208 protein-coding genes, 2 pseudogenes and 3 riboswitches (1 of these 213 cut by a window edge) are annotated in these 230,686 nt (G+C 38.8%); of the genes and pseudogenes, 55 read left to right on the forward strand and 155 right to left on the reverse strand.

The window, feature by feature from the left end; genetic code table 11:
* The 4 genes from LG329_RS05740 to LG329_RS05755 form a co-directional block, all read right to left on the reverse strand.
* Positions 1 to 663, reverse strand: the 5' portion of a protein-coding gene (locus LG329_RS05740; protein ID WP_404454496.1) for a glycoside hydrolase family 31 protein. 1,692 nt of this gene lie to the left of the window's left edge; 663 of the gene's 2,355 nt are visible here — the first part of the coding sequence; the start codon lies at positions 661 to 663; the stop codon falls past the left edge of the window.
* Positions 664 to 698: 35 nt separating this feature from the next.
* Positions 699 to 1,541, reverse strand: coding sequence for a sugar ABC transporter permease (locus tag LG329_RS05745; protein WP_404456432.1), 843 nt, complete (start codon positions 1,539 to 1,541; stop codon positions 699 to 701).
* Between the two features lie 5 nt (positions 1,542 to 1,546).
* Positions 1,547 to 2,845, reverse strand: coding sequence for an ABC transporter permease subunit (locus LG329_RS05750; RefSeq protein WP_404454499.1), 1,299 nt, complete (start codon positions 2,843 to 2,845; stop codon positions 1,547 to 1,549).
* Between the two features lie 88 nt (positions 2,846 to 2,933).
* On the reverse strand, positions 2,934 to 4,223 hold the full coding sequence (locus LG329_RS05755; protein ID WP_404454502.1) for an extracellular solute-binding protein: 1,290 nt from the start codon (positions 4,221 to 4,223) through the stop codon (positions 2,934 to 2,936).
* A 253-nt stretch (positions 4,224 to 4,476) separates the two neighbouring features.
* On the opposite strand from LG329_RS05755, the gene LG329_RS05760 reads away from it, so the two are divergent.
* The 3 genes from LG329_RS05760 to LG329_RS05770 all read left to right on the forward strand — a co-directional run bounded on the left by LG329_RS05760 (position 4,477) and on the right by LG329_RS05770 (position 7,074).
* Positions 4,477 to 6,255 carry a glycoside hydrolase family 13 protein gene (locus LG329_RS05760; RefSeq protein ID WP_404454505.1) on the forward strand — a complete coding sequence of 593 codons (1,779 nt, stop codon included), beginning with the start codon at positions 4,477 to 4,479 and terminating at the stop codon, positions 6,253 to 6,255.
* Between the two features lie 219 nt (positions 6,256 to 6,474).
* Positions 6,475 to 6,630, forward strand: a complete 156-nt coding sequence (locus LG329_RS05765) for a hypothetical protein (RefSeq protein WP_404454508.1) — start codon at positions 6,475 to 6,477, stop codon at positions 6,628 to 6,630.
* 90 nt (positions 6,631 to 6,720) lie between these two features.
* Positions 6,721 to 7,074 carry a YmaF family protein gene (locus tag LG329_RS05770; protein WP_404454511.1) on the forward strand — a complete coding sequence of 118 codons (354 nt, stop codon included), beginning with the start codon at positions 6,721 to 6,723 and terminating at the stop codon, positions 7,072 to 7,074.
* A 121-nt stretch (positions 7,075 to 7,195) separates the two neighbouring features.
* Here the strand turns inward: LG329_RS05770 and LG329_RS05775 are convergent, their stop codons facing one another.
* A complete protein-coding gene (locus LG329_RS05775) occupies positions 7,196 to 8,227 on the reverse strand; it encodes an ion channel (protein WP_404454514.1) in 1,032 nt (343 codons plus the stop codon).
* A gap of 512 nt (positions 8,228 to 8,739) precedes the next feature.
* Here LG329_RS05775 and LG329_RS05780 point away from each other — a divergent pair.
* Positions 8,740 to 9,003, forward strand: a complete 264-nt coding sequence (locus LG329_RS05780; RefSeq protein ID WP_404454517.1) for a hypothetical protein — start codon at positions 8,740 to 8,742, stop codon at positions 9,001 to 9,003.
* A 143-nt stretch (positions 9,004 to 9,146) separates the two neighbouring features.
* Here the strand turns inward: LG329_RS05780 and LG329_RS05785 are convergent, their stop codons facing one another.
* From LG329_RS05785 to LG329_RS05805, 5 genes are all read right to left on the reverse strand, one after another.
* A complete protein-coding gene (locus LG329_RS05785; RefSeq protein WP_404454520.1) occupies positions 9,147 to 10,481 on the reverse strand; it encodes a DUF2252 domain-containing protein in 1,335 nt (444 codons plus the stop codon).
* Positions 10,482 to 10,664: 183 nt separating this feature from the next.
* Positions 10,665 to 12,278, reverse strand: a complete 1,614-nt coding sequence (locus LG329_RS05790; RefSeq protein WP_404456435.1) for an acyl-CoA dehydrogenase family protein — start codon at positions 12,276 to 12,278, stop codon at positions 10,665 to 10,667.
* A 43-nt stretch (positions 12,279 to 12,321) separates the two neighbouring features.
* Positions 12,322 to 13,842, reverse strand: a complete 1,521-nt coding sequence (locus LG329_RS05795; RefSeq protein ID WP_404454523.1) for a class I adenylate-forming enzyme family protein — start codon at positions 13,840 to 13,842, stop codon at positions 12,322 to 12,324.
* Entirely contained in the window at positions 13,842 to 14,237 is a 396-nt protein-coding gene (locus LG329_RS05800) for a MerR family DNA-binding transcriptional regulator (protein ID WP_404454526.1), read from the reverse strand. The genes LG329_RS05795 and LG329_RS05800 overlap by 1 nt, the downstream gene beginning before the upstream one ends.
* A 698-nt stretch (positions 14,238 to 14,935) precedes the next feature.
* Positions 14,936 to 17,107: a DNA topoisomerase 3 gene (locus LG329_RS05805; RefSeq protein WP_404454529.1), complete on the reverse strand. Its 2,172-nt coding sequence runs from the start codon at positions 17,105 to 17,107 to the stop codon at positions 14,936 to 14,938.
* A gap of 147 nt (positions 17,108 to 17,254) precedes the next feature.
* Here LG329_RS05805 and ytaF point away from each other — a divergent pair, with 147 nt between their 5' ends.
* Positions 17,255 to 17,890: a sporulation membrane protein YtaF gene (gene ytaF / locus LG329_RS05810; protein ID WP_404454532.1), complete on the forward strand. Its 636-nt coding sequence runs from the start codon at positions 17,255 to 17,257 to the stop codon at positions 17,888 to 17,890.
* Between the two features lie 87 nt (positions 17,891 to 17,977).
* On the opposite strand, the gene LG329_RS05815 is transcribed toward ytaF, so the two are convergent.
* Positions 17,978 to 18,793, reverse strand: coding sequence for a ZIP family metal transporter (locus LG329_RS05815; RefSeq protein WP_404456438.1), 816 nt, complete (start codon positions 18,791 to 18,793; stop codon positions 17,978 to 17,980).
* Between the two features lie 85 nt (positions 18,794 to 18,878).
* Positions 18,879 to 19,670 carry an SDR family oxidoreductase gene (locus LG329_RS05820; protein WP_404454535.1) on the reverse strand — a complete coding sequence of 264 codons (792 nt, stop codon included), beginning with the start codon at positions 19,668 to 19,670 and terminating at the stop codon, positions 18,879 to 18,881.
* Between the two features lie 237 nt (positions 19,671 to 19,907).
* Between LG329_RS05820 and LG329_RS05825 the strand changes: the two genes are divergently transcribed.
* Complete coding sequence (locus LG329_RS05825; RefSeq protein ID WP_404454538.1) at positions 19,908 to 20,018, forward strand: symporter small accessory protein; 111 nt, start codon at positions 19,908 to 19,910, stop codon at positions 20,016 to 20,018.
* A 31-nt stretch (positions 20,019 to 20,049) separates the two neighbouring features.
* Entirely contained in the window at positions 20,050 to 21,633 is a 1,584-nt protein-coding gene (locus LG329_RS05830) for a sodium:solute symporter (RefSeq protein WP_404454541.1), read from the forward strand.
* A 742-nt stretch (positions 21,634 to 22,375) separates the two neighbouring features.
* Here LG329_RS05830 and LG329_RS05835 read toward each other — a convergent pair.
* The 20 genes from LG329_RS05835 to LG329_RS05930 form a co-directional block, all read right to left on the reverse strand.
* Positions 22,376 to 23,509 carry a serine hydrolase gene (locus LG329_RS05835; protein ID WP_404454544.1) on the reverse strand — a complete coding sequence of 378 codons (1,134 nt, stop codon included), beginning with the start codon at positions 23,507 to 23,509 and terminating at the stop codon, positions 22,376 to 22,378.
* Between the two features lie 161 nt (positions 23,510 to 23,670).
* Positions 23,671 to 24,057 (reverse strand): 5-carboxymethyl-2-hydroxymuconate Delta-isomerase, encoded by a 387-nt coding sequence (locus LG329_RS05840; protein WP_404454547.1) that lies wholly within the window; start codon positions 24,055 to 24,057, stop codon positions 23,671 to 23,673.
* Positions 24,058 to 24,096: 39 nt separating this feature from the next.
* Positions 24,097 to 24,852: a fumarylacetoacetate hydrolase family protein gene (locus tag LG329_RS05845; protein ID WP_404454550.1), complete on the reverse strand. Its 756-nt coding sequence runs from the start codon at positions 24,850 to 24,852 to the stop codon at positions 24,097 to 24,099.
* The gene (locus LG329_RS05850; protein ID WP_404454553.1) at positions 24,849 to 25,640 is read right to left on the reverse strand and encodes a fumarylacetoacetate hydrolase family protein; all 792 of its coding nucleotides are present in this window, start codon (positions 25,638 to 25,640) and stop codon (positions 24,849 to 24,851) included. Before LG329_RS05850 ends, LG329_RS05845 begins: the two co-directional genes overlap by 4 nt.
* Before the next feature lie 37 nt (positions 25,641 to 25,677).
* The gene (nhaC, locus tag LG329_RS05855) at positions 25,678 to 27,066 is read right to left on the reverse strand and encodes a Na+/H+ antiporter NhaC (protein ID WP_404454556.1); all 1,389 of its coding nucleotides are present in this window, start codon (positions 27,064 to 27,066) and stop codon (positions 25,678 to 25,680) included.
* A gap of 278 nt (positions 27,067 to 27,344) precedes the next feature.
* Positions 27,345 to 28,775 (reverse strand): dihydrolipoyl dehydrogenase, encoded by a 1,431-nt coding sequence (lpdA, locus tag LG329_RS05860; RefSeq protein WP_404454559.1) that lies wholly within the window; start codon positions 28,773 to 28,775, stop codon positions 27,345 to 27,347.
* Entirely contained in the window at positions 28,776 to 29,978 is a 1,203-nt protein-coding gene (locus LG329_RS05865; protein ID WP_404454562.1) for a dihydrolipoamide acetyltransferase family protein, read from the reverse strand.
* A gap of 11 nt (positions 29,979 to 29,989) precedes the next feature.
* Positions 29,990 to 30,985 carry an alpha-ketoacid dehydrogenase subunit beta gene (locus tag LG329_RS05870; protein ID WP_404454564.1) on the reverse strand — a complete coding sequence of 332 codons (996 nt, stop codon included), beginning with the start codon at positions 30,983 to 30,985 and terminating at the stop codon, positions 29,990 to 29,992.
* Entirely contained in the window at positions 30,985 to 32,052 is a 1,068-nt protein-coding gene (gene pdhA / locus LG329_RS05875; protein WP_404454567.1) for a pyruvate dehydrogenase (acetyl-transferring) E1 component subunit alpha, read from the reverse strand. Before pdhA ends, LG329_RS05870 begins: the two co-directional genes overlap by 1 nt.
* A 68-nt stretch (positions 32,053 to 32,120) precedes the next feature.
* Positions 32,121 to 33,260, reverse strand: coding sequence for a Leu/Phe/Val dehydrogenase (locus LG329_RS05880; RefSeq protein ID WP_404454570.1), 1,140 nt, complete (start codon positions 33,258 to 33,260; stop codon positions 32,121 to 32,123).
* 48 nt (positions 33,261 to 33,308) lie between these two features.
* A complete protein-coding gene (locus tag LG329_RS05885; RefSeq protein ID WP_404454573.1) occupies positions 33,309 to 33,785 on the reverse strand; it encodes a flavin reductase family protein in 477 nt (158 codons plus the stop codon).
* A gap of 58 nt (positions 33,786 to 33,843) precedes the next feature.
* Positions 33,844 to 34,827, reverse strand: coding sequence for a 3,4-dihydroxyphenylacetate 2,3-dioxygenase (hpaD, locus tag LG329_RS05890; protein WP_404454576.1), 984 nt, complete (start codon positions 34,825 to 34,827; stop codon positions 33,844 to 33,846).
* Positions 34,828 to 34,889: 62 nt separating this feature from the next.
* On the reverse strand, positions 34,890 to 36,350 hold the full coding sequence (hpaB, locus tag LG329_RS05895; protein WP_404454578.1) for a 4-hydroxyphenylacetate 3-monooxygenase, oxygenase component: 1,461 nt from the start codon (positions 36,348 to 36,350) through the stop codon (positions 34,890 to 34,892).
* A 33-nt stretch (positions 36,351 to 36,383) separates the two neighbouring features.
* Positions 36,384 to 37,880 (reverse strand): 5-carboxymethyl-2-hydroxymuconate semialdehyde dehydrogenase, encoded by a 1,497-nt coding sequence (gene hpaE, locus LG329_RS05900; protein ID WP_404454581.1) that lies wholly within the window; start codon positions 37,878 to 37,880, stop codon positions 36,384 to 36,386.
* A 15-nt stretch (positions 37,881 to 37,895) separates the two neighbouring features.
* Positions 37,896 to 38,798 (reverse strand): 2,4-dihydroxyhept-2-ene-1,7-dioic acid aldolase, encoded by a 903-nt coding sequence (gene hpaI, locus LG329_RS05905; protein ID WP_404454583.1) that lies wholly within the window; start codon positions 38,796 to 38,798, stop codon positions 37,896 to 37,898.
* A gap of 225 nt (positions 38,799 to 39,023) precedes the next feature.
* Positions 39,024 to 39,692 carry a GntR family transcriptional regulator gene (locus LG329_RS05910; protein WP_404454586.1) on the reverse strand — a complete coding sequence of 223 codons (669 nt, stop codon included), beginning with the start codon at positions 39,690 to 39,692 and terminating at the stop codon, positions 39,024 to 39,026.
* Between the two features lie 507 nt (positions 39,693 to 40,199).
* Positions 40,200 to 41,096, reverse strand: coding sequence for an AEC family transporter (locus LG329_RS05915; RefSeq protein WP_404454587.1), 897 nt, complete (start codon positions 41,094 to 41,096; stop codon positions 40,200 to 40,202).
* A 394-nt stretch (positions 41,097 to 41,490) separates the two neighbouring features.
* Entirely contained in the window at positions 41,491 to 42,966 is a 1,476-nt protein-coding gene (locus LG329_RS05920; RefSeq protein WP_404454590.1) for a Na+/H+ antiporter NhaC family protein, read from the reverse strand.
* Between the two features lie 161 nt (positions 42,967 to 43,127).
* Complete coding sequence (locus tag LG329_RS05925) at positions 43,128 to 43,367, reverse strand: indolepyruvate ferredoxin oxidoreductase subunit alpha (RefSeq protein ID WP_404454593.1); 240 nt, start codon at positions 43,365 to 43,367, stop codon at positions 43,128 to 43,130.
* Positions 43,368 to 43,465: 98 nt separating this feature from the next.
* Positions 43,466 to 43,777, reverse strand: coding sequence for a CHY zinc finger protein (locus LG329_RS05930; RefSeq protein WP_404454596.1), 312 nt, complete (start codon positions 43,775 to 43,777; stop codon positions 43,466 to 43,468).
* Between the two features lie 413 nt (positions 43,778 to 44,190).
* Between LG329_RS05930 and LG329_RS05935 the strand changes: the two genes are divergently transcribed.
* The 5 genes from LG329_RS05935 (at position 44,191) to LG329_RS05955 (ending at position 48,582) form a co-directional block, all read left to right on the forward strand.
* Positions 44,191 to 45,048 (forward strand): S1 RNA-binding domain-containing protein, encoded by an 858-nt coding sequence (locus tag LG329_RS05935; protein WP_404454599.1) that lies wholly within the window; start codon positions 44,191 to 44,193, stop codon positions 45,046 to 45,048.
* Positions 45,049 to 45,270: 222 nt separating this feature from the next.
* The gene (locus LG329_RS05940) at positions 45,271 to 46,092 is read left to right on the forward strand and encodes an amino acid ABC transporter substrate-binding protein (protein ID WP_404454602.1); all 822 of its coding nucleotides are present in this window, start codon (positions 45,271 to 45,273) and stop codon (positions 46,090 to 46,092) included.
* Positions 46,079 to 46,777 carry an amino acid ABC transporter permease gene (locus LG329_RS05945; RefSeq protein WP_404454604.1) on the forward strand — a complete coding sequence of 233 codons (699 nt, stop codon included), beginning with the start codon at positions 46,079 to 46,081 and terminating at the stop codon, positions 46,775 to 46,777. Before LG329_RS05940 ends, LG329_RS05945 begins: the two co-directional genes overlap by 14 nt.
* 9 nt (positions 46,778 to 46,786) lie before the next feature.
* Positions 46,787 to 47,521: an amino acid ABC transporter ATP-binding protein gene (locus LG329_RS05950; protein ID WP_404454607.1), complete on the forward strand. Its 735-nt coding sequence runs from the start codon at positions 46,787 to 46,789 to the stop codon at positions 47,519 to 47,521.
* Positions 47,522 to 47,991: 470 nt separating this feature from the next.
* The gene (locus tag LG329_RS05955) at positions 47,992 to 48,582 is read left to right on the forward strand and encodes a DNA-3-methyladenine glycosylase (RefSeq protein ID WP_404454610.1); all 591 of its coding nucleotides are present in this window, start codon (positions 47,992 to 47,994) and stop codon (positions 48,580 to 48,582) included.
* A 56-nt stretch (positions 48,583 to 48,638) separates the two neighbouring features.
* Here the strand turns inward: LG329_RS05955 and LG329_RS05960 are convergent, their stop codons facing one another.
* The 3 genes from LG329_RS05960 to LG329_RS05970 form a co-directional block, all read right to left on the reverse strand.
* Positions 48,639 to 48,836, reverse strand: coding sequence for a hypothetical protein (locus LG329_RS05960; protein ID WP_404454613.1), 198 nt, complete (start codon positions 48,834 to 48,836; stop codon positions 48,639 to 48,641).
* Between the two features lie 33 nt (positions 48,837 to 48,869).
* A complete protein-coding gene (locus tag LG329_RS05965; protein ID WP_404454616.1) occupies positions 48,870 to 49,994 on the reverse strand; it encodes a glycerate kinase in 1,125 nt (374 codons plus the stop codon).
* 344 nt (positions 49,995 to 50,338) lie between these two features.
* A complete protein-coding gene (locus LG329_RS05970) occupies positions 50,339 to 50,566 on the reverse strand; it encodes a DUF2164 domain-containing protein (RefSeq protein ID WP_404454618.1) in 228 nt (75 codons plus the stop codon).
* A 114-nt stretch (positions 50,567 to 50,680) separates the two neighbouring features.
* Here LG329_RS05970 and LG329_RS05975 point away from each other — a divergent pair, with 114 nt between their 5' ends.
* Positions 50,681 to 52,378: a M3 family oligoendopeptidase gene (locus LG329_RS05975; RefSeq protein ID WP_404454620.1), complete on the forward strand. Its 1,698-nt coding sequence runs from the start codon at positions 50,681 to 50,683 to the stop codon at positions 52,376 to 52,378.
* A 54-nt stretch (positions 52,379 to 52,432) separates the two neighbouring features.
* On the opposite strand, the gene LG329_RS05980 is transcribed toward LG329_RS05975, so the two are convergent.
* The 7 genes from LG329_RS05980 to LG329_RS06010 form a co-directional block, all read right to left on the reverse strand.
* Entirely contained in the window at positions 52,433 to 52,627 is a 195-nt protein-coding gene (locus tag LG329_RS05980) for a YwbE family protein (protein ID WP_404454623.1), read from the reverse strand.
* A 51-nt stretch (positions 52,628 to 52,678) separates the two neighbouring features.
* Positions 52,679 to 53,500: a MetQ/NlpA family ABC transporter substrate-binding protein gene (locus LG329_RS05985; protein ID WP_404454626.1), complete on the reverse strand. Its 822-nt coding sequence runs from the start codon at positions 53,498 to 53,500 to the stop codon at positions 52,679 to 52,681.
* A gap of 18 nt (positions 53,501 to 53,518) precedes the next feature.
* On the reverse strand, positions 53,519 to 54,184 hold the full coding sequence (locus LG329_RS05990; protein ID WP_404454628.1) for a methionine ABC transporter permease: 666 nt from the start codon (positions 54,182 to 54,184) through the stop codon (positions 53,519 to 53,521).
* On the reverse strand, positions 54,174 to 55,187 hold the full coding sequence (locus LG329_RS05995) for a methionine ABC transporter ATP-binding protein (protein ID WP_404454631.1): 1,014 nt from the start codon (positions 55,185 to 55,187) through the stop codon (positions 54,174 to 54,176). Before LG329_RS05995 ends, LG329_RS05990 begins: the two co-directional genes overlap by 11 nt.
* Before the next feature lie 68 nt (positions 55,188 to 55,255).
* A riboswitch (SAM riboswitch) is annotated at positions 55,256 to 55,368 on the reverse strand.
* Between the two features lie 60 nt (positions 55,369 to 55,428).
* On the reverse strand, positions 55,429 to 56,607 hold the full coding sequence (locus LG329_RS06000) for a pyridoxal phosphate-dependent aminotransferase (protein ID WP_404454634.1): 1,179 nt from the start codon (positions 56,605 to 56,607) through the stop codon (positions 55,429 to 55,431).
* A gap of 98 nt (positions 56,608 to 56,705) precedes the next feature.
* Positions 56,706 to 57,299 carry a hypothetical protein gene (locus tag LG329_RS06005; RefSeq protein ID WP_404454637.1) on the reverse strand — a complete coding sequence of 198 codons (594 nt, stop codon included), beginning with the start codon at positions 57,297 to 57,299 and terminating at the stop codon, positions 56,706 to 56,708.
* A complete protein-coding gene (locus tag LG329_RS06010) occupies positions 57,283 to 57,522 on the reverse strand; it encodes a hypothetical protein (RefSeq protein WP_404454640.1) in 240 nt (79 codons plus the stop codon). The genes LG329_RS06005 and LG329_RS06010 overlap by 17 nt, the downstream gene beginning before the upstream one ends.
* A gap of 113 nt (positions 57,523 to 57,635) precedes the next feature.
* Here LG329_RS06010 and LG329_RS06015 point away from each other — a divergent pair, with 113 nt between their 5' ends.
* Positions 57,636 to 58,427, forward strand: a complete 792-nt coding sequence (locus LG329_RS06015; RefSeq protein ID WP_404454643.1) for an HAD family hydrolase — start codon at positions 57,636 to 57,638, stop codon at positions 58,425 to 58,427.
* 414 nt (positions 58,428 to 58,841) lie between these two features.
* Here LG329_RS06015 and glpK read toward each other — a convergent pair whose 3' ends face one another.
* Both glpK and LG329_RS06025 read right to left on the reverse strand, forming a co-directional pair.
* Positions 58,842 to 60,335 (reverse strand): glycerol kinase GlpK, encoded by a 1,494-nt coding sequence (gene glpK, locus LG329_RS06020; RefSeq protein WP_404454646.1) that lies wholly within the window; start codon positions 60,333 to 60,335, stop codon positions 58,842 to 58,844.
* Positions 60,336 to 60,348: 13 nt separating this feature from the next.
* The gene (locus tag LG329_RS06025; RefSeq protein WP_404454649.1) at positions 60,349 to 61,179 is read right to left on the reverse strand and encodes an MIP/aquaporin family protein; all 831 of its coding nucleotides are present in this window, start codon (positions 61,177 to 61,179) and stop codon (positions 60,349 to 60,351) included.
* Between the two features lie 454 nt (positions 61,180 to 61,633).
* Between LG329_RS06025 and LG329_RS06030 the strand changes: the two genes are divergently transcribed.
* The 9 genes from LG329_RS06030 (at position 61,634) to LG329_RS06070 (ending at position 71,221) form a co-directional block, all read left to right on the forward strand.
* Positions 61,634 to 62,401 carry an ABC transporter ATP-binding protein gene (locus LG329_RS06030; protein WP_404454652.1) on the forward strand — a complete coding sequence of 256 codons (768 nt, stop codon included), beginning with the start codon at positions 61,634 to 61,636 and terminating at the stop codon, positions 62,399 to 62,401.
* Positions 62,402 to 62,416: 15 nt separating this feature from the next.
* Positions 62,417 to 64,276, forward strand: coding sequence for an FtsX-like permease family protein (locus LG329_RS06035; RefSeq protein ID WP_404454654.1), 1,860 nt, complete (start codon positions 62,417 to 62,419; stop codon positions 64,274 to 64,276).
* A 190-nt stretch (positions 64,277 to 64,466) separates the two neighbouring features.
* Positions 64,467 to 65,399, forward strand: coding sequence for a glucose-1-phosphate thymidylyltransferase RfbA (gene rfbA / locus LG329_RS06040; RefSeq protein WP_404454657.1), 933 nt, complete (start codon positions 64,467 to 64,469; stop codon positions 65,397 to 65,399).
* Positions 65,392 to 66,426, forward strand: coding sequence for a dTDP-glucose 4,6-dehydratase (rfbB, locus tag LG329_RS06045; RefSeq protein ID WP_404454660.1), 1,035 nt, complete (start codon positions 65,392 to 65,394; stop codon positions 66,424 to 66,426). The genes rfbA and rfbB overlap by 8 nt, the downstream gene beginning before the upstream one ends.
* Positions 66,405 to 67,367: a glycosyltransferase family 2 protein gene (locus LG329_RS06050; protein ID WP_404454663.1), complete on the forward strand. Its 963-nt coding sequence runs from the start codon at positions 66,405 to 66,407 to the stop codon at positions 67,365 to 67,367. The genes rfbB and LG329_RS06050 overlap by 22 nt, the downstream gene beginning before the upstream one ends.
* Positions 67,368 to 67,372: 5 nt before the next feature.
* Positions 67,373 to 68,059 carry an N-acetyltransferase gene (locus tag LG329_RS06055; RefSeq protein ID WP_404454666.1) on the forward strand — a complete coding sequence of 229 codons (687 nt, stop codon included), beginning with the start codon at positions 67,373 to 67,375 and terminating at the stop codon, positions 68,057 to 68,059.
* 58 nt (positions 68,060 to 68,117) lie between these two features.
* Positions 68,118 to 68,426 carry an EamA family transporter gene (locus LG329_RS06060; protein WP_404454668.1) on the forward strand — a complete coding sequence of 103 codons (309 nt, stop codon included), beginning with the start codon at positions 68,118 to 68,120 and terminating at the stop codon, positions 68,424 to 68,426.
* Positions 68,427 to 68,436: 10 nt separating this feature from the next.
* Positions 68,437 to 69,567: a dTDP-4-amino-4,6-dideoxygalactose transaminase gene (rffA, locus tag LG329_RS06065; RefSeq protein WP_404454671.1), complete on the forward strand. Its 1,131-nt coding sequence runs from the start codon at positions 68,437 to 68,439 to the stop codon at positions 69,565 to 69,567.
* The gene (locus LG329_RS06070) at positions 69,530 to 71,221 is read left to right on the forward strand and encodes a DUF6044 family protein (protein ID WP_404454674.1); all 1,692 of its coding nucleotides are present in this window, start codon (positions 69,530 to 69,532) and stop codon (positions 71,219 to 71,221) included. Before rffA ends, LG329_RS06070 begins: the two co-directional genes overlap by 38 nt.
* A gap of 104 nt (positions 71,222 to 71,325) precedes the next feature.
* Here LG329_RS06070 and LG329_RS06075 read toward each other — a convergent pair whose 3' ends face one another.
* The 4 genes from LG329_RS06075 to nadB all read right to left on the reverse strand — a co-directional run bounded on the left by LG329_RS06075 (position 71,326) and on the right by nadB (position 75,979).
* Positions 71,326 to 72,180, reverse strand: a complete 855-nt coding sequence (locus LG329_RS06075) for a chemotaxis protein (RefSeq protein WP_404454677.1) — start codon at positions 72,178 to 72,180, stop codon at positions 71,326 to 71,328.
* Positions 72,181 to 72,498: 318 nt separating this feature from the next.
* The gene (nadA, locus tag LG329_RS06080; protein ID WP_404454679.1) at positions 72,499 to 73,608 is read right to left on the reverse strand and encodes a quinolinate synthase NadA; all 1,110 of its coding nucleotides are present in this window, start codon (positions 73,606 to 73,608) and stop codon (positions 72,499 to 72,501) included.
* A gap of 11 nt (positions 73,609 to 73,619) precedes the next feature.
* On the reverse strand, positions 73,620 to 74,450 hold the full coding sequence (nadC, locus tag LG329_RS06085; protein ID WP_404454682.1) for a carboxylating nicotinate-nucleotide diphosphorylase: 831 nt from the start codon (positions 74,448 to 74,450) through the stop codon (positions 73,620 to 73,622).
* A gap of 11 nt (positions 74,451 to 74,461) precedes the next feature.
* A complete protein-coding gene (gene nadB, locus LG329_RS06090) occupies positions 74,462 to 75,979 on the reverse strand; it encodes an L-aspartate oxidase (protein WP_404454685.1) in 1,518 nt (505 codons plus the stop codon).
* Positions 75,980 to 76,656: 677 nt separating this feature from the next.
* Between nadB and LG329_RS06095 the strand changes: the two genes are divergently transcribed.
* Both LG329_RS06095 and LG329_RS06100 read left to right on the forward strand, forming a co-directional pair.
* The gene (locus LG329_RS06095; protein WP_404454688.1) at positions 76,657 to 77,799 is read left to right on the forward strand and encodes an IscS subfamily cysteine desulfurase; all 1,143 of its coding nucleotides are present in this window, start codon (positions 76,657 to 76,659) and stop codon (positions 77,797 to 77,799) included.
* Positions 77,800 to 78,333 carry a transcription repressor NadR gene (locus LG329_RS06100; RefSeq protein WP_404454690.1) on the forward strand — a complete coding sequence of 178 codons (534 nt, stop codon included), beginning with the start codon at positions 77,800 to 77,802 and terminating at the stop codon, positions 78,331 to 78,333.
* A 57-nt stretch (positions 78,334 to 78,390) separates the two neighbouring features.
* Here LG329_RS06100 and LG329_RS06105 read toward each other — a convergent pair whose 3' ends face one another.
* The 21 genes from LG329_RS06105 to motA all read right to left on the reverse strand — a co-directional run bounded on the left by LG329_RS06105 (position 78,391) and on the right by motA (position 101,532).
* Positions 78,391 to 80,082, reverse strand: a complete 1,692-nt coding sequence (locus LG329_RS06105) for a peptide ABC transporter substrate-binding protein (protein WP_404454693.1) — start codon at positions 80,080 to 80,082, stop codon at positions 78,391 to 78,393.
* A gap of 373 nt (positions 80,083 to 80,455) precedes the next feature.
* Entirely contained in the window at positions 80,456 to 81,757 is a 1,302-nt protein-coding gene (locus tag LG329_RS06110) for a transposase (RefSeq protein ID WP_404451027.1), read from the reverse strand.
* Positions 81,758 to 81,857: 100 nt separating this feature from the next.
* Entirely contained in the window at positions 81,858 to 82,826 is a 969-nt protein-coding gene (locus LG329_RS06115) for a sugar phosphate isomerase/epimerase family protein (protein WP_404454696.1), read from the reverse strand.
* A 33-nt stretch (positions 82,827 to 82,859) separates the two neighbouring features.
* Entirely contained in the window at positions 82,860 to 83,900 is a 1,041-nt protein-coding gene (locus tag LG329_RS06120; protein WP_404454699.1) for a Gfo/Idh/MocA family protein, read from the reverse strand.
* Between the two features lie 26 nt (positions 83,901 to 83,926).
* Positions 83,927 to 84,646 carry a ThuA domain-containing protein gene (locus LG329_RS06125; RefSeq protein WP_404454701.1) on the reverse strand — a complete coding sequence of 240 codons (720 nt, stop codon included), beginning with the start codon at positions 84,644 to 84,646 and terminating at the stop codon, positions 83,927 to 83,929.
* 12 nt (positions 84,647 to 84,658) lie between these two features.
* On the reverse strand, positions 84,659 to 85,411 hold the full coding sequence (locus LG329_RS06130) for a sugar phosphate isomerase/epimerase family protein (protein ID WP_404454704.1): 753 nt from the start codon (positions 85,409 to 85,411) through the stop codon (positions 84,659 to 84,661).
* A gap of 49 nt (positions 85,412 to 85,460) precedes the next feature.
* Positions 85,461 to 86,450 (reverse strand): Gfo/Idh/MocA family protein, encoded by a 990-nt coding sequence (locus LG329_RS06135; protein WP_404454706.1) that lies wholly within the window; start codon positions 86,448 to 86,450, stop codon positions 85,461 to 85,463.
* Between the two features lie 15 nt (positions 86,451 to 86,465).
* The gene (locus LG329_RS06140) at positions 86,466 to 87,545 is read right to left on the reverse strand and encodes a Gfo/Idh/MocA family protein (protein WP_404454709.1); all 1,080 of its coding nucleotides are present in this window, start codon (positions 87,543 to 87,545) and stop codon (positions 86,466 to 86,468) included.
* Positions 87,546 to 87,574: 29 nt separating this feature from the next.
* Positions 87,575 to 88,393, reverse strand: coding sequence for a carbohydrate ABC transporter permease (locus LG329_RS06145; protein WP_404454711.1), 819 nt, complete (start codon positions 88,391 to 88,393; stop codon positions 87,575 to 87,577).
* A 12-nt stretch (positions 88,394 to 88,405) separates the two neighbouring features.
* Entirely contained in the window at positions 88,406 to 89,737 is a 1,332-nt protein-coding gene (locus LG329_RS06150; protein WP_404454714.1) for a carbohydrate ABC transporter permease, read from the reverse strand.
* A gap of 102 nt (positions 89,738 to 89,839) precedes the next feature.
* Positions 89,840 to 91,159 (reverse strand): ABC transporter substrate-binding protein, encoded by a 1,320-nt coding sequence (locus LG329_RS06155; protein WP_404454717.1) that lies wholly within the window; start codon positions 91,157 to 91,159, stop codon positions 89,840 to 89,842.
* A 58-nt stretch (positions 91,160 to 91,217) separates the two neighbouring features.
* On the reverse strand, positions 91,218 to 92,549 hold the full coding sequence (locus LG329_RS06160; RefSeq protein WP_404454720.1) for an ABC transporter substrate-binding protein: 1,332 nt from the start codon (positions 92,547 to 92,549) through the stop codon (positions 91,218 to 91,220).
* A 220-nt stretch (positions 92,550 to 92,769) separates the two neighbouring features.
* Positions 92,770 to 93,522: an SDR family oxidoreductase gene (locus LG329_RS06165; RefSeq protein ID WP_404454723.1), complete on the reverse strand. Its 753-nt coding sequence runs from the start codon at positions 93,520 to 93,522 to the stop codon at positions 92,770 to 92,772.
* A gap of 6 nt (positions 93,523 to 93,528) precedes the next feature.
* Entirely contained in the window at positions 93,529 to 94,512 is a 984-nt protein-coding gene (locus LG329_RS06170; protein WP_404454726.1) for a LacI family DNA-binding transcriptional regulator, read from the reverse strand.
* Between the two features lie 315 nt (positions 94,513 to 94,827).
* Entirely contained in the window at positions 94,828 to 95,325 is a 498-nt protein-coding gene (queF, locus tag LG329_RS06175; RefSeq protein ID WP_404454729.1) for a preQ(1) synthase, read from the reverse strand.
* Positions 95,326 to 95,401: 76 nt separating this feature from the next.
* Positions 95,402 to 95,449: riboswitch (PreQ1 riboswitch) on the reverse strand.
* A gap of 114 nt (positions 95,450 to 95,563) precedes the next feature.
* Positions 95,564 to 96,208 carry an SDR family oxidoreductase gene (locus tag LG329_RS06180; protein ID WP_404454732.1) on the reverse strand — a complete coding sequence of 215 codons (645 nt, stop codon included), beginning with the start codon at positions 96,206 to 96,208 and terminating at the stop codon, positions 95,564 to 95,566.
* An 81-nt stretch (positions 96,209 to 96,289) separates the two neighbouring features.
* Positions 96,290 to 96,733 (reverse strand): YkvA family protein, encoded by a 444-nt coding sequence (locus LG329_RS06185; RefSeq protein ID WP_404454735.1) that lies wholly within the window; start codon positions 96,731 to 96,733, stop codon positions 96,290 to 96,292.
* Positions 96,734 to 96,967: 234 nt separating this feature from the next.
* Positions 96,968 to 98,812: an asparagine synthase (glutamine-hydrolyzing) gene (asnB, locus tag LG329_RS06190; RefSeq protein WP_404454737.1), complete on the reverse strand. Its 1,845-nt coding sequence runs from the start codon at positions 98,810 to 98,812 to the stop codon at positions 96,968 to 96,970.
* An 85-nt stretch (positions 98,813 to 98,897) separates the two neighbouring features.
* The gene (locus LG329_RS06195) at positions 98,898 to 99,845 is read right to left on the reverse strand and encodes a dipeptidase (RefSeq protein WP_404454740.1); all 948 of its coding nucleotides are present in this window, start codon (positions 99,843 to 99,845) and stop codon (positions 98,898 to 98,900) included.
* 141 nt (positions 99,846 to 99,986) lie between these two features.
* Entirely contained in the window at positions 99,987 to 100,754 is a 768-nt protein-coding gene (motB, locus tag LG329_RS06200) for a flagellar motor protein MotB (protein WP_404454743.1), read from the reverse strand.
* Positions 100,732 to 101,532 (reverse strand): flagellar motor stator protein MotA, encoded by an 801-nt coding sequence (motA, locus tag LG329_RS06205; RefSeq protein WP_404454746.1) that lies wholly within the window; start codon positions 101,530 to 101,532, stop codon positions 100,732 to 100,734. The genes motB and motA overlap by 23 nt, the downstream gene beginning before the upstream one ends.
* A 281-nt stretch (positions 101,533 to 101,813) precedes the next feature.
* On the opposite strand from motA, the gene LG329_RS06210 reads away from it, so the two are divergent.
* Complete coding sequence (locus LG329_RS06210; protein WP_404454749.1) at positions 101,814 to 101,939, forward strand: hypothetical protein; 126 nt, start codon at positions 101,814 to 101,816, stop codon at positions 101,937 to 101,939.
* A gap of 214 nt (positions 101,940 to 102,153) precedes the next feature.
* Positions 102,154 to 103,317, forward strand: a complete 1,164-nt coding sequence (locus LG329_RS06215; RefSeq protein WP_404454752.1) for an acyl-CoA dehydrogenase family protein — start codon at positions 102,154 to 102,156, stop codon at positions 103,315 to 103,317.
* Positions 103,318 to 103,514: 197 nt separating this feature from the next.
* Here the strand turns inward: LG329_RS06215 and LG329_RS06220 are convergent, their stop codons facing one another.
* The 7 genes from LG329_RS06220 to LG329_RS06250 all read right to left on the reverse strand — a co-directional run bounded on the left by LG329_RS06220 (position 103,515) and on the right by LG329_RS06250 (position 112,911).
* A complete protein-coding gene (locus LG329_RS06220) occupies positions 103,515 to 104,234 on the reverse strand; it encodes a gamma-glutamyl-gamma-aminobutyrate hydrolase family protein (RefSeq protein WP_404454754.1) in 720 nt (239 codons plus the stop codon).
* Positions 104,235 to 104,276: 42 nt separating this feature from the next.
* Positions 104,277 to 105,713: a 4-hydroxyphenylacetate 3-monooxygenase, oxygenase component gene (gene hpaB / locus LG329_RS06225; protein WP_404454756.1), complete on the reverse strand. Its 1,437-nt coding sequence runs from the start codon at positions 105,711 to 105,713 to the stop codon at positions 104,277 to 104,279.
* Positions 105,714 to 105,988: 275 nt separating this feature from the next.
* Positions 105,989 to 107,686: a peptide ABC transporter substrate-binding protein gene (locus tag LG329_RS06230; RefSeq protein ID WP_404454759.1), complete on the reverse strand. Its 1,698-nt coding sequence runs from the start codon at positions 107,684 to 107,686 to the stop codon at positions 105,989 to 105,991.
* Positions 107,687 to 107,818: 132 nt separating this feature from the next.
* Complete coding sequence (locus LG329_RS06235; protein ID WP_404454762.1) at positions 107,819 to 108,622, reverse strand: serine hydrolase; 804 nt, start codon at positions 108,620 to 108,622, stop codon at positions 107,819 to 107,821.
* A 170-nt stretch (positions 108,623 to 108,792) separates the two neighbouring features.
* Complete coding sequence (locus tag LG329_RS06240; protein ID WP_404454765.1) at positions 108,793 to 110,013, reverse strand: amidohydrolase; 1,221 nt, start codon at positions 110,011 to 110,013, stop codon at positions 108,793 to 108,795.
* A 19-nt stretch (positions 110,014 to 110,032) separates the two neighbouring features.
* Positions 110,033 to 111,265: an amidohydrolase gene (locus LG329_RS06245; RefSeq protein WP_404454768.1), complete on the reverse strand. Its 1,233-nt coding sequence runs from the start codon at positions 111,263 to 111,265 to the stop codon at positions 110,033 to 110,035.
* A 59-nt stretch (positions 111,266 to 111,324) separates the two neighbouring features.
* Positions 111,325 to 112,911, reverse strand: coding sequence for a glutathione ABC transporter substrate-binding protein (locus tag LG329_RS06250; RefSeq protein ID WP_404454771.1), 1,587 nt, complete (start codon positions 112,909 to 112,911; stop codon positions 111,325 to 111,327).
* 201 nt (positions 112,912 to 113,112) lie between these two features.
* On the opposite strand from LG329_RS06250, the gene LG329_RS06255 reads away from it, so the two are divergent.
* From LG329_RS06255 to LG329_RS06285, 7 genes are read left to right on the forward strand one after another with little or no spacing between them, the layout of a single operon-like run.
* Entirely contained in the window at positions 113,113 to 114,018 is a 906-nt protein-coding gene (locus LG329_RS06255; RefSeq protein WP_404454774.1) for an ABC transporter permease, read from the forward strand.
* A gap of 15 nt (positions 114,019 to 114,033) precedes the next feature.
* A complete protein-coding gene (locus tag LG329_RS06260) occupies positions 114,034 to 114,954 on the forward strand; it encodes an ABC transporter permease (RefSeq protein WP_404454777.1) in 921 nt (306 codons plus the stop codon).
* Positions 114,955 to 114,970: 16 nt separating this feature from the next.
* The gene (locus tag LG329_RS06265; RefSeq protein ID WP_404454779.1) at positions 114,971 to 115,978 is read left to right on the forward strand and encodes an ABC transporter ATP-binding protein; all 1,008 of its coding nucleotides are present in this window, start codon (positions 114,971 to 114,973) and stop codon (positions 115,976 to 115,978) included.
* The gene (locus LG329_RS06270; RefSeq protein ID WP_404454781.1) at positions 115,975 to 116,964 is read left to right on the forward strand and encodes an ABC transporter ATP-binding protein; all 990 of its coding nucleotides are present in this window, start codon (positions 115,975 to 115,977) and stop codon (positions 116,962 to 116,964) included. Before LG329_RS06265 ends, LG329_RS06270 begins: the two co-directional genes overlap by 4 nt.
* Positions 116,965 to 117,024: 60 nt before the next feature.
* Positions 117,025 to 117,777, forward strand: a complete 753-nt coding sequence (locus LG329_RS06275) for a sensor histidine kinase (protein WP_404454784.1) — start codon at positions 117,025 to 117,027, stop codon at positions 117,775 to 117,777.
* 22 nt (positions 117,778 to 117,799) lie between these two features.
* Positions 117,800 to 118,492 carry a response regulator gene (locus LG329_RS06280; protein WP_404454787.1) on the forward strand — a complete coding sequence of 231 codons (693 nt, stop codon included), beginning with the start codon at positions 117,800 to 117,802 and terminating at the stop codon, positions 118,490 to 118,492.
* Positions 118,492 to 119,784, forward strand: a complete 1,293-nt coding sequence (locus tag LG329_RS06285; protein WP_404454790.1) for a hypothetical protein — start codon at positions 118,492 to 118,494, stop codon at positions 119,782 to 119,784. The genes LG329_RS06280 and LG329_RS06285 overlap by 1 nt, the downstream gene beginning before the upstream one ends.
* Positions 119,785 to 119,889: 105 nt before the next feature.
* Here the strand turns inward: LG329_RS06285 and LG329_RS06290 are convergent, their stop codons facing one another.
* The 9 genes from LG329_RS06290 to LG329_RS06330 form a co-directional block, all read right to left on the reverse strand.
* A complete protein-coding gene (locus LG329_RS06290; RefSeq protein ID WP_404454793.1) occupies positions 119,890 to 120,972 on the reverse strand; it encodes a tartrate dehydrogenase in 1,083 nt (360 codons plus the stop codon).
* 48 nt (positions 120,973 to 121,020) lie between these two features.
* A complete protein-coding gene (gene alr, locus LG329_RS06295; RefSeq protein ID WP_404454795.1) occupies positions 121,021 to 122,157 on the reverse strand; it encodes an alanine racemase in 1,137 nt (378 codons plus the stop codon).
* Between the two features lie 124 nt (positions 122,158 to 122,281).
* The gene (gene dat / locus LG329_RS06300; RefSeq protein ID WP_404454798.1) at positions 122,282 to 123,112 is read right to left on the reverse strand and encodes a D-amino-acid transaminase; all 831 of its coding nucleotides are present in this window, start codon (positions 123,110 to 123,112) and stop codon (positions 122,282 to 122,284) included.
* A gap of 33 nt (positions 123,113 to 123,145) precedes the next feature.
* Complete coding sequence (eutB, locus tag LG329_RS06305) at positions 123,146 to 124,135, reverse strand: hydroxyectoine utilization dehydratase EutB (RefSeq protein ID WP_404454801.1); 990 nt, start codon at positions 124,133 to 124,135, stop codon at positions 123,146 to 123,148.
* A 21-nt stretch (positions 124,136 to 124,156) separates the two neighbouring features.
* Positions 124,157 to 125,371, reverse strand: a complete 1,215-nt coding sequence (locus LG329_RS06310) for a M20 family metallopeptidase (RefSeq protein WP_404454804.1) — start codon at positions 125,369 to 125,371, stop codon at positions 124,157 to 124,159.
* A 52-nt stretch (positions 125,372 to 125,423) separates the two neighbouring features.
* Positions 125,424 to 125,798, reverse strand: coding sequence for a Rid family detoxifying hydrolase (locus LG329_RS06315; RefSeq protein WP_404456440.1), 375 nt, complete (start codon positions 125,796 to 125,798; stop codon positions 125,424 to 125,426).
* A gap of 612 nt (positions 125,799 to 126,410) precedes the next feature.
* Complete coding sequence (locus LG329_RS06320) at positions 126,411 to 127,856, reverse strand: NAD-dependent succinate-semialdehyde dehydrogenase (protein WP_404454807.1); 1,446 nt, start codon at positions 127,854 to 127,856, stop codon at positions 126,411 to 126,413.
* A 65-nt stretch (positions 127,857 to 127,921) separates the two neighbouring features.
* Positions 127,922 to 129,274: a 4-aminobutyrate--2-oxoglutarate transaminase gene (gabT, locus tag LG329_RS06325; protein ID WP_404454809.1), complete on the reverse strand. Its 1,353-nt coding sequence runs from the start codon at positions 129,272 to 129,274 to the stop codon at positions 127,922 to 127,924.
* Positions 129,275 to 129,278: 4 nt separating this feature from the next.
* Positions 129,279 to 129,962 (reverse strand): GntR family transcriptional regulator, encoded by a 684-nt coding sequence (locus LG329_RS06330; RefSeq protein ID WP_404454812.1) that lies wholly within the window; start codon positions 129,960 to 129,962, stop codon positions 129,279 to 129,281.
* A gap of 244 nt (positions 129,963 to 130,206) precedes the next feature.
* On the opposite strand from LG329_RS06330, the gene LG329_RS06335 reads away from it, so the two are divergent.
* Positions 130,207 to 131,190 (forward strand): 2-hydroxyacid dehydrogenase, encoded by a 984-nt coding sequence (locus LG329_RS06335; protein ID WP_404454814.1) that lies wholly within the window; start codon positions 130,207 to 130,209, stop codon positions 131,188 to 131,190.
* Positions 131,191 to 131,365: 175 nt separating this feature from the next.
* Here LG329_RS06335 and ehuB read toward each other — a convergent pair whose 3' ends face one another.
* The 4 genes from ehuB to LG329_RS06355 form a co-directional block, all read right to left on the reverse strand.
* Complete coding sequence (gene ehuB / locus LG329_RS06340) at positions 131,366 to 132,262, reverse strand: ectoine/hydroxyectoine ABC transporter substrate-binding protein EhuB (protein ID WP_404454817.1); 897 nt, start codon at positions 132,260 to 132,262, stop codon at positions 131,366 to 131,368.
* Positions 132,263 to 132,360: 98 nt separating this feature from the next.
* Positions 132,361 to 133,554 carry a M24 family metallopeptidase gene (locus LG329_RS06345; protein WP_404454820.1) on the reverse strand — a complete coding sequence of 398 codons (1,194 nt, stop codon included), beginning with the start codon at positions 133,552 to 133,554 and terminating at the stop codon, positions 132,361 to 132,363.
* Positions 133,555 to 134,050: 496 nt separating this feature from the next.
* Positions 134,051 to 135,460, reverse strand: coding sequence for an APC family permease (locus LG329_RS06350; RefSeq protein WP_404454823.1), 1,410 nt, complete (start codon positions 135,458 to 135,460; stop codon positions 134,051 to 134,053).
* A 66-nt stretch (positions 135,461 to 135,526) separates the two neighbouring features.
* A complete protein-coding gene (locus tag LG329_RS06355; RefSeq protein ID WP_404454825.1) occupies positions 135,527 to 136,876 on the reverse strand; it encodes an aspartate aminotransferase family protein in 1,350 nt (449 codons plus the stop codon).
* Between the two features lie 991 nt (positions 136,877 to 137,867).
* Here LG329_RS06355 and LG329_RS06360 point away from each other — a divergent pair.
* The 6 genes from LG329_RS06360 (at position 137,868) to LG329_RS06385 (ending at position 145,755) form a co-directional block, all read left to right on the forward strand.
* On the forward strand, positions 137,868 to 139,412 hold the full coding sequence (locus tag LG329_RS06360; protein WP_404454828.1) for a cation acetate symporter: 1,545 nt from the start codon (positions 137,868 to 137,870) through the stop codon (positions 139,410 to 139,412).
* Positions 139,409 to 141,148, forward strand: coding sequence for a LytS/YhcK type 5TM receptor domain-containing protein (locus LG329_RS06365; protein WP_404454831.1), 1,740 nt, complete (start codon positions 139,409 to 139,411; stop codon positions 141,146 to 141,148). The genes LG329_RS06360 and LG329_RS06365 overlap by 4 nt, the downstream gene beginning before the upstream one ends.
* A gap of 20 nt (positions 141,149 to 141,168) precedes the next feature.
* Entirely contained in the window at positions 141,169 to 141,927 is a 759-nt protein-coding gene (locus LG329_RS06370) for a LytR/AlgR family response regulator transcription factor (protein ID WP_404454833.1), read from the forward strand.
* Positions 141,928 to 142,143: 216 nt separating this feature from the next.
* Positions 142,144 to 143,829 (forward strand): acetate--CoA ligase, encoded by a 1,686-nt coding sequence (gene acsA, locus LG329_RS06375; RefSeq protein ID WP_404456442.1) that lies wholly within the window; start codon positions 142,144 to 142,146, stop codon positions 143,827 to 143,829.
* Between the two features lie 34 nt (positions 143,830 to 143,863).
* A complete protein-coding gene (locus LG329_RS06380; protein ID WP_404454836.1) occupies positions 143,864 to 144,217 on the forward strand; it encodes a DUF485 domain-containing protein in 354 nt (117 codons plus the stop codon).
* Positions 144,217 to 145,755: a cation acetate symporter gene (locus LG329_RS06385; protein WP_404454839.1), complete on the forward strand. Its 1,539-nt coding sequence runs from the start codon at positions 144,217 to 144,219 to the stop codon at positions 145,753 to 145,755. Before LG329_RS06380 ends, LG329_RS06385 begins: the two co-directional genes overlap by 1 nt.
* A 118-nt stretch (positions 145,756 to 145,873) precedes the next feature.
* Here LG329_RS06385 and cysK read toward each other — a convergent pair whose 3' ends face one another.
* The 4 genes from cysK to LG329_RS06405 form a co-directional block, all read right to left on the reverse strand.
* Positions 145,874 to 146,791 carry a cysteine synthase A gene (cysK, locus tag LG329_RS06390; RefSeq protein WP_404454842.1) on the reverse strand — a complete coding sequence of 306 codons (918 nt, stop codon included), beginning with the start codon at positions 146,789 to 146,791 and terminating at the stop codon, positions 145,874 to 145,876.
* Between the two features lie 131 nt (positions 146,792 to 146,922).
* The gene (locus LG329_RS06395; protein WP_404454845.1) at positions 146,923 to 147,921 is read right to left on the reverse strand and encodes an aliphatic sulfonate ABC transporter substrate-binding protein; all 999 of its coding nucleotides are present in this window, start codon (positions 147,919 to 147,921) and stop codon (positions 146,923 to 146,925) included.
* Between the two features lie 21 nt (positions 147,922 to 147,942).
* A complete protein-coding gene (locus tag LG329_RS06400) occupies positions 147,943 to 148,704 on the reverse strand; it encodes an ABC transporter permease (RefSeq protein WP_404454848.1) in 762 nt (253 codons plus the stop codon).
* Positions 148,682 to 149,479 (reverse strand): ABC transporter ATP-binding protein, encoded by a 798-nt coding sequence (locus LG329_RS06405; protein WP_404454851.1) that lies wholly within the window; start codon positions 149,477 to 149,479, stop codon positions 148,682 to 148,684. The genes LG329_RS06400 and LG329_RS06405 overlap by 23 nt, the downstream gene beginning before the upstream one ends.
* 167 nt (positions 149,480 to 149,646) lie before the next feature.
* Between LG329_RS06405 and LG329_RS06410 the strand changes: the two genes are divergently transcribed.
* Both LG329_RS06410 and LG329_RS06415 read left to right on the forward strand, forming a co-directional pair.
* A complete protein-coding gene (locus tag LG329_RS06410; RefSeq protein WP_404454854.1) occupies positions 149,647 to 150,021 on the forward strand; it encodes a PH domain-containing protein in 375 nt (124 codons plus the stop codon).
* Between the two features lie 44 nt (positions 150,022 to 150,065).
* Entirely contained in the window at positions 150,066 to 150,455 is a 390-nt protein-coding gene (locus LG329_RS06415) for a hypothetical protein (protein WP_404454856.1), read from the forward strand.
* An 81-nt stretch (positions 150,456 to 150,536) separates the two neighbouring features.
* Here the strand turns inward: LG329_RS06415 and LG329_RS06420 are convergent, their stop codons facing one another.
* The 7 genes and pseudogenes from LG329_RS06420 to xylA form a co-directional block, all read right to left on the reverse strand.
* On the reverse strand, positions 150,537 to 152,231 hold the full coding sequence (locus tag LG329_RS06420; RefSeq protein WP_404454859.1) for a methyl-accepting chemotaxis protein: 1,695 nt from the start codon (positions 152,229 to 152,231) through the stop codon (positions 150,537 to 150,539).
* 22 nt (positions 152,232 to 152,253) lie between these two features.
* Positions 152,254 to 152,613 (reverse strand): response regulator, encoded by a 360-nt coding sequence (locus LG329_RS06425; protein ID WP_404454862.1) that lies wholly within the window; start codon positions 152,611 to 152,613, stop codon positions 152,254 to 152,256.
* A 20-nt stretch (positions 152,614 to 152,633) separates the two neighbouring features.
* Positions 152,634 to 153,095 carry a chemotaxis protein CheW gene (locus tag LG329_RS06430; protein WP_404454865.1) on the reverse strand — a complete coding sequence of 154 codons (462 nt, stop codon included), beginning with the start codon at positions 153,093 to 153,095 and terminating at the stop codon, positions 152,634 to 152,636.
* Between the two features lie 17 nt (positions 153,096 to 153,112).
* Positions 153,113 to 155,078: pseudogene (locus LG329_RS06435) on the reverse strand (chemotaxis protein CheW).
* Between the two features lie 27 nt (positions 155,079 to 155,105).
* Entirely contained in the window at positions 155,106 to 155,684 is a 579-nt protein-coding gene (locus LG329_RS06440; RefSeq protein ID WP_404454868.1) for a chemotaxis protein CheX, read from the reverse strand.
* Positions 155,665 to 155,763: riboswitch (cyclic di-GMP riboswitch) on the reverse strand. (Overlaps the previous gene by 20 nt.)
* Before the next feature lie 338 nt (positions 155,764 to 156,101).
* Complete coding sequence (gene xylB / locus LG329_RS06445) at positions 156,102 to 157,601, reverse strand: xylulokinase (protein ID WP_404454871.1); 1,500 nt, start codon at positions 157,599 to 157,601, stop codon at positions 156,102 to 156,104.
* A gap of 5 nt (positions 157,602 to 157,606) precedes the next feature.
* On the reverse strand, positions 157,607 to 158,932 hold the full coding sequence (gene xylA / locus LG329_RS06450; RefSeq protein ID WP_404454874.1) for a xylose isomerase: 1,326 nt from the start codon (positions 158,930 to 158,932) through the stop codon (positions 157,607 to 157,609).
* Positions 158,933 to 159,149: 217 nt separating this feature from the next.
* Here xylA and LG329_RS06455 point away from each other — a divergent pair, with 217 nt between their 5' ends.
* Entirely contained in the window at positions 159,150 to 159,791 is a 642-nt protein-coding gene (locus LG329_RS06455) for a YesL family protein (RefSeq protein ID WP_404454877.1), read from the forward strand.
* 161 nt (positions 159,792 to 159,952) lie between these two features.
* Here the strand turns inward: LG329_RS06455 and LG329_RS06460 are convergent, their stop codons facing one another.
* From LG329_RS06460 to LG329_RS06475, 4 genes are all read right to left on the reverse strand, one after another.
* Positions 159,953 to 161,563: a glycoside hydrolase family 43 protein gene (locus tag LG329_RS06460; RefSeq protein WP_404454880.1), complete on the reverse strand. Its 1,611-nt coding sequence runs from the start codon at positions 161,561 to 161,563 to the stop codon at positions 159,953 to 159,955.
* A 33-nt stretch (positions 161,564 to 161,596) separates the two neighbouring features.
* Positions 161,597 to 162,418, reverse strand: coding sequence for a carbohydrate ABC transporter permease (locus LG329_RS06465; RefSeq protein ID WP_404454882.1), 822 nt, complete (start codon positions 162,416 to 162,418; stop codon positions 161,597 to 161,599).
* A 15-nt stretch (positions 162,419 to 162,433) separates the two neighbouring features.
* Positions 162,434 to 163,315 carry a carbohydrate ABC transporter permease gene (locus LG329_RS06470; RefSeq protein ID WP_404454884.1) on the reverse strand — a complete coding sequence of 294 codons (882 nt, stop codon included), beginning with the start codon at positions 163,313 to 163,315 and terminating at the stop codon, positions 162,434 to 162,436.
* Between the two features lie 829 nt (positions 163,316 to 164,144).
* Positions 164,145 to 165,443: an extracellular solute-binding protein gene (locus tag LG329_RS06475; RefSeq protein WP_404454886.1), complete on the reverse strand. Its 1,299-nt coding sequence runs from the start codon at positions 165,441 to 165,443 to the stop codon at positions 164,145 to 164,147.
* Between the two features lie 250 nt (positions 165,444 to 165,693).
* On the opposite strand from LG329_RS06475, the gene LG329_RS06480 reads away from it, so the two are divergent.
* Entirely contained in the window at positions 165,694 to 166,899 is a 1,206-nt protein-coding gene (locus LG329_RS06480; RefSeq protein ID WP_404454889.1) for an ROK family protein, read from the forward strand.
* A 644-nt stretch (positions 166,900 to 167,543) separates the two neighbouring features.
* Positions 167,544 to 168,707: an endo-1,4-beta-xylanase gene (locus LG329_RS06485; RefSeq protein ID WP_404454891.1), complete on the forward strand. Its 1,164-nt coding sequence runs from the start codon at positions 167,544 to 167,546 to the stop codon at positions 168,705 to 168,707.
* 161 nt (positions 168,708 to 168,868) lie between these two features.
* On the opposite strand, the gene LG329_RS06490 is transcribed toward LG329_RS06485, so the two are convergent.
* Both LG329_RS06490 and LG329_RS06495 read right to left on the reverse strand, forming a co-directional pair.
* Positions 168,869 to 169,138: a hypothetical protein gene (locus LG329_RS06490; protein WP_404454893.1), complete on the reverse strand. Its 270-nt coding sequence runs from the start codon at positions 169,136 to 169,138 to the stop codon at positions 168,869 to 168,871.
* Positions 169,139 to 169,223: 85 nt separating this feature from the next.
* Entirely contained in the window at positions 169,224 to 169,685 is a 462-nt protein-coding gene (locus LG329_RS06495; protein ID WP_404454896.1) for a hypothetical protein, read from the reverse strand.
* Positions 169,686 to 169,930: 245 nt separating this feature from the next.
* On the opposite strand from LG329_RS06495, the gene LG329_RS06500 reads away from it, so the two are divergent.
* On the forward strand, positions 169,931 to 171,130 hold the full coding sequence (locus LG329_RS06500; RefSeq protein ID WP_404454899.1) for a M14 family zinc carboxypeptidase: 1,200 nt from the start codon (positions 169,931 to 169,933) through the stop codon (positions 171,128 to 171,130).
* A 120-nt stretch (positions 171,131 to 171,250) separates the two neighbouring features.
* Here LG329_RS06500 and LG329_RS06505 read toward each other — a convergent pair whose 3' ends face one another.
* The 9 genes from LG329_RS06505 to yhfZ form a co-directional block, all read right to left on the reverse strand.
* Entirely contained in the window at positions 171,251 to 171,448 is a 198-nt protein-coding gene (locus tag LG329_RS06505; RefSeq protein ID WP_404454901.1) for a small, acid-soluble spore protein, alpha/beta type, read from the reverse strand.
* Between the two features lie 142 nt (positions 171,449 to 171,590).
* Entirely contained in the window at positions 171,591 to 172,790 is a 1,200-nt protein-coding gene (locus LG329_RS06510; protein ID WP_404454904.1) for a phosphopentomutase, read from the reverse strand.
* A 5-nt stretch (positions 172,791 to 172,795) separates the two neighbouring features.
* The gene (locus LG329_RS06515) at positions 172,796 to 173,956 is read right to left on the reverse strand and encodes a YhfX family PLP-dependent enzyme (RefSeq protein ID WP_404454906.1); all 1,161 of its coding nucleotides are present in this window, start codon (positions 173,954 to 173,956) and stop codon (positions 172,796 to 172,798) included.
* Positions 173,957 to 173,994: 38 nt separating this feature from the next.
* Positions 173,995 to 175,116 carry an aminotransferase class V-fold PLP-dependent enzyme gene (locus LG329_RS06520; protein ID WP_404454909.1) on the reverse strand — a complete coding sequence of 374 codons (1,122 nt, stop codon included), beginning with the start codon at positions 175,114 to 175,116 and terminating at the stop codon, positions 173,995 to 173,997.
* Between the two features lie 2 nt (positions 175,117 to 175,118).
* Positions 175,119 to 176,042 carry a phosphotriesterase gene (locus tag LG329_RS06525; RefSeq protein ID WP_404454912.1) on the reverse strand — a complete coding sequence of 308 codons (924 nt, stop codon included), beginning with the start codon at positions 176,040 to 176,042 and terminating at the stop codon, positions 175,119 to 175,121.
* A gap of 13 nt (positions 176,043 to 176,055) precedes the next feature.
* Positions 176,056 to 177,342, reverse strand: coding sequence for a YhfT family protein (locus LG329_RS06530; protein ID WP_404454915.1), 1,287 nt, complete (start codon positions 177,340 to 177,342; stop codon positions 176,056 to 176,058).
* 22 nt (positions 177,343 to 177,364) lie between these two features.
* Positions 177,365 to 177,724: a DUF2620 domain-containing protein gene (locus LG329_RS06535; RefSeq protein WP_404454917.1), complete on the reverse strand. Its 360-nt coding sequence runs from the start codon at positions 177,722 to 177,724 to the stop codon at positions 177,365 to 177,367.
* A gap of 1 nt (position 177,725) precedes the next feature.
* Positions 177,726 to 178,100 (reverse strand): PRD domain-containing protein, encoded by a 375-nt coding sequence (locus LG329_RS06540; RefSeq protein ID WP_404454919.1) that lies wholly within the window; start codon positions 178,098 to 178,100, stop codon positions 177,726 to 177,728.
* An 18-nt stretch (positions 178,101 to 178,118) separates the two neighbouring features.
* On the reverse strand, positions 178,119 to 179,051 hold the full coding sequence (yhfZ, locus tag LG329_RS06545; protein WP_404454922.1) for a GntR family transcriptional regulator YhfZ: 933 nt from the start codon (positions 179,049 to 179,051) through the stop codon (positions 178,119 to 178,121).
* 303 nt (positions 179,052 to 179,354) lie between these two features.
* On the opposite strand from yhfZ, the gene LG329_RS06550 reads away from it, so the two are divergent.
* Positions 179,355 to 180,638 (forward strand): serine hydrolase, encoded by a 1,284-nt coding sequence (locus tag LG329_RS06550; RefSeq protein WP_404454925.1) that lies wholly within the window; start codon positions 179,355 to 179,357, stop codon positions 180,636 to 180,638.
* A gap of 110 nt (positions 180,639 to 180,748) precedes the next feature.
* Here LG329_RS06550 and LG329_RS06555 read toward each other — a convergent pair whose 3' ends face one another.
* The 9 genes from LG329_RS06555 to LG329_RS06595 form a co-directional block, all read right to left on the reverse strand.
* A complete protein-coding gene (locus tag LG329_RS06555; RefSeq protein WP_404454928.1) occupies positions 180,749 to 181,324 on the reverse strand; it encodes a sigma-70 family RNA polymerase sigma factor in 576 nt (191 codons plus the stop codon).
* A 172-nt stretch (positions 181,325 to 181,496) separates the two neighbouring features.
* Positions 181,497 to 182,024, reverse strand: a complete 528-nt coding sequence (locus LG329_RS06560) for a chromate transporter (protein WP_404454931.1) — start codon at positions 182,022 to 182,024, stop codon at positions 181,497 to 181,499.
* Complete coding sequence (locus tag LG329_RS06565; RefSeq protein WP_404454934.1) at positions 182,021 to 182,614, reverse strand: chromate transporter; 594 nt, start codon at positions 182,612 to 182,614, stop codon at positions 182,021 to 182,023. Before LG329_RS06565 ends, LG329_RS06560 begins: the two co-directional genes overlap by 4 nt.
* Positions 182,615 to 182,648: 34 nt before the next feature.
* On the reverse strand, positions 182,649 to 184,262 hold the full coding sequence (locus LG329_RS06570) for a gamma-glutamyltransferase family protein (RefSeq protein WP_404454937.1): 1,614 nt from the start codon (positions 184,260 to 184,262) through the stop codon (positions 182,649 to 182,651).
* 54 nt (positions 184,263 to 184,316) lie between these two features.
* Positions 184,317 to 185,300: an ABC transporter ATP-binding protein gene (locus tag LG329_RS06575; RefSeq protein ID WP_404454940.1), complete on the reverse strand. Its 984-nt coding sequence runs from the start codon at positions 185,298 to 185,300 to the stop codon at positions 184,317 to 184,319.
* The gene (locus LG329_RS06580) at positions 185,251 to 186,297 is read right to left on the reverse strand and encodes an ABC transporter ATP-binding protein (RefSeq protein ID WP_404456445.1); all 1,047 of its coding nucleotides are present in this window, start codon (positions 186,295 to 186,297) and stop codon (positions 185,251 to 185,253) included. The genes LG329_RS06575 and LG329_RS06580 overlap by 50 nt, the downstream gene beginning before the upstream one ends.
* An 83-nt stretch (positions 186,298 to 186,380) precedes the next feature.
* A complete protein-coding gene (locus LG329_RS06585) occupies positions 186,381 to 187,274 on the reverse strand; it encodes an ABC transporter permease (protein ID WP_404454943.1) in 894 nt (297 codons plus the stop codon).
* Positions 187,274 to 188,230 (reverse strand): nickel ABC transporter permease, encoded by a 957-nt coding sequence (gene nikB, locus LG329_RS06590; RefSeq protein ID WP_404454946.1) that lies wholly within the window; start codon positions 188,228 to 188,230, stop codon positions 187,274 to 187,276. Before nikB ends, LG329_RS06585 begins: the two co-directional genes overlap by 1 nt.
* Positions 188,231 to 188,641: 411 nt before the next feature.
* Positions 188,642 to 190,204 (reverse strand): ABC transporter substrate-binding protein, encoded by a 1,563-nt coding sequence (locus LG329_RS06595; protein WP_404454949.1) that lies wholly within the window; start codon positions 190,202 to 190,204, stop codon positions 188,642 to 188,644.
* 449 nt (positions 190,205 to 190,653) lie between these two features.
* Between LG329_RS06595 and LG329_RS06600 the strand changes: the two genes are divergently transcribed.
* Positions 190,654 to 191,103: an Lrp/AsnC family transcriptional regulator gene (locus LG329_RS06600; RefSeq protein ID WP_404454951.1), complete on the forward strand. Its 450-nt coding sequence runs from the start codon at positions 190,654 to 190,656 to the stop codon at positions 191,101 to 191,103.
* A 167-nt stretch (positions 191,104 to 191,270) separates the two neighbouring features.
* Here LG329_RS06600 and galU read toward each other — a convergent pair whose 3' ends face one another.
* The 5 genes from galU to sat all read right to left on the reverse strand — a co-directional run bounded on the left by galU (position 191,271) and on the right by sat (position 196,681).
* Positions 191,271 to 192,140, reverse strand: a complete 870-nt coding sequence (gene galU / locus LG329_RS06605) for a UTP--glucose-1-phosphate uridylyltransferase GalU (protein WP_404454954.1) — start codon at positions 192,138 to 192,140, stop codon at positions 191,271 to 191,273.
* Positions 192,141 to 192,300: 160 nt separating this feature from the next.
* On the reverse strand, positions 192,301 to 193,104 hold the full coding sequence (cysQ, locus tag LG329_RS06610; RefSeq protein WP_404454956.1) for a 3'(2'),5'-bisphosphate nucleotidase CysQ: 804 nt from the start codon (positions 193,102 to 193,104) through the stop codon (positions 192,301 to 192,303).
* Entirely contained in the window at positions 193,101 to 193,706 is a 606-nt protein-coding gene (cysC, locus tag LG329_RS06615; protein WP_404454959.1) for an adenylyl-sulfate kinase, read from the reverse strand. Before cysC ends, cysQ begins: the two co-directional genes overlap by 4 nt.
* A gap of 12 nt (positions 193,707 to 193,718) precedes the next feature.
* Positions 193,719 to 195,497 carry an SLC13 family permease gene (locus LG329_RS06620; protein ID WP_404454962.1) on the reverse strand — a complete coding sequence of 593 codons (1,779 nt, stop codon included), beginning with the start codon at positions 195,495 to 195,497 and terminating at the stop codon, positions 193,719 to 193,721.
* A gap of 17 nt (positions 195,498 to 195,514) precedes the next feature.
* Positions 195,515 to 196,681, reverse strand: a complete 1,167-nt coding sequence (gene sat, locus LG329_RS06625; RefSeq protein ID WP_404454965.1) for a sulfate adenylyltransferase — start codon at positions 196,679 to 196,681, stop codon at positions 195,515 to 195,517.
* 367 nt (positions 196,682 to 197,048) lie between these two features.
* On the opposite strand from sat, the gene LG329_RS06630 reads away from it, so the two are divergent.
* Positions 197,049 to 197,504 carry a CoxG family protein gene (locus tag LG329_RS06630; protein WP_404454967.1) on the forward strand — a complete coding sequence of 152 codons (456 nt, stop codon included), beginning with the start codon at positions 197,049 to 197,051 and terminating at the stop codon, positions 197,502 to 197,504.
* 147 nt (positions 197,505 to 197,651) lie between these two features.
* On the opposite strand, the gene LG329_RS06635 is transcribed toward LG329_RS06630, so the two are convergent.
* The 5 genes from LG329_RS06635 to LG329_RS06655 form a co-directional block, all read right to left on the reverse strand.
* Complete coding sequence (locus LG329_RS06635; protein WP_404454970.1) at positions 197,652 to 198,512, reverse strand: MurR/RpiR family transcriptional regulator; 861 nt, start codon at positions 198,510 to 198,512, stop codon at positions 197,652 to 197,654.
* A 38-nt stretch (positions 198,513 to 198,550) separates the two neighbouring features.
* The gene (locus LG329_RS06640; RefSeq protein WP_404454972.1) at positions 198,551 to 199,237 is read right to left on the reverse strand and encodes an N-acetylmannosamine-6-phosphate 2-epimerase; all 687 of its coding nucleotides are present in this window, start codon (positions 199,235 to 199,237) and stop codon (positions 198,551 to 198,553) included.
* A 50-nt stretch (positions 199,238 to 199,287) separates the two neighbouring features.
* On the reverse strand, positions 199,288 to 200,115 hold the full coding sequence (locus LG329_RS06645; protein WP_404454975.1) for a carbohydrate ABC transporter permease: 828 nt from the start codon (positions 200,113 to 200,115) through the stop codon (positions 199,288 to 199,290).
* Positions 200,116 to 200,138: 23 nt separating this feature from the next.
* Positions 200,139 to 201,005 carry a carbohydrate ABC transporter permease gene (locus tag LG329_RS06650; RefSeq protein WP_404454978.1) on the reverse strand — a complete coding sequence of 289 codons (867 nt, stop codon included), beginning with the start codon at positions 201,003 to 201,005 and terminating at the stop codon, positions 200,139 to 200,141.
* A gap of 74 nt (positions 201,006 to 201,079) precedes the next feature.
* The gene (locus LG329_RS06655; RefSeq protein ID WP_404454980.1) at positions 201,080 to 202,402 is read right to left on the reverse strand and encodes an ABC transporter substrate-binding protein; all 1,323 of its coding nucleotides are present in this window, start codon (positions 202,400 to 202,402) and stop codon (positions 201,080 to 201,082) included.
* A gap of 293 nt (positions 202,403 to 202,695) precedes the next feature.
* Here LG329_RS06655 and LG329_RS06660 point away from each other — a divergent pair, with 293 nt between their 5' ends.
* Complete coding sequence (locus tag LG329_RS06660; RefSeq protein ID WP_404454983.1) at positions 202,696 to 203,562, forward strand: N-acetylneuraminate lyase; 867 nt, start codon at positions 202,696 to 202,698, stop codon at positions 203,560 to 203,562.
* A 30-nt stretch (positions 203,563 to 203,592) separates the two neighbouring features.
* Positions 203,593 to 204,486 (forward strand): ROK family protein, encoded by an 894-nt coding sequence (locus LG329_RS06665; protein ID WP_404454986.1) that lies wholly within the window; start codon positions 203,593 to 203,595, stop codon positions 204,484 to 204,486.
* An 84-nt stretch (positions 204,487 to 204,570) separates the two neighbouring features.
* Here LG329_RS06665 and LG329_RS06670 read toward each other — a convergent pair whose 3' ends face one another.
* A complete protein-coding gene (locus tag LG329_RS06670; RefSeq protein WP_404454988.1) occupies positions 204,571 to 205,221 on the reverse strand; it encodes an SGNH/GDSL hydrolase family protein in 651 nt (216 codons plus the stop codon).
* 263 nt (positions 205,222 to 205,484) lie between these two features.
* Here LG329_RS06670 and LG329_RS06675 point away from each other — a divergent pair, with 263 nt between their 5' ends.
* A complete protein-coding gene (locus LG329_RS06675; RefSeq protein ID WP_404454991.1) occupies positions 205,485 to 206,039 on the forward strand; it encodes an NADPH-dependent FMN reductase in 555 nt (184 codons plus the stop codon).
* A 128-nt stretch (positions 206,040 to 206,167) separates the two neighbouring features.
* On the opposite strand, the gene LG329_RS06680 is transcribed toward LG329_RS06675, so the two are convergent.
* The 20 genes and pseudogenes from LG329_RS06680 to LG329_RS06775 all read right to left on the reverse strand — a co-directional run bounded on the left by LG329_RS06680 (position 206,168) and on the right by LG329_RS06775 (position 226,896).
* On the reverse strand, positions 206,168 to 206,959 hold the full coding sequence (locus LG329_RS06680) for a 2-keto-4-pentenoate hydratase (protein ID WP_404454994.1): 792 nt from the start codon (positions 206,957 to 206,959) through the stop codon (positions 206,168 to 206,170).
* A 77-nt stretch (positions 206,960 to 207,036) separates the two neighbouring features.
* Positions 207,037 to 207,816 (reverse strand): 2-keto-4-pentenoate hydratase, encoded by a 780-nt coding sequence (locus LG329_RS06685; RefSeq protein WP_404454996.1) that lies wholly within the window; start codon positions 207,814 to 207,816, stop codon positions 207,037 to 207,039.
* 65 nt (positions 207,817 to 207,881) lie between these two features.
* On the reverse strand, positions 207,882 to 209,351 hold the full coding sequence (locus LG329_RS06690) for an aldehyde dehydrogenase (RefSeq protein ID WP_404454999.1): 1,470 nt from the start codon (positions 209,349 to 209,351) through the stop codon (positions 207,882 to 207,884).
* Between the two features lie 12 nt (positions 209,352 to 209,363).
* The gene (locus LG329_RS06695) at positions 209,364 to 209,816 is read right to left on the reverse strand and encodes a RidA family protein (RefSeq protein WP_404455002.1); all 453 of its coding nucleotides are present in this window, start codon (positions 209,814 to 209,816) and stop codon (positions 209,364 to 209,366) included.
* Positions 209,813 to 210,820, reverse strand: coding sequence for an amidohydrolase family protein (locus LG329_RS06700; RefSeq protein WP_404455005.1), 1,008 nt, complete (start codon positions 210,818 to 210,820; stop codon positions 209,813 to 209,815). The genes LG329_RS06695 and LG329_RS06700 overlap by 4 nt, the downstream gene beginning before the upstream one ends.
* On the reverse strand, positions 210,817 to 211,347 hold the full coding sequence (locus LG329_RS06705; RefSeq protein WP_404455008.1) for a 3-hydroxyanthranilate 3,4-dioxygenase: 531 nt from the start codon (positions 211,345 to 211,347) through the stop codon (positions 210,817 to 210,819). Before LG329_RS06705 ends, LG329_RS06700 begins: the two co-directional genes overlap by 4 nt.
* A gap of 120 nt (positions 211,348 to 211,467) precedes the next feature.
* A pseudogene (locus LG329_RS06710) lies at positions 211,468 to 212,012 on the reverse strand (FAD synthetase).
* A 45-nt stretch (positions 212,013 to 212,057) separates the two neighbouring features.
* A complete protein-coding gene (locus tag LG329_RS06715) occupies positions 212,058 to 213,542 on the reverse strand; it encodes a 4-hydroxyphenylacetate 3-hydroxylase family protein (RefSeq protein ID WP_404455011.1) in 1,485 nt (494 codons plus the stop codon).
* 19 nt (positions 213,543 to 213,561) lie between these two features.
* Complete coding sequence (locus LG329_RS06720; protein ID WP_404455013.1) at positions 213,562 to 214,044, reverse strand: flavin reductase family protein; 483 nt, start codon at positions 214,042 to 214,044, stop codon at positions 213,562 to 213,564.
* Between the two features lie 449 nt (positions 214,045 to 214,493).
* On the reverse strand, positions 214,494 to 215,771 hold the full coding sequence (locus tag LG329_RS06725) for a TRAP transporter large permease (RefSeq protein ID WP_404456448.1): 1,278 nt from the start codon (positions 215,769 to 215,771) through the stop codon (positions 214,494 to 214,496).
* A gap of 2 nt (positions 215,772 to 215,773) precedes the next feature.
* On the reverse strand, positions 215,774 to 216,259 hold the full coding sequence (locus LG329_RS06730; protein WP_404455016.1) for a TRAP transporter small permease: 486 nt from the start codon (positions 216,257 to 216,259) through the stop codon (positions 215,774 to 215,776).
* 15 nt (positions 216,260 to 216,274) lie between these two features.
* Positions 216,275 to 217,288: a TRAP transporter substrate-binding protein gene (locus tag LG329_RS06735; RefSeq protein WP_404455019.1), complete on the reverse strand. Its 1,014-nt coding sequence runs from the start codon at positions 217,286 to 217,288 to the stop codon at positions 216,275 to 216,277.
* Between the two features lie 156 nt (positions 217,289 to 217,444).
* The gene (locus LG329_RS06740; protein ID WP_404455022.1) at positions 217,445 to 218,191 is read right to left on the reverse strand and encodes an IclR family transcriptional regulator; all 747 of its coding nucleotides are present in this window, start codon (positions 218,189 to 218,191) and stop codon (positions 217,445 to 217,447) included.
* Positions 218,192 to 218,580: 389 nt separating this feature from the next.
* Complete coding sequence (locus LG329_RS06745) at positions 218,581 to 219,969, reverse strand: M17 family metallopeptidase (protein WP_404455025.1); 1,389 nt, start codon at positions 219,967 to 219,969, stop codon at positions 218,581 to 218,583.
* A 106-nt stretch (positions 219,970 to 220,075) separates the two neighbouring features.
* Positions 220,076 to 221,488: a hypothetical protein gene (locus tag LG329_RS06750; protein WP_404455028.1), complete on the reverse strand. Its 1,413-nt coding sequence runs from the start codon at positions 221,486 to 221,488 to the stop codon at positions 220,076 to 220,078.
* Positions 221,489 to 221,741: 253 nt separating this feature from the next.
* Positions 221,742 to 222,233 (reverse strand): hypothetical protein, encoded by a 492-nt coding sequence (locus LG329_RS06755; protein ID WP_404455031.1) that lies wholly within the window; start codon positions 222,231 to 222,233, stop codon positions 221,742 to 221,744.
* A gap of 5 nt (positions 222,234 to 222,238) precedes the next feature.
* Positions 222,239 to 223,804 (reverse strand): sodium/proline symporter, encoded by a 1,566-nt coding sequence (locus LG329_RS06760; RefSeq protein WP_404455034.1) that lies wholly within the window; start codon positions 223,802 to 223,804, stop codon positions 222,239 to 222,241.
* 1 nt (position 223,805) lies between these two features.
* Complete coding sequence (locus LG329_RS06765) at positions 223,806 to 223,958, reverse strand: hypothetical protein (protein ID WP_404455036.1); 153 nt, start codon at positions 223,956 to 223,958, stop codon at positions 223,806 to 223,808.
* Between the two features lie 67 nt (positions 223,959 to 224,025).
* On the reverse strand, positions 224,026 to 225,486 hold the full coding sequence (locus tag LG329_RS06770) for a CoA-acylating methylmalonate-semialdehyde dehydrogenase (protein WP_404455038.1): 1,461 nt from the start codon (positions 225,484 to 225,486) through the stop codon (positions 224,026 to 224,028).
* A gap of 51 nt (positions 225,487 to 225,537) precedes the next feature.
* Positions 225,538 to 226,896, reverse strand: coding sequence for an aspartate aminotransferase family protein (locus LG329_RS06775; RefSeq protein WP_404455041.1), 1,359 nt, complete (start codon positions 226,894 to 226,896; stop codon positions 225,538 to 225,540).
* Positions 226,897 to 227,133: 237 nt separating this feature from the next.
* Between LG329_RS06775 and LG329_RS06780 the strand changes: the two genes are divergently transcribed.
* Positions 227,134 to 228,765: a PucR family transcriptional regulator gene (locus LG329_RS06780; RefSeq protein WP_404455044.1), complete on the forward strand. Its 1,632-nt coding sequence runs from the start codon at positions 227,134 to 227,136 to the stop codon at positions 228,763 to 228,765.
* 376 nt (positions 228,766 to 229,141) lie between these two features.
* Positions 229,142 to 230,608, forward strand: coding sequence for an NCS1 family transporter (locus LG329_RS06785; RefSeq protein ID WP_404455047.1), 1,467 nt, complete (start codon positions 229,142 to 229,144; stop codon positions 230,606 to 230,608).
* Positions 230,609 to 230,686: the final 78 nt, after the last annotated feature.

The following is a 230,686-nucleotide window of genomic DNA, read 5'->3' on the forward strand; positions in this document are numbered from 1 at the left end:
GTACGTATCATCCGCTGACTTCATATCAAAAACGGTTCGGAATGTATTGTCAAAAAATACCCCGTGTGCTCTGCCATTGCGAAGTGTCATGAAATATGGAATCGACTCGTACAATGGATCTGTTTCAGGGTTATGCGGTGCATATACATCTGTGTTCCACATCGTATATTTTTCACCACGTTTATCTAAGAACCCAGATTTTTCACCAAATCCGTAAAAACGATCCGCCTGGTCCATTGCTTTATGCGCGATTATTTCACCAGTTACCTTATGCCCCATTCCACGTTCACCTTCATGAAGGATTATGGAACCGTCTGCATCAAAAACCGTCACTCGGAATGGTGCTTGTTTAATCAGAAGTTCAAGTTGAGCTGTCTTCAGTGTAATAGCATCTTCGCCAACTTTTTCCTCAACATGTACACGCTCAGGTGCAACGATAACTGCTTTTGACATATCTAACGATGGTGCTTCATTAGGGTTCATTACAACCCGCACAATCGACTCGGTAAAAAATTGAATAACCACGTGTCCGTTTTCACAAACAAACGTATAATTCGAATCAGTTTTTGTGTAATCTGCAATATGACCAATATCCCGGTATGCTGTAGCATTTGATTGTTTCTCTTTATCTGGATGTATTGCAAAACTCGTATCTTCAAGCATTCATGTTCCTCCTGCTTCTTTAATCAATTCAAAACTTACCCCTTCGTTGCACCGCTCGTTAATCCTGAAATTAAGTAACGCTGTAACATCAGGAATACAAGTGCAATTGGTATCGCGATTAATATTGATCCAGCTGCAAACCGTGTAAAGTTAGTTGAAAATTGATCATTAATAAAATTGTATAATCCTAGTGCTAATGTAAAGTTTTCCGGACTTGTTAAAACAATTCGTGGCAATAAGAAATCCATAAATGGTGCCATAAAGTTAAACAAAGCGACAACCGCTAAAATTGGTTTTGCAAGTGGCAGAATGATCGTCCAGAAAATTTTCAAATGACCTGCCCCATCAATTTTTGCTGCTTCATCCAATTCTTGTGGAATCGTGTCAAGATATCCTTTAACAAGCCAAGCATTAAATGGAATCTGCCCACCTATATAAATCAACATCAGCCCATATAAGGAGTCAGTTAATCCAATTGTATTTAACAAAATATAAAGTGCTACCATCCCCATTAAAGCTGGGAACATTTGTAACAGTAAGAACATGTACAGTCCATATTTCCGCCCAATAAATTTGTAACGGGAAAATGCATATGCAATAAGCGATGTGATCACAACGGATAAAACCGAGTTTACGACCGCAACATATAGACTATTTTTATACCACGTAACATAATCACTACCTGGGTCTGTGAACAACCAAATATAATGTTCCAACGTTGGATTATCCGGGAACATATTTGTCACAAGCATGTTTGATCCTGGATTGATACTCATCATCATCGCCCAGAACAATGGGTAGCCAATGATGACAAACATAATTATGAAAAATATATAGATGAACGTTACTTCGATTTTTGATTTCGTTTTTGCATGCATTGCCATTAGTAACGTCCCTCCTCTTTAAATGCTGCTGTTTTTCTAAATTGGAAAAAGGCAAAAATTGAAATGATTAATCCCATAATAATCGTAATTGCCGCTGCCATATTGTAATTGTTCGTTTCAAATGTCAGTTTATAAACCCATGAGATTAAAATATCGGTTCCCCCTGCATTTTGTCCTCGTACGGGAGGGCCACCTTCATTAAATAAGTAAATAATATTAAAGTTATTAAAGTTTCCAGCGTATTGCATGATCAACAGTGGTGCAGTCGCAAACAATACATGTGGTAATGTAATAAACCGCAGCTTTTGAAAACGAGTTCCACCATCGACATCTGCTGCTTCATACATATCCGCCGGCACACTTTGCAGCACACCTGTAAACAACGCGAACACAAATGGGAAGCCCAGCCAGGTTTGAATCATAATTAACGCAACTTTTGCCCAAAATGGATCTGACAGCCATGGAATCATAATGTTAAAATGACTTAAAATATCCTGGTTAATCGCGCCAAACGTTGGATTAAATAATGCTGAAAAAATTAAAATAGATACAAATGCAGGTACTGCCCACGGCAAGATTAAAACGGTACGAATTGTCCGTTTAAACTTGATTCGTTTGTCATTTACCAGCAATGCAAGAAATAATCCAAGGACTATTTGTAATGTAGTAGCAACTACCGTCCATACAATCGTCCAAGTGAATACATTCAAAAATGTATCTTGCCATATTCCAACATCAAGTAGCGCTGCAAAGTTATCAAAGCCTACCCAATCCAATAGTTTTCGAGGTGGTGAATTGTATTGGTTATAGTTAGTAAAAGCTAGACTCACCATAAACAACAAAGGTAGCACGACAACAAAAATCAGCATCATCAACCCAGGTAGAATCATGAAATATGGAAATCCACGATTATAAAATTGAGTCATACCACTTAACATTGATGGCTTGCGCTTACCTTCCTCACGGGCAATAGCGTCACTTCGTGCATCTTTTATAGTAAAAACATATATTGCAATTCCAAAGGCTAATACAATAAGCGATATTAATCCTTGTATCAACAGCTGAATCGAATGATGTTCACGTGGTATTGTTCCAAGCGTGAACAAGCCCCATATACCAATATCAATGTAATGCCAAGTCGTAACCAGGAATGAAGAGGCAATAATGAGTAATAAAATCCCTTTGAAAATACGGCGATTGTATAGTTGTCCTAATCCAGGAACGATGATAGATAATAAAGTTGCAATGTTGCGGGGCCGACTTAATCCAGTTTTTTGTTTTGCTTGTTCATGTGTCACACCAGTTTCCCTCCAATGATATTTTCCAAATAAAATGCAATATATGGAAAGCAACATGCCTTCCATATATCACATGTAAAATAAGTGCTTATTCAGTTGTTGCTCCTGATGCTTCAATTTGATTCTTAATAATCTTAACCGCTTCTTTCAATACGGGCTCTACAGGCTCACCTTTTGAAATGAACGATAAAGCATTATTAATTGGATCCCATACTTGTTGCATAGCCGGTACACTTGGCATTGGTTCACCATATGTTGTTTGTTCAGCAAATGCAGCATAAATTGGATCTTCTGAAATTACTGGATTTTCCAAAGCGTCTTTACGTGGAGGAAGTTCCCCAGCCACTTCGTAGTATGTCATTGCATTTTTTTCGTTCGTAATAAAAGCCATCAGGTCTTGTGACCACTCTGGATTTTTTGAGTAATAAGAAAGCATGTACGATTTAACCCCAACAAATGATTTAGGAACTTCACCATTGCTTAATTTAGGTAATGGAGCCGTAGCTAGATTATCACCTAATGCATCCCCATACTCACGAACCATCCATGGTCCGTTAATTACAGTTGAAACTTTTCCTTCTTTAAATAAACCATTCATAATATCAGGTGTTAAATCCTGAGGAATATAGCCATTTTCAAACCATGATTGAACAAGTTTTCCACCCTCAATCATGCCTTCATTAGCAAGTCCTATATCAGTAATATCATATTTTCCATCTTCATTCGCAAAAACGTAAGCTCCATTACCGGAGAAGAATGGATAAACAAAATAGAAGTTTGCAGCTTCCATCAAAAATCCAAATTTGTTTTCCGCTGGTTTTGTATCACGCTCAGCAATTGCCATTAGGTCTTCCATCGTTTTTGGTGCTTCGTCAACCAACGATTTATTGTAGTACATTGCATATGTTTCGATAACAGCCGGATAGCCCCAGTAATCGCCATCATATTTAACAGCTTGTAGTGCTGTATCCGTATATTCAGATTCAACTTCTCCTAAATCAACTGGTGCTACTAACCCACGAAGAACTAAGTCACCAATTCGATCATGCGGTTGGAAGATAATATCTGGCCCATTCCCAGCAGGACCCTCTACATTCAACTTTTCCACCTGATCTAACATGTTAATTGGAATCATTTCTACATCGATTCCTGTTTCTTCTGTGTATTTATCAGTAATTTGTTTTACAGCTTTTTCTTGCTTCTCTTCAGCATTCACCCAAACGGTAAGCTTCTCAGGCTTTTCAGGCATTTCTTCTGATGCCTTTTCTCCACCTTCATCAGAACCTTCTTCCGTCTTTTTAGTTTCTTCTGGTCCACATGCTGCCAAAACCCCAATTAAAAGCAACATAGCAAAAATAGTACCTAGCCATTTCTTCATCTAATTTAACCTCCCAATTTTTGCTTAATGCGCACATTTTGTGAAAACGTTTGCACAAAGATTTATTTTTATTATACATTGTTTCAGAATTATTTCAACACTAATTTTAAAATCTTTTAAATACTACTATTATGGATACGTTAACGCTTACATTAAATCATTTTTCTGCTATACTGTTCCTAAAGATTTTAACTACAGAAATAGCTTAAAGAGCCAAATCTATACAAACGTTTGAACAAAGGAGCGTATCCAAATGTTTAAAGAAGCCATTTACCACAGACCCAAAAATAACTTTGCATATGCGTATGACGCCGAAACATTACATATTGTGTTGCAGACAAAAAAAGACGATGTAGAATCGGTTGCCTTGATATACGGGGATCCATACAATTGGCAGGATGGGGAATGGAAAAACCACTCTCTTTCGATGGAAAAGTCAGGCTCCACAGCCCTGTTTGACTATTGGTTTGTTGCCGTCAAACCTGAATTCCGGCGAATGCGTTATGGGTTTCAGTGTTCCGATGCCAGTGAAACACTGTTTTATACCGAAAGAGGCTTTTACCAGACACCACCAAGTGACACTGCCTTTTATTTTTGCTTTCCATATCTGAATGGGATTGATGTATTCGATGCACCTTCCTGGGTAAAAGATACTATTTGGTATCAAATTTTTCCGGAACGCTTCGCAAACGGGGATGTATCAAACGACCCAGATGGAACGTTAACTTGGGGAAGCACTGACCCTACCCCGTCAAATACGTTTGGTGGTGATTTTCAAGGGGTTATCGATCATCTGGATTATTTAGAGAAGCTCGGAATTAATGGTATATACTTCACCCCTATTTTTAAGGCAAACTCGAACCATAAGTATGACACAATTGATTACATGGAAATTGATCCCCAATTCGGTGACAAGGAAACCTTCCGGGAACTAGTGAAGCAATGTCACGCACGTGGAATTCGTGTCATGCTGGATGCTGTGTTCAATCATAGTGGTTACTTTTTTGAACCGTTTCAAGACGTCTTGACAAATCAACAGGACTCGAATTATAAAGACTGGTTCCACCTTTGGAAATACCCAGTGGTTACCGACCCAGCACCGAACTACGATACATTTGCATTTGTTTCGTCTATGCCTAAATTAAACACGGAACATCCTGAGGTGAAAAAATATCTATTAGATGTTGCGCGTTATTGGATAGAAGAATTTGATATTGACGGATGGTGTTTAGACGTTGCAAACGAAGTAGATCATGCATTTTGGCGAGAGTTTCGAAAAGTAGTTAAAGAGACAAAACCTGACACCTATATTTTAGGGGAAATCTGGCATGACTCCATGCCATGGCTGCAAGGTGACCAGTTTGACGCAGTTATGAACTACCCATTCACAAATGCAGCAGTTGAGTTTTTTGGAAAAAACACATTAACAGCAAGTGACTTTACCAACATGATCACAGATGTTCAACATATGTACCCTAAACATGTGAATGATGTTGCTTTTAACCTGCTGGACAGCCATGACACACCGCGGATTTTATCGCTGGCTGAAGGAAACCAGAAACGCGTTAAGCTCATGTATTTATTCCAACTTACATTTACCGGGACTCCTTGTATTTATTACGGTGATGAAATTGGCATGAACGGTGGACAAGACCCAGGTTGTCGCGCATGTATGATTTGGGACGAGGAAAGTCAGGATCAGGATTTATTCCGTTACTTGCAAATGCTTATTGATTTTAGAAAAACAGAAACAGCTATCGGCAATGAAAGTGAATTTCGCTTCCTTCACGCAAATGATGAAGCTCAAACGATTATCTATGAACGAGTAAATGAGGAAAAACGAATCCTCATTATCATGAACAATAGTGATACAGAGGTAACAATCAATATGGGAAAAATCGTTCAGCCAAATGATGGACATGTGAATGAGCTGTTTCTTATGGATAAAAGTAAAAAAGATATTGACTTATTGGATCAATCTTCATTAAGTATCAAGCCATTCGATTATCGAATTCTAGAAAAAGCGAAGTGATTATTGGCAAAAGTTTTACTTTTTTAATCTTTGTCTATAATGGGGAGAAAACTGGAGGTCATGACAGGGTTTTCGAGCGTGGACTAATTGTAATTGACGGATATAGATCATCCATTAAACGCAAATGTTTATCTGTGCTGATTCTGATTAGAGAATCAGCACAATATAATTTAAAATGATAAAATAAATCATGAACCCATACTGAGAGGGGAAATTATTATGCAAAAGGTTCTAATGAATGTCCAAACAGCCTATCACGGTGAAATCCTTCGAGCGGGCAAGCAATATGAAATTGATGATGACATTGCAAAACGTTGGATAGCTAGTAAGATTGCTAATAAAGTAGAAAAAGAAGCGGATGATCACGGGAAGTGATGATTCGCTTCTTTTATATAGTGTCCATGCACAGGTCTAGGCTTGTTTTACATACGTTAATATGAATTCAAAATAAAAGGAGTTGTATTAATGTATAACAACATGATGCCAAACCAGTACGGTGGTTCGAATTCTCAACCGAACAATAATCATCGAACTGGCCATACTCACGGTCATGGTGGCGCAACAACTTGTGACGATGGTCATGCTCACTTACATCCTGGGGTAACAAGTACACCGATTGAAACACAAGAAGGGCATGTTCATAAAATGTGGGGAAACACTACTTTCGATGATGAACATATTCATTATTATGAAGTCTATACAAGTACTCCGATTCCCTTACCAGGTGGATATCATACACATTATGCTGAGATTGAAACAACTGAAAGCGACGGGCACACACATATTATAAAAGGCTTTACCAAGCCATCCAAAAGTTAGTTAATAGCTACACGTTGAAAAGTTATTTTTAGTGTTCTACTAATCTTTCAAGGACATAGAACATCCCCGCATGAGCTACTATTGCACCATATCTTCCGGGGATGTTTTTACTATTCTCTTATTACGTTCTTTTCCTTAATTCGTTGTACGTATTCACACTACAGACAACAAACAATTTTGCATCGGCTGGAATCGTTTCATTCAGTTTTTGGTTAATTGTTAAATCATTTCGATCAGCCAGAAGTGTTGCGCCCCTTTCAAGTAAAGAAGTAAATGCATCTCTGTATGTGTTCCAGTTTGGGTCTGGGTTTATCTGATAGATATTTTCTCCTTCTATATCACTGGTTAGTGTGGTATATATCTTACTTGATCCATGATAACGAGAAGCTTTAGCCATAATCCGTGAAAATGTTTCGTCTGAAATAACAAATTCATCTACTTTTGAATGCTTAAAGTTATCGATATGTTTTTCCTTTTGTACTTCCACGATCGTGTATATATTTTCTCCTAATTCAAGAGAAAGTTTTTCTATAGATGATGCAATGAGCAAGCTTTTTCCATCAGATAAGGAGGAGTCTTGTATTCTGTCATCGGAAAAAATAAGTACAGACGTTGCTTTGGCAACATTTGCATCGATTAATGTTTCCCTGTCCTCAGGATGACCTTGCACAAACGTTACCTTTTCATGCCTGAAAGGGGTTTGCGGGAGATCTGCAATGATGACTACTTCCCTTTCTTCATCATCATTTAATAACTCTTCCAATGTACTTTTTGTCTTTTCGCTCCATCCGAGTAAAACATAATGATTGTTTTTGGTAAATGGCAATTTCCCTTCCTCCTTCAACGTCCCATATAACGAGAATAAATTTACGACCTTTCCTATTACAACACCCATTAGACCTATACCTATTGCAAAAAGAAACATTGCGAAAGTTTTACCTTCAACTGTTGTTGGTGATACATCTCCATAACCGACCGTAGTTACGGTGGTCATCACCCACCAAAACCCTTCAAAAGCATTAGGAAAGGTCTCGGGCTCTAAGTAATGAATAAAAAACGAACTAAATCCGAGCACAACGATTACTAGTATAAACAATCTTATATTATTCGTTTGATTTAGTTTCGGATAAACTCTCGTGAGAAACCATAACATATGTACACTTCCCCTTGTATGTAAACTTATAGTGTTAGTTTATCTTATTTTCCATAAAATGTGTACTAGCATATGACAGACGCAAATTTGGTAAACTCCTTATATAAGGCTCTTTTCGTACGCATTGTTGCTTTTCATCTTCATAGTTGATATATACTGCGTCATAGCAGCAACTTGATTTCCGCTGCGGGTAGTCGCTTTCCGCGGGTGGCTGGTGAGACTACCCGCAGCTCCAATCACTGAAGTTATGAGCTGACCCTAGCGAAGGAAAAACACGGAGACTCCTGCGGGAAAGCGAAGTGATGAGACCCCGCAGTGAGCGTTCTTTGCGATCGAGGAGGCTCAGCGCAAGCCCTAAGGTGTGCGTAGTGTTTTTTCCGTAGCGGTCGCAGGGCACTGAACATGATTTTTGGTCACGTCGCAGTTTATATCTATTCCCTTATAAAGCAACAATATTTAGGAATACAGTCTTATATAAAAACGATTATAATTTAGACAGGGAGGTGATTAGAATGAGTGAGGAAAGATTTGAACGTATAGAAGATATGTTATCACAGTTAATTGGTATGGTCGCTAAAACATATAAACGAATGGACACTAGCATGGAAGACTTCCGTTTAGAAATGAAGGCCATGCGTACCGAAAACGATCAACGTCATCAAGAAATTATACAGAAATCTAAAGACCTTGAAGCGGATCAGAACTATACATGGGGTAAAATTACTCGGAATGAAAGAGAGATTACTAAATTGAAAGAACAACAACTTGGTACATAGACAGTAGTTCATCCCCTCCAATTATCCACGTTTCTACTACAAAAATTAAATCTACCAAAAGGATGCAAGTAATATCCTTCTTCCTTCCAAGTATTATAATACTTAAATACCACAGTAAACATCACTGTGGTATCTTTAATACTCTATTTATTTACTGATAAATCAAAGTCTACTTCACACCATTCGGAAAAGATACGGTAATCCTCGCGAACCTGGTTCTTGTAGTAGGTTGATGCTGCTACAAGCTGGGAAGTAAATCCATCATATTCAGTACCAATTGCTTTCACTATTTCTTCTTCACTTTCATGCTCAAAATGAAATTCATCTGCACGTGCATGGGCTTTTGCTGTAACTTTTCCCATCACTTCCACTGTTGACTCCATGTTTTCTTTTTGCCTTAACTCATTTGGATCGACAGCTTCATCAAATGGAGAATTTTCACGTACATAAAATTCATGATCATCAATTGTAAAATATCCTAGGTAGGGATCCTCTAAATATTGCATTGCTTTCTGGGCAGTAATGACACGTTTTCCGTGATGAAGTACATCATCGGAGAACAATTCATCATATGGAAAAAAGTGGTTTGGCGCTGGAACTCGCGCTTCTTTTGCCTCAAGAACTAAATCACCACTGTCTCCATCCTCATGCCCTTCAATCAGAATATAATAGCGCAAGAGTCCGATTGACCCTGTACCGGCACCTAGTTTTTTCACTACATCTTTAATTTTATAAAAAGACTCTCGTTGTCGATTATCGGGATCGATAGAAGCAATGTATTCTGGCCAATTGTTTTCAAGGGCGTCACGTTCTTCCTGACTAAGATGAACTAGCCCTTCTGTATCCTGAAACCTACGCTCACCACTATCAACCGTTGTGATTGCATCCAAAACAGCGTTCACCTCACGTTCGGGAAGACCCTTTAACACTGTCTGGACAGGTCCATTCGTATTCTGCTCGTGAAAGGTTAGCGATCCTGGTAGTTCACTTCGATCAACAAATGAAAGTAACTGTTGATAGTATGCCTGCAGATACTTTTGAATTAATTGGGTTTGATCTTCTTCATCATAACCCAGTTCCTCGCTATAAAGGGCAATACTTACGGCCATGCGAAAGACGTCGTAAATGTATGACCCCAAATATCCTTCATCAAAATCATTTGTGTTATACACCACATTGCCTTCCTTATTTTTGAACGCCCCAAAGTTTTCAAAATGTAAATCTCCTTGAAGCCAGGTCGGTTTATCATAGGGTGTGTGATACGCAAACGGGATTTCCGTAGCGTCATAATAGAAAAGAAATGCGCTTCCTCGATAAAATTGAAATGGATTTGCCAACATCTTCCTGTATTTCCGGCGCTGATTCGTATAATCCAATCCAAGTAATTCCCCGTCAAATTGGGTTAGTACAGTCTTAACCGTTTCATTTCGTAGTTTTTGCCGTGTTTCTAAAATATGTTCCATCATTTCATTTGCCATATTTAATCCTCCGTTTTCACGTTTCCTTGATTTAAGTTTATCCACAATGGCTATCGATAATTCTATTTTACAGCTTATCTGTTCCTATTTCATATGTTTGAAATTATTCCTATTAACAAAAGTATATCCCCGATAATGTATGCCGATTTTCATGCATATATACCGGGGATGATTTATACTATTTTAACTCTCGACAATCATTCCAAACTTCTTCAACACTACAGGGCTGAGCTCAATTTCATCTTTTTTCCAAACCGATTGTAAATAAACTTCGGTGATTGCTTTTTGTCGCTCATCACCTTTAACACTTGTTTCTATTGCTATTACACTCTCAAAAATATCTGCTATCTGTTTGGCTATATTATTACTATGATATGTTTGTAGATCACTAGATAAATTCTTTATTTCATCAATTCGCTCTTTCAATTCGACGACCTCAGAATCAATACGTCGTACCCAGCTCCCCTTTTCGGTCTGTCCCTGCACTGCGGATAATCTTTCCCTCATTGCTTCCACAAATAGCTCGTCTGCAGAATACTTTCCTATTAATCTTAGCACTTCTAAGCCAAGTATATTTGCTGTTCCTTCCCAAACAGTCAAAACCTGGGCATCCCGGAGTAATCGAGGTGTAACGAAATCCTCGATATAACCGTTACCACCGTGCATTTCAATTGAATCATGCGCAAAACGAATCGCTTGCTCTGCTGTTTCTTTTTTCATGATGGCGATATATAACCGGAATAGAATTTGTTGTTTTTTCGATGACTCTCCCTTCTTTTCCACTCCCATTACATTGTCCATTAATCGAATAACCTCAAACACTGCATTTGTCTCTATTTCCTGCTTTGCAACCATCTCACTTAGTGTTGCTTGTACCATTGGATAGTTTGTTAGTTTATTCCCGAAGGCTTCGCGGTCTTGTGCATATTTTTTCGCCTCCAGATAGGCACGACGCATGATACCAAGTGATGCGACCGCATTTGAAACGCGGGAGAGATTTAAGGCTTCTATCATGTAGAAAAACCCCTTATTCTCTTCCCCAACCAGATATCCTGTTGCACCCTCGAACTCAATTTCCGCTGATGGAACTGCCCTAACACCAAGTTTATCCTTTAATCTACGTATTCGAAGCGCACCTTCTGCCCTATTTTCTTCCCACGGAACAAGGAATAAACTAAGCCCTTTTGTTCCCTCAGGGGCTCCATCCAATCGGGCCAACACCATAGCTACCCCACATGCACCGGAATTACTGGCAAAATATTTTTCACCTGTGATACGGTAATAGTCATTTTCTTTTACTGCTTTTACTTCATTTGCACCAACATCTGATCCACCTTGACGCTCTGTTAAAAAGGTTGCCCCTTCAAAAAGTTCCACCTCACCTGTCGAAAGTACATGTGGCAAAAACTTCTCCTTCAATGATTCGGACGCGTAATGATCAATCAAATGAGCGGTTGCCATTGTTAATGTCACTGGACAATAAAATCCCGGCTCAGCATGGGAAAGCAAATAGCCCTGCGCAAACGAGTAGACATAGTTTCCTTTATATCCGAGCGCAGGAATTTCTTTATGAAGATAACCAACAATTCCGGTGTTATATGTTTCTTCAACGGTTTTTTTATAACCTTCATTTAACCAAACTTGTGATGCTTCATTTCCCATTTTGTCGTAACGAATTAATCTAGGCTGACCATCTCGATCAGTATGGACCGCTCGTTCGTCAATTTCATTTGCACATTGTCTTCCAAATTCATTTAGCTCACCATCTGCCCAATAGAAAAAGTCTTGCGGCAACATATTTCCTAGTAGTCTCTTAAGATTCGGATCTTCTTGATAAAAATTATTCAACGGTCTCTCCCCTCTCACGCAGTTGATTTTTCAATAATTTACCGGTGACATTCCGAGGAAGCGCTTCCATTTTTTCGTACAACCTTGGAATCTTGTAATCTGCTATCTTGTCTTCTAAAAACCTATGGCATTCTTTTTCCAAATCATCTATTTCTCCTTCTTCTACAACGAATGCCTTTACCGTTTCACCCCAATCCGGGTTTGGAACACCAACAACGGCTACATCAGCAATCTTAGGATGTGTAATCAATAGATTCTCAATTTCTTTTGGAAAAATATTGACGCCGCCAGATATGATCATGTCTTTTTTACGATCGACCATCCAATAGAATCCATCTTCATCCTGTCTTGCCATATCTCCTGTATATAACCAATCACTCTTCAACGATTCATTCGTCTTTTCGACATCCTTGTAATAACCTTTCATATTCCCTTCCCCGAGTAGAACAATTTCGCCGACTTCACCTTGGCTAACATCCACACCATCTTCATTTACCAATCTGACTTCACAATTTAATGCCGCCCTGTTCCCGATACTGCCTGCTTTCGTGTCATGATCTTCAAATCCCAGCAAAGTCCCATTTGGCCCTGCTTCTGTTAAACCATACACACACATTAAGCGATCGGTAGAAAACTTCTCTTTTACAAAATTAACTTCCTGTTGCGCTAGAGGCGCTCCACCATAAACCCAGTGGTTCATTGAAGACAAATCATATTCACTAATCTTTGGATGTTTTCCAGTAGTCAAATAAGCAATTGGGGCACCAAAGAAATGAGTAGTTTTTTCATTTGATACAGTTTCTAAAAGTAGATTCGGTGTAAACGTTGGCACCAGCACATGTGTCGCTCCTACATAAGTGCCTGCAATTAGAAACAAATGCAATGGGGCTGAATGGCTAAGTGGCATCATATGAAGTATTCTACTTTCAGGTTCCATCTTCATTTCAATACAAATCATCGTTGCGACAGTCAAAATACTTCGATAGGTGAAAATTACACCTTTTGGAGTGCCAGTCGTACCTGATGTATATAGTATGGATGCCTCATCATCTTCTGTTAGTTCACACATTATTTCATCTGAAGAGCCATCTGCTAATAATGTTTCAAACGACAGCCAATGATCCACAGGCTTACCTGTTTTCACACACAACAAATCATCCGATTTAGGCATCCCCTTTACCTGATTAAACAAAAGCTCATGTGTAATGAAAACTGTTGCGTCACTATGCTCTAAAATATATGCTATTTCCTGATAGATAAGTTTTGCGTTGATAGGAACAATAAGTGCGCCCAACCGCTGTACAGCGAAATACGCAATCAAAAATTCTTTCGTATTAGGCATATGAAGCACAACTTTGTCACCTTTATTAAGTCCATAATCACGTAAACTATCAGCTAATTGATTTACTGCCAGATTCCATTCAAAATAACTAATTCGCTCATTCGGCGTTACAATTCCCTCATGATTCGGATTTTTTCTCGACTGATGTGCAAGTAGATTTGGTATATTCACTAGTCATCACTCTCCAATTTGTTTAATTTGGTTTGAAAATCAACAATCAGGTTCTCCATCTCCGTTCGAAGCAGGGTTAAATCATCTATTCTGGACGACACCTCCTCAATCTTCCCCTGACCATATTCAATTGTTTTCTGAAGTTGTTTTTTACCTGAAGGATCCAGGTCGAACAGCTGAATCATTTCGCGTATTTCCTCCAGGCGAAACCCATATTTTTTACCACGAAAAACTAACTCCAGACGGATACGTTCCCTTTTTGAAAAAATACGTTGCCCTCCTTCACTTCTTGGTGGATGCAGCAACCCAATTTCCTCGTAATAACGAATCGCCCTGGTAGTTATACCAAAATATGTGGCAAGCTCTGAAATAGAATAGGTCTCATCATTTTTCATCAGTCATCACCTTTTTTCAACATTCTAACAACTATAGTTTACCATTAACGTAGACGTTAAGTTCAAGTGTCTGTGAACTCGGAAGAGAAAACACTGAACTCGGGCCACACAGCAGCTGTTTCGGTACATATGCGCATGAACCCGGGAGAGAGTAGCGCCAACTCGGGAGAGAGGTCAACGACTACAGTAAAAAAGGATCCTCCACAATTTTGCAGGGAATCCTCTTAATAAATCTAGGCTGTTTTCTAAATGATTGTTGTTTTTTGCCACAAAGATATAAATTGCGTCATAGCATACCGCTCCGAAAATACACTTCGCTTTCCGCGGGCTCGCGCTGAGCCTCCTCGCGAGCAAAGACCGCTCACTGCGGGGTCTCATCGTCTTCGCTGTTTCCGCAGGAGTCTTCGTGTATTTTCTCCGCTAACATGGTGTCTGGAAACAGTACTATATAGCCCCTTTCACTATTATGGCAGTTGATTGGAGCGGAGGACCGTTGACTCCTGCGGGAACAGCACGAGTCTGAAGACCCCGCAGCGGTGGTCTTCCGCGAGGAGGCTGAAGCCGTGCCCGCGGAAAGCAACGGTCCGCAGCGGAAATCAACATAGCACTTAAATTACAGTTTATATCTGGAGCGGTAAGTTAGGACACATTTTTTCGCAAGGATTGAATAGCAACAAACTTACGAAAAGTGTCTAAATCTATTTCTTAAACTTAGCCAGCGCATCAGCTAAAGCATTGTTCTTGAACCCCTCGTCATCCTGGTTCTTCAAATATTTATTAACATCTTTCTTTGATACTTTATGCTTTTTCTCCTGTTGTTTACGTTTATTAAACGTAGAAAGTTTTTCACGGTGCCCACATTTACAGGTGAACATTTGTCCTTCACCTTCACCCCGTAATTCCAACCGTTTGTGACAGTTTGGGCAACGTGCGTTGGTTCGTTTAGCAATGTTCTTTTTATTACCACACGACCGATCCTGACACACAAGCATTCTTCCATTTTTATTATCAATTTCAAGCATCAGTTTGCCACAATCCGGACATTTGGTTCCAGTCATATTATCATGCTTGAACGTTTCATCACTGCCTTTGATTTCTTGCACGACTTCTTTCGTATAGCTCTTCATCTCTGCGATAAATTTGTCTTTTTTCAGTTTACCATCTGCAATTAATCCAAGCTTTTGTTCCCATTCACCAGTAAGCGCGGGGGATCGTAAATCTTCAGGGACTAAATCAAGTAATTGCTTTCCTTTTGAAGTTAGAAACAAGTATTTACCTTTTTTATCCATACACTGACTGTTAAATAATTTCTCAATGATATCTGCACGGGTTGCGACGGTTCCAAGACCACCAGTTTCCTTCAAACTACCCGCTAAATGCTTCTCATCAGAACTCATGTAGCGTACAGGATTTTCCATCGCCTGCAATAGTCCACCTTCTGTAAAACGCTCTGGTGGCTTTGTTTCGCCATTAGTTAGTGAAACTTTCAGCTTACCAAACGCTTCACCCTTTGATAATTTTGGCAGTTTCTGATCTGCGTCATCATCATCTTCAAATCGATTATCATAAATTTCTTTCCAGCCTTGTTTTGTTACCCGTTTACCTTTTGCAGTAAAACGTTCACCCGCAACTTCAGCTTCCACAGAGGTCTGCTCAAACTCATGTGGTTCAGATAGAACGGCAAGGAATCGCTTCACAACCAAATCATAAATCTTTTGTTCTTTGTCATCTAAATCTCCTAAAACAACCGACTGTTCGGTAGGAATAATTGCATGGTGATCCGATACTTTCGCATTGTCCACTACAGATTTCGATAGCTTAAACTCACGTTTCAACACTTTATTGGCAAAACGTGCGTACTGATCGACACCACAAGCTTTCACTCGGTCCTTCAATGTCGGTACAATATCGGTTGAAATAACCCGCGAATCTGTTCGTGGATAGGTTAAAACTTTGTGCTGTTCATACAATTTTTGCATGATTGATAATGTTTGTTTTCCGGAAAAATTAAAAATCCGGTTGGCATCACGTTGAAGCTCGGTTAAATCATATAATTGTGCGGCATGTTTTTTCTTGTGGGTTTGATCAACCGATACGATGGTAGCCGACCCGTTCTTCACTTTTTGCAAAATAGACTCGGCCTTGTCTTTGGCAAACATACGGTTATTATTTTTCGCATCCACCCAAGTGAATTTCAAGCCTTTGTCCGTAACCGCTTGAATTCCATAAAATTTCTGTGGCTTAAACGCTTTAATTTCATTTTCACGTGCTTGAATCATAGCGAGTGTAGGTGTCTGTACTCTACCACCAGACAACTGAGCGTTAAATTTCGTCGTCAAAGCACGAGTCGCGTTTAACCCCACATACCAGTCTGCTTCCGAACGTGCTACTGCTGCATCATATAAATTAAGGTAACGGTCACCAGGTTTTAACTGCTTAAAGCCATCCTTAATAGCCTTATCTGTCACAGATGAAATCCATAAACGCTTCACAGGCTTTTTCACACGAGCCTTTTCCAAAATCCATCTGGCAACAAGCTCACCTTCACGTCCAGCATCTGTTGCAATAACGATTTCACGTACATCATTGCGGTTCAATTGCGTCTTAACTGCATTAAACTGCTTTCCAGTTTTTTTCATCACAACTAATTTCAGATGGTCAGGAAGCATTGGTAGGTCGTCTAGTTTCCATGTTTTATATTTATCATCATAAATTTCAGGATCTGCTAACGTGACTAAATGGCCGAGAGCCCATGTAACGATATAGGAAGAACCCTCCATATAGCCATTTCCCTTTTTGGTACAATTCAATACGCGTGCTATATCACGTCCAACAGAGGGTTTCTCTGCTAATACAACCGTTTTACTCATGTAAAAAAATCCTCTCTATTAAAAAACAATCTAGCTTTATTTTATCACAAAAAGCGTTCTCTAACAGTGCTGGCATTCAGAAAACCAATCACATCGGGACGGCAATTCCATACAATAATCTAACACAATACAAGGGACTGATACAGAATGTTTTTTTATATGGGATTATTCCTTCTGGTTATTGCAGTTAGTTTAGATGGGTTTGGTGTAGGAGTTACGTATGGTATAAGAAAGATTCGCGTCCCGTTTTTTCCATTACTAATTATTATGCTATGTTCTGGAATTATTGTATTAATTTCCATGACAGTTGGAACATACATTGCGACGTTCATTGATCCAGCAATAGCGAGGGGACTTGGTGGGGCAATATTGGTTGCTATTGGACTATATTGTTTACTAAATGTTGTACGCTCAAAAATAAGCGATCAAACCTTCATGAAAAATCAAAATAGATTACTTGAAGCAAGCAATACAGAAAAGTACAGAAGCGTTCTAACCAACCCACAACATGCAGATTTAGACCAGTCCGGTACGATATCTGCAAAAGAAGCTTTATTGTTGGGTACAGCTCTAGCGCTTGACGCATTTGGAGCAGGAATTGGAGCGGCCATGCTAAGCTACTCACCAATTGTCACTGCTCTATTAATTGCAATGATGAGCGGATTATTTGTATATTGTGGCATTCATGCAGGTGTATTTTTATCCAAAAATAAATCCATGCAAAAGGTGACCTTTTTGCCACCCCTTTTATTAATCGCTCTAGGTATTTTTAATATTTTATAAGCCCAAATTATCGTTATAGAAAGAATAGAAAGACTCGCCATTCACCTCATTACGAATGACGAGTCCTTTTTAATTCATTGCATCACCTTATCCCAGGGCAACATCCAGTATCATCATAACGGTGAAACCTACCATTAACGTTAGAGACGCCAGATCTTTGTTGCCTTCTTCCTGGGAGCTTGGGATTACTTCTTCTACGACGACGAAAATCATAGCACCAGCAGCAAAACTTAATGCATATGGCAGCATGGGTTCGATAAACGTTACCGCAAGTACACCAACCACCGCTGAAATTGGTTCAACCAGCCCGGATGCCTGGCCATACAAAAAGCTTTTTCTCCGTGACATGCCATCCCGTCGTAATGGCATCGCCACTGCAACACCTTCTGGGAAGTTCTGAATTCCAATACCAATTGCGAGTGCCATTGCGCTTGCAAGCGATGCAGTGTCAAACCCCGCTGCGACAGCACCAAATGCTACCCCAACAGCGAGACCCTCGGGAATATTATGTAGGGTAATTGCAAGAACAAGTAATGTACTCCGTTTTTTCTTCTTTGGATTTATTCCTTCTGCACTTTCTATTGAAAGACCAGGATGTAAATGGGGAAGAATTTTATCCACGCCCCATAAGAATAGTCCACCAACCATAAAACCAACGGCAGCAGGTATCCAAATTGGTACAGGCCCATCTTCAGCCATTTCTAATGCAGGAGAAAGCAAGGACCAAAAGCTCGCCGCAATCATAACGCCACCAGCAAAACCAAGCATACTGTCCAAAAACTTTTGATTCATATTTTTTTGTGTAAAAACAAGTGCAGCCCCAAGCGCCGTCATCCCCCATGTGAACAAAGTTGCCAGTAAAGCAAGGATAACAGGGTCGAGAGTTTCCAGGTATTCAAACATATTTTTCATCCGCTCCATCTGTATAAAAATATCTGGTGTTCACCATAAACATATTAATGCTGCATCTGCCACACAAAAGGCCCAATTAAAGTGCCTTTACCAAACCACCATCGATAATAACTGATTGACCTGTAATGTATGTATTTGCACCAGACGCCAGAAATACGATACCCCTCGCAAATTCTTCAGGTTGACCATAACGCTTCATCGGTACCTGTTGTTCTGCATTTGCTTTGACCTTATCGACTGGAATGTCTAAATCAGCTGAAGTCCGTTGATTCAATTTACTGATTCGATCTGTTTCAATAGTTCCAGGACCTACAGTATTGATTAATATATTATCTTCACCCAACTCCTGTGACAAGCTTTTTGCCAATCCAACAATCCCTGGGCGCATCGTATTCGATAACACCAAGTTATCCAAACTCTGTTTAATGGACGATGAAGCTATATTTACAATGTGCCCACTTTGCTGTTCTTTCATAAATGGAACTACTTCACGTGTGGTACGAATAAAGCTTAATAAATTTAGTTCAAATGCATGATACCAATCATCATCACTCATATCTAAAAATTTCCCTGCAGGAGGACCGCCCGCATTGTTGATTAAAACATCCACAGTCCCATTCCACTTAGAAGCTTTTTCAACCATCGCTTTAATCGCTTCAGGATCTTTCATATCACAAACAATATAGTCCACATTTTCATTGGATGTCTCTTGCTTAATTGATGTAACAGTTTCCTGTAATGTTTCTTCGCTTCGACTCGCAACTAATACATGTGCGCCTTCCCGTGCGAATTCAGTAGCAATTGCACGACCAAGTCCTTTACTTGCAGCTGTTACGATAACTGATTTACCTTTTAATAATAGATCCATCATGAATACCCCATTTCCACTTATTTAACATGTCTTCCATTTATTATCCATGTCTATCTGTTTTTTTACAATTCAATCACCTTATTTGACTAAAATAATTTTATTTTGTCGTAATTGCACTAATATTTAAAATTATATTGAAAACCCACTCACAAACATATATTATATGATTGAACATTAGACAAGTATAAGGCTACCACCAAAATGAAAGCGCTTTCTATTAAGGGAGGGGATACCATGTTTGGATTAAGTGATCCTATGATAATTATCGCATGGCTTGGAACAATTATTTCTGCTTTAGGTTGTGTTGTGTTTGGAATTTTCACGTGGAATAAAGGTGATTCCTAGTATTTCACTAAACAAAGGGGGATAAGTATAAATGAACTATATGATTCTCGTAATTGTATGTCTTGTCTTTATCTCGATCATGTCTGCGCTTGCCTATTATGGTTATAAAAAAACCATTACACAAGAAGATTATTTAGTCGGAGGTCGAACAATCAGTCCATTCGTTATGGCCTTATCCTATGGCGCGACCTTCATTAGTACCTCAGCACTCATTGGTTTTGGTGGTGTCTCCTCCTTATTTGGACTTAGTTTACTATGGTTAGCACTACTGAATATTGTGCTTGGTGTACTGGTTGCTTTTGCAGTTTTTGGGACAAGGATACGTAGATTATCAGTAAAGTTAGATGCATACACGTTTCCAGATTTGCTGGGAAAAAGATATAAATCCAAGTTCTTAACTATTTTTTCCGCTTCGATGATTTTCCTATTCATGCCTGCATATACGAGTATAGTATTAGTTGGTGGTGGACGGTTTTTGCAAGAGTCACTGGCAGTCAATTATGATCTTGCACTATTTATATTAGCAATTATTGTAGGGATTTATGTTATTAGTGGTGGTATCCGTGCCGTAATGTATACAGATGCCTTTGGTGCAATCATAATGTTTATTGGAATGGCGATTTTCCTTTTTGTGACCTATCACATTTTAGGTGGTGTAGAAGCTGCTCATAAAGGGTTAAGTGCAATGAAAAGCATGGTACCAGATGCCTTAGTGGAACAAGGTCATCAGGGTTGGACATCCATGCCTGCCTTTGGCTCTCCAATTTGGTGGACAGTTGTCAGTACAATCATAATGGGTGTTGGGATTGGGGTTTTAGCACAACCACAGCTGGCAATGCGTGCCATGACCGTTAATAGTGACAAATCATTATATCGTTCAGTACTGATTGGTGGCGTATTCATATTTTTCATGACTGGTGCTGCATTTATGATTGGTCCTTTATCCAATCTCTACTTTTTCCAGGAGAGTGGAAAAATTGCCATTGATGTAGCAACCGGAAACGTTGATTTAGTTATTCCAACGTTCATTAATGAAATAATGCCTGAATGGTTTATCTATTTGTTTACACTTACTTTACTTTCAGCAACCATTTCAACCATTAGCTCACTAATCCATTTACAAGGTACTGCTTTTGGGGAAGATATTTTAAAAAATGTTGGGGTTAAAAAGATTGCAGGCTTAAACACTAACCGTGTTGGCGTTTTAATTGGGATTCTTGCTGCAGTTGTTCTAGCTTATATATTACCTCCAGGCATTATTGCACGTGCAACAGCCTTTTGGTTCGGTATATGTGCTGCTGGATTTCTGCCGACCTTAATTGGTGCTTTATTTTGGAAGAATGCAACGAAACAGGGAGCTATTTTCAGCACAATTACTGGGTTTGCAGTAAGTATCATTGGGTTCCTTTTCTTTCATTTAAAAGAGGCTGAGGCATTTGGAATTTCACAGGCATTATTCGGAAAAACAACGTTGCTTGGATTCCCATGGACCTTTGTTGATCCATTGTTCTATGCTTTGCCACTTTCGGCAGTTGTTTTTGTTGTAGTTAGTTTAATGACGAAAGAAAAGCAACATGAGCAGGTAGAAAATGTCGACGTGAAAAAAAGTATATAAAAAGTAATTATCCTAGGCTTTTTTAGTAAAGAGTGTTGCTTTTGAGAGAATAGATATAAAATGCGACGTAACTGCTGGTTGATTTCCGCTGCGGACCGTTGCTTTCCGCGGGCACGGCTTCAGCCTCCTCGCGGAAGACCACCGCTGCGGGGTCTTCAGACTCGTGCTGTTCCCGCAGGAGTCAACTGTCCTCCGCTCCAATCAACTGCCATAATAGTGAATGTGCTGTATAGTACTATTCTCAAACACCGTGATAGTGTAGGAAATCCACGTAGACTCCTGCGGGAAAGCGAAGTGATGAGACCCCGCAGAGAGCGGTCTTTGCGATCGAGGAGGCTCAGCGCAAGCCCGCGGAAAGCGTAGTGGATTTCCGGAACGGTTGTCCAACAGCAATCATAGAAGTTACGCCGCTTTTTATATCAACTATGAAGATGAAAAAGCAAAGATGCTTACGAAAAGATCCTTATCTTATGTAGGGCGCGGCCTTTTTTAAAAGGGCGCCCTCTTTTTACAACTCCTGCTATCTTAATTACCTGGAGGCCGATTAGTTCTATATTTATTTGGATTCTTCTTCTCGTTCAGTTCTTCTTTGCTTTTATTTTTAGTCTTCGTCTTGCCTTTTGCCATAATAATAACCTCCTTTTCTTTTAGTTTGCCTAGATCCAATAAAAAAATGTACTAACTATATGTTAAACTACAAGTAACCCAATAAATTGGGACCAAACCCTTTCCCCTATTCGGATTATGTTTGAAACTTACTAAGCTTCTCCAGCCAATGTGGTTCCCCAGTGAAAATAGCTAACTGAAAAGCGGATAAACTATTTGAAAGTTTGACTGTTTCATAACCAAAAACATCGTTTAAAAAGACCGCTAACTCTGTTTTGTTTTCATGCTTGTCTTCAGCATAAAATGCGAATGTAACAATGTAGGCTGTTGAACCTCCCTTACCTCCAAGATGCTGGAATATTTCCCGATTTTTTTGTCTTGCCATAGGCCATTCCATAATCGGTTGAAGGTGTTCCCTAACAGGTTTCGCAATAGAGGAAAGATCGTTCATTTTTTGAACTAACGAAATATATTCTGCAGTTGTGGAGCGAACAAACCTTTTGGAAGCAATCAGGTCGAAATCCATATTGTGCCAAATTCTTAAATTAACCTGTTCTTTATAGGATCCATTTTCGTCTTGATTCAGTTTACTGTGAATTTTTAGGGCTTCTTCAATATATGCCTCTTGTGACATCCCCTCGATAAGTTTCTTCACTTTTTTCATTTCTGTTTTCTTATAAATGTTGATACCGTGCTTTTGTGCAACCTCATAAGGAATGAAAACACTTGACACAAAAGGGAAAACTCTTTCGTGATCCTGTAATTTAAGCCGCTCTCGGTTAGCGTTTATCCGATCAAGTCCTAACCGCATCATTAAATATTCCGTGTTAGCGTTCGAACTGTGGGAAATCATTCCCTTTGCAACTTCTCTTAAAGAAACGGATCCGTTTTGGAGAAGCTCTTGTTCCTGCATCATTTTTAACCAAGCTTCATGGGCGCCACCGTCCGTTCGCGGAAGATAGTAACGTGCAAGTTCATCAGTTTTAATTTGCTGATCCGGATCAATCTCTCCTTGAGCCGCCTGTTGGGAATATTCAAAGGCCACAAGGATTTTAACCGTACTCGCCAAAGGCCGCAATTGATCGGATTGAAAATCTACAAGGTTCATTCCATTTCTTACAACGGATAACGAAGCCCTTTTCGGGTTTTTGGCAATAAACTTTAAAACGTAATCAGCATCAGGTTTTTGCACCCATCCGCGTAACCAAAAGAAACCGCATGCTAACAAAAAAAGTGTTACAACCAGTATTGTAATGATGTAGAATATCAATATTATCTATACCTCCCTACAGCCGGAAAAAGCCAGAATCACAACAATGCTCCAGATTCTCCCACAAAAAATGGCCGTTTCAATGCATGCTTGTTCTAATTTTATACTGACATTTCCTTACCTGTAAAAAACTGACCCACTTTATGTAGGCCAGCTCAATCTTACTTATACCGTTTATGAATATTATTCTGCTTATAAGTTCCACCTTCACCAAATTCAAACAGTTCAAGCGAAAGTGCTAAATAACGATTTTCGAACAACTCGTTAAAATGTGCTTGCATCATCTCAAATAAATGATCACAAGCAGCCTTTTTCACTTCTGCTGTGCGGCCTGGTGCAATTTTCATCGTCACATGAACAAATGCATCATCCTCGCCAGTTCCATCTGCAACAAAATATTCGGTTAGCTTAATTGCGCGTGACCGAATTGCACCAGGTGTAAATGTATCTCCCTCTGAAATCAATGATTCATTAATCTTTTTCAAAAACGCCCCAATGTTTGCTTCGTTTTCAATATTATCCGTGTATTCAACTGTAACGTGTGGCATTTCACTTCAGCTCCTTCTGTCTAACTATCGCTACACTTTTCATCGCGAAAAAGTTTCATCTCCAACAATGGTGCTTTTCAGTGATCCAATTCCTTCAATTTCAGTTTCCACTACATCCCCCTCGTACACATGGACAGTGCCTTTTGGGGTACCTGTTAAAATTATGTCGTTTTCACTTAACGTCATAAAGCTACTAAGATATTCAATCAGATGTGGTATATCAAATACCATATCTTTCGTTGACCCATCCTGCTTTAACTCACCGTTCACATATGTACGAAGACCTAAATTCATCGGATCCTTGATATCGTCACGATCCACGTACCATGGTCCTAGTGGTGTTAACGTATCTCTATTTTTCGCTCGCAGATTTGGACGATAATAATTTTCAAGATAATCACGAATAACATAGTCGTTTGCAACCGTATAGCCTTTAACAAAGGAATACGCATTCTCCCGATTCACATTACAAGCTGTTTTGCCAATCACAACGGCAAGCTCACATTCATAATGCATGTGTGTGGCGTCTTTAGGACGTCGTGTTTGCCCATCATGACCAACAACTGCATTTGGTCCTTTTAAAAATACAAGTGGCTCCTCAGGTGCTTTGAAACTAATTTCACTTGCGTGGTCGGCGTAATTAAGTCCAAGTACAAAAATCGTTCTTGCTTCGACCGGTGTCATCCAAACGACATCAGTTTGCGCAACAATCCGACCATCTGCAAGTTTCAATTTATCATCGATAACTTCTGCTTGGTGTATTCCTCCAAAACAAGCGACACGTGCATGCTTCACCTGAAACCACCTCCTGGAACAATTTCTGTTTCTTCGACAATTGTATTTTCCAAAAATCCTACACCTGAAATTTCAATTCGAACGGAATCACCTTTTTTTACAAGTGGTGCATTTTCAGGCACACCGGCAAGTAACACATCACCTTCATGTAAGGTCATAAAATCTGTCACTTCTGATACCAATTGCGCAACCGAACGAACGAGATTTTTCGTATTATTTTCCTGAACTAGCTCACCGTTCACATGAACACGTAGCGTGACGTTATCTGGATCTTTTACATTGTCACGGTCAATAATCCATGGTCCCACAGGACAAAATCCATCACGCACTTTATTTTTTATATCTGGTCGGTAAAAGCTGTCATGTGGAATACTTACATCATTAACCACGGTATAGCCAGCAATGTAGTCCATCACATTTTCCGTTGCTACATTCGTTGCTGTTTTTCCAAAAACAATTCCTAAAGCTGCACCAATTTGTACGACATTTTCCCCACGCGGAATGGCGACAGCACTATTATGGCTATTAACTGTATTAGCCGTTTTAATGTACATAATTGGTTTTTTCGGTGGCGCATTATAAGGTTTATCGTGTAATTCCTTGTCCATCAAATCTAGCTGCCCCTGAAAGTTTAATAGTGTTCCATAAACGGTTCCAGTTACAGGAGCCTGCCAGGAAACATCACGATGATTAAATGTCGATCCATTCCATTTGATTTCATCTGAAAAATCAATGTCTATTTCATCATAGATTGTAGATCCTGCAAATTTCACTTTAGCTTGATGCACGAAATCCCTCCTTGTATGATGTTTGTTTCAGTTACCATCAACTTTTTTCTATATATGTTAATGTCTTACCTGAAAATCCAAATAAAATTGTCAAAATTGGTGATAGCAAACAGAAGAATGCAAATGGCAAGTATGCTAAGGTCGATACACCTAGAGTTGTTGTAATAAATACACCACAAACACTCCATGGAACAAGTGGATTGACAACGGTCCCCGCATCCTCTGCCACCCGTGATAGGTTTTTATTTGCGAGTCCTACTTTAGCAAAACGAGATTGATATGCTTCACCAGTTAATAAAATCGATAAATATTGCTCCCCAATGAGTACATTAATACCGATTGCAGTAAACGCTGCTGCAGCAATAACTGATCCTGTCTTTTTTAACATACGCTCGATGGACTCTAGTAACCTTGGAACAATACCAAGCTTAAACAATAATCCACCTAGACTTAAGGCAAGCAGCACTATTCCGATCGTGAACATCATGCTGTTTAATCCGCCGCGTGTTAACAATGAATCAATCTCTGCAATACCAGTTTCAGAAACATATCCACCAAACAGTACACCTAATAGTGATTTTAATGGAATGAATCCGTTAATATAAGCCATAACAACCGCACTCGCAGCGCCACCTGCTAACGTTAATAAGGCTGGCACTTTCATAAATGAAAAGATCAATAAAACTACTACTGGAATCAAACCGTTATACCAGGCCACCAACCCTGTATCCAGTAGTCCTTGTTGAAATTTCTCCATATCATCAAAGTTTGCTGCTGATATTTCAGGAGAAATAACAGCAAAAATAATTAGTGTAATCACAAATGCTGGGACTGTTGTCCACGACATATTTCGAATGTGTTCAAATAAATCCACTTTCAAGATAGATGAAGCCATGTTCGTTGTATCGGATAACGGCGACATTTTATCCCCAAAAAATGCACCGGATACAATCGCACCAGCTGTTACAGCTAAAGATATATCAACAGCGGAAGCTATTCCGATAAATGCAACCCCTGCTGTTGCAACAGTTGTCAAGGAGCTTCCTACACAAATCCCAACAACAGATGTAATGATAAACACGACGCTCAGGAAAAAGTTCGGTGTAACCAGTTCAAATCCACCATAAATGAGTGACGGAATTGTTCCACCGATCATCCAAGCCGCTATCAAAATACCAATAAAGAAAAAGAGGAATACTGCTCCCATTCCTGCTTTAGCACCCTCGGTAATCCCATCCTCCAATGTTTGGTATGATATTCGTTTAAATAAGCCATAAACCACTAGCAGCAGTAATGCTAGCACAAGTGGTATGTGTGGTGCTGCATCAAAAAATATAATTCCAAAGCTAATCACGATTAACACCGCTATTGTAATACTTAATGCCTCAATTAATGATGGCTTTTGAACAGCTTTAATTCGGTACATAAGAAATTCTCCTTTGTTAAGTATACTTTTGTCGTGATTCCCATGATAGAGAGTTTCCGCAGCTGTCGATTGATTATTATTTTCCTCTTTCTACGTCTAGCTCCAGCGCCCAACGACTATTGGATTTCCTTTACCTCCTTACGATAAGTCAACATCGATTCACTTACGTTCATCGTGTTTCCTTTATCTCAAAAGAAAGAAGGAGGTTCGATTAAAACCGCCACTTTGCGTGGCAACATCGAACTACCCACGTTGCGTGGGCACAATCCATACGTCGCTTAACGGGCGCTTGCGCTTTTGTTAGCAGGGGTATGGATCGCCATTTCCGATAGTCCGTCCATTACCTCCACAAATCCCTCGTTCATACTGGGATGTGGATAAGATGGAAAACGTAAATCTTCTTCTCTTGCCACCATTTCCAGTGCTGTAACGCCTGTACTAATAAGTTCAACCGCTCCAGCGCCAATCATATGAAATCCTAATAATAGATCTGTATCTACATCTTTAATGACAGATACTATACCAGATTTTTCACCAGAAATCATTGCATAACTATTTCCACTAAGCGATGTTTGACTTATTTTAATCGAATAGCCCTGTTCTTCCGCTTCCTTTTCAGTTAAACCAACTGTTGCTATTGGTGGGGTGCTATGTACGACTGTTGGGATGAAGGTGAGATCTACCTCACTTTTCATACCTCCAATTATTTCCGCCGCAACCTTTCCTTGTTTGATGGCCTTCACCGCACTTGCCTTGCCATCTGTTACATCGCCAACAGCAAAAATGTTTCCAATGGATGTTTTTGCTGTACGATCAGTTTGAATAAATCCATCAGGAGATAGTTTTACACCTATCCGTTCCACACCTAACTCCTGTATATTTGCTTTCCTCCCAGCTGCTACATAGATATGTGAAGCAGCAATTGTTTTCGTTTCATCTTCTTTTAATAGATTAATTGATACCCCATCATCTTTTGCTTCCACATTTTCCAACTTAAATCCCCGATGTACTTTGATTTTTTCTTTCTTCAAAATACGCTTTAGCTCCCGATTAATAGAAGCATCAAAATAAAAGTCTTCCTGTTCGTCAAGCACCATCGTCACGTCACTGCCTAGCTTCTTAAGACTAAACGCAACCTCAAGTGAAATGTAATCACTACCGTAAACGACAAGTGATTCGGGTCTATCAGATAGGTGATAAACCGTTTCAGGAAGTAACACCCGTTCATGTGAATTCGTAACACCTTCTGGAACAACTGACGTGCTCCCCGTCGCAATGATCGCATGCTCAAATTCATATACATCGAATTGATGGCCATTCGCAACACCGATTTTATTTTCGGCTGTGAAATTAGCTTCCCCTTCGATAATTTCAATTTTATTTGTCTTGCATAACGATTCTACTCCGCCACGTAGCTGTTTTACTGTTTTATCTTTATAGTTGATTAATGTCTCAAAATCCACGCTGGGTTCGCCTGTCTCAATCCCCATATTGTTCATAGCTGGAATTGCCGCAACCTGTTTTGCTGCATGGGTAAAAACCTTAGATGGAACACATCCTTGGTTTAAACAAACTCCGCCAAGTGAACCTTTCTCAATAAGTGTCACTGACTTACCTAACTGTGCCGCACGAATCGCGGCATTATATCCACCAGGACCACCACCGATGATCATCACATCACGTTTTTCTGCAAATTCTCCTACGACCATTTACACCATCTCCAATAACAGCTTTCTCGGTTCTTCCATCAATTCAATGAAGCGGTTGGTGAATTCAACCGATTTCACTCCATCTGCAACACGATGATCAAATGATAGCGACATCGTCATGATCTGACGAATAGCAATTTCATCATTATCCATGACAACTGGTGTCTTTTTCGTTTTATGAAAAGCAATGATTGCGGTTTGTGAACCATTAATAATCGGTGTTGCCCCCGTTCCACCAAGTGGCCCAACATTACTAATCGTAAATGTTCCATGCTTCATATCATTGGCGCTGAGTTTACCATCCTGCGCTTTCTTGGTTAATGCCTTCATTTCGGTATTTATTTGGCGGATAGATTTTTTATCAACATCACGAAGCACTGGGACAACTAACCCTTTTTCTGTATTTGTCGCAAGCCCAATGTGATAACTCTTTGCGAGACGAATTACACTGTTTTCTTCATCAAGCTGGGCATTGAATATTCGGTGCTCTTTCAGTGCAACCGTAATCGCTTTTAGAAAAAATGCCACAACGGAAATGGATTCACCTTCCTGTTTCAACTCATTACGAAATGCTAAAACATTGGTCAAATCCGCTTCATCGAAATGCGTTACATGAGGAATGGTAGTGACTGCCTGGGTTAATTTTGTACCGATCTGTTTGCGCATTCCAGTGTATGGAATGGTATCTGATTCAGGTTCGTCATGTCCAGTTTCAACCTTCTCAACAGGGTCTGCATCTTCCCCAGCGATAAATCGATGTACATCATCATCTGTCACTCTTCCAGCAGGACCCGTCCCTTTGATTTGTTCAATATCTACATCATGTTCACGTGCGATTTTTCGTGTGAATGGTGCCGCCAAAATACGGTTGGGCTTTTTATCATTTGGCTGTTCAACTGGTTTATTGACAGATTGTGTTGGTTCGACTGATTCATCAACGTTTTTTTCTTGTTGTGCAACACTTTCCTTTCCATCATCAATCTCAATAATTCCCGTTCCAACCGTTACAACCTCACCTGTTTCAAAGTGAATCCTGCTAATTTTCCCAGCTGCGGGAGAAGGAATTTCTGCAACCATTTTATCTGTTTGCAATTCAACAAGCGGCTGATCAACGGTAACTTCATCACCAACCTTAACAAAAAAATGAATAATTTCTCCTTCATTCATCCCTTCACCAATATCATGAAATTTTACTTCGATCATTGTTTCACCTCCTAAAACTCTACTACTTTTCTAATCGAATGAACAACTCGATCAGGTGTTGGCAGATAATCATTTTCTATCGCAAATAATGGGATTGGTACATCGAAGCCGGTAACCCGCTCGATTGGTGATCGCAAGTATAAAAAGGACGTATCATTTATCACCGACGTAATTTCCCCAGAAACACCACCTGTTGCATGTGCTTCATGTACAATAACAACCCGGCCGGTTTTTTGTACGGATTCAGCAATCATTTCTTTATCAAGTGGATATAGCGTCCTGAGATCGATTACGTCACATGAGATGTTTTCCTTTTTCATCGCTTCGGCCGCTTTTAAAGCAACCGGTATCATCGCACCCCATGCAAGAATAGAAACATCCTCTCCTTCTTGTAGACGAGCACCCTTGCCAAGCTCTACTGTAAATTTTTCTTCTGGTACATCATTTCGTTCTCCGCGATATAACCGCATTGGTTCTAAATACAACACCGGATCAGGATCCTCAATTGCTGCTACCATGAGCCCTTTCGCATCGTAAGCGTTGGACGGGCAAACAACTTTAATTCCTGGCAAATGCGTGAAAAGCGCTTCGACACTATCCGAATGTATTTCTGGCGAGCGAACTCCAGCACCATATGGCGCACGAATAACCATTGGCAGACTATAATGACCCATTGTTCTCGTACGGGTACGTGTTACATGTGTTGCGATCTGTTCAAACGCTGGGTAAATAAACCCCAGAAACTGAATTTCCACGATTGGTCTGAGACCATTTAATGCCATCCCTACTGCCGCTCCCATAAAGCCAGCTTCACTTAAAGGTGTATCAACCACACGTTTTTCCCCAAACTGTTCTTGAAGGTCAACTGTTGCGCGGAATACACCACCGTTTTTACCAATGTCTTCCCCTAAAATTAACGTATTTTCATCCTCTTTTAACATTACCTTTAAGCCATCATTAATTGCTTGGATCAAGGTTAGAGAATTAGTTTTTTTAGTTGTTGCCATTAGGATTGACCTCCCTTAAGCGCATTGAGGCTTTTCTTTTGTTCTTCAATAGTCCATGTCGGTTTTTCAAATACATAATCAAACATGACATCCGAGTTCGCTTTTTCATATGACTCCATGTCAACGATTGCCTGATCTAACTCTTCCTGGATATCTTTTTTGATTGATTCAACCCATCTCTCATCCCACATGTTTTGTTTTTTCATGAATTTCTCCAAGCGAAGAACAGGATCCTTCTCTTCGCGGGTAGCATCACTTGCTTCCTGGTCACGATACTTTGACGGATCATCTGCAGTTGTGTGGGCACCGAACCGCCATGTAACAGCTTCGATCAGAGTTGGACCTTCCCCATTTCGGGCACGTTCTAAAGCTTCTTTCACAACAAAATTAACCGCAAACACGTCCATCCCATCAACGCGAACACCCGGGATATCATATGCTGCCGCCTTTTGTGCAATTGTTTCAGAGTTCATTTGTTTCTTAATTGGAAGCGAGATTGCAAATCCATTGTTTTGGTTAAAAAATACAACAGGTGCTTTGAACACACTCGCAATATTTAATCCTTCATGAAAATCTCCCTCAGATGTCGCACCGTCTCCAAAATAAGCTATCGCTGCATTTTTCGTACCTTTATATGTTTCTGCCATCGCAGCGCCTGCAGCGTGTGGCAGATGTGTAGCAATTGGAATTGACGCTGGGAAGATATTTTTTGTTAAAGAAGGTACACAACCTTCAATCCGGCCATTCCAATGAAGAAGCATTCGATCCAAATCTGCTCCAAACGTTAATGTAGCCCCATGATCCCGATAGGTTGGAAAAAGCCAATCGTCATCTTGTAGAGCGAGAGCACTTCCTACTTGCGATGCCTCCTGACCTTCAAACGGGACGTATGTACCAATTCTCCCCTGCCGCTGGAGCGCGATTCCCTTATGGTCATACGTTCTGATACGGAGCATGTTGTAGTAGTACGATTTTGCATATTCTTCTGTTAGAACTTCCTGATATTCCTCAGATGTCACCTCCCCGTTTTTATCTATAATTTGAAAAAGCGGATAGTTCCCTTCCATCTATTTCACACCTTTAGTTATAAAGTTTTTAAATTATATTGCGTGAATCGTGAACGATACTCATGCGACTATTCCCGAACGTTCCACTTCGGACGACGGTCTCGCGCATAGAAGTGGCTACGTGTACGTTGTTCCTCCAAGCGTTTTTCACATTTACGATTTGCTGCTTCCTCAGTTGTACTAGAATCAAGCTCTGCTTCCTTATAAATTTCAAGCAATGATGTATAAATCGCTTTTGTTTTTGCCAGGACACGATCTTTATTCGGACCATATAATTCGTCAGCAACTTGGATTAGTCCACCAGCATTAACAATATAATCAGGTGCATACAAAATGCCTTTATCATGTAATATTTTGCCATGCCGTGCTTCGAGTAATTGATTATTTGCCGAACCAACAACAGCTTTTACCTTAAGCTGTTCCACTGTCTGGTCATTAATAATTCCACCTAGCGCACACGGAATAAACACATCTGCATCCACTTGATAAATTTCCGCATTATCAACAATCTTCACAGAACCGTCCGTTTGTACAGCTTTTTCCTTAATTAATTCCAATACATCTTTATTAATATCGGTTACATAGATATCAGCACCTGCTTGCAGTAAATGTTCTGCAACCTTAAAACCAACCTTTCCTAAACCTTGGATTGAATAGGTTTTATCCGCTAAATAATCACTTCCAGTTAGGAATTGGCTCGTTGCTTTCAATCCATAAATAACACCCTGTGCTGTTGGTACAGAAGAGTCTCCACTTCCACCAAAAGCTTCAGGGATCCCATTAATGAAGTTCGTTTCCTTCATCGCATGCACAAAATCATCCATCGTAGTTCCCATGTCTGTTCCTGTATAAAAACGTCCATTCAACGAATCCACATATTGTCCAAACGCACGAAACAAAGCAGATGATTTGTCAGTATTCGGATCACCGATAATTACAGCTTTTCCGCCGCCAAAATCTAAATCGGCCGCAGCACATTTATATGTCATCCCTTCAGACAAACGAAGAACATCCTCAAGCGCCTCATCCACTGAATCATACGGGCGCATTCTTGTCCCACCAAGTGCAGGACCCAGTGTAGTATTGTGAATAGCTATAATTGCCTGTAAACCCGATGCCGGATCATTACAAAAAACAACCTGCTCATGCCCAGCAATTTTCTGAAACATATCAGGATTCATTGTTGAATTTTCAAGCTGTTGCTTCATCGTTCTTACCCCCATTTATAAATATGTAGCCGGTGCCTGGCCAGGCACCTACTTCACTTCTTCACAAGTGTTCAAGTCATTATATTTTCCAGAGTAAAACGCTAATGGCTCACCTTCCGTTATGCATACATCCGTGACTTCCCCAATATACAGGGTATGGTCTCCTGCAATTACAGAATTGTGTACATCACACGTAAGATTAACAAGTGAGTCCTTAATTGTTGGCATACCGTTAAACCAATTAAATTCTATCTCTCTATTTTCTTTAATTTGACCAGCAAAGTATGCAGACATATCCTGTTGTTCACTGTTTAATATACTTACAGCAAATTTACCGGAGTCTCTTACATATTTATTCAAATGCGCATTTTCGCCAATTGAAATCAACACTAAGGCCGGATCTAATGATACAGACATAAACGCATTTGCTGTCATTCCTTTTACCTCATCACCAAGCTTTGTTGTGATGACAGTCACTCCCGTCGCAAACTTTCCCATTGCTGTTCGAAATGTACGATCATCCATTTTTCCACGCTCCCTTCCTGATGGTGCCTGGCACCAAAACTAGCTATCTTACTATCTATTAAATGACAAAAGTCGGTTTATGTTGCTTCAATTTTGCGGGCTTTTGCTCTATTTTTTTACCAGTAATTACATCCAATACCGATGAAGCTTCATTGAACCAGCTGTCTGGCGCCTCGTGCCCCCAAAATGTTTGGCGCATTGGATCATTAATATCCCAACGAATTGGCTTGAAATCTGGATCACTAGTTAAATAATCCCCATTATATAATTCAATACGATGGCCATCCGGGTCACGTACATATAGGAAAAATGCATTCGATAAACCATGACGACCAGGGCCACGTTCAAGATTATCGCCATAGCCCATTGATGCGAGTACATCACACGCGTTAATAAGTGCAAGTGGATCTGGTAACCAGAAACCGATGTGGTGCAATCGTGGTCCTATACCGTTCATAAATGCCTGGTCATGAACCGTCTGCTTGCGATGTAACCACGTTGCCCAAACATCTCCATCCTCTGTATCGGTGTACTCTGAACACGCAAATCCCAGTTCATCCTGGTAAAACTTTTGTGCCTTCTCGACATCCGGTACATTGCAATTGAAATGATCAATCCGTTGCATCCGTGCACCTTTATACAAATCATACCGTTGCAGCAAACGTTCAGTAGGTTCAATTTCTGCAAAAAATTCTAAGGGCAACCCTGAGCAATCCTGAACTCTTAACGTTCGACCAACAGCATGTTGTTCTCCTTTATCCATCCATTTGGTCTCATAGCCTTTTTCCTCAAACATTTTTGATAACGCTTTCAAATCATCGTCTGAAGAAACTTTATATCCTAAAACCTCCACATTTGGTTCGCTGGATTTTTTCAAAACAAGGCTATGGTGTGTATGTTCCTCCAGACCCCGTAGGTATATATGTTCTGAGTCTGATTCTGTTTCAATAAACCCAAGGGCGTCCACGTAAAACTTCCGTGAAGCCGCAAGATCTGTCACATGTAAAATGGCGCGTGCACATCGGATGATAGAAAAGTCCATCCATACTCCCCCTCTAGCTTTTTAATAGACTCCAGGTGTATAAACAAGTCACACACCTTTTTTTAAACCTCAACACCATCAGCTTTTTTCAAAAATTCATTGACGAATTTTTTAGCCGATTCTTTCTCATACCCATCAAAATACGCCATTCCCATTTTAATTGGATCACCAAAGAAGTAGTATTCATAGTGCGCTTGCCTTGCACCAAATGCACTCATAGTCACATCCCATGCGAGGCGGAATAATTGTACACGTTCTTCGCCTTCTAAATTTTTTCCTTGTAGCCCACTCTTAATTATTGGTCCGATTTCTTCATTCATAAAGTCTTCATGTGTAGGGATCCCCATTAAGCCTGAAGCACCTAAAATACGGATAATTTCCACCAAACGTGGATAGATTCTTGGATACCAATTCCGCGCAGCATTTAGTGCATCAAAGTCCGGAGTCATGGTTCCTGATTCATCTAATTTTGCATTGTGTTCCGCACGATATAAATGAGACTTCATTGTTTCCAGCGCCAGCATAATTTCTGCTCCTTTATCCTTAACATGTTGAAATTGGTCAATTCCGATTGCATCCATCATATTTAACGCAACGCCTAGGATAAACTCAGTCTTTACGATATTTTTCGCAACAACCTGATGTGTCATATGGACAACAGCATTTGTTTCACGGAATGTACGGTTACATACAGAAGAATTTCCGCAAACAAACACGCGCGACCAAGGAACAAATACATTTTCAAATGACACAATCGCATCACTTTCTTCAAAACGGGAACCAAGTGGATGATCCCACTCATTTTTCCCATAATCAAACGATTCACGGCAGATAAACTTCAAGCCTGGTGTATTATTTGGGATTGCAAATGCTAGTGAATATGGATCGTCCTCTTCCCCAGCCTTTTTAACGGTTGAAGGAAATACGAGAATTTCATCGGTGATTCCGCCTTGTGTAGCAAGTAAACGAATACCGTTTACAATAATTCCATCTTCCTGTTCCTCAACAAGTTGTAACGCCACATTCCCATCCTTCATTTCAGACTGCATTTTCGCACGGTTCACCTGTGGATGGATCAAAGTATGGGTAAGGCTAATATCATTCTCTCTGGCATACTCGTAATAGTTTCTAGCATTCTCTGCAAAACGTGGGTCTGCTTCAGCAAACAAGCCATTGTTCATGCCCATTGCCATAACTTCTGAATTCAAGTAATCTGGCGAACGCCCCATCATTCCACCGGATGTACGAGCCCAATCCTGCATTGCTTCACGGCGCATGATTAAATCATCAATCGTTTTTGGTTGTAAGAAGGTCATTCCAACCTGGTCACCGCTAGTTGGTGATGTGTAAAGCATCGAGCCCTTCTTTTCATATTGTAAATCATATAAGTGCGCCATTGATTTAACCACATTTTTAAATGCAGGATGTGTTGTTACATCGTCAACACGCTCCCCATGAATATAAACATTGTTATTCGCTTTTTTTAATCGATTAATATATTCTTGACCTGTTTTTGCTGGCATAATTTTGCCCTCCTTAAAGAAATGTTATCTTTTTTATTCTCCGCTTTTCTTTCCAAACTCTGGTATATGATGTTCACGCATCGAAACGTGAATTGCTTTTGGTTCGGTATAAAATTCTAAAATGGCGAAGTGACCGCCTTCACGACCAATTCCACTTGCCTTCATCCCACCAAACGGGATTCGTAAATCACGAACGTTTTGCGCATTGATCCAAAGCATTCCGGAATCTACAGCCTGCGCTACACGGTGGCCACGCTTGATATCATTTGTCCAGACATATCCTGCTAAACCGTAATCCACGTCATTAGCCATCTGAATAACTTCTTCTTCTGTTTCAAATTCGATTACTGACATTACTGGTCCGAAAATCTCTTCCTGACTGACTCGCATCTCATTTTTTGCTTCCAGCAACAAGGTTGGCGGCACAAAATTACCAGCCTTCACATCCTCAGGAACTGTACCTTGAACAACCTTGCAACCTTCTTCTTTGGCAAGCTCAATATAGCCGGTTACTTTATCAAAATGCCCCTTGTTAATAAGTGGACCGAGGTGTGTCCCAGTATCCATAGGATCACCAACTTTGACATAGCCCACCCGTTCTTTTAATGCTTTTACAAAGCGATCTTTGATATCTTTATGGAGAAATACTCTTGAATTTGCGGTACATCTTTCACCATTGAATGAAAAGATCCCCCAAACAGCAGCATCCAGAGCACGGTCAAAATCTGCGTCATCAAAAACGATTAGTGGTGATTTCCCACCAAGTTCCATGGACGTTTTCTTTAATGAATCTGCACTATTTTTAATAATCGTTTTTCCTGTAACTGTTTCACCAGTGAATGAAATCGCTTTCACTTTTTCGCTTTTAACAAGCGCATCTCCTGCTGTTTCACCAAAACCGTGAACGACATTAAATACGCCTTTTGGTAATTCTGCTTTACTGATAATTTCTGCAAGCTTATTCGCTGATAGTGGCGACAATTCAGCTGGCTTCAAAATAACGGTATTACCTGTTGCAAGCGCAGGTGCCACCTTCCATGTCGTCAGCATAAACGGAGCGTTCCACGGCGTGATTAGTCCGACAGCCCCTAACGGCTTATAGACCGTATAATTGATAAACTCATCATCTACTGCATACGCATCCCCGTGCATTCTGGATTGCACCATTCGTGAATAAAAGCGGAAATTCTCTGCAGCGCGACCAACCATTTTACGCGTTTGACTGATTGGAAGTCCGGAGTCCAACGATTCTAGTATCGCAATCTCTTCTACCTCTTCTTCGATCAAATCTGCAATTCTCTCAATATATTTCATGCGTTCCTTTTGCTTCATGCTGCCCCATGGACCAGATAGAAAAGCATCGTCAGCTGCTTCCACAGCTTTTTCAATATCTGCTTTCGCCCCACTAGCAACACGGTTCGTCACTTTATTAGTGAAAGGATTCATGTTATCGAAGTATTCCCAACTATGCGCTTCTACAAAATCGCCATTGATAAAAAGTTTCACATCGTCTACTCTCTTGTGTTCCAAAAATGTCACCTACTTTTACAATAATTTATATGCTTTTAACGTTTCTCGAATCTCGTTTTGCACAGCATCTGATGGTATATCAAGCGGCTTACGCAGTACCGGTTTAATTTTGCCCATCATACCTAAAGCAGCCTTGGCTGGTGCAGGGTTGGTGTCACGGAACAACACATCATTCAGTGGCATTAATGAATAATGAAGGTCTTGTGCACCTTTTACATCGCCTGCTACCCACTTGTTATATAAATCAGCAACTTCTTCTGGTGCAACATTTGCAGTCGCACTAATATGGCCAGCACCACCAATCGCAAGCATTGGATAACAAAGTACCTCAATACCTGAATATAGATTGAAATCACGACCAGCGTTTAGCAACACTTTGTTTACATGCTCGAAGTCCTTATTTGCTTCTTTTACACCAATGATATTCGAGCAGTCTTTTGCTAGAGCAGCAATCGTGTCAGCCTCTAAGTTTACCGCTGTACGTCCCGGAATATTGTATAAAATGATTGGTAGATCAACAGAATCAGCTACTGTTTTAAAATGCTTATATAATGCATGTTGATTAGGCTTGTTATAATACGGAACGATTACCATCGCACCATCAGCACCCATTTCTTGAGCAGCCTTTGTCATGCGCATCGTTTCCTGGTGATTGGTAGAACCAGTTCCTGGAATAAATGGAACACGGCCATTCACCGTTTTGCATGCTGTTTCCATTACCTTTATGCGTTCTTCAACAGACATGGAGCTCGGTTCACCAGAAGTTCCGGTTACTGAAATTCCATGACTTCCCTTCTCAATATGCCAATTAATCAGTTCTTTGAATTTATCATAATCAATACTCTCATCTTCATTAAACGGTGTAATGACTGGAGAAATAGATCCCCTGAACCGCTTTTTCGCTTCCTCATACGCCATTGCTTTACGCCTCCCGTTTCACCAATTTAAACAACTGGTAATCTTCTGAATAATTAAATCGTATATGATTTCAAATATGATGTCAATGCTTTTCAAATACTGGAACTTTGGAAATCGTTGCGTCTCTTGATTCATCATGTATTAAAAAATTATTTCAAATGTAAACGCTTACTTTTTGTTGCAAATAAAAACTCTGCTGGAAGTAGCGGATTCCATTCAGAGTTTTTAGGTGTCACTCATTTCTAGTTGTTTTAATCTGCGACGTTCAAAATCCTCTGCTGTTCTAATTTTATGCATTCTTGCTAGATTTTCTAAATCACTGAAATCAGCTTTATTTTCAAGCATTTCAATTAGTTCCTTGTGTTCGATAATCGATTTCTTTACTCGTACAGAATACAATGTTGAACCAATTCCACGGATAGAATCAAGTCTTGCCCAGGTATCCTTGATTGAATCAATCAAAAATGGATTACTACACTCCTCAAAAATAATCCGGTGAAATTGGAAATTTAATTTTCCATACTGCAAAATATCGAAATCTTCAAGTGCCTCCTCCATCAATTTATTCTGCTCCTTAAGCAGTGTAATTTTTTCTTTCGGAAAGTCTGCACCACTCATCGCAGTAGCGTATCCATCGAGCACCGCTAACACACGTAATGTGTCCGAATAAGCTGTTTCATTCACCTCAGCGACAACGGGGCCAACATTTTGTTTATAAAAAATTAATCGTTCTGACTCTAGTTGGCGTATTGCTTCCCGAACAGGAATAGAGCTTGATTTTAGCTCTTTTGCCAATTGATCAATCACGATTCGTTGACCTGGTACAAAAATTCGTTCAATGATTCTTTCTTTAATAATCCGATAGGCTTTTTGTTGCTTATTTTCTTTTATCATAATAATCTAATAATATATGATTTGATATATGACGTCAAATGTTTTTTCTTAAGGCTCTTTTCATCATCATAGTTGATATAAAATACGATATAACTTCTATCTAAGTTAGATCTGTAGTACTGATAATGGAAACAAGTTACTTACTGCCGTCCAGGTTCGCTCCGGGCGGATGCTTTCACATGTCTTTGAAAATAAACCTAAAGTTATGTCGGATTTTATATCTATTCTCTCAAAAGCAACAATCTTTACTGAAACAGCCTTCTTTTAAATTAAAAAGTGTTGCTATATAGAAAGCTGCACATCAGCATTGGAAATATGCGAGACTTCTCAAAAATATATATATTTTTTTCGTGCGATGTACCGCTTACGAAGCCTTCCTTATCCTGTGGGAAGAGTTAAGCTACACCTACACAAGACCCCAGAGGCTTGCGGCTTCCCGAGTATATTTCCACTGCGGCATTAAACAACAATCTTTACTAAAAGAGCCTTGTGTAAAAGAAATTAGTTTTACACAATAACATTCAATAAAATGGTCAGGGTCAATACACTAATAAGCGTTGTCACCAATGTGATACTTGAAACCAAATCAGGTTCTGTATCGAATTCAATCGCATACATCGTCGTTGTCGCTGCACTTGGCATTGCTGCTACAATCAACAGAACCGAGCCAATCAATGTATTTACATCAAGCGCCAGAATGAACAATAACGCTATAATTGGTGAGATTACCATACGAATTATGACTGCAGAAGATATAATCTGCCAGTTAAATTTAAGAGAAGTAATTGATGCAAGCTGCATCCCAAGCATCACCATCATAAGCGGAATAGCTGCGCTTCCTACCATTGACAACGTAGAATATACAGGATCCGGAATCTCCCATGGTATTTTTTGAAAAATAAACGCAAGTACTGCGGCATATGTGGCTGGCATTTTGAAAATGGTCTTCACTGCTCGTGAAATCCCACTCGTGCCCTTTGACGCATAATACACACCAAAAAAGTTCATCACCAATGACTGCAGAACCATGAAGAAAATTGCATATGGAAGGGCTGCTTCCCCAACACTGTAAATAATCACAGGAACACCGTAATTCCCACCATTCATAAATGCAGTGGTCAATATAGATGCACTCTCAACTGTCTGTTTCCATTTAAAAATACGAGCCAGCATTTTGTTGATCACAATCATCATAAACAATAAGAAAAAAGCAAATACAATAATGATTGTAAACCCTTGATTGTATTCCGCTTCATACAGAGAAGTAAAAACAAGCGCTGGTAAAAAGATATAAATAGACACCGTAGCAATCGATTTTACATCTAACACACGTATACGCTGCAGCAGGAATCCCACTCCAAACACAGCTATAATCGGCAAGACCACCTCGAAAAATAAACCCATCACGACATCCCCAATTTCTTTAAATATATTCCAGTGTAGCACACAGAAGATCCATTCGAAAAAAATAGAATGCTATTTTTTGATTGGCTGAAGTTCACATAATAGTGTCCCAATTTCATAATTCAGAACAAAACAAAAGCGCAAGCGCCCGGTTATTGCCGTATGTCCTGGACGGAACCGTATGAGATAAAGGAAACACGAAGAGCGTAAGCGATTCGATGTTGACTTATCGTAAGGAGGAGCCGGAAGGGCACTAGGCAATGGGCGCTGGAGCTGGACGTGGCTGACAGGTAGATCAGTTATCCACATTCACAAAATTTTATAGTTTCCTAAACTACAAAAAAAGCTCGAACAATAGCTAATCGAATAGCCTTGTTCGAGCTTCACTGAAAAATTAGTCACGCGGACGTTCTTTAAGTTCTTCACCATTTTTTCCTTCAAAACGTAGTCCCCAGCCTGTAATTGCAGCAATTAACATAACGACAACCAAGAACCAGCCTTGGAATACAAATGGAAACACAGCAGTAGGTGATGCAACTGGTAACCATTCATATGTTTCCGTCATTAATTTAATTGTCGACCAACCTAATAGTACTGGAGCACCCCATGGAAAAATATATCCAAGTGCAGATGTTACAGCATCAAGCATGTTCGCACGACGGTAACGGTGAATTTTATATTTTTCACCTAATTCTTTTACAAACGGAGCAGCTGCGATTTCGGCTGCCGTATTAATCGTAATCGCACTGTTCAGTAGCGCAACAATACTCCAGATAGCAAGCTCCGCACGACGAACAGAGTTTTTTATCCATTTAATCATAACACCAGTAATTGCATCCATTGTCCCGCCTAGTTTCAGTAAATGCGCAGAAGCAACAATGAGTAAAATTAGAATCCCCATATTCATATAACCCATTACACCTTCGACAAGAGCACCTGTGATTACTGTATCAGAATCAGGATCGAAACTGATAATTTCAGCAAATTCACCAAGGTTTGTAAAGACTATTAATGGTATTGCTGCTAAAATACCCCAGGTTAATGATGTCACCAGATGCTGCCCAGTTAAAGCTAAAACAAGTACAATAGCAAAAGGAAGCAACATGATTAACCCTGTTGGGTTACTGTTTTCCATAATATTCGCAGCTGCATCTGCGCCTCCAACACCTGTAGTGCCCCCACCGAATATTCCGAACAAAATCGTTGATGGAATCGCTGCCATAATAGAATATTTAAACCGACTTCGAACAACTCCAGGGACATCCGCCTCCTGCGTTGTTGCCGAAACAATAGTAGTATCAGAAACCGGTGCCAAGTTGTCACCAAAAACTGCACCAGCCAAAATTGCTGCGAACATCATGGTCGGGTCACCGCCAACGGCTACTCCTGCAGGATACATCAACGTACAAAATGCTACAGTAGTTCCATACCCAGTTCCGACTGCAGTTGAAAAGGTTCCTGCAAGTAGGAATGTCAATGCAACAAAAAGTCCGCCAGTTACACCAGTGATACTACCGATCCAGACAAGCCCTTCAACTAGTCCTCCAACCTGTAAAATCTGGGCAAACATACCTGCGTAGAACCATGCGACGATTGCTACAACCCCAACTGGCTGTGCAAGTCCGTCAAACAAACCCTGCGCATAGTCTCCCCACTTACTTTTACTAAAAAATAACCCAAGTGTGATACCGATTAGTGCGCCCATTACAAGACCCACTTCAGATGAAAGCTTCATTACACTTGTAGTAATCGCCCATACGACGAAAAATATTAGTGGAACCGCTGCCCCAAATGCTCCAAACCTAAAATCTAATTTTTGTATGCGCTTACTTCCTTCAGTCCGCGCTAGCTCTTCTTCTGCAGATGTCATCTTACTCCTCCTCGTTATTCCCGTGCAAGTCACAACCCGGACTTTGAAATATTTTTGTAATTAAAAACAGTCACCAATTAGATGACTGTTTACTTATCTTTCTATTATACTCTATCATAATTTATAGAAATTTGAAATTAGCAATTAATGAGATATTAATACTATTTATTAGCGAAAAACTCCTCTGCCTTTTCCAAAAACTTTTCCTGATCAGGCGATAAATCATATTCTTCTTCTATCGCATCCACTGGACAAACTGCTTTACATGCGCCACAATCTATACAAATATCCGGGTCTATGTAAAATTGATCCTTGCCTTCTTCAATGCAATCCACTGGACATACACTGACACATTCCGCCGATTTTTCCGGGCCACATGGGTCCAATATTACAAAAGCCACAACTTTCCCTCCTTAAAAATCCACTCTTATCCTATTAAATACTAGAAAAGCCATGAAATTCAAGTATCGTGCCTATTTTTTTAACTAATTCACTAAAATTATTTAGCAAAATATAAATGATAATGTAAAGAACATCCAGGATTAAATGCTGCACTACAAGTCGGACATACAGATCCACAATCCAAATATTCCTGTATCGTAAGTTCTGTTTCACATGATCCACATAGTACTGCTCGCTGATTGAACTTGGGTTTAGGCCAGACCTGCAAACTGCCACATCCCTGCTCCTCATGGCATTGATAACACGAATAATACTTACCACAGCAGTAAAACTTTATCGCGATTCGATCCTTTTCCGAATGATAATGTTTGCAACGTGTTTCATTGTCAATTTCACCTATGACCTTCATTGTAATCCCTCCACTCTCTCTATAATACCTAGCATTATTTAGTGTGGCAAACTAGAAATAAGAACATAAGTTTGACATTGTTTAAAAATCGTGTATAATGAAGTAGTTAGATTTTGTAATATACAAAGTAATATATACTGGCATTCTACGCAATGCATGTTAGAAAGCTTATTCACACTGGCGCGACTAAGGGGTCGCAAGGACGTAAAAGCAGGTAGGGTTTACGTTGCTTAAGTTAGTGGAACAATTACCGCGGTAATGAAAGCAGAACACTTTCAAATGGAAATTATTCTCCCTAAAATAGGGATGGAAAAATAAAATCAATACTTTTATGTTACGTTATGAATCGGAGGGGTACTCTTACTATTAGGGGTACCCCTTTTCCAATACATATAATGAAAGAAGGTAAAAGCATGAGCGACTTAATTATTGGTACAATCCATACAATGGAAGTACTCCGAAAAATTGATACAGGCTATGTTTTAATAAAAGACATGAAGGAAGTACTTTTACATCATAATGAAACAACAGATGAGCTTGAAGAAAATCAAGAGGTTGACGTATTTTTATATACGGACAAAAAAGGCCAAGTTATCGCAACAACAAAACTCCCAACAGTAGAGCGTGATACGTTTGGCTGGGTTGAAGTGGTGGAAGTCGTTAAAAACCTTGGCGTTTTCGTCAACATTGGAACAACAAAGGAAATGCTCGTATCAACGGACGATTTGCCAATTTATGAAAATGTTTGGCCTGCAGTAGAAGACAAGCTGTATGTGACTCTCGGTACAGACCGAAAAGGACGCCTACTCGCACTTCCTGCATCAGAAGGTATTATTGAAATGCAATGTGTCGATGCACCTGTAGAAGCATTAAATCAAACATTACATGGACGAGTATATCGGACAAGTAGAGAAGGAACAGTTATTCTCACTGAGGAAAACTATCGTGGATTCGTCCATCATACGGAACGCAAGACTGAACCACGACTAGGTGAATGGGTTAAAGCACGTGTCATCGAAGTAAAAACAGATGGTAGCCTGAACATGTCGCTTCGCCCGTTAAAACAACACGGAATGATTGAAGATGCAGATGTTATCCTTCAACGCCTAGAAGAGAATAATGGTGTTATTCCCTTCAGCGATAAAAGTGATCCAGACGATATTCTTGGAACGTTTAATATCAGTAAATCCGCCTTCAAACGTGCACTTGGAAAGCTAATGAAAGAAGGCAAAATTGAACAGCATGATGGCGAGACCCACCTGAAAAAATAAATCCGAAAACACCTGCAGTACAAAGCGGCAGGTGTTTTTGTTTTGGCTACTTTTTTGTATGCGGTACGATACATGGGTACTGAATAAAAAACATCCTATAGATGCATAGTATTAGAAAAACTTAGGCTTCATCTCTTGACTATTCATACCCGATAAATTATTATGTTAAAGGCATTAATCCATATAAAAATACTTGGAATTGAAATAGAGGAGGAATTTATCATGACAAAAAGGTTTTTACTTTCGTTTGTGGCACTAGGTTTTATCCTACTACTTGCTGCATGTGGCTCAAATGAAGAGAATGCAAGTAACGGGGATAGTGGTTCAGATTCGGATAATAAAGGTTTATTCGAAAGCATTCAAGATAAAGGCAAAATTCTAATCGGAACAGAAGGTACTTATCCACCATATACTTTCCATAACGATGAAGGCGAACTTACTGGATTTGACGTGGAAATCGCTCGCGAAGTTGCCAATCGCATTGGCGTAAAAGCTGTTTTTAAAGAAACGAAGTGGGATTCTATGTTTGCAGGATTAAACTCCGGACGATTTGATACGATTGCAAACCAGGTTGGTATCACGCCAGAACGTAAGGAAAAATATGAGTTCTCAGAACCATACACTCTGTCATCTGCAGTACTTGTAACACATAAAGACAACAAGGAAATTAAAAGCTTTGAAGACGTCAAGGGCATTTCAGCTGCACAATCATTGACAAGTAACTATTCTGATATCGCTAAAGAATACGGTGCTGATGTAACATCTGTCGAAGGTTTCAAAGAAGCGATGCAGCTTATCGCATCGAAACGTGTTGAAGCAACAATCAATGACCGGTTATCCGTGTTGGACTTTTTAAACACACAAAAAGATGCACCAATTAAAATTGTAGACCGTGAGGATGATGCATCACAAACCGCATTTGCCTTCCGTGAAGATAGTGAAAAATTGATTAAGGCTATCAATAAAGCACTAGCTGAAATGAAGGAAGATGGCACATATCTAGAAATTTCTAAAAAATGGTTTGGCGAAGATGTATCTAAGTAATATTTTTACAAGTCCTGAAACGCAGGAGAGAATAGACATTTTTGTAAGCTCCCTTTGGCCATTAATCCAGGGAGCTTTAACCTATACTATTCCACTAGCCTTAATCACATTTGTTATTGGACTTATTCTTGCTGTACTAACTGCACTTGCTCGGTTATCAGGAATTAAGCCATTACAGTGGATTGCACGTTTTTATGTCTCCATCTTGCGTGGAACGCCTTTGCTTGTGCAATTATTTATCATATTTTTCGGTCTACCAAGTATAGGAGTTACAATCGATTCCTTTACTGCTGCAATAATAGGCTTTTCTTTAAGTGTCGGAGCATATGGCTCAGAAATCATCCGTGCTGCGTTATTATCAATTCCAAAAGGTCAATGGGAAGCTGGGTTTTCGATCAGTATGACATATTCACAGGCATTACGTCGGATCATTTTGCCACAGGCAACACGCGTTTCCATACCACCGTTATCAAACTCGTTTATTAGTCTGGTAAAGGATACATCCTTAGCCTCAACGATAATCGTTGCTGAAATGTTTCGGAAAGCACAGGAAATCGCTGCAATGAACTATGAATTTCTGCTTGTCTATTCAGAAGCTGCACTGATTTATTGGGTAATATGTATGATACTTTCCTTTGCCCAAGGACGAATCGAACGAAAATTAGATCGTTATATAGCAAAATAGGAGGTTACCATGTTATCTGTTACTGATTTACACATTCAATTCGGTGAACTTGAAGTACTAAAAGGAATTGATTTGAACATTGAAAAAGGAAAAGTTATTGTCATGATTGGGCCTTCCGGGTCAGGAAAAACAACTTTTCTTCGTTGCTTAAATGCATTGGAAACACCAAACAAAGGGACGATAAAAATCAACAAACAAGAAGTAGATTTTAATACTGCTCCTAGAAAAAAAGAAATCCGTGAGTTACGAAAACAAACAGGAATGGTATTCCAAACCCATAATCTGTTTCCCCATTTCACAGCTGCAGAAAATGTGATGGAGGGACTCATTACCGTTAAAAAAGTTAAAAAAAGTGATGCACGTAAAATCGCACAAGAGCTTTTGACCAAAGTGGGACTTGCTGAAAAAATTGACGTTTATCCCTATCAACTATCAGGTGGACAACAGCAACGTGTCGGAATCGCACGCGCACTAGCGATGGACCCTAAACTTATATTATTCGATGAACCTACATCTGCATTAGATCCAGAGCTAGTAGGCGAAGTGTTAAAGGTAATGAAAGACTTGGCTGAAGAAGGTATGACAATGGTTGTTGTTAGTCATGAAATGAAGTTTGCGAAAGAAGCGGCAGATGAAGTGTTATTTATGGATAATGGTGTGATTGTCGAACGCGGAAAACCTAATGATATTTTTGAAAACCCACAACAGGATAGAACGAAACAATTCTTGAACAAGTTGCAATAAAGGCTGACATTTTTGTTAGCAGGTTCCGTTACCTATCACAAACATTTAAAAGACCATCAATTCGGCAAATTTGATGGTCTTTTTTTTGGTATAGTAGCAGAAAGACCTTGAATAAAGGGATACCTGAAATTATTTTTGCGGACACCAAAGACCTTATTTATAGAAAACAATCAATATTGCAGTGTTAAACGGTCACCAGGTTCCCTATTTGGAATGAATACCCTTTTTTACTGTGATATATGTTAAATAGTGGATCGTATGTCCGCATAGCTCCTCATAAACACTGTTTTAATAGAAATAGCGGATCGTATGTCCGCCAATTCCAGTTAACACGTTGTTTTGAATAGGCAATTATCCTCAAAACATCTATACTCTTTACGTGTTAGAATAACTTGTGAAGTTTATTCTATACCTTAAGTGTAAAAAATAGCATATGTTATACTAAAAAAAATTAACAAAAGGAGCTGCGCATGTATATACCACTTGAAAAAGAATTTTATCTCCAGTCCACACTTGATCTTGCGAAGTCTCTACTTGGTTGCCTGCTTATCAAGGAAACACCAGTTGGCACTGCATCAGGAATTATTGTGGAAACAGAAGCGTACATGGGACCCAACGACCGGGCTGCCCATAGCTTTGGAAATCGACGTACAAAACGTACCGAAATTATGTTTGGCGAACCTGGTATCACGTATACATATTCCATGCACACACATTGCCTTTTTAACGTTGTGAGTGGTGGATCGGGTTATCCAGAAGCAATTTTAGTTAGAGCAGTAGAACCTTTTGATGGCCAGGAATTAATGGCGGAAAGAAGACCAAAGGCTAAAAATCTATTCCAATGGACAAATGGCCCAGGAAAATTAACAAAAGCGCTTGGTATCACCATGTCTGATTATGGTCATCCGCTTGATCAATCGCCACTATGGATTGCTGAAGGGCAAAAAGTAGATCCCAAACTTATTGCATCCGGTCCTCGAATTGGCATACACAATTCCGGAGAAGCTGTTCATTATCCTTGGAGGTATTGGGTGAAAGAAAATAAATTTATATCAAGATAAAAGGTGAGGTTCTCATTTAAGATTCGCCTCACCTAACGTTTATAACACAAGCTACATCAATACTTCATTTCCTCATAAGCCTCTATGAAGTTCACATAGGTACTCTTCCCAAACCGCTCTGTATTTTCCCTGAAAAATTCGTCATACGTTTGATCCCTTGCTTCATCAAGTGAGCAATCAAAAGAATTCATTCGCAATTTAAAATAAGATTGGAAATAGTCCTTACTTAATGTAGCTCCATTTTTTATAACCATTACTATTCCCTCCTTATTTCATCATAACAAAAATCAGTTAAAAGACTTCATGAAGTGGATTACAGATTTTGTCTGTTCAAAAAGCAATTCCTCGCTGTTCTTGATACAGGATTCAAGTGATAACGGCTGATTAATAATAGAAAAACACCCCGCAAATTGTGCACGTAGAACATTCAAATCCCCTGCCAGACTTCCTGAAATCAATACAACAGGTACACCATAATTCTGGGCAAGCATAGCAATGTAGCCAGGAGCCTTTCCATAAAGTGTCTGCTCATCACTTTGTCCTTCACCGGTTACAACCAGGTTGGCATGCTTAATCGATTTTTCTATATTAGCTGTATCAGCAATCAACTTGGCACCGGAAACCAAGTGTGCACCAATCGTTAACAAAGCAAAACCAATTCCGCCGGCCGCTCCGGCGCCTGCAACATTTCTATATGAATGTTGCATAACTGTTTCAATTAGTGTTGCGAAGTTGTCGAGTGCTTCGTCATACTTCCTTACCTGTTCACTAGATGCTCCTTTTTGCGGACCATAGATTACACTTGCTCCCCTAACCCCACATAATGGATTATCGACATCACAGGCCACTTTGATTTCGACTGAACGCAATCTTTCATCCATTTCAGCCAAACTCACTTTATGGACCGCCAGAAGGTCACGACCAAAACCCCCTACTTCATCACCATTTTCATCCCATGCCTTCATTCCTAAGGCTTGAAGCATCCCTAAGCCGCCATCATTTGTCGCACTACCTCCCACTCCAAGGATAAAAGATGTACATCCTTTTTCAAGCGCATCAAGCATTACCTCGCCAACCCCAATTGATGTTGTAAAATCAGGATCACGCTGCTCTTTTGGAACTTGTACAATTCCAGCAATATTCGCGAATTCAATAATTGCAGTCTTGTCGTTTGTAATCCCATAATATGTATTAATCTTTTTACCTAATGGCCCGGTGCAGCTTATTGGAATTCGCTTCCCGTCAGAAGCTAACAAAGCGTCTAAAGACCCTTCCCCTCCATCTGCCATTGGCTTTACGATTACATCACAATCAGGTGCAATGTCCAAAACAGCACGTTGCATAATTTCAGCTGCTTGTAATGCAGTCAAACTATCCTTAAACGAATCTGGTGCGATTACAATATTTTTCATTAGTATGATACTCCCCTTTTACAGGTATCGATTCCTGTATTTTCTACACTTAAAATTCATCTATGACTTTTTCCAATTATCAGTACTATTAAACAAAACACATGTTCTTATTTTTGTCAATTAAAAACCACCTTTTAAAGTAGGTGGTTTTCATGTTTATTTATTAAAAGTAGTACTCTATAGTAATGAAAATATCCAACCAATTACAACAATAGCACCTATAATCATTAGAATTGTGCGTAGCATGTCAATCATCCTTTCATTCGTGTAACCTAACTTATTTATAAATTACCCACACGCGATGATTTGTAAACCACACTACTTATTTAGGCTTTATAACTATGTTACTTTTGAATTTCAAAGATATCATCCAGTTTACTCGTCATGTATGCATGACAGTCCTCTATCCCTATATTATAAAACAGGGGTGCAAGGTCCTCTATGAAAAAATCCAAAATCAATAGTGAAGCCAAATTCCCGATATCTTCACCACGCTCTTTTTCAAAATATCCTTTAATCAAGCCAGCCATTTCATCCTTTTGTTCTTTTGTTATCTCAAATTTTGGTTTCATTGGAATCTCCTTTTCGATATAAATATTTACTACCAGTATAACAATAATCACTAATTTAAAAGAAGGAATTTCTCACTTTTTGTCGAACTAATTACGTATACGAGGAGGGTACTTATGCAGACATTTGAAAACTATAAGTACGAACGCCCAAATCTGGAAATTGAGAAAAGTGCGTTCGCAGGCTTACTAAACACATTTAAAAACGCTTCATCAATTGAAGAAGCCAACAAAGCAATTGACGAAATAAATGCATTTCGTAATCGACTATCAACGCTTTCTAACCTTGTTTATATCCGTGCATCCATTGATACAAACGATGAATTTTATCAAAAGGAACGCGATTTCTTCGATGACATAGAGCCGGAATTTAAGTCACTTAATACAAATTTTTACACGGAATTGGTTAAATCTCCTTACCGTGAAAAATTGGAAAAGCAATGGGGTGATCAGCTATTTCAAATTGCTGATTTTGAAATTAAGTCGTTTGATCAAAAAGTAATAAAGTTACTTCAAAAAGAAAACAAGCTAGCATCAGAGTATTCAAAGCTCGTTGCTTCTGCTGAGGTTGAGTTCCAAGGTGAGACATTAACCCTGGCACAGCTTGGACCTTATGCACAGGACCAAAACCGCGAAACACGAAAAAAAGCGGTTAAAGCAAGTTCAGGATTTTTTGCCCAACATGCAGATAAATTTGATGACATTTACGATCAACTTGTAAAAACGCGACACGAAATTGCAACTACACTTGGCTATAAAAACTTTGTAGAATTAGGTTATATTCGCATGCTTCGTATTGATTATGATGCAGACATGGTATCTAATTTCCGTAAACAAGTACGTGATTCAATTGTTCCTCTTGTAACCAAGCTTTACGAAAAACAGGCCGAACGAATTGGTGTTGATTCATTAAAAAGCTATGATGAGTCATTCAAATTTAAAACTGGTAATGCAAAACCAAAAGGTACACCCGAATGGATTATTGAGAATGGGAAGAAAATGTACGAAGAATTGTCACCCGAAACGAATGAATTCTTCCACTTCATGTTAGACCGAAAGTTGATGGATTTAGAAGCGAAAAAAGGTAAAGAAGCTGGTGGATACTGTACATTTATTGAAGACTATGAATCACCATTTATTTTTGCGAACTTCAATGGCACGTCAGGTGATATTGATGTCCTGACACATGAAGCAGGTCATGGATTTCAGTTTTATCAAAGCCGAAATATCGGAATCCCTGAATACTTAATGCCAACATATGAATCAGCAGAAATTCACTCGATGAGTATGGAATTTTTCACATGGCCATGGATGGAATTATTTTTCCAGGACGATACGGAAAAATATAAATATGCACATTTAGCGGACGGCTTACAATTCCTGCCATATGGTGTCGCTGTCGATGAGTTCCAGCACCTCGTTTACGAGAATCCGGAATGGACTCCAAATGAACGTAACCAAGCCTGGAAAAGGTTAGAAGAAACCTATCTGCCACACCGGGACTATGATGGTAATGAATATTTAGAATCGGGCAGGTTCTGGCAGCGCCAAGGTCACATTTATGATGTGCCATTCTATTATATTGACTACACGCTTGCACAAATTTGTGCTTTCCAATTCTGGGAGCGCGCACAAAAGGATCACAAAGATGCATGGAATGACTATATTAAACTTTGTCAGTTAGGTGGCAAAAAATCATTCCTTGGCCTTGTGGAAGCAGCAAATTTACGTTCTCCATTTAAAGAAGGCTGCGTTGAATCTGTAGTAGACACCATTGAAAAATGGCTCGATTCCGTAGATGACAAGACTTTATAAGAAAACAACCGCTACCCCCTTCATCAGAGGTTAGCGGTTAATTCATTTCATTTCCTATCTATCACTTACACGGCCAACTTGCCCATCCGCAAGGCGTACCTTAATTCCATGTGGGTGAAATGATGATTTTGTTAACAAATCTTTTACAATACCATGGGTCAACTGACCTGTACGTTGGTCTTTTTTTAATACAATATCCACTTCAAGCCCAGGCTTTACCTGGTCTCGATATCTTCCATCTACTGTCATACGAAACGATCTCCTTTATTAAAAACTACCCCTATTATACATGAGTTCGACTTACTTCATCCACTCGGGCTTGCCAAACCCTTTGAACTCTTCATCGATAATTTTTTCAAACTCCGGAGATTCAATCACTTCTTTGATATCCTTAGCCCATTTGGTATCCAAATCTGCTGTATTAACAACCACTCTATTACGGTAATCATCAGGCATGTTTTCCAGCACTAATGCATTCAATAGATCTAGTCCAGCAGCTAGTGCATAATTTCCTGGTACCGCAGCTAAATCTTCACTTTCAACTGTTCGTGGTAATTGCCCTGCTTCTACCTGTTGAAATTTAAGGTTTTTCGAATTTTCCACCACATCATCAACATCCGCACGTAATGGATCAATATCATCCTTTATCGTAATTAGCCCAGCATCCTGCAGCATAATCAGTGTACGAGCAAGGTTCGTTGGATCATTCGCAATTGTTAACGTACTCCCGTCCTCAATGTCCTCTAGTGAATCATATTTAGTTGAATAAACACCCATTGGAGCAGTAGGTACAACTTTTATTTCAGATAAATCCATGTCATGTTCTTTCTCAAATGCTTCATAGTAAATTTTATGTTGAAATAAATTTGCGTCTAAATCACCATTGTCGAGCGCCTTGTTCGGTTGAATGTAGTCACTAAACTCCACATTTTTCACTGTATATCCTTTTTCCTCAAGTAGTGGCTTCAGAGCTTTTGTTACCATGTTACTGTACGGCCCAACCGTCGCACCAAACGTTATCGTCTTTTTATCCCCTGAATCACTAGAAGCCTCGCTTGATCCACAAGCTGCAAGCACCAATACAATTAATAATGTAAAAATTAATCCTAAACACTTTTTCATCCTAAAATTCCTCCTCTATTATCGTTTATTAACTGCTTTTGCAATAAAATCACCAGTGTACTGAATGACTTGCACCAACACAATCAGGACAATTACAGTTGTGTACATCACCATGTCATCATAGCGATAGTAACCGTATCGAATAGCTAAATCACCGATACCACCACCCCCAATGGTTCCTGCCATCGCTGAATAACCTATTAAACTAATCGTTGTAATCGTTAATCCGCTAATAATTCCAGGCTTAGCCTCTGGTAGAATAATATCTTTAATGATCATCCACGGGGACGCCCCAACAGAAACCGCCGCTTCAATCACCCCTTTATCAATCTCACGTGCTGATGACTCAACAATTCTTGCAAAGAATGGAATTGCTGCGACAGATAATGGTACTGCAGCAGCTGTTGGCCCAATGGTCGTACCTAATATGTAGTTCGTAAAAGGTAATAAGAAAACGAGTAAAATGATAAATGGTATCGAGCGAATAAGGTTTGTCACCACTCCGGCGAAGCTTTTCACCACTTTATTTTCCAAAAATAATCCCCGATCTGTAACATACAATAAAATCCCTAATGGAAGCCCGATAACAACAGCAATCAATAGTGCTATCCCGACCATATAAAGCGTTTGGAAGAATGCTACATTCAATTCTGGTAAAATATTAATCAATCGACTAAGATCCAAATTGAATCACCTCCACTTGTTTTACGCGTTCCTCTAAATAAGTAATTGCCCTTTCAACTTCATTCTGGTCACCATTTATTTCCATGATAAATATTCCAAGTGGTGCATCCTGAATGTATTCCACTTTCCCATGTAAAATATTCCCTTTAACGTGGAAACGCTGCAGCATATCTGAGACAATTGCCTCTTCCGCCAACTTCCCTCGAAATTGTAGTTTTACCAATGTCCCCTTACAACTGGCTAACAACTTTTCAGGTAAAGAAAACTGTAATACCGTTTGTATAAAGTTTTTCGTCAATTCCTCTTTTGGGTTGGAAAAAATATCATAAACAGCACCTTCTTCAACGATCCGACCATCTTGCATTACAGCACAGCGGTGACAGATTTCTTTAACAACCTCCATCTCGTGAGTAATGACTGCAATCGTAATACCAAGCTCGATATTGATCTTTTTCAATAATGCTAGTATTGATTTCGTTGTGCTTGGATCAAGCGCAGACGTAGCCTCATCACACAACAGTACTTTCGGGTTGTTCGCAAGTGCCCTTGCAATACTGACCCGTTGTTTCTGTCCGCCGCTTAACTGTGCTGGATAATGATCGATCTTGTCAGAAAGGCCAACTAGGTCCAATAACTCTACTACCCTATCTTTTCTGGCATCCTTACTAAGTCCAGCAGCCTTTAACGCAAATGCTACATTTTCAAACACCGTTTTGGATGCAACCAAATAAAACCCCTGAAAAATCATGCCAATTGATTGTCTCGCTGTCCGCAACGCTTTCGGTGACAATGTTAGTAAATTTACTCCATCGACGAGGACGGTTCCTGATGTTGGTCGTTCCAAAATATTCATACAACGGAGCAATGTACTTTTCCCAGCACCACTATATCCAACAATCCCGTATATTTCCCCCTTGTTCACATGCAGGGACACACGATCGACGCCGATTACTTTCTCACGTTTCGCTTGATAAATCTTTTCAATCTCCTGAAGTTCAATCATCGTCCATCCCCCTTTCCCGTACAAAAACCCCTCTTCCATAATGAAAGAGGGGTTGATTGTGTATTCAATCCTTATCTCTCAGAATGGTAAACTTTCATTCTGCAGGAAGAAGCACCACTCCGAAAACGGAAGGTTGCTGTGACATCAATGGGCCTGTCCCCTCCGTCACTCTGGATAAGATATGTAATTTTTATAAATAATTAAGACTTATCATATAGCCGTTTTCAGCATTTGTCAATAACTATTTTCTGAAAAGATTTAATTTACCAATTCTATTTGCAGCTTCTGCTAGTCGCTTCTCGTCGGCTAACAAACCTACGCGCACATAACCTTCGCCGGCAGCTCCGAAGCCATTTCCAGGTGCTGTTACAACATGTGCTTTTTCTAGTAATATATCTGCAAATTCTTCTGAAGTATAACCTTCAGGGATTGGTAGCCATGCAAAAAATGTCCCCTTTGGTGAATCGACCTTCCAGCCAATTTCATTCAGCTTTTCTATGAAACAATTACGCCGACTTTCATAGGTTTTTAGTAATTGTTGCACAGCATTTTGGTCTCCGTTCAATGCACTTGCCGCTGCTGCCTGAACCCCACCGAACAAACTTACATGCATATGATCCTGGATTAGATTTATACTCTCGACGACAGATTTATTTCCTACCGCAAAAGCCACACGCCATCCCGCCATATTGTAGGTCTTCGATAGCGTATACATTTCAATTCCGATATCCTTTGCTCCTTCTGACTGAAGGAAGCTTTGAGGTTTTATTCCATCAAACCCGATTGCTCCATACGCGAAATCATGTAAAACGCAGAAGTTATGTTTTTTTGCAATCGCCACCGTTTCGTCAAAAAAATCTTTTGTAGCAGTCGCAGATGTCGGGTTGTTTGGATAGTTTAAAAACAGTAACTTTGCCTGTTCCAACGCATCCACAGAAATCCCATCATAATCGGGCAAAAAATCATTTTCGGCAAGCAGCGGCATCATTTCTGTTTTGGCATCAGCCAATGCAATCCCTGACATATAATCGGGATATCCAGGGTCTGGTAGTAAAGCCAAATCACCAGGATTTAACAAGCATTGACTAAGCTCAACAAGTCCGCTTTTTGCGCCAAACATAATCGCAACTTCAGTTTCGGGATCTACTTCCACCCCGTATTCTCTTTGGTAAAAATCAGCCATCGCTTTTTTCGCATAGCCAAAGCCTTGGAAAGGTGAATATTTATGGTTGATTGGGTCTTCAGCAGCACCTTGCAAAGCCTCCACAATATGTTCCGGTGTAGGCAAGTCAGGATTACCCTGGCCCAAATTTATAACATCATGACCCGCACTTTGAAGATGCTGTACTTTCTTCACAAGCTTCGCAAAAAACTGCTCAGGCAGTCGCTTCAATGTTTCAGATTGCTCAAACCTTCGCACACATCTCACTCCCCATTTTGATAATTGTTACTAATAATAGACTTGGATTTACCTTTTGTAAAGAAGAAAAAACGACATTTAACTAGAAAAACATCCAGTTAAACGTCGTTTTCGTCCATCCAATTTTTTACAATCTTTATTACATCTATATCAGAGGAAGCATGCTGTAGGTAATCCAAATCGATTAGGTCACGATCAAACTTATGAATCTCGAACATTCGTTTTGCCCAATCATAATCATCAGACCACTCCGGATTTTCTTTATGAGAAATCATTGCTGATTCTAAACGGTGTATGATTATATCCTCAATTCCAATTACAAAGATATTTCGCCCACTCTCTAGTTGCATGCTTATCACTTTATCATAACTACCATCCAAATAATTATCAGGTATCTCTATGGAAAGCTCTAATTCCTTGTTGTACCAGCTGCGTCCTTCCTTTATAAAGCCTAATTCCCTCGTCAATAATTTATCAAATTGTTCTCTACCATCAGTTATGATATCTATATCTTGTGTTGTGTAATTATTTCTTGTATATATTTCTACGGATAGTCCACCTACCACAACTGGTTTCATTTCGTTTTCTTGAAAATAATCTGTTAATAGAGCACACAATTCTAACATTCTTTTATGTTTGGATAAGTGAGTTAACTTCTTAAATTCCTGCTTCAATTCATTCAGATGCATCATAATACATCTTCCTTTTTCCAATCATTTTCATCTTACCTTCTCGTTTTGCACGCTCCACACTTGCCTTCGTAATTTGCGTTAAAGCCCGTTTTTCATCTTCAGAGCGAGGCCTGTTTCTTTTAATACGAGGTGCGCTTGCACGTTCAGCATATAATTTCGCATTAACTTTCTTGCGATTGGATTGGATATTATTATTTATCTGAGAAATTCTAATAACACGCATGTTCAATACCACCTCGCCCTTTACTAATAGTTACTATCAGTATATCCTCATTCATGTTAAAAGTTAACTCTTATGATAAAATTACTACATAAACAAGAAAAAAGGAGATCTACATGACATACCATACATTATTTTTAGACATAGATGGCACCATTTTACGACCCGATCACACCATTATGGACACTACAAAAGAAGCCATTCAACAGGTTAAAGAACAGGGCATCGATGTTTTTCTTGCAACAGGTCGACCGCTTCATGAAATTTATGGATTAGCAGATGAATTAAAAGTTAATTCCTTTATTGGCTATAACGGCGCATTTGCCACCTACCAAAATAATACGATTGTTGATGAACCTATGGATTCACGTACAGCTGAACACTTTTTGGAAACAGCGTACAACAACCAACATGATATCGTCGTATATACAAGCGAAAAAAATTACTATACAGCCCTTACATCAGATGCAACTAAAAATTTTATTAACACATTTCACCTAAAAGAGAACGAACAACTTAAACCAGAGTTGGATATCAAACATGAAATACTTAGTATGACATTAATTAATATCGATGATAAAGATTTTCCACTCTACTCTACTGATGATAATTTATATTTGTCACCGGTAAATGTTAATGGAATCAATAATTGCTATGATGTCATTCGAAAAAACGTCAATAAAGGTGAAGCCATAAAGACCGTTCTCAAGAATTTCAACCGAACAAGTGAAGGCGCCATCGCTTTTGGTGACGGTATGAACGACAAAGAAATGCTTACAACGGTCGGAGAAGGCTTTGCCATGGGAAACGCCCATCCTGACTTATTTGCCTATGCTAAAAACCGAACAACGACCGTATCTGATTCAGGGATTTTTAATGGATTAAATCGGCTTGGACTTGTGAAATAGTGGTAGTACTTCATGGCTGTTTTCGTAAAGATTGTTGCTCTTGAAAGAATAGATATAAACTGCAACATAGCGTACCGCTCCGGAAATACACTACGCTAACATGGTGCCTGGAAGCAGTACTATATAGCTCCTTTTACTATTGTTGCAGTTGATTGGAGCGGAGGACCGTTGACTCCTGCGGGAACAGCACGAGTCTGAAGACCCCGCAGCGGTGGTCTTCCGCGAGGAGGCTGAAGCCGTGCCCGCGGAAAGCAACGGTCCGCAGTGGAAATCAACCAGCAGTTACGTCGCAATATATATCAACTATGAAGATGAAAAGCAACAATGCTTACGAAAAGAGCGCAAACTGAAAAGAGATCAAGGTCCTCCAAACAGAGGACCTTGATCTCTTTTTAACTTCTTTTTCAACCGAATTTATTTAAATACTCTTGTTGCCTCAACTGCTTTCTTCCAACCATCATAAAGTTCATTACTTTTTTCCACTTCTAGTTCATTCTTAAAGGTACGTTCATTTTTCCACTGTTTCGCAATTTCTTCTTTACTTTCCCAATATCCAACAGCAAGTCCTGCCAAATATGCCGCTCCAAGTGCTGTTGTTTCTTGCACGACAGGACGCTCAACAGGCACACTTAAAATGTCGCTTTGGAATTGCATAAGGAAATTATTTTTAACTGCACCACCATCAACGCGCAATGTTTTTAAATCAATTGCTGAATCAGCAATCATCGCATCCAACACATCTTTTGTTTGATAGGCAAGTGACTCAAGAGTTGCACGAATAAAATGTTCCTTCGTTGTTCCACGAGTTAGTCCAAATACTGCACCACGCGCATCACTGTCCCAATAAGGTGTACCTAATCCAACAAAAGCAGGTACTAAATATACACCATCTGTAGAATCAACCTTTAAAGCAAGATCTTCCGTCTCTGGAGCATTATCAATAATTTTCAACCCGTCGCGCAGCCATTGAATTGCGGATCCCGCTACAAAAATACTTCCTTCTAACGCATATTCTACTTTCCCATCAACACCCCACGCTAGAGTTGTCAGCAATCCGTTTTCTGATACCACACCTTTTTCACCTGTGTTCATTAACATGAAGCAACCTGTTCCATACGTGTTTTTTGCCATACCTTTTTCAAAACATGCCTGACCAAACAATGCTGCTTGCTGGTCACCCGCTATACCAGCAATCGGAACTTCATGACCGAAGAAATGGTAATCTACGGTTTTGCCGTATATCTCCGAAGACTGCTTGACTTCCGGAAGCATGGATTTTGGTACACCTAAAATATCAAGCAGTTCATCATCCCATTGTAAATCGTAAATATTAAACATTAGCGTTCTGGACGCATTGGAGTAATCTGTAATATGTGTTTTTCCACCAGTCAGTTTGTGAACGATCCAAGTATCCATCGTTCCAAATAACAGCTCACCATTATCTGCTTTTTCCCTTGCACCCTCCACATTATCAAGGATCCATTTTACCTTTGTACCTGAGAAATAGGGATCTAATAATAAACCAGTCTTACTTCTGAATAACTCATTATAGTCCTTTTCTCTCAATTCTTTACAAATATCTTCGGTTTGGCGTGATTGCCATACAATTGCCTTATAAATTGGCTTTCCAGTATTTTTATCCCATACCACTGTTGTTTCACGTTGATTCGTAATACCAATTCCAGCAACTTGACTTGGTTCTACATCAGCTTTACGCAATACCTCTGCTATACATGCAAGAACAGATGTCCATATTTCATTCGCATCATGTTCGACCCAACCAGGCTTTGGAAAAAATTGCTCAAATTCTTTTTGCGCCGTTTCCACGATTTCCCCATCATGGTTAAATAGAATTGCCCGTGAACTTGTTGTACCTTGGTCTAATGATAAAATAAATTGATTACCCATTTTAACCTCTCCTTTAACTAATTTTTTTTTCAACTTGATCAGCAACAGTTTCGTTCTTCTTAAGCTCGGAACTTGCTGCGCCAACTACTATTACAGCCATAATTACACTAAGCACCCAGAAAGCCGCTGAATACTCAGCAGTGAATATTGCTTGATAAAACAAGGCTCCATAAATACCACCGAGAGCAGGACCAACTATAGGAACCCAGGCATACTTCCAATTAGATCCACCTTTACCCGGGATTGGAAGAATAGCATGTGCAATCCTTGGACCAAGGTCACGCGCTGGGTTAATTGCATAGCCAGTCGCGCCACCAAGGGACATTCCAATTGCAATGATTAATGCACCAACAATTAATGGATTTAGACCCTCTGTAAATTCATTTGCACCGATAAACATAAGACCCATTACAAGGACGAATGTACCAATAATCTCACTAACTAAATTTGAAAAAGGACTATTGATGGCAGGATCCGTAGCAAAAACGCCTAGCTTTGCTGCTTGATCTTTCGTTTCCTTCCAATGTGGCAAGTAATTTAAGAAAACAATTACCCCACCAATGATTGCACCAAGGATCTGTGCGCTAATATACATCGGAACTTTTGCCCAAGGGAACTCACCCGCTGCAGCGAACCCAAGCGTAACTGCCGGGTTGATATGGGCACCTGTAAAACTACCAACCGCATAAACCCCCATTGCAACTGCGAGACCCCATCCAATCGTAATAACTACCCAACCAGAATCCTCCGCTTTCGACTTCTTTAAAACTACTCCACCGACAACACCTGCCCCGAAAATAATAAGTATCATCGTACCTATCAATTCCGCTAGAAACTCAGACATACTACCACTCCTCATTTAAAGTTATAGATCTATCATTCTGTCAGGAAATTTTCGTTGGCAACGCTTAAAACCATGAACATTCAGACAGCTTAAACCGGTCTCAGCAAAAGGTTTTTACCGCAATGGCTTGGCCTAAAAAACGGGTACCAGACATAATCAAAACAAAAAGACCCACACTTAAATAAGCATACTTCCCATAAGAAGGTGCTATTTGTAGTGTGGGTCTCCAAATCTCAACCACGAAAATTAACTTGTACATATACTCTATCCTAAAGTGAAAACGCTGTCAATAACTTTATTTTCGTAATTGAAAAAATAGTGTGTGCCATTGAATTTATAATAGCTATCCAAAATACCTTACAAAACTGTAAGCTTCTCGTAAGGAAAACACATAGGAGATTTCACCAAAACCAGATAAACTAGCTACAGATAAATTAATTGGAGGTAATAAAAAATGAGTAACGCAGTTGTAAACGTTAAAAACGTTCGTAAAACTTTTGGTAAGAAAAATGAAAACCAGTTTCAGGCATTAGATGGTGTTTCATTTGATATACAAGCAGGAGAATTTGTGGGAATTATGGGGCCATCCGGTGCTGGTAAAACAACCTTATTAAATGTTGTTTCCACGTTGGATAAACCGACAGGTGGCACAATAGAAATCGCTGGAACTGATATTACAACAATGAAGCAGGGACAATTAGCTGACTTCCGATCCGAGCAATTAGGTTTTATTTTTCAAGACTTCAATTTATTAGAGAACCTAACCATCTATGAAAATATTGCACTTCCATTATCTCTGCAAGGCGTCTCTTCAAAAAAAATTAAGCCAAGCGTGATAAAGGTCGCGGAAAAACTGGGCATTCAAGCAATCCTGGATAAGTATCCTGCCACCGTTTCAGGAGGGCAAAAACAACGTGCGGCTGCAGCACGAGCTTTGGTGCATGAGCCTGCTATTATTTTAGCAGATGAGCCTACCGGAGCACTTGATTCTAAAAATGCCAAAGATTTGATGAAAGCAATGGTTCATCTTAATACCAATCATGATGTATCTATCATGTTAGTTACACACGACCCACTTAGCGCAAGTTATTGTGACCGCATATTATTCATTCAGGATGGATTGTTATATAAAGAAATCAATCGCGCTGGAAACAGAAGTGAATTTCATCAGGAGATTCTACATGTGCTTGCTGAATTCGCTTCTCCACACGAAATGGAATAGAAAGGAGACTATGACATGTTACTAAAATTATCATTATCGAGTATGCGAAAAATGTTTAAAGACTATTTAGTCCTGTTGTTTGGACTAACGATATCCATATCCATTTTTTATATGTTTGAGACACTTGCACAAAATGAAGCATTTCTTGAAGCTAATTCAATAATATCTTCTATTATGTTTATTTTTCACGTTGGTAGCTTTATCTTAGCGGCCATCACACTATTTTATATATTTTATGCCACCTCTTTTATGCTTTCGATGCGACAAAAGGAAATGGGAATGTACATGACACTTGGTGCTAAAAAGCATAAAGTGACACAACTCATGTTTTTTGAAACCTTTTTTATCGGAATCATTTCTTTGATTATTGGATTAGTCATTGGGATTGGTCTAGCACAGGGAATTGCTACATTAATCATGAACCAATTAGACTTTTCAGGAGAGGGATTTCAAGCTTTCTATCTATCCTCTATTGTTACAACGGTAATTTTTTATGTAGCTTTATTCCTCCTGACATCGATCGTAAATGCAGTGAAGATAGCTAGAAAGTCAGTTTTAGACCTCCTCCATGCCGGACAAAAACATGACGGGGTAAAAGCTAAAGGCAGCTGGACTATTATTGGTGTGATTTTTGCTATCATTCTTATTGGTGTGGGTTATTATGCCATGATCAATGTATCCACGCTCATGCATTTAGGAGTAATTTTAGCAGCGATTACAATTACAATTGGTACCTATTTAATGTTCATCTCGCTGCTACCTTTTTTAATGAAAAAACTAAAAGGAATTCGCCGCCTAAATGAAAAAGGGATTAACTCCTTTACATTTGCACAATTGCGATTCCGAATTAACGCTTTAACAAAAGTTCTTGGTACCGTTGCAATGCTTGTAGCACTTGGACTTGGCGCGATGGCAGCAGGACTATCATTCTACAATAATGTGGAATTGCAGGCATCGATGGCCCATGCAAATGATGTAGCAATTCATCAGCCAACAGAAAAAGATATGCAGTTAGTTGAAAACATGGAAACCGTTAAAAAAAATACGTATCATTATAAGGTGGACGATGAAGGGGTTTATTTTTCGAAAAAGGATTTACTGGAAAATCCTCCACTAGTTAAGCAATTTGACCCGAATTTATTGGAATTACCTGAAGCAAAACGCGTATCTATTCCACTTCCAAAAGATAAATATATTTTGGGACAGACTGAAGGACTGAATTCAATCCCTGAATCGTGGATAACTGCATTAAGTACAGAATTACGGGCTGGTTATCAGATGTTTGGAGAACGCGACATTTACATTTTTGATCAAGAAAACTATCAAAAGTTATCAATGAACGAAAGAAAAGTTTTAAACGTGCGGGTTGAAGATTTTACGGATGCACTTCCGCAAATAAAAGAAATAGAAAAGCGCCAACAGAAGCTAGCTGGAATACAGGATGAGATGCAAATGCAAAGATTAGGAAGTAAGCTTGCGGATTATTTAATTTTTAAAAGTGTTGCAAGCGGAACGATATTCATGGGATTCTTCCTGGGGATAGCCTTTCTAATGATGATGGCAAGTGTTCTCATGTTTAAGCTATTATCAAGCGCTACCGCAGACACACATCGCTACAGCATGCTACGGAAAATAGGCGTAAGAAAATCGCTGTTAACCAGATCCATTTATAAGGAGTTATTCCTTGTATTCTTGTTCCCAGCTATACTCGGACTAGTCCATGTATTAGTTGGCATGCAAATGTTTTCATTTATATTGGTTGAACCATACACAAAGATTTGGTTTCCAATCAGTATATTCATCGTAATTTATGGAATATATTATTGGCTAACTGTTCAGATGTACAAACGGATTGTTTTGCCTAAAGAGGTATAAATATTAACTAAAGAGAGTAACCGTTCCTTTTTTGGAACGGTTACTTTTTTCATTGCCCAAATTCCGGATCCCAAATGAAATGAAAATGCAATAGAATTGTAAGATAGTTTTTTATAAATGAGGGAATAGAATTGAGGAAAAGGTTTTTTATATAAAGCGTTGGAAGCGTTATCATAACGGAGGCGATAGTATGAAAGGGATTATACTTGCTGGTGGGAGCGGTTCACGGCTTGCGCCAAGCACAAACAGCATCAATAAACATCTACTGGCTGTCTACGATAAACCAATGATTTATTATCCGTTATCTATATTAATGCTAGCTGGAATCAAAGAAATTATGATAATCAGCACAGATTATGACAAGCAGAGATTTGAAGAATTACTAGGTGATGGTTCATCGTTAGGCATTTCTCTTAACTACCGTGAACAGGTAAATCCAAATGGAATTCCAGAAGCGTTGATCATCGGAGAAAAATTCATCGGGAAAGATGATGTCACACTTATTCTTGGTGATAACATTTTTTACGGTCAAGGTTTCACGAACATTTTACGAAACGCTATCCAAAACCATGACTATGCAACGATATTTGGCTATCGGGTTAAGGATCCTAGGAGATTTGGCGTAGTAGAATTCAACCAAAATCAAAAAGTAGTTTCATTAGAAGAAAAACCTAAAGATCCCAAATCGGATTTTGCCGTTACAGGTCTATATATTTATGATAACCAAGCGATAAAAATAGCAAAGAAACTCAATTTCTCTGAACGTGGGGAATTAGAAATAACAGATGTTAACAAAGAATATTTAAAACGAAATCAACTAAAAGTCCAGCTCCTCGGTAGAGGGTTTGCCTGGATGGATGCAGGAACGCATGAATCCTTATACGAAGCTTCCGAGTTTGTAAGAAACATTCAACAACGACAAGGATTTAAACTCGCATGTTTAGAAGAAATCGCCTTTTACATGGGGTATTTATCAAAAGAAGCACTATATGATAAAGGTAAATCAATGGAAAAGAATGATTACGGACAATATCTGATGGAAATTGCCAATCGAAAACATACCCAACAATATTGGGACTCGATTGACCAAAATCCCGTGTTAGGACTGGTTGAAAATGAATAATCAAAAGCAAAGCCTTTTAGTTACTGGAGGAGCAGGGTTTATCGGATCAAATTTCATCACTTATTTTATGAAAAAGTATCCAAATACCCAGCTCATCAATATCGATAAACTCACTTATGCAGGTTCAAAAAAGAATTTATCTGAAGTAGAAAATCTAATTAACTATCAATTCATTAATGGAGACATAACAGACGAGAACCTGGTGAAAGATATTTTTTCCAATTTCAACATTTCTGGAGTCATTCACTTTGCTGCAGAATCACATGTTGATCGATCAATTGAAGATGCAAAAGCTTTTGTAGAATCCAATGTTCTCGGTACTTTCACTCTCCTTCAAGCTGCTAAGTATGCATGGGAGAAAAAAGGATTACTTACAGAACGACGATTCCATCAGATATCAACGGATGAAGTTTATGGATCACTAGGTGAAAAAGGTAAATTCTCTGAAGAAACACCATACGATCCGCGGAATCCTTATAGCGCATCCAAAGCAAGTGCAAATATGATCGTAAAAAGCTTTGGATACACGCATGGAATGAATGTCGTTATATGCAGCAGTTCCAATAACTATGGACCGCGGCAACATTCGGAAAAGCTGATTCCAACCATTATCTCGAAAGCATTAAGCGCCCAATCAATCCCAATCTATGGCGATGGAAATAATATAAGGGATTGGCTGTATGTAGAAGATCATTGTCGTGCTTTGGATAAAGTCTATCACCACGGAAACAAACTAGAAACCTATAATATTGGCGGGGGTAATGAAAAAACAAACATTGAACTTGCACATGAGGTATGTGAAATTCTGGATCAGCTTGTGCCAGAAATTAAAGATAAAGCATCAATCAAATCGTTTAACGATTTGATTACGTTCACCGAAGATCGCTTAGGACATGACAGACGTTATGCCGTTGATGATACAAAACTACGTCAAACATTGGGCTGGAAACCATCAATGACCTTAGATTCAGGACTTAAAAAAACAATAGAATGGTATGTGAGGCAATGGGAACAAGTCATTCATTAATATCAGTGGTCATCCCTGTTTACGGCTGCGAAACATGTTTAGTAGAGCTATGTAACCGGGTGAAAACCACCATTGAAAAAATTCCAGCCCAACTTGAAATTATCTTAATAAACGATGCTAGCCCTGACAATGCTTGGGAAACGATTAAACAAGTATGTTCTGAGGATCATAGAATCAAAGGAATCAACCTCTCGCGTAACTTTGGTCAGCACCACGCCATTACTGCTGGCCTTGATCATACGATTGGTGATTGGATTGTTGTCATGGACTGCGATTTACAGGATAGACCAGAAGAAATAATTAAATTATACGAAAAAACACAAGAAGGTTATGATGTCGTTTTTGGCAATAGAACAGTCCGCCAGGATAAATGGCTCAAACGAACCTCATCCAGACTTTTTTATAAATTTTACGATTATTTGGCTGACCGGACATCTGATCACACGGTCGCCAATTTCAGTATCTGTTCTAAAAAAGTGATTGAGGGCTTTCGAAAAATGAACGAGCAAAACCGCTTCTTCCCTCTTTTTATAAAGTGGATGGGGTATAACACAGCAAATGTTCAGGTTGAACATTGCCAAAGACAAGAAGGGAACTCCTCCTATAACATAAAAAAACTGGTTACACTCGGAACGGACGCCATCATTTCCCAATCTAATAAACCGCTGCGATTATCTATCCAGTTTGGATTCTTAATCTCATTAGCCTCGTTTATTTATGGACTGTATTTGTTCTTCCGGTACTTTTTCTTATTCCAACCTGTACCAGGATGGACCAGTGTCATGGTATCCATCTACTTTATTGGAGGGTTAATCTTTTTTAACTTTGGTATCCTCGGATTGTATATTGGAAAAGTATTCAATGAAACAAAAGCAAGGCCAATTTATCTAATTCAAGAAAAAACAGAAGCATTTCATGAATATGATGATGATCGGAGTTGAATAACATGTACGAATATTTAAAAGAAACCCCTTGGGATAAACGAAATTTTAATATAAACACCTACGAACTAACCGCTTCTACCGAAGATGCGCTAAAGGAAACTGTCGATAAAGAAGGTCATTTCACCCTTAAAGTGAACCCTTTAGATAACCCTGAACAATTACTGAAGTATGGGTTTTACTATATGGATACATTAATTGAGCCCATATGCAGAGAAGAAGACTTACGGTTATTCTTACGTGAAGGCGCATCGATTTCAGCTGAATATGATCCACAAGAATTAATCCAGATTGCTGAAGAAGCTTTCATTCATGGCCGTTTTCACCGTGATTTTAACATCCCTTCCTCTCAAGCAGACAAACGCTATGTCAATTGGCTTCATGATCTCATGGAAGCAAATAATGTATTTTCCCTCCTGTATGAAGGCCGTACAGCAGGATTTTATGCATTTGATCAGGATAAAGTACTGTTAATGGGTATGAAAAAGGAATTCCGCAGTAAGGGGCTTGCGAAAACCTTTGTGGGTCAGGGGTGTTTTGAACAGCTTAAACTTGGACACACGCATTTGAAAACCTCAATTTCTGCTGCCAACGTAGCATCATTGAACCTATTTTATGCGCTCGGTTTCAAATTGAAAAATACCGTTGATGTCTACCATAAAATGAACCATTCAAATCAAGTTGGCGTGTAGTATGGGCTTCGCATATATTTTCGCGACCATTATATTTACCGTTTATGGGCAAATAATATTGAAATGGAAGATTGATAAGTATGGGAGTTTGCCAGAGGATTGGATGGATAAAATGGCGTTTATATTTCGCCTGCTACTTGATCCATTGATCCTCTCTGGGTTTCTTTCCGCATTCGTCGCATCCCTCTTTTGGATGGCGGCAATGACAAAGTTCAATATCAGTTTCGCCTATCCATTTATGAGTCTCTCATTTGTACTTGTGTTTCTTCTTTCCGTATTTTTATTTGGTGAACCTGTCACAAGTCAAAAAGTGATTGGACTATCGTTAATTGTGTTAGGGATTATCGTTACAAGTCAATCGTTATGAGGTGATAACTATGATTCCATTTAATAAACCGTGTGTAACAGGAAAAGAGAACGAATATATTCAAGAGGCAATCCAAGCGCCTAAACTTTCGGGGAATGGTCCTTTTGGTAAAAAATGTACAGAATGGCTGGAAGACCGCCTGAAGTGTAAGAAAGCTTTGCTTACACCATCGTGCACAGCCGCTTTGGAAATGACGGCATTATTAATTAAAGCGAATGAAGGCGATGAAATCATAATGCCTTCTTATACCTTTGTTTCGACAGCTAATGCTTTTGCTCTTAAGGGGGCAGCCATCCGGTTTGTCGATGTTCAAACGGAAACGATGAACATTGATCCAGTAGCAATCGAAAATGCAATAACAGAACGAACGAAGGCAATTGTTGTTGTTCACTATGCTGGTATAGCTTGTGACATGGAAGAAATTATGAAAATTGCTAATCGACATGATTTATGGGTTGTTGAAGATGCCGCCCAGTCCCTGTTAAGTACGTATAAAGGTAAATCACTTGGGACAATCGGCCATTTCGGGACCATTAGTTTCCATGAAACAAAGAACTACACATGTGGTGAAGGCGGTGCACTTCTGATAAACCATGAAAGCGTGGTGAACCGTGCTGAAATAATTCAGGAAAAAGGTACAAATCGTTCACAATTTTTAAAAGGAATGGTCGATAAATATACATGGCGTGACCTCGGCTCATCCTATTTATTAAGCGATATAAACGCTGCCTATCTCTATGCCCAATTCCAATTTGCAGATAAAATAAATGAAGATCGTATCAATTCATGGAATCATTTCTACGAGGCATTACAACCTTTAAAGGAAACGGGCAAAATTTCACTTCCGTATGTACCTGAGGGATGTATTCATAATGCCCACATGTTTTATCTCAAAACAGAAAATGCAAACGTGCGTCAACAACTGATTGAATATCTAAAAGACCAGGGCATCATGGCTGTATCACACTATGTACCCTTGCATTCTTCACATGCAGGTGTAATGTATGGTAAATTCATCGGTGAAGATCAATTTACAACAAAAGACAGCGAAAGAATTCTGCGACTACCATTATATTATGGAATGGAAGAAGAGGATATCAATCATGTGGTCAATCATCTTTACAAATTTTACAAAATATAAGTTTATACTGATTGCATGCTTAATTATCATTGGTTACCTGATGCCGTATTACTTGTTAGGAGAAAACACACACATTCGCGTCCACGATAACCTGGACTCGAACATTGTTTGGTATAAAATGCTCGCTGAAAGCGGGAAAATATTTTCGATGCTATACACGGAATTTCCAAATGTGATCAACGGTCTCCCAAGAAGTTCGCTTCCATCAGGACTTGACGCAATGGTTTGGCTTTATGTGCTGTTTGGACCCTTCACAGCCTATGTAATCAACCAAACAATCATGCGATTTGTAGCGTTTTTCGGAATGTATCTGTTATTGAAAACAACAATCATTCCACAGGTTAAATCATCCTGGATAAGTGTCGGCGTTGCTTTAGCCTTTTCCATGCTTCCGTTTTGGCCATCTGGTGCATTGTCAATTGCTGGTTTACCTTTAGCGTTACACATATTTTTAACAATTCGAAGGCATGGGGTTCGAGCACCAAAACTGTATTGGGTAATCTTACTTTTGTACCCTTTCTTTTCAAGCTTTATCCTGACATTTGTTTTTTTCCTAAGTTTAATCGGAATCCTTTGGCTAGTTGATTGGATTCGATCAAAACATATTAATCTTCCGTTTTTCCTGGCGATATTCTTTATGAGTCTGCTTTATTTGATTAAAAATTACCTAGTGATTTATTCCATGTTTATAAATAGTGGATTTACATCACACCGCAATGAACTTAATTTAGGGCACAAAGATTTACAAGGGACCTTACAGTTGTTTTTGGATAACTTTATGGAAGGTCATACACATGATATGGATTTGCATTATTGGATTATTCTCCCGGTTATTGGATTAGCAATACTTGCAGCTGCATATTATAAATTAAAACCGAAATGGTTGGTAGGTTGTTTGCTCGCTAATGTGGCTCTTTCACTTATCTATGCTTTTTGGTATTGGGAAGGATTGCGTGTATTAAAAGATAATTTTATGGTGGCAAACACGTTTAACTTTAGCAGAATACACTTTTTACATCCTTTATTCTGGTATCTTTGTTTTGCATTGGCTTTAGCAATTTTGTGGAAACATCTTAAATTTGGAAAGTCGCTAGCGGTCGTTTTGATTATTGCACAATGTGTATTACTATTTCAGCTAAATGAAGAAAATAAATACGAAAAAGTTGGCACACCGACGTTTAAAGAGTTTTATTCCACTGAATTATTTCAAGAAATAGAGGAGTACATTGGAAAAGACCAGTCCGATTACCGTGTTGTAAGTGTCGCCATGCACCCAACAATTGCGCAATATAACGGGTTCTATACCCTTGATACGTATAACACCAGCTATCCACTTTCCTATAAGAAAAAATTTAGAAAGGTAATCGCACCAGAGCTTGAAGAAAATCCAACACTCGAAAATTACTATGACACATGGGGCAGCAGAGCCTATATGTTTGTAAGTGAAATAGGGAAACACTATTTGTTTTCAAAAAACAGTGATAAAGTCATCCAACAGCTGGATATTAATACAGACGCACTTAAAGAGTTGGGTGGGGATTATGTCTTTTCAGCACTGCCTATCAACAACCATCAAAAGATCGGACTTACATTCAAAAAGAGCTTTAAATCGGCACAATCTCCTTGGAAAATTTATCTCTACAAAATCACTTAAAGTGTAATGGATCCTATAGCTTCTGAATATAAAAATGCAACGTGATGAATGATCATGACGTTGCATTTTATTATCATTTTTTAAGATATAATTTAAATTTAAGCTTAATGATTTACTTCTTTCCATGTCCGGACCAATCCTTCAACAATAGGTTCAATTACTTCGGCTTCCGTATTGTATTTACTATGAGAAAGCGGAGTCCAGCCTGTCACCAGCCCACCTGCATTCACTTCAATATCCTTTGTTACGGCTTTTTGATAATGTTTATTCAATCCCTTTAAAGGAAACGCAAGAACATCATCCTTGTCGTAAAAATTGATCCATTCTCCTTGTACCTTTGGATAAATACTGTGCAGATCTGCAGATGGAACATGAATAGGCATTCCGAAATCCGGATAACGCATAGACCACAATGCCAGAGGACTTCCCATTGTATAAAAAAGCGTCAATGTCTGTGATTGTTCAATTGGTGTATTAGAAGCAATTTGCATTGTCTTTGGTCCGATATTTCCTTGTTTAAATTGAAGGTCATAAAAGTAATTACTTGCTACAATCGATCCAAGACTGTGACTTACTATGCATAACGGTGCTTGTGGCCCGGCCCTTTCCTTTAATTTGCGAATGGTTTCAGCCAAAAGTGCATTCACATTATCATAATTCTGTTTACCTTGCTTAGTCGGTTGATATGCAACTGCATCTGCAAGAAATTCCACTACAAATCGGCGTAACCACAAATAGTCTAAATCGGTATTTTTTTGCAATCGACCTAACAGCTTTTTTTCTTCATTTTCAAAAACCGATGACCAAAAAACGGATTCAAAAACAAGCTCTTGATTTGCATTTTTATTTCCTAGCTTTTCGATAAATCCCTTTTTGATTTTTCGAATCATTTCATCTGCAAAGTCTTCATCTGGTGTTCCAGCGCCATGTAAAAAAGCAACCGCTATTTTTTGTGCCACAACCACACCCCCAAATGGATTAACTATTATTTACATAATAAGCTTTATTTTTAATCCTGTTAAGATGATTTTGACCTATTCTCAAACCTATATACCCTGGAGGAGGTAGATTAACACCTAAGAAAAGCGCAAGCGCTTGGTCAGCCCCGACAAGTTTAAGACGAATCTCTTCGTGATGATTTTTATCACAAAGAGATTCGTCTTAAAACCTCAGGCGGGCTAGGGCGCTTGCGCTAGACAGATTAACGCCAAAGTTTTCTTTCTTAACTGCAAATAAAAATAAGGCGCAGCTACTTATCCTAGCCGCACCTTCAAATTCTAAACTCTTTCCAACATCCGTTCAAGCGCTACTTCTGCCCATTTGGCAATTTCCGGTTCTACTGAAATTTGATTCATCACTTCATCATTTTCAATTGTTTCCATTGTCCACAACAAATGTGGTAGATCAATGCGGTTCATTGTTAAGCAAGGACACATTTGTGGATTCAAAGAGAAAACTTCCTTGTCTGGATGCTGCTTTGTCAATCGATTTACGAGGTTCATTTCTGTTCCAACGGCCCACTTTGTACCCGCCTCAGCATTTCCAATCGTTTCGATAATATACTTGGTAGACCCAGCGTAATCAGATTTTGCAACCACTTCACGGCTGCATTCTGGATGGACAATAATCGCAGTATCTGGATCATTCGCTCGGAGATCCTCAATATTCCCCACCGTAAAGTTCTCATGTACAGAGCAATGGCCTTTCCACAAAATCACCCGCACCTGACTTAAATCGCCTCCATACTCAAACCGCTCCAATATCGGATCCCACACCGCCATGGCATCCAATGGAATTCCAAGATCATACGCGGTATTTCGCCCTAAATGCTGATCAGGTAAAAACAATATGCGTTCTTTTTGTGTGAAAGCCCATTCCAGCATTTTTTTCGCATTCGATGACGTTACGGTTGCCCCACCATTTTCCCCTACAAAGCTTTTGATTGCTGCGGTAGAATTCACATAGGTTAACGGGATAATCGTATCGCCAAAGGTCTGCTGCATCTCCGTCCAGCCGCGTTCGGTTTGATCAATATTTGCCATATCAGCCATCGAACAACCTGCACGCATGTCTGGCAGGATTACCTTTTGCCCATCACCAGTTAAAATATCCGCTGTTTCCGCCATGAAATGTACGCCACAAAACACAATATATTCAGCCTCGGAATTTTTTGCTGAAACCTGTGCGAGCTGCAGGGAATCACCCGTCACATCAGCAAACTGAATGACTTCATCCTTTTGATAATGATGACCAGGTATAAAAATTCTACTCCCCATCTTATCCTTCAACTCTTTAACACGGGCTTCCATTTCCTCAACAGATAAGGACTTATAATGGTCTGGAAGCATTTTCTGATCACTATTTTGAATCATATCTAATAAACTCATTTTTCTTCCTCCTATCGTACTAACAAACTAATATCTAGTGATGTTACGGAATGGGTCAGGAATCCTAGTGAAATAAAATCTACACCGGTGTCCGCATAACCAGCTAAATTAGCTAGTGTAATTCCACCAGAAGCCTCGGTAACAATATGCTTCGGAACAAGTGCTACAAACTCCCGCACTTCTTCGGGATTTCGGTTATCAAACATAATTACATCTGCACCGGCGCTTGCAGCTTCTAAAACTTCTTCCTTCGTCTCCGTTTCTACTTCAACCTTAACCATGTGTCCGATATTTTCTCGAACCGATGCTACCGCTTTTGAAATAGACCCGCAAAACGAGATATGGTTATCCTTAATCATGACACCGTCGTAAAGTCCTGAACGATGATTCTTGCCTCCACCTGACACCACAGCATATTTTTCAAGCATTCGTAATCCAGGTGTCGTTTTCCTTGTATCACAAAGCTGAATAGAACCGTCATTCAACGTATCCACACATTGTCTTGTCATGCTGGCCATCCCACTCATTCGCTGAACAAGATTTAAAATCACACGTTCGCCTCCAAGTATCGAAACGATTGGTCCATGTACTTCTGCAATCGTATCACCTGCATTTACCTGATCCCCATCCTTGTAAAAACATTCAACTTTCACCTGGTTATCAAGCAGTTGGTAAGCTTCATGGATAATCTGCAACCCAGAAATAACCCCATCGGCTTTTGCAATGAATACTCCTTTTCCAACTTCATCCGGTGGAAAAATCGCACTACTTGTGAGATCGCAGTCCCCAATATCTTCTAGTAAAAAAGATTGCAGTAGCGTACGTAACTTTAATAGATTCATTTATAATTCTCCTATACTAGTAGCTTAATTTCTTTAAGTCTTAAAATTTCCTCACGTGTTTCTAGACCACTTGATTCAGGATAGTCAGACCGAAAATGTGTCCCCCTGCTTTCCTTTCGCATCAATGCAGAAGTTGTAATGAGCCAAGCGGTCGTTAGCATATTCACAACCTCTATTTTTTCAACTGATAAACGACTCAAATCAATATGTGAAAAATCGTATTGCTCGAGCCACGCCTTCATCCCTTCTAACCCGTGTTCATTTCGTACCACACCAACATTACGCATCATTTTTCTTTTTATTGTTTCTTTTGTTGGTAGATCCATTGTTATTGATCTTTTTTTCACGTAATACGAGCCTTGCTTAGTCGTCCTATTTTTTTGGGACAATATTGCTTCAGCAGTCATGTTTCCGAAAACAATTCCTTCCAACAGCGAATTACTTGCGATTCGGTTTGCACCATGAACGCCGGTACATGCAGTTTCCCCGACCGCATACAAACCGCCAAGCGATGTTTGACCAAGACGATCTGCCTTAATTCCACCTATCATAAAGTGGGCACCTGGAGTAATAGGTAAAAGGTTAGTTCCCACATCTATTCCATTATCAACGCACATCTTGTGAATAGTAGGAAATCGACTAGAAAAATTTTTGACATTGGATATATTTAAATACGCATTCCGTTCATTGAAAATCGCCCGTGCAACAATATCCCGTGGTGCCAAATCCTTCAATTCATGGACACCATCCATAATCAAGTGTCCATCTTGATTGACCAAAAAGGCACCTTCTCCTCTTACTGCCTCTGATACAAGTCCAAGCGCCTGTTTACCATCAAAAAGAAGGGTTGGATGAAACTGGACAAATTCCATATCGGTTAACTGGACACCCGCACGGTATGCCATTGCATATCCATCACCAGTTACAGTTGAATCATTAGATGTATATGAAAAAATTTCTCCACAGCCACCCGTTGCGAGAATCGTAGAACCTGCATAATGATCGATCACTTCCCCAGCAGTATTTTTTGTAGTGACCCCCATACACTGCTGATCCTGGACAATTAAATCTATTACCATTTCATCTTCTACGATTGTAATTTTATTTTTAACTCGCTTAAGCATAAACGTTATCAATGCTTTTCCAGTTGCGTCACCACCAGCGTGCAGGATCCTTCTTTTTAAATGACCGCCTTCTCTCCCTAAGTTCCAATCGCCATCCGAATTCAGATCGAATTCCAATCCTTTCCGTGTTAATTCATATAGATGACGGGAACCATTTTGAATGAGCATTTGAAGGTTTTCTAAATCACTGTGCTGACATCCAGCAATCAACGTATCATGTAAATGGTCTTCCCAGTGATCATCCGGATGAACAGCCGCTGCAACTCCGCCTTGTGCCTGGAAAGAATTACTAGCTGTTTTATTAGACTTTGTGAATATAATCACATTCTTATCCATCGCTAATCTTTCAGCCACTGTCAACGCAGCTATACCGCTTCCAATAATTATCACGTCATCAAAAGCCATCGTTTATCGCCTCGATTATTTTGTGTGTATTTATATGTCTTGACACCTATATTTACACAAGATTAAACTTAAAGCAAGAGTTTTTTATTTTAGCTGTTTTCGTAAAGACTGTCGCTTTTGAGAAAATTGATATAAAATGTGGCGTAACTTCTATCTATGTTAGATCTGTATTGCTGATAATGGAAACAAGTTACTTAGGCAGCCGCAGCCCGTATACACTTCGCTTTCCGCGGGCGAGTGTCGAGCCTCCTCGGACTGCCGTCCTGCGGGGTCTCGCCGATCTCTTACTTCCCGCAGGAGTCTCCGTATATACGGGCTGCTGGTATAATAGTTTCCAATAACAGCATTCATTAGTTGAAAGAAATAACAAAGAATTCTTTACCAGTCCAGGTGAGTGGAGGGCGGTGACTCCTGCGGGAACAGCACGTGTCCGAAGACCCCGCAGAGTGGTTTTCTCGAGGAGGCTGAGGCCGTGCCCGCGGAAAGCATCCGCCCGGAGCGATCCTGGACGGCAGCAATAGCACATGTCTTTTGGAAATAAACCTAAAGTTATGTCGTAGTTTATATCAACTATGAAGTTGAAAAAACAACAATAAGTACGAAAGAACCTTTATTTTTTTCATTACATACATGTTCAAAAGGGTACTATTTGAATATTCTCACTAAGGAGTGTTTCGATGATTTATTTAGATTATGCCGCTACAACACCTATGTCTGAGGATTCTTTAGACATTTTCAATCAGGTTTCAAGGTCATTTTTTGGAAATCCAAATAGTTTGCATGATGCCGGCACGCGATCTTCTCAACTACTAGAATCCTGCCGCACGGAACTAGCAGAATTACTAGATTGCGGTCACAAAGGGATATATTTTACTAGTGGCGGATCTGAATCAAATATTCTTGCACTGAGTTCACTTATAGATGCACATAAAGATAAAGGGAACCATCTTATCACAACAGTTTCCGAGCATTCTTCTATCTATAACTTTTTTACCCAAATGGAAAAGGTTGGCTTTGATGTCACCTATTTACCATTGGATGAATACGGTCAAATCCAATTGGAAGATCTGAAAAATGCTATTCGCAAGACCACGATTCTTGTATCGATTCATCATGGTAATGGAGAAATTGGTACGCTTCAACCAATTGAATCAATTGGGAACATACTCCATCAGCATGAGATTTTATTCCACTGTGATGCTGTACAGACGTTTGGAAAAGTCCCAATCAATCTTAATAAAATTGATAGTCTATCGATTTCAAGCCATAAATTATATGGTCCAAAAGGTGTTGGGGCCGTGTATATAAACCCACAAGTAAAATGGAACGCACAAATGCCTAACACGACCCACGAAGGAGGCTTTCGGCCTGGAACAGTTAACGTTCCCGGAATCACAGCCTTTGTTACTTCCGCAAAAGCAGTGTGTGATGATAGAATAAAGGAACACAAGCGTATTGATGGCTTACGGGCAGCATTAATGGATAAACTGAAACAATTGCCTATTACCATCCAAATGGAGGGTCATCCAACTGATTATTTACCACACATTCTTGGATTTCGAATTGACGGAATCGAGGGGCAATATGTCATGTTAGAATGTAATCGTTACGGAATCGCAATTTCTACAGGCAGCGCATGCCAGGTTGGAAATCACAAGCTATCAAGAACAATGAAAGCATTAGGACGATCAGATGCAGAGGCTAAACAGTTTATTCGCTTATCATTTGGAAAACATACAACGATCGAAGACATAGATAAAACGGCTGAAGCTTTTAAAAAAATCACAGATAGATTCTTTCTTATTGAAGGAGATGAGTGAATGAGTAGCACTGAAAAATTATCGTCTGCCATGAGACAGGAGTTAATTTTGAAAAGTTTGAAGGAAGAACAACGGCCAATTACCGGAAGTGAATTCGCGGAAAAATCTAATGTAAGTAGACAAGTGATTGTACAGGACGTATCAATCCTTAAAGCGAAAAATGAACCAATTATCGCGACCAGCCAAGGCTATATGTATATCAAAAAAACTACAGATGAAGCGGCACACAAGGTCATTATTGCTTGTAAACATAACCCTGAACAAACCCAAAAAGAGCTGACCATCATCGTTGATCACGGCGTCACCGTAAAAGATGTCACCGTTGAACATCCAGTGTACGGCGATTTGACCGCTTCACTCATGGTCAGTAATCGTCATGAAGTTGAGCAGTTTATCAAAAGGATTCAAGACACGAAAGCTGCCTATCTATCCAGCTTGACTGAAGGCATCCACATGCATACCCTAGAAGCGGATTCACAGGCAAAAATTAATGCCGCCTGCAAAGATCTGCAGGCGACAGGAATTCTGTTGTAATCAAAACTATAATAGAGCACGTGCCAGTCAATGGCACATGCTCTATTTTTTCACGATTTATTTTTCAACATATGCCCACTTGTATTCAGTAGGTGCCCCCATAGGGTTCGAAATATACCCCTTCATCATAGGTGACGTTAACACAGCTCCAGCTTCCTGGTACAATGGTGCAATTGCTGCATCCTCAAACAGTACCTTTTCGGCCTCCAAAAAGGCCTCAAAACGCTCAACTGGTTTTAAAGCTAATTCATTCACCGTACTTTGAACTAATTTGTCATACTTCGGATTAGAGTATCCCATCATGTTATTTCCACCATCTGTTAACCATAAGTTTAAGAAGGTGTACGGATCAAGGAAATCAGGTAACCATCCTGCAAATTGAATTTGATATTCCATTTTTGTATCTAATTCTAATCGTTGCTCAAACGGAACTTGTTTTAATTCGATTTCTAATCCTGGAAGATTTGTTTCAAGTTGGTTGGCGATAAATTCATTCATTGTTTTCACGGTTTCCCCATCGCCACCAAGGAATTCAAGCGTAACTTTGTCTTTACCAATTTCTTTTAGTCCTTTTTCCCAAAGCTTTTGTGCCTTTTCTGCATCATATTTTACTAACGCTCCATTACTATCGCGGAAATCCTCACCGGTTTCTGGATGTTTCGAGAAATCAGATGGAATTAGACCATTCGCTACTACTGATCCATTGTTTAAAATTTCTTCAACTAATGCTTTTTTATTAATTGCTCTACTTATTGCCTTGCGAATATTTACGTTCGCAAGTGCATCAGATGTGGTTTGGTTAAACTTTAAATAGAATACACCTGTACCAGGAACAATTTCAAAATCATCGTGTGTAGAGTATTTGTCCACCAAATCTGCCGAGAGCCCGGCACGATCAACTTTGCCTTTTTCATATAGGTCCACAGCTGTTTGTGGATCTTTTACAACGTCATACGTGATTTTTTCTAACTGTACAGTATTAGCATCCCAATATGTTTCATTTTTTTTCAATACCCAAGATGATGCAGTACTTTTCCACTCCGATAATGTGAATGGGCCATTAAATAATAGTGTTTCAGTACTTGTTGCGTATTTATCCCCCTGTGCTTTAACAAACTTTTCATTAAGTGGTAAAAATGTGCCAAAGGCTGCAAGCGATTCAAAATATGGTGTCGGTTTTTCAAGCGTTACTACTAGCGTATAGTCATCCTTAGCCTTTACCCCTAACTTTTCTAAAGGCATTTCGCTGGCGTTTACTGCTGTAGCGTTCTTAATTACGCCACCCATCATGTACGGACCATATTCAGATCCTGTTTCTGGGTCAACTGCTCGTCTCCATGCATAGACGAAGTCATGTGCAGTAACAGGATCTCCATTTGACCACTTTGCATTATCACGAAGATTAAATGTCCACGTCAAACCATCATCGCTAACTGTGTGATCTTTAGCAATTCCTGGTGTTAATTCAGCATTTTCACCAAGTCTGTATAGACCTTCCATAGATGCATTCATGAATTGAAATGCATATTCATCTGTTGCCATGGACGAATCCATTGTGGGAATTGTATCACCGTTAATTAAGTTAAATACTTGTTCCACGTCTTCACTTTCACTTGCTGATTCTTCTGATTTTCCGTCTGATTTGCCGGAAGACTTTTCACTTCCATCACCATCCGACGAACACGCCACCAAGTATACACTTAGCAATAAACCTACAGCCAAAAGTAATAAAAATTTAGATAACTTCATAATCAAATAACCTCCCTTTCGTCTTCTAAGTATTCATTAAAACCCACGTTGTCCATTATACGACTCTTCTAATTATTTTGCATTGTATTTTAAAACAAATATTCAAAATAATCCAATAGTACTACCTTCCAGATGATACGATACTTGTGTCGGAAAATACATGCATATAAGAAAAACCGGGCATAGACCGCCCGGTCCTTTTCTGTGCTAGAGAACATCCGTTAGTTTGTATTCCTGGCCATGTATTCCCTTGTAATACTCTGGATACATTTCTCCACCACAATGTTCGCATCTAAACTGAGGCGGATCCGTTGGATCACCGCCATCCATCAAATCAAAATCTCTAACTACATCATAAGGTATTTTTTCTTCCTCATGACACGTTAAACAAACAAAGTTGATTTTCGTTTTCTTTTTCGCTAAGTGGTCGTTCCCCTTTTTCTTTTTCCCTTTTTTGCGGTTTTTGGATTGGTGTGTAATAAGCTATCACCCTTTCTAAGTACTTTCTTGCTTCCTTGGTTAAAGCTACTTTTATTTCTAATTGTCCATTCTCAAGACAGACCTCTCCCTGATACACATAATAATTATTGCAGTGCGGGCATATTAGGGGATCTTTTTGTCCACCAGCGATAACACGTTCTCTCCATGTTTGACGGCGTATTGTTTTCCACACTTTTATGATCCAACGCCGCCTTCCTTCTTGCCACTTACTTAATAGCTTCTTACTTAGACGTTTACTTCTTCTTGAATACATACCATAGTGGCGTATTGTTTTAAATTGGTCATCTGGTATATGACGAATCAAACGACTGATAAAGGCTTCCACCGTCAGCGTTTCATGCTTTTCTTTCCCATCTGTTTTATCGATGTATTTAAAAGTCACCTGTTGTCCATCATATGCCTCGATCCGATTGACTCCAATCGCTGGTCGACGAATATAACGGCCAATGTAACGAAGTTGTTCCTTTATTTTCCCCTTCTGTTTCGGCGCATGCACATAGAAGCCTTCCCCATTTTCGGAAAAAGCCTTTTGCAGTCGTGGTTGTACACGCCTCTTTTCCTGTTTGGTTAAGTTCCTACGGATTAACTTTAATACCACCGTTTGCCATTGCTTTCGAAGCATTTGGAAAGGGATATAATCATAGTCCTTCCATTTTCCTTTTCTCGTTATCCCTCCCATGGTTACCAACATATGGACATGGGGATTAAAATTTACCCTGGAGCCAAATGTGTGTAATCCGGAAATGATACCTGGTGTCACCTTTGCCTTCTTTTGAAAAAAGTTTGTAATTAATTTAGCTGCCTCATCCATTAGCGGTTTCAAAAGATGACGGTGTAAAAGAAATATTTCCCGTAACCCTTCATCGATTGTAAAAATCATGTGCCGATGATTTACCTGTAAAACGTCTTCCGTTAATAATCGGCTCCACTCTTCACTTTCCCCAATAGAACAGGTCGTGCAAAAACGCCCTTTACACCGGAATGCTACTTTATGTACGTCGTTACAGCCCTCGCAAACAAAGAGTTTGAATCCATTTTTCATATCTCCACAGCCTTGAAATTTTTCTACCTCCTTCAGAACGACTGGGCGGATTTTTTCTCTGTGTTTCTTCTTGAATGTTTCCCAATGATTGTAGTTATCAAAAAAGATTCGTTTCAGAATATTTTTCTCCATACATAGAAACTACCACAGTTACCTTTACTGTAGTAGGGGTTAATTTTATACTTTCTTTCCTTTTAAAAAAAACCCGAGCATTTTCGCTCGGGTTTTCAACTTATGCCCACCACATATCAGCAGGCTTTTCTGCTATATTAACACTTTTTAAATTTGCGACTGCCTTGCTGAATCCTTCATCAATCGACATAATCGGATCTTCATGCTCGATACTGACGACATAATCATAACCATAAGTCCGTAATGCACTTATGATATTAGACCATTCCTGTATCCCATGACCATAGCCTACTGAACGAAAACTCCATGCGCGTGTTTGTACTTTGTCATACGGCTGCATATCTGTAAGACCGTACATGTTAACATTCTCTTGATCGATATAGGTATCCTTCGCATGGAAATGATGAATCGCATTTTCCTTACCAAGAATTTTAATCGCTGCTACTGGATCAATGCCCTGCCACCACAAGTGGCTTGGATCAAGGTTCGCACCGATCGCGTCACAGGTTGCTTCCCTCAATTTCAACATCGTATATGGCGTATGAACCAGAAAACCTGCATGTAGCTCAAGTCCAACCTTGACTCCATGATCCTTCGCAAATTGACCTTGTTCCTTCCAATACGGAATCAGTTTCTCTTCCCATTGCCATTGTAAAATATCCGAGTACTCTCCCGGCCATGGTGTTACTGGCCAATTGGGGAATTTTGCCTCTTCATGGTCACCGGGTGTTCCAGAAAAAGTGTTAACGACTGGTACATCCATTAACTCAGCAAGTTTTACCGTTTTTACAAAAGCATCATGAGATTCTTCTGCAAACTGTTTATCCGGGGAAATAGGATTGCCATGGCAACTAAATGCACTGATCGTTAACCCACGCGAATGAACCTTATCCAAATATTCCTTACGCTTTTCCTCGCTATCCAATAATTCATCTACATTACAATGTGCACTTCCAGGATGTCCACCCGTTCCGATTTCAACTGCCTGCAATCCAGAAGCTTGCACATGATCGAGCATTTCTTCAAAGGACTTCTCTGCAAATAACACGCAAAATACGCCTAATTTCATATGTATCACCTTCATTCAAAAATTTTTATTCCATTATCCTAAACGAACACTTCTACCCGTTTCACTGCTCTGATAAATTGCTTCCATTATTCTTGTTACCTGTAGAGCTTGCTCTGGCTTCACGATTAATTCCGCTTCTCCCAAACAACTAGCCACAAAATTCTGTGCCTGCAAAAGGCCAGCATTATCCTCTGCTTTCGCAAACTTTGCTTCACCACTAAAAAAGGTTCCATATTTCGCTTGGTATAATTCAAACGGATAAACATTTAATCCGCCATCTACGCCAGAAATACTTAGATTAGTTACATCATCTTTGATATTCGCTGCCCAGGAACATTCCAGCATTAAAGACACGCCATTTTCAAACGTAATATAACCTGTTACATGGTCATCCACATCGAATGTTTCATGGTCAAAAGCGCCCCATTCATTCAACTGGTTTGGCGTTTTACTTAACCGATTATACGTTGTTCCCATTACTTCGACAGGTTTAGGGTCCCCAAGTAACCATATAGCTAAATCAAGAAAATGGCAGCCCCAATCTATTAAACTGCCTCCACCCTGCAAATCCTTATTTGTAAAAACACCCCATCCTGGAACCTTACGACGTCTCATCGCCTGCACGCGGGTAACCAACGGATCACCAATTTCATTATTCAAGATTGCTTGCTTAGCAACACGCGCTTCCTTTGTATGGCGATAATGATAGGCAATAGAAATTTTCTTATTTGTTTTCTTAGAAGCAGCAATCATATCCTCGCACTCTTTAGATGTAATCGCCATTGGTTTTTCGCACAAAACATGCACACCAGCTTCTAATGCACGAATCGCAATTTCCGCGTGGAATTTATTAGGTGTACAAATAGTCACCGCATCAACTGTTTCAAACAACTCCATGTAATCACTGAACACATGTGGTATTCCAAACTTATCCGCCACTTCCTGTGCACGTTCACTGTTCAAATCCTGAACTGCCGTAATTTCCACTGTATCCTGCAAACCCTGGTAAGCCGGTAGATGTCTGTCCTGCGCGATACCACCTGCACCGATAATTCCCATTTTTAATTTCTTCATTGTATTACCCTTTCTTTCATACAAGTCTATTTTCCCTTTATTTCTTCCAACGGTTTCGCATTTCCATACTCATGTCTAGGAGTATTCGTATTCTTAGCCCATTTCACACCATTTTTAATGACCTGTTGAATTTCTTTATTGTGATAGGTTGGATATGTTTCATGGCCAGGTCTAAAGTAGAATATCTTTCCTCTTCCACGTGTAAAGGTTGCGCCACTGCGGAACACTTCGCCACCTTCAAACCAACTAACAAAGATTAACTGGTCAGGTGCTGGGATATCAAAATGTTCCCCATACATTTCTTCTTTTTCTAACTCAATATATTGACCTATACCTTCTGTAATCGGATGACTTGGATCAACAACCCAAAGACGCTCTTTCTCATCTGCTTCACGCCACTTCAAGTCACAGCCAGTCCCCATTAGCTTTTGAAAGATCTTGGAAAAATGACCGGAATGCAGGACCACCAAGCCCATGCCATCTAATACGCGTTGTTTAACCCTTTCAGCAACTTCTTCCGTAACTTCATCGTGCGCCTTGTGTCCCCACCAAACGAGAACATCCGTATTGTCCAGCACTTCTTCGGTTAAACCATGTTCGGCTTCATCTAAAGTTGCTGTTTGCGTATTCAGTCCTTCTTCTTGTAAAAAACCAGCAATTGCTCCATGAATTCCTTTTGGATAGATATCAGCAACCACCGAATTTTCTTTTTCGTGACGATATTCATTCCATACTGTTATATTCATTCCATTTCACTCCTAGTTTTCTAATAATAAAGCACGTAAATTAACTTGATTTGTTTTGGCACAATCCATCGGTTCCCGGTCAAAATCTTCCTGTTCAACAACCAGCCACTCCACAGCTTGATCGTTAGCTGTTTTTAAAAGACCAGTAAGATCAAGCGTACCCTTACCGATTTCAATGCTTTTCTTTTCCTGATTCATATCCTTCATATGTAGTGAAACAACCCGCTCACCATACTTTTCAATAATTGATCCCGCATCATGCCCGGCATAATTTGCCCAAAAGCAGTCCAATTCTATTTTAACAAGTTCTGGATCCGTCTGACCAAAAAGTAGATCAAACCCTGTCATCCCATCATAAATTTCAAATTCAAAATTATGGTTGTGATAAGCAAATCTCATACCATTTTCCTTGCAAATTCGACCAATAGAATTAAGCTCTTCCGCTGTTCGCTTGTATGCTTCACCCGAGTTTCGCTTTTCTTCTGGCAAATACGGACAAATAATTAGGTCATTATTAATTTCTTGATTATAAAGGATTGTTTCTTTGAGCTTATCACTATTCAAAAGGTCAAAGCCGGTATGACTTCCTCCCACACCAATCTCCTTTTCATCTAACACGTTTTTCACTTGTTTCGCTGATGTTTCAAAGAAGCCAGCAAACTGAACAGCATCATAGCCCATATCAGCAACCCTATGGATGGTTCCCAAAAAATCCTTCTCAGCCGCCTCGCATACAGAATATAATTGCAATCCAATGTTACCCATACGTCACTCTCCTCTATTAGAAAGATTCTATAAAAACTTTGAACTACCTCTATAAAACAATCCGACGTCCCTCTAGATGAGATAATGCAGCAGCATCATTTATTCTAGTTAAATCGATAACATCTTTTTTGGTAATAGATGGTTCTATACTATCTTGAATTTTTGCCACCCACTGCTTCATTGGTTTTGGTACCATCGGCAATTCATCTGTTATGTCCACCCAGTTACCATCACCATGATGGATGCTTTTCAATTGAATGGAACCATCCTTACATAACAAAGTGCCTTCCGTTCCATAAAGTTCTAACTGAAACGGACTTCCATGTGATAAAAAGCTAGTCTCTACAATCCCAAGAGCACTAGATTCATAGTCAACGAGCACCGCAGCACTTTCGTCCACATCACTTTCAACACCTTTTTCCAATCGTGCATAGACAGCCTTAGCTTTTCCAGCCAATCGGTTGGTCAAATAAATCGGATGTGCGCCAAGGTCAATCAACGCCCCGCCACCAGCCTGTTGTTTGTCAAAGAACCGAGCAGGCAGCCATCCTTCTGTTTTCCCATTAGGAACCACAGCACCATTATGTGCCATTCGACAGCGGATCATCGTCAACGGTCCGACCCATCCTGCATCCAAAGCTTTTTCCGCATATAAAAATTCTTTTTCTGTTAAGCGCGGTAATGATACCATTAATTCAACACCATGTTTCTCAACCGCCGCAAAAATTTCTTTACAGTCATCAACCGTAAACGCCAATACTTTTTCCGTAAAAATATGCTTTTTATGACTTGCTGCTGCAAGGATAATCTCCTTGTGCATATTTGTAGGTGTACTAACTATCACAGCCTCGATTTCCGGATTGGCTAAAACCGTTACCAAATCTTTTTCAAATGGAACATCTAGCTCATTAGCCCATTCTTTTCCACGTTCAGTGTCTTCGTCCCAAACAAGTCCAACGCTTAACTGATTATTTTCCTGCACCTCACGCGCATAGTCATCCGCATGAACATGCCATCTACTCAATAACGCAACCTTCATAACCGGACACACTCCTTAATCGAAATAAACGGCCTTTCCTGTTTTCGCAGATTCATAGATTGCTTCTAAAATTTGTGTAACAACAAGTGCTTCATTCGGCTTTACAGTTGGCTCTGTATCATGTAAAAGACTCTCTATCCATAACCGTGCCTCAAGATCTGCATCACTTTCCGACTCCCCATCGTAAAAAGCAACACCACTATTATCTAGCTCCACATTTGTTGTATAAAGCTTACCAAATTCTTCTCCATTAATGCGCAATCCATCTTTCATGTCTGCGCCACCTTCTGTTCCACTTAGTGAGCATTTCGCTTCATCAACCTCTAGCGAATTTATGGCCCAGCTTGATTCGAGAATAATTGTTGCGCCATTTTCCATGGTAATGAACCCAAAAGCTGAATCCTCTACCGTGAATTTTTCCGGATCCCAAGGTCCCCATGCATTGGCTGCATCCTTATGTTCCCCTAGTTTATGGAATGTTGATCCCATCACAGATTTTGGCTTGTAATTATCCATCATCCATAACGTTAAATCTAATGCATGTGTCCCGATATCAATAAGTGGGCCGCCACCTTGCTTTTCTTCATCCAAAAATACGCCCCACGTCGGCACAGCACGACGTCTGATTGCATGTGCTTTTGCAAAATAAACCTCACCCAAATCCCCACGTTGACAAACCTTTCGCAGATGCTGACTATCCTGTCTAAACCGGTTTTGGTAGCCAATTGATAATTTCCTACCAGTCTCTTCAGCTGCTGCGACCATTTGTTTTGCTTCTTCAGACGTTTTTGCCATCGGTTTTTCACACATGACATCTTTTCCAGCCTTCATTGCAGCAATGGATATTTCTGCATGTGAACTATTCGGTGTACAAACATGTACAACATCAATCGTTGTATCTTTTAATAATTCCTTATAATCCTCATATACAGTTGCATTAGACGTTCCGTACCCGTCTGCCGCAACCTGTGCTTTTTCCACCTCTACATCACAAAAAGCTACAAGCTCAACCTGTTCTACTTTTTTTAAACTTGGCAGGTGCTTCCCGTTCGCAATACCTCCACACCCGATAATTGCTACTTTTAACTTTTTCATCTTTTCATCATCCTTCTATTTAAAAAATATTATTCTTTTACAGATCCCGATGTCAGTCCGGACACAATTCGTTTCTGGAAAAATAGAACCAGAATGACTATTGGTATGGTAACAATAACTGTTGCTGCAGAGATATCTCCCCATGGAACAGAATACTGACTTTGATATAACGAAATTCCAACAGGAACCGTACGCCAAACATCTGAAGTATTAATCGTTAAAGCAAACAAATATTCATTCCAAGCAGCAATAAATACCAGGATTCCAGTAGTAAATATACCTGGGGTCGCAAGTGGCAAGATAACTTTTCTAAATGTTTGAAAAGGGCTTGCACCATCAAGCTTAGCGGACTCCTCAAGCTCATATGGAATCTTTTGAAAGAACGTTGACAAAATCCAAATTGATAACGGTAAACTAATTGTAATATATGGAATTACCAGACCCAAATAGCTGTTACGAAGTCCAAGTCCAGTAATTAAGTTAAACATTGGTGAGATAATCGCAATCTGCGGAAACATTGAAGCCGCAAGTACAATCCCTAATATAAGGCCCTTTCCTTTAATTGGCAGTCTCGTCACCGCGTATGCTGTAAAAGAGGCAAATGTTAGTGACAAAATTGTAGTTAAAGCCGATACAACAAAACTGTTTAACATATAGCGTAGTAACGGTCGACTCGTCAATGCCGCTGTATATGATTCTAGTGATGGGTTATCGGTAAACCATTTATATGATGAAAATATTTCACCTGGTGGTTTAATCGATGTCAAAAAGACCCAGATAAATGGGAACATGACAAGAAACACAAATAGTACTAGAAAAATGTAAAACCCGATTCCTGCTTTCTTCATTTTTGCCCCCCCTTATTTCGAACGACCTGCAAATAATTCTGATCCGATTAGCTTTACATAGATAAAACTAATGATTGCCACACATAAGAATACGATAACGGAAAGTGTTGAGCCCTCACCGAAGTTCTGTTGAGCAAACAATGTTTTATAAGCGTAAATGGATATTGATTCTGTTGCATTGGCTGGCCCACCGCCAGTTAATACGTAAATTAGATCGAACACTCGAAATGCGTCTAGTGTTCTAAATAATAATGCAACTAATATAGACGATTTAAGCAATGGCAATGTAATACTCCAAAATTGTTGGAATTTATTAGCACCATCCACGTTTGAAGCTTCATATAACGATGCTGGTATAGTTTGGAGACCTGCTAAAAGTAACAAAGCCATGTATGGAGTTGTTTTCCAGACATCTGCTAAAATCACTGAGAACATACCACCATTAGCGGTCGATAATAACCAGGATGCATCAGGAATAATGTGTAATACTTGTAAATAATGGGCGACAACACCGGATTGCCCGTCATATAAAAAGCCCCACATCATGGCAGCAACAGCTGTTGGAATTGCCCATGGAATCAAAACAGATGCTCGGATAATTCCTCTACCTTTAAATGCTCGGTTGATTAGCAGCGCAATTGCCAAACCTAACACCAGTTCAAAGGCTACAGAAATTATTGTAAAAAATGTTGTATTCCACAACGATTTCCACATTCGCTTGTCCTGAAAATAGTTAACGTAATTCTCTAAGCCGACGAAATTGGACTTCAGTATTGTTTCACTGGTACTACCTAGTAATCCTGCCGTTTGTTTAAACTGCTCACTTAGCGCATCGTCATCAATAGATTCAGCGATTTGCGTCAAATCTTTTTGATAAGAATCCAGAGCCGAACGATAAGCTTTTGCAAAGTCATTTTCTATTTCGTTATACTTTAATTCCTCATTTGTTACAGGCTTGTAATTCATCAACATTTCATTGATCTTATCTACCTTTTGTTTCACCGCTTCATCACTAATTAATTCACTGTGATATTTGTTGATCCCTTCCTCAATCGTGGTAATTGTTTCTTTTACCTCTGGCTTGCCGGCTGAGCTCTTTAGATCTTCTAGCTGACCCTCAATATAAAAATGATTATCGAGGTAGTTCTCAAGGTCGATATTCGAACCAAGCAATGTCTCCGATCGTGCGGGATCATTTAGCCGGTAATCAAACATACTATTCCAAAACGACTGAGCAACCGGCCAAAGGACAACCACAATTACGAGAATCAACGATGGAATAACCATCGCATACCCTAGTTGCTTTTCATTCAGTTGAAATTTTCGTTTTTTCTTATCCCCCATAATTACCCCCCTCACCTATAAAACTAATAATATGTATGCATGAAAGATTGATAGAAAAGGCAAGATGAGGTTTCTCCCATCCCGCCTTATTTTTATTTTTGTTTAATCATTAACAGCTTCTTCAATTTTTGTTTGCATATTTTTTGCAGCCTCTTCAGGAGTCTGTTCCCCAGTTAAAGCTCTTGATAGTTCGATTTGCATAATGTCAGAGATTTCTTGATAGATTGGAGTTACTGGTCTTGAAACAGCATTTTCCAATACTTTTTTAAACTCTGGATTTGCAAATAATGCGCTTGCTTCTTTTACTTCTGGGTCATCATATAATGCTTTTAACGTAGGAGCACGGCCACCATGAATTGCTGTGATTTTTTGCCCTTCTGGACCAGTTAAAAATTTCACGAATTCCCAAGCTTCTTCAGGATGTTCAGAATAACGGTTAATCATTGCCATCCATCCACCTAGACTAGACGAACTACCTTCACTACCTGATGGTAGGGTTGTAATTTTTGAATTGCCAATAATTTTCGAGCGTTCTTCGTCTGCTGCTGATGCTTGCATGTACGGCCAGTTACGAGCAAATACTGAATTTCCTTCAATATATGCAGTTTCCGTTTCTACTTCTTTAAAGTTTAAAATATTATCCGGTACAAAGTCAGAATTCACAACTTCCTTCATCTTTTTAATAGCTTTGACTGTCTCAGGACTATCAGCTAATACATTATTGTTCTCATCAATAATTTGACCGCCATAGGAAGCAATATACTCAATTGCGTTACATATTAAGCCTTCATATTGAGCTGCTTGCATGATATAACCAAATTCTGTTCCTTTTTCACCTTGATACTTTGCTGCCATTTCAATTAATTCATCCCATGTTTCTGGTGGTTCCTCAACAATATCGGATCTGTAGTAAAGAACACCCGCATCCGTGTAGTTAGGCATTGCCCACTGCTTCCCATTATACTTACCAGATGCTACAGTTCCCGGGAAATATGCATCCATATCAATGTTATCCCGTTCAATAAAACGATCTAACTCTAGCGCGTAATCTGCTTGTCCAAATTCAGCCGGCCAAATCACATCGGCGTTGAAAACATCAATTTCAGAACTTTGCGCACTGAAAGCTGTTACATACTGGTCATGTGTCTGTCCGCTATCGGCAGGCATTTCACGATATTTTACATTTATATTTGGAAACTTTTTCTCAAATGCTTCAATTACAAGATCGATAGCACCTGTTGAATCAACATTACGAGCATAAACAATTGTTACCTCTTCATCAGAAGATTTATCTGCTTTTTTATCATTAGTACCCTCAGTTTCATCCTTACTTCCGGTTTCTGAATTACTACAGGCTACTAACAAGAATGCCAGAACAAGAAGAATCCCTAAGCTACCTAACCCTTTGCTAAAAAACTTCAAAACGGTTCCTCCTTTTTGATTGAGTTCATTTTTTTGCCGTTTCTCATACTACAGCTACTTATTCACTTACTGCTTGTTCAATTTTAGTTTGCATATTTTTTGCAGCCTCTTCAGCAGTTTGTTCACCAGCTAAGGCTTTGGAAAGTTCGATTTGCATAATATCAGAGATTTCAGGGTAGATTGGAGTTACTGGTCTAGGAACAGCGCTTTCCAATACTTTAACGAATTCTGGATTTGCAAATAATGGACTTGCTTCTTTTACTTCAGGATCATCATAAAGTGCTTTAAGTGTTGGAGCAGAACCACCTTCAGTTGCAGTAATCTTTTGACCTTCTGGACCAGTCATGAATTTTACAAATTCCCAAGCTGCCTCAGGATGTTCAGTATAACGGTTGATCATTGTCATCCATCCACCTAATGTAGCGGCACTTCCTGCATCGCCTTTTGGTAGCGTAGTAATTTCTACATTACCAACCACTTCTGACCTTTCCTCATCTGCAGCTGATGCCTGCATGTAAGGCCAGTTACGAGCAAATACTGATTTCCCTTCAATAAATGCAGTTTCTGTTTCTACTTCCATAAAGTTTAAAATGTTATCAGGTACAAAATCGGAATTTACGATTTCTTTCATTTTCTTAATAGCTTTCACCGTTTCAGGGCTATCCGCTACTACATTGTTTTCTTCATCAATAATTTGTCCACCGAAAGATGCAATAAACTCAATAGCGTTACAAACCAACCCTTCGTATTGAGCTGCTTGCATTAAGTATCCAAATTCAGTTCCAGCTTCACCTTGCAATTTACTTGCCTGTTCAATAAGTTCATCCCAGGTTTCAGGTGGCTCTTCCACGATATCGGAACGGTAGTAAAGCATTCCAGCATCCGTAAACTTAGGCATTGCCCATTGTTTTCCGTTAAACTTACCAGATGCTACAGCACCTTCGAAGTATGCACTCATATCAATGTTATCCTTTTCAATAAAACGATCTAACTCTAATGCATAATCCGCTTGCGCAAATTCCGCTGGCCAGATTACATCAGCATCGAAAACATCAATTTCAGCGCTTTGCGCACTGAATGCGGTTACATACTGATCATGTTGTTGACCTGTATCAGCGGGCATTTCACGAAACTCGACATTAATATTTGGATGAGATTCTTCAAATGCAGCAACTAGCTTTTCATTTGCTCCAGTTGTATCTACACCCCGGGCATATACAATTGTAACTTCTTCTTCATCAGTTGTTCCTTCAGCTTCAGTAGATGTATCATTATTCGAGGTATCCTCAGTTTCATCTTTCTTTTCAGTATCTGTGTTGTTACAAGCTACTAATAAAATGACCATTACGATGACCCACAGACTACCTAATCCCTTTTTCCAGAACTTCAATAATAGTTCCCCCTTTTTTGTTAAACCTCATCATTTTGAAATGGAGTGAATATAATTTTCAAAAAAATGAAATCGATTACATTACGCCTTTATTATACAATAAGTGAAAGCGTTGTCAATGATAAGTTTAAAAAAATCTGACAAGTCCTTTTGGACAGGCGGACCAAAAAAAAAACATAGATGTCAGTTTCATTAACATCTATGCCTCGAATACACAATACTACCTCCGTAAAAATCCACCTTCAGAACTTATTACCTGTCCTGTGATCCATTCCGCCTTGTCACTTGCAAGAAATTCGATTAAACGTGCTGCATCATCAGGCATTCCCATGCGCCCCATCATAAATTGTGAGGAGAGCTCCTGCTTAAGGTCTTCTGTCATCCAACCAGTATCTGTTGGCCCGGGATTTACTGCGTTTACCGTAATACCAAGTGGAGCTATCTCAGCTGATAAGGTCAACGTAAACCCTGATATCGCCGCTTTTGTCGCACCATAAGCTAGTTCTTCCAACATAGGTCCCTGCGCTTGACCTGAAGTCATATTAATAATCCGACCCGCAGAACCCTGAGCCTTTTCAAATCGTCTTGCGAATTCCACACACAGTAAAAAAGTTGCCCGCATGTTTACTGCATAATGATTATCAAGTGTTTGTGCATCCAATACCTGATAACCATCTCTTGTTGAATATGCAGCATTGTTCACTAATATCGTTGGCAAGCCTAACCTCTGTTCTACCTCATCCAATAATTTTATCGGTGCGTGCGAATCAGATAAATCGATCTCTATGCTCGAGCATCGAACACCATGTTCAAGCATTTCTTTTCGAAAACTATCCGCCCATTCAGGTTCCGCTTTCCAATAGGTAAAGAATATCGCACACCCATCAGCAGCAAGCTTTCGACATGCTGCTGCACCGATTCCATGTGTATGACTAACCCCAGTTACGACTGCAATTTTTTCATGCATACCCATCACCTCTTATGTAGACTCACGAATCACCAATTCATGGTCTAAAATGATACTTTCCACTTTTTTACCTTGAATTTTATTTATTATCATATTTGCAGAAATACAACCCATCCTATACATCGGTTGTGAAATAGTAGTTAACGTTGGATGTGTCATGTTAGAAAATGCTATTTTATCAAATCCTATCAAGGCAATATCCTCTGGAACCCGCAACCCGGATGAGTTGATCTCCTTTAACGCACCAATTGCCAAAACATCGGATACAGCGAACACGGCTGTCGGCTTTTCAGGCAAATCAAGTAAACTTCTCATCGCTAGCTTACCATCCTCAAAATCCAATGATTCCGTATTATAAATCCAGTCCGACTCAATTTCTAAGCCAAATTCATTCATAGCTTTTTCGTAACCACGACGACGTTCCCGCGCATATAGAAATTTTTCATCTGAATTGATAAGTGCAATTTTTTTCTGACCAATTTTTATTAAGTGCTTTACAGCATGATAAGCAGCCAACTCATTATTAATCGTGACATAGGAAATATTAGCATCCTCGTCAAATTCACTGCACTGAACAATCGGATATTGATTCGAGAGCTCGATTAATTTGGTTTTGTTCACTGAAGGATCCATGGAAATGATCCCATCCGCTAAACGGTTTCGTATCAAATTAAAATAGATAGCTTCCCTGTCTGGGTTCGAATCTGTTTCACACAGCAGAATATTGTATCCAAGACCTATTGCAGTGTCTTCAATACCATTGATTATATCTGAGTAAAAAGGGTTCGAAATGCTAGGGATCAATACAAGAAGTAACCTGCTTTCCGAGTTCCTCAAGTTACGCCCCAGTACACTCGGCTCATAATTCAATTCATGTATAGCCTGCTCCACTTTCATTCTAGTTTTTCTTGCAACAGTACTACTATTATTGAAAACTCTTGAAACCGTTGCAACGGAAACCCCCGCTCTCTGAGCCACTTCTTGAATGTTTGCCACGAGATCCCCTGCTTTCCATTTTTTTGTAAACGATTACATATATGTTATTATTATTACAACTATTTGTCAATATAACCTGCTTATTAACGCATACAATAAAAAGATACTGGGTAATACAATCTACCCAGTATCTCTCTTATAACCATTTATTTTCTATAGCAACATTACTCAGACATTGATACTTCTAATCGTTTCGCTTCTGACTTTCTTGCCGACTTTACCAGTAAATAAGTACAAATAACGCATTTAAATAAATAAACATATAATCCTCATCCCTTTGTTTAGAAAAGGAACAAGCTTCTCTCTAAAAAACATCTAACGATTATCTATTTTCTCTGGATATAAATCATGATTCATCATGCGATGATCGGCCATCTGTTCAAATTTTGTTCCTGGTTTTCCATAATTACAATAAGGATCAATTGAAATTCCTCCGCGTGGGGTGAACTTCCCCCATACCTCTATGTAACGCGGATCCATTAGATCGATTAAATCGTTCATTATTATATTCATACTATCTTCATGAAAATCTCCGTGATTTCTGAAGCTGAATAAATATAATTTTAATGATTTACTTTCAACCATTTTTATATCAGGAATATAACTGATATAAACTACCCCAAAATCTGGTTGGCCTGTTTTTGGACACAAAGTCGTAAACTCAGGACAATTAAGTTTTACAAAATAATCCCTGTTTACGTGTTTATTATCAAAGGCCTCCAAAACTTCAGGTTTATAATCAAACTGGTAGGTTGTACCTTGACTTCCCAAAAGGGTTAAATCTGTCAAGTCTTCATCTCTTCTGCCTGTCATGCGATTACCTCTTTCTCTGTAGTATGTAATAATCAAAAAAACCATGGCCTAAGGCACATGGTTTCGTAATCATCATCTGTCCTTAGTTTTTTATAGAGGGTTAAAAGCTAAGAACCTCTTCCGTAATTACGGAAATAAAAATCTCCATTACACCTAATTATATGAACAAGGCAATCAGATGTCAATGGAGATTGTTAGACACAATTTAACAATGGCTGTGAATTGCGCCCAGAATTATCTATAGGCTTTTCAACGCATCCTCAATTTGGACATCACCTGATATCATTTCAAATGCTTTATGATAGGCATTCGGTTCTTGTATTGCAGCAATCATTGTCTTCGCAACATCCGCACGCGGAATAGAACCACGCTCGACAGTCTCACCAACTTTTATTTTGCTGGTACTTTCATCATGAGTAAGCCCGCCAGGACGAACAATGGTATAATCAAGTTCTGTTCCCATCAAATATTCATCCGCTTCTTTTTTCATTTTTATATAATGATGCATAGCTTCCTGTCCTTCTTCTGGTTCGCCAAGGTCACGACCAGCACCAAAACTACCTAACATAATAAACTTCTTCGTACCTGATTTCTCTGTTGCCTTAATAAGATTTATCGCACCGTCACGATCTACATCAGTAGTCTTATCTGATCCCGTTTTACTTCCAGATCCTGCGGCGAACATGACCACATCCATGCCCCGTACTGCGTGACCAAGGTCTCCTTCCAAATCAGCAACAACAGGGATACCACCGAGTTTTTCCATCTCAGGTTTCTGTTCTTCTTTACGAATCATCGCATACGGTTCATGACCATCATCTTTCAAATACTGAATAAGCAGACGACCTGTATGACCATTTGCTCCTGCTACTAATACTTTCATTATATATCTACCCCTTTACTTGTAAAAATCGTATATAAAGTATATAGCCGTTAACAGGCATTACTAAACGTTAGTAACCCTTTACGCCTCGGATTCTTCTTTCTGATCCATAACCAATTTTTCATCTATATCCTTCGTATCATAATTTCCACCAAAAAACTTCTTCATCTTCGCATCTGCTTTTTGCTTAATCGGTTCATCGATATGGGAAATAATTCGATATACTGCATAAATTATTACTGCACTATCATCTGTTAGCCCAACCAATGGGATAAAATCAGGCACTACATCTAAAGGTAAAATTAAATAACCTAGCGCACCCGCAATCGTCAACTTTGCAGACTTCGGCGTGTTCGGGCTTTTGAAAGCATAAAACAACAAGAAACTGTAATACGCTAATTTGGTACCTAACAACTTCGCATAGTTTAGCATTTTCTCACCAAATTTATTTTCGGAAAAATATTTTTGACTTCCTTTTATCGCTTTAGCTGGATCAAGTTTCGCTAATTTCTCCTTGTAATTCATGTCTTATCCTCCTACAAATAATACTCTAATCTTTATGTTAGTGTTTAATCAGCTAAAACGCAACAATTGTACAAATAATAGTAGTTTAAAGGAAAAACATGGAGGATTATCGATATTTTTTAATAAACAGTTGATAACCCCATGAAACGGTTGATAAATTCCTAAATGACATACAATTTTAGCTATTAAAAAAAATGCCCGAAAAATTCAGGCATTTTTTATATCTTCCTATATCTATTCACGAACTCTAACATCATACTTCCGCAGCCAATGATCAATCTGACATAAATGAGCAATTAACTGTGGCCCTTTCATCAATTGGCCATACCAAGGTTCAGTAAACTCTTTTCCTTCACTTTTTACAATGGCTTCTATTCGATCCCGTTTTACAAAATTGAAAAGTGGCGAATTAGAATCTGCTAGTATTTCCTCCATCCAGTTTACCACCTGACGTGTATACTCTGGTTGAAAGGTTTTCGGATAAGGGCTTTTTTTGCGATACAACACGTCGTCCGGCAATAGCCCTTCCAATGCTTTTCGTAGAATACCTTTTTCTCTACCATCTAAAATTTTCATGTCCCATGGAATATTCCAAACGTATTCAACTAGTTTATGATCTGCGAATGGAACCCTAACCTCAAGACTCGCCCCCATGCTCATTCGATCCTTACGATCCAACAACTGGGCCATAAACCAATGCATATTTAGGTAAAAAAGCTCCCGACGCCGCGCATCTTTTCCGCTTTCCCCATCAAGTCGGGGTGTTTCATTGATTGTTTCGTTATACCGATCCATGACATAGGATTTCAGATTTAATTTAGTTTGCCATTCAGGATGAAGTAAGTCGATCCTTGAATCCAACGATTTCATCCAAGGAAAACCATTTTTTGAACTGGAGGTGTCATGAAACCAAGGGTATCCCCCGAAAATTTCATCTGCACATTCACCTGACAAGCCTACTGTCGTATGCTGCTTAATTCTACGGCAAAACCATAATAGCGAAGAATCGATATCTGCCATCCCAGGTTGATCACGTAACTCAACCGCTTCTTTCAATAGATCTGCTAACTCAAACCCGGTAATCACTTCATTATGATGATCTGTTGAACAATGGTTCACAACTTTTTCAATCCAAGGCTGATCGCTTGAAGGCTGGAACTTACTAGCCTTAAAATATTGATCGTTCCCCTCGTAATCAACCGAAAACGTTGATAAAGGCCCTTTTCCATTTTTTTCATAGTAATTAGAAGCAATAGCAGTAATAGCACTCGAATCTAAACCACCTGATAAAAATGTCGATACCGGAACATCCGCAACCAATTGACGTTGAACAGCATCAACAAACAAACTCCTCACTTTTTCGGACGTTTCATCAACTGAATCATTATGTTCACGGCTTTCCATATTCCAATAACGCCAAACGCGGAGGCCATCCTTCGAAAATGTTAACGCATGGCCTGACCTTAACTCTTTAAACCCTTTAAAGATTCCATGACCAGGAGTTCTTGAAGGACCTAACCCAAATATTTCTGATAGACCATCGTGATCTACCTCAGCATTCACATCATCATGCGCTAAAATCGCTTTTAACTCGGATCCAAAAAGGAAACGTCCATTTGATTCCAGGAAAAACAACGGCTTAACGCCAAGCCGGTCCCTTGCCATGAATAAATGCTCCTTGCCCGCGTCCCAAACGCCAAAAGCATATATTCCGTTTAAGTATCGAACACATTCTTCCTTCCACTCGATATAGGCTGTAAGTAAAACTTCCGTATCTGAAGTCGTATGAAACTGGTACCCTTTATTCCTTAATTCTTTCCGCAATTCTTCCGTATTATATAATTCACCATTATATACAAGTGTGTACGTAACACCGCCATTGTCCTTACTCATCGGCTGTTTTCCACCTTCGAGATCAACAACCGCCAGCCTTTTGTGACCAAAGGCAGCATGTTGGCTCATCCACACCTGCGAGTCATCTGGACCTCTTAATGTCAATGTTTCTGTCATTCTTTTTAATGTGGATTGCTCTGCTCGAACGTTCTTCTGCCAATTAATAATACCTGTAATTCCACACAATATTTATCACTCCCCACGGTAAACTTTTTCTCCGTGGTCAGTTTATGCAATTGGGTGGGCATGTGTCACTATATTTTTTCAAATCCTACTGTGGTCGATTGTCCAAAAAGTTCTGATAAGCAAAACCTTTTACCTCGTCATCCGAGTAGTGGTTAAGCAGTTCATCAACTAGATTTTGGTATTGTGAATAATCCTCCAGACCAGTAAAAGAAGAAGTACCATCAAAGTCAGAACCAAATCCAACCTTTTTCACTCCACCAAGTGAGCATAAATGATCAATGTGTTTTACCACATCAGAAATTGATGCATGCTTACTATCCGGATTAACAAACGGCGGGTGGAAAACAACGTGAATGTTACCATTGTTCGCGAACATTGCTTTGATTTGTTCATCATCAAGATTACGAGGATGATTACAATGTGTCCGTGTGTTTGAATGACTGGCAATCGGGTATTTTGCTAACGCTATAACGTCCCAGAATCCCTTATCCGTTAAATGAGATACGTCGGTATAAACATGATTTTCGTTATTCTGCTTCACCACTTCTTTTCCGAGAAGAGTCAATCCTCCCCCACGTGGTTCTTCTGCTCCATCAGCACAAAGATTAGCATTATTCCAAGTCAGACCAATCGACAAAACGCCTAAGCGGTATAGATGTCTTAGCTTACCTAAATCATTACCAATTGCATCTGCACCTTCCAATGTTAAAACTGCACCAATTTCACCTTCTTGTAATACATCAAAATCCTTCCATGATTTAATGTGCTTCATTTCTGGATTTTTCCCAAGCACCTCTGTATAAAATAAATCCACTTGTTCAAGTGCATGCTGCCATTTTTCCTCGGCGGGGACATCTGGATCAATAAATATAGCAAAAAACTGTGCCATAGACTGCCCAGCTTTTAAATTGTTTAAGTTCGTATGCAAATGCTTTGAATTCTTAAAGTCTAGTGCGCCTTCATTAAAAAACTTGCCACGTTTCGCAAGCTGCAGTTTAAGTAATGCGTCACAATGTGTATCAATTATTTTCATTTGAAAGCCCCCTCGAATGGTTATGTATATTAATATATATGTTAGAGTGACGAAGGTGATAAATCAATATGAAAATCAAACAGAAAAAATACCAAGTAGCGTTAACTACTCAGTACCTATAATTTCAACCTACATAATATGTTATTCGAAATTAGGCAAAATCAATACTTCAACACGTCTGTTTTTTGCCTTATTAGCTTCACTGTTATTAGGCACGATTGGATGATATTCTCCAAAGCCTTTCGCACTAAACTTTTTAGGATCCAGGTTTTCGTTCTCAAGTAATAAACGCATAAAGTGAACAGCTCGTATAGCGCTTAATTCCCAGTTAGAATCAAACTCCTCGTTATGCATAGGACGATTATCCGTGTGCCCGCTGATAACAATATTCCTTGGTGGGTCAGTATTTAAAAAGTTTGAAACCTCTTTTGCAATTTTAACTCCCGCATCCTTTACTTCAGCACTACCGGGATCAAAGAAGACATCATTTAAAATAGTAATTAATAACCCACCATCATCCAGTTGTGTTTTTAGTACTCCGGACAAATTACTTTTTTCAATGTATTCATTAATTCTCCTTTGCAGTTCCTTCAATTCATTTATTTCTTTTTCTTTATTAGTTAAAGGATTTTTCTCTTTCTCTTTCTCTTCCTCTTCTTTCTCTTTTTCTATATCAACGGGAGATTCATTTGGCTTTTTCACAGGACTATCACTATGCTCTAACACACCAACACCGCCGGAAAATTCACCTTTAAAAACACGGGCGAGCTCTTCGAATTTTTCGGCATCTATACTGCTCATTGCAAACAATACAATAAATAATGCAAGTAGAAGGGTTAATAAATCCGCGTATGGCAGTAACCATGATTCGTCTATATGTGGCTCTTTACGCTGTTTCTTTTTGCGCATTGGTTTCCTCCTGATTTACCTTCATTAATTCCCTTGGTGAAAGATAAGACCCTAATTTATCTTTAATAATCTGTGGTGATTCACCATTCGCTATCGATAATATCCCTTCTATCATCACATGTTTGACTTGTGCTTCATTCTTAGATTTTTCTCTTAGTTTATTTGCAAAAGGATGCCAAAGCACATAACCTGAGAAAATACCCATTAAAGTAGCAATAAATGCTGCAGAAATAGCATTAGCTAATAGATTTGTATCTTCCATATGACCAAGCGCTGCGATTAAACCAATTACCGCTCCTAACACACCTAATGTGGGGGCGTATGTACCTGCTTGGCTAAAAATTGCTGCACCTTTAAGATGCCTTTCCTCCATGGCGTCAATCTTTTCCAACATTACATCCCGTATAAAATCTGGTGATTGACCATCAACCACTAATTGCATTCCAGAATATAGAAACGTGTCCTCTGTTTCGTTAAGCTTTCCTTCTAAAGACAAAACACCTTCTCTACGGCTAAGCTCTGACCATTCCGTAAACATTTCAATAACATCTTCTATTTTATTATTTTTTTCCTTTATAAATATAATTTTGAAAAGTGTCGGTACGTTTTTAAGTGTACTCATCGGAAATGCAATGCAAACCGATGCTGCTGTCCCTACAAAAATAATTAATAATGCGGCTGGATTTAATAATGCGACAGGAGGAACCCCTTTTAACGTCATCCCAACCCCGATGGCAATAGCTGCTAATATAATTCCTATAATTGATGCCTTATCCATTACCTAACCCCCGATTTAATAATAAAAATGTCTATAGAATATATATCGGTATTTATATGCAACTTTTTAACTAGAATGGAAAATTTATTAGAAAACTTGGCTTATCGCCAAGCTTCTAATGGCGAAAGCCCTTAGTTGCACTTATACTGGCATTTGCTCAAAAGTCCAATAAAGTATTTCATCATATTTCGGAATCATCAACAGAAGTAGCTTCGCAAATTCAAGGAGTTTCATCATTAACAGAAGAATTAGCTTCATCTTCCGAAAAGGTAAATACATCAATGCGACAGATTTCACAATCCGTCCAGCAATCTGTATCTGGGACAAAGGCAGGTATTCACTCTACTGACCTACAATATGATCTAACAGAAACAACCCTTGATGTCTCCAAAAAACTAATCATTTAACTGCCGAGTTGGAAGGTGTTATTCATACACTCCAGAATGAAGGTTAAAGGCGAACTTATACTATCAAACAATGGAGCCTATTTTTCGAATGAAAAAATAGGCTCCATTTTATTTTGGTAAAAAGCTTAATTGCTTTACACCTTATACAGGTTAATGAAATAATACACATATTAAACCCGACTAATCTTGTAGGAATAAAACTAGGAGGTTACTGATGAAATTAACAGATTTTAATACAACCGAAGAAAGAATCGAAGCATTAAAAGAAAAAATAGTACCCTTTATAGAAAGAGCGCAAAAGCACGATGAAGATGGAACTTTTCCATTTGAGAACTTTAACGATTTGAAAGAAATCGGATATCCTGCATTAACCATTCCAACAGAATATGGTGGATTAGGTATCTCGCTTTATGAAATGCTCCGCATGCAAGAAACCATTGCAAAAGTTGACGGTTCAACAGCACTTTCAATCGGTTGGCATATGGGTATTACAAAATACCTTGGAGAAAATCAGATTTGGAATGAGGAAAAGTACGCTGCCTTTGCCCAAGATGTTTTAAAGACAGGAGCGCTTTTAAATAACGCGGCAACTGAACCAGCTACCGGAAGCCCCACTAGGGGAGGACGCCCTGAAACTTCCGCGAAGAAAACAACCGATGGCTGGGTATTAAATGGTAGAAAAACTTTCACTACCCTAGCACCGATCCTGGATTACTTTGTTGTTAGTGCTTCGATTGAAGCCTCTGATAAAGTTGGCAATTTTCTAATCAAACGAGAAAAAAACGGGGTGGAAATTGAAGAAACATGGGACTCTATTGCAATGAGGGGAACTGGTAGTCATGATCTTGTATTAGAGAACGTGCACGTAAACAACGATGATCTTGTTCAATATTTAACACCTGGCAATAAACCAGCTGCAGGTTGGCTCCTCCATATTCCAGCATGTTACCTAGGAATAGCCCGGGCAGCACAAGAATATGCAATAGATTTTGCATCAAATTATTCGCCCAATAGCATTGAAGGTACAATTTCTGACTTGCCAAACGTCAAACAAAAAATCGGAGAAATGGAATTGCGCTTTATGCAATCGCAACATTTCCTTTACTCCGTAGCAAGAAAATGGGATGAGAGTAGCGAAGAAACTCGTGAAGAAATGAAACCAGAGCTTGGTGCAGTTAAACTTTCAGTCGTGAATCAAGCTGTAGAAATTGTAGATTTAGCCATGCGGATTACAGGTGCACGAAGTTTATCTAAGCAGAACCCTTTGCAACGATACTACCGGGATGTACGTGCAGGTATTCACAACCCACCAATGGATGACATGACAATCATACAACTAGCTTCAACTTCTATTGCTAGGCAGGTAGACTCTAAGTGAAACTAATTATATCTAACAAATATTAAAGGTAAACCAACTCACGGATAGCATCAAGGCTCTCACCTGGGTGAAACAGCGAATTTCAGTTTTTCGACAGGAATTGAGCAGGGTATGCCATTACCCGATTTTAAGTCGATATTTCCCGGGAAATGACTAATCTGAATACAAGACGAAAAGTCGCTAGTAGACGAAATCTACTAGCGACTTTTACTTTGGCATGAATCTAAAAACGCCTGATAGACTCTACATGAAGCTTCGTCTTTTGTTTCTACCATCTTTTCCGGGTGCCATTGCAATCCCAACACAAACGTATGTTCTTTACTCTCGATTGCCTCAACTATCCCATCATTGGATTTTCCACTAACTTGAAATGGATGAATAACCTTTCGATTAGCTTGATGATGCATGCTATTTACCTTTAATCTATTCACACCGGTCAGACGATGCAGAAGACTGTCTTTTAAAACAGTGACAAAATGTGAACCATGTCCTTTTGGTGCACGCTGTCGATGTTGTAATAAATCGTGGTCAGTTTGAGAGTAAATATCCTGATACATATCTCCCTCCACCGCAATATTCAGTATCTGACAGCCACGACATATGGCTAATATAGGTTTATCCTTCTCAAGCATTTTTTTAATTAATAGCATTTCAAAATAATCACGCGCAGGTATAATAGTTCCAAGATTTGGATGTGGCTCTTCTCCGAACAACGTAGGATCAATGTCATATCCACCTGTAGCATACAAACCATCAATTGTATTAGCAATTTGAGTAATAGACTCTTCATCTACTAGATTCGGTAGTATAATGGGGGTTCCACCTGCCTGCGTAATCACGCTTATATTATCTGAGTTAACAAAATAAGTTTCTTCATCTAGTTCCATTGATGACGTGACCCCAATTAGTGGTTTCATTAGTTTCCCTCCTGTTAAATTGAATAGGTTTAACAAAATTACTTAGTCCTTTAAAAAATCCTCAATCCGCTTCACATAGGGTTCCTTGTTATACGAGAAGTATAGCTGACTCGATAACTTAATAGGATCGCCAAAGAAAAACCGTTCATATAACGTTTCGCGTGTACCAAATGAACTCATCGTTAAATCCCACGCTAAACGGAAAAGCTTAACACGTTCCTCCGCGTTGCAGGATTTAGCCTGCAAATATTGATCTATATCTTTCCTAACATTCGACTGAAATGCATTTTCAGTTGGGATCGACATTAATCCGCTTGCACCTAAAAGCTGTATAATTTCGGTAAACCTTGGATAAACACGTGGAAACGTATTAATGGCAATTTGTAATGTCATTCGATCTGGTCTCATAAATCCCCACTCATCGATTTCAGCTTCGTCCTCTGATTTGATCACTAAAGCTTTCATCGTCTCTAATGCAACAATAATTTCTGAAGCCTTCTCCTGTACATGCTGATATTCTCCAATGTTAATCGTATTAATGATGGATTGGACGACACCTAAAACAAATTCCGTTTTAACAATTTGCCTGGAAACAGCTTGATGCAATGTAAAAGGCAAAAATGTACTGGATGCCATGAAACTATTCGATACTTCAATGTTGTCATAATAAAAGACTCGATCCCACGGAATTAATACATTGTCAAAAACAACAATCGTGTCCATCTCTTCAAACTTTGAGCTTAACGGATAATTAAATGAAGATTCCCCACCCACAAACGATTCTCTACAAACAAACCTCAGACCCTTACTATTACTTGGTATAGAAAACGCAAATCCATTCGCTTTATCTTGGATCCCACCTGCTGAAAAAACAAGGATTTCATCGGTTATACCACCCTGTGTCGCAAGAAGTCGTGCACCTTTTACGACAATACCTTCTTCGTTCCTTTCCACTACTTTGGCAGCAATAGGCTCATCGGTATCTTCAAAATAAAATTGCGCTCTATTTACTTGTGGATCAATAAAAGTATGTGTCATGGATAGATCATTTTCACGAGCATATTCATAAAACTTGGTTATGTTTTCAGGAAAACAATTTTCTTTTCCTTTCAGAAAATCTATAGAAGAAGCAAACGCCATTAACACTGTATTCATATAGTCAGGGCTTCTTCCCATCATTCCATTGTTCGATTTAGCCCAGTGTTGAACCATTATTCGTCTTTTCACTAAATCTTCTCGCGTTTTTGGCTGTAAATAAGACACACCTACTCGATCACCAGTTAACGGTGATGGATAGGTCATAACGTCATTTATTGATTGTTTATGCTGCAAGTCATAAAGAGCAGCTTGGCTTTTTATTACCCCTTTAAATGCAGGATGTTCCGAAATCTTTCCTGGCACCGGTTTCCCGTCTACCCATATATTCGTGTTAAGCTGATCTATCCGCTTAATATAGTCATTTCCGGTAATAGCTGGCATACACACACCCCTAAAGCTAATAGCTGATTGTTTTTTAATGGATGAATTGAAATTGTTCATCCATTTCTATAGTTGTATATTATTAATATACTTTTTCAATTGTGCCTGTGTGGGGTGTTTTCATATACACAAAAGAAGTAATCGCCATGTTTAATGGGCCGATTACTTCTTTTTTAGCAGTTAAGAAAGTATAAATCCTTTCTTACTGCATAAGTGCAACTAAGGCTTGGCGCCAAGTTTTCTAAGAATGCAGATTTTTAAACAGGGTGTGGCCCTTACTCAGCTACCGAAGCCCACTTGTATTCATAAAGAGCACCAAATGAGTTGTTTATAACACCTTTCATCCTAGGCGAGTTTAACTCGGCAGAACCGCTTTGATAAACTGGTGCAATTGCTGCATCTTCAAACAGAATCTTTTCTGCTTGCAGGAACGCTTCATATCGTTCGACAGGCTTAAGTGCTAGCTCGTTTGCAGTTTTTTCCATTAATTTATCATATTCAGGATTGGAATATCCCATCTTATTGTTTCCACCATCTGTTATAAATAGATTTAAGAACGTGTATGGATCTAGGTAGTCAGGGAACCAAGATGAAAATTGAATCTGATAGTCCATTGAATCATCCAACGCCAATCGTTGTTCAAATGGCACTTGTTTCAATTTAATCTCTAACCCTTTAAGATTTTCTTCTAATTGATGGGCAATGTATTCGCCCATTTCCTTAGACGTTTCACTATCACTAGATAAAAATTCAAGTTCTATCTTGTCCTTACCTAGTTCCTCTAAACCTTTTTTCCAAAACTCCTGTGCAGCCTCAACATCAAACGTAACGAGGTCGCCACTAACTTCGCGGAAGTCTTTTCCAGACTCTGGCATTGTTACGAAGTTCTTAGGCACAAAACCATTTGCTACAATTGATCCATCATTCAAAATTTCATCAACTAAAGCTTGCTTATTAAACGCTCGACTAATTGCTTTTCGAATATTTTTATTTGCAAGTGCTTCAGATTTGGTCTGATTCATTTTAAGGTAATATACACCTGTACCAAGTGTAATTTCAAAATCTTCATGTGAACCATACACATCGACTAGTTCTGAAGTAAGAGCCGTACTGTCCAACTTACCTTTTTCATATAAATCCACTCCTACTTGCGGATCTTTGACAACATTATAGGTTAGTTTTTCAAGTGTTACAGTTTCCGCGTCCCAGTAATCTTCATTTTTTTCATAATACCAAGATTCAGCGGTACTCTTCCATTCCTTTAATACAAATGGTCCATTTGATAATAAAGTATCCGAGCTTGTTGCATAGTCGTCACCTTGTTCCTTAACGAACTTTTCGTTTAATGGATAATATGTACCAAATGTAGTTAATGACTCAAAATAAGGAATTGCTTTTTCAAGTGTCACAACTAAAGTGTGGTCACCGTCTGCTTTAACACCTAATGTGTCAACTGATTTCTTACCCTCACTGATAGCGGTTGCATTTTTAAGTACGCCGCCCATCATGTAAGGTCCATATTCGGAACCAGTTTCAGGGTTTACCGCACGTTGCCATGCATACACGAAGTCATGTGCAGTTACAGGATCACCATTGGACCAGACTGCATCCTCTCTAAGTGTAAACGTCCACGTAAGTGCGTCTTCACTAATACTGTGTTCTGTTGCCATTCCATCAACAATTTCTCCACCCTCACCTAAACGATATAGACCTTCCTTTGTACTACTTAACGCTTGAAATGCTAGTAAATCTGTCGCTAAGGAAGAATCCATTGTAGGAATAACAGCTGATGCGGTTAGATTAAATACTTGCTCTACATCACCACTAGCCTCAACTGACTCTTTTTCTTTCTCATTACTAGCTTCACTAGTTCCTTCACTAGTTTCCTCTCCTTTATCTCCGGAGCAGGCAACCATGAATATACTAAGTAGTAAACCTAGCATTAAAAGTAACGAAAATTTTGATAATTTCATCTGTAATACTCCCCCTAGTAAATAACATATAGTAACGCTTATAAAATTATTGTTTTAATTATATTATTTTTCAGTCAATTATACAAGCAGTTCTTTTTACCCATTTGAGCTAAATACGACATCTACACACAATTACTTTTTCAAATAGTGATAAATTTCCCAGCCAATATCCGAAATAAAGTGGGGAGATTGGAAGTCGTCCACACCTTTCGACAGAACGGAAGCAATCATTGCCCGGTTCCCTACATAAAAAACACCTATATCATGACAAGCACCCGAAATAGAACCAGTTTTGTGCGCTAGCTCCCACTCATTCGGTACTCCTATTATCTCTGAATCTTGTTCTGTAAGTCTACCAGGTAAACAATTTTGAAGTTGCTGTTTCTTCATCATATCTATCATTTGTTCACAAGCATGCATAGATACAACATCACCCGCTACCAATTGCTGAAGCATGGATGTCATCTCTGATGCTGTAACTTGGTTAACTCCATCAAGATTAGCAGGAACAACCATAAGCTTATTATAAAATTTGCTTTTCTCTAGACCCATAACTTTCATCGTCTCACGAATTTTTTCCTTACCAACAAGATCAATGGCTATATTGGTGGCAGTATTATCACTTTGAATGATCATCAGCGTCATAATATCGTAAATCGTTAGTTTAGTTCCAGGTGTCATATGCTGCAGTACTCCAGACCCTCCTACTAATTCTTCCTTTCTTAATTCAACTGTATCACTCAATGAAAATTCCCTATCATCAAAAGCAGTATAGGCAGCTACTAAAATAGGAACCTTTATAACACTGGCAGCATAAAAAAGTTCATCCCCGTTGCTTGTCCATGTTTCTTTCGTATTGAGGTCTTTAAGTGCAATTCCCCATGTGCCACCTGCTTTTTCAGTGATGGCTTGTATGTTGTTTGTTAGTTGTTTCATGTATATAACCCCCTCGAAAAATACCTATACATATTAATATTCGACAAAACAGTCTACTTTCCTTTATTTTAAATAAGATATCAAAGTTCCCACTATAAAAACATCTAAAAAGGAGCAGACATCACTGTGACTGCTCCCCTTTCTATGTTTGAAACTAAGCTTCCTTATTCTTATAAACTTCCATAAACAATTTCACCATTAACCATCACTGCATTTCGAATAGGTTTTCGTGCTACTAATTCAGCAGATGAAGCAGCATCTACAAATACAAAATCAGCTGGGTCTTCTTTCTTTGGCCACTGTTTTTCTCCTTGATTATTCAAAGGTGTTACCCCTTTTGTCGCCCATTTCAAGGACTTGCGTAACTGATTTTCATCCTTAAGACCTGCCAGTTCACAAAATTTAGTTACCTTCTCCAACACATCACCTGTCCCATGTGGACTCCAAGAATCAAAAAATCCATCGCATCCAAAATGAACATCAACACCATGCTTATCTAACAACTGTACAGGAGGTAATGATTTGGTAAGGGGGATCGTCGACATAACTGCCACCTTTTGTTCTGCTAATCGTTCAGCAAGCTGGTGTGCGCGTACCTCTGGAACCTCCCCAATACAAAATGCATGACTAATCGCGCTCCGTCCTTGCCAACCTGCATCTGCGGCCATATCCAACCATTTTTCAATGGTATACCATCCCATATGGCCCCCATCATGAAGGTGAATATCTACATCTGCATCAAATTCTGCAGCTATATCCATCGTTTTGTACAATGACTTTTCAATCGACCGATCAATTCCCGCCGGATCCAATCCACCAACCATAGTTGCTCCAGATCGCATGGCTTCCCTCATTAAATTTGGAACCTCGTCCCTAAGCAGTCCGTGTTGTGGGAATGCAATTATATCTGCAGTAATAATCCCTTTATAATCCTCTAATGCAGCTAAAACTCCCTCGAGATTTTTCAATCCTATGTAAGGATCAATGTTTACATGTGTCCGAATGTGTGTGGACCCTTGAGATAAAAGTGTTTCAATCATTGTTTTCGCACGTTGCTTCGTAGTAGGAGCTAGTTCTATAAGTTCTTCAGCCTCATAATGAAGTCTTTCCTTTAAATTTCGAACCGGTTTACACGCTTTCCATCCTAAACTCATATAGGTCTTGTCTAGATGATTATGCATTTCTTTAAATGTCGGCACGGCTAAAAGTCCTTTAGCATCCAGTTTCCTGCTATCTGAATCAGGAATAGAATTGTGTTCATGAATCTGATCAACAATCTTTCCTTCTTCGACTTTCAGATGAAAAATCCCTGTTTTTGTGGAACCGTAACCTTCCTCATCTGTATAACTTCCTGTTTCTAATTTCACATTTTGAACCCATGTTGTCTTCATCGGTTTATAAACCTCCTTTCTATACTTGAACGGCATCTATATTAGTTTCAATCTTTTTCCCTTGATGAATAGTATGAGAAATCGATTTTCTTCGAGCCACTGCCTCCGCCGAACAACTTGCATCGACAATTAGCATATCAGCTTTATCGCCAATTTTTGGCCATACTTGTTCACCCGAATTATTTAATGGGGTAATACCACCACTAGCAAACTTCCATACTTGGCTTAATGATTTTTCATCTATTAATTTAAAACGTTCCGCTAATATACTTAGTTTTTCAATTGTATTCCCAGTTCCAAAAGGACTCCAATGATCAGTCAAGCTATCATGTCCCACAGAAACAGGAATTCCTGCCTTATCTAAAGTGAAAATCGGAACCGTCGGACGATTAATTGGTATGGTTGAAGTAATATCAATTTGAGCAGATTGAAGCAACTCAATTGTTTCCTGTAAATCATTACCTGATAAATCTCCAAGTGCCAGGGCATGGCTAATAGTCACCTTGCCTTCTAAATTCGCTTGCTTTGTTAAAGTAGCTAGTTTATCAAATGTGAATGCACCAAGTGAATCCGGATCATGCAAATGAAGATCCATCCCAGCCCCAGCTTGAACAGCAATATCGACCATCGTTTCTAATGAGCGGTCAATATCACGATCAACCGTCGCCGGATCAACACCACCAACTAAAGTTGCTCCCGATTGCATCGCTTCACGCATTAATCCTTCTACATTACTTCGAAGTAATCCATGCTGCGGAAATGCCACAATTTCATATGTCAGTTGACTTTTATAACGTTCAAGTACCTTAACCGTTACCTCAAGATTTTTCAATCCAATAGATGGATCGATATTGCAATGGCTACGAATATGGGTATGACCCTGAGCAAGTAAATGCTGTACTACTCTTTCAGCTCGTTTCTCTGCCACCGCTAATTGTTTCGGTAACAGCTTTTGTTCTTCTTCTATTCTTGTAAAAATGCCATTCGTTATCGGCTTGCATGCTTTCCATGGACCACTAAAGTATGTTTTATCAATATGGATGTGCATTTCACGAAGAGATGGCATCAACAACTGACCGTTAGCCTCAAGAATAGCTATATCTTCCGGAACCTCAATCGAATCATTAATTTCTATAATGACGCCCTGCCTCACTAGGATATCTTTCTTTTCTGTGTTCGTTTTCAAAATAACTCCGTCTTGCTCGTCAAACCCTGTTTCTAACTGGGCATTTTTAATTAATAAGTTTTGCATGAAATATTCCTCCTTATAATGTAGAAAGGGGGATTAACCCCCTTTCACCAGTTTCCTAATTACTTAACAGTAGCATTGTCAATCATGATGTAACTAACTGGACTTATCTTAAAGTCTTCCACATTGTTATTGTATACGGCTAAATGTTGATAATTTCGAATCGGAATGTACACCGCATCTTCCATTTCAATTTTCATAGCCTTCTCGTATAACTCTTCTCGTTTCTCTGAGCTAGTTTCGCTACGAGCAGTTTCTAGTAATTTGTCTACTTTATTATTTGAATAATAGAATAGGTTTCCTGCTAGACCGTGAGAATCAGAATGGAACAAGTTATATTGGTTATAATCACCATCGCCTGTTGCATTACCCCATCCACTGATCATCATCTGGTAATCACCTTTATCTATCGCGTCAATATATGCGCCATACTCAAGCACCTGAATTTCAACGTTTACTCCAATACCCTTGAGTTGAGATTTAATAACCTCTGCCATTCTCACTCGTTCTTGACGATCGTTCGTAACCAATGTCAGATTAACGCCATCTTTAAATCCTGCTTCTTCCATTAATTGCTTGGCTTTATTAATATTGTACTCATATGGCTTAATATTTTCACTATATCCAAAAACTTTAGGACTCATTGCTGAATTTGCTAATGTTCCTACATCATTAAATATCCCTTTTATAATTGCATCCCGTTCAACCGCATGACTAATTGCTTTACGTAGTTTCACATTATCTACTGGAGCGTTCTGCACGTTAAAAGCAATGTAACTAACCGCTAATCCATCTGTCTGATAGAGGTTCAACGTATCGGAATTTTTGATTCGCTCAATTTCAGAAATTGGCACAGTATCTGTAATATGTGCTTCCCCGGTTTCAATCATTGCAAGCCTTGTAGCAGATTCAGGAATCACCTCAAAAACAACCTTATCAATTTTAGGTTTTTCACCCCAGTAATCCTCGTTTTTGACAAGTGTAATATCTTGTCCAGTATTCCATGATTCAAAAACAAATGGTCCCGTTCCCACAGGATGGGATGCCAGTGATTTTGGACTTTCAGCAATCGCCTTTGGGCTGATGATGCTTCCCTCATTACTTGCCAAAATAGACAAGAGGGGAGCGTATGGTTTACTTAATATTAACTGAACCGTCGCCTCATCTATTACCTTTACTTCTTCAATCATACCTAATTTTTCTCTTTGTGGTGAACCCGTTTCTGGATCAAGCAATCGATCAAAAGTGGCTTTTACAGCTTTTGCGTTAAATGGAGCACCATCATGGAATGTGATACCTTCATTCAATTTAAACTGCCAAGTCGTTTCATCTATCTGTTTCCAATCTTTTGCTAGATTTGGAACAATTTCCATGTCATCATTAAATGCTACAAGCGTTTCATATACCTTTTGATAAATAATATTTGCAGAATCAATATTGGTAATAAAATGAGGGTCAAGATTTGTTGCATCCGCCTTAATAAGAACCTTTAACGTTCCCCCCTCTGCATTAGCTTCACTCTGTGAACCGTCATCCGACTCCTCAGCACCGCCAGTTGTCGAACATGCCTGAAGAAACATAACCGTAAGTAAAAGGACTACAAGCATTAAACCAGACTTTCCGTGAACGAAACGTTTTAACTTTGTCATACATTGACCATCCCTTTCTATTTTGTGATTACTACCGCAACACTTATTAGCATTATAAGAGATAATAGCTTATTTTTTTTGCAGTATTTTTACAATTGTTTAAGGTATTTTGACAATTTAGAATAATAGGATTTACTTTCATCTAAAATCCTCTATTCTTAATTTACAAAGTAACACTGAATTCAAAAAGGGGGTCCTATTATGGAAGCACAATTAAAACCGCAACAAGAATCGATATCGTTTAATGAGATTCGAAAACAACAACGCATAGAAAGAGTAAAAGAATTCACCGAAAAGTTAGTTCGAAATAAGGCTGCATTAGCAGGAGGATTAATTGTTCTATTTTATATAGTAATCGCACTATTTGCTCCAGTGCTTGCACCTTACGATCCGTTGGCGATTGACTTACCGAATAAACTTCAGCCACCATCGTTTGAACATTGGATGGGTACTGATGATAAAGGAAGAGATATTTTAAGTCGCATTCTGTATGGATCACGTCTATCCATGTCAGTCGGACTTGCGGCTGTGGTTTTCGGGGCTGTTTTCGGAATTATTATGGGAATGGCAGCAGGCTACTATGGCGGAATAATTGACTCAATTCTTAGCCGGTTACTTGATATTATGCTTGCATTTCCAGGAATTTTGTTGGCACTGGCAATTATTAGTGCTTTAGGGCCAAGCCTATTCAATGTAACAGTAGCTGTTGGTGTGTTTTCCGTACCATTATTTGCACGAATAGCACGTGGTTCAACAATGGAAGTACGAAAACTAGAATATGTTGATGCCATTCGCTCCCTTGGGGCCCATGATGGCATAATTATTTTCAAACATATACTACCTAATATTTTGTCTCCTTTAATTGTGCAAGGAACGTTACGCCTAGCAACAGCAATTCTATCAGCAGCCGGTCTATCATTTCTTGGACTAGGGGCACAGCCACCTTCACCCGAATGGGGTGCAATGCTTTCAAATGGACGTGATTATATTTTCAGCGCCCCATACATGGCCATCTTCCCAGGTTTAACAATTGCATTATTAGTAATGGGTTGTAACCTATTTGGGGACGGTTTACGGGATGCACTCGATCCAAGAATGAAATCATAAAAAGGAGGAAAACTTATGCTTGCTTTTATAACCAAACGACTACTTCAAACGATTCCCGTTGTTATCGGTATTACCCTAGTTATCTTTTTAATCATGCAAATGGTTCCAGGCGATTCAGCTCAAGTTCTTGCAGGAAAGGGTGCTTCACAGGAAACGGTTGAGGCTCTCAGGCACGATCTCGGTTTAGACCGCCCTCTCCATGTACAGTACTTCGATTATATAACCGGACTATTTCAAGGAGACCTTGGAATTTCCGCGAAAAGTCATCAGCCTGTTATTGATGAAATCATGACGCGACTGCCAATATCAATTGAGCTTGCGTTTTATAGTACCTTAATAACCATCATTCTCGGAATGACAGCGGGAATAATTTCAGCAGTACGTCCGTACTCAGCATCAGATATGAGCGTTATGGTTGTAGCGCTACTTGGGATTTCCTTCCCTAGTTTTTGGTTAGGTTTGATTCTCATGTACATTTTTTCAGTTGAGTTACAGTGGTTTCCAGTTGCTGGATGGGAAAGTATTCGTCACATGGTGCTACCAGCCTTTACACTTGGCGCGAGTGGAGCTGCCATTGTTGCACGCATGACCCGTTCAAGCATGTTAGAGGTTGTAAGGCAAGATTATATTCGAACTGCACGGGCCAAAGGGATACGAGGGTATCTAGTCATTTACAAACATGCATTAAGAAATGCACTAATCCCGGTAATCACGGTTGTTGGACTTCAATTTGGGGCTCTACTTGGTGGTACTGTTTTAATAGAATCCGTGTTTGCTATAAACGGACTTGGACGACTAATAGTAGATTCAATCCGAATGCGCGATATACCAATGGTTCAGGGTGGAATACTCGTTGCTTCTCTAGTATTTGTAATTGTTAACTTGTTTGTTGATATTATGTACCGATTTTTCAACCGTCGAATTGACTTAAATTAAAGGGAGTGATTTCACAATGACACAAGAAAAGGTTCTTGAAATTGATCAACTAAAAACTTATTTCCAGACAAAGAAAGGCGTTGGTAAAGTTGTTGACGGCATTGATTTAGTCCTTCATAAAGGAGAAACGCTTGGTATTGTTGGTGAATCCGGTTGCGGAAAAAGTATGACATCCTTATCAATACTTCAACTTATTCCAGACCCTGGGAAAATTGTTGATGGTTCGATTCGTTTAAATAACGAGGAGTTGATTGGTAAATCTGAAAAACAAATGCGGACTATACGTGGTAACCAAATATCAATGATTTTCCAAGAACCGATGACATCCCTAAACCCCGTCATTTCAGTAGGAGAACAAATCGCTGAAACCATTCGTGAACATCAGGGATTGAGCCGAAAACAGGCATTTAAAAAAAGTATTGAAATGCTTGAACTAGTTGGAATACCATCGCCAGAACAACGTGCAAAACAAGAGCCGTTTCAATTAAGCGGCGGTATGCGTCAACGCGTTATGATTGCAATGGCCCTAGCTTGCAACCCTGAGGTATTAATCGCTGACGAACCAACTACAGCACTCGATGTAACGATTCAATCACAAATAATAAAGTTGATGAAAGACTTACAAAAAAAACTCAATATGGGAGTAGTCTTCATTACACACGACCTTGGTGTTGTAGCAGAAACATGTGACAAAGTAGCCGTAATGTATGCTGGAGAAATTGTGGAATACTCCACAACCGAAGAGCTATTCCGCCACCCTAAGCATCCTTACACGAAAGGGCTTCTCCGGTCATTACCGAAACTTTATGAAGATCAGGAAGAGCTGTTGGCCATGGAGGGGAACATCCCTAGTCCATTCAAAGAACACCAGGGATGTAAGTTTGCAGATCGTTGTCCGATAGTCGAGGAGTCTTGTCACCAGACACATCCTAATCTCAAAGTCAGTACGGACGAATCATACCAGGTTCGCTGCTTACTACATCAAGATGAGAAAGAATTTAAAAAAGGAGTGAGTATCTCATGACGGTCACTACAAAACCTTTACTTGAAGTAAAACATCTAAAACAATATTTTTCGGTTAAAAAAGAGTCACCCTTTAAGGCAAAACAATATGTCAAAGCAGTGGATGATATATCTTTTGAAGTTGAGGAAGGTACAACATTAAGTATTGTTGGAGAATCTGGTTGTGGAAAGTCTACAACCGGTCGGGCAATCCTTAGACTGGAAAACCCAACAGATGGAGAAATTCATTTTGAAGGACGAGATCTAGCAAAGTTATCACGTAAGGAATTAAAGGATGTTCGTGGCGATATTCAAGTTATTTTCCAAGATCCGTTTGCATCACTCAATCCACGGAGAACGATTCGTCAAATGTTGAACGAGGCAATGGAAATACAAAACGTACTAAAAAATTCTGAACGTGAAGGTCGGATGCTTGAACTGATGTCATTAGTCGGACTGCCTCCTGATTCATTGGAGCGTTTACCCCATGAATTTAGTGGTGGACAACGCCAACGTATAGGTATTGCTAGAGCCCTATCGGTTAATCCCAAAATGATTGTTTGCGATGAGGCGGTTTCCGCTCTTGATGTGTCCATTCAAGCTCAAGTATTAAACTTACTTAAAAAACTCCAGAAACAATTTAACATGACATATGTATTTGTCTCGCATGACTTAAGTGTGGTTCGACATATTTCAGACCGCATCATGGTTATGTACCTTGGCAAAGTGGTCGAAATAGCCGATAAGCATTCATTATTTGATAAACCCATTCATCCTTACACAAAAGCTCTATTATCAGCAATCCCTGTTCCTGATTTAGATGTGGAGAGGAATGTTATTGAAATCAAAGGGGACGTACCCTCGCCGATTAATCCTCCTTCTGGATGTCGCTTTCATACGCGTTGTCCATTTGCGACGGAATATTGTAGCGAGGTTGATCCAGAATTGAAATCATTTGATAAGGATCACGTAGTCGCTTGTCATTATGCTGAAAATTTTATATCTTAAACTAATCTGTTTCATGTATAATGTAACTAATGAACACCTTAGAGGATGGAGTCTGATGGTATGATCAACCTAGAAACTCTTTCTATATATATTATGATATGTGTATTAGCTCCATTAATCGGAGCTTTTACACTTTTATTTTTATTCATATTTGAAAAAAGAATAGACTCTCTAAAAAGTCAGGCGAATCGGCTTGCACTTGAACAAGAATTACAACGAACAAGGTTTGATGTGCTCAGTCAGCAAATTCAACCCCATTTCTTTTTTAACACATTAAATGTCATCATGAGCCTAGCTCGACTCGACCGTAAAAAAGATTTAATTAGCTCAATTGAAATTTTATCCAAGTTTTTTAAACACAAATTCACCAGTGACCAATCACTATCGACTATTGATCAAGAGCTGCAATACACCAACTATTACTTAGACATACAAAAACTGCGATTTGGGGATCGCTTGCAGGTGGAACAGCATGTTGAGTCTGAAATGCGCGATAAAATGATCCCTACTTATGTTATTCAAACCTTCGTTGAGAATTGTTTTAAGCATGGATTTGAAAGATACCAAGGGAGCGCTGAATTAGTTATAAGCATTCATTCCAATGATGAAGAGGTGATTCTGGAAGTTTGGAATAATAAAGGTGAAGTTGGTCGAAGTGAGTCGAATTCTGAGCCAAAGCAGGAAGGCATAGGTCTAGAAAATGTAAAAGAAAGACTGTCCTTACTTTACCCTGATAAAAAGGCAGACGTGCATCTCATTGAACAAGCTACATTTACGTTAGTTCGAATGGAATGGCCAATACAAGAACGGTAGATATATAAGGAGGGATTTACTCGTGAATATTCTTTTAGTTGATGATGAGCAATTAGAACTTGAGCAACTTGAATACCTCCTGAAACCTTATTTTAATTTTAACTCTGTTTATAAAGCAAAAGATGCATCTCGAGCACTCGATATTGTCGAGGAAGTAGCAATTCAGCTTGCTTTTGTTGACATTCAATTACCAGGAAAATCAGGTTTGGAGCTTGCTAAGCAATTTAAGAATGACTACCAGATAAAAGTTATCATGGTCACTGCATTTCAATCATTCGACTATGCCCACCAAGCATTGCGAATGGGGGTTGAAGATTATATTACAAAGCCTTTGATTGAAAGTGAATTGATTGAGGCTATCCAACCATACCTCCAGCAGGCCAACTTATCAGATATGGTAAACCAAACACTAGAAACCATTCACACTCGTTTCGATGAACGCCTAACGCTTGGGGAAATTGCTGATGATATCCATGTTAACAATGCTTATTTAAGTCGAAAGTTTAATGAAGAGTTAAACACAAACTTCGCAAGTTATTTAAATAACTATCGAATTGAGATGGCCAAACGGATGCTTAAAGAATCTCCTAAAATGAATATTTCACAAGTATCAGAGACATGTGGATTTAATAGTCAACATTATTTTAGTTCTTTATTTAAAAGACAAACCGGATTGACTCCTCGTGAATTCCGCTCAAAGGATGTACAAGTTTGATGGGAAAATCTTATAAATGGTATATTACTGGAGGTTTATCACTAGGTGCCTCATTTGGAGTATTAACGTTACTGGCACGTTGGATAACTGCCAATACTATTCTATCCACCCCGGAAACATTATTCAAATACGGAATAGTTGGTGGTTTAGGGTATTCTTTAATGGGTATCTTTGCTTTTATTCTATTTAGTTTTGTCGCTGTAAAAATAAAACAGCGCTTCAACAAACATGAAACAATTGGGGATGTATTACAAGACCGACTTTCAGGTCAATCTTATACAATTATGATGGGTCTATTGCTACTTACAAGTTTTGATTCCCTATTTATCCAGGCTATGGGTGCTGGTCTATTATTTCATCTACTATTAGATATACCTGCTTTCATTGGTTTATTTATATTTTTCGTTTATTGCTTTATTTACGCAGGGATTGGAGGTATGTACACCTTACATAAAATAGAACCAATCAAAATCTCTCTTATTTTTGCAGCTATTATTTTTATACCAGTGTATTTCTTTATTCAAGAAGGGATTTATCCAGTTTATGATGGCATACGACTGTATCATCCCTATCTTTTGTACTGGAAAAACCATGACGCCTTTCTATTCATTCTAACAGCAATTTTAATTGGGTTTGGACAAGTTATAACTGATCGTGCAACTTGGCAGCGAATTCATATCATTCAACCTACGAAAGTTCGAGCGTCTTTTTGGTTAACTGGGTTAATATGGGGGACAATTCCACTTGCCCTTTTTTCAATGCTCCTTATATCAATCTTTAACAAAAGTTTCGATAATACATTTACTTTGTTATTCGAGTTTATATATAAAATTGACCCAATCATTTTGGTAATCTTATTCTTTTTATTTTGTTTCAGTATATTATCTACAACAGTTGGTGCGGAACTACATGCTACCACTGTCCTGATTGTAAAAAATATCATAAGCATAGACAAAAACTATTCAGAACGTCAAAAATATAAATTATCTTATTTAATTGCAGGCTTAATTTCTTTGGTTTTGTTTATAATTAGTACTGTTTTTACACCAAATTTATTAGAATTAATTTTCTTCTTTGGCCAATTTTACGGTGCCTTAATTGTTCCGATGCTATGGATTATTTTTGGAAATAAAAGATTAAGTGCTTTCTTTGCGTATAGTGTTTTGGTTGGAGTTGGTGCTGGAACCATTTTAATCGTAACAGGGGAATCATTGTTGGCAATTTGGATTAGTTTTATCACAAGTGGGTTATTATCAACCTTTATGTATTTTATTAGCCCCTCAGAAAAATAAGAGCTGCTGCCACCAATGCATATTGAACAATATACACTGGTTTTAGTAGCTCTTTTTCTAATATAAACCGCTCTTTGTATCTGTTAGAAGTGAGCGATCACAATACTACTTATTCGAAACAGCCTTACCCATAAGCAATTCAACAAATCGGTCACCAAGTTCATCCGTGGAAGCTTTCCCGCCCAAGTCTGGCGTTAGCTGTTCCGTTTCTTTTAGCATTTCTTTAACAGTAGAAAGGATAGCTTTTGCCCACTTTTCTTCGCCAAAAAAATTCATCATTTGACTGACAGACAATATTGCCGCAATTGGATTCGCAATCCCTTTACCAGATATGTCTGGAGCGGATCCATGAACAGGCTCAAACATGGAAGGAAAGTTTTTTTCCGGATTAACGTTTGCGCCTGTTGCAAGACCCATTCCACCAGTAATAGCAGCCCCGATATCGGTCAAAATATCACCAAAAAGATTAGATGTAACGACAACCTCAAATCTTTCTGGATTAGAAACAAAATATAAGCTGGCTGCATCGACAAGGTAGGAGTAAGTCTTTACATCAGGATACTCTTTTCCAACCTCTTCAAAAACCTCGTCCCAAAAAACCATTGAATAATTTAGTGCGTTACCTTTGCTTACACTCGTCAGCGTTCTGTTCGTCTTGCGTGCTTCTTCATACGCATAACGGATGATCCGTTCTGTACCTTTTCGGGAGAATACACCTGTTTGTAAAACCACTTCTTCAGGTTTCCCCTTAAATAACCAGTCGCCCGCCCCAGAATACTCACCTTCACTATTTTCGCGAATGACCAGGAAGTCTATGTCTTTCTCAGTCTTGGATTTTAATGGTGTTAAAGACGGACTTAAAAGCGTAATTGGACGCAGATTTACATACTGATCAAATTCTTTTCTAATCCTTAAAAGCAGATCCCTTAATGAGATGTGATCCGGTACACCTGGATAACCGACCGCACCCAAATAAATAGCGTCAAATTGCGCAAGTTTTTCCATGCCATCATCGTCTATCATTTTGCCGTGTTGCAGATAATATTCGCAGCTCCAAGGGAACTCGGTAAAAGAAAAAGAAATGTTGGAATCCATCTTTTCAATCGCTTTTAGAACTTTAACACCCTCTGCCACCACTTCAGGACCAATTCCATCGCCTGGTATAAGTGCTATATTAAAATTATTCATCGTAACCTCCTAAGTAGTCTAAGTTTCAATTTTATTACCATCTATGGATTACAAATATTCCCGCCGAATTCGTTCTGTTAAACCTGACAGCACTTCATCTACAATGCTTTCCATCCGGCCGGCTACTTCCCTAGCGGAAATTGCTTCTTCCCCTTGATTGCCAATCAATACTACTTCATCACCTTCAACCACGTCCGGTATGTTCGTGACGTCGATAAACGTTTGGTCCAGGGATATGGTACCAACAATTCTAGCTCTATGCCCTTTGACAAGCATTTCACCCTTGTTTGACAAGACTCTTTGATAACCGCCACCATGTCCAATTGGCACAATAGCTATTTTTTCATTGGAAGTTGTTACATAGTCCCCACCATACCCAATTGGAGTATTTGGAGGCAACTCTCGGATATGAATAAGTTTAGATTTCAACTTCATTACTGGCTTTAAAGAAACTCTATTATGTAGTCTGGGTGCAGGGTGATACCCAAATAAGGCAATTCCAGGTCGCACCATATCAAGATGCATATCAGGTCTTTCCATAGCAATCATTGAGCCACCCACATGGCGAATCGGAAAAGTAAATCCTTGTTCATTCAATTTTAGTACAGTCTCCATAAACAGGGTGAATTGTTTTTTGGTCGTCATCCAGTCCTCTTCGTCAGCACTTGAGAAGTGCGTGTAGACTCCCTCCCACTCTAAGCCCTGTAGGTGATAACATGACTTGCAAAAGTCTATCACTCTATCTGGCTCAACCCCAAACCTGTGGAGGCCAGTATCAATTTTCAAATGGACTGTAGCTATTTTCCCTTGATTGGTTGCAGCTTCACTGATAGCTTTCGCTAATTGCTGTGAACTTACTGAAGCTGTGAGCCCATAATGTACAACATCCGCTGCCTGATCGGACGTGACCGAACTTAAAATGTGGATAGGTATATCGATTCCACTTTCACGGAGTAATGCACCCTCTTCTACGGATGAAACACCGAGTCGGTCAGCTCCAGCATGTACCGCTTCACGTCCAATCGGAACAGTGCCGTGCCCATAGGCATTTGTTTTCACTACCGCTAATAGCATGCAATTTTTTTTAATGCCTTTTTTAAGTATTTGTATATTTTCTTTAAACGCGGTAAGGTCTATTTCCGCTATTGTTGGGCTATGTGATTTCAAGGTTACTGAATAATTCAAGCGACATCCCTCCTCCCAATTCCAATGAATCTAGTCTAGTTCCTTACATCCTTTACTCCCGTAGAGTTGAACGGGAGGAGGTGAAAAGTCGATCCGAGACGCCATTCAACATCAAATTCCAGACTTAATATAACGTACGGAACGCTTGTAAAACCTGCCTTGTCATTTTTCCAGGTTCACCTGTTCCAATTGTACGATCGTCAATTTTTAGAATGGGTACGACATCTAATTTCGTTGCGGTGATAAATACTTCATCTGCCTCCAGCATGTCTTTGACGGTGTATGTTTTTTCATTTACCTTTACACCTAAGCCATCACATAATTGCAGTACTTTTTTTCTCGTAATGCCATTTAGAATAAAGTTGTTCGCCGGATGTGTGAACAGTTCACCATCTTTAACAATGAATACATTTGAAGCACTTGCTTCCGTAACTAGATCGCCCCGGTGAAGAATAGCTTCAATTGCATTATTTTCAACTGCTTTTTGCTTTGCCAATACATTTGGAAGTAAGTTAAGGGTTTTTATGTCACACCGTAACCAGCGAATATCTTCTGTAAGCACGGCTGTTGCACCTTGGTCTTCAATCTCACTCATCCGTTCCTCAGCTCTCGTATACGCGACAGTTACTGGAGAAACATCAGAGGCTGGAAACTCGTGCCATCTAGCGGCAGACCCCCTGGACACCTGCATGTAAATAATACCTTCTTGCAATCCATTTGCCGCTACTAATTCCTCTAATTTACTTTTCAAGTCAACAATTGTACCAGGCAATGATAGCTTTACCTCTCCAGCACTTCTTTCCAGACGTTCTAAATGTTCATCCAACATGAGTGGTTTACCGTCATAAACGCCGATCACTTCATAAATCCCGTCACCAAACTGGTAGCCACGGTCTTCAATATTGATTAAGTTTTCCCGTTCCATAATTCGGTTATTATATAACATTTTATTCAACGTAAAAACCTCCCACAATTGTTGAAAATCCACCTACTTTTGGATTTTCGACTTAAATTGTTCCGCTATATCTAATATGACGGAAGTATCGACACTGCAGCCACTGATGACAATTACGTTATGAGAACCTAATCGAATTTTATTATTTAATACCGCACCGATACCAGATGCTGCCGCCCCTTCGATTACCATCCGGTGTTTATCCAGCATAAAAGCCATCCCTTCAGCAATCGCGTCCTCATTTAGTAAAACAATTTCATCGACATATTGCTGGACCATATTAAAGGTATAGTTATTGTGGATGCCGATACCGCCTAGCAAACTATCAGCCAGGGTGTCTTGTTCTTTTACGATGACCGGTTTTCCTGCTTGAATACTCTCATACATCGTTGCACCACGAGCAGTCGAAATTCCAAGTACCTGAATCTCAGGATCAGTTGATTTCAACGCAACCCCAAGCCCAGAATGTAGACCACCACCAGATAATCCTCCAATAACGGTATCTATCTCAGGTAAATCTTCCAATAACTCTAACCCAATTGTACCTTGACCAGCGATGATATAAGGGTCGTCAAACGGATGGATAACCGTTAAACCTTGTTCTTTTTCCAATTGATAGCTACGCTGTTCAGCATCATCCTGTGACTCACCATAAACTTCTATCTGTGCACCTGAACGCTGCAGCGTCTCTACTTTCGCTTTTGGCACTCGATTTGAAATGCAAATGGTGGCCTTGATTCCTAATTTTTTAGCAATATAAGCAACACTCATCCCAAAATTACCTGTAGAGAACGTTGTCACACCGTGTTTCCGTTCATCAGCTGTCAAACTTAAAATCTTATTTGTTGCTCCCCTAATTTTAAATGACCCACTCACATTAAGATTTTCCAGCTTTAAGTGAATGGATGTCCCTGCAAATTCGGACAACGCAGGGGAATATATTAAAGGAGATTTTTTAACGACCGGAGAAATCCGCTTTCGGGCCTCCCAAACATCACGCAGGACAACAGGCTTTTTTGCCATTCTATTCCCCCCTATTACTTTTTATTCAGCTAATTCAGGTCCTGTCAAAAAACGCCTAGTTGTTTCGGCTAAAATAGATACACCAACAGGCAAAACGTTTTCGTCTATATCAAAATGCGGTGTATGAAGATCTCTAATTTTGCCATCTGAAATTGCACAACCAAGAAAGAACATTGCGCCTGGAACCGCCTGGGTCATATGAGCGAAATCTTCTCCACCCAAACCAAATGGAGTATTGATTACGTTGAAATGGGGAAAAAGGTCCTGAATAGAGCGCTTAATTAACTGATTTACTGCTGCATCATTTTTCAGTGAAGGATCTTCAGGCGTTATCGTACATGTATAATCACCATCTAAAGCTTTAACCAATGAAAATGCCTTACGCAGTTCAGTGTGTAACAACGTTTGAACATCAGGATGGTAGCTCCGAATGGTTCCCTTTAGTTTCACTTCAGATGGGATAACATTACTGGCAGATCCACTTTGAATACTACCAATACTAATCACTGCTGAATCAAGTGGGGATACCCGACGCGCCACAATTCCATGTAATGCCTGCAACACCGGGCCAAGCATCCATACCGGATCTGTTCCCAGGTGAGGATATGCCCCATGTCCGCCTGTTGCATAGATACTTGCTTCGAAAACGTCCACGTTGGCCATGCTGTATCCATCATGAACCTGTACCTCACCAAGCTTGTTTTCCGGGCTCATATGTAAAGCAATGACACATTCGACGCCATCTAACGCTCCTGCTCGAATCATGTATGGTGCTCCAGTTGAACCATGCTCATCTGCTCGTTCTTCTGCAGGCTGAAACAGGAACTTAACCGTACCCTGAATCTCGCCATTTTGAAAACTTTCACCTAGTAAACTAGCAACGCCTAAGCCAATCGTAGTATGTGCATCATGACCACAGGCATGCATTACACCTGCGTGTTGTGAGCTGAATTCATAATCATTTCCCTCATTAATAGGCAACGCATCCATATCCGCTCGAATGGCAATTGTAGGTCCGGAGCCAGCTGAAAGCGTGCCAACTACCGCTGTTGGATACCCTACACCTACTTCAACGTGCATACCTGGAATCCGTTCTAAAACTTGTGCGACAAACCGTGACGTTTCCACTTCTTGAAAACTTAATTCCGGATACATGTGGAGCCTGCGTCGCCACTGAACCAACTGTGCAGCCATATCTTCTGCCCGCTTGAGCATTGCTTTACTTTTCGTAACCACATCAGCGCCCCCTTTTTGGAAAAAGGGAAGGATAACCCCCTCCCTATCTTGATCAATTTACGGCAGCTATAGCACTAATCTCTACTTTAACCCCTAACAATTGACTGCCCACCGTAATTCGTGCAGGCTTTACTTCAACATCTTTAAAATAAGATTCATAAACGCTGTTAAATTCTTGGACGGTCCCCTGATTTAGTTCCGATAAATGACATGTAGCATAGACGATATCCGAGAGCTTAGCGCCTTTTTCCGCTAATACATTTTTAATATTTTCCAAGCTTGCGGCAGTTTGTTCAGAAATCGACTCACCGGCTGATTCTCCATTTGGTTGAACACCGTCCTGACCCGATACGAAGATAAAATTTCCAGCTTTGACTCCTTGCGAATACGGTCCGCATGGCTTTGGAGCATTCAGTGTTTGTATCATCTGTTTCAAAAAGACCAATCCCTTCTTTAATTACCATTTTAGAAAGGCTCCATTTATAAGCATTGTTGCTTTTCATCTTCATAGTTGATATGACTACGACGTAACCAAAAGTCATGTTCAATGCCCGGCGACCGCTACGGAAAGATCACTACGCTTTCCCGCAGGAGTCTCCGTGTTTTTCCTCCGCTAACATGGTGTCTGGAAGCAGTAATATATAGCCCCTTTCACTGTTATGGCAGTTGATTTTCGCTGCGGACAGTTGACTCCTGCGGGAACAGCACGAGTCTGAAGACCCCGCAGCGGTGGAAGATGATGAGGGCCGACTAAAACCGTCCTTTGCGGACAACGTCGGCATACCCCTTGCCGGGGCAAGGAGGCTGAAGCCGTGCCCGCGGAAAGCAACGGTCCGCAGTGGAAATCAACCAGCAGTTACGTCGCAATATATATCTATTCTCTTAAAAAGCAACAATCTTTGGGAATACAGCCTTTATCGGCCGATTCGTCTTTATTTCCGCCAATCTACAAAGATATCCGCCGATTGTAAATTCCTTAAAACCCAACCACTTTGCTTATAACATATTGATTGAAGGGTTTATGTCCAGTTGAAGAGCATTATTCCATTCCAATCGAAACGTACTGTGATTCCACAAAGGCGTCTAATCCTTCGTGTCCTCCCTCTCGACCGATTCCACTTTCTTTCATTCCACCGAAAGGTACTTGTGCAGCTGATGGAGCACCATCATTCCAACCGACAATCCCGAAATTCAGTTGTTCAATAACACGGGTGCCTCTCGCAACATTTCCTGAAAATACATATGCAGCCAATCCGTATGGTGTATCATTCGCTAGCTTAACCGCTTCCTCGTCTGAAGCAATTTTTTGGATAGGTGCCACCGGGCCAAACGTTTCTTCCTGCATCACAACCATCGATTGATCCACATCTTTGATAACAGTTGGGGCAAAGAAAACCCCGCCGTCCTTTGTAATAGCTTCACCTCCCGTTACAACTGAAGCTCCTTTTGTTATTGCATCCTGCACGTGATTTTTCACTTTGTCCAAGCCTGCCTGATTAATTAATGGACCAATATCCACCGATTCATCAACACCATTCCCAACGCTCAATTCTTCAACTGCCTCGGAAAATTTCTCCACAAATGCGTCGTAAATACCAGCTTGAACGTAAATGCGGTTGGCACAGATACAAGTTTGACCAGCATTTCTAAATTTAGATGCCATGACACCCTTTACTGCCACTTCAACATCAGCATCGTCTAAAACAATCAACGGAGCATGCCCACCGAGTTCCAACGACAATCGTTTCACTTGATCAGCACTTTGTCTGATTAAGATTTTTCCAACTTCAGTGGACCCGGTAAACGTAATTTTACGAACCTTGGCATTATCCATAATCGCTTTGGCAATTTTAGATGATGATCCTGTCACTAAGTTAACGACACCTTTCGGAAATCCTGCTTCTTCGCACAACTCCATCAATTTGACCGCTGATAACGGGCTTTCACCTGAAGGCTTCATCACGACCGTACAGCCAGCTGCCAATGCGGGACCCATCTTCCGTGTCAACATCGCTGCCGGAAAATTCCACGGCGTAATTGCCGCCACAACTCCAACTGGCTTCTTCCAAACTTGTAAGCGCTTACTTGAAATGTGTGAAGGAATTGTTTCTCCGTAAACACGCTTGCCTTCTTCTGCAAACCACTCAATAAAGGAAGCTGCGTATTTCACTTCACCTCTTGATTCATTGATTGGCTTACCCATTTCTAATGTCATTATTTGTGCCAACTCTTCCTGATTATCCAAAATAAGCTGGTGAAGTCGTTTTAAATAACCAGCGCGCTCATATGCCGTCTTTTGTGACCACGTTTGAAAAGCCTCATGTGCAGCATCAATCGCCAGTGTAGCTTCTTCTTCACCACCATTTGGTACAGTACCGACAGTCTGACCATTAGCTGGGTTTACGACATCTATTGTGCCAAGTCCTTCGCCAACCCACTCACCATTTATATTCATTAAATAGTTTTTCATTTTTACTTCATTCATTATTTGTACACTCCAATCCATCTGAATTCTATTCAACAATCAGCTACAACAATCTAGTATTCTATTTAATTTTCAGCTCCAACAAGAACGGCCTCCACCGCTTCTTCGAGGATGTTCAAACCTTCTTCCAATTGCTCATCTGTAATCACGAGTGGCATTAGCAAACGGATCACGTTATCATAAACGCCGGATTTAAGTGCAATAACACCCCGTCGCTGCGCTTCTTTCAAAATCTGATCACTTAACGCTTTATCAGGCGCTTTACTGCCCCGATCTTTTACAAATTCCATAGCACACATTGCGCCAAGGCCCCTAAAGTCACCAATCACGTCAAAACGATCATACATTTCTTTAAATCTTTCCATGACCCGCTGACCAATCGTTACAGCGCGCTCGTTAAGGTTTTCTTTTTCCATAACTTCCAACACCGCAAGCCCTGCACGGCATCCTAGTGGACTTCCGCAATACGTACCACCTAATTCACCTGGACGCGCTTTGTCCATGATTTCTTCCCGTCCAATCACACCACTAATTGGCAACCCCGCAGCCATCGATTTGGAAATGGTAATAAGGTCTGGCTCGACACCATAATGTTCCATTGCAAAATATTTACCAGTACGTCCAAAGCCTGTTTGGATTTCGTCTGCAATGAACAAGATACCGTGTTGTTTACACAATTCATAGACACCTTGCACAAACGCTTTATCCGGAATGATAAATCCACTTTCTCCCTGGACTGGCTCCATAATGAAAGCAGCTACTAAGCTAGGGTCAACCTCACTAATGAAAAAGTCTTCCACTTGTTTCAACATGTGCTTTGTGTATGCTTCCGTGCTCATCGATTCAGGTCGACGATAATCATAAGGGAACGGTGCCCGGTAAACTTCAGGAGCAAATGGTCCATATTCATATTTATATGGTCGCACTTTCCCTGTTAGCGACATCCCCATCAGGGTACGCCCGTGAAAACCACCGGTAAATGAAACGATTGCCTGACGATTCGTATATTTACGGGCAATTTTAACTGCGTTTTCTACAGCTTCTGCACCACTATTTAAAAACATCACTTTCTTTTTCGAATAGCCTGGTGCAAGTTCCGCAATTTTTTCGGCAAGTTCGATATACGGATCGTACATCATAACGTTGAACCCTGTATGGATATAGCGGTCAATTTGATCATGTAACGCCTTGACCACAGTATCATGACTGTGCCCTACATTGATTGTGCCAATTGCGCCAGCAAAATCGATAAAATGATTACCATCAACATCTTGAAGCAATGCTCCTTTTGCTGATTCAACAAATGTAGGAATGCCATAACCAATACCCTGTGGCACAATATCTAGTCTTCGATCAAGCAATTCCTTCGCCTTTGGGCCAGGTAATTCTGTTTGAACGTTAGCAAACTGTTTGTTCATTTTGTTAAACCTCCTCGACCTCCAAATTATTTTTTTGATCAACACCAAGCAATTTTTCCTCTACGTACTCAATATGGTTTTTGACTCGTGTGTTAACTGTTTGCACGTCTTTTGATCGTAAAGCATTTAGCAATTCTTTATGTTCATCATAAAATGATTGATGACTGGAATAATATTGATCAAGATGCATGAGAAGCGTTCTGATTTGTACTTGTAGCGAATCGTAAATCTTTATAATGCGTGAGTTTCCACTTAAATTAACAACATAGCTGTGAAACTGCATATCGAGATCAAATAGTCCATTCCAGTTTTCCTCATCTACTTTTTCTTTCATTTGTTCCGTAATTTCTTCCAGATCCTGAAAATGTTTCTTCTCTAATCGAGGTATTGCATGCTTAAAAGCGTTGACCTCAATCAAAGTTCGTAACTCAATAATTTCGTCCAGGTCTTGTTGGGTAAAATCAGCAACGTACGTACCCTTTCGCGCTTTAATTACAACCAACTCTTCAATCTCAAGAATTTTCAACACTTCTCTAATTGTGCTTCGACTGACGTCAAATCTTTCCGCAAGATCGGTTTCAAGTAATCGCTCACCAAACTGAATCTCTTTATTCCAAATTCTCCTCTTCAGCTCATCTGCAATTTGCTCACTTAATGATTTTTGCAGGATAAAATTATCATCATCCATGAGTAAAACCCCCTTTCTAGATAATGGCTTCCATTGTGCAAAGAGCAACAACAGTAATATATGAATTGTTTTATGTCGATTGTCGACATTACTATTACTTTCATAATAATTCAGACTATTTCAATTGTCAATTATTGTTTTCATTATTTCAAATTTTTATTTTTTTATATTGACTTCCCATTAAAATGTAGCTATTTTTAGGTTAGTTGATTGCTAATTTTAACCTGAAACGGGGGAATATATAATGAAGAAAAAAGTTATCGCATATAACCGCGTAGAGAAACCTGTCCTGGAAGCATTGCAAAAAAAGTACGATACCCGATTTTTTAAAAATATCGATACCAAAAATGATTCCGACTTTTTGGATCACCTAAGCGAAACGGAAGGTATTATTGGATTAGAATTAGTAGTTGACCACGATCTACTTAAAAGAGCTCCTCATTTAAAAATTGTGAGCAATGTTTCTGTCGGATACAATAACTTGGATATAGAACAATTAAGTAAGCGTAACATTTTGGCAACCAACACGCCTGATGTGCTTACAGATACAGTAGCAGATACGGTTTTTAGTTTACTGATTGCTGCAGCTAGACGTATTCCCGAACTGGATCAATTTGTAAAAAATGGCGATTGGATTACAGAAGCGATTGAGCCGGAGCACTTTGGTGTCGATGTTCACCATAAAACGTTAGGCATTATTGGTATGGGAAGAATCGGTCAGGCTATCGCGCAGCGCGCACATTTTGGATTCGACATGGACATTTTGTATCACAGCCGTACGAGAAAACCGGATGTTGAGAAAAAATTCGATGCGACGTATTTCGGACTCGATGAATTATTGCGTACATCTGATTTCATTTGTCTCATAACACCATTAACACCGGAAACTACAGGGCTCATAGGGAAACGCGAATTTCAGTTAATGAAAAACTCAGCTATATTTATTAACGGATCACGAGGAAAAACGATTGTGGAACAGGATTTAATCGACGCCCTTAAGAGTAGTGAACTTGCTGCTGCAGGGCTGGATGTTTTTGAAAAAGAGCCCGTTGATTCAGATAACCCACTATTAGGGATGAAAAATGTTGTTACAACCCCGCATATTGGGTCCTCTACACATGAGACGGAGCTCAAGATGTCTGAATTGGCAGCTGAAAATCTGGAAGCGGGATTGAATGGGAAAAGACCACCAAATTTAATTAATCCAACTGTTTGGACAGAAAAATAGGCGGAGGACTATTACCCTCCGCATGTGTGCAGGTGCCTAGCAAAAAGGCACCCAGCAACAACACTTATCCCCTAAACCGCTTCAAAAAACTCTCCAGCCTTTCATTCTGGACCCTATGGAGTCTTTGCTGATTTATTTTACTCTACTTACAGAAAGTTAAATGGTTGGTTCAAGTTTAGTATTGTTCACCGCTGCATACACCTTCTGTAGTGATATCTGCCGGTACTGAATTATTTTCAGCACTAAAGCCGTTTGCTTCTAAAAGTTTCTTTACTGTTCCGTCTTCTTTTAGTTCAGCTAGCTTTTCATTATATGCTTCACGTAGTGTGTCACTATCTTTATGAAATGCTGCAGCACCGTAACTTGGAATACCTTTAATATCAGGTTGCTCAAAGTCGGTAACGAACTCTAAATTATCTGACTCAGATGTTTCTAAAGCCATTTTGAGTGACATTTCTGTACCAGTTGTTGCAGACGCACGTCCAGATGATACTGCTGAGAATGTTGCTGGGATATCTGGTGCGCTTTGAATTTGATCTTGACTTACACCTTCAGATTTAACATACTCATTCTCTGTAGCTCCCTGCATGATGGATACAGTTGCGTCTGGATTCTCTGCAATATCTTTATAACTGTGAAGATCTAATGGGTTTCCAGCTTGAACGACTAATCCTTCCCCATACATCATCTCTGGTGCACCAAAGTCGACATTTTCACAACGGTCAGGGTTTATTGCCATCCCAGCTGTAATAACATCAAATTTCCCTGCATTCAGACCCGGAATTAGCTGACTAAAGTCTGCCAATTTACCTTCAACTGTATCAATTCCAAGCTCTTTGAAGACCGCCTCAGCGATATCAACTGCAGCGCCTTTTAATTCACCGTCTTCTTGGTATGCGTATGGTTTTTCATTCGCAAATCCAACTGTGACTGTACCTTTCTCTTTCAAAGTTGTTAATAAATTCTCACTACCTTCTCCTTCTCCATCTGAACCACTAGATTCCTCGGAACCACATGCTGCTAATAGAATGAAAGAAAAACATAATACGGAAGCTAGTAATAATTTCTTCATTTCCTAATGACCCCCCTCTTATTTTGAAAAAAGTGTGCTCTAGGTCATGTCTAAGATGTTTTTCTATATATCTCCTAAATCCGGACAAACTATAAAGCCTAGGCCAACCGAATGTTAGGTTTAACCAATAGTTCACGTGGGAAGTCGGCAAGTACCTCGCAACCCTTTTCGGTCACCCGAAATGATTCACTAATTTCGATACCCAAATTATCCATCCAAATGCCAGGAATCATATGAAAAGTCATGTTAGGTTGGAGTATTGTGCGGTCTCCCGGCCTAAGGCTTGCCGTATGCTCTCCCCAATCTGGCGGGTAGTTAAGTCCCATCGAGTATCCCATACGAGATTCTTTCTTAATGCCATGTTTATCAATAACCTTGCGCCAAACCAACTCCAGTTCTTCACACGTAACGCCTGGTTTTATAGCATCTAAGGTAGTATTAATTCCTTCTATAACAACATCAGATATATGCTGCATCTGCTCAGTCGGCATTCCAATAACAGCAGTTCGTGCCAGTGGTGAATGATAACGCTTATAGCAACCAGCCAATTCTATAATGACCGGGTCCCCCTGCTTGAACCTTTCTTCCGTCCAGGTCAAATGACATGCTGATGTTTTTTCACCAGTTGGCAACAACGGAACAATTGCTGGATAATCCCCACCAAAATCCTCTGTACCACTTATCTGCGCGTGTGCAATCCCTGCAACAACATCACACTCTCTAACTCCTACATCTAAAGTATCAAAAGCTACTTGCATAGCCTTTTCGGCAATTTTAGAAGCCTGTTTGATATACGCAATTTCTTGATCAGATTTTATAATACGAACCCAGTTGACCAAATTTGTACCATCCTTAAACGTGGCATTTGGCAGTCCCTGGGATAACCGCATATAACACTTGGCGGTAAAATAATAAGCGTCAAGTTCAACGGCAATCGTTTGCTTACCACGTTTTTTTTCGTTTAACACATCACATACAAAGTCCATTGGATGCCTAACCATTGATTGAACATAATTATCTGCATAAGGTTTTATATGATTTTCATCCAACCAAGTGGTATGCCTTGCAGCACTAGCATCCTGTCCACGACCTATCCAAATTGGTTGTTCTTCATCAATCATAACGACAAGTAATTGATGAACATAAAAGGACCATGCATCGTATCCAGTCAAATAATTCATATTCGCTGGATCTGTAACTAACAAAACATCGATTCCTGAATCTGCCATCCGCTGTTTTGTTTTCGTTAATCTCTCATGAAACTCTAAAATAGGAAATGTTAACACAAACATCTCTTCCCCTCGTACTTAATTTAACTAACTATACACCTGTAAGCGGTTACATATGACTGCGAAATAACTAGCTTTTCAGTGGGGTAATTTGAGAGTAGGCTTGAAAAGCTCATTGTATGACATTGATAGTATCCAATGGCTGGATAGAAAAATCACACTACCCATCACTATGTCCATTGACCTATTATATAAAATGCATACATGTCTGCAATCGGAACAATTTAATTTTCTGTCGATTGTCGACACTGTGTTATTTATATTATAGTGCAGTACTTTTTTAAATGTCAATAATTATTTTAACTATTTTAAATTTTTTATTTTTTCATAAAGCAGCAGGTGGCAGAATCACTTCTAACGGCATTAAATCACAGCAAATAACGGAATCTGAAATAGTGCAGTCGTGTGTTGGATTTGGGTTTATCAGTCCCCAATAAAAAAACGAAACAACCCCCTTCAATAAGGGTAGTTGTTTCGTTTTAGAAACCTCTGAACCTATTTAAGCAACACGATCAATTTCTTTCTTCATATGCTCATCCGCGTATTTCTTGCCATACTTAGCCATCGACAGTTTATAAAGAATTGCACCTAAGATAACCCAGAACCCTACTATCGCCCACTCATAAGGCCAAACCAGTGCTGAAGGCATTCCTGGCATGTAAAGAAGGGATATCCCAAACGCCATAAAAGCTGCAATCCAACCAATTGTCGTACCACCTGGAAGTTTAAATGGACGTTTCATGTCTGGAGCTTTTTTACGCAAAATAATAAACGATATCGCCACCATAAACCAAGCTACAACGAGTCCTAACCCACCAGCATCAACTAACCAAACAAGCGCAGGTCGACCTAATAACGGAGCAGCTGTAGAAAACAAACCGATTAACAAAATAGCTTTATGCGGTGTTTTATATTTCGGATGTAGTTCCCCTAAGCCTTTAGGAAGCATACCCGCATTGGCAAGTGCATAAATTGCGCGACTTCCACCTACATAAAAACCAATCCAACTTGTCAATATTCCTCCAATACCACCAAGAACCAGAATATTACCCATCAGTTGACTATTACCAAAAGCTTTTGCCATCGCATCAGCAGTAACAAGATTTGATTGGCTAATCTCAGTCGGACTCAATATTCGTGAAACACCAAAAATAATGGCTATATACCAAACAACCGCAAGTAGTACAGAGAAAATTAATAATTGCCCAATTCTTCTTTGCGGCAGATTAATCTCTTCAGCAGCCTGCGGTATGACATCAAACCCTACAAACATAAATGGTGTCATAATGATTACCGTTAATAATCCAGCAATCCCTTTTTCAAATAACGGGGTCATATTTTGTGCATTTCCACCGACCGAGCTACCTGTGATCAGTATTAAACCTGCAATAATAATCAATAGTGTAAGAATAAACATAATGGAGGTAGAAAACTTTATCCCGCGATAATTAATCCAAGTAATAAGTAGAGATCCCAGAATACCAACACCTGCCCACGTCGCCGTGACATCCCAGCCCGCTATCGTATATAAATGGCCTTGACTATAGCCTGAAAATAAGTATTCAAAAACAGTTGGAAGGGCAACAGCCTCAAAAGCTACTACAGATATATAGCCAAGAATAATGGCCCAGGTAGTTATAAAGGAGGCAAGCCTTCCCATTGCCTTGTAGCTATAGACATGTTCACCGCCGGCTAGCGGTAAAGCCGAAGCTAATTCTGCATAGGTTAATCCGACAAAGATAACCATCGTACCACCAATTGCAAAAGCAAGAATAGCCCCAAGTGATCCTGCCTCTGTTATCCATAAACCGGTTGTCACTACCCAACCCCAACCAATCATTGCACCAAATGCGAGTGTGAGTACGTCCTTATTACCTAGGATCTTTAATAACTTTTGGTCGTTGTTCATTTATATCCCCCCAATTAAATTATTATTTTTGTTGAGTCTGGATGATTAAATGTTTTCTTAAACAACTTAGATTATGGAACTATTTACAAGTTGCTTTTGAACAGACAACACAGCATCATGTAATTTTTCTACCAACGTATTAACCTGGGTTTGGTTCATAATGAGTGGTGGTGAAAAACAAATAATATCTGTGCTATCAAACGTTACAGGTCGGCAGATCACCCCTCTTTCATGTAAGGCCTCAATGACTTTCGATGCAACTTTCAAATCAGGTGAGAATCGTTTATTAGTATCAGGGTCTTGAACAAGCTCCACTGCACCCAGTAGACCGATAGTACGGACATCCCCAACAATGTCCAGATCCTCCTTCATTTTTTTAAAGCCCTTCAGCAACTCTCCTCCCATCTTTCGAGAGTTCTCAACAAGCCCCTCTTGTTCAATGATTTCAATATTTTTTAACGCGACAGCCGCTGCAGTTGGATGCCCGCTATATGTAAAACCATGGAACAGTGTACCAGCCGATTTTTCTTTCAATACATGATGGATATAATCTGACACAATTACACCACCAAGCGGAATATAACCACTAGTGACCCCCTTGGCAAACGTCATCATGTCAGGAATCACTCCCCAATTTTCCATTCCAAACATTTTTCCGGTTCGACCAAACCCAGTGATTACTTCATCAGCGATAAATAAAATACCGTATTCATCACACAGTTGCCGAATTTCTTTAAAATAGTCTGCAGGCGGGATCAGTACACCACCAGCACCTTGTACCGGTTCTGCTAAAAATGCTGCAATTGTTTCTGGTCCTTCCACTTCAATTGTGTGTCGTAGTGAGGTTATTGCCTTTTCAGTATCTTTTCCATAAAGCGAGTCTGCATGGGTAAAATCAGTCATCATGTGGCCAGCCATTTCCCAAAATTCAGGAATTCCCGTTACGCTGGTAGAGGCAGCTGCAACCCCATGATACCCTCGCTTTAAAGCAACAATTTTTCTACGATTCGGTTGATCTTGTATTTTCCAGTAGTGGCGTACTAGTTTAATTGCAGAGTCGTTTGATTCCGATCCACCAGAGGTGAAAAAGACAGCATTTAAGCCAACAGGAGTAATGGATGCAATTTTTTCAGCTAACTTAATAGCAGGCTCATGGCTAAACGTTGAAAATGCGGAACTGAAAGCTAACTTTTTCATTTGCTCTGCAGCTGCATCAGCTAATTCCTCTCTTCCATGTCCAATGTTGACATTCCAAAGCGAAGACATCGCATCAATGAATACGCTTCCATTTCTGTCCGTTAAATATATCCCCTCTCCTTTCTCGATGATCACCTTCGCTCCATTTGCTTGTTGCTGTTGGATGGAAGATGTAGGGTGAATAAAATGTTTTTTATCCAGTTCGATCAAGTTTTCCATTTTGAATACCTCCTTGTTTTTACTAACGGAATGATGAAGAATCAAGTTCTTCATCACATTCCTTACATTAAGGCTGTTTTCGTAAAGATTGTTGCTTTGAAAGAATAGATATAAACTGCGACGTAACCAAAAGTCATGTTCAGTGCCTTGCGACCGCTACGGAAAAATCACTACGCGTACCTTAGGGCTTGCGCTGAGCCTCCTCGATCGCAAAGAACGCTCACTGTGGGGTCTCATCACTTCGCTTTCCCGCAGGAGTCTCCGTGTTTTTCCTTCACTGGGGGGCGTGTCCAATAATGGAATGATAGTAATCATTTTATTGATTAGAGCATGAATTCCCACTATTATGGCAGTTGGTTTTCGCTGCGGACAGTTGACTCCTGCGGGAACAGCACGAGTCTGAAGACCCCGCAACGGTGGTCTTCCGCGAGGAGGCTGAAGCCGTGCCAGCGGAAAGCAACTGTCCGCAGCGAAATCAACCAGCAGTTACGCCGCATTACATATCAACAATGCGTGCGAAATGAGCCTACATTTAAAAAACAAAAAACCAGCAATATGGATTAGAGCTAATAGAAAGCAGACTCCAACCTATATAACTGGTTTTAATCTAAGGATTTGCTCTACTTCGTCAGTACAGTCAATTAGATTTAACAGTTCTTTGATTTCTTATTATTAACAATTTACCAAAAACTCAAATTGTGGTCAACCATTATTTTGGAAAGTTCTTATAAAAAATTCTTTTTTACAGGTTATCAAAGGAATTTAATATTTGAAAGTTTTATACTTACTCCTTTAATTACTATAATCCAACGCGAATAATCAGTTTCCTTCAAAAATAACTCCTGTAAATCAACAATTCACAATCTTTACTAATAACAAATAGTAGGATAATATTCATAATAAGAAAGTTTTGTATTTATTTAATTTTCATTCTTATTCATATAGTTCATATGAATCTGTAATTTGGCCAAATAAAGAAGAAGGTGAAGTAGTGAACCTTACCTATTTCCTGTTTTTCCTATGCATCATTGTGTGTACGCTGATTATTACATACTGGGCGGCAAAGCAGAGTAAAACAACGAATCAATATTATATTGCGGCTGGTAGTTTAACCGGGATACAAAATGGGATGGCGATTGCGGGGGATTACATTAGTGCCGCTTCCTTTTTAGGTATCGTTGGCACGATTGCAATCAATGGATTTGATGGCTTTCTGTACGCGATAGGTTTCTTGGTTTCCTATTTAATTGTGTTGTTTTTTATTGCCGAACCTGTTCATCACCTGGGTAAATTTTCACTTGGTGATGTTATCTGTTCCCGTTTTCCAGGTAATAAAATGCGCTTGTTAATGGCTATCGGGGCATTTATCATTTCCATACTATATATGATTCCACAACTAGTGGCTGCAGGTCTTTTAATTCGTTTGCTACTGGATATTAACTATTCGACTTCCGTGCTAATTATCGGAAGTTTAATGACAGTGTATGTTGTATTCGGTGGCATGTATGCTACCTCATGGGTGCAAATCGTTAAAACAGTGGTGTTATTGTCAGGGACATTTCTTCTATCACTAATAGTATTTTCCCGTTTTGATTGGGATCTTACCGAATTGATTGCACAGGTTAAAATGGGCACCCCGTTAGGTGAAAGCTTTTTTCTACCTGGCAATTTATTTACTAATCCTTTGGAAACGATTTCGCTTCATCTAGCTTTAATACTTGGAACGGCAGGATTACCACATATACTGATTCGTTTTTTCACCGTCCGGAATACGAAGGAAGTGCGCAAGTCACTATTAACCGCAAGTTGGATTATTGGAGCCTTTTACATAGTCACACTTGTTTTGGGACTTGGAACCGTTGCTTTAATTGGATTTCATGAATTGGTCGCACTTGATCCGACTGGGAATCTGGCTGCACCTTTATTGGCTGAGGAGCTGGGCGGCGATTTTCTGTTAGCCTTTATTGCAGCTATATCCTTTACGACAATAGTAGCGGTTGTCGCTGGTTTAGTTATTTCAGCCACAACTGCTTTTTCACATGATATCTATTACCATATTATTAAAAAAGGACGTACTACCGAGAAAAAACAATTGCGTGCTGCACAGTGGACTGCTTTTGTTGTTGGTGTCATTTCAACGTTATTTGCGCTCGGTTTGAAAAATATTAATGTGACGTTCCTTGTTTCCTTAACATTCATTGTTGCGGCTTCAAGTAACCTGCCTGTACTATTGTTCACCATTTACTGGAGACGTTTTAATCAAACAGGGGCAATCATTGGAATGGTATGTGGATTGACCGCTTCACTGACCCTTCTGTTAGTCGGTCCGCACATAATGAATCCGGATGGAGGCTGGATTGCCAGGGATCCACTTTTCCCACTGTATAACCCGGGCATTATTGCCATTCCTATCGGATTCTTAGGTGCATATCTTGGGTCGATATTTTCAAGCGATCCAATCCAAACAGAAAGAGAGTTTAGGCAGTTCTATATAAAATCACAGACTGGGATTGAAACAAGGAGTGATGGCTCGTGAAGTACTTGACAATCATTTTATTTGAACGGCTGGGATTATTATTGGTTCTTGCCTTCGTACTTACGCGTATTCCCGGTTTCCGATCATTGCTTTATCGTGAATTCAGCAAAAGAATGTCATTTGTACATGCCTGTATGTTTGGCCTCTTTGGAATCGCAGGTACAATCACAGGCGTTGTCATTGAGGGAGACTCTGTTGTTGTCCGTGATTTTATCTGGTCTGTCAGCGATGGGCAAATGGTTGTAAGCCCAAGTCTTGTCGCTATTGTGATTGCCGGATTGTTAGGAGGACCTGTTGTTGGACTAGGTGCTGGCCTCATTGCTGGAGGACATCTTTTTTACCTGGGTGGCATCGGTTTTATTGCAAATAGCCTAGTCAATCCATTAACAGGATTACTGGCAGGATTAACTGCGCGATTCTTTTCAAACGAAAGGGTAATTTCTCCGATGAAAGCACTATTTATCGGCGTTTTCCCACCGGTTCTCCAAATGCATTTGCTGCTCATCTTTGAATCACATCCAGATAACATGATTGCGATTGTTAATACGATTGGATTACCTCTCGTGTTATCTAATAGCATTGCGATTGCTATTTTTACAGCAATGATTGGGATTGTACTAAGGGAACAGGAAAATGTGGCGGCGCTGGCAACGAAGCAGGCATTGACAATTGCGGAGGAAGCACTCCCTTTTTTAAAAAAAGACTCCTCCCGTGAAATGGCTGCAGGAATTGCCAATTTACTCTACGACCGGTTGAAATTAGCTGCCGTTTCTGTAACAAATGGACAGGTGGTTTTGGCACATAAAGGATTAGGAGATGATCATCACCGGGAAGGTGATCCAATTACCACGTCCCTTTCCCACCAAGCGATTGCTTCTAACCAGATGCAAGTGGCCTATTCACATTCGGAAATACAATGTACACACCACAATTGTCCATTGGAAGCTGCCATCATGATTCCAATCATGAATGCAAATGATGCAACAGGGCTTATTAAATTTTACTTTCGAAAAGGCCAGCATATCAGGCCAGTGGAGCTCATGTTAGCTCAAGGATTGGGACAGCTGATATCCAATCAGCTGAATACGATTGCAACCGAAAAACTTAAAACGCATATGCGTGACGCAGAGCTAAGAAACCTTCAGGCTCAGATTAATCCGCATTTTCTATTTAACACGCTTCACCTGATTGCAGCTTTGTTTCGAAAAGATCCCGAAAAAGCACGACACATCACCGTCCAATTGGCTCATTATATGCGATTTAATATCGGGCTTGTATCGTCATCACTTGTACAAATGGAAAAAGAATGTCAGCACGTAAAAGCGTATATTGATATTATTCAAACCCGCTTTTCCAGTCGTCTACAAATTAATTTTTCCGAACCAGAAGGCATTTCACAAGTTTTCATCCCACCGTCAACGATTCAGCCTTTAGTTGAAAATAGTGTCCAACATGGTCTGGAAAACGTTACAAACGGTGGCGTTGTAACGGTAACAATTGAAAAGTTCGATCTATCCATTAAAATAACCGTTCGTGACAATGGACGCGGATTTCCTGAAGATATTTTGAATCGTGTTGGTCATGAGTCATTAACAGAGAATCAAAACGGCGGTGCAGGATTGTATAATGTCAATCAACGTTTAATTAGTTTACTGGGAGAATCAGCACGTTTACATATTCGGAATTTACCTTCCAGTGGAAGTGAAATTTACTTTATAATTCCGTGTAAAGATTAAGGATTGAGGGGGTATTTTTGATGAAAAGTATTCATGCCATGATTGCTGAAGATGAACAATTGGCACGGGAAGAACTGGTCTACCTACTGAAAAATGAACAGGATGTCATGACCTATCCCAGCGCTGAAACTGGAGAACAATTAGTAGAGCTGTATATGGAGCATGAACCTGACGTCATATTTCTTGATGTTCAGATGCCGGGCATGCCTGGTGTTGAAGCAGCTAAACGAATTATGGAACTTGCCTATATTCAACCACCATTATTCGTTTTTACGACTGCATATGACGAATATGCAGTTGATGCATTTGAGATTGATGCAATTGATTATTTGTTAAAACCTTATGATGAGGCACGTTTTCAAAAAACGATGACCCGCATTCGAAAGCATCTGTCACAAATGGATAATAGCGAAAACCAGCACATCCCACCACAAGATCAATCCCCTACATCAAAATTACTCGTTGATGATGGTGATCGCATGGTCGTTCTGTCGCCGGATTCCATCTATTATGCAGTCCCATCCAAACGTTTATTGGAGATTCATACGAAAGATGAGGTGATTGAAAGCCGTATGACGTTACAGGAATTAGAAGAAAAACTGCAAGGACTTTCTTTTTTTCGAACACATCGAAGCTATCTAGTGAACTTGAATTACATACGGGAAATCACACCATGGTTTAACGGGACGTGTAATGTAACCCTTCAGGACAAGCATCATACATCACTACCAGTTAGCCGTTCAGCACGAAAAGTACTCCTTGATATTTTTAAAAAATAACCACTAATGGGCAAATTTTAACAATTCGAACATTAATTTCAACCATTGACCCGAATTTGTCCTTAGGTTCCTCCCTTATCCTTATAATGATTAGTAAGCGCTTTCAATTTATGTGGTCGCGCGATGTCAATCCAGACTAAGTTGACCACATATTACTTCATTCAAGGGGGAATAAAATTGAGTAAAACAATTGCTCCACTAAAGGTGCAAGCAAATATGCCTGATTATGATGAGGCACGTGCTAATTTTTCATGGAAAGATGCTGAAAAAACATTTTCATGGCATGAATCCGAAAACGTGAATATGGCGCATGAAGCAATTGATCGGCATGCAGAAACATGGAGAAAAAATAAAGTAGCTCTCTATTACAGTGATTCAAAACGTGATGAAAAATATACCTTCCAGGACATGAAATTCCTGTCCAATCAATTCGGAAATGTATTACGGAAAATTGGCATCGAAAAAGGCGAACGTGTCTTTTTATTTATGCCAAGATCACCTGAACTGTATGTAAGCATGATCGGAATATTAAAAGTCGGAGCAATTTCCGGACCATTATTTGAAGCTTTTATGGAACAGGCAGTTCGTGACCGACTTGAGAATAGTGATGCTTCTGTTTTAATTACAACATCTGACCTACTACCACGTGTCCCTTACAAAGAACTTCCACATTTAAAACATATTATTTTAGTCGGTGAAGGTGATGCACCAAATGACGATGAGGATACGACATTTTACCAGTACGAAAAAGAAATGAAAGACGCTTCAAGAGATCTGGATATCGAATGGGTTGACCGTGAAGATGGAATGATTCTTCACTACACGTCAGGTTCAACAGGGAAACCAAAAGGTGTCTTGCACGTTCACAACGCCATGATCCAACACTATCAAACTGCCAAATGGGTATTAGACCTTAAAGAAGATGACATATATTGGTGTACAGCTGATCCTGGCTGGGTAACAGGAACATCCTATGGAATTTTTGGTCCATGGTTGAACGGTGCCTCCAATCTTATCCGCGGTGGCCGTTTTAGTCCAGAAGATTGGTATGGAACCATTGAAAAATATCAAGTAACCGTTTGGTTGAGTGCACCAACAGCATTCCGCAAACTCATGGCGATCGGCGATGACGCAACAAAAGGTTTTGACTTAACTTCCTTACGTCACATTTTAAGTGTAGGAGAACCATTAAATGCAGAAGTCGTTCACTGGGGAACAAAAGTTTATAACCAACGCATTCATGACCATTGGTGGATGACAGAAACCGGTGGAATTATTATCTCAAACTACCCTTCCATGCCATTGAAACCAGGCTCTATGGGAAAACCGTTTCCTGGCATTGAAGCTGCTATTTTAGACGATGTGGGAAATGAACTTCCGCCAGGACAAATGGGCAAATTATGTATTAAAGCTGGTTGGCCATCAATGCTGCGAAACGTCTGGAAAAATGAAGAACGATTTAATCAGTATTTTCCATTTGAAGGCTGGTATGAATCGGGTGACCTGGCTTCTCACGACGAAGAAGGATACTTCTGGTTTGAAGGTCGGGATGATGACGTTATTCAAACATCCGGTGAACGGGTTGGGCCATTCGAAGTGGAAAGCAGACTTGTTGAACACCCAGCTGTAGCTGAAGCAGCGGTTATTGGAAAACCTGATCCAGTCCGTGGAGAAATTATTAAAGCATTCGTCTCGTTAAAAGATGGTTTTACGCAAAGCGCGGAACTAGAAGAAGAACTTCGTTTATTCGTAAAACAAGGATTAGCAGCCCATGTTGCACCACGAGAATTAGAGATTCGCGACTTTTTACCGAAAACCAGAAGCGGGAAGATCATGCGCCGTGTGCTAAAGGCATGGGACCTTGGACTTCCAACAGGCGATCTTTCAACAATGGAAGAATAGTATTTTTACCCAAAATAGTTTGAGGAGGTTTTTCATGAGTAATGCAGGCGCAAACAAAATTGATAATCATAAACATAATCAGATCGATTATGTAAAAGTGGAACAAAGCCCGAAGTTTAAAAAACTTATGAGCGATAGAAAAAAGTTCATCGTACCATTAACGATATTTTTTCTGGTATTCTATTTTTTACTTCCTATTTTGACTTCCTATACAACGTTCCTAAATACACCGGTGATTGGTGATATTTCGTGGGTATGGTTATTTGCATTTTCACAGTTTGTGATGACATGGGTCCTATGTACGTTATATGTGAGAAAAGCCGCATCCTTTGATAAGCTGGCAGATGAAATCATTGATGAACAGCTTGACAAAGGAGGGAAAAACTAATGAATACAACAGTAGTCGTTCTGTTTCTTGCGATTGTAATTTTAACACTTGTTATTACGTATTTTGCTGCCAAACACACCCAAACAACCGGTGACTTTTACACAGCTGGCGGTGAACTGAAAGGTTGGCAAAATGGTATTGCGATTGCAGGGGATTATTTATCAGCCGCTTCCTTCCTTGGTATTGCTGGTGCTATCGCATTGTATGGTTTTGACGGATTCTTTTACAGCATCGGTTTCCTGATCGCTTATCTGGTTGTGTTGTTTTTAGTCGCAGAACCATTAAGAAATCTTGGGAAATACACACTAGCAGATATGCTTAAGTCTCGCTTCGATGCTACAAAGGTACGTGGCGCAGCTGCCCTTAACACGATAACCATCGTTCTTTTTTACATGATTGCACAGCTAGTTGGTGCAGGAGCCCTGATTCAGCTATTATTTGATATCCCTTATTGGATAGCTGTATTGATTGTTGGTGTCATGATGACCATTTACGTGTTGTTTGGCGGCATGATTGCCACCAGTTGGGTTCAAATTGTAAAAGCTGTCCTTCTAATGGCTGGTATGGTTATCATTTCGTTCCTTGTTTTGTTAAACTTCAACTTCGATATCGGGTATATGTTCAACGAAGTTAAATCGGTTACGAGTCATGGTGCAGATTATTTAAAACCAGGATTAAAGTATACAGAGCCACTTGGGACCATTTCATTGATGATCGCACTGGTACTTGGAACGGCTGGTTTACCACATATACTTATGCGCTTTTTCACCGTTAAAGATGCCAAATCGGCAAGAAGTTCTGTTATTACAGCAACATGGGTAATCGGTATATTTTATGTACTGACGTTATTCCTCGGCTTTGGAGCAGCTGCATTCGTAGGTGAAGCAAACATCCTCGCAGCAAATCCGGGCGGAAACATGGCGGCGCCGTTACTGGCAAAAGCAATAGGCGGAGAAATTTTATTCGCGTTCATCTCAGCGGTTGCATTCGCTACAATCCTGGCAGTTGTCGCAGGACTTGTTTTATCAGGTGCATCAGCATTTGCACATGATTTATACGGGCAAATCATTAAAAAAGGAAAGGCAACCGATAAGCAGCAAATGCTGGCAGCTCGCTATGCTTCTCTAGCTGTATCTGTACTTGCGATTATATTGGCATTATTTGCCCAATACTTAAATGTAGCATTCCTTGTTTCACTAGCTTTTTGTATTGCTGCCAGTGCCAATTTACCGGTTATCCTTTACACCGTATATTGGAAAAAGTTCAATACAGCGGGCGCAGTCACAGCTATGTTAACTGGATTATTCTCAGCATTAATTCTTGTGTCCCTAAGCCCAAGCGTGTTCTCGCCGGTCGAAGGTGCAGCATTATTTCTCGGAGATCCAATATTCCCATTATCCAATCCTGCACTGGTTTCCGTTCCATTAGGATTCCTCGGTGGTTTCCTTGGAACGATACTTTCTAAAGAAACGAATTCGAGACGATACGCTGAAGTAAAAGTAAAAGCGAATACAGGCTATCGGGAAAAAGAGATATAAGAGCGATTGTTTCCAAAATTACAGAGAAAGAAACGTCTATTTTGCTTCAAAATAGACGTTTTTTTATACTGATAGAAAGTTTTATGGAAATCAGTATAAGTGCAACTTCTAATCCGTTTCACTCGATTAAATCCATGCTTAAATACCGTTCTCCACTATCCGGAGCAATACATACCACGCGTTTACCTTTCCCTAATCGTTTCGCAACTTCAATTGCCGTATAAATAGATGCTGCCCCAGACAATCCCACAAAAATACCTTCCTGCTTTGGTAACTTCTTGAACATGTCAATCGCTATTTCATCATCTATCTGCAAAATCTCATCATAAATACCAGTATTCAAGATTTCTGGAACAAAACCAGGGCTAGTTCCTACCAGCTTGTGACTACCAGGTTTTCCTCCTGATAAAACGGGTGATCCTTTTGGTTCCGCTATTGTAATCGTTAGTTCCGGAAGTTTTTTCTTTAACACTTCACCTGTTCCAGTGACGGTTCCACCTGTTCCAGCCGTGCAAACAAATGCATCTAATTTCCCGTCCATTTGTTCATAAATTTCAAGAGCAGTTGTTAATCTGTGCACATCCGAATTTGCTTGATTTTCGAACTGTTGTGGAATGAAACTTCCAGGGTTTTCTTTTTGCAATTCTAAAGCTTTTTTAATAGCTCCAGGCATTTTTTCCGCGCTCGGTACTAAAACTACCTTAGCACCATATGCCTTTAGAATATTTCTTCTCTCCAGTGTACTGTTATCAGGCATAATCAAAATTGACTGGTATCCTTTAGCAGCAGCGGCCATAGCGAGGCCAATTCCCGTATTGCCACTAGTCGGTTCAATAATCATTCCACCGGGTTGCAGTAGTCCCTTTTCTTCCGCAACCCTGATCATGTTTATCGCTGCACGATCTTTAACGCTTCTACTTGGATTAAACATTTCCAGTTTAATAAAAACATCCGCGGCATCTTCTGGGACAAGCTTGTTCAACTTTACGATTGGTGTTTCTCCCATCAGCTCTGTCACATTATTTACTACTTTCATCCTGAACAACCTCTCAATAAGAAAAATTAATTCCGAGTAATTTACTATACATAATACTATGACAAGAATAGCAGAGTCAAAATATAAAACTTAAGCAATAATAAGCCAGCCACTTCGGCTGGCTTTATCTATTATTCAATAAAACTAGAATCAACTAATCCCTCTAAATCCGGCTTTTCCTTCAAAAATTCAAGCTCATACGAAGAGTCAGCGAATTCCTGCAGGGTCTTTCCGTCTAATTTATATGTGAAATCAATCCTTTTCCATGCGTTATCAATGACTGATTCAGAAAGCTTCTGATCCGTAATGTCTTTGATTTTACCGATAGCAATTTTTTTAGATTCTTCTGGGTTATCTTTAATAAACTCTGTTGCCTTTTTATGTGCGTCTACGATACTTTGAACCATATCAGGGTTATTTTTGACCAGGTCTTGTGATGTTACAAATACAGCCGCTGGTAAGGTTTCACCATAGGCAACGTCCGGTGTGTCTACAAGGACTTTACCGCTACCTTTCGCTTCGATAACGGAAGCCCATGGTTCTGGGACTGTTGCCGCATCAACGTTTCCTGTCACAAACAACCTTTCATAGGTGGCAGGTTTTCCTGTAACATGTTTCATAGATCCACCAATACGTTTAGAAGTGATGCCGAATTCTTCTTTCATCATCGTTTCGAACTGAACATCATGCGTACAACCAACATGTGGTGAAATGAAAGTTTTACCCTTTAAGTCTTCTGGAGTTTCGATATCAGAGCCTTTTCTAGCCATAATCACAGTACCGCCTGTCGATCCTGCAGCAACAATATTTATTTTTGCTCCGCTTGTAAAATGATTCATGGCTGGACCTGGCCCCACAAGACCCCCTTCAATTTCGCCTGTTTCAATGGCAGTCATAAAAGATGACCCGTCTGGGAAGTATTGAAAGTTAACCTTTGTTCCATCAGGCAATGTTTCTGCGTACAGTTCCTTTTCCTCGGCTACCATTCCGGCAACATGATTAATATTTGGAAAATATCCAATCGTAATCTCTTTTGCCCCATCTCCACTTTCGCCCTCGCTACTTCCACCACATGCAGCTAATATGAGACTTAGTGTAACGAAACCAATAATTGATAAAATTTTTTTCATTTACGATACTCATCCTCTCTTTTATTTATCCAAACCCCATCGTTTCATAATATTTTTTTCTAATTTAGAAAACACAAGCTGATCGAAAACTGCACCGATCAATCCAATTATGATGATAATACCGATGACTTGATCCATACGGGCATAATCTTGTGCATATCGTAATGAATAGCCTAGTCCCGGTCCATTACTAAGTAATTCACCGGCCATTAAGGCACGCCAGCTGAATGCCCAGGCAAGCCTGACACCTGACATGAAATACGGAATACTTGCCGGTACTTCCACTCGATAAAATAAACCAAAACCGTTTGTCCCCATGGTCCTTGCTGCACGAATGAAGTCGGGTGAAACATTATGAATAGCCGACCTGACATTTAACGCCATAACGAATGTACCGCCTAAAACGACAACGAATACAACTGCAAATTCTGTAAATCCAAAAAGCATAATCGCCAGTGGAACCCAGACAATGCTTGGAATGCTTTGTAAGGCAATTAAATACATACCTGCTGTTTCATCAGCTTGCTTCGATTTACCTAGAATCACGCCTACGATTGTTCCAAAAAGAATGGCCATTAACAAGCCGAGGAACAAATGCCTAAAAGACGCTCCTAAAGCCTTTACAAAATCCCCACTATCAAAGCCTTCATATAAAGCGGTCCCAACTTGACTAGGCGATGGGAATATAATATCTGCAAAAACATCTGACATATAAATTAACTGCCATAATCCTATGATTGCAACTAGAAACAGCACACGTTTAATGACTATATTCAATTTCATTTGACAGCTCTTCCTTCAATACTTTGTTAATCTCACCTTCAAGCAGATCCATCACTCGTTTTTCAAGCTCTATTATCTCGGGATTATCCCGTTTTCGTGGTCTGGGTATATCTACTGTGAAATCAGATATGATGCGACCAGGCCGTGTACCCATCACAACAACACGATCTGATAATTTGATAGCCTCTTGTATGCTATGTGTAACAAAGAGAATAGTTTTTTGTGTTTCCTGCCAAATTTTTACCAACTCGTCATGTAAAATATGGCGTGTTTGTTCATCAAGTGCACCAAATGGTTCATCCATCAATAAAACTTTAGGATCCATTGCCAATGCCCGCGCAATAGCTACACGCTGTTGCATCCCACCTGAGAGTTCATATATATAATTGGTTTTGAATTTACTTAAGTGGACCATTCTCAGAAAATGATCTGCCAGGGTGTTTGCTTCTTTCTTGCTCATCTTCCCTTTTAACGGAAAAGTGATATTGTCACGTACATTAAGCCACGGAAATAAGGAAGGCTGTTGAAAAACCATGCCACGCTCAGGGCCAGCCTGCTTAATTTCTTTTTCCTGAAGTGTAATGGAACCGTCTGTGATGTTTTCGAGTCCAGCTACCATCGATAGTAAAGTAGATTTCCCACAACCAGAAGGTCCAAGAATCGATACGAATTGGTTTTCAGGAATCTTTAAGTCAATATCGGAAAAAACTTCAAAAGATGATTGCTGATCCTGATCGATAAAGGTCTTTCCAACATGATTCATTTGAAGAAACAACGAACTACCCCCTAATCATAATAATTCCTATCAACAAAGTAGGTTTTAACCATTATATTAATGTTTCGACAGTTGTGTCAATTGTTTTTCTATATAAATAATGTGATAAACTCAAGAGGGAAGAATTATTTAATTAAAAACTAAACGATTTAATGGAGATGCTTGCATTGAACACAATTGAAGAGACGATAAAGTTAGCAGGTTTCGGCAGAAAAAGAGTAATGAAAAAACAAATTAAAATAATTAGGAAAAACCTACATGAAGGTGAGAAATTACTTGGGGTTGCTGCATCATTTCCGAAACCGATGGAGCAATTATTTGTAAGCAATAATAAAGTCATCGTCCATAAAATTGAAGGTCTAACAGATAATAAAAGTATTGAAATTCCAATTTCCACCATAAAGTCAGTGAAAGTTAAGTCAGCAGACTTCGGCGCAGAGATTAAAGTTTCAGCTCCAAACAATTCAGCAACAGTCGTAGAGATACCACTTGATGTTGCAAAAGAAATTAAAAAGTTGATAGATTCTTTGAGAAAAGCTTAAATAGTAAGAAAAGAATTTTTTAACTACACGGAGGCAGTTAAGGAATGAAAGACATCATCGTAACCTTGGCAGAAATAGTAAACAATTTTCACGATGTAATAATCGATTTGGTCGGTCTGCAAATGACAGACAAACAACTTCACTTCTGGATTATTGGCATTATAGGGATTGTAACTTTTTTTGTTGTCTATCTATTCTTCAAGATTGTTGAAGCTATGAAGTGGAGTATTACAATCCTATCATTTATTTATACATTTACAGTAATGGTCGTTTTGGTCTTTGCAATAGAGCTGCAGCAGGCCATTACAAATCGTGGCAATATGGAATTTGCTGATGCAGTAATGGGATTATGGGGCTTCCTCGTATTCTTCATGATCTATGCTTTTGTGGCTATAATCATATATATTCTAGTAAAATTTTTCAAGAAAGAATGAATGAATTGGTTACGAGGTTGCACTAAATATAAATAAGGATAGTTCGCCTATTCCGGCGCCCTATCCTTTATTTTATTACTCTTAAAGTTTGAATTGACGAACCAATCCATTTAGCTCTTCAGCCAATTTGGAAAGTTGTTCTGAACTTCCTGCAACTTCTTCCATTGAACTACTTGTTTGTTGTGAAGATGCGGAGGTTTGCTCTACTCCCGCAGCTGATTCTTCTGAAATCGATGCTATTTCTTCAATCGATCCATTCATCACACTACTGTCCGCTACAATATTTGATAGGTTTCCTGATATTACTTTTATATTGGTTACCATTTCACTAATCGCTGTACTAATTCCACTAAATGTTTCACCAGTAGTCTTAATTTGATTAGTTCCAAGTTCAACTTCTGCGTAACCATCGTTTAATGATTTCGTTACAGTATTTGTTTCATTTTGTATATTATCGACAATGCCTGTAATATCGCTTACCGAATCAGATACTTGTTCCGCAAGTTTTCTTACTTCATCTGCTACTACGGCGAAACCTTTACCATGTTCTCCAGCTCTTGCGGCCTCTATTGCAGCGTTTAGTGCGAGAAGATTTGTTTGATCCGCAATATCTTTAATAACCGACACTAGCTTTGAAATTTCTTGTGACTGCGTATCCAGGCCTTGTACTTTCTTCACTGCGTCTTGAACAATCTGGTCAATCTTAGCCATCTGTTCATTAGATGACTGCATTAACTGGCTTCCCTCATTAGTCATTCCTAATACCCTATCTGAAGCATGTTGAATGTGCTCGCCTTTTGTATTAGCTTCTTGTACTTTAGTTGTAAATGAACTCATGGTAGATGCTAGTTCACTTGCACTGTTTGCTTGTGTTTCCGAACCTGATGCTAATTCTTGCATAGTAGTTGCTACCTGTTCTGAACCAGCCTTAACTTCATTTGCTGACTGGGTTAATTCCTCGCTTTGACCTGTTACAGATTCAGAAACCACATTAATTTTGTTTAATAATTCCCGTGTATTATTATTCATTTCATTTGTTGCTACAACTAGCTGGCCAATCTCATCTTTAGAATTTGTTTCTAGTAGATCTTGACTTAAATCCCCATCCGCAATTAACTTCATTCGTTTCATAACCGCAACAATCGGTTTTGAGATCATCCGTGATGTGAACAGTGCAGTAATTATCCCAAGGACCACAACCAAAATAGACACTGCTATTACAAAAATAGAAGTAGCTTTACCACTTTCTAAAATATCATTTCCTGTTTTTTGAATTAGGTTTTCTCTAGTCGCAGCCATCTCCTCGAATCCAGCCATTATTTCTTTGGCAAGCGGCTTAACTTCGGAAGACAATATATCCATTGCTTTCTGTTTGTTTCCACTGTCATATGCTGCAAAAACTTTATCTAAAGCCGTTCCCCATTCTATTTTTTTCTCAATAAGTTTCTCAACTTTTTTTGAATCACTTAAATTCAAAACATGTTCTTCAAGTTCTATGCTCTCTTCTATTTGGGCATCAAATTGTTTTCTAAATTCATCATCATCGTATAATAAGAAAGCACGTACTAACGCAGTTCTATTCGCCATGTTATAGGCTATCTTTTCATCCGCAATTAACAATGGAAGCTGTTCATCAACAATCTCTTTCGTATCTTGGTTTGTTTTTTCAATCGCCAAATAGTTAAATACTCCTAAAACAAGAACTAAAAAAATGATTAAAGAAAAACCGAATAGGATTTTGGTATTTATACTTTTAAAATTGAATAATTTCTTCATGACATGTCCCTCTTTTACTGGTTTAGTTTAAAACTTTCTCCACCGATTCCTTGATTCGTTCTGCGGTAAAAGGCTTGACGATAAAATCCTTTGCCCCCGCCTGTATAGCATCGACAACCATCCCCTGCTGCCCCATAGCGGAACACATAATAATCTTGACGTTAGCATCCAACTTCTTTATCTCCTTAACTGCGTCTACACCATTCATTTCCGGCATGGTGATGTCCATGGTGACGAGATCTGGTTTTAACTCTTGGTATTTTTCAACAGCATCTAGTCCATTTTCCGCTTCTCCAACCACCTCATGGCCTAGCTTTGTTATATTATCTTTTAATTGCATGCGCATAAACGCTGCATCATCCGTTATTAATACCCTTGCCATTGTTGTTTTCCCCCTCTGATTTACTTCTCTACTACTTCTTGCACTTCATTGATTTCATCTAGATTTAAAATACATTCAAAATCTAGTAAAATTAATAGTTTGCTTTCCAATTTAGCTACACCTTTTATGAAAGCTTCATTGACACCACCAATAATTTTCGGAGAATCTTCAACCACATTCGGGTTAATGTCGATAACATCAGTTGCAGAATCAACAATTAAGCCTACTTGTACATGGTTAACGTCAACGATTAAGACACGTGTTTCATCAGTGAAATTTGTATCTCCTATTTGTAGCCGTTCCTTTAAATCAACAATAGGTGTAATGTCTCCACGTAGATTAATAACACCTTTTATAAAGTTAGATGTCCCAGGAACCTCGGTAACATCCGTCACTCTTTCAATAGAACGAACATGTTGAATTTCGACTCCATACTTTTGTTCTTTCAACTGAAATACGATAACCTTTAACAATTCTTCCATTCGTAAGCCCCTCTTTTCTATTTGATTAATGCATTCGGATCTATAATCAACGAGACGCGACCATCACCTAAAATGGTTGCTCCTGAAATAGCGTATACATTACGCAAATAATTGCCCAATGACTTTAAGACGACTTCCCGCTGACCTATCAATGAATCTACTATTAATCCTGTCAATCTATCCCCTTTTTTAATAATGACAATCGAATAGTTTTGCCCTTTTATTTCTTGGTCATCGTAAACCACGAATACTTCTTTTAAGGATAGAAGAGGAACCACTTCACCTCTAAAGTCCATTACCTTCTTCCCGTGTGCGTACATGATTTGCTCTTCCTCTAACAGCACTGTTTCCACGATTGAAGAAAGTGGTACAGCATAGGTTTCGGTTTGAACCTTAACTAGTAATGTTGAAAGAATAGAAAGTGTCAAAGGTAATTGGATGGAAAATTTACTTCCTTTTCCTGATGTCGACTCTATGAAAATACTTCCACCGAGTGATTCTATTTTACTTCTGACCACATCTAAACCAACACCACGTCCTGATATATCAGTAATTTCATCAGCTGTACTAAATCCGGATGATAATATTACCTGATAAACCTCTTCATCCGGAAGAGCCTCAGATTGTTCAAGTGTGAACAAATTATTTTCGACTGCCTTTTCAACTACTTTTTCCAGGTTAATTCCAGCACCATCATCTTCTATTTCAATAAACACATGGTTGCCACTATGAAAGGCACGTAAGTTCAGATTTCCTTCTTCTGACTTTCCAGATTGTTTACGTTCCAATGGTGATTCAATGCCATGATCGATTGAATTTCGTATTAAGTGAACTAAAGGATCGCCAATTTCATCGATAACCGTTCTGTCTAGCTCCGTATCTGCACCACTTACTTCCAAATTTATTTTTTTGTCTAAATCCTTTGCTAGACCTATTACCATACGGGGGAATCGATTAAAAACTTGCTCAATAGGTACCATTCGCATCGTTAATATCAAACTTTGCAAATCCTCGGAAACTCTGGACATGTGCTCTACTGTTTCTGTTAACTCATGGTTTTCTAGTTTTTTTGAGAGATCTTCCAATCTACCTCGATCTATAACTACCTCTTCAAATAGATTCATTAATTCATCGATACGTTCACTATTGACGCGAATTGTTTTAGAGCCAATTGATTTACTATTATTAGGGTTAGGCTCATTATCTACCGTTTCCGGCTGCTTATTTTGCATTTTCTGTTGCTTCAAAGCAGCGAAACTTGATAATTCAACTTTTTGAATCTCTGAAACCTTAGGTATACGATCCCGAATATCCTCCGGTGCCTCCTTTGATAAGAAAACAAGAGAAAATTCCTGTTCAAAATTTTCTTCCTCTAGTTCTTCAACTGGAAGGAACAGACTTAATAACCTCGCCTAACTCCTTCAATACTTCAAAAACCATATATACACGTGCAGCTTTTAACATACAATCTTCCGTTAATCCAACTGTTAATTGAAAAGCTTCAAAGTCCTTTTCTTTTGCCTGAGAGATAACCGTTGCCTGGTATTCATCAATCTCCATATCCATACTTTGACTTAGCTTTTTCTTTGGAGTGTTAACAGCGGTGCCCTTTTCGATTTGTTCTAAACGGATAACGAGATCTGAAACATCTTTTTTCCCATCCTCACCATTACCAATTGCACGAACCATTTCCTCCAAAGACTCAATTGCCTCAAAAGTTACATCAATAACCTCAGTATTTACAGCTAGTTCATTATTACGGATTTTATCAAGCACATTTTCCATTTGATGTGTTAAAGATGCAATATCCTCGAATTCCATTGTCGCGGCCATACCTTTTAACGTATGTGCAGACCTGAAAATCTCATTAACAATCGCTAGATCTTGTGGTTGTTTTTCCAATTTAAGAAGATTGTCGTTAACAGATTGTAAATGTTCGTTACTTTCATCAAGAAACATCCCTATGTATTGATTCGTTTCCATCCAATACTTCCTTTCTAATAATCACCATCAATCCAGTAATAAGTAAATTTCCATTTCTCCAACCTGATCGAAGTCTACTGTTACTTTAATAGCCCTTTCAAATCCTGATAATTTCGTATTGCCTTCAATGATTGTTGGTGAAGTAATATCAGTATTGATTCCCTCTTTTACAATGTTCGTTGAAAGACTTCCTGCTATCATATTTCCCAATTCACCACTAAAAGACGAAAGCATTTCCCCCTCTACAGGCATTCCAAACATAGCTTCACCAATTGAGCCAAAGGTAGCCGTATCGCCTGCTAGAACTAATTTCCCTTTTACATCACCTGTAATACCGATAAGAACGCCAAACTGAATATGTAATAGTTGTTCTAATAATTGTGGTTTAGCTATCTCATGTTTAATAGGGACTACCGTTTTTAAAGAAGTATATGTACCGTTCAATAATTCTTTAACAGACCTATTTCTTTCCTCTACCGAAATTGTCAATACAACCACTTCCCTTTTTAAAAATTCCACAAAAAAATTGACTACTCTAGGTATCATAGAATAGCCAATTGATTTCAATAAATATTGAAAATCGTTATCTGGCAACCAGGCAATCATAGTGTGAAGATTTCTGAACCCACACGTTAGACCCTAAGCTTTGCGTCCTACCCTTTCGAATAGTTTGCCTTTATCTTCAATAATATAAGTCTTTATAACTAGTTCTTTAGTCATATTATACCATTTCCATTTAAATTTCAACGATGTTCGACAGCTTTTATTAGAAAAGTACTACTCTTCTCATCCCCTGTGTTTAATTAATAGCATAAGAAAAGCGCAAGCGCCTTGGTCAGCCCCGACAAGTTTAAGACGAAACTCTTAGTGGTGATTTTTATCACAAAGAGATTTGACTTAAAACCTCAGGCGGTCTAGGGCGCTTGCGCTAGACAGATTAACGCCAAAGTTTTATACTTTCTTTCCTAATTAAAAAAAGACAGGTTTTAAAACCTGCCTTTAGCATAAAAATAGTACTACTATTTACTTCCGATATTCAAGAAGGTCCTCATTTAACTGTTTAGTACTTTTATAGACATCTTGGTAGATTGCAAATAACTTCTTATATGCACGCACATTCTCTTCATCTGGTAAAAATTCTTTATCTACCTTCAAAAATTGATCCGCACATTCCCTTAAGGAATCAAACCAACCACATCCATAAGCTGCTAGCATAGCCGCTCCCATTCCTGGTCCCTGTTCACTTGAAAGTTTAATGATTTTCGCATCAAAAATATCAGCCTGCATCTGTAACCAGATATCATTTCTGGCACCGCCACCAGTTGAAACAATAGAATCAATATTTTTACCTTGATTGCGGAAAATGTTAATAGATTCATTTAAGGAAAAAGTAATTCCCTCAAGAACAGCTCTTACAAAGTCTTTACGTTCATGTGAACTATCCATACCGACAAAACTTGCACGGATTGTAGCGTCGGCATAAGGGGTCCGTTCTCCTACCAAATATGGAGTGAATAACAAGCCATTTGATCCTAGTGGAACAGAACCTACTTCAGCAACTAACGCTTCAAATGACTGATCCTTCGCAAATACATCTTTAAACCAACTAAGGCTATGTCCTGCTGAAAGGGTAACACCCATTGTATAAAACGCTTTGGGATCTCCATGATTAAAGTAATGAACTTTTCCTTGGAAATCTTTATCATCACTTTCCTCATAGGAAAGAACAACACCTGACGTCCCAATACTGCAAAGTGTTTTTCCATCTTCCAATATTCCCGAACCAATTGCACCACAGGCATTGTCCGCACCACCAGCAAATACTTTGGTAGACTTCGCTAGACCTGTAGTAACCGCTAATTCTTGGTTTATTTCTCCTACCTCAGCATGCGATTCCACGAGTGGAGGGCAAAGATCTGAATCAATCTCTAATAAATCACAGATTTCTTTACTCCATTCTTTCTTACTAATATCCAACAATAACGTACCTGCCGCATCAGAATATTCCATCTGCAATTGACCTGTCAGCTTATATCGCAAGTAATCTTTTGGTAAAACAAATGTTCTTGCTTTCTCATATAATGCGGGTTCATGTTCTTTTACCCATAACAGCTTTGGTAATGTGAACCCTTCCAATGCCGGATTTTTCGTTATTTCCAACAAACGTTCTTCACCGACGGTATCATAAATATGCCGGCATTGTTCGGTTGTACGGGTATCATTCCAAAGAATAGCGTTTCGCAAAACCTCATCGTTTTCATCAAGAAGAACCAGGCCATGCATTTGTCCAGAAAAACTAATCCCTTCAATGTCTTCCGGATCACCTTGGTAATCCTTCAACAGGTCAGACAGCCCTGCGACTGTCTGATCCACCCATACTTGAGGGTCTTGTTCACTGTACCCGGTTTTTTCTTGAATTAATGGATAAGATTTTGAAACTTCCTGTGTTACATCTCCATTTTTGTTTACTAATAAAATTTTTACTGCACTGGTACCTAAATCTATTCCCACTACATATTTCATAGCAATTATTCCCCCGCGTAAGCTTGCAGCAAGTATTGATTGAGAGTTGCTTTGATTTTTTCCAAACGACCGGATTGGTGTTTTACTTCTGATAACCCTAAAGCATGATCCTCAAGTTTTTGGAAGTCAGTTTTTCCCTGTACAATGTCCAAACCAATTCCCTTCGTATAGCTGCTGTAGCGATCTTCGACTACACCCTCTAAGACGTTATCATCAATAAGTTTTTGAGCAACTTTTAACCCTACCGCGAAGCTATCCATTCCAGCAATATGTGCGTGGAATAAATCTTCCGGTTCAAATGAGCCTCTTCTGACTTTAGCGTCAAAGTTTAAACCACCACGACCTAAACCGCCATTTTTAATAATTTCATACATTGCTAAAGTTGTTCCGTGCAAGTCTGTTGGGAATTCATCTGTATCCCATCCTAGTAATGGATGACCCTGGTTCGCATCAACCGACCCTAACATATTATTAATACGTGCATAGCGAAGTTCATGTTCAAACGTATGTCCAGCAAGTGTTGCATGATTTGCTTCTATATTAAACTTAAAGTGATCTTGAAGACCATAATTTTGTAAAAAGGCAAATCCACTAGCAACATCAAAGTCATATTGATGTGTAGTAGGTTCTTTTGGTTTTGGCTCAATCAAGAATTGAGCATCAAATCCAATTTCCTTCGCATAATCAACAGCCATGTGGAAGAAACGACCCAGGTTGTCCATTTCGAGTTTCATATCTGTGTTCAGAAGTGTTTCATAACCTTCACGTCCACCCCAGAATACATAATTCTCGGCTCCCAGTTCTTTCCCAACTTCCAATCCTTTTTTTACTTTTGCTGCAGAATATGCAAATATATCCGCATTATTAGAAGATGCTGCCCCATGAATAAAGCGTGGATGTGTAAAGTTGTTTGCGGTATTCCAAAGTAATTTGGCCTTACTATCTTTCATGTAGTCCTTCATCATGGCAACAATTGTATCCAGATTCTGATTTGTTTCCTTTAGATTACTACCCTCTGGCGCAATGTCTACATCGTGGAAACAGAAAAATGGTACATCAAGTTTATTAAAAAATTCAAAGGCTGCCTCAACCCGAGCCTTGGCTAAGTCCATCCCAGTATATTTATCCCATGGACGAACCATAGTGCCCGCACCGAATGGATCTGAACCATCCATCGTAAATGTATGCCAGTAAGCTACCCCAAAACGAAGGTATTCTTCCACCGTTTTATTCCCTATTTTTTCTTCCGGATTATAAAATTTAAATGCGTATGGATTAGTAGATTTTGCCCCTTCGTATTTGATTTGACCGATATCTTTAAAATATGCCATCCTGTGACCTCCTATTATAATGAATTTTACTTTCATACGAATAATGTAACTGCTTACATAAAATTATATCAACCAAATCTTAGTTTGTCTATTAAATAAACAAAGTTTTTGATAAAGATATTATGTTATCATTTATATATACTTTCTATCTACACCTTTTGTCGTGAACAATCTTAAAATCACCTCATTATAGTAGCTTACAATCAAGGAGGATTATATGAATAGTACAAGTGGTTTTATTTATAGTATATTTGAATGGATTACAAGATTCGCTTATGTAAATCTACTATGGATAGTCTTTACACTGGCTGGTGGCGTAGTTTTTGGTATTTTCCCTGCTACGATATCGATGTTTGCAGTCATCCGAAAATGGTTGAAAGGAAACACTGATTTACCTGTTTTCCATTCTTTTTGGTCCTTTTATAAAAATGACTTTGTAAAAAGCAATTTACTTGGATTATTTATTATCGGATTGGCCGTACTAATAGGAATTGACTTTTGGTTTATGCAAGTAAATGTAAGTGACTTACTAAGGCTTACTTATTTACCATTATATGTATTTATGCTTTTATTTCTATTGTTTCTATTTTATATTTTTCCGGCTTTTGTTCACTATGAAGAAAAAATAGGAAAATTGATTAAGAATGCCTTTCTTCTTATGTTAATTAACCCGATTCATAGTTTTATGATTATCATATGCCTCGTATCAAGCTATTTTATTCTAGAAGCAATACCGGCACTGGCCTTTATATTTGGTGCCAGTATTTATGCTTTTATAACGATGTGGATTTGTCTGAACGCTTTTACAAAGGTTGAAAAAAGGATGGAACGCACTAATCGTAAAGGCACTAATGGATAATCACAAATACTGCAGATTTTTTAGAAAACTTGGCTTATCGCCAACCCTTAATGGCGAAAGCCTTAGTTGCACTTATGCAGTAAGAAAGGATTTATGCTTTCTTAACTGCTAAAATAATCCACCTTAACCTGTATAAAACGGTTAAGGTGGATTATTTGTTGTTACTCTTTACCTTTATAAATAAAATAGTCAAAATCGGCATGCTGTTTTTGACCCGACGTATCCTGGCACTGCATACCAACAAATGCTCCTGTAAAAAAGCCACCGCCCTGAATGTAATCATCAGACAGCTTATAGGAGTGAAATTGGATAGGTATAACGTTCCAGTTATCACCGTCAAACGAATAAGAATACTCGTAAGTGTTTGTCTTTACGTCAACGCGAAGGTGTACATAGTCAACATGATCTGGTATAGCAATTTCTTCGTCCTTAAGTGGCTGATCAAATGTAAAGTTATCACATGTCATTAATTCTAGTATTCTACCTTTTTCTTCATGCCAGGAAATCTGAAGCGATGTCCAGTTCTGTGTATTATAATAATTCACTAATCCAGCAGACTGTTGGAAGGTAGTTGGATTGAACGCTACCTTTGTCTCGGCAGTAAAATTAAAATGCTGCCAACGTCTTGCTACATATGCTTGCGTGAATTTGGATAGTAAAGACTCTTTTCCATATAAGCGTAAATGACCAGGATTATCCGTTAGCGATACGACTTCCTCTCCTAATGGGATACGTAATGTTTGAAAGTGGGCATTTAATGTAGCCGAGTTAAAATCATCTTTTTCATCATAATCCTTTTCCCATTTTACCTCTTCTATTTCTGGTCCATCTATTTTAAGAGAAGGTTGATTCCCACCCACAACATATGGCCAGTCGTTTTTCCATTCCAATCGTTGAATTGCAGTTTCTCTCCCAAGCGGGCAGTACCCTCGTGGATCCAATAATGGCTGTCCCTTCGCAGGCAATGGGCGTCCTGTTAAATGAACTAAAAACCATTCATCCGTGTGCGTTTTAACAATTGACGCGTGACCAGCTTTTTGCAGTTTATTTCTAGGGTATGGCCATGACGTAATCAATGGATTCTCTGGATGCACTTCATATGGCCCTCTTAAATCCTTTGAACGGGCAATTGTCGCTTGATGATCAAATTTCGTGCCGCCTTCAGCCGTTAACAGGTAGTAATAGCCATTCATTTTATATAAGTGAGGTGCCTCTGTTAGTTTTATATCTGTTCCTTTAAAGATGATTTCTGTTTCTCCAACCAGCATTTGCTTCTCTACACTATATTCTTGAAGGACAATTCCATAAAAGTTATGGTTACCTGCACGATGATCCCACAGCATGTTTACTAAATACTTTTTACCATCGTCATCATGGTATAAAGATGGATCAAAGCCCGAGCTGTTGAGGTGTATTGGCTCCGACCATTCACCATCGATTGAATCACATGTGACAAGATAATTGTGACTATCTTTCCATTGACCTTCTGTAACCTTAACATCGGTATAGATAAGCCAGAACTTACCATCACTATAGGAAAGTGCTGGAGCCCAAATCCCACCAGAATCAGGGTTTCCCATCATATTTAGTTGACTCAACCGATTAAGTGGTCTTGAAATTAAACGCCAATTCTTCAAATCCTTTGAATGGTAAATTCCAACACCCGGGAACCATTCAAAAGTAGAAACAGCAATATAATAATCTTCTCCTGCACGACAAATACTTGGATCTGGATTAAAACCTGTTAAAATCGGGTTCTGTATAGTTTCCATTTTTGCCCACCTCTATATCCCTATTATATTTTTTCATCCTTTTACTGCACTAGCTGAAATACCTTCAACAATTTTATTGCTGAAAAAGAAAAACGCTATTAAAATTGGAACGATACTAATCACAAGTGTAGCTCCTATTGCGCCCCAGTCAGTCATATACTGTCCGACGAAGTTCTGTATACCCACAGTAAGCGTCTTATATTTGTCTGAGCTGATAAAGGTATTAACAAATACAAATTCATTCCAGTTATAAATCATATTAATAATAACTGTAGTCGACATTACTGGGATTGTCATCGGTATGATAATACGGAAAAACAATCGATTGATGGAACACCCATCAATAATCGCAGCTTCTTCAATCTCTCGTGGCAACGTATAATAAAAGCCAAGCAAAATCATCATCGTAATCGGCAGGTTATATGCCGTATAGGTAATAATGATTGATAACGGGTTATCTATTAAATTTACAGTCAGAAACATTTTAAAAAGTGGTATCAACGCTGAATGAATGGGAATCATCAGGCCGACCATAAATAAACCTAATACGAACGTGCTCAATTTCCAGCGCATCCTTGTAATAGCAAAAGTAGCCATGCTCGCCAGTAAGACTGTTAGAATAATAGCCACTACCGTGTACCATACACTATTGAAAAAATATATCCCTATATCGCTTTGCCAAACTTTAATATAGTTTTCCCATTGAAATTCCTCTGGAAGGGAGAGCGGTGGATTTCCAAAAATATCGCTCGTATCCTTTAACGAAAACAAGACAAGCCATGCAAGCGGAAAAATTTGAAAGATCGCCACAAGTCCGAGGCAAAAATAGAGAACTGCATATCCTATTCGATTCATAAAATTAACCTCCTTCTAATACTGCACTTCATCATCATTGGTGGCAGTTAACTTACGGATGAATACAGTTACGATTAGTGTAATGATTAATAATAAGAAACCAATTGCACTTCCGTAGCCAAAGTCATAGCTTGCAAACGCCATTTTATACATATAAGATGCCATGACTTCACTTGCACCACTTGGGCCTCCGCCAGTCATAACATAAATTAAATCAAAATACTTTAATGATCCAACAATTGCTAATACGATTGTTACTTTAATTACTCCCATAATAAGCGGCAGCTTTACTTTGTAGGCAATCTGTACAGGTGTTGCTCCATCGATTTTTGCTGCTTCAATTAGTGAATCAGGGATATTTTTCAAAGCTGCATAATAAATCAAAATATAAAACCCTGCATACTGCCATAATATAGGAATAAAAATGGCTAAAAGTACAACCTCTGGATCTCCTAACCAGATTGGAGGATTATCTATCCCAAACCATCCTAATATACTATTTAATATTCCATTCGCTGGATTGTAAACTTTAATCCAAAGTTGAGCAATTGCTACAGAAGACAATAGCATCGGGATTAAATAGATTTTTCTAAGTAAATTGGCTCCCTTTATTTTAGAGGCCAAGATTAGAGAAATCGCTAAGTAAATAATTAAACTTAGTGTAGAAAAGACTGCTAGTAAAAAGGAATGCATTGCACTTTCCCAAAATTTCTCATCTTGCATTGCAGCAATGTAATTTTCTAAACCAATAAACTGCATTTCACCGATTCCATCCCAATGCATTAAGCCATAATAACCTGTCAGTGCTAATGGTATGTAAATTAATACGGCAATTAGTAGAAATGCCGGAAGGATATATAATGCGATCATCAACTTATTGGACATAACTTTATTCATAGCATTCACCTCCAAATGATTATATAGAGCGCTATTTAGAATGATATCGTGGAAAACTAGACTATTTAATAGATTCTTTCATAAATCAAATTCTGACACTTTATCAACATAGCAAACCCTATTGTAACCGTTTTCTTTTTGTTTTTAGCTCATTCCTAGCATTGTTGCTTTTCATCTTCATAGTTGATATAAAATGTGACGTAACCAAAAATCATGTTCAGTGCCTGCGACCGCTACGGAAAAATCACTACGCGCACCTTAGGGCTTGCGCTGAGCCTCCTCGATCGCAAAGAACGCTCACTGCGGGGTCTCATCACTTCGCTTTCCCGCAGGAGTCTCCGTGTTTTCCCTCCGCTAACATGGTGTCTGGAAGCAGTACTATATAGCCCCTTTCACTATTATGGCAGTTGATTTTCGCTGCGGACAGTTGACTCCTGCGGGAACAGCACGAGTCTGAAGACCCCGCAGCGGTGGTCTTCCGCGAGGAGGCTGAAGCCGTGCCCGCGGAAAGCAACGGTCCGCAGCGGAAATCAACCAGAAGTTACGCCGCAATATATATCTATTCTCTTATAAAGCAACAATCTTGGAATAATACAGCCTTGTTTTTAAAAAGTTGTCTCTAAAGTTTATATTCAAAATATATCAAAGAAACTCCCTGTTTGTCCAGTGGATAAACAAAGTTTTCATATTTTTATGAATTACAACTTTTAATTCAATCGAATACCTATAACAATTAATGCTTTCCTGAAGTAAAAAAATAGGGCTGTCGAGTTTTAATCGACAGCCTAGGACAACCCATTAGGAAATTGTCATTTTTTCTAAAAAAGTATTATTCACCTTCTGCAAGTGCTTCTTCTTGTAATTTAGTGAATTTCTCCGGTGTTATTTCCCCACCAAACAATGATTGAATAGCATCTAGGTGTACTTGAGCTACATCAGGATCCATCTGAACATCCGCAAATAAAGTTATATTGCTGGCTTTGTTCAATTCATCCAATACATCAATATACATTTGTGGAAGATCAACCGAACCGGTATCCACTTTTGTAGCAGGAATTACACCTGCATCTGTAACAGCCTGTTGTCCCCATTGTTCAACAAAGAAAGCAACAAAGTCTTTCGCTTCAGCTTTTACTTTTGAGTTTTCCGCTACAAACAAACCAACTCCGGGTCCACCAACCCAGCTGTTCAAGCTACCTTCACCATTAACAGTCGGGAAGTTAAAGAAACCAACTGAATCCCTGAATTCTTGTGGAACGTCTTCATTTGTTGTGTAGTTAGGCAGATCCCATGATCCAATTAAATACATGGCTGCTTGACTATTCATGAATAAACTTTTAGCTTCCTGGTCAGACAGAGCATTATAACCTTCTATAAATGCTCCCATGTCTACTAGATTTTGAATCTCTTCTGCCGCCTTAACAAGGGCTGGATCTTCAAAAGAACCAGAACGATTAATTGCTTTTGTCAATGTTTCTGCGCCACCGATTCGGTCAGCAAGGTACATATACCAAAGCGATCCTGTCCAACGGTCTTTATTTCCTAAAGCAATTGGAGCAACTTCATTCTCTTTTAATGTCTGAATTACGTTTTTGAAGTCCTCATATGTTTTGGGAACTTCCAAACCATACTCTTCAAAGATCGCTTTATTATAGAAAATAGGTGCAATATTCAATTCCAGTGGAAGTCCATATGTTTTTCCATCAATTGCATATGCTTCTGTTGTGCCAGACACAAACTTTTTCTGTAATCCGTCTTCCAGGACGTCATTTAAAGGAGCAAATAAATCCCCTTCAACGTAAGGCTTTAAAAATCCTGCTGCCCAAGTCATCCCAACATCAGGAAGTTCTCCAGACGCAGATAGCACTTTCAATTTTTCCTTATATTGTTCATTACCTAAAATCTCTAGTTCAACTTTCACATCGGGATTTTTCTCTTCATATTGACTTACGATTTTATTTACAATTTCATAGTGGTCTTTTGAACTGCCTTCAGGCCAAAGATGCATAAATTCAATTGTCTTTTGATCCCCTGAAGCTTCCCCACCTTCACTATCAGAACATCCAGTTACTACTAGCAATACTGAAACAAGTAAAGCAAACCAGATTACCATCTTTTTCTTTACCATAATTTGTACCCCCTCATTTTTGTAACCGCTTTCCCGAATTACTTTTATAGAATAGCAAAAATCATCTTGTTTGTCTACTGAATAAACAAAGTTTATAATAACAATTAGTTACCTATATTTGTACAATAAAGCAAATACGATTTTTTAACTATTTTGAATAGGTTATAATAGAAATAGACGATTCTAAAGGTAAATGAACAATTAGTTAATAACCAACTATCAACTGAAAGTAAAGGAGAACAGGGTATATATGGGAATAAATAAAACGTGGAACCAATTTGTTGTAAAAAAAGGGAACAAATCAATCGTACTTAATACAATTAAAGTACATACTCCGATCTCCAGAGCAGATATAGCTAACAAAACTGGACTGAATAAAGGAACGGTATCTTCATTAGTAAGTGAGCTACTTAAAGAACAATTAATAACTGAATCAGGTCCTGGACAATCAAGTGGTGGTAGAAGGCCAGTTATGCTGCATTTTAACAAGGATGCTGGATTTTCAATTGGAATTGACTTAGGTGTTAACTATTTACTCGGAACTTTAACCGACCTTCAAGGGAACATCTGCTATGAAAAAAAACTTAACCATACTTTATTGTCGTATGAAGAAATAGAGAATAGACTCTTCGAAGTTATAGATTTCTTAACCGCTTCTGCACCAAAAAGTCCATATGGGATTATTGGCATTGGTATTGGTGTACCTGGAACCGTAAGTACTAGCGGTGAAGTGCTGTTAGCACCGAATTTAGGTTGGAAAAATGTTGATTTAAAAAAAGTAATGGAAAAAAAATATGATGTTACTGTTACGATTGAAAATGAAGCAAATGCTGGCGCCTATGGAGAAAAAAGATTTGGAGCTGGAAAGAAGTTCGATAATATCATCTATATCAGTGCCGGTATTGGAATTGGAGTAGGATTAATCCTTGACGGAGAACTGTATAAGGGAAGTAAAGGTTTTTCAGGAGAATTAGGACACATGACTATTCAAGCAGACGGACTGAAATGTCGATGTGGTAATGAGGGTTGCTGGGAATTGTATGCTTCTGAACAAGCTCTACTAAACTCGGCTAAACAATTAGGCATACAGTCGGCTGAAAATAATAATATTACACTTGAAGACATTAATAAACTAGCACAAGAAAATGATCCAAAAGCTATACAAGTAATTGAAGAGATTGGGCATTATTTAGGAATAGGTATTAACAATATTGTAAATATCTTTAACCCTGACCAAATAATTGTTGGTAACCGCATTTCCACCTCCGAGAAGTGGCTCAAAAAAACGCTGGATCAAAGAATGAAAACCCATACTTTGTGGTATCAGCATAGTGATTTGAACATTTACTTCTCGGAATTGAACACACATTCAACTGCACTGGGAGTAGCCGCCCTAACAGCAGAAAAGTTTCTAAATGTTGATTTAGAAAAAAAGACATTAGAGGCACAAGATTAAATTTACCGTTCACAGTTGCGAACAAAAGCGCAAGCGCCTTGGTCAGCCCCGACAAGTTTAAGACGAATCTCTTAGTGATGATTTTTATCACAAAGAGATTTGACTTAAAACCTCAGGCGGGCTAGGCGCTGGAGCTGGACGTGGCTGTTTATGCACATCAGTTACCCACACCTTCCAAATCTATAGTTTCCTAGACAATGAAAAAACCCTAATTTGTTGCTACAAACTAGGGTTAAACTTCTATCTAGAATGATTTAAGAACAGATACGTCAAGTATATATATATAAAAACATGAATTTAGAATAAGCGCTAATTTCAAAAACAGGCATAATTATCCGGTTATTTTTCCCGATTTTGAATATTTAGTTAAAAACTTTGTTTGTCTGGTAGATAAATGAAGTTTACATAGTTATAATGAAAGGGCTTACAGAAAGTAAAGTCCTTTTTTTTTAGCAGGTTAAGAAAGTATAAATCCTTTCTTACTGCATAAGTGCAACTAAGGCTTTCGCCATTAAGGCTTGGCGATAAGCCAAGTTTTCTAAACAACAAGTATAAACCATCATTCTATCTGTTTTCCAATACTGCATAGAAAAGGAGGTTTAGTTCAAGCAATTAAAAAAATATATTTCAAAAGGAGTTTTTAAATGTTTAAGGCTCTACGAAAAACTATCATTTTAGGATTTGCTTTAACTTTATTAGTGCCATTCGCTTCCAATATAGTTTATGCCGAAGATGCGACTGGTCCGATTAGTGCAATAGATGTGGCCTCACTCGAAGATAGATATGAAGATTCTTTTGAAATAGGAGCTGCGGTTGAACCTTACCAACTGGATGGAATTCAAGGTCAAATTTTGAAACGCCACTATAGCAGCATTGTAGCAGAAAATGTGATGAAGCCTATCTCCATTCAACCAAAAGAAGGGGAATTTCATTTTGAAGAGGCAGATAAAATTGTTCAGTTTGCCGAAGAAAATGACATGGATGTACGTTTTCACGCCCTTGTTTGGCATAGCCAAGTGCCAGAGTGGTTCTTTATAGACAAGAAAGGTAACCCAATGGTTGACGCAACCGATCCTAAACAACGCGAGAAGAATGAAAGGCTTTTGCTGAGACGTCTGGAAAAACATATTAGAACAATAGTACTGCGGTATAGACACGTAGTAGATGCATGGGATGTTGTTAATGAAGTAATTGACCCTTATGCTTCCAACGACAGAGGTCTACGTGAGTCAAAGTGGTACAAAATCACTGGTACAGACTACATTAAAACAGCATTTGAGACAGTTAGAAAGTTTGCAGGGGATGACGCAAAATTATTCATAAACGATTATAATACCGAAGTATCACCAAAAAGGGAATATTTATATAACCTTGTTAAAGACTTGCTAGAGCAAGGGGTTCCTATTGACGGTGTTGGACATCAAGCACATATTCAGATTGGATGGCCTTCGATTGAAAATACTAGAGAGTCTATTAACATGTTTGCTAGTCTTGGTTTAGATAATCAGATTACCGAACTAGATGTTAGTCTTTATGGCTGGCCGCCAAGTGGTGAGTATAATACTTACGATGAAATTCCATTTAGTGTACTTGAATCCCAGGCACAGCGTTATAATCAACTATTCGAACTGTATGAGGAATTGGATGACAAGATTAGTAATGTAACTTTCTGGGGTATTGCTGATAACCATACATGGCTGAATGACCGTGCAGCAAAATATAGTGATGATGGAATTGGAATAGATGCACCATTCGTATTTGATGAAAATTACAATGTTAAACCCGCTTATTGGGCAATCATGGATTAGTTGAGTGGAATGTTACCACTCGAAAGATGTGGAAAGCTCTGTGGAGAGAAATCTCTGCAGAACTTTCCCTCTTTCAAAAAAATAACCTCACCATGCCAATGATTAATTTGTAAAAACTCGTAAAAAAAGCGAACCACCACGCTTGGATGGTTCGAAAATATTTATTCCTTTGAAATGTAACCTTCACTTTCTTGAACAATCTTGCCGGCTTCTTCAAAATCCTCTTCCGCCACTTCAACATGTAGAACTTGCGGGTCATGGGTCTCATTATCATCGACAGTGAACAAATTTTTCATGATCTCAATAACACCACTTTTAGAGGGTTCCGTAATTCTTTCCACAAGTACTTTCTCGACTTTGAGTGTTTCAAGCTTAGCCTTTGCACTTTCCGCATTATTTTCTGTTCTATAGTACGCATCAATTTTTGCCACGATCCACTTCATCCTTTCTTCAAACCATTCTTATTTATACTATTACCCTATTCGGTGTTTTAAAAACAAAGGTTATGATCAGATGCTACTTACGATAATCCCAAAGGACCTTCCATTCCCCTTCAACCACCGTTACATAAACATCCTGAACTATACTAAAATTTCCATATTTCCCCTCATAGACCTGTGTAACCGTTACTTTATAGACAACACCAATCGCTTCCGCACCCTTTTCAAGTTTCCAGTTTTTCACTTCTACCGCTTCACTAAGTGTATAAGTAAAGGTAGTAACACCAAAGTGGTTCATAAATATGTGCGCACGGTCCTGAATATAATGACCTTTGCCAAATTTATCTTTCATCAATGGATGAAACATCGCCCATGAATCGGAAAATGCTCCATCCTGTTCAAATGTATAAAATGAGTCGACCGCCTGTACCGCTTGTTCTTCTGGAGACTTGTTGATAAGGAAGTATATCGTAATTGAAATGATCACGGTGACTAGAATTAAGAAAATAAACCCTATTCCACGACTATTCCTTCTCATTTACTATCAGCCTCCCCTTTAACGTATACCATCATTTTTATTCAGTAGTTAAGACAAATAGTATTATCCAGCACTAAATCCCTACTTCAAATCACTCCCAGGTCTTTCGACACTCGAAATAACTAAAGAACTGCTTCCAACATGAGTCCAATGATTTATTTTTGAATTTATTGAAGGAAAATAAGCCACAAAAAAAGAATAGTTAACGTGTCAGAAAATATCAAAAAATGTGGAGGGATTAATCGATGAAAAGAAATAGTAAAATAGCATTATTTTGTAGTTCAGTTTTAATAAGTGCAAGCTTAATCACGCCTGTATATGCAGACTCAAATTCAAATGGCATGTCTCCTGGAACACCAGAAAATCAGAATTACTCTATTTCGGGATTTATTAGTCATGCTGAATTAAGCAACAAACTTCAACAAATTGAACATTCCAGCCAAGGAAAAGTCGCTGTCGAAGTAGCTGGCTACTCCAACCAGGGTCGGGAAATTTATACTGCTACTGTTGGTACAGGTGACAAGGTAGTGCTTGTTGAAAGTGAAATTCATGGAAACGAAAAAACAGGCACCGCTGCTCTTTTAAAGATTCTACAACAGCTTGGATCCAACAATTCAGCAGAATTCAAGCAACTTAGAGAAGAATTGACAATTGTAGCAATGCCAATGATTAATCCAGACGCTACAGAATTAAATCGACGCGGAAATGACTTATCATGGAGTGAAGTGGTTGAGGATTTCCCACAATTAGAAAATGCATCACCATCATGGAATTACTATACGTATACAAATAAATATTGGGATTACGCAGCTAACCCAGGATTTGATGTTAATCGTGATTTTAATCCAGATCTTAACTATACCCCACAACCAGAAGATTTCCCTGGAAATTCAGCATCACCCGGTTGGTATATCACTCCTGAATCACAAACAGTACGTGATGTTTACAAAGGCTTACAAGAACAATTTGGCAAAGTTAATGTGTTTATCGACCTTCACCATCAAGGACAGTATGTGATTGAAGGAACTGATGATGAAGTCACACTTTCACTTTCAGGTCTATTTGTCCCGAATCCAAATAGTGAGGAAGGTGCGAAATACAGTGAGTATGCAGACACATATAATGCTGAATTCTCGAAGCAGTTGAATGTCGCAGCATACGATGCGCTTCAGCAGATGGGAAATTCACCATTTGATAATATTTCTCTTTACCCACAAGGATTAGATTTACCAGGAACAGCACTTGGGTCCTTTGCGCTAAATGGTAGTGGAGCAGTTCTGTTTGAAGTAACCGGTCAAACACAAAGTTTTGGACAAAAGAAAAAAGGACAATTAGTGAAAGCCGTACAAACTGGGTTATACGGCATTTTCAATAGTGTTGCTAGTGAAGAAGTTTATGAGATAGATGCAGATGATTATAACGACATTCCATTAACTGATCGTTAAGGGTTGTTTAAAAAAACATCCACAAAATCTAGGACAAAACCAGAAAAGGAATCGGAAATTATTCCGATTCCTTAATTCTGAAAGAAAGTACGAAAAAACTTCTTAAAGAACTATCACGCGTTACCTGTTCCCATTTCCCATACTTTCTTCAGCGATTTTGATCATTCGTTTGACCATCTCGCCACCCACTGATCCGTTTTCTCGTGCAGTGGTGTCTGCTCCAGGCTGGACACCAAGTTCATTGGCAATTTCTTCTTTCATATTGTCAACTGCATTTCTTGCACCTGGCACTAACAAATCATTTTTGTTTTCTGCCATCACTGATCACTCCTCGTGGGATTTTGAACAGAATTGCTCCGTTCTGCCTTATCTTTTGAAAGAAGATCAATAATTAATCATGTAATAATAGCTTTTAATGAAATATGTGGTTTGTTACGTGTTCTTTTATCTCAATAAAAGTCTATCGGTCAATTATTTCAGAAAGAAAACTTGTTCCTTCTGCGGTTTTTGGGATTCCGAAAAAGTCACTAAATGTTGCCCCTACATCTGCCATTGTTTCACGGAGGCCAATATTTGCTGCTTTGACTTTTTCACCTACAACCATAATCGGAATATATTCTCTTGTATGGTTAGAATGTCCAATTGTTGGATCATTTCCGTGATCAGCCATTATGATTAATATGTCATCATCCCCCATATTAGGAATGAATCCCTTAACCCATTTATCAGTTTCATTTAGCAAATCACAATACCAGTCAACATCTTCTGAATGTCCTGCTAAATCCGTTTCCTGGATATTTACTAAAAAAGCAGCATTATCATTTTCTAGTACATATGCTTGCGTAACTTTTTCTAGCAAGTCAGTAGTATTTACAATTGAACTTTCTGGTCCCGTACCGTGGATAACATCGGCGGTCTTCCCTAATCGATAGACCTTCAGCCCATTTCTTGCTGCAATCATTGGGAATTGGTTGTCAATATCTACACCATACCCCATATGAAAAACATCATAATCTTTTCCATAGACTCCAGCCTTTGGTGTATCTACACCCCACTGATCCTTATTTTTTTCTTTCACACAGGCTAAGATATGGTGAATGGATGTATGAGGTCCACCAAAAGCAATTACTCGAGTGGTATCCACATTCTCACGTACGACTTTTCCAAGATTCTTCACTTCATTAAAAGGCATTTTATTAAAGTCAGCAGTTACATTAATGATGTTTCCTACAGCAGATTCCAGGTTATCTGCCACGACAACTGCCTCGTTCACTAATAGTACTGGGCAATCATCGAATGGATATGTTACATCATATCCACCCGCTTCAAGCGCTTCTTTGATAGTTGAATGAATATCTATCATTAGTCGCTTATTTGACTTTTTCGGACAACTTCCAACTATTTCCTGATGTCCTAAATAAGTATCTGCTCCATGATGTGCTAATTTCGCATATCCATAGGCATTACGTGGAGCTGGATTACCATCTACAAGCGTTCCTATCCCCAATCCATACAGGAAAGGAATCTGTAATTCATCTTGTTTTTTCTCTCGTATATGTTTAAAGGTATTTGCACTGCAATCCGCTGGTACATATTTTTCACAATCATCCATTGCACCGATTCCAAAACTGTCGATGACTACCAATGTCATTTTTGCCATCTGAGTCACCACTTCCTTTCTAGATGAATAAGCGTTGGATTTCCTGCTTGTATACCTTCAACCAGTGCAACATGGGCACGAGTCACAAAAACTTGTGTACGAAAGGCAAATATTGCTGTATCCCCGATTTCAATTGGAAAATCAGTAGGAATATCAATTGCACCATAGTAATCAATTGTTTCAGGACTGGTTTGATTGGCCTGAACATACTGATTTAGAATAGTTTGTTGATTATGACCTACCAAACAGCCCTCCATATTTGACCTGCCATAAAATCCGCCTGCAATCACATGGTAATTTTCATCAGATTTATGTGATACTTCACTTACGTAGACAATGGCTGGCTTTTCAGCTAAATCCTTAAACGCATGTAAAGGAGTTGTTCCGGTTAACCCGTGACCAGGCTCACCATGTGTTACACCCTCTTCCGCTAAAAAAGGAATCGTTTCACTGCTTGTTCCACTTGGCCCATTCACTTGTTTTACATCTATGCCATTTTGTTCAAGGATTTCCCTGGCTTTTAACAGCGTGTTTAAATTTTTCGTTGGTATCATTTTTGTTTTGTCACTAGCCAATTTTAGATTTGGGAAAGTTGTCACCCCAACAATTGTTACACCTTCCAAAGCCACAATTTGATCAATTACCTCCGGAAGGTCTTCTAGCAATATTCCGCCTTCCTGGCTTTCATATATACTGTCTTCATGACCAACAACCTTTAATAAAATATCCTGATTAACACCTATATTTACCGCATTATTCGCTAACTGTTCTGCTCTTTCATATGAAAAAACTGTTACAACTTCCGGCCTCCAGCTCAGAATTTCTTTCCATTGATGTTTTCCAGGCTGAACAAGATGTCCGATGTTTCCGATGGCTATTCCATGATCAGCTAACACTTTTCCTTCATCAAAATCAACCGCTACCGCTTTCTTTATTCCACTTTCCACTATAAGATTCGCAATCTCTGGAAAGCGTCCCAGTTGTTTACTCATAAAGTACAGATCGAATTTATGATCTTTAGCAACCGTAGCAAGTTTATTTGTATTCTCTTTTAAAATATCAACATCGATTACATATGTGTTTGGAGGAATTTCCCCCTTTTGATGAAGTGAAACACCAGCATGTATCAGCTCTGGATTTCTACGTTTTGTTACATCCAAAAACATGGAAGCATCCTCCTATTTCTATCTTTGTCTAGCGTTTTTTATTTAGATTTGATTGCTTTTTCTAATATAGTTAATACCGTGGAAGCGCCTGACTTCATTGGATTTATCCGAAGTCCATATTCTTTAAGGCTTGGCTGCGCCTCTATAAAGCTTCCCGAAACGCGATAAATCATTGGTACAATTTCATATTTTGACTCGGCGCCAACAGGATGTGTAGCCGCACCCAGACCATTGCTTCGTCTAATCACTTCTTGTGCAATTGGATCCTTTAACTCAACAATGACATTTTTTGATTGTGCGTTAGTCATATACGCGGATTCTATTCCCTCGATTGCGCCTTCATTTAATTGCTTACAGACCTCTTCAACCTGAGCATTTTGTATGGCAAGCGAAACTGGAGCGAACGTCATCATACGTAATAACTCCATTGCCTCATAACCCTGTACCTGTCCTCCACCAGAATAATTCCGTTTCTGTAGCAACGTGATTGCATCCTTTTTTCCAACTATAACACCAATCCCTTCAGGTCCAAGGATTTTGAAACCGGAGAAAGTAGAGTAATCTGCACCATATTCAATCCCAATTCCATGCGTTTTCATCGCGCAATAGTTATCATCGACGACAATTGGCAAGTCAGGGCGTACATGTTTGACTGTCTCTATCAACGCCTTTAGATCATACGTATCTGTTGGTTGCTGCCTTGCATGCTGAATATAGAACACCTTACAGGTTTGATCATCAGCTACAGCATTTTCAACATCCGTTAAATTATTAAAATCGACAGCTTTTGTTTGAATACCTAAAATTCTCACGGTATCTTTCGTAGTCGTATACACAGGAGCCGTATGAATAAACATGGACTCCCCTGCAGAAAGTAACGTGCTTAAAATAATTCGGATTGCACCGGTTCCTGCGCCACGAACAAGGCTTGAGTTTTCTGCTCCAAAGAAATCTGCAATCGCACATTCCACTCTTTCCGTTTGCTCTGGCTTTTTAAATCGTGGTGCTACACCTAAATCACCCATAGACAGAAATTGATCACCTGTAAAATGTTTACTCATGTTATCGACCAATTTAAATTGTAAAGTTTGAGCTTCTTCAATTGTTAAACTTGGAAGTACGGAATCTCCATATTTTAATCGTGATGCATCATAAACCATTGTTATTGCTCCTTTATTGAAAATGCATTTGCTGGATTATGAACTAATAAATCAGTAATCACATCATCAGAAACCCCACGCTCTTTCATGGCCGGTATAAATTTATTTAATACTAAATCATATCCTGGCCCACCATGTTTTCTCCAATGGGATTTTCTTGTTAAATCTGCTGATAACAAGATCTGTTTTTGAAGTCCCCGTTCAATAAAATCCATTAAAAAGGCTAATCGATCCTCGTCGGGTCTGTAATTATTTTTGCCTATCGTGTCAAATCCAATATATACGCCTGATTGAAGAACATCTAAAACTTCTTCTTTATTTGCATTCAGATCCTGATGACCGATAATAATTTGTTCTTTTGGTAATCCAAGTCCGAAAAACATATCAACCTGCTTACTCCCTAGCGTTCCGAGCGACGTGTGTGTTGAAACAGGCAGACCGGTTTCCAGTGCTGCTTTGCCTGCGCCTAAAATTAACGCCTTTTCAACTGGTTTTATTTCATCTACACTAGTTCCAACTTCACCAATTACTCCCGGAAAAATATCCGTTCCTTCAATACCTTGTGTGATTTCCCGTATAAAATGAGCAGCAAACTGATTTTGATCCCATCCCTGTGCAAACTCAGGGATAAATGGGTCTTTATAAAAACCCGTACACGTAACAATATGAACATTAGTTGCTTCGCTTAAGCGTTTTAGACGTTTAACATCTCTTCCCATACCATTATTTGTTAATTCAATCATGGAACGCCCACCCGCTTCATGAAAATGATTAAGCTCGGAAACCATACCTTGCTCATCATCTAAAATCGTATCCGGGTCATTTTTTATTCTTGATAAATCAATGGATAAATGTTCGTGTGCCGCACATAATCCAAGTTCTTCTTTCTTTATTTTGCCCGCTACTGTTTGTATCAAATTTCTCACTCCTAAGTTGTTTTTAACCGATCGCCATTATTCCTAGAGCCACCAAAATGTTTGCGATAATTCCTACCGCAATTGCACCAACTGGTCCTACTGCCATACGTACAATTGGGCGACCCGCTATTTCATTTAATAAGTAAAATCCTGCGATAAAGAAGAAACCAAATCCAGGTGCAATCGCGTTTGACGCATTTGCACCACCAATTAATAGTGCCACTTCAAGTAATTTGGTCATAGCACTTCGGATGTTCTCTCCAGAGTTTCTTACTCCAGGATAGTTATCCAGGAACTTAGCGATTGAACTTAATAACATTACTTCTAAGAAAATAACAATCGCACCAACAATTACGGCTATCCATACATTTGGTGAAAACAATCCTACAACAAAAATTAATGTAAACCCGACAGGACTATATACACCTGTTGCAATAGCAGTACTGGCTATTAAAGGAATAAATCCAATCGCACGTGCTGCTGCAGCAATACCGGCATCCGTTTGTTTTCCTTCTGCTAGTAAGCTAAGAGAAATTGGATCTCCAGCCATTAATAACAAATTAGTAGCACCTGCAATTAATGCACCAATTACCATAAAAAATGCGACATTCTTTTTGATAGCCTTCACTTTTTCACTAAATAAAGAAGCTAAATTCACTGAAGCACCATCTGACTTTTCACGCATCGCATAACCAAAAAGGAAGATCATACCCGCAATTAAAGCCATTCCTTCTTGGTTAATACTGATAACATTTCCACCAATTGATAAGAAACCGCTTTCATTTACAAAAACTGCTAACTGTCTTACCAGGGCTGCTACTATAAAAGTTAAAACACCTTTTTTAATACTGAATTGCATCGCAACAGCTAACGCTGGGAAAGCCATAAACGTAACAACTACCGGTGTTCCAACTGCTCCCATTGGCTCTAAAAAGTTAACAGGTAAGTGTTCGAATAACGCCACAAAACCTTCTAATCCTGCGAGTAGCCCCCAACCATAAAGCCCACCTACTACGGCCGCAATAGGAGTACCCCATTTATTTTTTGGAGCTATTAAACCGATAATATCTGTACCTAATAAAATACTGTGAATTAATATAATACTAGCTGTAATAGTAAACGGAATACCAAAACCGATAACTAATCCAAAACTCATCGCAAAGGCTGTTAAACCTAATTCCCTACGCTTTAATCGTCCTTCAATATGCTCCCCAACAATTGGACGTAACCCGTCATTGAATACCGCAATGTTTAAGTTAGCTAACACTGCAGCTACTGCCCCAATCAATACAACAAATACTAACTCCATAGCATAATCCCCCTAAGAATACTTACTTATTATTTGTTATAGCTTTAAGAATCATAGGCACTGCCGTTTCCATGTGATCCCCGGTAAACCCGAATGCTTTTTTACCACTTATAACTGCTTCCGCCACTTTTTCCTCCACTGGCTTTTTGCCTGGCATTGAAACCGTTTCACATTGATCTCTTCCAACAAGAGCAATTGCCATAGCAAGCGCACCGCCGCCACCTGTGTGACAGGCGCCAAGATAATAATCTGCCTGGCCAGTCTTAATGGCCATAGCGGCATCTACATCCGACTTAATAACCGTTTCAATCGATGAATCTATTTCCTGAATTAATGCCTGCATTTCCTTTTTTTCTACTTGTCCACCAATTACAATTTTCATACTACTCTCCTCCAATAGTTAAATTTATAACGTTTGTATAGTGCATATATAAATACTCTTTTTCTTCTTGTGGCAGTAATTTCTCCCATTTTTCTTCAATAAAGATAACCTGCTTTTCAACGATAGGAAAATGCGGAGAATCATTTACCTCACTCATCACTTCAGGTGCGGGCGCCTCAACTCCCTCCCCGTTTTCAATTCTTGATAAAGCGGTCGGTAAATGTGTGAACAGCATTTCAGCTTGTTCTATCTCCCGAACTTTTAATACGTCCAACAACCTTTCGAATGCTAGTTTAGTAACATTGCTCGCATGAGTTGTAATAACCTTTTGATCTACTAACAATAAAAGTCTTTCTTCAAGTTCCGCCCTATTCAAATCAATGACCCCCTGACTCTAATAATGTGGTAGCTTCTTTTTCTCCACCACTAACTGTTGAATGGAAACAATTTTCTGTTTATTAAGCTGTAAAATCTGATCTAATTCATCTTGTCGATCTTTTTCTATTACAATCACAGCTGTTGAAGCCTTTTCAGATACGCTAAGTGCTTTTTGGGATTTAAAAGCACCTATTTTAAAAGCACTTTTAGCTCTGTTTTCATCCGAGTTCCATACAGCTGCATCAAGCGTTCCATTCATCAAATTATCGAACAATTGCATGTAGTTTACTGATACTAATTCAACATCTATACCTTCACATTCCAATAGAGTTATTTTTGATTGGTCGATTGACGTATGATCAATCCCAATTCGCATTCCTTCTTTTATCAAATTATCATTTGGATTTGCGAAAAATATTTGATGGGAGGATACATATGTTTTCGGCCCAAAATTTTGAAAAATCACTAGATTATCATCATGTTTCAGCTCCTCTTCCGCCGCTAAATGGGACATGATTATGAAATCATACCTTCGTGATTTTAACGCTTCTAATCTGTGCTTTGATCCTCTCATATATGCTAAATCAAGACGGTTTACCATCTGTTCCGATGTTTCGATCAAACCCGTAGCTAATCCCTCGTACTGGGGGGAGTATGGTAAAGGCATGGCTCCCATCAATGAACCCACCCCGGCTATTTCTTTTAATAAATGCAAATCTTTGTTCGTTAAAAAGGTGCCTAAATGTCCTTTTGATTCCAAGCGGACCGCATTAAGATTTTCCAAAACCCTTAAAGCTCCCTGTACCGTTCCCCGACCCAATGCCAATTCGTTCACAAGATCATCTACCCTCGGTATTCGAGATCCTTCCTCTACATGCACTAACTTCATTGCAATTTCTTTTGCTGCTAAACCATTCTTTGAAAATAAACTGTCCCAAATTCTACTCATTTTTGACCCCTTTTTGAAAATACAATATTTAGTATATTGAAAGTATAGCGCTTTCATTATTGTTTTACAAGCCCCTTAGTTCCAAATCTTTGTTTAATTAATAAATTGTCGAACGTGCTGTTCATATAGTGTTTTAATGACTTTCGCAGAACAAATGAGTCTTTTGGCAGTCTTGAAAGCTGACCCAATATACACTATATTGTATATTAATAGTTATTGTATAGTTCAGAATTTTATTACACATTTTTTTGATGAAGGTGGTGAAAAGTGGCTCTACTTAAGTTTCAGGAAGGAGAATAATTGATGAGAAAAACGCCTATAATTCTATTACTTGTTGTTTTAACTTTTGGAATAACGTTTCAATCGACAAGTGCTGTTTTAGCCAAATCCAATAAACTTAGTCAAGGAAGTCCACAATCCGTTGGAATGGATAAAGAAAAATTAAATGAAATTGATGGGATTGTTCAAGAAGCGATTAACAACGGTACTACGCCTGGTGCGGTAGTATTAGTTGCAAAAGACAATAAAATAGTGAAAGAAAGTGCATATGGCTATGCCCAAAAATTCGATATGGGTCAACTACTCGATCATCCAAGAAAGATGAATCCTAAGACTATATTTGATCTAGCCTCGATTACAAAAGTAATGGGTACAACACAGGGAATAATGAAACTAGTTAGCGAAGGGAAGCTTGCTGTTGATGATAAAGTGTCTGACTACATTCCAGGTTTTGCCCAAAATGGCAAGGGAGCAGTAACCATTGCAGATTTATTAACGCATACATCCGGATTAACACCCTGGCAGCCTACTTATTTGCACGCAAGTAACTCAACAGAGGTTCTTGATTATATCAATAAACTACCATTAGAATATGAAACTGGTACAGACCGCCGATACAGTGATTTCAGTTTTATGACACTTGGATTTGTAATTGAAAAAGTGACCGGACAACGATTAGATGTCTATTTAGAAACAAATATCTATAAACCTTTAAAAATGAAAAATACAATGTTTACACCACCTGAGAGTTTAAATAAAAAAATCGCAGCCACTTCTTGGGGTAATCCATTTGAGTACAAGATGATAGATGATCCAAACTTCGGGTACTATGTGGAGGAAGATGCTGATGATTTCAAAGGTTGGAGAGACTATACACTCATTGGGGAAGTTAGTGATGGAAATAGTTACTATGCAAATAACGGTGTAGCAGGACATGCAGGACTATTTTCAACCGCTCGCGATTTAGCAGTTCTTGGTCAAACTATGTTGAATGGCGGTAGCTATGGAAAATTAAAGCTTTATGACGATGAGGTAATCGATACATTTACACAGCCGCAACGATATGGTCAGGGATATGGTTGGGAACTGTATAAAGAATGGTATATGGGTGAACTGCACTCTGATTCTGCTTTTGGCCATACAGGGTTTACAGGAACACAGGTGATTTTTGACCCGTCTTATAATTTACAAATTATCGTACTTACCAACAAACAAAATAATGGCCAACTGGAAAGTGGATCATATCCAAGTACAGGCTCATTATCTAGTGAAATAGCTACAGCTGTCTACGAGTCTATGGATGAATAGATAATTTCATACAAAAAGGTGATAGACGTTAACTCTATCACCTTTTTGTATTTATTTTGCCAATGAGGGAACCAACCGAACATTAAAACATATCCGTAACAATAGCCCTACTAATTTAGATCATCACCCAACCCTCTCACCATTTCCCTAAGCCCCGCCTCCCTTAACTTCTTCCTCACCCGTTTCCCTTGGCTTTTCACGGCATCAATCGTGACACCTTCCTGCTCAGCAATTTCCTTTACTGACATGTTTAGGATGATGTAGTGATAAACCCACTTCCATTGATTTTCCGTTAAGAGAGACCTTACTTGCTCCCAAAGAAGTGTAGAAAAATCATCAATAGGTATATCCGTGAAATCAGGAATAAGTGTGTTATTTTTGCGAATTCGATTGCTATTATAGGTTCTATTCCCAATCTCTTGCACGCACACGTCCTCGTGTTCTTGTTCCCTTGTCTTTTTTCGCAGCAAATCGATCAACCGGTTGTGAATTGTATAGTTGAAGTAAGTAGACATGATGCCTTTATCAGGTTGATATGTTTTATACGCGTTCCACATTGCAAAAAGTGCTTCCTGGTAAAATTCCTGATGTGGATCGTTAATACGTAATTTGTGAATGTGGTAATGAATTCTCCTCTTATTCTGTTCAAAAATATCTTCAAATGTAACGTTATTCTTATTGTCCATTTTTCGTTCTCCTCTACCATAAATGCTATTCTACTACTATAATCGCAAGTGAAAGGAGTTAAGTGTCACTTTATTAATAAAAGATACATATTTATGCAAACAAAAACCCACGCATTCCAATTACTGCGTAGGTTTATCGTTAAATTATAGAAAGTTAACTGGCCAATGTACGTTACAACAAAAATCCACCATATATAAGAGATGCAGCTATTACAAAAGCAGGATGAACCTTCATTCGTTCAATTAATAAATAACTACTAATTGTGATCAATGCCGTCTGCCATATACCTATACCCTCATACGACTCTTGAAAAAAACGCCATGCCATAACACCTAGTAAGATTGCAATTACAGGTCGTACATATTGGGTTAGTCTTTTCACTTTACTAGAATCCTTATACTTATAAAGAACGCCTAATAACAAAATCATAATAATTAACGATGGTGCAACTGCTGCAAATACGGCAACGAAAGCACCCAGTATCCCGCCCTCGTCATAACCGATAAATCCAGCCATTTTAGTAGCTATCGGCCCTGGCAATGAGTTAGCGAGTGCTAACATTTCACTAAATTCCTGGACGTTCATCCATTCATACCGTTTTACAACTTCATTTTCTACTAGGGGTATGGACGCTGGCCCACCACCATAACCAAGGATACCTGGGATGAAAAAGGCTAGAAATATATGCCAATACTTCATGTTGATTCACCCTCCTTACCCCTGACCTGTTGCTCTGTTTTATCCTCACTATCTTCCTTATCCTTTTTAACTAATGCGATAACAAGTAAAATACCAATCACTATTCCTGGGTGAACATTTAAAAGATATAGCAAGGCGAAAATTGCGATTGACATTAATCCCGTTTGCAACCAGCCCATACCTTTTACTGCTTTACCAAAGAACTGCCAGGTCAACACTGCAAGCATGACACCAACAACCGGTATTACTGCAGCGGTCATTCCTTGTACCCATGGTAGATCATCTATTGATGAAAGGGATGTTAATAGAATGATCATCAAAACAATAGTAGGTAAAATTGTTGCAAGGACTGCATTTAACATCCCAACTAGACCCGAAACATTATGTCCAATATACCCTGCCAGTTTGGTCGCAATTGGTCCTGGCAACGTGTTTGCTAGTGCCAATAGATCCCCAAAGTCTTCATCACTCATCCATTTATATTTTTCCACTACTTCTTTATGGATTAGGGGAATAGATCCTGGGCCTCCCCCATATCCGAGCATGCCAATCCTGAAAAAGGCAATAAATAAATCCCATTGTGTTTTCATAGATAGCTTTCCTTCTGGTTATTTTTAAGTTTCCTTACCATGCAGCTACAGTACCATCTGTTCGGGATTCAGTGCCACCCACGAGTACACCTGTTTCAGGATCACGCCAAATGATTTGACCACGGCCAAAGCTGTTTGGTTCAAGTGCAATCTTTACATCATGCCCCTTTTCAGCCAGAGCTTGGGCAAGATGGTGTGGAAATCTATGTTCCACTTCGACCGTTTTATCTTTTAGCCATTGCCAGCGTGGTGCATCCAGCGTTGCTTGTGGATTTAGTGCAAAATCAATCGTATTCATTATTACTTGGACATGACCTTGCGGTTGCATGAAACCACCCATCACGCCAAACGCCCCAACTGGCTGACTATCTTTTGATAAAAATCCAGGGATAATCGTATGATAGGTTTTTTTGCCTCCTCTTAAGGCATTTACATGGTCTTTATCCATCGAAAAATTGTGGCCACGATTTTGTAATGCAATTCCCGTTCCCGGTACAACTAGACCTGAACCAAATCCCATATAATTACTCTGAATAAAGGAAACCATATTCCCCTCATTGTCAGCTGTTGCTAAATAAACCGTTCCACTTAAAGCAGGTTCTCCAGCTTCAGGTTGCATGGCCTCGTCACCTATAAGGTTTCTCCGTAATTCCCCATATTCATCACTCAGTATGTCATCTGTCGTGCATCTCATGTGGTTCTCTTCCGTTATATGCTTATGTCCATCTGCAAATGCTAGTTTAATAGCTTCAAATTGCTTATGGTATGTATCTACTGATTCCTTTTCTGGGAAATCGAACCCTTTTAAAATGTTTAGTGCTTGAAGTGCAACAATGCCTTGGCCGTTAGGTGGAATTTCCCACACATCATAGCCTCGATAATTTACTTTAATTGGCTTTACCCATTCCGCTTTATGTGCAGCAAGATCTTCCGCAGATAAATAACCACCGTTTTCCTTAGAAAAACCAGCAATTTTATCTGCTAGTTCCCCGCGATAAAATGATGCAGCATTTGTTTCAGCAATGGATCGAAGTGTCTCGGCATGATCAAGTGACGACCATATCTCCCCAACCTTAGGCGCCCGTCCTTTTGGTGCGAATGTCTCGAACCAATGTGTAAAAACATTATCCGTCAAATTCGCTTTAAAAACACCATATGCTTTCTTCCAAAACCTACTTAATGTTGGTGATACTGGAAAACCTTCCGTAGCATAATGAATTGCGGGCTGTAATACTTCCGTTAATGGAAGCTTCCCAAATCTTTCAGAGAGTTCAGCCCATGCCCCAGGGGCCCCTGGAACAGTTACCGGGGTCCAGCCATATTTAGGTATCTCATCATGTCCCGCTTCTTTAACAGCATCTATTGATATATTTTGGGGAGCGCGTCCGCTTCCGTTTAGACCATGCAACTCGCCTTTTGTCCAAACTAATGCAAACGCATCTCCCCCAATACCATTAGAGGTTGGTTCTACAACCGTAAGACATGCTGCTGTAGCAATCGCAGCATCTATGGCGTTTCCACCTTTTTTCAGTATATCCAACCCCGCTTGGGACGCTAGTGGTTGAGATGTTGCAACCATGCCATTACTAGCGTATGTTGCATTTCGTGTACTTGGATAGGGATGGGATTGTTGGTTAAAAGAATCCATATATGAACACTCCTTGTATAGTAATTATTCTTTTATTTAGTAGGAAAATTAGCATCAAACCTCATGACATGCCACAAAATGTCCTTCCTCTACTTCGCGCCATTCAGGAGCTTTTACCTTACAATGCTCTTTTGCAAGTGGGCAACGTGTATGAAAACGACAGCCTTGCGGAATATTCATTGGACTTGGTACATCCCCTTCTAATATAACACGTTCTTTTTTCTTTTCACTGCCTACCGTCGGAATCGCTGATAACAGCGCTTGTGTATATGGATGTAGCGGTTTTTTATACAAATCATGCTTGTCAGCCAACTCAACAATTTGCCCGAGATACATGACAGCTACGCGATCGCTTATGTGTTTAACAACAGATAGGTCATGCGAAATAAATAAATATGTCAGCTGGTACTCTTTCTTCAGCTTCTGCAGCAAATTTAACACTTGGGCCTGAACTGATACGTCTAGCGCTGACACCGCTTCATCGCAAACAATTAATTTAGGTTTTACGGCTAGAGCACGGGCAATGCTGATTCTCTGACGCTGTCCACCACTGAATTCGTGCGGATATTTCCAATAATGTTCCGGGTTTAAGCCGACATCCTGAAGCAGTCCTTGAATGTAGCTTACCGTATCCTTTTTCGGTACGATTTTATGCGTGCGGACAACTTCGCTTAGCATCGCTCCCACGGTCATTCTTTGATTTAATGAACCATATGGATCTTGAAAAATCATTTGCACTTCTTTCCGTAATTCTCTTAATTTCCTCTTACTATAGTGATTAATATTTTCCCCATCGAAAAACGTTTCCCCTTCGGTCGGATTTTGCAGCCGAAGAACAGTTCGACCCATCGTGGATTTACCACAGCCTGATTCACCGACAACACCAAGCGTTTCGCCACCGTAAATGAAAAAGGAGAGGTCATCTACCGCTTTAATATAGTTTTTTGTTCCAACGGAGCTGCCGGTGGTAAAATACTTTTTCAAACCATTAACTTCTAGCAGCTTCTCCTGTTGCTGCTCCTTCTTTTCTGCTAACATTTCCGTTTTCCTCCTTTTCCGACCATCTGTCTGTGTACATCCAACAGCCAACCTGGTGGTTTGATTCGCCACTTAATTCAGGTGATTCTTCACGACAAATCTCACTTGCAAACGGGCACCTGTCAGCAAAACGACAGCCCACTGGCATATTCTCCGGACTAGGAACTGTTCCTTTAATGATAGAAAGGTTTTCTTTCTCTTCATCCAATTTAGGTATCGCTTCTATTAAACCTCGTGTATACGGATGCTTCGGATTTTCAAATAAATCCTTTACGTTGCTGTATTCAACGACTTTTCCCGCGTACATTACCAGAACTTTATCGGCCATTTCCGAAACGACACCCAAGTCATGGGTAATCATCATAATTGACATATTAAGCTTAGATTTCAGATCATTCATTAATTCAAGGATTTGCGCTTGAATTGTCACATCAAGGGCTGTCGTCGGTTCATCAGCAATTAATAGTTTTGGATTACAAGCGAGTGCCATTGCAATCATCACCCTTTGTCTCATCCCTCCACTTAATTGATGTGGGTAATCATGGATACGAGTTTCAGGGGAAGGGATCCCAACGAGCTTAAGCATTTCTATCGCTCGATCAACGGATTGTTTTTTTCCAGCCTTTTCATGAATGCGAACCGTTTCAGCCACCTGTTTGCCGATCGTATGTACAGGGTTAAGAGAAGTCATTGGCTCCTGGAAGATCATTGACATATCATTTCCACGAATGCGGCTCATTTCTTTCATGCTTTTGTTAACTAGATTTTCCTCCTCAAAGAGGACCTCTCCAGTTGAAACTTCACCATTTTTTGGCAGCAATCCCATGATTGCCAATGAAGTCAGGCTTTTCCCACATCCCGACTCGCCAACAATACAAAGCGTTTCTCCCTTTTCAATAGAAAAATCAACTTTATCCAAAATCGAAACCGTGCCTTTTCTATTTCGAAAACTGACGCAAAGCTCTTTTACCTCTAATTGGTTTTTGCTCACTTTCATCACCTCTCGTTTCCCTTCTATATCTATATAGCTACCTTCTAGTATATTATGAAACACTTAAACTTCTGCTAATAAGCATTCTATTATTTTGATTTTGGATCAAGCATGTCACGAAGACCGTCACCAAATAAGTTAATTGACATCACGGCAAGAAAAATGAATAACCCTGGGAAAAACACTAACCATGGTGCCTCCGTCAGGTACCCTTGTCCTTCAGCAAGCATAGCGCCCCAACTTGGTGTTGGAGGCTGCGTTCCCAAGCCGAGAAAACTTAACGAAGCTTCGGCAATAATTGCCCCAGCAATATTTAATGTTGCCATAACTAGAATTGGTCCCATCGAGTTCGGGAGAATATGGAACAACATAATCCTCCAATCCTTAATACCAGACGATTTCGCCGCTTCTACATATTCGCTTTCTCGCCTTGCCAAAACCTCACCTCTCATTAACCGAATGTAATTAGGGGTGAAGACGAGCCCAATCGCAATCATCGCATTTTCCAATCCTGCACCTAACACTGCTGCAAGAGTTAGCGCTAATACAAGTGGTGGAAATGCAAGCATCGCATCAGTAAATCTCATTATAAAAAACTCATCCCATAACCCTCGGTAATAACCAGAGAATAATCCAATTGGCAGACCAATGATCAGCGCGATACCAACGGATATCAGTCCAGCCTTCAGGGAAACTTGTGCACCGTATATAACTCTACTCAAGATGTCTCGACCAAGGTTATCTGTCCCAAACCAATGGGCTGCACTTGGACCTTGTAACACTGCACTGTAATTTTGTGCTGCCGGATCAGATGGTGCCAGTAAACCGGCAAATATCGCCATGATAATCAATATCAGCATGAAGATCCCACCTGCTACCGACAGCTTGTTTTGCCAAAGGCGCTCCATCATATCTACTAGCATTCGAATTTGTGGACTTTTGGTTGATGTGGTTTGTGTACTCACCTCTTGTAGCTGTTTCATTATTTCGATCCTCCAGTTAATTTAATTCTTGGATCCAAAATTGAATAGAGAATGTCAATGAAAAAGTTGATGAAAACTACTGAAAAGGCCATAAATAACACCACACCTTGAACAACAGGATAATCTCTTGTCAAAATGGAATCTAAAATTAGTCGACCCAATCCTGGAACCGCGAAAATGGTTTCAACAATAACCGTTCCACCGAATAGGGTCGTTAATTGTAGACCACTCACCGTAAGGACGGGAATTAGTGCGTTTTTCAATGCATGACCAAATACAACAGAACGTTCCAACAACCCCTTGGCGTACCCAGTTCGAATGAAGTCTGATTCAAGAACCTCCAGTAAACTCGAGCGAATCATCCTCATCATTTCAGCTGACATCCTTGTACCCAGGGTAATAGCTGGCAACAGCATAAGCATGATGCTTTTCATAAAGTTTTCTCCTAATGGAACGTAACCAGATGGAGGAAACCAACCTAATGTAATTGCAAAAACATAAATAAGCAAAATACCAAGCCAAAAAGACGGAAGTGATACGCCTGTAAGTGCAAAAGTAGTACTCGTATAATCAAGTGCTGTTCCTTTACGTATCGCACTTATAATACCTGCAGGTAGAGCTATCATCATTGCAATAATAAACGACATTACAGTTAACTCTAAAGTGACTGGTATTTTATTTAATAGGATTTCTATTACTGGTGAATGATCTTGAATTGAATATCCTAAATCACCCTGGACAACACCGCCCACCCAGTCTAAATACCGAACATGTATAGGGTCGTTTAACCCCATTTCCTTGCGCAGTGCCTCCAACGTCTCAGGTGTAGCTTCCACGCCCAACATCAGTGTTGCTGGGTCACCTGGTAAAATATTAACAAGTCCAAAAACAATTACACTTACAAGGAATAATACAATTACCATAAGACCTAAGCGCCGAAGTAAAAAATATGCCATTTTGCTCCCCTCCTTTAATGATATGTAATAAGGTGTCGCAGAATAGCAACACCTTATTTCTTCTTATTAGGAAATTAATATAAAACTTTATTCTGTGAATAGCTGACCTACATGACCAGCCACGTCCAGCTCCAGCGCCCAATGCCTAGTGCCCTTCCGGCACCTCCTTACAATAACAGTTCGACATAGTCGAACGTCCTTAATCGCTAACGCTCTTCGTGTTTCCTTTTCACTTCATCACAGCATAAGATTCACTTTGACTTTCGCCATCACTGGCGAGAAGTCAAGTTCATCTAATCTCATACGGAAGAAGGATGTTCGATTAAAACCGCCACTTGAGTGGCAACATCGAACTACCCACGTTGCGTGGGCACAGGGCATACTGCAATAAACGGGCGCTTGCGCTTTTATTTATTTAAACGATATGGTTTCGGTTCTGATCATTCCGTCTGGAACGTGATTGAATCCTTCAACATAATTCTTCATTGGTTTGATATTTTTCTCGTGGAAAATAAAGATATAAGGTACATCCTCCCACAGAATATGTGCTACTTCGCCGTACAATTCCTTACGCTTTTCTCGATCCGAAGTGGTTCTAGCTTTACTTAATAACTCATCCACGTCCGGATTAGAGTAGCTCATTTCATTCAAGGAACCTCCTGTTGAAAACCAAGTGAAAGTATTTCCATCAGGGTCTGTACGTCCGCTCCAGCCAATTCTGAGTGCGTCATAATCATGGTTGCGCATTTGCTCCAGTAATGTTCCAAATTCAACCATTTCAATTTCAACCTTAATTCCAATCTGTCCTAGCATTGACTGTAGCATCTGTCCGATTTGTTTTTCTTCCGGTTTCGGTGTTATTTTCAAGGTGAAACTGATGTTGCTTTGACCAGATTCTTCTATAAGTTTTTTCGCCTTTTCAATGTCAGCTTCTGGTACCTCCATATCTTCCGGATTTGCCCAGCTTGACGGTGGAAAAGGACTGACAGCTGGAGTAACACCATTGTGATACACTACTTTAGCAATTGCAGCGCGATCAATCGCAACATTAACAGCCTGACGAACCTTTTTGTTATTAAATGGTGCTTTATCAGTGTTTAACATCAACCCCTGGAAACCAAGGCCGTCTTTAACTGAAACGTTGATGTTTGAAGCACTTTTGACTTTATCAATATCCTTGAAAGGAATTTGATTAACAATATCAAGTTTTCCTGAAATCAAGTTTGTCACTCGTGAATTGCCATCTGGATAAGGTTTGTATACGACGTTTTTGATTGCAGGTTTCTCTCTCCAGTAATCTTCAAAACGTGTTAATTTAATATGATCCTGTTGGACACGATCAACAAGTGTGTAAGGACCTGTCCCAACTGGCTTGTTCGAGAAGTCCTTTCCTTCTTTTTTAACGGCTGTTGGAGAGACCATCATGCCTGCTCGGTCTGTTAGTACCGATAAAAAAGGTGAGTATGGTTTTTCTAATGTTATCTTAACCGTATATTCATCAACAGCTGTCACTTTTGTGACTAGGTTGATTTCTGATTCACGTGGTGAAGCAAGCTTGGGATCAAGCATGCGCTCAAAATTAAACTTAACTGCTTCAGCATTAAATGGTGTTCCATCGTGGAAAACCACACCTTGTTGAAGCTCAAACGTATAGGTCTTGCCATCTTCAGATATTTCCCAGCTTTTCGCTAGTTCTGGTACAAATTCCAATTCCTCATTAATATCAACAAGCGTATTATACAGACTCTGGAAGACTTGGCGATCGACGGCTGCTGATGATCGATGCGGGTCCAATTGAGGTGGATCATCGTCTAGCCCGATGATCAGCGTATCCTTATCTTCTTTAGCTGTTACTGGCTTTTCATTATCCTTACCAGATTCTGACTCGCTTGATGATGACTCTGAGTTACATCCTGATAGTATGAAAACAACGATCACTAGAAAAAAGAGCGATTTCTTCCATGCATAAGTCAATCGAACAACCTCCTATTATTTTAAAGTATTAATAATTTCAATTCAGTTTGTAAATAAATACCACTTTCCCTAAGAACCCTAACGCAATATACGTAATCCTAAATAATAGAATGAAAATACCTCATAGTAATAAAACCAGCTGCATCAATCTACTAACAATTCATCCGATTACTCTATCCTCCTCCACTTATTATTTTTGTAGTTTTCTTACTATTTACTAAGTTATAAATATAATACATAATTGAAAATTGCATGTCAATAGATTTTTGAACAAAAGTATACTTACTTTGTTAAAACGCTTTCATTTATATCTGTATTTAACAAAATTAGTTTCTTTTTGTATGATATTTTGGACTTTAAGTAAAATATCTTTTGTTAGTACTCTCATTTTCTGATACTATAAAAAGTAGCCGAATAAATTGAAATTTTAAACTATAGGAGTTAACTTTATGAAATATGATGATGTAGATCGCAAAATAGTAGAAGAATTAATTCAAGATGGAAGATTATCGTATGTGGAATTAGCGGAAAAAGTAGGTCTTTCACGTGTAGCTGTTAAAGATAGAATCCAAAACCTGATAGATAGAGAGGTAATCGAGAATTTCACAGTTGTAATAAACTCTGAAAAATTCGGAAAAAACGTTTCAGCCTTTTTTGAAGTAGATGTGGAACCAAAACAGTTACAGGAAGTAGCTCAAAATCTCGCTGATAACCCAAGTGTTGCAAGTGTTTATCAAATGACTGGTCCAAGCACACTACATATGCATGTACTTGTAGAGGATTTTAAAATGCTCGAAATCTTTATTAATAACGAACTATATGCTGTTGAAGGAATAACGAGGGTAGAAAGCTCCATACTTTTAAAAAGATTTAAAAGTCGAACAGGATATAAACTTTAGAATAAGGCGCACTATACTAAAGATTACTTAGAAAACTTGGCTTATCGCCAAGCCTTAATGGCGAAAGCCTTAGTTGCACTTATGCAGTAAGAAAGGATTTATACTTTCTTACCTGCTAAATAAGGGAGCGATCCACTACGGACCCGCTCCCTTATAACTTTAAATAGTTACTCATATTCCTTAACAAGCTTTTTTAAATAGTTTAGCAATGGTTCTTTTAGGTCGTCTCTTGTAAGACCAATTTCAATTGTAGTTTGAATAAAACCTAACTTTTCCCCAACATCATATCTATCACCTTCAAATTCATAGCCATACACTTTTTCTATTCGATTTAATTTCTCTATAGCATCAGTCAGCTGTATTTCTCCGCCTGAGCCTATAGTATGTTCTTCAAGGAAATCAAATATTTTAGGAGTTAATATATATCTACCAATTATTGCCAGGTTGGAGGGAGCAGTACCTTGTTTAGGCTTTTCAACAAATTTACTAACTTCATATCTTCGCCCATCGTTTGTAGATGGATCAATTATTCCGTATCTATGTGTATCATGTTCTGGTACTTGTTGTACCCCAATAATTGATGATTGAATGGTATTAAATTCATTTATGAGTTGTTTAAGACATGGCGTTTCACTTTGAACTATATCATCACCTAATAATACAGCAAAAGGTTCATTTGCAATAAACTTTCTTGCACACCAAATAGCGTGTCCAAGACCATTTGGTTCTTTTTGTCTTATATAATGTATATCTACATTTGCTGATTCTTTTACTCTCTCCAATAAATCAAATTTTTCTTTCCTTACTAGAGATTCTTCTAATTCAAAGGAATTATCAAAATGATCTTCAATTGCCCTTTTCCCTTTACCAGTGACAATAATAATATCCTCAATCCCTGACTTAATTGCTTCCTCTACAATATATTCAATTGTTGGTTTATCTACTATTGGCAACATTTCTTTTGGCATTGCTTTGGTTGCTGGTAGAAAACGAGTGCCTAATCCCGCAGCAGGGATAATTGCTTTTTTAACTTGCATGGTATATTTCACTCCTCCTTGTTCTAACTATTCTTTCTAGTAAAAAAAATAAATGAATAGCTGCAGTACCTAAAGTACAACTGCAGCATTCAGTGACATTATTCACTTTTTAAATACGAACCAAAACTTTTCATTAATATGTCGATAATATTAACTTCTATTACCTATTTTCTACTAAAAACCAACCATTTTTCAAGTTTTCTCTATTGTAATAGAATCGTTCTTTATCCTCATGGCGTATTACCTTCCCACCAGCGGCTTCAACTAATGCTTGTCCTGCGCCAGTATCCCATTCCATGGTAGGCGCAAAACGTGGATAGTAGTCCGCTTTTCCTTCCGCGACAAGGCAAAACTTCAATGAGCTTCCTGCTGATACTACATCAACCGGTTGACCATTCATTTGAAGACCATCGATAAACGCTTGTGTATCATCAGACATATGTGAACGACTTGCAACGACATTTATTGTTTCACTTTTTTTCTCAACGGGAAGCCTGGTACTTTTTTCAATTAAATCTGATTCATCACTAATCTCAAATTTGGATGCTTGCTCTAACCTGTATGCACCCGAATCCTTACTTCCAAAGTAAAACACATCTAAATCTGGTGCATAAATAACGCCCATCACTGGGTAATGGTCTTCGATTACTGCGATATTCACAGTGAATTCACCATTTTTCTTGATGAATTCCTTCGTTCCGTCTAATGGATCTACTAAAAAGAACTGATTCCACGCTTTACGTTCTTCGTAAGAAATATCTCTGCCCTCTTCACTCAGTACAGGAATGTCAGGATATTGCTTAGATAACCCATCCATTATTACGTTGTGGGAACGTTGATCCGCAATGGTTAACGGGGAATCATCCTGTTTTGTTTCCACTTCAATGTCTTGACTGTATACGTCCATTATTTCTTTTCCAGCGGCTAATGAGATGTCAAATAACTTTTTCAGGTCTATATTCATTTCTCAAGATATCCTTTTTCTTTTAGGTACGTAACAATAGCTTGTACAGATTCTTCTAAGGAAAGCTTATCTGTATCCACAACTACCTCAGCCTCACTTGGCTCTTCATATGGCGCATCTATTCCTGTAAATCCTTTAATTTCACCAGCACGCGCTTTTTTGTACAACCCTTTTGGATCACGTGATTCACATGTCGCAACACTTGCTTTTACATATACTTCAATGAATTCTCCTTCATCAAGAATCGCGCGTACTTTATCGCGGTCCGCACGATAAGGTGAAATAAACGCAGTCAATGTAAACAAGCCTGCATCAACCATTAATTTGGATACTTCGCCAATGCGGCGAATGTTTTCCGTACGGTCTTCCGGGCTAAACCCAAGATTATTGTTTAAACCATGGCGTACATTATCACCATCTAAACGGTACGTATGAATGCCCATTGTATGGAGTTCTTTTTCAAGCTCAACTGAAACAGTTGATTTACCTGATCCAGATAATCCAGTAAACCACAGAACTGCACTTTTATGTTTGTTTAAATCCTGTCTATTTTCTTTTGACACCTTTGAATCGTGCCATACGATGTTTGTTGATTTTGTCATGTTAGAATCCTCCTAGAACCATATCGTGTTAATTGATGTAACTGCTGTAATCATAACTAAAATACTGAGTGGTGTTCCAACCTTTATATAATCGGAAAACTTGTACCCACCTGGGCCATAAACAATTAAATTCGTCTGATAGCCTATTGGTGTGATGAAACTTGAAGATGCCGCAATTGCGACAAGTACCGCAAACCCCATTGGATCAAGCTCCAATGCTTTGGCCATTGATAGGCCAATCGGCAACATTAAAGCTGCAGCTGCACTATTGGTGATTAATTCGGTAAAGATATTTGTTAAAATATACATGATAACTAAAATGGCAATGAGTCCAATTGGTTGTCCGACAGCCATTAACTGATCAGCAATCCAACCTGCTAATCCCGTTTTTGTCATAGCGGTTCCGATTCCAAGTGAGCTGGCAATCAATAATAGAACATTGAATTGTACATATTGTTTTGCCTCGGTAACCGAAATGAGTCTTGCTATTAACATAATCATAACGGCTAAGGTCATTGCTTTAAACATGCTTAATACACCAAACGTAACGAGTAATATCATCGAGATCAATATCCCAACAGAGAAAAAGCCCTTTTTGGCATCTTGACTTAATGACTCAGGCGCATCAAGTGATGATACAACATAAAAATCATTCGACAGTTTGTTTTTCTCAATAAAATCGGAACCAGCGAGCAACAGTAATGTATCACCAGGTTTAAGGGTAATATCGCCTACCTTACTTTTAATTCGTTCATTATTTCGATGTACGGCAATAACACCCGCATCATACCTCGAACGAAATTGGCTTTGCTTGATCGATTTGGTTAGTAAGGATGATTGATGGGATACAACGGCTTCAACCAGATCCGTTGTTCCACTTTTCAAGTGATTCAATTGTAAATCGGTGCCTGTTTCTAAACTTAGGCCTTTTATTTTTTGCAGTTCTGCAATCGTAGAAATTAAGCCTGTAAATATTAACCTGTCCCCGGCAAAAATCTTCGTTGTAGAACGAACAGGTGATACTCTTTCATTTTCACGAATGATTTCAATTAAATACAACCCTTTTAGATCACGGAGACCGGCACCTTTAACACTCGCATTAACATGTTTAAATGTTTCTTCTACTTGCATTTCCGCAATATACTCTTTTGAGTGTTCCTGCATTTGTTGACTAAACCCTTTATTGTCGGGCAGTAAATGCCGTCCGATGAAAAAGATGTAGAGTAAACCGACAATAGCTATTGGAATCCCTACAGGCGCTAGTGTGAACAAAGAAAATCCCGTGTACCCCGAATCCAACAACAAACCATGAACAACTAAATTTGTTGAAGTACCCATTAAGGTTATCGTCCCACCAAGAATGGTCACGTATGATAATGGAATTAAGAACTTGGAAGGAGCGATATTTCTCTCCTCACACCACTTTTTAATAATCGGCGTAAACGTAACAACGATTGGTGTATTATTCAAAAACGCTGAAAATGCGGATGTCGGAATATAAAATCGTATCATTGATCCAAGTTGCGAATTACTGTTACGTAACCATTTCGTCATTAATTGATCAACCAATCCACTTTTCTGAACTGCACCTGCAACAATAAATAACAACGCAACCGTCAGCATCCCTTGGTTAGAAAAGCCACTTAATGCTTCGTCCGTAGTTAATATACCCGACAGTAAAAAAATCACCAATACTGAAAAAACAACCATGTCTGGTCGGGCTACTTCGAAAAGTAACCCAATCAGCATGGCTATAATCATGACTAATACAAAAATCATTTCAAATGACATGGGAAAATATCCCCTTTTTAGTTTTGTTGCATACCCTTGATGAGAATATCTGCCACTTCTGGACGTGAAAATTCTTTTGGAGGACGTTCCCCATTACGTAATTTTTCACGAACTTTTGTACCACTCAAATGTACATGAAATTCTTTATCGTGCGGGCAAGTTTTTGCCGTACCCATGTTGCCACATTCGGTACAGAAAAACGCATGTTCAAATTTAAAGATTTGAATACCTAACTCACCTTCAAATTGTGAAATGAATTCCTGTGCTTCGTATGTTCCATAATAATCACCAACACCTGCGTGGTCACGACCAACAATAAAGTGTGTACAACCAAAGTTTTTACGTACAATTGCGTGCAATACAGATTCCTTTGGTCCAGCATAGCGCATCGCTGCAGGATAAATTGCAAGACGTGTACGATCTTCAGGATAATAATGCTTCAAGATGGTTTGATAGCTTTCCATACGAATATCAGCAGGAATATCATCCGATTTTGTTTCCCCTACCAATGGATTTAAAAGCAATCCATCAACAGCTTCTAGCGCACATTTTTGAATATATTCGTGTGCACGGTGAACAGGGTTACGTGTTTGGAATCCTACAACTGTTTTCCATCCTAAGTCAGCAAACATTTTTCTTGTTTCACTTGGATCCATATAGAATTTATTAAACTCTCCATGATCCGGACGCTGTAACAACGTAATCGGACCAGCAAGATAAACATCGCCACGTTCGTATAATTTTTTAACACCTGGGTGTTTGTCTTCTGTCGTACCGTAGATATTTTGTGCTTCCAATTCTTTATCATAGGTGTACTTTTCTTTTAATTCTAACGTTCCGTAAATAATTCCGTCTTCGCCTTGAAGTGCAATTTCTTCACCAATTTGATACTTGTCCGCTTGTTCGTTAGATACAGATAATGTAATTGGAATACTCCAGATTGTACCATCTGCAAGACGGTAGTTATTTACAACACTTTCATAATCAGCTTGTCCCATGAAACCTGTAAGTGGGCTGAAACCACCAATACCGATTAGTTCTATATCAGAAATACCCCACGCATTCAATGTATGTGTATTTAAGGATTTTACTTCATTTAGTTTATTTTCTTTCTCTTTACCTGTTAGCTCACGATTAACTAGTTCGCCACCGTGTGCTTGGTGCAATTGATCTGTTTTTGTCATGAGAACACTCCTAAAAAATTTAATATCTATTTTATTTTATAGTAACACAAGTCCCAACACAAGTGCTTGCCACTAGAGACAATTCAGAATTGTTCTGACGACAGTCAAGAACCTCGCATTCAAACAATTCAACCCTCAGAAGTTGATTGAAAATGAGAAAATTTACCCATGCCATTCTTAAACCCTTTCACTAAATCCCGTTTCCCCTGGGCAAATAATATTTAGTTAAAATAAATGGAATAAAAGATATAAAGTGAACATACAATAAACAGTTCTAGAATACTGATATAAAGGCTTCAATTGAGAATCCATTTTCTTCAATTAGCCGTTTTTTGTATGCTATTAAAAAATCAAGGAGGATACTGCAATGCCAAGAGGGATTCATCAAACAGAATTAAAAACTCCGATTAAAGATGTCTGGTCTTTTGTTAGTGATATGAACAAATGGGCTCCATTGGTTCCTGGATACATGGACCATGAAATTTTAAATGACAGGCAATCCACATGGAAATTCAAAGGTGAGATCGGCATCATGCAAAAAACAGTTCATCTAAAAATAGACATTACGGAATGGCAGGAACCAACCAAGGTAACCTTTAACTTAACAGGATTGAATGAAAACTTTAAAGGAAATGGATATTTCGAAGCGAATGCAGTTACTAGAGGAAAGACAAAAATTACCGGCTTTATGAACATCACCGCAAAAGGCGTGATGGGGCCAATGATTAACCCTATTCTAAAAACGTTAATTCCAAAAACCACAAAAGACTTAACCGAAGCAATTGCTGACAAAATGATTGAACTTGAAACCGTATCTACATAGGGAATGCACAACATTTGCTTATAAACAAATGAGTGCATTGTGAAACACTACCTTCCTATAGAAAAGTCTCCTTTATTTCTTCTGATTGTATGCTAAGGCAGGTATTCCATCCGTTCCATTTTCTAGTTCACATTAGCCAACTAGAGATTAATAAAACTTCTCGGATACCGCCTTAGCAGTCCTTTCGCGATATTTTATCGCAGTTTCCTTCATTTGCATGGATACGCCCGTACACAAAATATCAACAATCGCCAGCTGAGAGATCCTCGCTAAAAGAGAACTTCCCTGTAACGGATTTTCTTTTGCTGACATTAATAAATCAACATCGGATATTTTGGTAATAGGCGACCTGGCGTTGTGAGTTACGCAAATGATATATGCTCCCCTATCCTTCGCTATTTTCAAGTTGTCATTCGTGTCTTTTGTACTACCAGAAATTGAGAAACCCACAGCAACGTCGTCTTCTGACATCAACGATGCACTAATTGCTTGAAAGTGTGTGTCCTGCTTCGCGTCACATGATTTTCCGATTCGCGTAAAAGAATGGGCAGCTTCTGCGGCTGTCACTCCTGAAGAACCTACCCCGTAAAAGTGAACATTTTTTGCTTTTACAATCATCTGGATGGCTTTCTCCAACTTTTTTGGATCCAGCAAATCTCGTGTTTCTTCCATCCCACGGCTTAGGGAAGATACGATTTTTTTCACCAGTGTAGCTGCATCGTCATTTTCCATCACCTCTTCATGCAAATCACTGGCAGGTTGAACCTGGTCCTGAGCAAGTGACAATTTGAAGTCCTGAAATCCACGAAACCCAAGTTTACGGCAAAAACGCAGCACTGTTGTCTCACCGACATCCGCTTTCTCCGCCAAATCTGTGATCGACAGATAAATGACATCCTTTGAATTACTGATAACGTAATTTGCGACTGTTGCTTCTGCTTTGGTAAGTGAACTGGCATAACTTTGGATTTTCAATAATGTATTTTTAATTTCACTTTCCGTTTTCATTCATACACTTCCTATCTATTTGTACATTGAATACTGATTTAGCATCCATCACTAATGGAATTAACAAATCGTCGTGTGATTTCTCTCGGACGTGTGATGGCCGTTCCAATAATTACAGAATGTGCCCCAGCCTTCATGCACTGAGCACATTGCTCTACCGTCCATATTCTGCCCTCTGCCATAACAGGCACCTTTTTTAACTTTGAAAGTTTATAGACTAAGTCGATATCCGGTCCACAAAGTTGTTTACTATAAGAAGTATAACCAGACAATGTCGTTGACACAAAGTCAACACCTAGATCCATAGCAAATACTCCCTCTTCATAGGTAGACACATCGCCTAAAATTAATATTTCGGGAAAGTTACTTCTTATTTTATGTACGATTGATTCAAAAGTTTCGCTGTTTGGTCTTGATAAATGAGTAGCATCAATACCTACAATTTCAGCTCCTGCCTCAATAATTTCACGAGCATCATCGAAGGTTGGTGTAATATAGACTAAACTTTCTTCATAATCTCTTTTGTAAATTCCAATTACAGGTAATCCGCAAACTTTTTTAATTGCTCGTATATCTTCGGGAGAGTTCGCTCTGATTCCTGCTGCTCCCCCTTCCACAGCAGCTATTGCCATTTTTGCCATGATTTCAGATCCATGTAATGGTTCATCTTCTAGTGCTTGGCATGATACAATACATTGGTTTTCAAATTGTTTAATTATATTCATTAGATAATCACACCCCTGTACTAGAAATTATTTTTACTTGTCGTATGTTTTTATCCCTTAACAGATCCCAAAGTGATTCCTTTAATGAAGCTTCTTTGTAGTAACAAGAAAAATATAATCAATGGAATGGCAGCAATGGATGCTCCAGCCATGACAAATGCATAATTTAATGTGGCACCACTAGGGTCTTGGGCTGCCATTAAAGTTAGGCCTAAAGGAAAAGTCAATTTGTCATGTGAACTTAAAACGACTAACTGCCAAGCATAATTATTCCATGTAAACATAAATGCAAATATAGAAAGAGCACCAAGAGCAGGTAAAAGTAAAGGTAAAACTACTGATATGAAAATACGCGGTTCACTGGCACCATCTATTCTTGCTGCATTCAAAAGTTCTTCAGGAATAGTTCGAGCAAATTGGCGAACCAGAAAAACCCCGAACGGAAACGCTACAGTAGGAATAATAACCCCCCATGCTGAATCAAGTAGTCCAATGTTGGCGGTTAAATCATATAACGTAACTAGAATGGTCTCATGAGGAAGCATCATAGTAGCAATAACTAAAACAAAAATGAATTTATCACCCGGAAAATGAATCTTGGCAAGTGCATATCCAGCAGTTGCAGACAAAATAAGGATAAGAAGAACGGACACGACTCCTATAAAAACACTATTCCCCAACCACATCATGATTGGATAATTCTCAAATATAGCTATGAAATTCCCAAGGTAAAAATCATTTGGAAACCATTCCGGTGGCATTGAATAAAGCGCTTCTTCAGTCTTAAATGCACCAGTTATCATCCAATACAACGGAAAAATGAAAATAATCGAAGCAATTCCTAGTATAAGATATCGTATTAATACATTAAATTTCATTACATATTCAATCCTTCCCCACGTTAATCCAATTTTGATTTAAGTAGTTTAAATTCAAATAAAGCTACGATTGCAACAAATACAAATAGCACAACACTCTCCGCGGCTGCTTGCCCAAAGTATGGTCCTATCTCAAACGCTGTGTTATAAATTGAAAACACTAATGTATCTGTCCCATGATATGGACCTCCATGGGTCATAAGGTAGATGACTACGAATATCTGAAATACTGCAATCGTGGAGGTAACTACAATTAGCATCGTCGTATTGATAACCATAGGTACTGTCACTTTGAAGAATATTTGGATGAAATTCGCACCATCTATTTTTGCCGATTCATATAATTCCTCTTGTACATTATCAACCCCTGCACTATATAAAATGAGTGGTTGACCAATCATCCAGGTTATTACTACATTCGAGGTTGCCAACAGTGCCATAAATTGTGAACCAAAGAAATTCACTGGTCCAATATTAAACAAGCTCAAAATATAATTAATGATTCCAAAATTCATATCATACATCCATATCCAAACAAAGACGAGCACAATTGAGGTTGTCACCACTGGCAAATAAAACACTAAACGAAAAAAGCTTTTCGTGTTCTTATGTAGGCTCCGAAGCATAGCTGCAAAAACCAAAGGAATGATAATAGTAAATGGAACAATTAGTACTACAAAATATAAGGTATTTACCATTGCTTTCAGAAAAAAGGGATCTTGAAAAATTTTAATAAAATTATCAAATCCAATAAAGCTGGTAGAATAAAGTGTTTTCTCAAACAAACTCAAATAAAAGGTTTTTATTAAAGGATAAATTAAGAATATAGACAGTAAACAAATAAACGGAAATACAAATATGTACCCCCATATTCTTTTCTTTTTTTCCATACCTACACCTCTATAATAATCAATTTGTATTGTGATAATGGAGCAATCCACATGGAATGCTCCATTACAAAAATCTATTCTTTATTTTCCTCTGCCAGCTTATTACCTACCTCTACAATTTTATCCAAGGCCTCTTGAGGAGTAAGCTCATGAAGAAATGCAGCTTGCAAATTCGGGAAAATAGATTTACGTAACTCCCCGAACCATGGTACATATTTTCCTGTTATTTCTTTTTCTAATGGATCATACAATTCCAGAAATTTATTGAATGCCGAGTATTTTTCTTCATCCATCGAATAATTTGATGATTTGCGTGCAGGTACATACAACCAACCCTTAGCAGTTTCTTTTATAGCCTCTGTTGATGTGACGAACTCCAAATATTTTTTTGCCCATTTTGTTACTTCTGGATCATCTTGTTTAAAAATCGCTATTCCCTGTTCACCTGAAACTGGAACACCTGGTTCTACTCCTTCAGCATGAAGTGGCACGATAGGATAAGGTTCAAAATTAGGATTATCTACATTAAACATTTCTCCAGGGGATGCCCAATAAGCCACTAATTTCCCTTGTTTAAACAATTTAAATCCTGATTTATAGTCTGAATTCGCTGGTCCAGGCGCAACGATTCCTTCATCAACGAGTCTCACCATATTAGATAATGCCTCGGCTCCTTTAGGATCGTTAATTAGATATTCAGAGAAATCATCATTAGCCCATTCTGCACCATGACTCATTAAGTATGTTAAATTGTTCTGATTAACCTGTTCATTTTTAGCCCAAAATGCTGTAGCGTAAATTCCATCACCAATGACTTGTTTGCTCGCCTTCTCGAATTCAGCCCAGGTCCAGTCATGGTCTTTTGGAAGCAGATCTAATTTACCTGCATCTTCAAATATCTTTTTGTTTACAACCAAGACTTGGGGGCCAATTACAGTTGTAAGGAAATACAATTCATCCTCATACATACCATTTGCCAATATGCCTTCTTTCCAATCTGACGGGTCACCTAGAACATCGTCGCCAAGAGGTTCCAATAGTCCGTGTCTTGCATACTCCATAATCCTCAAGGGCCCATTGGTTCCAATAATATCGGGTGGATTATCTGCCGCGATTGCAGTATTTATCTTTTTAGTGAAGTCACTACCACCAACCCTTTGGAATTTAATGGTGACATTCGGGTGTAACTCATGGAACTTTTCAGCCATCTTTTTATCCCATTCTCCCATAGTCTGATTATCCTGCGTGACGTGACCAGCACCCCAATAAGTGAGTGTGATTTGATCATCAGAACCTTCCGAAGAGGAAGAAGACTCTTCCGATGATGGAGAACAAGCTGACAATACTAATAAGAACATTAAAAACAAAGTCACACTTAACTTCATCGACCTTTTCAATTTAATCACCCTTTTAATTTATTTGGTTATCCCTACAGCGTTTTTTCGTTATCACCTCACTTGTAGATTAAAGAATGTATTTGAAAGCGTTAACAAAGTTGTACAAATAAAAATCCTATTGTGTTTTTTCTGATTTGTCTATATAATCATACAAAGGGAGATTATTTTTGTCAATATATTATTTTAGAAAAATATTTCCTTCTTTTTTTTACTTATACGTGTAAAATCTAAAAATATGAAAATAATTTTAGATTCTGATCAAAACTACCAATAACATAGGAAAGGTGATGAATATGAGAGGAATATTTACAGCACTTATGACCTCATTTACTGAAAATGGAGAAATAAATGAGGAGGGGCTAAGGGAGATTGTTAGACACAATCTCGATCAATGTCAGGTTGACGGACTATATGTGAATGGCAGTACAGGTGAAAACTTCATGATATCTACCCAAGAAAAAAAACAAATATTCAAGATTGTTAAAGATGAAGTTGGAGAAAAAGCCAAACTTATAGCACAGATCGGTTCAATCAATATTAAAGAGGCTATTGAACTAGCAAACTATGCAACAGATTTAGGGTATGACGCCATATCTGCCGTTACCCCTTTCTATTATCAATTTGATTTTGACGAAATTTACGACTACTACAACACAATCATTAATTCTGTAGATAATAAGATGATCATTTATTCCATACCAGCTTTAACAGGAGTCAATATAAATCTTGAACAGTTCGGCAAATTGTTTGAGAATGAAAAGATTATCGGTGTTAAGTTTACAGCACCTGATTTTTTCCTACTTGAAAGAATCCGTCACCGTTTTCCAAACAAAATCATCTATTCTGGGTTTGATGAAATGTTTCTATCAGCAGCCGTCTTGAATGTCGACGGAGCTATAGGTAGTACATTTAACATCAATGGACAAAGGGCTAAACAAATTTTCCAACTTGCCCAAAACGGTAAGATCGAGGAAGCAAGAGCCATTCAAAAAACAACGAATGATTTGATCTCAGAAGTGTTAGACAACGGCCTTTATCAAACGTTAAAAGGTATCTTACAATATAAAGGCGTTGACGCAGGTTATTGTAGAAAACCCCTTAAATCACTTACAGATAACCAGAAGAAAAAAGCAGAGGAAATTGCTGAGGAGTACCTTTAAATACGAGGAAAATTAAAACGGAGGAAAGAGATGAAGATAAAGAAATTTATCGGAATTGATATAGGTGGAACAACTATAAAATACAGTATTATAAATGAAAGCGGTGAAATCCTTTTCCATTCGAAAACGGCTACAGATATTAGGAAAGGAATAGACTTTCTTGAATCAAAGCTCGTTGACATTGTTCATTCCCTAATGCTTAAAGCAGAACATATACAAGGGGTAGGTATCAGCACTACAGGTTGTGTCCATTCAAAAACTGGCGAAATCGTTCATGCAGGTAATACAATGCCTGATTATACAGGAACCAATTTGAAACAACTTATTGAAAAAGAATTTCATATCACTACTAGTGTAAATAATGATGTCAATGCAGCCGCATTAGGTGAAGCATGGATTGGCGCGGCAAGGGATATAAACACCTTTTTCTGTCTTACACTTGGGACAGGAATTGGAGGTGCCTTTGTGATTGATAAAAAATTAAGTGTTGGCAGGAACTTTAGGGCAGGCGAAATCGGGTATTTGAGAAAAGATGAGTTTGGAAAAAGCTTTGAAGATAAAGCCGCTACCTCAGCATTGATAAGAACTGGACGAGAGAAATTACAAAACGAGCACATTGATGGTAAAGAACTTTTTGACCTCGCAAAAACAGGCGATGAAACATGTAATAGAATCATAGATCAATGGTGTAACGAACTATCAAAAGGCATCGCTGACATCATATGCATATTGGATCCGGGAGTTATTATTATTGGCGGTGCAGTATCACAACAAGGTACATATCTAATTGAAAAAATTAGAGAAAGTCTAAAACAATATGTACCAACCACATTTGCTGAATCAACGGTTTTGAAAATAGCACAATGCGGAAATGATGCGGGAATGCTTGGTGCGGTCTACCCCTTCCTCAATGATGGAAGCTGATATATTTCACCCAATAAAAAACGTCAAACGCTATCTATTCTTAGGTTTGACGTTTTTCATTTTTCGAGCAAAAAGGTTGAATAATTACTTCACTCCGTACCTCTCGAATTCTTCATCTAAAAATAGTTTCGTTGCCCCCAACCAAGTAGTAGCCATCAACATATTTCCAGCAGAATTCATATGTACACCATCAGTTGTTAGCTCATATTCGTTATTTACACTTAAGTAATTTATAAATGCCTGGTGGGTTGATACAATAATAGCGTCATATTTCTTAGCTAACCTATTAGTTATCTCAACATAAGGTTTTAATTTTTCATTACCAACTGATTCCACGTTCTCTTCAATTACTGTTGGCTCCATTAACACAATGACCGCATTTGTATTGGCTTTTACTTGTGCTAGTAAATCATCATAAATCTGTTCAAATTCCTCTGGATAAATTTGTTCCATACTTGGATTATCCAATTGGCGCCAAACGTCGTTAATTCCAATAGATACGGAAATAATATCCGGATTTAAATCAATTACATCAGTTTTCCATCTGGAAGCTAAATCATTTATTCTATTTCCGCTAATCCCCTTATTTATCAGTTCCAGCCGGTCCGAGGGGTAGGATGTTTTCAAATAATCATGTAATAATCTTACATAACCCGTACCAATCTGTTCAGGGTCATCAAATTTCCCTGATTCCGTAATACTATCACCGATAAAGATAATGCGTTTTTTGTTCAAGTGACCACCTCGCAAATTCATTTTTTGATTATCTACCATAATATCATGGATTGATAGTTACTGCTTTACATTCTTGAACGTGAAGAGTGAAGAAAGAAAAGAACATAAACTGCATTTAACATAGTGAAATTTTAGAGTTGTTTTATTAAATGAATTTATAGATAATTATTATATAATAATTATTCAAAATCCGGTAATTTTACGATGATAAATTTAAGAAATGAATCAAATCAATAATAATATTGTTTGGAAGGATGGGTTTTATGAAAATAGTAGGTGTCTCGGGAACAATAGTAGGAAAGAAAACTTCAATACTCGTTAAAGCTATTATTGAGGAAATTAACAGAATTGATCCTAGTATTGAAACTAAGATTCTTGATCTAAGGCAATATGATATGCAATTTAGTGACGGTAGGGCATTTGATTTATATAATAGCGATACTCAACAAATTATAGAAGAAATGTCTAGTGCAGATGCCTATCTAATAGGGAGCCCAATATTTAATGGATCCATACCAGCACCATTAAAAAATGTATTTGATTTGGTTAAACCTTCAGTATTTCGTCATAAGGTTATGGGGTTTGCAGCAAATGGTGGAACATATCAGCATTACCTAATGATTGAGAATCAATTAAAACCCATTGCAGGGTACTTACGTTCTCACGTTGCCCCATCCTATGTTTATGCCAACCTTGATCATTACACTCAGGATAATCAAATAGTTAATGAAGAACTCCTGGATCGTATTTCGTTACTCGCGGAGGAAATAGTGCATATGCAAAGAGTATTAAAACCAAGTACAATGAGCTTTATTTAAAAGAAAATTTGATACACAACTATAGCAAGGTAAAGTGCATTTAAGACAATCGACAATTTTCATTACAAGTTTTTTAGAATTAGAAACTAAAAATGGACCCAGCATTTTTTGCTAGGTCCATTTTTCATTTATTTACAAAACATAGAAACACTACCCAAGTTATCGAATTCTGCAATAATTGAATCCCCTGAATCAAAAGCAATCGCTCCTGACATTGCTCCACTTAGAATAATATCCCCTTTTTTAAGGCCTTTACCTCGGGCTGCTAACTGATGAACGGCCCAAGTGATGGCTGTTGCTGGATGTCCTAGGACGGCAGCACTTGATCCCGTTGCAGCTACTTTCCCATTCTTAGTCATTACCATCCCGACATTTCCCAAATCAACCGAATCTGGCGAAATCCATTTACTTCCTACAATGAATTTGGCAGATGAACAGTTATCTGCAACAACATCCACTAAGGTGAATTTAAAATCTTTGTAACGACTATCAATAATTTCAACGGCAGGGGCAACATACTTTGTTGCGTTTATCACATCTTTTTCTGTTATATCTGCACCTTGTAAATCTTTCCCCATTAAAAATGCAATTTCTGGCTCAGCTTTTGGATGAATAAGTTTTGCACGATTTACCGGTTCCCATTCATACGCCAGCATATCATTATGCAATTCCCCATAAATGGCTTCGTTGACTCCCATCATTTCCTGTTTGGCTTTACTCGTTAGCCCCAACTTTGCTCCAACTCTTTTTGTTCTATTTTCTACCATTTTACGAGCAAGTAACCCTTCTTGTAATTCATACGCTTCTTGGATAGTTAGCTCCGGATAATCATCCGTAACTTTAACCACTTCACGTACATCCCGCTCTGCGGTATATAAATAAGTAATAATCTCTTTTTCTTTACTCGTCATCAAAGGCATGCTTAAACCTCCACCTTAATTTTTTGTATAAATGTTCTATTAAAATATCACGTTGGTCAACCCAAACTTATGAAAAGCTATTTAAAATGAACAGTAACATTTCCGAGTGAACCAAAATTAGCTTCAATCTTATCCCCAGTAGCTACAGCAACAGCCCCGGATAACGCCCCTGGTAAAATTAATTCATCTTTTTTCAATGTTATATCAAATTCGTATAATTTGTTTGCCAACCAAGCTATGGCCTCCGCTGGATGTCCAAGAGCAGCAGCACCGGCCCCTGTTGCAATCATTTCCCCATTTTTAGACAAGACCATACTATTGGTACGTAAGTCTATTTGATTTAACGATGATGTTTGATTACCAATTACCACTTTCGCAGACGACCCGTTATCAGCAATTGTATCAGCTAGTTTAATTTCCCAATCAGAAACACGACTATCGATAATTTCAAGTGTAGGTACAATGTACTTCGTTGCCATCATGACATCTAAATATGTAATATTTGGTCCTTCAAGATCTGCATCTAAAACAAAACCAATTTCAGCTTCAACCTTTGGTGCTATCATCGTACTTACACTAACGCTATCCCCATCTTGAACTTGCATGTCATCCATTAAATGACCATAATCAGGCTCATTGACATTCAACATACGTTGCATAGCATCACTGGTTAGACCCACCTTTTTTCCAATGATTTTATTCCCTTGTGCTAGCTTCATTTCTACCATTTCAAGCTGGATTTGATAGGCATCTTCAATGGTTAAATCTTTATTCCGTTCTGTTAATGGTCTGATCCCTTGCCGCTTTTTTTCAGCCTCCAATAGTTCTGTTACAAATTGACTATTTTGTACTATCATTATTTAACCCCCTTCTATACTAAAAACAAACGAAAGGCGATCACTACGTCCCCTTTCGTTGTTTTTTATTTTTTAATGGTTATCGTTTTTGCTTCTGTATAAAAGTCGAAACTGTGTCTACCACCCTCACGGCCAATGCCACTTGCTTTAGAACCACCGAATGGCGTTCTTAAGTCACGAACATACCAGCAGTTAACCCATAATAAACCTGCTTCAATTAAAGAGGAAACACGTTGACCTCTACGTAAATCATTGGTCCACACGACCCCTGCTAAACCATAAATGGAATCATTGGCTATTCTGATAGCCTCTTCTTCTGTTTTAAATGGGATAATTACCGGTACCGGTCCGAAGATTTCTTCTTGCGCTACCCGCATCTTATTATCAACATCATATAGAATAGTAGGTTCATAGAAATTGCCAGTTTCCATTCCCGCAACTTGCTTTCCTCCATAGGCAAGTTTGGCACCCTCCGCTATTCCAAGTTGCACATAGTCATCCACAGATTTCATGTGTCCGCGTGATACTAGAGCTCCCATATCTGTAGCTTCATCCATTGGATCTCCTACTTTAATTTTCTTCACAGCTGTAACAAATTGATCTAAAAATTGATCATAAATACTTTCCTGCACCAAAATTCTTGAACCAGCTAAGCAAATTTCTCCCTGATTTCGATAAATGGAATCAATTGACCCAGCTACTGCCTCTTCTATATTAGCATCATCGAATATGATGTTTGCTGACTTTCCACCAAGCTCTAAGGAAACAGGAGTTAAATTTTCAGCAGCATTACGCATTACGGTTTTTCCGGTAGCCGATTCTCCAACAAAGGAAATCCGACTTACAGATGGATTGGTGGCCATCTCCGTTCCTACAGTACCTCCAGGCCCAGTCAATATATTGAGCACACCAGGAGGAAGACCAGCTTCGTTCGCAATCTCACCCAACAGGACAGCACTTAATGGTGTATAAGATGCTGGTTTAACTACCACTGTATTACCAGCAGCCAATGCCGCCGAAGCCTTCCACGTCATTTGCATAAAGGGAAGATTCCAAGGAATAATTAAACTTGTGACTCCTGCAGGTGCATATTGTGCATAAGACATATGGTTCTGCATATCATAATGCTCATCCACCGTGTATTTAGCCATTTCAGCAAAGAAACGAAAGTTGGCAGCTGCACGCGGAATATCAAATCCACGACTTTCTTTAATTGGCTTACCTACATCTAATGTTTCAATATAGGCAAGTTTGTCAACGTTTTCCATAATTAGATCCGCCATCTTACACAAGATACGCGATCGCTCATTTACTGACATCGTACTCCAAACGCCACTTGCAAACGTACTTTGTGCCACGTCAATTGCTCGTTTTGCATCTTCTGTTCCACCCATAGCAACACTGGCTAACTTCTTATTCGTAGCTGGATTAATCGTGTCAAACGTTTCACCAGAAAGTGCCTCTACATAATTACCATTAATAAATAGCTTTGAATCCTGTACGATTCTACTATCAGCTACTACCTCATTAGTCACTTTCTATTCCTCCTAATCTTCTATTTCAATAATCATTTCTATTTCAATTGCTGTATTATTAGGAAGTTGTGCCATACCTACAGCTGAACGACCATGTTTTCCCTTTTCCTCGAAAACTTCTCCGATTAAATCGGAAGCTCCGTTCATAACTTGTGGTTGTTCTATAAAGTCTTCTGTCGAATTAACCATACCGAGTAATTTAACAAACTGCTTTACATTGCTTAGTTCACCTACTTCATTTTTAACCACGCTTAATAAATTTAGCATGGATTGACGGGCTGCAAGATAACCATCTTCAGTTGTTAATTCTTTACCCAATTTACCATGATATTGATCAACACCCTGACCCGCAGTAAATAATAGATTGCCCACTCTTACACAACTTACATAACTACCCCACGCAGGTCTTAGTGGTGGTAACACGTGTCCTAGTTCTGCAAGTTTTTCTTCCGGCGTTTTTCTCATTTAATTTCTTCCTTTATCGTTACATTTAAAAAATCAAGCGCATTTTGACCGAGAATTGAATGTTTTTGTTTATCTGTTAGTTTTATAGTTTCATCAACCACCTTACCTGGTGGGATTTCTCTTAGTAGGAACGGGTAGTCAGATCCCATCACAATTTTTTCATATCCAAAACGATCTACAAGATACTTTATATTTAACGGATCGTAATTCAATGAATCAAAGTAAAAGTTTTTTGCATAGTGACTAGGAGGCTTACTTGTTAACCGTAAGTCTGGCCACACATGCCATCCCCTGTCTAAACGTGGTAAAATATAAGGAAACGATCCACCACCATGAGCAAAACAAACTTTTAATCGCGGAAACTTTTCCATGATACCGCTATTAATTAAACTTGCAGCAGCTAAAGCTGTTTCGCTTGGCATACCAACCGTATACATGAAGTTATGACGAGGCATACGTTCTCTACCCAAGGTCTCCCAAGGGTGAATAAAAAGTGGCACTTCCCACTTTTCAGCCATTTCAAAGAAAGTTATAAATTCAGGGTCATCTAAGTTTTTACCATTGATGTTTGTACCAATTTCAATTCCCTTCAACCCAAGTACATGTATGCAACGATCCATTTCTTTAATGGACACGTTTACGTCCTGCAGCGGAACAGTGCCTAACCCAATAAAACGTTCAGGATATTGTTTAACAGTATCCGCAATAAAGTCATTTTGTACTTTTGACATTTCTTCAGCTTCATCTGCTTTAGCCCAATAGGAAAATGTCACTGGAATAGGAGACAGTACTTGGATATCTACACCTTCAGCATCCATATCTTGAATTCGTTTTTCTGGACTCCAAACTTGATCCGTTACTTCACGGAATACTTTTCCCTCAACCATAATATTCGCACCACAGCTACACGTTTTTTCCAATACTGGCCATCTGCCTCCGCCAAACTTATCCGCAAAGTTTGGAATTTCCTCTGGAATAATATGTGTATGAAAATCTACTCTCATTTCCAAAGCCCCACTGTTTCAGACATAACATGACCACAATTATTACAGGTACGAAGTTCTTCACTTCCATTAAATTCTTCAATAGCAGCTTTTACCTGTGTTCCGATATCTGTTAATTGAATACGGTTTTTGTGCATCTCGTGATTACACTCATCACAGAACCACACAAAGTCTTCTAATTCGCCTTCCGCACGTTTTCGTTCAATTACTAAACCATGTGTATCAGCAACACGATGAGGAGAATGCGGTACCATAGCAGGCAACATAAATACTTCTCCTTCCTTAACTGTTACTACTTCTCTTTTTTCTTCTTGATTAATAATTTCAACATAACAATCGCCTTTAATTTGATAAAAGAACTCATCCGACGGGTCAACGTGGAAATCACGGCGTTTGTTTGGGCCTCCAAGGATCATGCAAATAAACTCAGAATCTTCCCAAAGAACTTTGTTATTTACTGGTGGTTTTAACTCACTCTCATTCTCCTTGATCCAATTCAATAAATTAAATGCTTGTAGTTTTGACATAATAATAAAACCTCCATTTTTTTTGATAACTTAATATCTATCATTAAATGAATCAATGATATTCCGATTAAATAAAGTAGAATTATATAGAAACAAAACAAACTGATAAAATAGCTTACCTTAATGAGCGTTACCTATAGTCCATCCAAGGAGCGGTTGTGTTTGTTGGATATTCCCCTCTAAAATTAACTTACGAATTCTTGTTGAAGAAATTCGTGTACCCTTTGTGCAACAAACTGTATGAATTGGTTCCACTGAAAAGTGTTTTTTCAGAAGATCTACGTTTCCTTTGCGATTTTTCCCGAAGCGGAAGTCTTCACTACTCTTATATTCAACGGGCATAATCGCCTTAATTCATGTATAAAACTTTCGGGTGTGCGTTTTGTATATGCTTCATCAAAGCTTGCGATAACTACATAGTCGACTCCTAGTTTTTTAAATCTTTGTACCTTCTCTTCAACGGTGGTCAAAATATGTGCACCTTGAAAGTAAGCACGTGGTGGTGGATCAAAGGTATAAACCACACTTGGAACGCTCTCTATATTACTTTCTCTTACCGTTTCTTGAATAACTTCCTGATGACCACGGTGTACACCGTCAAATGCACCTATTGTAATAATTGAGTTAGGTAAGATAAGATTTCCCCTCGCAGCATGAACTTTCATCACAAACCAAGTCCTTTCAAGATGAATAACCTTTTATTAATTCATTTATATCTTTGATGTCGACTCAGCCATTTCTAATGATCCTTCAAGAGCCTTGTCGACCATTGGATATGTCGGATTATTTCGTTTGTACAGATTATAAAACATTGCCATCTTACGAACCGGGTCTCCTGAATAATATCTCTCGTATTGAACTAGTCTTTGTCCAAAAGCCTCACCACAAAGATCCCATGCTAATTTAAATAAACGAATTCGTTTCTCGGCAGGTATCCCTTTGCGACCAACAAAATGTTTATTCATATCCTCCGACAGTTCAGGGTTAGCAAAATCACCTTCCGATGGCATCATCAATAATCCACCTGCACCAATTGTTTGTATTGTTTCAATTGCCTTTGGATACATTTTCGGTAATATTCCACGGATTGTTTCAAGTGGAGTTCCATTTGGGACTGCTTCGCCATGCGGTGTAATCTTGTATTCATATTCTGAGACACGAAGTAACGCTCTAATAGTTTCTACCGTTTGTAATAACTCTGCCAATGGATTTTGGACATTTAAGAAACCGTCAACTCCTATTGTATCTGCTAAATCCCTCGCAACCTCGGTTGCAAAAGACATTTTCACAAGACCCCTTACCCCTGATTGATGGGCAGGTTGCAAGTTAATTCCTGTTTTTGGATATAGTAAATTACCCGCTTCAACATTTTGATTAATAAACACTCGTTCCCATGGTACTAGAACATCCTTAAATACTAATATTGCATCCATTTCTTCATATTTTGAGGCTAATGGATGATCCCATGTAGATCGGGTACCATTTTGGGTTTCTTCACGACATAGTATCCGTAAGCCAGGTGTATCAATTGGAATAGCAAATGATATCGCATACTTTTCATCGCCTGGTTTAAAGCTTGGATAAGAATAAATAATTACTTCGTCAGTGATTGGAGCAAGTGTAGCTAACATTTTAGAACCACGAACAACTAAACCTTCACTTGTCTCTTTTACCACTCCTAGATGTGTATACGTATCTTCTTGTTCATTAGATGCTTTACTACGATCGTTTTGCGGATTTATAATTGCATGTGTTAGGAATAAATCATTATCTCTTATATACCGATAATAATTTAAAATATTATCTCCCCATTGCTCCCCATATTGTCTGAAAAACCAATCATTCGTAGCCATAGATGTTACAACCGTTGACAAAAAGTCTGGTGTTCTACCCATTAATCCAAATGTTGCTTCTGACCATACCTCAAATAACCTTCTTCGCGCTTGTAAATCTTCTCCGCTTCGTGGAATTAGGAATGCATTATTTACGCGTTCACCCGTTTCTTCGCAAACATGGGTTATTTCATCCTGATATTCGGAATCATGTTGCATATCAAACAATCTAGCAATTTCCTTAATTGGCTGTTTGAAAATCGGATCATTTTCTAAATCAGTTATTCTTTTTCCACCTAGCCAAACTTCGGGTTGCCTTGATTTTAATCCTTGAATATAATCCTCACCCGTTCTAATCCCCATCAGTCATACCTCCTAAATATTAATTACCAACTCTTTGATTTCTTTCTGTTTTAAGACACTTTCCTTTAAAAAATAAAAGGCCATCATTATTTCTATATGAGAAGTTCATTATTTCACCTACAAATAACATGTGATCCCCACCCTCGTATTCTGCCCATGGCATACATTCAATGGTGGCAATTGTATTCTTCAAAATCGGACCAATTTCGGAGTCATTTTCCCACTCCACAACCAAATCTTCTTGTGGTTTGCCAGCAAATTGCCATGCATAAGTTTCTTGCGCTGCTGATAACACATTAATAACAAATGATCGATTTTCCAGCACCTTGCAAGCGCTTGCATTTTTATCAACAGAGATAAGTGCTAGTGCAGGATCTAAGGAAACAGATGTGAATGAATTGACTGTAATACCTTTTCGATGTCCATTGTCATCATTCCATGTTATGACCGTTACACCAGTGGCAAAACTCCCCATACAATTCCTTAACTCTTTTACATCCATAGACTCTTTCTCCTCCCTTTTTTCCAAAAATCAGGTCTTAACATTCCTATTTGATATGGCAAAGCAGTGGGAACATTTATGGGATTTGTGGAAATTAGTTGAGAATTGACTAGTTTAACTCTGATGGAATTTTTTATTTGTTTTACTGTTTTATTCCTTCAACTTAGATCCCCTCGTCTGTTTGTATAAAAACCAGGATTCATGGCTATTCACATCACCATAAATGCAATATTTCTAATACCTCCTTTTGATTTATTAAGTTTAATATAGTAATTTTTTACGGTAGTCACAACAACGTAATTTCACTATATGAAATTGATTGAATTATTTTTATATTTTATTATTAAAGATATAAGTTTATTGAAAAGCAACGTATTAAAATGTAAATACGTATGCTTTTCAATACTATTTCCACTTGCCAACCCAATCTTAAAAACAAACCATATAAGCTAGTCACTAATAAGGCTAGGAATCCACAATACAACATCCTCCAAATATGTAAGTATGATTAATACTAAAATTGCCATTGCCAAAAATGGCATTATTGCCTTAACAAGGCTCTCAAACTTAACTTCTGCAATGGAAGAAACAATAAATAGCCCCGTTCCTACTGGTGGCGTTAATAAACCAATTGTTAGATTAATACAAATGATTACTCCGAAATGAACAGGATCTATTTGGTAGATTCCTAACAAAGGCATCATTACTGGTACCAAAATAATTAATGCGGCAATTCCATCTAATACCGTTCCTAGTAAGAGTAAAAAAATATTTACTAACAATAAAAATACATACGGATTCTCGGAAATACCTAGCATTGAGTTCGCAATCAACTGTGGTATTCTTTCAAACGATAAAACAAATCCAAATAAATTTGCTGTCACAATTAAAAAAGTAATCGTTGCTGTGTTAATAACAGTATTTATAAATATTGATGGAAGGTTTTTCATTTTTAATTCTCGATAGATAAAAGCACCAACTATAAATGCCACTACACAAGCAACACCCGCTGATTCTGTTGGTGTGAATATACCACCTAAAATGCCATAAATTATCGTGAATGGAATTAGCATAGCGGGTAGTACTTTTAACGAAGTTGCTAAGATCACTTTCAAACTTGCCTTTTGTGTTTTCGGGAAATCCTGTTTTGCGCTCATCATTCCGATGACAATAATAAAACCTATTCCTAATAAGATTCCGGGGATAATACCCGCCATAAACAAATCACCAATAGATGCACCAGTTAAAGTACCATAAATAATAAATAACATACTCGGTGGTATTACTGGTGCGACAATAGAAGAGGCTAAAGTTAAAGCAGAGGAAAAGTCACGTCTATAACCCTCTTCTTCCATTTCGGGAACCATTACTTTACTCATCATTGCGGCTTGCGCATTGGCTGAACCCAAAATGGATGCGAGAAACATATTAGCAATAACTGCTACATATGCCAATCCACCACGAAAATGGCCAATTAAAACTCTCGCAAAGTTTACTAGTTTTTTCGTAATACCCCCGCCATTCATTAGCTCACCAGCTAACATAAATAAAGGTATAGCTAATAAACCAAAGCTATCTATTCCAGAAAACATAGTCTGTGGTGCCGACCCCATCGCAGTTAGCAGGCCACTTAGTATTAAATACGAAAGTGAAGTTATAGCTAATACTAATGATATAGGGATTCCAATGAGTAAAAATACAATGAACAACAATACAACAATAATCATTGTCATAAGGCATTACCTTCTTGTTTATTATTTTTCACTAGATTTATGGTGTAATTCAATAAATGAATAAAACTAAAAGTTAGGCCAACTGGTACGGATAGATAAGGTATCCACATAGGAATTCGCATAGCAGATGACTTTTGACTCGTTAAAGAAAATATCCATTCATAACTCAGATAAATCAAAAGTATTAAAAATAACAAGATAAGAATGTGTGAAATGATATCTAAAATTCTTTTTCCACCCTTTGAAAACCTTTCTACCAAAAACGTTATAGATGCTTGGGACTTATATTTAAGCCCCAAGCTCCCCCCTATAAAAGTAAGCCACGCCATCATAAAAATACTTGCTTCACTCGCCCAATAAATTGGTTCATTTAAAAAGTATCGATAAAAAACTGACGAAGCTAATACCAAGGTTAATGCTGCAATTAGAATAATAGAAATTACTTTTTCTATCGATTCAATCCATGTATCCAGTGTATTCATAAAAATAACTGCCCCCTAACGGAATTTCTCAATAAACTTTTTAATTAATGGGTCCTTACTTTTATATTTTTCATCAAATTTTTCAGTGTATGGGGTAAACAAAGATTCATCCATTTGATAAAGTTCCATTCCACGGTCTTCCAATGTTTTTATGAATTCTTCCTCTTGTGAAGACCGTTTAAGCGTTGCATACTCAGACGCTGCTTCCATAGCTTCTTTTACTATTTTCTGATCCTTTTCCGGCATATTTTCAAACATTTCATTATTTGAAATCATAACTGATGGCCAAACCATGTGATTTGTCAATGCTCCATAACCCGTAACTTCATTAAAATTGGAGGTGATTGCTGCATCTAAGTCCATATCCATACCATCAATGACACCTGTTTGGGCAGCTTGATACACTTCGGGTAATGAAATGGATTCAGGATTTGCCCCTAAATAACGATACCAATCTTGTAGTGCCGGACTTGGAGTTACGCGTAACGATAACCCCTCCATATCTTCGGGTGTTTCCACTTTTTCTCTAAACAACATCACTCGATTACCTGAGAAAAAGTAATTCATTGCATTTAATCCTGTACCATCTAGTGTTGCTAAAATATCCTTTGATACATCACTACCACTTGCCTCAAGTGCATCCTCATACGAATCAAATAAAAATGGTGCAAACCAAGCGCTAAATGCATCAGACATGGATGTTAAGTGAGCATTGGTAATAAACGCAAAATCTATTGTTCCGTTTTTAAGTTGTTGCACCATATCAGCTTCACTTCCAAGCTGCCCTCCTGGATAAAGTTTTGTTGTCATTCGGCCATCGGAACGTTCTTCCAATTCCTCGGCAAACTTCTTGGCAGCATCATTCCAGATGTGGTTTTGTGGGGCTATATGAGCTAGTTTAAAATTGTATTCTTTTGCACCATCTTCCTTCTGTTTCCCACCTGCTTCTTCACCTGAACTACAAGCACCTAAAACAAGCATTAAAGCCATAAATAAAGCTAATATATAAACCCCTTTTGTTTTTTTCAATTCCAAGCACCCCTTTATTATTTTTTTACTCGTAAAAATTCTTCTTCTTTTTTCTTGGGCTGACTATGAATTATCATGACTTTTTAGGATCCAGCTATTAACACCCCCCAGATAGAATAATCAAACCTTCTAATACCACTTTGTTCTCTTGTGAGGTTATATATCTATATATCCTAGTTCTTGGGATATAGAGTTTGCGGTGTTTACAATGCTTTTTATCATGATATTACGATTGCTTCCTGTCATATAAGAAACTGGACCGACCAAATTAACTGCTGCAATAGTTTTGCCGGAGTACGATAATATTGGGGCAGCAATCGCATATGTATGGGTGTCATTCTCATTATTACTAATTGAGTAACCGGTTTTACGCACTTCTGCTAGCTCTTGTTCAAGTTTAGTAGTATCCGTGATTGTATTAGGGGCCTGACGAGCCAATCCCCTATTGATAGTTTCTTTCAAATAAGATGAATTAAAAGATAGTAACACTTTACCTGCGCTAGTAGAATAAGCTGGTTTCCTCGCTCCAACATGTGTCTCTATTGAGTATGAATCCAGTGAAGACACCTTCAAAACAAATACAACTTCACCTTTATCAAACATACCTATATGAACCGTCCCTTTATATCTTTGGGTCAATTCCTTAACTATCGGAATCGCTTTGTCATATATATCCTGTTGGAACATTACATTGTTATTCCATTCAAGTAATTTCCACCCTAGGCGGTATTTTCCGTTTCTAGCCCGCATTAACAGCCCTTCATTACATAAGGTACTAATTAAATGATGAGTAGTACTCTGATTCAACCCAAGTTTCTCTGCAATTTGACCATTTCCTAAGATTGGATTTTCAGTTGTAAAGCAATTTATAATTCGACTTGCTCTTTTCACAGATTCGATCATTCTATTTCCCCCATCAAAAAAGTATTGATAAATCCCCACCAATAAATTTGACTTACAAATCCGATTAATCACTTCTTTGAAATCGCTTTCAAAATTAATAATTTTAAATATTTATACTTTTTGAGTATATTTAATTACTTACAGCCAAGCAATAAAGAAATTTCACATTATGAAACTTCACTAATCTTTTTCATTACTATTTCCCCTTTCATATATAGTTAATTATACCTATATTTAATTCGACATTATTCTTTGATTAACTTTCCAGTAATACAAATATAATAAATACTATGGAACCATTTTACACATAAAAAAAGACATTACAGTGACCAAACTGCAATGTCTATAAAAAAATAACCAATATGATAAAAGATATGGAATCTTAATACTTACTCCGACACACGCTCCGCAAAATCAGCCAACAATCTAGCTCCAAATCCAGTCGCTGATTTGGCATAATACCCATTTTCTTCACTGCTCATTACTCCGGCCATGTCCACATGCAGCCATTTACTAGCATCTGGAACAAAGCGGCGCAGGAATAGAGCAGCAACAATGGAGCCTGCTTCTGGCCGTCCGTTCGTATTATTGAAGTCTGCATAGTCGCTCGCCAAATAATTATCATATGCATCAACTAATGGCATCGGCCAGTTGAAATCACCGTTTTCCCGACCAATGTCCTTCATCTCTCCTGAAAGCTTTTCATCACCAAATACGCCGGCCAGTTTCGTTCCGAGTGCACCGACAATAGCACCGGTCAATGTAGCAATATCAACAACGTAATCTGCTTTCAATTCACCAGCTCGAATCAGGCCATCTGCAAGAATCAGTCTTCCTTCCGCATCCGTATTGCCTACTTGCACATTCAGTCCATTTTTGTAGTGAATGACTTCGCCAGGAATAACAGCTTGGCGATCAGGAACGTTCTCAGCAATCGGAATTAGTGCAGCAACATTTACATTTGCTTTTGAATTAGCTAACAATTTCATTGCTCCAGCGACGGCAGCGGCACCACCCATGTCAAATCGCATATTGCTTATGTCTTTCCCCTTTTTCAATGTAATGCCACCCGTATCAAACGTAACCCCTTTTCCAATCAGGGCAACGAGTGGCTTGGATGCGTCACCACGGTAAACCAGTTCAACGAAAGCTGGGGCATGTTTACTACCTCGACCAACCGTCAATACTCCATTCATTTCTCTTTGTTCAAGCTCTTCTTTATCAAAAACAGTTACTTCAACAGCTGTACCTTCAAATTCCTTCTTTAAGATGGAAGGAAAAGTTGCCGGATTCAATACACTTGGTATTTCATTCATTAAGTCACGCGAAAAAGCCATCGCTTCAGCACGGATTTCACCTGCTTCAACAAAGGATATGACGTTTTCTTCATCACCCTTAATCATTAAATCAGCTTTGAAAGAAGTTTCTCCTGATTTATAGGCCAAAAATTTATACGTCCCTAAATTCCATCCCTCTACAAACGCTGTTATTACTGCGCCTCCAACTAATCTATTAAACGCATTAGAAAGTAACTCTTCCTCTATGGAGACTTGCTCAACCTGCCGTTTACTTAATGTACGGGCAATTGAACCTGCTATCATTCTCACTTTTTCATATGACTGCTTTTCCTCCTTAATTACTTTTACAACAACCAAAAGTTTCCCATCCATTAAAAGTATGGTAAAAGACCCTGAACTACTGTCCACATATTGTTTTACCGATTCATTGTTCTCAATTTGTACATCATCTGCAAATAAAATAGTTGCTTGATTACTCATTTGTGTCATTCTCCCTTCTATAGTACTCTTATTTATTTCGATACACGAAGGAATAATTCCTGCTAAATTAGTAAAAAAGTGACAAGGTAAAAATCTGTTCAGTCACTCACCACACCCGAATCATCGTCTGTATATATACCTGCACAATAATATAAAACACGATGGCATATTTTAAATTAAACTTTATTCCGTTTTTTAATAGACTTAATCCATTTGAAGCACTTAACACGATGACTGGCATGATTACCGGTGACAAGAGAATGGAAATGACGCTACCTGAAGTTATAGATAGCACAATTAATTCCGGTGGATATGGAAGCGAGATAGTTTCTAATAAACCTGCAACCAAAACCATTACGGTTAATGGACCTAACCCTAAAAACCCTAGTAAAATAACGATAAACGGAAGCAAATACAAAAAATTTATAAATGGAAAAATTTCTTGTGTGTATTGTATTCCACCGATAACAGTGAGTCCAAATCCAGTTTGATTTAACGCGTAGATCACTACACCTGCCGACAGCAAAATACATAGCTGATACGACTGCTTTACCATATCATTGGCAAAATATCTTCTTGTCTCTTTAACAAGTTTTCTCGTTCTTTTTTTCGCGAGATAATAAACACATGTCCATACAACCACTACAATTGGAATAGTCATCATTAGTTTGGCAGAAAAGATTGCGTGCAATAGAAATATTGTTCCAAATAATGAAATAAACAGCAACAAGAATTCAAAGACATTCTTTTTTATTTCTCCCCGGTTGGGATAATGAAGAAGTACAGAATCAATTTCAGTTTGTAGGGCAGCTGTTAAATCAACCCCATATCTTTTTTCCTGAAAATAAGAAAATATAACTGCTACAACAGATCCTAATATTGCTATTCCAAAACCTTGTATAACTGCTATCCACAACGAAGCTCCCAACGTTTCCACCGCGAAAATAAAACTCGGGATACTAATGACCCACAGAGTCGACAGGGCAAATGCACGTAGGAGTGCAGTGCCTTTAAAATTTTCCCACGCTTCTCCTTTTTGGTTTTTCAGAATGGTGTTGATAAATTGATACATCATAGGTATCGAGCCAAATAGTAGAAAGTAAGAAATTACCTGCGTAAAAGAAACAATACCAAAGTAAAATTTACGACTTGAGTCTATTCCTTTGTGTGCAAAGACCAAAATTTCTTCAATATAAGGTTCTTCCCTCAATACCCAGCCAATCATCGGAACAATAATTAATAAACCAATTATACTGCGCATTTGAAGTATTCCATTGAATAATCCAGCTATCGCTGAACCTTCGGAAAAGATCAAAACCATTACACCTACAAGAAACAGGAAAAGTGGCAATTTGAATTTCTTAACAGTTAGCATCATTCCCGCAAACAATAGCGTAAGCAACCCACTGACAGATAGAAGATCCAACAAAAATTCCACCTCATAAAAATAGGTGAAAAAGTGCAGAAGTGCATAGAAGGAAATGGATAATTTCAACCCCCAGGTAATAAACCGTTTCATCACATAAGCTCCTCATAGTTGAAATAATAGTTTCGGTTCAATAAGATAAGATAGAGAGTATTTCATCAAACTTTATTAACTAATAGTTTTATTCCATAATTAAACCCAACTGATTACCAGTTGGATTTATTAATGGAAACTATATTTTCACGCCTTTGGCTAGTTTACTAGAAACCGTGTCTTTTTGAGCTTTATGTTAGAATAGCAGAGATTGGTACTAAGAGAAAAAATAATGCTTACATCCAATTCAATACTACAACGGGTGATATTTTCCAGTTACCGCATCCACCGTTAGCAAAAACTGATTAGATTTGTGAGTACCACCTTTTGCAATCCAGTATGGTCGATAGAACACTTCTTGTTTTGATATGTTAAGCTTTGGCATGGAAAGGATTTTCATTTTATATGAAATTGAGTCATACAAGAAAGGTTCTGCAATTACTTCTGCATCCAACGTATTTAATTTCTTTTGAATAATGTTTTGAGTAGAAACTTCTTGTTTACTAAAATGAGGCACTTTATCAATTATAGAACCGACTCCATTTATACCATCAATTGAGCATCCTACCGTTCCACCAATTGGATGAAAGAAACTTTTTCTATCCAACGAGTATTCAAAAAAGAAATAAGGGTAGAAAACAAGTTGATCAACCTTAAATGTATTTTTAGTATCCATCTTTTCTAGGTAAATCTTTATCTCATTATTATTAAAATTTATTTCTTCAGCTTTTATTACTTCATTCATTTACATCACCCTTTAACCGGAGCTCTATTACCTATAAAATCAGAAATACTTCTTGCCTCTGGGCCTATGTCACGGGAAATATTCTTCTCAATATTTTTAGCTAACTTACGTGGTCCTAATGCTTCATCATACACTTTTTGCATATGTGCAGATGGCGTATTACCAAACATATTACCAATGATCATACCAATGATGGAAACCATTAATCCTCCAAGAAACGGGTGGATTGCTGTTGCACTTTGCCAGTCAAGAGATGTCCAAAGAATATTAGTGACACCCCCACCAATCATAGCGCATAAAATACCAACTTTATTGGCGTTCTTCCAATAAACCGAACATACATAAGGGACAAGAAAACTATTGCCAAGTGTACCAAATGCAAATACAACCAAAGCAAAAACCGATGGCGGCTGATTTACTGCGACGGCAACACCTATGACACCCGCAAGAAGAATGCTAAGACGTGAGATGCGAATCATTTTGGTTGGACTGGCCTTTTTATCAATAAATCGCTGATAAATATCGCGGGATAAAATAGTACCAGCTTGCATCAAGATAGAATCAGATGTTGACATAATCGCGGCCATGATAGCCGAAAGTAATAACGCTGCAAGAACACCTGGGAAGAAGGCGTAAGCAAGTGTCGGAATAACCATTTCAGGATCTGCTAAATTAGGTAGCAAGATAATACCAATAAATCCAATTATATAAGGTGTATATGCAAATAGTTGGTTATATATGGCTGTCCATAAGGTTGCAGATTTGACAGTCTTTGTACTTTTCATCGACATATGTCTTACAACAACATGTGGAAGTCCCATATAACCAATTGAATAAATTAAAACTGCTCCTATAATAACTCCCCATTGCCCATAAAATTCAAGACCTTTCCCCCATATACTGAGATATGTTGGATCAATTTTAGCAAGCGATTGGTTTAATCCAGAAATTCCTCCAACATTTATTAATCCCATAACCAAAATACCTAAAGCTCCTAAAATCATAACAATTGCCTGGAAAAAATCAGTCCATACAACGGCTAAATATCCACCTGTTACTGTATAAGCTACGATTACGCCAACACCTATAATAAGTGCCCACTCATATGGTAGCCCTGTTAAAGCTTCTAGAGACTTTCCTGCTGCAATAAACTGCGCAAATACATATGCAAACAAGAAAACAATAGAAATGATAGACCCGACCACTCTAATTGCGGGGCTTTCAAATCGCTTTTCTAAATACTCAATCGGAGAAAGCGCCCCCAATATTTCGGACATACGTCTCATTCTTTTCCCTAGGACAGATAAGTTTACAATTCCTCCACCAGCATCTCCAATTGCATACCAGATTGCATACCAACCTTGTTGGAATGCCAAGGCGGGGCCACCTAAGAACATGTAACCACTCATTGATGTACTTTGCATTGTTAACGCGGTAACCGCTGGGCCAATATTTCTATCCCCTAATAGGTAGCTGTCAACTGATGTAGATGCTTTTCTTGAAAAATACATACCGATCGAAAGTAATACTAGCAAATAAATAATAAAAACTATTGCATCAGTTGTCCCCATCTTATTTCATCTCCTCATCATCTGTTTCTGAAAGAAACCTTTCTTCAAGCTTGTCATCTCTTCTTTGTATAAAGTACATAACTATACCAAAAGTCAACCAAATAAATGGCCATGGAACAATTAACCAGAATGTTTCAGCAGGAAGGTTCAGCATTACATTTCACCCCTTTTGAATTAATTAGAAAAAAGCCGATAGATTGGAATCTATCGGCATTACTATATTAAACCCAGCGAGTTGTAACTACTTTCTTACGCGTATAGAACTCAACGCCATCTTTTCCATTCGCATGTAGATCACCATAAAAGGAATCTTTCCAGCCAGAGAATGGGAAGAACGCCATTGGGGCAGGCACACCAATATTCACACCAATCATACCTGCATCAATTGTTTCGCGGAATTGACGTACATTTCCACCATCTTTTGTGAAAATACATGCACCATTTGCAAAACGTGATTTGTTTGTAAGCTCTACAGCATCATCTAGGTTTTTCACTCTACTAATAGATAGGACAGGAGCGAATATTTCATCTTCCCAAATTTTCATTTCACTCGTAACATTATCAAAGATAGTTGGTCCCACGAAGTAGCCTTCTTGGTGAACACATTCATCTTTACGACCGTCACGAATTAGTTTTGCTCCTCCTTTTTCACCTTCTTCAATATATTGTAATGTTCGTTCTTTATGTTGATCGCGAATAACTGGGCCTAAAAATGCACCCTCATCCAAGCCATTACCAATTTTTATTTCATTGGCTTTTTGAACAAGCTTTTCAACAAGTTCATCGGCAATTGAATCCTCTACAGCTACAACAGAACATGCCATGCATCGTTCACCGGCTGAACCAAATGCTGCACCAATAATTTGAGTCGCAGCATTTTCTAAATTAGCATCTTTCAATACAGTGGAATGATTTTTTGCGCCTGCAAGTGCCTGCACACGTTTTAGATTTTCTGTACCTCGTTTATAAACGTATTCAGCGACTGGCTGAGAACCGACAAATGAAATAGCAGCCACTTTTTTGTGATCTAATAGTCCATTTACAACGTCATGTGCGCCGTGGACAATATTGAATACACCTTTAGGCAATCCTGCTTCATCCAGTAATTCAGCTAAACGATTTGCAAGTACCGGCGTACGCTCAGACGGTTTCAATACAAATGTATTACCTGTAACGAGCGCCATTGGGAACATCCAAGTTGGAACCATCATTGGGAAGTTAAATGGCGTAATTCCACCAATAACACCAATCGGATAGCGATAGACACCAGACTCAAGATCTGTTGCAATCGAAGGCAATTGATTACCCATCATTAACGACGGCGCGCCTGCTGCGTACTCCACACATTCTATTCCACGCAATACTTCTCCATGTGCCTCTTTTAAACTTTTACCATTTTCGATTGTCAGCAATTCTGCTAGTTCATCCCAGTGTTCAACCAGCAATTGTTGATATTTAAATAGAATACGAGCACGTTTTGGAACCGCAACTTCTTTCCAGGTTTGAAACGCTTCATCAGCTACTTCCACTGCATGATCCAAGTCTTCATTTGATGATATAGGTACATGTGCGATTACTTCTCCTGTGGCAGGATTATATACGCTTTCTGTTTTCTCTGATTTTGCCTCAATCCATTTTCCACCTACATAGTTCTTTAATGACTTTACAATTGTTTGAGTCATAATAATAACCTCCTGGATTTTTTGTTATGTTTAAGCTACCATTTCTACATCTTAAGATTGGTTTTGCTTAAAGACCTTTTTTACTACAGTAATAATGAACTCCAAATCTTCGTCCGTACTGGAAAGTGGCGGACAAATTGTTACAATATTGTTATATCCTGCTACTGTATCTCCATTTTTTCCAACGATTAATCCATTGGCCTTACATTCGCTGATGATTTTGCCGACTCGCTGAGCAACTGCAGGCTCCTTTGTGTTCTTATCCTCTACCAGTTCAATTCCCATGACAAATCCCAAGCTGCGAATATCACCTACGTTTGGGTGGCTTTTTAATTCTTCCAACTCTTTTTGAAGTCGTTCTCCTAGAATTGCAGCTCTCGACACTAGGTTTTCTTTTTCAATAATTTCGATATTTTTCAAGGCAACTGCGCAGGCTGCAGGGTTACCTCCAAATGTATTAATATGACGAAAGTGACTGTTTTCCTCACTATTTTTAAAAGTTTCATAGATGTCTTTACGAACAGCCGTGACTGACAATGGTAGATAGGCACTTGTAAGTCCCTTAGCCATCGTAATAATATCCGGCTTTATATCATAGTGCATATGACCAAACATCTTACCTGTTCGTCCAAAGCCACAAATAACCTCATCAATAATTAATAAAACACCATGTCGTTCGCAGATCTCTTGTACCTTTTTCACATAGACCGGATGCGGAATTAACACCCCTCCACCGGTAATAAGTGGTTCCATGATAATCCCTGCAATCGTCTCTTTTTGTTCCCATATAATTTTTTCCTCAAATTCCTCGGCTCTTTGTAAATTATATTCTTCTACAGATTGGCCTGCAGGTCGACGGTAAGTATCAGGGGGTGCAACATGCAGAAAGCCATTAGAAAGTGGTTCGTATTTGTATTTTCGTAATGCTTGACCAGTTGCCGACAATGCCCCCATCGAACTTCCGTGATATGCTCGGTAACGTGAAATAAACTTATATCTCGAGGATTCTCCATTTTGATGATGGTATTGGCGAGCAATTTTAAATGCCACTTCATTTGCATCCGAACCACTGTTGGAATAGAAAATCATATAATCGTCATCCAACATTTCATTTATCTTTTCAGCGAGTTCTATTGCCGGGACATGACTCTGAACCATAGGCGCATAAGCCATCTGTTTCATTTGTTCATATGCTGCCAGCGCCAACTCTTCTCTTCCATAACCAACGTTTACACACCAAAGTCCAGACATGCCATCAAGAAGTCTATTTCCATTATGGTCAGTTATCCAGGATCCTTTCGCTTCTGTCACAACCATCGCAGGATTGTTCTTATTATACGGTGAAACATGATGCCACACATTTTGACGGTCTTTCTCAACAAGTAACTTCTTTTCCTCTACCGTTTTCATTGTAGCTTCTCCCTTCTCAGGACAAAATTTGACTTTACTCATTGTCCATTAACAAGATTGTAAGCGTTTACTTTTTAGGACTTACATGTATCACTTTCCTTCTGACTTTGTATTACCTAAAGTTGACACTAATTAAGCTATACTTCATAATTCATTTTACAAACAATTTTAAACATTGTCATTTTACATAATGTTAAATTATTCGGGATTTGACTTAACGAATTGGAGGGATGCCACTTGATAAGTGAATTTCAATTAACCATTAATAATGTACTTACAAGAGATACTTTTCGAAATGCTAAAGTTATAGCTGGAAGTAATGGATTGGATAAACGGGTAAAATGGACACACATCTTGGAAACGAACAAATTCGAATCTCTAATAAATGGAGGCGAGTTAATTTTAACCACTGGTGCAGGTCTACAACTCGATTCACAAACCAAACTAACCAATGTTAAGAAATTAATAAAAAGAAAAGCGGTAGGTATTTGTATTGAAATTGGTACCCATGTCGATAAAATCTCATCCGAAATAATAGAATTAGCGGATAAACATGATTTCCCAATCATTATATTTGAAGAAGTTGTCAAATTTGTTGATATTACGCAAGACCTCCATTCATTAATTATTAACCAACATCATCTGGAACTGAATCAATTAAACTTATTATCAAGAAAGTTCAACGAGCTCTCTCTTTCACCAAATGGCATTTTAAAAATCCTTCAAGAACTAAACGGTAACTTTAAAAAAAGCACTTTATTTATTACAGTTGATACGAAATCTTACTATTACCCTCCCGAAGTAAAAGACATGGACGAAATAATACGTTCCTACTTTAAAGGTTTCAAAGAAAAAAATATGCAGCAAAGTTTTTTCTCTATAAATGAAGAAAAATTTGCTTTATTTCCAGTAAAGGGGCTAGGACAGGTTTGGGGTTATTTATGCTTACAAGTTGAAGATAGCTTATTGAATGAGTTTTTCTTTACTGTAATGGATTGTGCTGCATTAGCGATCGCACAAATTATGTTGAGAAACAGAACAATAGAAGAAAGAAAGCAAAGTCTGGAAGATGAACTTGTTCGGAATTTATTACAAGGTAAGAATTTTGACCAAAACGAGCTTCAGACAGTGCTCCCATCCCTGACAATCAATTTATATTATCGGGTTATTCTCATTCAAACAAATTACCCTGAAATAAATTTAGTCGAAATGGACTGGGAAGAAATTAAATTACAAAGATCTATGATGATCAAATCCCTTTTTAAACAACATGGTTTTTTCCCCGCTGTGTCGGTTAGAAAAAATGAAATTGCAATTATTTCATCCTTTACGGCTGAGGAGCACCTAATAAAAGATACGACAAAACAGATCATCCAAACCATATGTGATATAAAGGAAACGAACATCTTGGATGGCAGTAAATGCACGTTTGGTGTAAGTAAAGTCTACAAAGATATTACGCTTCTACCGAGAAGTTTTGAAGAGGCTAGAGACGTTTTTATTTTACAAGAGTCAAAAAAGGTACAAACATATTTTTATGAGAATATCGGTGTTTACCGACTTCTTCTACTATTACAGGAAAGTGGAAACCTTGAATCTTATATAGATGACTATTTGGGAACTCTATTAAAATACGACCAGGAAATGAAAAGTGAACTGTTTACAACACTTGAGATATACTTAGATTGCAGGGGTTCGAAAAAGATAGCCGCCGAACGATTGTTTATTGTTCGACAGACACTCTACCACCGGCTGGAAAAAATTAAACAACTAATCGGGCAAGGATTTATGGAGCCTATGAATCGTTTGGCACTTGAAACTGCTATTAAGGCATATTATTTAGTAAATGATACTCTGAAACCAGTTTAGTACATACATTATGTAAAACAAGCCTTCATCATATTTAACATTGTGTTTAGTGTTCTTAAACAAGAATTACTTTATAGTTGAAATATATTCTGCTAATTCCAAAAACTCAAAATACAAAGGAAAAGGAGGACGTTTGAATTAGAAAAAGAAATTGATGGATTGGTGAAATAAATTAGTAAATCGGGCATTTCCTGCTGAGCACATTTAAAGCTACAATCATGTCATTCTGTAAAATCATATACGAACAATCGTGACCCCTGTTTTTAGTTAATACAACTCATCTGTTGCAAGAACGACATTTCAGGATAGATATATTTGCTGAATTTATTGTTAGCAGAATAATAAAGGTGGATTATCTTAACAGGAGGGTTTATAAATGAAAAGGAATACGGGGAATTACCTAAAGTCACCTGATTTACTTCCAATTACCCATAAAGAAAAGTCAATAAGTACGGCCGGCTTTTTCTTCATGTGGATTGGAATGAGTGTTCTGTTGGCAACATTCGCGATTGGTGCAGCAGGAGTTCAGAGCATTCCTCTAGGTTGGGTCGTTACGGCAACCTTCATAGGTTCGCTTGCTATCGGAATATTTATAACGTTAATTGGTGATATCGGAATTGAACACGGAATATCATTTCCAGTGTACATGAGAGCACCATTTGGCATTATCGGAACCCATTTCCCTTCCATTATCCGGGCTGTCTCAGCATCATTTTGGTTTGGGGTCAATACTTACTTTGGCGCAACTGCAATTAGTGTAATTTTAACTATCCTCTATGGTTTTGATAACTGGTTTATTTGTTTTCTTGTGTTTGCCCTTTTTCAACTAATAAACACTGCACTCGGGATAAAATGGGTAGAGCGTTTTGCGGAAATTTCGGTACCATTCATTGTAATTGTTTCCATCTGGATGTACAGTACGTTATCATCGCAGGCATTAGAACAGGGTAAAAATGTATGGACATGGGTTGAAAGCCCCGTTTCAGGAGTTGCGACGATAACAGCATTTGTGGTTGTTGTGTTCGCTAATATGGGATTCTGGGCTACTTTAGGTGCAGACATTCCAACAATTTCAAGACATATTAAAGCACCAAAGTTTGAGAGAAATTGGTTTAAGCGAAATAAAGGTACTCTAATCGGAAGTGTGATAGCACTCCCATTGACGGGATGTTTCATGATTATGGTTGGTGCTGCTTCATTTACCGCCGCTTCTACAAATAATCCCGTAATAGCACTGCAGGATAGTACAACTGGTTGGATGCTATGGGTGTTATTGATCATGGTCATTCTCACGCAATGGTCCACAAATATTTCTGCCAACCTTGTTCCAGCTTCGGCTATTTATTCAAATGCAGGGGGACCTAAAGTTTCCTATGGTGTCGCTGTTTTTATAGCAGGAATCGTGGGGATTGTCATTCAGCCATGGAATGTTATGGACGTAATATTAACAGCTTTATTAATCATCGGGGCAATTTTATCATCTATAACAGGAGTTTTGTTTGTAGATTATTATGTATTGCGCAAACGAAGAGTAAATGTCCATGATTTATACAAAAACGATGGTCAGTACTATTATTGGAAAGGCATTAATGTTGCTGGATTTTTATCCTGGATTATAGGCGGAGGAGTAGCGTGTCTATTTTTGGATTTCTCCTTCATTATTGGATTTGTTGTGGGAGCAGCAGCTTATTATGTATTAGCTAAGTATTGGTGGTTCAAGAAATATAATCAGAATGAAATAGAAGATCCAGACGATGAAAAGTACTTGGGCATTACAGTTGGACGAGATTGGGTAATAGATACTGATGTTGAATTAGACAAAAAAGATGATGCAGCCGGCTAATAAATGCTTTCGTATAATTGCCTTACGTAAAATTGTATGCGCTTTCATTAGTGTGTCTACAAGTAATAATGAAGATTA

It is taken from the genome of Virgibacillus necropolis (assembly GCF_044793635.1).
Lineage (GTDB): Bacteria > Bacillota > Bacilli > Bacillales > Amphibacillaceae > Virgibacillus_F > Virgibacillus_F necropolis_A.

What these genes read in the sequence shown, in the direction of transcription:
- LG329_RS05745 (WP_404456432.1), bottom strand. Translation starts at nt 1,541, where the DNA reads ATGCATGCAAAAACGAAATCAAAAATCGAAGTAACGTTCATCTATATA.
- LG329_RS05755 (WP_404454502.1), bottom strand. Translation starts at nt 4,223, where the DNA reads ATGAAGAAATGGCTAGGTACTATTTTTGCTATGTTGCTTTTAATTGGG.
- LG329_RS05760 (WP_404454505.1), top strand. Translation starts at nt 4,477, where the DNA reads ATGTTTAAAGAAGCCATTTACCACAGACCCAAAAATAACTTTGCATAT.
- LG329_RS05765 (WP_404454508.1), top strand. Translation starts at nt 6,475, where the DNA reads ATGCAAAAGGTTCTAATGAATGTCCAAACAGCCTATCACGGTGAAATC.
- LG329_RS05770 (WP_404454511.1), top strand. Translation starts at nt 6,721, where the DNA reads ATGTATAACAACATGATGCCAAACCAGTACGGTGGTTCGAATTCTCAA.
- LG329_RS05775 (WP_404454514.1), bottom strand. Translation starts at nt 8,227, where the DNA reads ATGTTATGGTTTCTCACGAGAGTTTATCCGAAACTAAATCAAACGAAT.
- LG329_RS05780 (WP_404454517.1), top strand. Translation starts at nt 8,740, where the DNA reads ATGAGTGAGGAAAGATTTGAACGTATAGAAGATATGTTATCACAGTTA.
- LG329_RS05785 (WP_404454520.1), bottom strand. Translation starts at nt 10,481, where the DNA reads ATGGCAAATGAAATGATGGAACATATTTTAGAAACACGGCAAAAACTA.
- LG329_RS05790 (WP_404456435.1), bottom strand. Translation starts at nt 12,278, where the DNA reads ATGTTGCCGCAAGACTTTTTCTATTGGGCAGATGGTGAGCTAAATGAA.
- LG329_RS05800 (WP_404454526.1), bottom strand. Translation starts at nt 14,237, where the DNA reads ATGAAAAATGATGAGACCTATTCTATTTCAGAGCTTGCCACATATTTT.
- LG329_RS05805 (WP_404454529.1), bottom strand. Translation starts at nt 17,107, where the DNA reads ATGAGTAAAACGGTTGTATTAGCAGAGAAACCCTCTGTTGGACGTGAT.
- ytaF (WP_404454532.1), top strand. Translation starts at nt 17,255, where the DNA reads ATGTTTTTTTATATGGGATTATTCCTTCTGGTTATTGCAGTTAGTTTA.
- LG329_RS05815 (WP_404456438.1), bottom strand. Translation starts at nt 18,793, where the DNA reads ATGTTTGAATACCTGGAAACTCTCGACCCTGTTATCCTTGCTTTACTG.
- LG329_RS05820 (WP_404454535.1), bottom strand. Translation starts at nt 19,670, where the DNA reads ATGGATCTATTATTAAAAGGTAAATCAGTTATCGTAACAGCTGCAAGT.
- LG329_RS05825 (WP_404454538.1), top strand. Translation starts at nt 19,908, where the DNA reads ATGTTTGGATTAAGTGATCCTATGATAATTATCGCATGGCTTGGAACA.
- LG329_RS05830 (WP_404454541.1), top strand. Translation starts at nt 20,050, where the DNA reads ATGAACTATATGATTCTCGTAATTGTATGTCTTGTCTTTATCTCGATC.
- LG329_RS05840 (WP_404454547.1), bottom strand. Translation starts at nt 24,057, where the DNA reads ATGCCACACGTTACAGTTGAATACACGGATAATATTGAAAACGAAGCA.
- nhaC (WP_404454556.1), bottom strand. Translation starts at nt 27,066, where the DNA reads ATGTACCGAATTAAAGCTGTTCAAAAGCCATCATTAATTGAGGCATTA.
- lpdA (WP_404454559.1), bottom strand. Translation starts at nt 28,775, where the DNA reads ATGGTCGTAGGAGAATTTGCAGAAAAACGTGATGTGATGATCATCGGT.
- LG329_RS05865 (WP_404454562.1), bottom strand. Translation starts at nt 29,978, where the DNA reads ATGATCGAAGTAAAATTTCATGATATTGGTGAAGGGATGAATGAAGGA.
- LG329_RS05870 (WP_404454564.1), bottom strand. Translation starts at nt 30,985, where the DNA reads ATGGCAACAACTAAAAAAACTAATTCTCTAACCTTGATCCAAGCAATT.
- pdhA (WP_404454567.1), bottom strand. Translation starts at nt 32,052, where the DNA reads ATGGAAGGGAACTATCCGCTTTTTCAAATTATAGATAAAAACGGGGAG.
- LG329_RS05880 (WP_404454570.1), bottom strand. Translation starts at nt 33,260, where the DNA reads ATGAAGCAACAGCTTGAAAATTCAACAATGAATCCTGATATGTTTCAG.
- LG329_RS05885 (WP_404454573.1), bottom strand. Translation starts at nt 33,785, where the DNA reads ATGGATGATCGTACATTTCGAACAGCAATGGGAAAGTTTGCGACGGGA.
- hpaD (WP_404454576.1), bottom strand. Translation starts at nt 34,827, where the DNA reads ATGGACTTTTCTATCATCCGATGTGCACGCGCCATTTTACATGTGACA.
- hpaB (WP_404454578.1), bottom strand. Translation starts at nt 36,350, where the DNA reads ATGCCAGCAAAAACAGGTCAAGAATATATTAATCGATTAAAAAAAGCG.
- hpaI (WP_404454583.1), bottom strand. Translation starts at nt 38,798, where the DNA reads ATGGCGTATGAGGAAGCGAAAAAGCGGTTCAGGGGATCTATTTCTCCA.
- LG329_RS05910 (WP_404454586.1), bottom strand. Translation starts at nt 39,692, where the DNA reads ATGATAAAAGAAAATAAGCAACAAAAAGCCTATCGGATTATTAAAGAA.
- LG329_RS05915 (WP_404454587.1), bottom strand. Translation starts at nt 41,096, where the DNA reads ATGGGTTTATTTTTCGAGGTGGTCTTGCCGATTATAGCTGTGTTTGGA.
- LG329_RS05920 (WP_404454590.1), bottom strand. Translation starts at nt 42,966, where the DNA reads ATGACATCTGCAGAAGAAGAGCTAGCGCGGACTGAAGGAAGTAAGCGC.
- LG329_RS05930 (WP_404454596.1), bottom strand. Translation starts at nt 43,777, where the DNA reads ATGAAGGTCATAGGTGAAATTGACAATGAAACACGTTGCAAACATTAT.
- LG329_RS05935 (WP_404454599.1), top strand. Translation starts at nt 44,191, where the DNA reads ATGAGCGACTTAATTATTGGTACAATCCATACAATGGAAGTACTCCGA.
- LG329_RS05940 (WP_404454602.1), top strand. Translation starts at nt 45,271, where the DNA reads ATGACAAAAAGGTTTTTACTTTCGTTTGTGGCACTAGGTTTTATCCTA.
- LG329_RS05945 (WP_404454604.1), top strand. Translation starts at nt 46,079, where the DNA reads ATGTATCTAAGTAATATTTTTACAAGTCCTGAAACGCAGGAGAGAATA.
- LG329_RS05950 (WP_404454607.1), top strand. Translation starts at nt 46,787, where the DNA reads ATGTTATCTGTTACTGATTTACACATTCAATTCGGTGAACTTGAAGTA.
- LG329_RS05955 (WP_404454610.1), top strand. Translation starts at nt 47,992, where the DNA reads ATGTATATACCACTTGAAAAAGAATTTTATCTCCAGTCCACACTTGAT.
- LG329_RS05960 (WP_404454613.1), bottom strand. Translation starts at nt 48,836, where the DNA reads ATGGTTATAAAAAATGGAGCTACATTAAGTAAGGACTATTTCCAATCT.
- LG329_RS05965 (WP_404454616.1), bottom strand. Translation starts at nt 49,994, where the DNA reads ATGAAAAATATTGTAATCGCACCAGATTCGTTTAAGGATAGTTTGACT.
- LG329_RS05970 (WP_404454618.1), bottom strand. Translation starts at nt 50,566, where the DNA reads ATGAAACCAAAATTTGAGATAACAAAAGAACAAAAGGATGAAATGGCT.
- LG329_RS05975 (WP_404454620.1), top strand. Translation starts at nt 50,681, where the DNA reads ATGCAGACATTTGAAAACTATAAGTACGAACGCCCAAATCTGGAAATT.
- LG329_RS05980 (WP_404454623.1), bottom strand. Translation starts at nt 52,627, where the DNA reads ATGACAGTAGATGGAAGATATCGAGACCAGGTAAAGCCTGGGCTTGAA.
- LG329_RS05985 (WP_404454626.1), bottom strand. Translation starts at nt 53,500, where the DNA reads ATGAAAAAGTGTTTAGGATTAATTTTTACATTATTAATTGTATTGGTG.
- LG329_RS05995 (WP_404454631.1), bottom strand. Translation starts at nt 55,187, where the DNA reads ATGATTGAACTTCAGGAGATTGAAAAGATTTATCAAGCGAAACGTGAG.
- LG329_RS06005 (WP_404454637.1), bottom strand. Translation starts at nt 57,299, where the DNA reads ATGATGCATCTGAATGAATTGAAGCAGGAATTTAAGAAGTTAACTCAC.
- LG329_RS06010 (WP_404454640.1), bottom strand. Translation starts at nt 57,522, where the DNA reads ATGCGTGTTATTAGAATTTCTCAGATAAATAATAATATCCAATCCAAT.
- LG329_RS06015 (WP_404454643.1), top strand. Translation starts at nt 57,636, where the DNA reads ATGACATACCATACATTATTTTTAGACATAGATGGCACCATTTTACGA.
- glpK (WP_404454646.1), bottom strand. Translation starts at nt 60,335, where the DNA reads ATGGGTAATCAATTTATTTTATCATTAGACCAAGGTACAACAAGTTCA.
- LG329_RS06025 (WP_404454649.1), bottom strand. Translation starts at nt 61,179, where the DNA reads ATGTCTGAGTTTCTAGCGGAATTGATAGGTACGATGATACTTATTATT.
- LG329_RS06030 (WP_404454652.1), top strand. Translation starts at nt 61,634, where the DNA reads ATGAGTAACGCAGTTGTAAACGTTAAAAACGTTCGTAAAACTTTTGGT.
- LG329_RS06035 (WP_404454654.1), top strand. Translation starts at nt 62,417, where the DNA reads ATGTTACTAAAATTATCATTATCGAGTATGCGAAAAATGTTTAAAGAC.
- rfbA (WP_404454657.1), top strand. Translation starts at nt 64,467, where the DNA reads ATGAAAGGGATTATACTTGCTGGTGGGAGCGGTTCACGGCTTGCGCCA.
- rfbB (WP_404454660.1), top strand. Translation starts at nt 65,392, where the DNA reads ATGAATAATCAAAAGCAAAGCCTTTTAGTTACTGGAGGAGCAGGGTTT.
- LG329_RS06050 (WP_404454663.1), top strand. Translation starts at nt 66,405, where the DNA reads ATGGGAACAAGTCATTCATTAATATCAGTGGTCATCCCTGTTTACGGC.
- LG329_RS06055 (WP_404454666.1), top strand. Translation starts at nt 67,373, where the DNA reads ATGTACGAATATTTAAAAGAAACCCCTTGGGATAAACGAAATTTTAAT.
- rffA (WP_404454671.1), top strand. Translation starts at nt 68,437, where the DNA reads ATGATTCCATTTAATAAACCGTGTGTAACAGGAAAAGAGAACGAATAT.
- LG329_RS06070 (WP_404454674.1), top strand. Translation starts at nt 69,530, where the DNA reads ATGTGGTCAATCATCTTTACAAATTTTACAAAATATAAGTTTATACTG.
- nadA (WP_404454679.1), bottom strand. Translation starts at nt 73,608, where the DNA reads ATGAGTTTATTAGATATGATTCAAAATAGTGATCAGAAAATGCTTCCA.
- nadC (WP_404454682.1), bottom strand. Translation starts at nt 74,450, where the DNA reads ATGAATCTATTAAAGTTACGTACGCTACTGCAATCTTTTTTACTAGAA.
- nadB (WP_404454685.1), bottom strand. Translation starts at nt 75,979, where the DNA reads ATGGCTTTTGATGACGTGATAATTATTGGAAGCGGTATAGCTGCGTTG.
- LG329_RS06095 (WP_404454688.1), top strand. Translation starts at nt 76,657, where the DNA reads ATGATTTATTTAGATTATGCCGCTACAACACCTATGTCTGAGGATTCT.
- LG329_RS06100 (WP_404454690.1), top strand. Translation starts at nt 77,800, where the DNA reads ATGAGTAGCACTGAAAAATTATCGTCTGCCATGAGACAGGAGTTAATT.
- LG329_RS06105 (WP_404454693.1), bottom strand. Translation starts at nt 80,082, where the DNA reads ATGAAGTTATCTAAATTTTTATTACTTTTGGCTGTAGGTTTATTGCTA.
- LG329_RS06110 (WP_404451027.1), bottom strand. Translation starts at nt 81,757, where the DNA reads ATGGAGAAAAATATTCTGAAACGAATCTTTTTTGATAACTACAATCAT.
- LG329_RS06115 (WP_404454696.1), bottom strand. Translation starts at nt 82,826, where the DNA reads ATGAAATTAGGCGTATTTTGCGTGTTATTTGCAGAGAAGTCCTTTGAA.
- LG329_RS06120 (WP_404454699.1), bottom strand. Translation starts at nt 83,900, where the DNA reads ATGAAGAAATTAAAAATGGGAATTATCGGTGCAGGTGGTATCGCGCAG.
- LG329_RS06125 (WP_404454701.1), bottom strand. Translation starts at nt 84,646, where the DNA reads ATGAATATAACAGTATGGAATGAATATCGTCACGAAAAAGAAAATTCG.
- LG329_RS06130 (WP_404454704.1), bottom strand. Translation starts at nt 85,411, where the DNA reads ATGGGTAACATTGGATTGCAATTATATTCTGTATGCGAGGCGGCTGAG.
- LG329_RS06135 (WP_404454706.1), bottom strand. Translation starts at nt 86,450, where the DNA reads ATGAAGGTTGCGTTATTGAGTAGATGGCATGTTCATGCGGATGACTAT.
- LG329_RS06140 (WP_404454709.1), bottom strand. Translation starts at nt 87,545, where the DNA reads ATGAAAAAGTTAAAAGTAGCAATTATCGGGTGTGGAGGTATTGCGAAC.
- LG329_RS06145 (WP_404454711.1), bottom strand. Translation starts at nt 88,393, where the DNA reads ATGAAGAAAGCAGGAATCGGGTTTTACATTTTTCTAGTACTATTTGTG.
- LG329_RS06150 (WP_404454714.1), bottom strand. Translation starts at nt 89,737, where the DNA reads ATGGGGGATAAGAAAAAACGAAAATTTCAACTGAATGAAAAGCAACTA.
- LG329_RS06165 (WP_404454723.1), bottom strand. Translation starts at nt 93,522, where the DNA reads ATGGGTATGCATGAAAAAATTGCAGTCGTAACTGGGGTTAGTCATACA.
- queF (WP_404454729.1), bottom strand. Translation starts at nt 95,325, where the DNA reads ATGACAGGCAGAAGAGATGAAGACTTGACAGATTTAACCCTTTTGGGA.
- LG329_RS06180 (WP_404454732.1), bottom strand. Translation starts at nt 96,208, where the DNA reads ATGAAAGTATTAGTAGCAGGAGCAAATGGTCATACAGGTCGTCTGCTT.
- LG329_RS06185 (WP_404454735.1), bottom strand. Translation starts at nt 96,733, where the DNA reads ATGAATTACAAGGAGAAATTAGCGAAACTTGATCCAGCTAAAGCGATA.
- LG329_RS06195 (WP_404454740.1), bottom strand. Translation starts at nt 99,845, where the DNA reads ATGAAAATAATTGATACACATTGTGACGCATTACTTAAACTGCAGCTT.
- motB (WP_404454743.1), bottom strand. Translation starts at nt 100,754, where the DNA reads ATGCGCAAAAAGAAACAGCGTAAAGAGCCACATATAGACGAATCATGG.
- motA (WP_404454746.1), bottom strand. Translation starts at nt 101,532, where the DNA reads ATGGATAAGGCATCAATTATAGGAATTATATTAGCAGCTATTGCCATC.
- LG329_RS06210 (WP_404454749.1), top strand. Translation starts at nt 101,814, where the DNA reads ATGCGACAGATTTCACAATCCGTCCAGCAATCTGTATCTGGGACAAAG.
- LG329_RS06215 (WP_404454752.1), top strand. Translation starts at nt 102,154, where the DNA reads ATGAAATTAACAGATTTTAATACAACCGAAGAAAGAATCGAAGCATTA.
- LG329_RS06220 (WP_404454754.1), bottom strand. Translation starts at nt 104,234, where the DNA reads ATGAAACCACTAATTGGGGTCACGTCATCAATGGAACTAGATGAAGAA.
- hpaB (WP_404454756.1), bottom strand. Translation starts at nt 105,713, where the DNA reads ATGCCAGCTATTACCGGAAATGACTATATTAAGCGGATAGATCAGCTT.
- LG329_RS06230 (WP_404454759.1), bottom strand. Translation starts at nt 107,686, where the DNA reads ATGAAATTATCAAAATTTTCGTTACTTTTAATGCTAGGTTTACTACTT.
- LG329_RS06235 (WP_404454762.1), bottom strand. Translation starts at nt 108,622, where the DNA reads ATGAAACAACTAACAAACAACATACAAGCCATCACTGAAAAAGCAGGT.
- LG329_RS06240 (WP_404454765.1), bottom strand. Translation starts at nt 110,013, where the DNA reads ATGAAGACAACATGGGTTCAAAATGTGAAATTAGAAACAGGAAGTTAT.
- LG329_RS06245 (WP_404454768.1), bottom strand. Translation starts at nt 111,265, where the DNA reads ATGCAAAACTTATTAATTAAAAATGCCCAGTTAGAAACAGGGTTTGAC.
- LG329_RS06250 (WP_404454771.1), bottom strand. Translation starts at nt 112,911, where the DNA reads ATGACAAAGTTAAAACGTTTCGTTCACGGAAAGTCTGGTTTAATGCTT.
- LG329_RS06255 (WP_404454774.1), top strand. Translation starts at nt 113,113, where the DNA reads ATGGAAGCACAATTAAAACCGCAACAAGAATCGATATCGTTTAATGAG.
- LG329_RS06260 (WP_404454777.1), top strand. Translation starts at nt 114,034, where the DNA reads ATGCTTGCTTTTATAACCAAACGACTACTTCAAACGATTCCCGTTGTT.
- LG329_RS06265 (WP_404454779.1), top strand. Translation starts at nt 114,971, where the DNA reads ATGACACAAGAAAAGGTTCTTGAAATTGATCAACTAAAAACTTATTTC.
- LG329_RS06270 (WP_404454781.1), top strand. Translation starts at nt 115,975, where the DNA reads ATGACGGTCACTACAAAACCTTTACTTGAAGTAAAACATCTAAAACAA.
- LG329_RS06275 (WP_404454784.1), top strand. Translation starts at nt 117,025, where the DNA reads ATGATCAACCTAGAAACTCTTTCTATATATATTATGATATGTGTATTA.
- LG329_RS06285 (WP_404454790.1), top strand. Translation starts at nt 118,492, where the DNA reads ATGGGAAAATCTTATAAATGGTATATTACTGGAGGTTTATCACTAGGT.
- LG329_RS06290 (WP_404454793.1), bottom strand. Translation starts at nt 120,972, where the DNA reads ATGAATAATTTTAATATAGCACTTATACCAGGCGATGGAATTGGTCCT.
- eutB (WP_404454801.1), bottom strand. Translation starts at nt 124,135, where the DNA reads ATGGCAAAAAAGCCTGTTGTCCTGCGTGATGTTTGGGAGGCCCGAAAG.
- LG329_RS06315 (WP_404456440.1), bottom strand. Translation starts at nt 125,798, where the DNA reads ATGATACAAACACTGAATGCTCCAAAGCCATGCGGACCGTATTCGCAA.
- LG329_RS06320 (WP_404454807.1), bottom strand. Translation starts at nt 127,856, where the DNA reads ATGAATGAAGTAAAAATGAAAAACTATTTAATGAATATAAATGGTGAG.
- gabT (WP_404454809.1), bottom strand. Translation starts at nt 129,274, where the DNA reads ATGAACAAACAGTTTGCTAACGTTCAAACAGAATTACCTGGCCCAAAG.
- LG329_RS06330 (WP_404454812.1), bottom strand. Translation starts at nt 129,962, where the DNA reads ATGGATGATGATAATTTTATCCTGCAAAAATCATTAAGTGAGCAAATT.
- LG329_RS06335 (WP_404454814.1), top strand. Translation starts at nt 130,207, where the DNA reads ATGAAGAAAAAAGTTATCGCATATAACCGCGTAGAGAAACCTGTCCTG.
- ehuB (WP_404454817.1), bottom strand. Translation starts at nt 132,262, where the DNA reads ATGAAGAAATTATTACTAGCTTCCGTATTATGTTTTTCTTTCATTCTA.
- LG329_RS06345 (WP_404454820.1), bottom strand. Translation starts at nt 133,554, where the DNA reads ATGTTTGTGTTAACATTTCCTATTTTAGAGTTTCATGAGAGATTAACG.
- LG329_RS06350 (WP_404454823.1), bottom strand. Translation starts at nt 135,460, where the DNA reads ATGAACAACGACCAAAAGTTATTAAAGATCCTAGGTAATAAGGACGTA.
- LG329_RS06355 (WP_404454825.1), bottom strand. Translation starts at nt 136,876, where the DNA reads ATGGAAAACTTGATCGAACTGGATAAAAAACATTTTATTCACCCTACA.
- LG329_RS06370 (WP_404454833.1), top strand. Translation starts at nt 141,169, where the DNA reads ATGAAAAGTATTCATGCCATGATTGCTGAAGATGAACAATTGGCACGG.
- acsA (WP_404456442.1), top strand. Translation starts at nt 142,144, where the DNA reads ATGCCTGATTATGATGAGGCACGTGCTAATTTTTCATGGAAAGATGCT.
- LG329_RS06380 (WP_404454836.1), top strand. Translation starts at nt 143,864, where the DNA reads ATGAGTAATGCAGGCGCAAACAAAATTGATAATCATAAACATAATCAG.
- LG329_RS06385 (WP_404454839.1), top strand. Translation starts at nt 144,217, where the DNA reads ATGAATACAACAGTAGTCGTTCTGTTTCTTGCGATTGTAATTTTAACA.
- cysK (WP_404454842.1), bottom strand. Translation starts at nt 146,791, where the DNA reads ATGAAAGTAGTAAATAATGTGACAGAGCTGATGGGAGAAACACCAATC.
- LG329_RS06395 (WP_404454845.1), bottom strand. Translation starts at nt 147,921, where the DNA reads ATGAAAAAAATTTTATCAATTATTGGTTTCGTTACACTAAGTCTCATA.
- LG329_RS06400 (WP_404454848.1), bottom strand. Translation starts at nt 148,704, where the DNA reads ATGAAATTGAATATAGTCATTAAACGTGTGCTGTTTCTAGTTGCAATC.
- LG329_RS06415 (WP_404454856.1), top strand. Translation starts at nt 150,066, where the DNA reads ATGAAAGACATCATCGTAACCTTGGCAGAAATAGTAAACAATTTTCAC.
- LG329_RS06420 (WP_404454859.1), bottom strand. Translation starts at nt 152,231, where the DNA reads ATGAAGAAATTATTCAATTTTAAAAGTATAAATACCAAAATCCTATTC.
- LG329_RS06425 (WP_404454862.1), bottom strand. Translation starts at nt 152,613, where the DNA reads ATGGCAAGGGTATTAATAACGGATGATGCAGCGTTTATGCGCATGCAA.
- LG329_RS06430 (WP_404454865.1), bottom strand. Translation starts at nt 153,095, where the DNA reads ATGGAAGAATTGTTAAAGGTTATCGTATTTCAGTTGAAAGAACAAAAG.
- LG329_RS06440 (WP_404454868.1), bottom strand. Translation starts at nt 155,684, where the DNA reads ATGATTGCCTGGTTGCCAGATAACGATTTTCAATATTTATTGAAATCA.
- xylB (WP_404454871.1), bottom strand. Translation starts at nt 157,601, where the DNA reads ATGAAATATGTAGTGGGAATAGATTTAGGTACCAGTGCAGTAAAAATT.
- xylA (WP_404454874.1), bottom strand. Translation starts at nt 158,932, where the DNA reads ATGGCATATTTTAAAGATATCGGTCAAATCAAATACGAAGGGGCAAAA.
- LG329_RS06455 (WP_404454877.1), top strand. Translation starts at nt 159,150, where the DNA reads ATGAATAGTACAAGTGGTTTTATTTATAGTATATTTGAATGGATTACA.
- LG329_RS06460 (WP_404454880.1), bottom strand. Translation starts at nt 161,563, where the DNA reads ATGGAAACTATACAGAACCCGATTTTAACAGGTTTTAATCCAGATCCA.
- LG329_RS06465 (WP_404454882.1), bottom strand. Translation starts at nt 162,418, where the DNA reads ATGAATCGAATAGGATATGCAGTTCTCTATTTTTGCCTCGGACTTGTG.
- LG329_RS06470 (WP_404454884.1), bottom strand. Translation starts at nt 163,315, where the DNA reads ATGAATAAAGTTATGTCCAATAAGTTGATGATCGCATTATATATCCTT.
- LG329_RS06475 (WP_404454886.1), bottom strand. Translation starts at nt 165,443, where the DNA reads ATGGTAAAGAAAAAGATGGTAATCTGGTTTGCTTTACTTGTTTCAGTA.
- LG329_RS06480 (WP_404454889.1), top strand. Translation starts at nt 165,694, where the DNA reads ATGGGAATAAATAAAACGTGGAACCAATTTGTTGTAAAAAAAGGGAAC.
- LG329_RS06485 (WP_404454891.1), top strand. Translation starts at nt 167,544, where the DNA reads ATGTTTAAGGCTCTACGAAAAACTATCATTTTAGGATTTGCTTTAACT.
- LG329_RS06495 (WP_404454896.1), bottom strand. Translation starts at nt 169,685, where the DNA reads ATGAGAAGGAATAGTCGTGGAATAGGGTTTATTTTCTTAATTCTAGTC.
- LG329_RS06500 (WP_404454899.1), top strand. Translation starts at nt 169,931, where the DNA reads ATGAAAAGAAATAGTAAAATAGCATTATTTTGTAGTTCAGTTTTAATA.
- LG329_RS06505 (WP_404454901.1), bottom strand. Translation starts at nt 171,448, where the DNA reads ATGGCAGAAAACAAAAATGATTTGTTAGTGCCAGGTGCAAGAAATGCA.
- LG329_RS06510 (WP_404454904.1), bottom strand. Translation starts at nt 172,790, where the DNA reads ATGGCAAAAATGACATTGGTAGTCATCGACAGTTTTGGAATCGGTGCA.
- LG329_RS06515 (WP_404454906.1), bottom strand. Translation starts at nt 173,956, where the DNA reads ATGTTTTTGGATGTAACAAAACGTAGAAATCCAGAGCTGATACATGCT.
- LG329_RS06520 (WP_404454909.1), bottom strand. Translation starts at nt 175,116, where the DNA reads ATGGTTTATGATGCATCACGATTAAAATATGGAGATTCCGTACTTCCA.
- LG329_RS06530 (WP_404454915.1), bottom strand. Translation starts at nt 177,342, where the DNA reads ATGGAGTTAGTATTTGTTGTATTGATTGGGGCAGTAGCTGCAGTGTTA.
- LG329_RS06535 (WP_404454917.1), bottom strand. Translation starts at nt 177,724, where the DNA reads ATGAAAATTGTAATTGGTGGACAAGTAGAAAAAAAGGAAATGCAGGCA.
- yhfZ (WP_404454922.1), bottom strand. Translation starts at nt 179,051, where the DNA reads ATGAGTAGAATTTGGGACAGTTTATTTTCAAAGAATGGTTTAGCAGCA.
- LG329_RS06550 (WP_404454925.1), top strand. Translation starts at nt 179,355, where the DNA reads ATGAGAAAAACGCCTATAATTCTATTACTTGTTGTTTTAACTTTTGGA.
- LG329_RS06555 (WP_404454928.1), bottom strand. Translation starts at nt 181,324, where the DNA reads ATGGACAATAAGAATAACGTTACATTTGAAGATATTTTTGAACAGAAT.
- LG329_RS06560 (WP_404454931.1), bottom strand. Translation starts at nt 182,024, where the DNA reads ATGAAGTATTGGCATATATTTCTAGCCTTTTTCATCCCAGGTATCCTT.
- LG329_RS06565 (WP_404454934.1), bottom strand. Translation starts at nt 182,614, where the DNA reads ATGAAAACACAATGGGATTTATTTATTGCCTTTTTCAGGATTGGCATG.
- LG329_RS06570 (WP_404454937.1), bottom strand. Translation starts at nt 184,262, where the DNA reads ATGGATTCTTTTAACCAACAATCCCATCCCTATCCAAGTACACGAAAT.
- LG329_RS06575 (WP_404454940.1), bottom strand. Translation starts at nt 185,300, where the DNA reads ATGTTAGCAGAAAAGAAGGAGCAGCAACAGGAGAAGCTGCTAGAAGTT.
- LG329_RS06580 (WP_404456445.1), bottom strand. Translation starts at nt 186,297, where the DNA reads ATGAAAGTGAGCAAAAACCAATTAGAGGTAAAAGAGCTTTGCGTCAGT.
- LG329_RS06585 (WP_404454943.1), bottom strand. Translation starts at nt 187,274, where the DNA reads ATGAAACAGCTACAAGAGGTGAGTACACAAACCACATCAACCAAAAGT.
- nikB (WP_404454946.1), bottom strand. Translation starts at nt 188,230, where the DNA reads ATGGCATATTTTTTACTTCGGCGCTTAGGTCTTATGGTAATTGTATTA.
- LG329_RS06600 (WP_404454951.1), top strand. Translation starts at nt 190,654, where the DNA reads ATGAAATATGATGATGTAGATCGCAAAATAGTAGAAGAATTAATTCAA.
- galU (WP_404454954.1), bottom strand. Translation starts at nt 192,140, where the DNA reads ATGCAAGTTAAAAAAGCAATTATCCCTGCTGCGGGATTAGGCACTCGT.
- cysQ (WP_404454956.1), bottom strand. Translation starts at nt 193,104, where the DNA reads ATGAATATAGACCTGAAAAAGTTATTTGACATCTCATTAGCCGCTGGA.
- cysC (WP_404454959.1), bottom strand. Translation starts at nt 193,706, where the DNA reads ATGACAAAATCAACAAACATCGTATGGCACGATTCAAAGGTGTCAAAA.
- LG329_RS06620 (WP_404454962.1), bottom strand. Translation starts at nt 195,497, where the DNA reads ATGTCATTTGAAATGATTTTTGTATTAGTCATGATTATAGCCATGCTG.
- sat (WP_404454965.1), bottom strand. Translation starts at nt 196,681, where the DNA reads ATGACAAAAACAGATCAATTGCACCAAGCACACGGTGGCGAACTAGTT.
- LG329_RS06630 (WP_404454967.1), top strand. Translation starts at nt 197,049, where the DNA reads ATGCCAAGAGGGATTCATCAAACAGAATTAAAAACTCCGATTAAAGAT.
- LG329_RS06635 (WP_404454970.1), bottom strand. Translation starts at nt 198,512, where the DNA reads ATGAAAACGGAAAGTGAAATTAAAAATACATTATTGAAAATCCAAAGT.
- LG329_RS06640 (WP_404454972.1), bottom strand. Translation starts at nt 199,237, where the DNA reads ATGAATATAATTAAACAATTTGAAAACCAATGTATTGTATCATGCCAA.
- LG329_RS06645 (WP_404454975.1), bottom strand. Translation starts at nt 200,115, where the DNA reads ATGAAATTTAATGTATTAATACGATATCTTATACTAGGAATTGCTTCG.
- LG329_RS06650 (WP_404454978.1), bottom strand. Translation starts at nt 201,005, where the DNA reads ATGGAAAAAAAGAAAAGAATATGGGGGTACATATTTGTATTTCCGTTT.
- LG329_RS06660 (WP_404454983.1), top strand. Translation starts at nt 202,696, where the DNA reads ATGAGAGGAATATTTACAGCACTTATGACCTCATTTACTGAAAATGGA.
- LG329_RS06665 (WP_404454986.1), top strand. Translation starts at nt 203,593, where the DNA reads ATGAAGATAAAGAAATTTATCGGAATTGATATAGGTGGAACAACTATA.
- LG329_RS06675 (WP_404454991.1), top strand. Translation starts at nt 205,485, where the DNA reads ATGAAAATAGTAGGTGTCTCGGGAACAATAGTAGGAAAGAAAACTTCA.
- LG329_RS06680 (WP_404454994.1), bottom strand. Translation starts at nt 206,959, where the DNA reads ATGCCTTTGATGACGAGTAAAGAAAAAGAGATTATTACTTATTTATAT.
- LG329_RS06685 (WP_404454996.1), bottom strand. Translation starts at nt 207,816, where the DNA reads ATGATAGTACAAAATAGTCAATTTGTAACAGAACTATTGGAGGCTGAA.
- LG329_RS06695 (WP_404455002.1), bottom strand. Translation starts at nt 209,816, where the DNA reads ATGAGAAAAACGCCGGAAGAAAAACTTGCAGAACTAGGACACGTGTTA.
- LG329_RS06700 (WP_404455005.1), bottom strand. Translation starts at nt 210,820, where the DNA reads ATGAGAGTAGATTTTCATACACATATTATTCCAGAGGAAATTCCAAAC.
- LG329_RS06705 (WP_404455008.1), bottom strand. Translation starts at nt 211,347, where the DNA reads ATGTCAAAACTACAAGCATTTAATTTATTGAATTGGATCAAGGAGAAT.
- LG329_RS06715 (WP_404455011.1), bottom strand. Translation starts at nt 213,542, where the DNA reads ATGGGGATTAGAACGGGTGAGGATTATATTCAAGGATTAAAATCAAGG.
- LG329_RS06720 (WP_404455013.1), bottom strand. Translation starts at nt 214,044, where the DNA reads ATGGATGTAAAAGAGTTAAGGAATTGTATGGGGAGTTTTGCCACTGGT.
- LG329_RS06725 (WP_404456448.1), bottom strand. Translation starts at nt 215,771, where the DNA reads ATGATTATTGTTGTATTGTTGTTCATTGTATTTTTACTCATTGGAATC.
- LG329_RS06730 (WP_404455016.1), bottom strand. Translation starts at nt 216,259, where the DNA reads ATGAATACACTGGATACATGGATTGAATCGATAGAAAAAGTAATTTCT.
- LG329_RS06740 (WP_404455022.1), bottom strand. Translation starts at nt 218,191, where the DNA reads ATGATCGAATCTGTGAAAAGAGCAAGTCGAATTATAAATTGCTTTACA.
- LG329_RS06745 (WP_404455025.1), bottom strand. Translation starts at nt 219,969, where the DNA reads ATGAGTAATCAAGCAACTATTTTATTTGCAGATGATGTACAAATTGAG.
- LG329_RS06750 (WP_404455028.1), bottom strand. Translation starts at nt 221,488, where the DNA reads ATGAAACGGTTTATTACCTGGGGGTTGAAATTATCCATTTCCTTCTAT.
- LG329_RS06755 (WP_404455031.1), bottom strand. Translation starts at nt 222,233, where the DNA reads ATGAATGAAGTAATAAAAGCTGAAGAAATAAATTTTAATAATAATGAG.
- LG329_RS06760 (WP_404455034.1), bottom strand. Translation starts at nt 223,804, where the DNA reads ATGGGGACAACTGATGCAATAGTTTTTATTATTTATTTGCTAGTATTA.
- LG329_RS06765 (WP_404455036.1), bottom strand. Translation starts at nt 223,958, where the DNA reads ATGCTGAACCTTCCTGCTGAAACATTCTGGTTAATTGTTCCATGGCCA.
- LG329_RS06770 (WP_404455038.1), bottom strand. Translation starts at nt 225,486, where the DNA reads ATGACTCAAACAATTGTAAAGTCATTAAAGAACTATGTAGGTGGAAAA.
- LG329_RS06775 (WP_404455041.1), bottom strand. Translation starts at nt 226,896, where the DNA reads ATGAAAACGGTAGAGGAAAAGAAGTTACTTGTTGAGAAAGACCGTCAA.
- LG329_RS06785 (WP_404455047.1), top strand. Translation starts at nt 229,142, where the DNA reads ATGAAAAGGAATACGGGGAATTACCTAAAGTCACCTGATTTACTTCCA.